Raw genomic sequence first — 219,460 nt, 5'->3', positions numbered from 1 at the left:
TCTTTAACCCCCTCGCTCCCTTTCCCGAAGCGAAGGTGCCTTTCTACTGATTTCCTTGCCGCTTGTCAAGGATCTTTTTAATCTTTTTTTTTACTTTCCCTTCGCCCCGTTTTCTGTTGATCTCCCGAAGCGAAGGTGCCTTTCTACTGATTTCCTTGCTGCTTGTCAAGGATCTTTTTAATCTTTTTTTACTTCGCTTTCCTTTCGCCCCGTTCTCTGTCGATCTCCCGAAGCGAAGGTGCCTTTCTTACTCGTCAGGCACCCTTTTGTCAACTGATTTTTTATGTCAGGATGCAAAAATAAAACATCCAAAAGTCTTTTATACTCTTTTCACGCACCAGATCGCGCGATATTGCCCGGAATTGCCGGCACCTTTTGTCCGATGGTCATCCGTACCGACGTTATACATACATTCTGGCCCGACGCCTCTGCATCCATTCCTCAGCCTTCAACCACAATACGGTGAATTTTCTTCTTACCCGCCTTGAGGAAGATACCACCTTCTTTGACATGATCAGGCCCTATATGTTCATCAAACGCCCTGAGGCGTTCTTCGTTCACGTAGGCACCGCCTTGCTGAATGAGGCGGCGAGCGGCACTTTTAGATTCACACAAACCTATTTCCGCAAACAGTTCGAACGCTGGAACACCTTCCTTTACCCTACTCATAGGAACTACTGTGCAGGGAACCCCCTGCAACTCATCCCTGGCACGACGTGGTATGGAACTCGAGGGCAGTAGATCCTCCGGTAAATGCCGCCGACCAAAAACGCTGCTTGCCGCGTCGTAAGCTGCCAAGGCTTCTTTAGCACCATGAGTTTGACAGGTCACCTCGTACGCAAGTATTGTTTTGACGACGTTCAGTTCCTGCCCTTCCAACCCCTCAACTGCCTGGATTTCCTTCATTGGAAGAAAAGTATAGAGTTTCAAGAACCTGTCCACATCACGATCGTCAGTGTTCACCCAATACTGATAAAATTCAAAAGGATTTGTCTTCTTGGGACTCAGCCAGACCGCACCCGAAGCCGTTTTTCCCATTTTAGCCCCCGAAGCGGTAGTCAGAAGGGGAAATGTAATGGCAAAGGCATTCTTTCCTGACTTGCGCCGAATGAGTTCGATCCCCGCCACGATGTTGCCCCATTGGTCATTGCCCCCCATTTGAAGATTGCAGTCGTAGTGTTGTGAGAGATAATAGAAGTCATATGCCTGAAGCAGCATATAATTGAATTCAATGAAATTGAGGCCGGTTTCCAGACGCATCTTATAACTTTCAGCCGCCAGCATCCGGTTGACACTGAAATGCTTACCGATATCTCTCAAAAACTCTATATACCCAAGGTTCAGTAACCAGTCTGCGTTGTTGAGCATGACCGCCTTGTTTTCCCCAAAATCAAGGAAATGTGACAATTGCTGTTTCAGAGCGTCCACATTGGCTTGAATCTGCTCCACACTGAGGATTTGCCGCATTTCTGTTTTACCGCTGGGATCCCCCACCATTCCAGTGCCTCCTCCTACGAGGACAAGTGGACGGTGCCCTGCTCTTTGCATATGAGCTAAAGCCATGATGGGAACCATGCTCCCGATATGGAGACTGTCTGCAGTCGGATCAAAACCGATGTAGCAAGAGGCCGGTTTGGAGAGATATGCTCTTAACTCCTCCTCATCCGTTGCCTGAGCAACAAACCCTCGTTGTTTAAGGACATCGTAAACATTCTCGGTAATCGACACCCCATTCTCCTTCACAGAAAAAAATGAACACTCAGGAACTCGCCGAGCAGTAGGATTTACATTTTTTGTTAGAAAAATGCCCGGAAAAGAACAATAAAACTATTTTCTCATCATCCATACGCTATCGAGCATGATTTTTCATATATTGATTACTTAGCATATTCTACTGCGCGCGTCTCACGAATCACGGTGACCTTGATTTGTCCAGGATACGTCATCTCACTCTCAATTTTTTTTGCAATATCCTTACTCAGCAACACAACTTCGGCATCTCCCACAGACCCGCTCTCCACAATAATTCGCAATTCCCGACCGGCTTGTATCGCATAAGCTTTGCTGATTCCGGGGAAGGATGCTGCGATTTTCTCCAACCCTTCAAGACGCTTCACGTAGGTTTCCAAAAGTTCTTTTCGAGCCCCAGGCCGAGCGCCCGATAAAGCATCGGCAGCCTGCACAAGGATTGCCAGGATATCTTCTGCAGGGACATCTTCATGATGAGCGGCAATGGCATGGATGATTGCCTGGCTTTCTCCATATTTTCTCGCCAAATCCGCGCCGATGGTTGCGTGTGGGCCTTCTATTTCATGATCCGTGGCCTTCCCTATATCGTGCAACAATCCGGCCCGCTTCGCCTGCTTTTCGTTCAATCCCAGTTCCGAAGCCATCACTCCACATAGAAACGCCACTTCCCTGGAATGCTGCAACACATTCTGTGCGTAGCTCGTCCGATATTTCAATTTCCCAAGAAGCTTGATCAATTCGGGGTGAATTCCATGAACGCCTACATCAAAGGCTGCCTGCTCACCCGCTTCCCGGATGGTGGTCTCGATTTCTGCGTTTACTTTCTCTACAATCTCTTCAATGCGCGCAGGATGAATCCTTCCATCCGAAATGAGTCTCTCGAGAGATATTCTGGCAACTTCTCGACGAACAGGATTGAATCCGGACAAAATCACCGCCTCAGGAGTATCGTCAATGATTAAATCAACCCCCGTGGAAGCCTCGATCGCACGGATATTGCGCCCCTCTCTTCCTATGATTCTCCCCTTCATCTCTTCGTTCGGCAAGTTCACCACGGAAACGGTTTTTTCCGCGACATAGTCGCCTGCATAACGTTGTATGGCCAATGCGATAATATTCTTTCCTTTTCTATCTGCAATCTCACGGGCTTCCGTTTCGATTCTTTTGACCAGCAAGGCGGCATCATGTCTGGCTTCATTTTCCAGAGCCTTGATCAACATTTCTTTCGCTTCCTGCGTGGATATCCCGGAAAGCTCCTCGAGCTTCTTCCTCTGATTTTCGAGTAAGGACTGCAGCTCCTTTTCTTTCTCACCAATTTCTTTTTCCTGTTGGAGAATAAGCTTTTCCCTCTTCCCTATGGTCGCCTCTCGCTTATCCAGCGCTTCGGACTTCTTGTCCAAATTTTCTTCCTTTTGGAGGATTCTCTTTTCAAGAGCCTGAAATTCCTTTCTATTTTCTTTACTCTCCCGCTCGAATTCGGCTTTCATCTGAAACAAACTGTCTTTTGCCTGAAGGATGGCTTCCTTCTTTATTGTTTCAGCTTCTTTTCGAGCTTCATTGATGATATTTTTTGCCTGCTCTTGAAGACTTTCAGTCCGCTTCTCAAACCAATACTGGCGAAAAGCAACTCCTAACCCCGCCCCTCCCAACAAACCTAACAGGATCAGCACAAAACCCGACATAGACCCCATAACGAATCATTCCTTTCAAAGGACACAGAGAATTCCAATATTTTGATTTTTCAATCCATTTCCCTCTAACGACGTCCGTTCGACACAAAGGGGAAAAATGCACACATCTCTAAGCCCCAATTCAGATATATTGCTCATTATCAGAAATACGTGATTTGATAGAAACGGGCAACCGTTCAAGGACAAAGCTTACTAGGCGGGATTATTAGAATTAAACCGAATTCTGTTGCGGCAACTCTGAGAGGTTACAACACCCAGAGCAAAATAATTGCCTGAAGATACCGATATTCAAAAGAGAGCTAAACTAAACCCCCCGCATAGTGCCGTGTTGGTGGTCGGCCATGAACCGAAAAGTTAAGGTGGGTGCCCCATCACTCCTTTAGGCTTTCAGTACCCTGACATGCACACCGGAGCAAGAGGGGGCTCCCCTTTTGTTGCTGTTGGAACAGGAACGTTCCACCAATCACAAACACAGCAGGGGACTCTTTGTATTTTGCAATGGCCATTGCGGCCACAATTTTCTAGCGGCTTCCCTGTCCTGAGGCGCCACCTATATGAACTAAAGCCATTTCCACGCACAGTCGGCCTCGGGTTTCCGCCTCACTGTGACTATAGAAGACGCCTTTTCGAGGTGTTCCTCCAAATACAAAACTCGAAGTTTTCTATAAATCCGAATCTCTGCAAGGTGCCTTGTTCAGTTTCACTCTCAGACTGCGGTCAGAATCGTCTAACTCTCTCAAATGCGCTGGAACACAGGAACCATCGAAGCCATTTGAGCCTTTGCAAGCTTTCTTTGCGGCAAATAATCGCCCTCGTCAACTATCTAAGGCCTATGAAAGACAGGAATTCAGAAGGTTCAATACCTTGCAAACCACCCTCTTTCCTAGGTATATTCAATCGATTCAGCCTTTATATTTTATTATTATTTTATTCAAAAAAAGAAAAATAAGTCAAGCTGAATCTCCGCGGCTATCATCCTTGCTTCTTAGCCGTTCACCGCCATTGCATATCCACTGATTGCGTAGATATCGCGGAGTGGAAAAAAGCAGCCTTATCCTTAGCGTTCTTTGTGTCCTCTGCGGTAAACGCGCGCTGAACGATGATTATCCTGGTTCAATCCAATCCCGTGATTCCACCTTGCATGGGCACCTTTACATCAATAGAATCCCAATTTGCTTGCTTCCCCCCCCAGCAAAAAAAGCCCTTCCATCGGAAGGGCTTTCCAGTCGTGCTCAAGAAACTTACTGAGATCTATCCATCAAGCTTTTTCAGCAATGCGCAGCCGAGCCATAGCTCTTTGCAACGCAGCCTGCGCCACCGCAAACTCATAACGATCTTTAGCCTCCGCCAGCCGGCGCTCAGCGCGCTCCCTTGCAGCCTTCGCTCTGATGACATCTATTTCCCCGGCCTCTTCTGCGGCCGATGCCAGAATAGTGACGTGATCGGGCAGGACCTCTGCGTACCCGCCCATTATGGCTACATAGCGCGTTGTCGCCCCTATGCGGAACCTCAGTTCCCCAACCCTCAATTTACTCACAAACGGGATGTGGTTGGGCAACGCACCAAACTCACCCTCTTCCCCCGGAGCAACGACAATATCCACCGTTTCACTCAACACCGTTTTCTCGGGGGTCACAACCTCCAACAGAATCTTATCGGCCATACGCTCACCACTCTCTTTGCTTATGCAGACATTTGCTTGGCCTTCTCAACCGCTTCCTCAATGGATCCTACCATATAGAACGCCTGTTCGGGAATGTCGTCGTATTTTCCCTGGCAAATTTCACTAAAGCCTCTAATGGTATCCTCCATCTTTACATATTTCCCAGCCACGCCAGTGAACGTTTCCGCAACGTGGAACGGCTGCGAGAGGAATCTTTGAATTCTTCGGGCCCGAGCTACAGTCAGCTTGTCTTCATCAGAAAGCTCATCCATACCCAGGATGGCGATGATGTCCTGAAGGTCTTTGTACTTCTGAAGGATCTGCTGAACTTCGCGTGCGGTGCTGTAATGAGCCTCACCCAAGACATTAGGATCCAGAATGCGGGACGTCGAATCCAGTGGATCCACCGCAGGATAGATACCGAGCTCGGCAATCTGACGGGAGAGAACGACGGTACCATCCAGGTGAGCAAACGTCGTAGCGGGAGCAGGGTCGGTCAAGTCGTCAGCGGGCACGTATACGCATTGGACGGAAGTAATAGAACCCTTCGTCGTTGAAGTAATACGTTCCTGCAGTGCACCGAGGTCCGTACCCAATGTAGGCTGATAACCAACGGCAGAAGGCATACGACCCAGGAGGGCGGACACCTCGGCACCAGCCTGGGTGAACCGGAAGATATTGTCTACGAAGAGCAACACATCCTGCCCTTCCACATCACGGAAGTACTCCGCAACGGTCAAGGCGGACAGTGCAACCCTTGCACGAGCTCCAGGCGGCTCCGTCATCTGGCCATAAACAAGACCGGCACGGGGCAGAACGCCTGAATCCTTCATTTCATGATACAGGTCGTTTCCTTCACGCGTACGCTCGCCTACGCCGGCAAATACTGAAATACCACCGTGCTGCATGGCGATATTATGGATCATTTCCATCATAACAACGGTTTTGCCGACACCGGCACCGCCGAACATCCCCATTTTGCCGCCACGTGGAAAGGGAACGAGAAGATCGATGACCTTTACACCCGTTTCGAGTACCTTTACCGACGTATCCTGTTCGGTGAATAGAGGAGCGGGGCGGTGGACCGGCATGTATTTGTCCGTCTTAACAGGACCAAGACCATCAACGGTCCTGCCCACAACGTTGATAACACGCCCCAACACAGCCTCACCCACAGGCATCATGATGGGTTTGCCCGTATCCTTGACCGGCATTCCGCGGACAAGACCATCCGTCAAGTCCATTCCGATGGTGCGCACCACGTTGTCACCCAGGTGCTGAGCCACTTCGAGGACAAGATTGTCTTCCTCGGAACTGATTCCGGGGTTTGACACAAACAAGGCGTTCAGGAGTGGGGGAAGCTTGCCTTCTTCGAACTCAACGTCCACAACGTTTCCAATGACTTGCACGATTTTCCCCATATTCATGGGCTTATAACCTCCTTAAATCAAGGGAAGCAGCCAGCTTACCTTTTATTTCTTCAGGGCTTCGGCGCCGCCAACGATGTCCATGAGCTCCTTGGTGATACCAGCCTGTCTCGCCTTGTTGTATGTAAGCGTCAGGGTTCTTACCAGCTCTTTACAGTTACTGGTCGCATTTTCCATGGCTGCCATTCGAGCAGCATGCTCACCAACCGCAGTCTGATAAAAGTATTCGAGGAGTTCTATAAAAACGTAGTTTGGCAGCAAATCGTTCAACAGTGCATCATGGGAAGGTTCGAAGATGTATTCCACATTGCTTCCGCCTTCTCCCCCTTCGGTTTTTTCAGGAGCAATGGGCAGCATCCTGAAAACTGCAGGCGCCTGCCTCACTATACTGATGAAGTTGCTATAGATGACATAAACTTCATCGCAAACCCCACTCTCGAACTTTGCAATCAGTTCGCGACCGAGATCCACTGCGTCATCATAACTGGGCTTATTGAGAATCCCAGTCATCCGTTTGCTGATTTCGATATTTCGACGCCTGAAATAATCATAACCTTTTTTGCCAACTGCTGTGAGTGTGACGGTAATCCCCTCAGCCTTCTTGGCAGCGATGAACTTCTCGGCGGTCACAATGAGGTTGTTATTGAAACTGCCGCAAAGACCTCTATCAGGAGTCAAAAGGACGAGCTCAATATTCTTGACTTCCTCTCTTTGTTTCAGAAGCTCAAATGAACCGTCATCCTCAACGCCCACGGCCAAACGGGATATCACCTCATTGAACTTGGTTGCGTACGGATGGAATTTTTCCATGTTCTGCTGAGCCACACGCAGCTTGGCAGCAGCCACCATATTCATGGCCTTGGTGATCTGCGAGGTCTTCTTAACGGCGTCGATTTTTCTCTTGATGTCCCTTAGTGTTGCCATAGCACACTCTCTCTTTTCCTAACGTTTCAATTTGGACGCCAATTAGCCCTGAAAAACCTCGGCAAACTCCTCCAAAGCTTTTTTCATCTTCTGATCCAAGTCATCGCCGATAACTTGCTTTTCTTTGAGTTCGGTAAAGATCTCGGGATACTTCCTCTCTACGAAGGCAAGCATTTGGCCTTCGTATTCGCTGACTTTTTCCAAGGGCACCGCATCAAGGTACCCTCTTGTCCCCGCGTAAAGGGACATAACTTCCTTCTCGGCGGACATGGGCTGATACTGAGGTTGTTTCAACAATTCAACCAGGCGGCTGCCACGATTGAGTTGAGCCAGTGTTCCCTTATCCAGATCGCTACCGAACTTGGCAAAAGCTTCAAGTTCGCGGTACTGCGCAAGGTCGAGACGCAAACGACCCGCCACCTGCTTCATTGCCTTGGTCTGGGCTGCGCCGCCTACACGGGAAACCGAAAGGCCGACGTTGATCGCGGGCCGAACACCTGCAAAGAAAAGACTCGGCTCCAGATAAATCTGACCGTCGGTGATGGAAATAACGTTCGTGGGAATATATGCGGAAACGTCGCCCGCCTGCGTTTCGATGATAGGCAAAGCTGTCAGGGAGCCTCCACCCAACTCGGCGTTCATTTTGGAGGCACGCTCCAGCAGCCTCGAGTGGTTGTAGAAAATATCGCCTGGAAATGCTTCACGCGCAGGAGGACGGCGCAACAGGAGCGAAACCTGGCGATATGCCGTTGCCTGCTTTGAAAGATCATCATAGATGATCAAAGCATGTTTTCCGCGGTCACGATAATACTCGCCCATAGCACACCCTGCAAAGGGGGCCACGTACTGGAGGGGAGCAGGGTCACTGGCGCCTGCCACGACGACCGTTGTATAGTCCATCGCCCCGTGCTTCCGAAGGGTGTCCACGACCTGTGCCACAGTAGACTTCTTTTGCCCAATCGCAACATAGATGCAGTAAATACCGGAATCTTTCTGATTAATGATAGCATCCACCGCGATAGCTGTCTTGCCGATCTGACGGTCACCGATGATCAATTCACGCTGCCCGCGACCGACAGGGGTCATCGCATCAATGGCTTTGAGTCCCGTATACATGGGTTCATTTACGGATTGGCGTGCGATAACGCCCGGCGCGATCACTTCGATTCGGGAGAATTCTTTAGCTTCAATGGGGCCTTGCCCATCCAGAGGGTTACCCACGGAGTCCACAACACGCCCCAAGACCGCCTCACCGACCGGCACTTCGGCAATACGCCCCGTCCTCCGGACCTCAGCACCTTCCTTGATGTGGATGTCTTCGCCCATGATGGCAACACCCACATTGTCTTCTTCCAGGTTAAGTGCCAGACCGTAGATGATTCCCACATCGGTAGGGAACTCAAGCAACTCCATAGACATGCACTTTTCAACGCCATAGACACGAGCGATACCGTCACCGACGGAAAGCACACGCCCAGTTTCACTGAGCTCGACCTGTTTCTCGTAGTCCTTGATTTGATCTCGAATAATTTGGCTTATTTCTTCTGCTCTGATTTCCATTAACCTAACGCACCCCTCTTCAAAGTTTCTTTAAAGTTGAGCAACTGTCGCCTTACACTCCCATCCAAAACCAAATCGCCGATTTGAGCGACAACCCCCCCGATCAGGGTGGGGTCCAATTGAAACTCAACGACGATCTTTTTCCCTGTCATGTTTTCGAGCGTTTGAGCGATCTCCTGAATGACCGGTTCATCCAACTGTGTAGCCGCCTTGAGTTGGGCGCGTGCGACATTGTCATGATCGTCGATCAGCTTGTGGTAATAGTCAGCAATATCCCCTATGTGCTGCACACGCTTTTTTTCGATAAGAAGATTGATAAAGCTCTTCATTATGGGCGTCATTTCGGCCTTGTCAGCCACAGAATAAAACAACGCTTTTCTCGCCGCCTCCGGATACAGGGGGTTTTGAACGGCGTCCGCAAAATCTGGAAGCTCCCCGAGGAGTTGCACAAACCCGTCCAACTCCCGTCCGTACTGCCCAACCCAGCCTCCATCAAGGGCCAGGTTGAACAACGCTTTCGCGTAACGTTTGGCTATGACTAGATTTCTCACTTCGCCTCCACCGTAAGCCTTCCACAGGGGTTAAAGTTACTGCAACCAAAATCTGTTCTTTTGTTGCTTCAATTTCCATCACTTGCCATTTTTATCTTATGCTAGGCTCCAGACAGCAGTCCACGATCTTTATCGCCCGCACGCCCCAAAACGAGCCCCTAAACCTCAATAACTTTACCCTGCACGCGACTCGCATCCGTCACTTTCGTCACGAAGTCCTGGACCAGACGACCCTGATCCTCTGCCTGCATATTTTCACGCAGTATCTCTTCGGCGGCAGCCACAGACAGCTCGCTGATTTCTTCCTGCAGTTTCTCCTTGGCCGCTTTCACTTCCTGCTGAATAGCCACCTGGGCCTGCTGGCGAATGTAGTCCGCCTGCCGCTCGGCCGACTGGATGATTTTGAGCCTTTCAGCCTCACCTTCAGAAACAAGCTCCGCCACGATTTTCTGTGTTTCCCCTTCCAGGGCGGCCATCTTCTGCTGATATTCAGCGGCGGTCCGTTCCGCTTCCTGCTTCTTTTGCTCCAGCTCCGCAAGCATGGCCTGAATGTCCTGGCGCCTTGTGCTAAAGAAACTGCCGATTGGTTTTTTGAGAAGTTTGATCAGAATAGCAAGAAGAATAGCGAAATTCAAAAATCGGAGAGAAAAATCAAACCAATTCAGACCATGATCCCCACCGCCCCCTTCGGAAGCCAAAGCCACTCCACACCAAGCAACGAGCAGCCCAGCACCGAGGAGAACCGTCAAACACTTCTTCTTCATCTCGTCCCCCCTCAGATCCTTGCCCATCTAAAGACTCCTTCCCAAAATCTTCTGCGCCAACTCCACAGAAAAGGCCTTGACCTGACCGCTCAACTGATCGCGCGCCCCTCGAATCTCCTCTTGAATCTGGGCACGCATTTCCTGCAACTGCTTTCCTGCCTGTTCGACGGCCTTCTGAGTCAATTCCTTTTCCTGCTCGTACGCCGCAGCCTTCAATTCCTGAATTTTTTCACGACCCAACCTGCGGGCGTCCTGAATCTTTTGATTGAAGCTCTCAATGGAAGCCTTCACATCTGCATCCATGCGCTCAATCTCCGCCTGCCGCTCATCAACAAACTGCTTCCTTTGAGCGACAATGCGGCGAATGGGCCGATACAGAACGAGATTCATCAGGAAAAGCAGGACCAAGAAGTTACCCATCTGAATCAATAGCGTCACATTAATGTTGATCATCTCTCCCCTTCCCTTAACTTTAGTATTCTCAAGTTATTTCAAAAACCAACTTTTATGTGACCTGTCCCTCGACTCGAACGGTCCAGCACCCCTCCAGAAAATGGACAGTTCTCTGCCATGGCAACAGTATGGAAGCCCAATATATGTGAGCTGTTAGCATAAGTCGGAAAGGTTGGCAAGAGAAAAGTAATAAAAATCACAATCCCACAAAGATTGTGTGAAGCCGGTTTAGGGTGTTTCAGCCCGTATGAAAAGTATAGCGACGCATGCTCACATTCTCGATAAGACCGATGGCGAAACATAACGTTATGAGGGAGGAACCTCCGTAACTGACGAAGGGTAGAGTGATTCCCACTACCGGCAACAAACCGATCACCATTCCAATATTGATGAGAACCTGCCACAGAATGAGAGCCGTCATTCCCACTACCAGCAAGGCCCCATACCGGTCTTTTGACCTGCGGGCCACCCTCAGAGCGAGAACGACCATAAGTGAAAATAAAATCAACAGCAAGGCACAGCCAAGAAAGCCCCATTCTTCAGCCCAAACCGAAAACACAAAGTCCGTATGTTTTTCCGGAAGAAAGCGCAGCTTGTTTTGTGTACCGTTTAAAAAACCTTTGCCCCAAAGCTTGCCTGACCCAATGGCAATCTTTGACTGCCGGATATGATACCCAGCCCCCAGCGGATCCAGATCCGGACGAAGCAGAATCAGGATGCGCCTTTTCTGGTAAGGTTTCAACACATTCTCCCAGACCGGATACAAAAAGGGCAAAATCCCCAAAATCAATCCCACGATGTATCTCCACCGGATTCCCATAAACAAAATCAGAGTGCATGCGATGGCACTGACGGAAATGGCCGTGCCCAAATCCGGTTCAGCCAGAATGAGCAATACCGGTCCGGCGAGCATCAACACTGGAAGGAACAATTTGCGAAGACTTGGATAAGGCGAGATTTCGTGAGACGCAAAATAACTTGCCAACTGGATGACTATGGCCACTTTCATGAATTCCGACGGCTGAAATTGAAACCCTGCCAATTGGAGCCACCTTTTGGAACCATTGACCTCTCTACCCGCCACAAGCACTACCAGAAGGAGCAGGATAACAAAAAGATAAATCCAAAAACTTGCCACCCTGAGCTGTTGATAATCCAACAGAAGGGTACAGAACATCACACTGAAACCCACGGCGAGCCACAGGAGCTGTTTTATAAAAAGATTATTCGTCGGGTTGGCCTGGATCTGAGGGTAGAGCGCACTGTATACACTTAAAAGACCAATTGAAACAATGGCTAGGAGTACCCAGAGGAGGGACCAATCGAAGTTTTCAATCAAACGCCTATCCATCATCGCAAATCAGATCCTTGTTCAACAATCAAAAAGCAAAAACCTCACGGGAAGGCATCACTTTGGCTCTGCCGCCCCACCATTCAAATAGGCTGCGATCACTCTCTGCGCGAGAGGCGCAGCCGTCGAAGACCCATGCCCTCCATGTTCCACAAGAACTGCAACCGCTATCTTGGGATCTACAGATGGAGCATAGGCAACAAACCATGCATGATCTCTCTCGGTCAATTTAGCCATTTTTGCGGCCAGCTTGCGGTTGGCCCCTTCGGCAAGCTTCACGACCTGTGCGGTTCCCGTCTTCCCTGAAATAGGGATGGATCTGTCTTTGATCGCAGAATGAGCCGTCCCCCGTTCATCCTGCACCACTCCGCACAATCCTTTCTGCACGACCTGAAAGTAACGGGCATCCACAGGAATAGTACGCTTCAGCTTCCCCTTCATTTCGTCAATTTCATCGGAATTGCCGCCTTCGATACGCCGCACCACAAAGGGCTGCCACAACTTTCCCCCATTGCCAATGGCCGCGAACGCATTGGCCATCTGAAGAGGGGTCGCCGTATCGAAACCCTGTCCAATGGCGATAGAAAGTGTTTCTCCTTTTTGCCACGGCACATGAAAGACTTTCTTTTTCCAGGCTGCGGTGGGGATATTTCCGGGGTTTTCCCCCTTGAGTCCGATCCCCGTCCTTTCACCCAATCCGAAATAGTGCGCATACTGGGCAATTCTGTCTACCCCCAGACGCAATCCGGCCTGATAAAAGTAAACGTCACAGGACTGGATGAGCGCCCTCTCCACATCGACGCTCCCATGGCCGCGATCGCGCCAGCAACGGTATTTTCTGCCGGCAAAGTAAAGGAAGCCCGGGCAGCCGAAGTTGGTCTCGGGAGTTACCATCCCCTCCTTCAAGGCCGCAAGAGCCACAATCGCCTTGTACGTGGACCCGGGGGGATAGGCCGACCCAATGCAACGATTGAGCAGCGGATGATTGGGGTCTTTGCTCAACGCCTGCCATTGTTCCTTGTTCAGGCCGCGAATAAACTGTTCCTGATCGAACGTCGGCCTGCTCGCCATGGCAAGGACGGCCCCGTTGTTTGGATCGAGGGCAACGATACCCCCTACACTTCCTTCAAGGCAAGATTCCGCGACCTTTTGAACCTCGATATCAATAGTGAGCCACAGATTTCTTCCCGGAATGGGAAGGACTTCATCCAATACGCGCATCCTGCGACCGATGGCGTCCACTTCAACCTGACGCCCCCCCCGTTTTCCGTGAAGATACTTCTCAAAGGCGCTCTCCACCCCGAAACGCCCTATATCCTCCCCAGCAAAATACCCTTCATAGTCTTCCGACTTCAATTCCGCTTCCGTGATTTCACTCAGATACCCGATCAGATGAGCAGCCGTTCCATTCCAACGGTATTCCCTTTTGGGCTCCAGTTGTATCACCACCCCCGGCAAGCGCACCTTGTGAGCCTCAATCCGTGCAAGACAATCCCTGTCCAAATCGGCAACCAGCCGAATGGGCATGAATTTGGGGGTCGTCTTGTTGGCCTCTACAATACCGAAAAATTCCTCGGGCGGTTTATTACAAAGCTGAGCAAGCTCCCGAATCGTCTGATCCATATCCTGAACGTCTTCACGGATGAGCAGCAAATGGTAAGCAGGGCGATTTTCCACCAGAGGAATGCCGTTTCGATCAAAGATGATTCCCCGGGGGGCAGGAATATCTTCGAGCCGTATCCGGTTGTTTTCCGATTGATAACGATATTTGGATCCCTCAAGAATCTGCAAATGCCAGAGCCGCAGCAAATAGACCAGCAGGATCAACAACATCAACCCCGCCAGCAAGAAATACTGTTTTTGGAAAACGGTCGTTTCAGCGACTTCCCAATTCACCAGATGAAGAATTTCCGATTTCTTTTTTTTTGCATCCATATCTGATCAAACAGGGGCAGATGAAAGAATCTTACGACCCGGCACTGGCTCAACCGACCATATCGAAGCGTGAAAGGCCATCTTAATTATTTCCAATCTTTTCGACCACTCCAGATGGGATAGAGAATCAGGGGAGAACAAAGCATCATGATCAGGGAACGCACAGCAAGGCTCATCCACATGGACATCATGGATATGGAACCCGCGGGTTCAAACAGAAGATACAATCCCAAGGCCACAGACTGCCCCAACGCACACATCCCCACAAAAGACATTTGATAAAGGGGATTCTGGAATTCGAACTTTTCGAGACCGATGTTCACTAGGCAGATCGCCACCACATACGATCCCAGATGAAACCCCCAGAATTTTCCCGAAAGGACGTCCATGGCAAAACCCCAAACGCATCCCCAAAAGATGCTGGCAACAGGAGGCCATTCAATCGCCACTCCAAACATGAGCGGAAGGAAAAGATCTATTCTGAGAGCGGGATAGGGAAGGCGAGATACCCCCTGAACCTGCAGCAACAGGAGAAAAAATGTGTAGGCAGTCAGTTTGAGAAAATGAAAATTCTGCCAGTGCGTTGAAGTTCTTATATAGGTCAAATTCGCTTGCTCTTCGTTGAGTCAATTGTTGAGTCAATTAAAGGTATCAGTTACCTGTCATTTCTTCGGGCATGTTCATGTCCCGCTTGATGATCAGCAACTCTTCCAGCGCACTGAGACGAACCAGCGGCTTCACCTCGATCTTTTGAAAAAGATCCACGGGATCCTTAAATATGCCCTGCACAACCCCCAACCGGAGCCCCTTGGGAAAAATTCCATCCTTACCCGAAGTGATAATCAGATCCCCTACCTGGACATCCTGGTTGCCCCGCACATATTTCAGAACACACCCATTCGCATCCTTGCCGCTCAGCACCCCCCGGACACGATTTCTCTGAATGATGGCATCCACAGAACTTCCAGGATCCGTTATGAGCAAAACCCGCGCATATCGATCAGAAACATCCAGAATGCGGCCCACGACACCTTCATCATTCACTACGGCCATGTCCTGTGCGACGGAATTTTCAAATCCCTTATCCACCACCAACGTTTGAAACCAGCCCGTCAAATCATGCAACACAACTTGCGCCGCAATGGTTTCCGCATGGATAGTGCTTTTAAAATCCAGGAGCCGCCGAAGCCTCAAATTCTCAATATAAGCTTCCTGGTAGTCTGCAACCTTTTGTTCCAGAGCAACCACTCTCTCTTTCAACCATTCGTTTTCATGGTTGATCTGCCTCAGCCAGACATATTCCTTGATAATGTCCTCCACAAATCCGGTGGAGTTTCGAATGGTTTTGATGATGGGGCCCAATGATTCGACAACAACCCTCTGCAGAATGTCCATTCGCGCCGGAGGCCGGAAATTGAGTGAAAAAATATAGAGAAAGACACTCAAAAAAACAAGAATCAACAACACGCTGCGCAACCGGCGCCACCACTCGGTCATGACTTCCAAGCCTCGTTCAAGATCCGCACATTCTCAGGCAATTCGGCATTTGAGATCCGGCCCCAATGGCTTTCTTCAAGTGAGCACGTCTTTCAATATTTCGATCTCTTCCAGGGCCTTGCCCGAGCCCAAGACCACTGTCGAGAGGGGATCTTCCGTGATGGTTATGGGAAGGCCGGTCTCCAAACGCAACAACTTATCCAATCCCTTCAGCAGAGCGCCCCCCCCTGTCAGCACGATGCCGCGGTCGACTATATCACCCGCCAATTCGGGAGGCGTCTGTTCCAGGGCGATCTTGATGGTCTCGATAATGGAATCGATTTGTTCCTGGATGGATTCCCGCACCTCATCCGAGTTGATTTGAACGGTTTTGGGAATACCGCTGACCAGGTCACGCCCCTTGATATCCATCGTCTCCACCTGTTCCATGGGATAGGCATTTCCAATCGTCGTTTTGATCAACTCCGCCGTCCGTTCCCCAATAAGGAGATTGTATTTTCGCTTGATGTGCTGCAGTACGGCAAGATCCATTTTATCGCCGCCCACCCGGACCGAACGGCTGTACACAATCCCGGCAAGAGAAATGACGGCCACTTCGGTCGTTCCGCCGCCTATGTCCACCACCATATTGCAAACGGGTTCTGTAATGGGCAACCCCGCTCCAATAGCAGCAGCCATGGGTTCTTCTATCAGGTACACTTCTCTTGCCCCAGCCGATTCAGCCGACTCCCTGACGGCCCGCCTCTCCACTTGTGTCACTCCCGAAGGGATACAGACAATGATTCTCGGTCGAATGAGGCTGCGCCGATTGTGCACTTTTCGAATAAAGTATCTCAACATAGCTTCAGCCACTTCGAAATCGGCAATGACACCATCCTTCATGGGCCGGATGGCTACAATATTGCCCGGGGTTTTCCCCAACATCATTTTGGCGTCTTTGCCGACTGCTACGACGCGATTGGAACCCTGCTCATCTTTGCGGACGGCCACGACGGAAGGCTCGCAAAGCAAAATACCTTTGCCTCTCACGTAGACGAGCGTGTTGGCGGTTCCGAGGTCGATCGCCAGGTCATTGGAAAACCACCCCAGAATGCGGTTTAGGAACATCAATCCTTTCTCTCCTTTCAACGATGATTTCTAAAAAGGCTCAATTCATAGCACGGCCCCGCGTTATCTTCAACACATAAGAACGACACAAACACAAACTTCTTTTCCTTACCATCATTTAGCTATCTACATAATTTTAGAGTATTTTTTTACATACTTCCCTGCATTGCCCCATCTTTCGCTCACGGGATTCTCATGGAAAGATTGGGTCTCTATCGAAATCCCCATTTACCGCAGATACCGCAGAGCCACAGAGATCGCAGAGGGATTCCATAAGAATTCCAAAACATTTCCTGCCTCCTTTGTCTCTGTGGTGGATAACAGGATCTTAGAATTCGCCACCCCCTAATGAACGTAAGGAACGGCTCCGCCTGGAGTCCCAAAAGACATTCTCATCTCGGAGTTGCGTTGCAGGCTGGATTTTGCTGCTTGACAAAGTGAAAACCTTTCGATTAAGGATACACTTTTGCATTAACAGTACATTCTGTTTTTGACTTCGAGGCGCCCCTAAAGTATGAACCTTTTGCTTCATCAATGTGCATCGTGCATCCTCGAAAAGAAAACACTTCGATGCACCTTTGGGTATTTTGGGCATCTGAAAGAAGCAATGAGGCACCGAGACTACAGAGATAAAAAAGTTACCGGGAGAGGATTTATTTTACAGGTAGAATATTTCAAATCAACAACGAGGTGAAACAAAATGAGCAAAAGAACCTTTCAGCCAAGCAATCTCAAAAGGAAGAGAACCCACGGTTTTTTGGAGCGTATGTCCACCAAATCCGGACGGGCCGTATTGAAACGTAGACGAGCCAGAGGAAGAAAGCGTCTTACTGTTTAGTCGAGAGTCGATTGCCTCGACATGGCATGGCTAAGAGTGGCGAAGAGATGACCGGGATCAAGGGATTCGTTTGAAAGATTCATACCGCTTCCGTCCTCATGAAAAGCTTCGAACTTCCCAGGAGTACCTGGAAGTCAAGAGAGTCGGTAAACGGTCACGCACCACTCATTTCGGTGTGAATTTTCTAATAAACGGGCTGGATTACCACCGTTTGGGCCTCATCGTAACGAAGCGATTCTGGAACGCTGTTGAAAGGAACCGAATCAAGCGTCGTGTGCGGGAGTGGTTTCGCTTGCACAAACATCATATTCCCTTGCCGGGCCGGGATATCGTGATCATCGCCCGGCAGGGGGCTGAAAGGCTTTCGTCCACCGAAGTGGCGAGGGAACTCCTTCGCGTTTTTGTAAAACAGGATGGCCGGAGTTCATGATCCGATCGATATGTCTTGGTTTGATCCGTTTTTATCAACTTTTCATCTCTCCTCTGAAGGGCCCCAGTTGCCGGTTCACTCCCACATGTTCCCAATACGCTCATGAAGCCATTCAGGTCTATGGTCTCGCCAAAGGTCTTTGGCTGGGGCTGAAACGCCTGGCCAAATGTCATCCTTTCCATCCGGGAGGCTACGATCCCGTGATCCAAAACAGGGGAATTTCCATTCAGAGCAATAAAGAGAGCAGTCATGCCATCAAACGGACGGGCCGTACCACGTTTCTGGAACCCTAAGCCCGCTTGATCGTTATCATTCATACATTTATTTTCCGAACAGCACGGAGTATTCCTCAATGGAAAAAAGAGCGTTGGTTGCCCTGGTCTTATCTCTCGTGGTACTTCTTTTTTGGGAGTACTATTTCGGGCTTTATCGTACCCCTACTCCCCCGCCGGCTCAAGAGACACAACAGCAAGGGCCAACATCTGTTCCCCAGTCCTCTTTGCCCGAAACGGCCGCTTCGCCGGCGACAGAGCTTCCAGCCGCGGCCGGCACCTTGCCGCAGGAGCGACTGACCCAGCTGGGACAGCAATTTGAAAGCTGGACGGTCACCGACCAGCTGTACAAGATGCAGATTCTGGCTCCAGGAGGACGCATCGGTTCCTTCGAGTTGATGAACTTCCGCGAGAAGGTAGACCCCAATTCCCGCCCCATGGAACTGATCCCTTCTCAAAGCAGCGGCTACCTTCCGCTGGCCGTCGACCTTCTAAATCATCAGGAATGGCAGCTGTCTCAGCGCCCGTTTACCAGCCAGTCACCCAATAGAATCATCTTGTCGGCGGGAAAAGCACCCCAAGACATTTCTCTCTCCGCAGAAATCCCCAATCAGGTTCGGCTGATCAAAACCTTCACCTTCATGCCTGATTCATACGTCATGGACCTTGGCATTCAGCTGGAAAACCTTTCCGATTCCATGCTGACCGATCAAATGGGCATCAGTTTTTATGTTCAGCCCTATACCGATTTGAAGGAAGAGAGTTCTTACAATCTTTCCCAGCTTTCCATATTTCAAAAAGGGTCTCTCACGAATTACCCCCTGAAGGATCTTCTCAAAAAGGACATCATCCTGCGCCCCCCCATGGATTGGATCGGTTATGAAAACAATTATTTTCTTCAGGCCGTCATTCCCATGGAAGAAAGCGGTTTTCAGATCATCCCACGTGTTCTGAACGCCGATACGGGGCTCATGCAGGTGGTCTACCTGACGGACAATTTCCAGTTGAACCCCCATGAAAAAAAGAATTTCAAGCTCAGAATGTATATGGGGGCCAAGGAAATCAATCGACTGAACCAGGCAGGACACAACCTCTCCCATGCCGTCGACTACGGCTGGTTCACTTTTATCGCCAAACCGCTCCTCCATGTGCTCAACTGGCTTTTCAAATATACCCATAACTACGGTGTGGCGATCATTTTGCTTACCGTCATGATCAAAATCGTCTTCTGGCCTCTCACACAGAAGAGTTACCAGTCCATGCAGAAGATGAAAAAAGTACAGCCCAAGATCGCGCAAATCCGAGAGAAATATAAAGACGACAAAGAGAAGCTCAACCAGGAATTGATGGCGGTCTATCGCACTCACAAAGTCAATCCCATGGGGGGATGCCTTCCCATGATCCTGCAGATTCCAGTTTTCTTCGCCCTCTACCGAATGCTCTACGGCGCCGTTGAACTCAGACATGAACCCTTCATGTGGTGGATCAACGATTTGACCGCCCCGGACCGCCTCGACCTCGGATTCAAGATTCCTTATTTGAGCGGAGGCCCCGGCATTCCCGTTCTGACAATCCTTATGGGTATTTCCATGTTCATCCAGCAGAAGATGACACCATCCAGCGGAGATCCAAGACAAGAACAGATCATGTTGATCATGCCTGTGATGTTTACTGTTTTCTTTGTCAACTTTCCGTCAGGTCTTGTGTTATACTGGCTTGTAAACAATATCTTGTCCATCGTGCAGCAGTATATGATCAATCGTCAAAATGCATAACCACGACCTCCCCGCTACGATTACGCACAATTCGCCCGGTTCAGAGAATTAACGGAGGAGAGCATGTCAACTCTTGAAATTGAAGAAAAATCTGTCGAGGACGCCATCGCCGCGGCTTGCAAACAACTCCAACTGCCTCGAGAACAACTTGAAATAGAAATCATCTCCAAAGGCTCTTCAGGTATCTTTGGGATTGTCGGCGCGAAAAAAGCAAAGATCCGTGTAGTCCCGAAAGTTCTAACGGCAGAGGCGGCGGCAGAGAGGGCCAAGTCCGTCCTGAGCGAAATTCTGAAGCATGTGGATCTGCCCACCGTTGTCGAAGCTGAAAGCAAAGAGGACACTGTTTGCCTCAATATCATCAGCAACGGTTCGGGCTTACTCATTGGAAAGCGAGGCAAGACATTGAACGCTCTTCAGTACCTCGTTTCCAAGATTCTTCAAAAGGAACTGGCCGAAAATATTCCAGTCGTTGTGGATACTGAAAACTATCGATCCAAGCGCGAGGGCAGTCTCACCGAATTGGCTCAGCAGCTCAGCGACAAGGTAAAAAGGACCCATCGCCCCTTGACCACCGGTCCCATGAACTCCCAGGACCGCCGCATCATTCATCTGGCCTTGAAGGAAGACCAGGAGGTCCGCACCAAGAGCAAAGGGGAAGGCAATCTTCGGCGTGTTGTCATTTACCCCGTCAAGAGAGGCAAAAAACCCCAGAACAAAATCGCCATCACGGAACAAGAGGCCTGATCCGCCATTTTCCGGATGGATTCCACCTGCACGATGGACTTCAAGACTAACCAAGACACAATATGCGCCATCGCCACTCCCGTAGGAGAAGGCGGAATCGGAATCATCAGAATCAGTGGGCCGGAAGCTGTGGGGATTGCTCAACAGCTCTTCCGCCCCACCACCTCTACTCTCTCCCTGAAATCCCATCGCCTCTACCATGGCTGGATTCTCGATCCATCGACCCGTCAACGAGTCGACGAGGTACTTCTCAGCTACATGGCCGCCCCGCGAACCTATACCCGCGAAGATGTCGTCGAAATCAATTGCCACAGCGGTTATGCCGTACTGGAGCGTATCCTGGAGCTGGCGATCCGGGCCGGAGCGCGACTGGCTGAACCTGGAGAGTTCACACGGCGGGCTTTTCTGAGTGGCCGCATCGACCTTTCTCAAGCGGAAGCGATCATCGATGTCATCCATGCCCGTTCCGAAAAGAGCCTCGCCCTCGCCAGCCGACATCTGAGCGGCGACCTTCGCGATCGTATTCTTCAATGGAGGGAAGTCCTCCTTCAGTTCCAGGCCCTCACCGAAGCATCCATTGACTTTTCAGAAGACCTGGAGGATGCCTCTTCAGATTCCCATCTCGCTATTTCGATCCAGGACCTGGACAAGCAGGTCATCGCCCCTCTAAAGGAATTGCTCGACCATTTCGAACGCGGGCGAGTCCTGCGCGAGGGAATCACCCTCGTGCTCGTGGGAAAACCCAACGTGGGCAAGTCCTCTCTCTTGAACGCTCTTCTCGGAAAGGATCGCGCCATTGTGACCCCTGTACCCGGCACCACTCGAGACGTGATCGAAGAGACGTTCCTGCTTTCGGGCATTCTGGTTCGCATCCTGGACACAGCAGGAATTCGCCATTCTCCGGACGAGATCGAATCCATCGGCATCGAAAGGACCCTCCGCTCCGTGGAGGATGCAGACGTGGTTCTCTGGCTCATGGACCAAAGCCGGCCGTTGACGGAAGAAGATGACACCATTTATGCAAGTATATCCTCGAGCCGGCATATGCTTCTCCTGAACAAGCACGATCTGCCTCCCGCCTTTTCCATGGAAGAGGCAGTAGAAAAATACCCTTCCGCAGCAGGAGCCATGGAACTCTCCGCCCTGAATTCCTCGGATATCGAGAGGCTCCGGGAGCAGCTCTCTGAAAGTTTCCTGAAGCAGCCGCTGGAATCCTGCAATGCGACGCTCATATCCAATTTGCGTCAGAGGGATTGTCTGGAACGCGCCATGGATGCTCTTCTTCGAGGCAAGGAACTTCTTTTGGCAGGAGGCTATGGCGAACTGGTCACGGAAGAAATTCACCTTGCCCGTCAGCAACTGGAATCCGTGCTGGGTTGGAATGAAGACGAAGATTTACTGGACCGTATTTTCTCCCAATTCTGTATCGGCAAATGATTTTTGAATCCCCTTTCGGCGAACGAATGCCGCGGGATTTCATCATCAGGGCCACACGTGTTATTTCAGCAATTCTCATTTTGAAAAGTGAATACTCCCCATGCTCCCCAAGGGTGGATTTTTTAGGATAAAGTCCCCCTTTGATAGGGGTATTGAGGGGGGATGTTGAAAGCGACAGCATCATGAGACCATCCAAAATGAGAATTGCAAGGTTATTTCATCTCCATAGAATTGAACCCCCATGAATGAAGCAGAATTCCTGGAACAACTTCTGAAGCTCACCGAGGCAAACGACATTCCCTTTTCCGAGGAACAAGGGCGATTATGCTACGGTCACATCACCCTGATGCTCGACTGGAACCGCCGGACGAATCTTACTCGAATCACCGAATTCCCCGAAATCCTCATCAAGCACCTTTTGGACTCGCTCCTTCCAGCCAGGTGGCTTCCGCAGCAAGGATTGGCGCTGGACGTGGGAACCGGAGCCGGCTTTCCCGGCGTTCCCCTCAAAATTTTGCGTCCCCAACTGAAAATGGTGCTCCTCGAAGCAAATCACAAGAAAGTCTCTTTTCTCAAGGTGCTCCTGGCAAGACTTTCCCTGAAAAACAGCTGGGCGCTGCATGGCAGGTGGGAGGATTTCAGAGAAATCCACCATTCCCTGGCGCGCGAAAGGTACGATCTTATCACCATGCGGGCAGTGCGTCTTCAAGCAGAACACCTGACCCGTTTTGCGTCACGGGTACTGGCGCCGGGGGGAATTTTCGCCTGGTGGGCCGGCCCTGGAGAAAAACCTGACGTAGATTCTTTCCATTCCGTTCTCGAAGCCGGCATCGAATTCCAGGGAAGCTTCCCCTATTCTCTGCCGGACACATCCCGACCCCGCCAGTTGTTCGTATGGCAAAACCACAATTAGAGCATCGCGTATCACCACTCTTTTTCGATTTCCTCCCGGCGCCGCGCTTCGGAGGTCTGCCGCTCCAGTTCAGACAAATCGGCACTGATCTTTACCGGGTATGTTTCAACGGGATAAGTGCTGCGATAGATGTGGGGAAGCTTTTCCCATTCTCCGGCGAAACGCTCTCGAATCCTTTCCAGTGATTCGGGAGAACGCTGCAACTCTCCATCTTTTATGACCGTCTCCAGAAGGGGTTCCCCACCAGGAACAGCCTCCTCCAGCAGGCAGAGAAGGTCCTCTTTCATCTTTCCATCTTCGTCATAGAAACGATAAACCTGTTTTTTCCCCACCCAAGTTTTTTTCCCGCTGCTGAGCTTCAGGATGGGCCGGCCTTCGTACTCCACCAGCTTATAAGCGATATCGAAATAGGGAGCGTCCGAGGAAACTCCCATTCGAGTACCGACAGCAAAAAGGTCTATCTCCGCCCCTTCTTCCAAAAGTTTTTCCAGGCTGTATTCGTCCAGGCTTCCACTCACAATAATTTTCACATCGGGAAAACCACCATCCAGGAATATTTTCCTGACCTTGCGGCTCAGATCCACCAAATCCCCGCTGTCCAATCGCACCCCCACAAGCGGCTTGCCTTCCGCAGACATACGGCGGGCCACTTCAAGAGCTTTTTCCGCACCACGCAGGGTATCGTAGGTATCGATGAGAAGGACGGTATCGTCCGGATAGGTTCTGGCGAAGGCAAGAAAGGAATCCATTTCATTTTTGAAGCTGGTGACATACGAATGGGCCATGGTGCCAAAAACGGGAACTCCGTAAATCTTTCCAGCGAGCACATTGCTGCTTCCCACAAATCCGGCGAGGTAGCTGGCTCGAGCGGCCTTGAGCCCGGCATCGACTCCGTGAGTCCGCCGGAGGGAAAAATCCACGAGCGCCCTTCCGCGGGCCGCATGGACGCAACGGGCGGCTTTGCTCGCAAGCAGGGTTTCCAGTTGAATCACATTGATCACCAACGTTTCCAGAAGCTGTCCCTCAATGATGGGAGCCGTAACCTCAAGAATCGGTTCCTGTGTAAAAAATATCCGCCCCTCGGGGATGGCTCTCACCGTTCCCGTAAATCGAACCTTTTTCAGATAATCTGTGAAATCCCTGGAGAATTTTCCCGTAGAGGCAAGATAATCCACAGACGCTTCACTGAAGCGGAAGTCGCGGATCAATTCCAGGAGATGTTCCAGGCCGGCAGAGACAAAATAGGCCCGATGATGCGGATACGCGCGGATGAAGAGGCTGAATGTCGCTTCACCTGACATATTTTCTTTCAGGTAACTTTCAGCCATCGTGAATTCATAAAGATCAGTCACGAGCTCTGGTGCATATTGGTCCCATACGTTCATAGGTTGTGATCCTTTGTCTCAAGGTGTGCTTTTTTTTGGTGAAGAGCGACGATTACGCCGAACTTTTTACCAGCCTCGCACCATAAACACGTTGCATGCGCTTCAGAGCAAAGTCGTGGAACTCCTGATCAAAATCTGCGACGGCATCCACTGGAACCACGGCGGTATAATCTCTGTTCCGCAAATCCCCTACCGTATCCATGACGCAAATGGAAGTGACCACCCCCGTAACCCACACTTCTTCAGGATGCGCCTGCTTCAGTATTTCATCCAAATCATTTCCGTAGAAAGCGGTGAACCTCGTCTTGTCCACCACTTTTGCGCTCTTGGGGGGAAGCAATTCGGGGATGATTTCACCTCCCCAGGTTCCTCGAACGGCATGAGGAGCAAACAGCTCGAATTCCTTGTCATTTGGATCATGAGCATCCCTCAGGTAGACGATGAGTTGATTTTCGGCAGCAAAGGCATCCACCAGCGAGCGCACCACCGGAATGATGTTTCTGGCGGCATCTCCGCAATAGAGGACTCCTCGAGGATTCAAAAAATCATTAAGCATATCAATAACTAAGAGCGCCTTTTTCATTCCATTGACTCCTTTGGGGGCCGAATTCACGCATGCCCTTCCCCCTCTTTCCAACTGCAGCACCTTTACTCCTCGGAAGAATGATCATACCTCGGAATCCGATTTCTTCATTCTTCAGCCGGATTGCTGAGTCTACCCCAAAAAATGATTTTATTTACCTGCAGAAATGGGTATAATTTCAGGCTTTCAAGACCTAATATTTAAGATAAGTGCCGTTTGTACTCAAGCAAACAATTTTATCCAGATTCATAAGCAGATGGAATTAGAACGGATCACGGTTGTCACTCGGGACGAATATGCCGGGGCTCAGGACCCCATCGCCTTCGTCTGGCGCGGACAGCGATTTCAGATTGCACAGATCCTGGACAGATGGTACGAAGGCCGTCTGGATTCTACGCGCATGCCATTGCGGTACTTCAAGGTCAGGTGTGAAGAGGGAGACGTTTTCATTCTTCGATATCATGAACTTTTTCGAGCATGGGGAATTCTCATTCCTTCTCATCGGGGGAAAGACTGAGTTCCCTTTCGACATGTTCCACGTGGAACACATGCAGAACCCATCCAGTTTCCAATCGTGAGGAAGTTATGCCGAAAGTAATTGCCATAGCAAATCAAAAGGGCGGTGTAGGCAAAACCACCACAGCGGTCAATCTGGCTGCAAGCCTGGCCAAGGAAGGCGAGAAAGTCCTTCTCATCGACTGCGATCCCCAGGGAAATGCTTCCAGTGGACTCGGGATTCGTCTCCAACCCGACTCCCCTTCTTTCTACTCCTTTCTTCTCCATGACAATGCCCCTCCCCCCATACACAGGCCCCTGCTCCCTCACCTGGATCTGGCGGTACTGCCATCCAATTCCCAGCTGGCCGCTGCGGAATGGGAACTCTTCTCCATCCCGGAAGCGGAAACTCTTCTTCTCAGGAAAATCTCGTCCCTTTCAGATTCTTTCTCCTATATCCTTTTGGACTGCCCACCCTCATTGGGACTCCTCACCGTGAACGGACTCACCGCATGTCAGTCCGTTTTGATTCCCATGCAATGCGAATACTTTGCCATGGAAGGGCTCACCCTCCTGCTTGAAACCATTCGCAAGATTCGCCTCCGTTTCAATCCCCACCTATCCATCGAAGGCATCGTCCTCACCATGTTCGATCGCCGCAACAATCTCGCCCACCAGGTGGTCAATGAAATTCGAAAACACCTGCAGTTCAACATTTTCAAAACCTTCATTCCAAGAAACGTACGTCTGAGTGAATCTCCAAGCCATGGGCTTCCAGCCCTTCTCTACGAACCCACGTGTGCGGGGGCGAAGGCCTATCTCGCTCTGGCGGAAGAAATCCTCGCCCAGGGAGCGTCCAAATCATGATAGAAAAAAAACGAGGATTGGGCAGAGGACTCGACCAGCTCCTCACTTCCAGTGATTGGCTCAAACGTGACGATGTGCAGCTCTTCTACTGCCCTGTCGACCGGCTGATCCCAAACCCTTACCAGCCCCGTCAATTGGTGGACGACGAACAAATGGACGAACTCGTGCGTTCCATCCGTGAAAAAGGGGTTCTGCAACCCATTCTCGCCACGCGCACACAGGTCCCTGAAGAATACCAGATCCTGGCGGGGGAACGCCGTTGGAGGGCATCAAAGATCGCCGGCCTCACGGAGGTCCCCATTCTGGTGCGCGAAGCGAGTTCCACCGATGTCCTGGAGCTTGCTCTCATTGAAAATATTCAGCGTCAGGATCTCAATTGCATTGAAGAGGCCCTGGCCTATCAACGTCTTCAAGAAGAATTCCATCTCACACAGGAGGAGATTTCTCAGCGGGTGGGGAAAAATCGCTCCACCGTGGCGAATCTGCTTCGCCTCCTTCATCTCCCTCCAGACATCCAGGAAGATCTACTCAACCAGAGGCTCACCATGGGACACGCCCGGGCACTTCTCGCCGTGGCCGGTGCCGATGAACAGAGGAAATTGAGAGACCTGATTTTGGACCGCCATCTCTCCGTCCGGCAGACGGAAGCCCTTGTCGCCAAAAAGGATGCATCGTCCCCACAGGCCAAACCGGAACCCGATCCACGCTGGATATCATTGCAAGAGACTTTGCAATCTCATTTGGGTTCTCCCGTCGCTCTGCGCCGCCGGGGACAGCGGGGCACACTCACCATTTCTTTCGGTTCAGAAGACGAATTGACCAGGATACTCGACCGCATTGGTGTAAACCGCTCGTAGACGAAGGAGGATGCTCTTGATACGTATCGCAGTCATTGATGGCCAGGGAGGGGGAATCGGCACCACCGTCATCAAGAAAATTGTTGAAACCTATGGAGACCGGACGGAAGTCTGGGCCCTGGGGACCAATGCCATTGCCACGGCTCAGATGATGAAAGCCAGAGCCAACCGTGGAGCAACGGGTGAGAATGCCATTTGCCACTGTGTGCAGCAGGTGGATGTCATCATCGGCCCCATCTCGATTCTTCTCTCACACGCCATGATGGGGGAGGTCACACCCGCCATGGTCCAGTCCATCGGTTCCGCCAAGGCCACCAAACTTCTTCTTCCCGTAACCCAGGACCCCATCGTCATTGTGGGAACCGTTAGAGAACCCTTGCCCCACCTGGTTGAAAAACTGGTCTGCCAGCACCTTTCTGCCTATCTCACGGAAGGAACCCATTTGCCATGTCCCTAAAAACCCTTCCCAGGCACCCCCATCTCATTCTGGGGGGCACTCGAAGTGGCAAGAGCGCCTATGCAGAGCATTTAGTCTCCCAGTTTCCCCCTCCCTATGTTTATATCGCCACGGCACAGATTTTAGACGATGAAATGCTGGGCCGCGTTCACCGTCATCAGGAACGAAGAAAAAGTTCTTGGGAAACCCTGGAGAGTCCTTTCCAACTCCTTGAGACCCTTCGTTCCCTTCAGGGAGAATCGAAGGTGGTTTTGGTCGATTGCATCACCCTCTGGCTCACCAACCTGCTCCTCCACCCATCCCCTGCACCGTATGAAAAATCCATCCGGGAGCTTTGCCAATGGATTCCCAAGGCGGATTACCCCCTTTTCCTCGTTTCAAACGAAGTAGGGGGGGGAATTGTTCCGGAAAATCCTCTCGCAAGGCAATTCCGCGATTTAGCGGGCTACGCCAACCAGCAGATCGCCGCAACCTGCAGCGCTGTGACTTTGGTGGTGGCAGGACTGCCCCTGGCTCTCAAGTGAAAAGCGTATTCCCCTCTCCGAGGATCCACTCATGCATTCAGATACCAACGGAAAGACATCTCCATGCGAAATCATTTCCCCACGGCACTCTCTTTTCTGACGGTCTTCCGCCTACCACGTCCTACATCCGATATCGTTACAGCAGAAGACCTCGCCGCCACTTTTTCCTTCTTCCCCCTGGTGGGAATCGTCCTTGGCGGCACCATCCTCTCTGTCGCCTACCCTCTTGCGTCCTTTGCCCCACCCCTCCTTCTCGCCGTTTGGATCACCACCCTTCTGGCCGCGCTCACCCGGGCCCTTCACCTGGACGGCCTTGCCGACCTCGCCGACGGCATTGGCGGCGGATACACTAAAGAACGACGCCTGGAAATCATGAAGGACAGTCGCATAGGCGCTTTTGGAGCCATTGCTCTCATGCTGGCTCTGCTGTTTAAAGTGAGTGCCATTTGCTCTCTCGTTTCTCACAATGCCTGGTCTCCCATCCTTCTCATTCCGGCTCTGAGCAGAACAGCCATGGTGCTCACCGCATACAAAAGCCCCTCTGCAAGAAGCGGCGAAGGGCTGGGAAAGCTCTTTCTCCAACACATGAACAGCAAGCATCTATACACTGCATGCGGCATAGCACTGGCTCTTTCCATCCTGCTCAGCCCCAGATTTTTTCTCCTCTATGCAGCCCTCACGGTTTTGACCGTCCTGGCCATACGCCGATTTACGCTCAAAACCCTCGGCGGAGTTACGGGCGACGTTCTCGGAGCCACCAACGAACTTACCGAAATCCTGCTCTTTTCCGCAGCAGCATGCCTGGCCTCATAGCATCTCTTGAAAGGAAAACATTGAACATGTCATCCCCTGAACCGACTCACCTGCAAATTCTGAGGTTGCTCAAAGAAAAAGACGGCTACCTCTCTGGAACCCTTTTGGCCTCTCAATTGGGGCTCACGCGAACGGGCATATGGAAACAGATTCAAAACTTGAGATCCATCGGCTATGAGATCGAGAGTCACCCCAAGGAAGGTTATCGCCTTCTCGCCACGCCCGATCTTCTCATTCCGGAAGAAATCGTACCCCACCTCACCACCTCATGGCTTGGAAAGCCTTACTACTACTTCCCCCAAATCGGCTCCACCAACGATGAGGCGCTCCATCTGGCCGCGCAAGGAGCTCCTCACGGCACGGTAGCCGTGGCCGAAGAACAGACTCAGGGCCGAGGCCGCCTCAAACGCCCGTGGCTCTCTGCTCCACGCAGCGGAATCTATCTTTCCATCCTTCTGAGAACCCCCTTACCCGTGCGTGAGGCTTCCCAATCGAACTTGGTGGCCGCCCTCGCCCTCGTGAAGACTTTGCGAAAGGAATACGATATTCCGGCAGCCATCAAGTGGCCTAACGATGTTCTCATTCATGGTAAAAAAACGGCAGGGATACTGACTGAAATGCAGTCCGACCAGGACTACACCCGTTTTCTGGTGGTAGGGATTGGAATGAATGTGAACTACAAAAAAGAACAACTTGAAGCCTCCTTCCGGTATCCAGGAACATCCCTGGCCATTGAACGGGGACGCCCCATCAAACGGCAGGAACTGCTTCTCTCTTTTCTGCAAGCGTTTGAAACGGAACACGATCGTTTCGTGAAAAGAGGCTTTGAATCCTTGGTGCCCGCCCTGGAACAATACTCCGCCATTCTGGGGAAAGCGGTAAAAGTGCACACCGCCAGGGAAGAAATTTCGGGAAAGGTTTCAGGATTCAATTCCGATGGAGCGCTCAAGCTCCTCACAGATGCAGGAAAAGAAGAAGTGATTTGGGTGGGGGATGTGATGCAGGTGGAAGGAAACTACTGAATCAAAGAAAGGATTTTTGACAAAAGATTCGGGCCGGAAATCATTTTGTCACGAAGCCGCAGAAAAGAAATGACCCTATGGGAGAGGATTTCGGATAAGGGACCGGTCCAAAAGGGTTCATCGATCCCCTCTCCGGGACTTTTGAAAAAGTTTTTTCATCGAACTGGCCGCGGATGGTGAATTCGCGGAAGTCAAGCACCTCTGGCCCGCTCTCCGGCTTCTTGTTTTCTCTTGCATTCAATGCACAAAGTGGTCACCGGACGAGCCTCCAGGCGTTCCCTGCCAATCTCGTCGCCACAAGACTCACAAATGCCAAAGCTGCCGTCGTCAATACGCTGTAAGGCTTCACGAATCTTTAGAATCAACTTTCGCTCCCGGTCACGAATACGGAGCATAAAATTTCTGTCGGACTCAAGAGTGGCGCGATCCGTCGGATCTGGAAATGTTTCTTCCGCATCAGTCATCCCCGCAACGGTTCTTTCCGCTTCAGCATAGAGTTCATCCAGTCGTTTGATCAATACCTCTTTGAAGTACGCCTGTGTCTCCTTATCCATATACATTGCCCCCTGAATGGTTATTTATAAAACGTTTTTCGCTAACACACTCGAGGAAAAGAGTAAAGCAAAAATCGAGACTTACGACCTTTCATAAGTTCCGCTCTTTCCGCCGCTTTTGTATGTCAGCCGAACATTTTGAATTTCCATGCCACGATCGATGGCCTTGCACATGTCGTAGATCGTCAGCGCAGCATGGGTCACGGCGACCAGAGCTTCCATCTCAACCCCCGTCCGATCCCGTGTCTTGGCGCGTGCCTGAATCCGTATTTCATTGGCAACCCTGTCCGCGAAAAAATCGACGTCAATGCCTGTCAGTTGTAAAGGATGACAGAGAGGAATGAGCTCCCAAGTCCTTTTGGCAGCCATTATCCCGGCCAATCGCGCCGCCTCGAACACATTTCCTTTGGGGAGGCTGCCATCGAGAATGCGCCGTAAAGTTTCAGGAGATACCTTGACGGAACACTCTGCCCTGCCCTCTCGCCAGCTCTCCTCCTTCTCGCTCACATCCACCATCCGCAGTCGTCCCTGCGAATCGATATGCGTGAATTCCCCCTCACCGCCCGGCATATTTGTCTCCTTTGGATTTAACTCGACATTGTCAGGTTTCATACAACCACGGCGACACGGGGAACACAGAGATTTCATTTGAAGGTCTTTCTCCGTGCCCTCTGTATCTCCGTGGTTAATGTGACAATGTCGCATCAAGTATCTGACCAGAATTTATTCAATATTCTTGATAGTTGCAGGTTACGTCATTCTGGCATGCTTTTAGCCGGAATCCAGCCACACGGTACATTCCCTGGATACCGGCTTTCGCCGGTATGACGGTTTGAAAATGTTAAGAAATTTTCGTTCAGATACTTTAGATTCGCCATCCCGGCACGCACTCGTCTCATATTACGTAAATCACTACGATCAAGTCTCCTGCGGCTCTTCCAGGAATCTCCCTGTCTCCAACTCCACGGATTCGAATCCTTGTCCCTTCTTCACTTCCCGGGGGAATCCAAATGCGCAAAGAACACATCTCTTCCCGCTCTCCCGTTCCCTTGCATTCTTGACAGCTCGCTAGAGGAACTTTTCGCCCGTTTCCAAAGCATTCGTTGCAGAAAACAAGTCTCTGGAAGAATATTTCTTCAAACATGCCACATGCTGCAGCACTTTTAGAGATTTGAAGGTCAAATCGCAAGTCTTTTTCGCGGCATTCTTTCTTTTCACCCCATTCAATACCGAAAGCACCCTGAAAGACTTCCGTAAAAGAATCGCTTTTTCCCTCCCCCCTCTCCAGGGGCTGATGAGGAGCATTCCTCCTTGACTTGTTGTACCCGCGTAATTTATCGTACTGCTTACGCGTTGAAGGGTTTATGAGCACTTCGTAAGCATCGAGGGCTTTTCTGAAGTTTTGAGCCGCGTGAGATTCATGAGGATTTCGGTCCGGATGCCACCGCATGGCCAACATCCTGAAAGCCTTCTTGATCTCCTCCTCGCTTGCTCGATGGGATATGCCAAGTATTTTATAATAGCATTTCATAATCAATCTATCTGTCCGAGGACTCGCCCGGTGACTCGAAAAATATTAAAAACCCTATAAAAAAATACCATAAAAGATCACACTCAACATCTAACGCATCGAGAAAATGTCCTCGCGAAATTTCGAATCAATAAACATTATCATCTAACACAACAGGGTGATGTATTTTAAGGATGCTCAACCCATAAAACAAGATACAAACCCGCCGCAACAGCATTTCAGCGAAAGAGTTCATCTCAAAAATGATTTCAAAAACCTACACATGCAGCCTGTTAGGGATCGACGCCATCCTCGTGGAAGTGGAAGTGGATCTATCGCCCGGTCTGCCTGCCTTCGCCACTGTGGGCCTTCCAGATAACATTGTCCGGGAAAGCAAGGACAGGGTCAAAACCGCTCTTCAAAACAGCGGGTATCCTTTTCCCGCTGAGCGGATCACAGTAAATCTTGCCCCGGCACACCTGAAAAAGGAGGGAGCCGGTTTCGATCTGCCCATTGCAGCAGGGATACTGGCCGCCATGGGTATGATCAAACCGGGCAAATCCGAAGAAGTGATTCTGGTGGGAGAACTCTCTTTGGACGGACGCATCAAACCTGTCACAGGCAGTCTGCCCATGGCCATTCAGGCCCGCAACAGCGGATACCGTAAGATGCTCCTTCCCGCCAGCAATGCACCGGAAGCGTCTGTAACGGAAGAGCTCTCCATATATCCTGTAAACCACCTTTCGGAAGTCGTGAGCTTCCTGAACGGCCAGTCCGATCTCCAACCCCTTCGGCTGGCTCCCGGAGAAATCTGGAATTTTGAAATGCTCAACGAAATGGATTTTGAAGAGGTGAAAGGGCAGGAACATACCAAGCGGGGTTTGGAAGTCGCCGCTGCGGGGGGACACAATGTTCTCATGATCGGTCCGCCGGGAGCCGGAAAGACCATGCTTGCACAGCGCCTCCCGGGGATACTGCCTCTCTTGAGTTTCGAAGAGGCGCTTGAAACCTCAAAAATATTCAGCGTCGCCGGCCTGCTCCACAATCAACCCCTCATGGTGCAGCGTCCTTTTCGTTCACCCCATCACACCATATCCGATGCAGGCCTCATTGGGGGAGGGCACATTCCGCGTCCAGGGGAAGTGAGCCTGGCACACAACGGCGTCCTTTTTCTGGATGAATTTCCAGAATTTCGGCGCAACATTCTGGACCTCCTGCGCCAGCCCCTGGAAGACGGGCAGGTGACCATCGCACGGGCAGCCATGTCCCTGACTTATCCGGCACGGTTCATGCTCGTCGCCGCCATGAATCCCTGTCCCTGCGGCTACTCCGGCGATTCGAACCGCCCCTGCACCTGTTCTCCCAATCTCGTTCAGCGTTACAGGGGACGCATCTCCGGCCCCATCCTGGACCGCATCGACCTCCATATCGAAGTGCCCGCCGTGCGTTACAAGGACCTTCAATCCACCCAGCCGGTGGAAAACTCGGCCACCATTCGCGAACGGGTCATTCAAGCCAGAAAACTTCAACTGGATCGCTTCGCCAAAGAATCGATTTATTCCAATTCCCTCATGAAGCCCCGGCATATCAAAAAATACTGTCACCTGGACGGCGAAGGACAGAAGCTGCTGGAACATGCCATCGAACAACTGGGGCTCAGTGCACGCGCCTACCACCGCATACTCAAGGTAGCTCGAACCATAGCGGACCTGGCAGGGGAGGGAGCCATCGCCCCGCACCATCTCCTCGAAGCAGTGCAATACAGGTCCCTCGACCGCCGGCTGTTTTGAGTGTCAGGTGGGGTCACACCCACACTCTTGACAAACAGGAATGTCGAAGCAAAACAGGACAGAAAACAAAGGAGATTTTTATGACCACCACACGTATGGAGCTTGTGATCACTGCTGCTGGCGAAGGATATTCGCAGAGCGGCTGATTGCCGATGCTTTCGTAGCGAGAAGAGCACGTTTTCCATCCAGCCCGCAAGGACGGCAGGAGTGCATCCGCTTTCACCAGACAGCGGATTGCGTGTAGTCTTGCTTTTTTCCCTGATCCGCCCCTGCACTTTTCCTTTCTGCCTCCGCGGATGAGATGCGGTTGCTTCCAGATAGGGAAATGAGCTTTCGTTTTTCCGCTTCAGTCCGGTTCAGCCCGGTTCGAGGCATTCCTTTATCTGCTCCTTGATGCTTCGGCCTCCGCCGCCGAGTGGTGGGGCTTCTCTCCCGAAGCCCTCCACCAAGGCAGTACCCTCGCCGGTCCAGCAGACAATCCGCCCAAGAGCTCAATTTACATAAAGCCAGGCAGGCTCCCCCTCCCCCCGAGAAAAAGGGATAGCCCCCTCGCGGGCCACCGGTCGCCGACCCGTTGCGGTCGGAACCATGGTCCCGGAGCATCGATGCATGCTGCATCGCAGGCAATCCATGTCGCGAGGAAAAAGATCCCGACCCAAAGGGAATCATGGCTTTTGGGGAGTCCCAAGCGATGGAGGAATCGATTTGCATACGGAAGGAACAAAAAGCGATGGAGAGGAACAACATCACACTCGAAGATATGGGTTGGAATGAATTTTTCGCAAAGAACCTCGAAAAGTCAGCCAACAGGGCTCACAGACCTGTCAGGGTGACCGGAGTGAGGAGGAGCAGTTTTATCGTATTCGATGGCAATGACGAGTACCAGGTGACCGTCTCGGGACGTCTCCTTCATGACTCCAGCACTGGAGCCCTCTTTCCCGCCGCCGGGGACTGGGTGACCGTGAGGGAGAACGTCATAACCGGAGTGCTGCCACGCAGAAACGCCTTGTCGCGCGGCGCTTCGGGAAACCGGGGGAAGCTGGTGACCCTATCCGTGGAAGAGCAAGTGATCGCAGCCAATATAGATACCGTATTCATCGTAAGCGGGCTGGATCGGGACTACAATATCCGGCGTATCGAAAGATACCTGGCGCTTGTCTACAATAGCGGATGCTCGCCGGTTGTTCTTCTCAACAAGGCCGATCTCCACCCGGATGTGGAAAGGTTCCTAGGTTCTGTTGACATTTGGGTTCTAATTAACAGATGTCAACAGCACTACTACAAGATGAAACATGGTTGAAGATCCTCCAATTCCTTCGCTCCTGTGTGGATGTTTACGTAGGAGAAGAAGGTGATTGCCGTCTTTTCATTGAGGCACTCCTTTGGATTACACGAAGTGGTGCTCAGTGGAGACTGCTCCCGGAGAAATTCGGTAACTGGAACAGTGTCTATAAACGATTCGCCCGCTGGTGTAACAAGGGTATCTTCTCCAGAATGCACGAGCATTTCATAGATGATCCCGATATGGAGAACTTCATGTTTGACAGCACCATTGTTCGTGCCCATCCCTGTGCTGCCGGAGCCCTCAAAAGATCCGGTGGACAAGAGACACAGGCTCTCGGGCGCAGCCGAGGAGGTTTTTCCACCAAGATCCACGTAGCGGTAGATGGCTTGGGAAATCCCCTGAGGTTCATTCTCACTCCCGGTCAGAAGAGTGACATCGAACAGGGACCGGCTCTTATCGAGGGTTTCACCTTCGCTCATGCACTGGGAGACAAGGGCTATGATTCGGATGCCTTCGTCCAGGCGATCACCCAATCTGGAGCTACTGCTGTGATTCCACCCCGGTCCAATCGCAAAGAGCCCCGTGAATACGACCAATGCCGCTACCGCGAACGACATCTGATCGAGTGCTTTATGAGCAAGATCAAACATTTCAGACGCATCTTCTCCAGATTCGACAAGCTCGACAGAAGCTTCTTGGGCTTTCTTGGCTTTGTCGCAGCTCTCATCTGGTTGAGGTGAAATGTCAACAGAACCTAGAAGAAGTGGAATCGGCAGCCGTCGGCGTGCCCGTCCATCTCCTCTCAGCAAGAGATTCCGTCGGGCTCGAAGCCCTGGAAAGGTATCTGGCACCCGGAAAAACTGTCGCCCTGGTCGGATCTTCCGGTGTGGGAAAGTCCACGCTTGTAAACCGCATGACGGGAGAAGCCAGGCAGACCACGAAACAGGTGAGCGAAAGCCACGGTAAAGGAGTTCACACCACCACCTCCAGGGACCTCATCAGGCTTCCGGGAGGCGGAATGATCATAGACAACCCCGGCATTCGCGAAATCGCTTTTCCCAATGACGATGGTGGAATCGACGCGGTATTCCCGGAAATTGAAGCCTGGAGCCGGGAGTGTCGCTTTTCCGATTGCAGCCATCAGCACGAGCCGGGATGCATGGTGCAGGAAGCTATCCGCTCCGGAAAGCTCCCTTCCGACCGATTCGAAAGTTATCTCAAAATGAAGCGCGAGCTCCATTATCTCTCCCAGCGCGCGCAGAAGAGTGCTTCCAGGATGGAGAAGGAGAGGTGGAAGGAGATCTCCCTGAAGACAAGAAAGTATAAGAACGACAGGTGAAACCCTGTGCACCCCGGTTCCGACAATTTCCGGGAAACCTCCTAGCCAAACTTTACATGGACCATGCCCGGCCATATCCGGGCATGGTCGTGTTCCCTCCCGCTTCATTCCAGCCCCAGGTGGAGGATAATAGGCCTTATCACGATAAGGATCGAAAATATTGGAATTCCTTCTGGGAGCGGTTTTTAGTACCTATCCGGAAACCACCTGTGGACTTTGCGACACCCCCCTTGGCCCCCCCTCGAGGGGGGGGCAAGGGGGGTGTCCACTGCCGAGGTAGGTTTTCGGATAGGCTCTTATTCGCGATAGCCTCTAAGAAACTATCTCAAAACGGTCCGAATATTCTTGATCGTCATTCCGGTGAAAACCGGAATCCAAGCATTCCCGATAGAGCTGAACTCTGGCTTCCGCCAGGGTGACGGTATGAGCGAATTTTCAGATAATTTCTAAATGATTTCAGCACCAATCGAAATCGGCCCGATGCAATACCTTGACCCGCTGGAACAGGCCAATATCTCCATAGATGAGAGAACGTACTCTCCGTTCCCCAAAAGCCGGCCAACGCATCAATGGTCGCCCCCCTCTGGTCATAGGGTTCGCCTGTAATTAATATGTTAGTTGAACTGACATTACAGCATTTTTACAAAGCGAATGAATAAAGCGTTCGCCAAATGGTGATACTTCATGAAGGTCCTGAAGTTCACCATCTTACTGTAATGGTTTGGAAGAATTTTAAGTCTCATTTCGAATATGAGGAAATGAGGAAATGACTTATCAGAAGAACAATTCAGGAGTTCAATCATGTGGGAATATACGGATAAGGTGAAAGACCACTTTCTGCATCCTCGAAACGTGGGTGAAGTAGAGGATGCCGATGCGGTAGCGGAAGTCGGTTCCATAGCGTGCGGAGATGCGCTCAAACTGAGCTTCAAGCTGGATGAAAACAAAAGAATCAAGGAAGTCAAATTTAAAACCTTCGGGTGCGCCAGCGCCATCGCCACGTCTTCGGCTCTCACGGAGATGATCAAGGGTATGACCCTGGAGGAGGCCGAAAAGGTGACCAACCAGGATATTGCCAACTACCTGGGAGGCCTGCCTCAAGAAAAAATGCACTGTTCCGTGATGGGACGTGAAGCATTGGAAAAAGCCATCGCCATCTATAAGGGCACTGTTCCCAAGGAGACCGAAGGGAAGATCGTTTGTGAATGCTTTGGAGTGACAGATCTCGAGATTGAACGGGCCATAAGAGAAAACAACCTGGCTACGCTGGAAGATGTGACCAACTTCACCAAGGCGGGTGGAGGGTGCGGAAACTGCCATGGAGCCATTCAGGAGATCATCGACCGGGTCCGTGGAGAACTCTCCACGAAACCGCCCGAAAGACCCAAACTTTCCAATATTCAAAAGATCAAGAGGATCGAAGAAACCATTGAACGTGAGATCAGGCCCTCCCTGAAGCTCGATGGTGGGGATATCGAACTCATCGATGTGGTGGGAAACCGGGTCCTGGTGGCCACGAGGGGAGCATGCGCCTCCTGCCAGGCATCCAATCAGACGTTGAAACATTTCGTCGAAGCCAAGCTCAGGGAACTCGTCTGGCCTGAATTGGTCGTAGAGGAGGTGTCCCAGTGAAAACCATTTATCTGGACAACAATGCCACGACACAAGTTGCCCCCGAAGTTCTGGAAGCCATGCTGCCTTACTTCCACGATCTTTATGGAAATCCCTCCAGCATGCATAGTTTCGGCGGGCAGGTGGGGCGAAAGCTTCGTGAAGCGCGGGAACAGGTGGCTGCACTCATTGGCGCCGTTCCAGGTGAAATCATCTTCACCAGTTGCGGCACGGAAAGCGACAATGCGGCCATCCGTTCAGCGCTCATTTCCCAACCGGAAAAGCGCCATATCGTGACCAGCAGGGTGGAGCACCCGGCCATCAAAGCCCTCTGTGCTCATCTGACCGACCAGGGGTATCGCGTGACCGAGCTTCCCGTGGATGGGGAAGGGCGGATCGATATGGATCAGTACGAAAAAAGTCTCACACCGGATACCGCCATAGTGAGCCTCATGTGGGCAAACAATGAAACGGGAGTGATTTTTCCCATAGAAGCCGCCGCTCAAATGGCTCGCTCTCGCGGCATCCTTTTCCATACCGATGCAGTGCAGGCGGTAGGCAAGATCCCCATCGACATGAGCAAGAGCGCCGTGAACATGCTCTCCATTTCCGGACACAAGCTCCACGCGCCCAAGGGGATCGGTGTGCTTTATGTCCGCAAGGGGACAAAATTCTCTCCCTTCCTCATTGGAGGGCACCAGGAAAAAAACAGGCGGGGTGGCACGGAAAACACCCCGAGCATCATCGCGTTGGGCAAAGCCTGCGAACTTGCGGCTCAAAATATGGAATTGGAAAACACGAAAGTCAAAGCGCTTCGAGACAAGCTGGAAAACGAGCTTCTCGCCCGCATTCCCAACAGCCGCGTCAACGGTGATCGAGTCAATCGTCTCCCCAATACCACGAACATCAGTTTTGAATTTGTGGAAGGGGAGGGCATCCTGTTGATGCTGGATGAATTTTCCATCTGCGCTTCCTCCGGATCGGCATGCACATCGGGATCTCTGCAGCCTTCCCACGTGCTCCGCGCCATGGGGGTTCCTTTTACGATGGCTCACGGATCCATCCGGTTCAGTCTGAGCATCTACAATACGGAAGAAGAGATTGACTTCGTGATCGAAAAACTTCCATCCATCATTGAAACCCTGCGGGGCATGTCCCCTTACTGGAAGGTAGGAGACCGAATTTGCTCAACCTATTAATCCTGCAACGAAGGTTCGAGAATAACGTGGTTCCCTCCCGGTGGGCAGCGTTCCGTTTTTTGCTGACCCTACGACGGAAATCCTGCCGCAGGGTCACCTGGTCGGCACGCACAAGGGGAACACAACCGGGAAGGCATGAAGGGATGATATAGAAAATGGACGAAACATCCAGAAAAGACCGGTGCAAGGCGGAAATGGAAGCCGCTCGCAGTTTCAGGAAGGAAGTGCCCGAGATTGTCAATCAGCTGGTTGAGACGTGCAACCGAACCGATTGCTTCAATCATGTGGGGCCTGAACCCATCCCCTCGCGAGAAACGGTAATCGACATCATTCACCGAATGAACAGGATTCTCTATCCCGGGTACTTCCTTCGGACCAGAGTGGACGAATTCAACTTGAGCTACTATTTTGGCCAGGAAGCCACAACACTTTACGAACACCTCTCAGAACAGATCACTCATGCTCTCAGACACGATTGCATTCGACATAACCTGGCCTGTGTGCAGTGCGAGGAGAGAGGACAGCAGACAGCCATCACGTTCATGCGTGAACTTCCCCGGCTGCGGGCGATTCTCGCTACAGACGTGCGGGCCGCTTATGAAGGAGACCCGGCTGCGGGGAGCTACGATGAAATCATATTCAGCTATCCGGGATTGTTTGCCATAACCGTTTCACGCATCGCACACCAGCTTTGGGAAGCGGGGGTTCCTTTGATTCCACGCATCATGACCGAATATGCTCACAGCATCACGGGGATCGATATTCACCCGGGGGCACACATCGGAGAAAGTTTCTTCATCGACCACGGAACCGGAGTCGTCATTGGGGAAACAACGGTCATTGGAGATCGAGTGAGGCTTTACCAGGGAGTCACCCTCGGAGCCCTCTCGCTCCCGAAAAATGCCGGCGAACAGCTCCGGCACAAAAAGCGCCATCCCACCATTGAAGACGACGTGATCATCTACGCCGGCGCCACCATATTGGGTGGTGATACGGTCATCGGCGCCCGCTCGCACATCGGAGGAAACGTCTGGATCACGGAATCCGTTCCACCGGATACCAAGGTCTTCATGAAAAAACCCGAGCTGATCTACAAGGAGAAATCGGACTGAACCGCCCCAAAACCGTAACGGGACGCCACAGGCGGACGGCTTGTTGCAACATCCGCTTGGATCTTGAAAGGGCAAGGAAACCATGCACGATCTATTTTCAAACATCATCGAAACAATAGGCTCTACGCCTCTGGTCCGGTTGAACCGCATCACTGAAGGCCTTCCGGCTACGATACTCGCCAAGCTGGAATTCAAAAATCCTCTGGGCAGCGTGAAAGACCGCATCGGAGCATCCATGATCGAGGCGGCGGAAGCCCAAGGCTTCATTGAGGCGAAAACCCTGATCGTGGAACCTACCAGTGGGAATACGGGGATTGCCCTCGCTTTTGTCTGTGCGGCCAAAGGATATCCGCTCGTTCTGACCATGCCCGAAACCATGAGCGTGGAAAGACGCAAACTCCTCAAGCACTTGGGGGCGGAACTCATTCTCACACCCGGCCAGGAGGGCATGAAAGGGGCAATCAACAAAGCCAAAGAAATCCTGGCGCAAAATCCTCACGCATACATGCCCAATCAGTTCGCCAACCCGGCCAACCCGGAAATCCATCGCCGAACGACGGCTGAAGAAATCTGGAGGGACACTCATGGAAAGGTGGACTTCCTGGTAGCAGGGGTCGGAACGGGGGGAACGATCACAGGAGCGGGGGAGGTGCTGAAGAAACGCAATCCCTCTCTTAAGGTCATCGCGGTGGAACCCAGGGATTCACCGGTTCTCTCAGGCGGGCAGCCCGGCCCTCACAAGATACAGGGAATCGGAGCCGGATTCGTTCCCGAGGTCCTGAACGTCAGGATCATCGACGAAATCATCCAGGTAACGAACGATCAGGCATTTGAAACGGCAAGAGATCTCGCCAGGAGGGAAGGGATTTTGTGTGGCATTTCTTCCGGCGCCGCAACTTTTGCAGCCCTGGAAATAGCTCGCCGCCCGGAAAACAAGGGAAAGCGTATAGTGACCGTTCTGCCCAGCACGGGTGAGCGTTATCTGAGCACAGAGCTTTTTATCGATTGAGGGATACCTTAATATGCTCTGTGCCCTCCGTGTCTCCGTGGTGAATAGAGGGATATTGGAATCCTCCAACTCCCTCAGATCTTTTATATGAAAAAGGTTCATAGCTCATGGCTCATGATAACATCGCTTTTCAAGAGCGTTTTCCGCTTTCCCTATTGCCTTGCATCTCTTTGCCTTTTTTCATTTTTCGTTGTGACCGTTCCGGTCATGGGAGTTAATAGTCAGCAACCTTTCTTCCAAAGAGTCATGAGCCACCAACCCATCCGAATCTGAGCGATTCTCGAAAACAAAAGAAGCGGCATCCTCACATCATGGCATCAAAACTTATCAAAGGCCATAGGAGCGGTATATTCAACCTTTATAAAGGCACGGGCGGGAGGCTGGTTTTTCTGAAGGATTTTTGCCGAAATCTGATGATATCCTTCCTGGTCCGTTCTGAACTCAAAATAAAGGGGATTCTGTCCCGAAGCGTTACCGGTTTTTTTGATGGTTCCCGGCCAGCTTGCTCTTGTCGCCATTCTCATCGGGTTTTTCGATCAACAGTCCGACTTTTCGCTCTCCTTCCGTGTAGACCCAAACCTTGACATCGGAGTGGGCTTCAATCCAGATGGATCCACCTGTGGAATAATCACCGAAACGAATCTTTCCACTTTTTTCATGACTACCTCCTTCCAATTGGAAGTGCTGAAGCGTTGACCTTCATTGAGCAATTTATCCCAAATCGCCTTTCCTGGCAGATTTACAACTTTTCCTTGACTCAAAACTTTATAAATATTTATAATTATTTAGTTTATACTATGAGTTGCATAATTGAAATTGTCATTTCATTTTTCATTACATCGCGTTTCCCTTTGGGCAGGCAGCAACCTGGCAAAGAGAGCAGGCTTTTACGGGACACGCAGGGAAATTGCAGAAGATGGCAATCGGTTCCTATTCATATGAAGAGTTTTTGCGTCTGGTGGAATCTTTCCATGGATACATGGCGCCTGGAGTCGCGATGGGGGGCTTCATGGTGGATCTTGCCGGAAAACACATTCCGGAAGGCGTTCTTTTTGATGCCATATCCGAAACGCCCAAAGACATCCCCGACGCCATTCAACTCCTGACACCATGCACGATGGGAAATGGCCGGCTCAAAGTGATCAATCTCGGCCGTTATGCACTGAGCCTGTTCGATATGCACGAGGGCAACGGGATTCGCGTGTTTCTGGACCTGCAGAAGCTCCATGCCTGGCCGGAAATAAAGACCTGGCTGTTCCAACTCAAAGCGAAAATCGACCAGGACAAACTCCTGGAAGAGATCCAGCGGGCGGGACCAGACATTCTGGGAATACAGCCGATACAGGTATGTGCGGAACACATCGGAAAACCTGAAAGAAGGCGGATAGCTACCTGCATCCTGTGCGGAGAGGCCTATCCGGCACAGGACGGTGGAATCTGCCGTGGCTGTCAGGGGGAAGGTCCTTATTTGAACACGGGAGATCAGGAAAAATTGCATGCCGGCCCGCCAGGGCTGAAGGCCCTGGCCGTGGAGGACGCCATGGGAAAAGAGCTTCTCCATGACTTGACACAGATCATTCCAGGGAAAAGCAAGAAACCGGCTTTCCTACACGGCCAGCAAATCAACATTGGAGATCTTTGCCGGTTACAGCAGATGGGACGTCGGCATGTCTATGTACTGGACGACAACTTGCCCGAATCCGATTGGGTGCACGAAAACGATGCGGCGCTGGCTTTCGCAAGAGCCATGGCAGGGGAGGGCGTTTCCTTTTCCGGCCCTCCCCGGGAAGGCAAAGTGTCATTCACTGCCGCCCGTTCCGGTCTGTTCGTGGCCGAAACGGAACGCATGGAACGGTTCAACCTGCTTTCCGGCGTCATGTGCGCGAGTCTAAAGAGCTATACAATGGTGGACGAACAATGCACCCTGGCCGGAACCCGGGCCATCCCCCTTTTCCTTCCTCGCGGAGACTTCCACCGCGCCCTCTCTATTCTTCAGAAAGGGCCTCTGTTTCGGGTGCTTCCCATGCGAAAAGCCAGGGTGGGCGTTCTGGTGACCGGAAATGAAATCTTTGAAGGGTTGGTGGAGGATAAGTTCATCCCCATCATCATGTCCAAAGTGGAATCCTTTGGCTGCACGGTGGTTCGATCCCTGATTGTTCCGGACGCCTGTGACGACATAAGCCGCGGGATAGAAAGTCTCCTCCAGGCCGGTGCGGATCTCCTGGTGACCACTGCGGGACTCTCCGTCGACCCCGACGATGTCACCCGCCGAGGTCTTGCAGATGCTGGGGCTACCGACATGCTTTACGGGGCACCGATACTTCCGGGCGCCATGACCCTTCTGGCGCGCATAGGAAAGGCGCAGGTGATAGGAGTCCCCGCATGCGCTCTCTATTTCAAGACCACAAGTTTCGATCTCCTTTTGCCACGATTGCTGGCTGGAATCACCATCGAGCGCAGCGACCTGGCCAAGCTGGGACACGGCGGTCTTTGCATGGAATGCAAAACCTGCACCTACCCCAAGTGTCCCTTCGGGCGCTAGGGTATTGAAGTGCTTATGTAATTATGTATAGAACCGTCATGACCAAAGCGAAGGGACTACATTTTATACGGAGGAGATCCAGAAAAAACAGCATTCAAAAAAAATCAAATTCCTTTTCAGATGCCGAATGGACAGAGGCCTGACCCGGTATCCATGTGAAGGTTCTCTTTTGATGTCCTTCCATCAAGCGTCCAAATTCAAAGGGAAAAATGGACTCAGCCCAGTGCAAGACCCGAGGCAATCCACTAAAATTCCTTATCAACTATGATTTCAAGCGATTGACCTCATTACCACTTGCTTATCAGGGTCTTTCCTGTTAATTTTTCTTTTAAATACGATATCCCACAGGTGATGAGGTCCGCCGGACAACCGCCCCGGCCGTTTTTGGGGCTGATGACTTCTACTTCCAGACAGGAGGTAGAAGTTTTTTATTTTGGGGGTGATCATTCCTTTCAGATCAGGTGAAGTGTATTCGGATTTCTCTTCCCCCTACCCGAAAAGGAGATGGACTCATGAACGATTATGATCGTCTGAAGCAGAACCTGCTTACAGCTCTGGAAATCCTGAAACCGCTGGTCCATGAGGAGCACCGGCAAGCTCTCGCCGAGGTCGGTGCAAAACTGAAAGAGGAAGTCTTCAATCTGGTCATCCTGGGCCAGTTCAAGCGAGGCAAATCCACCTTCATCAACGCCCTCCTGGGAGAAGATCTGCTCCCGACAGCCATCGTGCCCCTGACTTCGGTCGTGACGATCATCCAATACGGGCCAGAGGTACAAGTGCGCGTTCGATTTTTAAACGGAAGTGAAGAGGAGATACCCCTCTCCAAACTTCCGGACTACATCACCGAGCGGGGAAATCCCAAAAACCGGAAAAACGTGCATGAGGTCACCATTTTTCACCCTTCGCCCTATCTCCAAGGCGGAGTGCGCATCATCGACACCCCCGGCGTCGGCTCCGTCTATCGCCACAACACTGATGTAGCCTATCGTTATCTTCCTTATGTTGATGCGGGGATTTTCATCATCTCCGTCGACCCGCCCCTTTCGGAAAGTGAACACCTGTTTCTCAAGGATATCCGGGATTATGTAGATAAGATCTTTTTCGTCGTGAACAAGATCGATCAGGTGTGCGACGAGGATCGTAAGGAATCCATGGAGTTCACTCGAGAGATCCTATGCATGGACCTGAACCGCAAGGACGTGACGCTGTATCCCCTTTCCGCACGATGTGCCCTCGAGGCCAAGACCGGCAGCGATGCAGCCAAACTCGAACAAAGTCTGCTCCCAGGCTTCGAAGAACAACTGCGATCTTTCCTGTTGCACGAGAAGGGTCTGGTTCTGCTGCAGTCGACCACGCAAAATCTCCTTCGGCTCGTATCCGGCGAAACTGTTGCTCTGCAGCTGGAGCAGGAGGCCGTCAAGCTCCCGGTTCAGGAGCTGACCGGCAAGATTGCACGCTTTGAAGAAGAAATACGGGGTATCACCAGGGACAAAGAGCACCATAGCTATCTGCTGCGCGGGCACATGGGAAAGATCACGACAATACTGGACGATGAAATCCGATCATTCAAACAAGCAAATCTTCCCATCCTTCATGAAGCTCTTGAGCAGGAATACGCCCGCAAACTGCAGCAAGGGGGACGCCTGCGCGAGGAACTGGAGCAGTTCGTCTTCGACAAAATTCGAGAGGCTTTCGAACCGTGGCGGCTTCACATCACGGAGTTGATCGCTTCCACTTTGGCTGATGCGCATCAGGATCTCGCTACCAGGACCAATGAGGTGATCGAGCGCATAATGGAACTCACGAGCAGCATTTTTCAATTGCCCCTCAAGCCCTTCACCGCAGTAGAACCCCTCAGCAGCAAGAGCCGTTTCTACTTTCTCCTGAAGGACGACCCTGTGGGGCTGGAACTCATCCAGCTCGCGGTCACGAGTTCTCTTCCCCAATTCATCGTCAAAAAAATGATCCTCAACAACATGAAGACGGCGATTACACAACTCGTCGATCGCCACTGCGGCCGCGTACGTTACGATCTCCTCCAGCGACTGCAAAAGACAGCCGCCGATTTCCAGAAAGCCCTCACCGAGCGCATCGATCAGACCCTGGACGGCATTCGTGGAGCACTCGCGAAGGCGCTCGCCATGAAGCAGCGGAGTGAATCCGATGTGCAGCAAAACCTCGGTGCACTGGACCTGAAACTGCAGTCCATTTCCGACATTCAGTCTCAACTTCTCCAATGGAGCCAGGATCTGTCTCTTTTGGATGCAGCAAGGTAGAAATGAAACAGGAACTCATCAAGATTCTTTTGATCATGCTTGGCGGCAGCCTCGGAGCCACTTGCCGTTATGGGACCTCTTTGCTCGCGGCACGGCTTTTCGGCACCCGGTTCGCCTGGGGCACGCTTATCGTGAACCTGGTCGGGTGCTTTCTCATCGGCTTTGCCTTCAGTCTGGCGGATCGGACTCGCTGGATGGGGACGCTCCCTCGCCTGTTTTTTGTGACGGGTTTTCTGGGAGCCCTCACCACTTTTTCAACCTTTGCCCTGGAGAGCACGAACTTCTTGCGCGCGGCATCTCACTGGTTGACATTGGCAAATTTTCTCGCCAACAATCTGGTGGGAATGGTCCTGGTTTTGCTGGGAATGTGGATTGGGCGCTTGATCTAAGAGGAACTACGACATGCTGGAATACAAGGCCATCGAAATTTTCACAAGTGAGGAAGTCCGCTGGCAGGGCAAACCGTTGAGCGAGGCTATCATTCAGTTCGTTTCGGGTTTGAAGATCGCGGCGCGCTGCATGGTGACCCGCGGAACGGACGGTTGCTACGAAAGTGGTGAAATCGCCACCAGGAAACTGGAGGTGCTCTCATACAATATGCCGGTTCGAATCCATGTCATCCTGCCCGCCGGCGAACTGGAGCGCGTCCTCCCGGATATCGATAAGATGGTCACGGATGGCATTGTGGTAGTGCACCACCTGGATGTGGTCAGTCACAAAATCCGCACTCGCCTCATTCCCCAACAGGTCAAGGTACGGGACGTGATGACGGCCAACCCCAGGACCGTCACGCCATCGACACCTTTGGATGAAGTGGTCCGGCTGCTACTCTCGTCCATCTTCACCGGGCTTCCGGTCGTGGACCAGGCCAACCGCCCTGTTGGGGTCATTTCGCAAGGGAATCTCATCTATCGTGCCGGTATGCCCTTGAGGCTCTGCTTGCTCGCAGAATCCGACCAGAACCGGCTGGAGGAGTTTCTCAGCTCCATCTCTTCCAAGACCGCCGCGGAAATCATGACCAGTCCCGCCGTATGCATCGAAGAAGACCGCCAACTGACGGAAGCCGTCAATCTGATGCTTCAAAAAGGGTTGAAACGCCTCCCTGTGGTTGATGCCGGCGGGAAATTGGTGGGGATACTCTCACGCATGGACCTTTTCCGGACCATCATGAAGGAATCGCCCGACTGGCAAACGTTCAGAAACCTGAACATCCAGATCGAAAATCTGCATTCCGTCTCCGACATCATGCGCAGAGACATTCATACGGTCACCCCCGACACGGCTATCGATGAGGTCATCCGGATCATCGATTCCAACGATATCCAGAGGGTGGCCGTAGTGGACGAGAAAGGACGCTACCTGGGCCTTATTTCCGACGAGGACCTGCTTATGGCATTCAGTGATCAGCGTGCGGGCCTGTGGGATTACGTCGTGAGCAAGATGTCTTTCACCGAGGCGGGTCGAAAGCACAAGGAGTTTCTGGACCACATGAGAGCCAAGACCGCCTCGGAGGTGATGAGCACCCGCCACATCACGGTTCGCGAGGATGCGCCCATTGAAGAAGCCATCCGTATTATGACTGAAAACAACCTCAAGCGTTTACCCGTGCTGGATTCTCAGGGTTTCTACAAAGGGATGGTAAGCCGTGAATCATTGCTGCGAACCGGCTTCACCCAGTGCAAGATTTGAAAGGGTCTTCCAAGTTCTTTCAGGAAGGCAGGAACCAACGATTCAAGAGTTTATACTGCAAACGGCTATAAATTGGACTTTCCGTCGTTTCGACCGAAGGGAGAAATCTTTAAGGTCCCTCACATTCGCTCGGGATGACAAAAGCCAAATTCAAACCGTTTGCAGTATACATACGTTCTCTTGATGGATTCGTAAAAAGTCGTTACCCCGTTGAAAACCGGGGACAATAGTTTTGTAAGCCACCCAAAACACTGAGTTCCGACTTCCACCGGAATGATGAAATAACGCCTTGCGGGACTTTCTACAAAACCATCATTCTTTGTATGCGAGATCATCCGCCATGGAATTTGAAGAGTTGGCTGGCACCCGCTTTTTGAGAAAAATCTCCAAATCCGGGTAGAAAACCTCGACGACCAGCATAGGGATTGGTTCAACCCTTGCGGATCAATCACCGCATCAACCGACGACCTCCCAGTTCGTCTCGAACGTGGTATCATGAAGAGTATAGACATATCCGAGCATTTTTCCCGCTCCCGGCAGAACACCTTCCTTGATCCTCCAGTAGGACAGATAAATCGCCGGCAGCATGCGAGGTTTTCCGGTCTCCGGATCATCCGAGGTGGGCTGCCACACTTCACGTTTCTCCATGACCCGCCAGAGAGTCCCGTATTTCTTACTTCGGACCGTCTGTCCTACCCTTGGCAATCGTTTCTGGGCTATCACATCCTCATGTGTTTCCATCATTGTACTTCCCCCTTTCACAACCCCTGAACAGGCAGGCAGAAGAACAAGAAAGGCCCTCCCTCGTCTTCGCCTGATCGGGCATCATCTCAATAAACCTCAACCGGGCGCCAGCACATTGAAAATAGATACTGCGCAGGGTTTGAACCGGGCTTTTGTCATCCCGAACGAATGTGAGAGACCTTAAGATTTTTCCCTTCGGTCGAAACGACGGAAAGCCCGGTTTATAGCCGTTTACAGTATAAGCTGTTCGAATTTTCCTGATCGTTGAGCAAACAAGCCGATCCTTGAGGATGCAAGGGAGAGCGAGTGGAAGGATGGAACAGAGCACAGGAGCACAGACGCTTTTGCGCGATGAGATCGGCAGAGCAGAAAATAAAAAACTTCTACTCCAAGGGTAGAAGTCATTAGCCCGAATGGCCGGGCAGTTCCGGCAGACTTCATTGCCTTATGGCTGAACATATGAGAGAAATTTCCTCCCGTTATCAAAATGTTTCATCGGGAAGGGTCGAAAAGTCAAGCTAAAATTGCTCAGTGCAATAAAGTGATGCCGGCGAGTCATCTTTTTCGCAAGATGTTCAGAACCAGATCGAGATGGGCTTCGATTTCAGCCCCCCTGGGGGCCCAGTACTCGGCAAAGCCGGGGACGGCGTCCCCGTACCCCTTTAGATGTTTGCTGTCGATTTCCGATAGCGTGGCCCATAAGCTCGAGCAATGGCTCCAGATGGACTGGGTGACACTCTCTACATGCTCTTGGAGACCGAAGGCGCTTTTGAGTTCACTGAGCAATTCCCGAATTTCAACCACTTGGGCAAGCAACGCCTCGCACTGGGAGCTGCTGAGGTCGTTGCTTTCGAAATAAAGAACCGAACGCCTCTGCCGTCCTTTTGCCCACTCTTCGAATTCGCAAACCACCCGATCCAGATGAGTGAGAGTCGTCCCTATGGTACGCTTGTACTTGGAGCTGAGCTCGAAGACGTGTTTTTTCTCCATATGCGATGTCTCCAAAGGGCGGGGTGAATTCAATTCGTCGATTTTTCCGAAGCGGGCTGGATGAAAGCACCTCCAAAGAGTTCAAAGACCGCCCACAAGCACTGTCCCCCCCCTCAACCGCCCAAAGGATTCCCGAACACCGCGCTCTTTCCCAGCTCATCTTCAATCTCGAGGAGGCGATTGTACTTGGCGATCCGTTCACTCCGGCAAACCGAGCCCGTCTTGAGCTGCCCGCCGCCCATGGCCACGGCAAAGTCGGCAATGAAGGGGTCTTCGGTCTCACCCGAACGGTGGGAGATCACAAAACCCCACCCGGCCTTGCGGCAGAGTTGGATCGCTTCGATGGTTTCCGTTACGGTACCGATCTGGTTGAGCTTGATGAGCACGGCATTGCTCGTCTTTTCCCGAATGCCGCGCTGGATGAACTGGGTATTGGTAACGAAGATGTCGTCTCCGACGATCTGGATTTTATCGCCCAAAATGGCGGTCTGTTCGCGGAAGCCTTCCCAGTCGTTTTCGGCCAGGCCATCCTCCAGGGAAAGAATGGGATATTTGTCCACCCAGGATTGGTAGAGCTCTGTCATCTGAGAACTGGTCTTCCTCCCCTGGCCGGATTTGCTCAAATGATAGTTTCCATCCTCGAAGAAGGAACTTGCCGCCGGATCGAGGGCTATGGCCAAGTCTTTACCTGGCAGATAACCTGCGGCTTCCATCGCCTCCAAGATGACTTCACAGGCCTCTTCGTTGCTCTTGAGATTGGGAGCGAAGCCGCCTTCGTCGCCGACGCTCGTGCCGTATCCTTTTTTCCCGAGGATGCTCTTCAGGGCGTGAAAAGTTTCGGCACAGTAGCGCAGGGCTTCAGCAAAAGTCGGGGCGCCGACGGGCATCACCATGAATTCCTGAAAATCGACACTGTTGTCCGCATGTTTGCCTCCATTGAGGATATTCATCATGGGCATGGGAAGACGAATCGCTCCAGGACCTCCCAGATACAGGTAAAGCGGAAGCCCCGATGAAACAGCCGCCGCCCGCGCCACAGCCATGGAAATTCCCAGGATGGCGTTGGCACCGAGTTTCGCCTTGTTGGGGGAGCCGTCCAGTTCGATCATCATGCGGTCGATTTCCGATTGACGCAGGGGGTCCATACCGAGAAGATGCGGAGCGATCACCTCGTTGACGTTTGATATGGCTTTCAACACTCCTTTCCCGCCGTACCTTTTCCGGTCCCCATCGCGCAACTCCACGGCTTCGTTTTCACCGGTAGAAGCCCCTGACGGGACGGAGGCCACGCCGACTACACCATTATCCAGGGTCACACGGACGCGGACCGTAGGATTGCCACGAGAATCCAGGATTTCCAATGCACGGATGGATACGATTTTGCGGTTCATGCGGCTTCCTCCTTCATTCATTTTGGACAGGATAGGAATTGAGTTATAAAAAAGCCCCTTCAAGTTCGTCCCGGCAGGAGCTTTTCCAATCGATCATTGTGCTCAGATGAATCTCCCACCCGGCGAGCTCGCCACAGTAGGGGTCATCAGCCTCATACGGCGGTTCGAGTGGACTCCATCACTCTCATCGAAAGCAATATGAGTCATAAATGCCACCTTTGACATCCAAATGCAAGAATGTTCCTGTTTGGGAGGTGACTTTCAAAAACGCTTCTCCTGAAAACAGGCAAGATCTTTTCTATCCGAAGAGCCGGTTTCGTGAGGCATGTACCGGAGGAAAGCCGTTGTGAATGGTATGCGACATTTTGCTGCGGGAATCCTGCGTTCCAATATTCCTTTTGACAGGTTCGCCGCATTTGCTATGTAGTGGTTCATGTGAATGTCGGTTCCACAGGACGATTGCATACATCCATGATGTTTGCTCCTCAATGACATAAAATCACATAAAGGAGGCATTTCATGGCAAAGATCAGCTTCGAATCATGGCGACAGACCGCGATTTTCCACAACCCCTTGAAAAACGGCCAGCTCGACACGCAGGAGATAGAGGTACGCATTGACCCCCTGACCGGCCATCAGAGCACTTTCAATCCGGCGCTGGAAGGGAAGATATCGATTCTTTTTCCCGATACGGACTATGCCTACCTGGAAGAGCGGGCGGAGGCGACTCAAGGGCAATGTTTCATGTGCGACGGCCGCTGGCGTACGGCAACTCCAACCTACAGCACCGATATCCTTCCCGGGGGCAGATTGCAACGAGGAGAAGCGGTCCTTTTCCCCAATCTCTTTCCACTGGCGGCATTCCATGCCGTCGTCATACTGGGTGATCGCCACTTTCGCCTGCCCAACGAAATTTCCGCGGATCTTCTCGAAGACGCTTTTGCCATCTCTGTAGAATACTTCAGAGAATGCCACCGCTATAACCCGTCGGTCCGCTATTTTACGATCAACGCCAATTTCCTTCTCCCTGCGGGTGCCAGCGTCATGCATCCCCACCTGCAGCTGCTCGGGTCACCCTTTCCGGGAACGCACCACCAACTGCTGCTGGAAAAAAGCCTTGCTTATTACGAGGCCAACGGCTCATGCTACTGGACGGATTTAGCGAAAGAGGAAATAGAGCGGGGAGAACGAATGATCACCCGGATGAGCGACAGTACATGGTTCACCGCCTATGCGCCCGTCGGCGCCAACGAAACCGATGCGGTCTGGACGGAGACCTCTCACTTTCTGGAATGGGGCACCGCGGAGATTCGGCAGATGGCGGAAGGGATAGCAGGGGTGCTGCGCGGCTATCACGACATGAAGTTTTCCACCTACAACTTCTCCTGTTTCAGCGGTCCCGTAGATCGTTCGTCTCCTGAATTCCGCTGCTTTTTGAGATTGGTGAACCGGCAAAACGCCATGCCGCACCACAGGACCGACGACTACTATTTCCAGAAACTCCTCAAAAACGAGATCATCATCCAACGTCCGGAAAAGCTTGCCACTTTTCTCCGTAGGTATTTCTGAGAAGGTATTTCTGACGAGCTGCGCCGAACATCCGTCCTCCCGGCACTACCCTCTTTTTCCCAGCCGGAGGTCAGGGCCGCTCGACACAAAAATTCGACAACACTTCCGGAGCGATGGAAATTTACCAGGCCTTCTCGGTCAGGCATCCAAGGCGCCTATCTACCCTCCATGGGCGTGGCGCCTTCGAAGGGCGGCATCTTTTGATATGAACTCGAAGGTTCTCCCGAGTCACATCGAATCTTTCATTGAAGTGCGAAAAAATTTTTCGCCGCACAAGACAGTCGATCTTGGAACTCAGAGCCAATCCGGTTGCAGTGGAAGGGGAGATTTCAGCACTGCCATCCCCTCGGCTCAAGGCAATATGCCTTCTCCTTATTCTCTTTTCGCATCGTCGATCCTCACTTCCAACACCGGCCCGCCGTAGGTCAGGGGCGTCCGAGCTGCTCGTCCAAGAATTCTTCAAGCAATTTCAGAAACACGTTTTATTGATTCTTTCGTGCTCTACCACATCTTTTCCTTTGCCCTCAAGCTTCACTGAGTTGAACAGAGTTCGTTGAAAAGGGGGTATACGATGTTTAAAAAAATACTCTATCCAACCAAATTTGAAGAATTCTCTTTGCCGATTCTCCAGAACATCACTTGCCTGAGGAGAGCCGGACTGGAGGAGGTCATTCTGTTGCACGTCATCGATCCGGGAAACCTTTATACCGAAGTGGACGGGGGCATTCCCATCGCCGTGGATACCATCCGGAAAGCCATCACGAGCAGCATTGACCTGATGCGGGAAGCCGCATCCAGGCGTCTCTCCGCTTATGCCGATTATCTTTGCTCCGAAGGGATCAAGGTGAAAACGGAGCTCGCCACAGGTCGCGTCGTTTCAGAGATCCTCAGGACTGCCACAGAGAATGATGTGTCGCTCATCGTGGCGGGACGACAGAAGAGGGATGTTCTAGGGGAGATCTTTGTCGGCTCGACGACCGACCGAGTGATCCGCAAAGCAAAGGCTCCGATTTTGGTCGCCAGATACCATACCCTGAGAATGGCGGGAGATGAGGTACAGGAGCGCTTCTGTACCGACATGTTCCGAAAGATTCTCTATACGACGGACTGGTCGCCCAATGCGGAGCGGGCAAAGATGTACCTTCCCATGCTCCGTGGCGCGGGAACTTCGGAATTGGTCGTTGTCCACGTCCTGGAGGAATTCGCTAATTTTGTCGATGTCCCCTATGAGATGAAAGTTGAGGCGTTGGCAGTGGCGACAAGAAATAGCCAGGACAATTTGGATCGCCTGACTCGAGAGCTCGAGGCCGAAGGCTTCAGAGTGAAAGCAAGCCTGCTTTGCGGAAAACCCTACCGGGAAATCATGCGTGTCGCCACGGAGGAAAACGTTTCCATGATCGTCATGGGTTCCTATGGGAAGAGCCTCATGCAAGGAATTCTCTGGGGAAACGTGTCTCAACGGGTTGTCGAATACAGTGAAAAACCGGTTCTGGTGGTGAAATGAAGATTTGAAGATTTTCTTGAAATATCTGAAGATAAAAATTTTAACCTGCTCGATCCACCCCGCTACGTTGCAAAAGGGAGGCTTTGCCCGGTCGCAAACGTGATCGACCAGGGCGGCAAATCGATTTTTTTGCGCAGTATAGGTTTGGCACAATTGATGATGCAATGCGATATGTTTGTGCCTGCGGAGTCTTTCTCCTCCAATGTCTGTGAAGGGCTTTTCACGCACTACAAACGGGAGGAAGATCCAGCCATGAAAAGCGGGAAACTTGATGAAGAACTCAGCAGAATGAGCGAGATCGTAGACAACTTAAGTAGTATAAAATGATATTTGTCGGCAGTGAAGAAACGGCAGGCCGCTGAGGTGAACCGGTTGAATGATCGGGGAGGAGATGTTCGTCTCCCTGTTGAAGCTTTCGGAACGGCGCATGCTGAATGGTCTCATCGAAACCCTTGCGCAATACGGACGCCCCGAGACCATTCCCTACTTCGAGCGTGCTCTTGAAGATGACTTCTACCGAGCTGCCGCGGAAAAGGCTTTTCAAAAGTTAGGCAAAGCCTCTTGCGACACGCTGGTGCTTTCTGCCGTGACTCTCCGACCGGGCCCCTTTGTGGAAAGCCCGTCCAGCTTGGAGCGGCGCCGCAGTGCGATAAGACTTTTGAACGGGATCGGAATAGCCCCTCAACATTGGCAGACCCTCCGGAGGCTGCTCGATGAGCCGGACGAAGAGCTCGTGGTGGGTGCTTCAAAACTGGGGATGAGCATTGCATCGAGAGAAGATCGGAGGGCTATCTCGCACAGGCTCATCGGACTCGTAGCTCTGGCGCCGTGGCACCTGCAGGAAGATATCGAGGATATACTGACTGCGTTGAAGGATGAATCGGCAGGAGAAATTGCCGGTGAAGTTGCACAACGAAACAAGCAGCCTGAAGACTTGCGCGCAAGGGATGAACGATTGCGAGCCCTGTTGAGAATACAGCGCCGGTTCGAAACAGCATGAAGTGATCAGGTCCCGCGGGCAAGACGGACCATCACGGCGCTCCAAGCTTCCGACCCGACAAACCATATCGTGGAGCCGATTGCCATTGTCACCGGGCCCTTCTACACTTCGGCATCCATCTCCCATGGAAAGCAGACCTTCTTCGCCCCGACACTGTGGATGAGGCCACGGAGATAGGCGTCTTCCTCATCCAGGTTCTGGATATCTCTGCGCAGAGCATCCCTCTTCAATGCATAATTTTGCATATCCTCGGATATCTGGGCGAAGAGGCGAGCGGCGTGCTCGAGCAGGAACCGGACTTTCTCTTTGGATGGGACAATGGAAATCAGCAGGCCCAGATGGTGCAGGCACACTCCCTGGGAGTTCATGTACGCCTTGTGCCCTTCCGGGGTTTGAATAAAGCCGGCAAAACTGTTCAGATAAATTTTCTCCGCGTCTTGGACCAGTCGGCACACTTCGCAGTCTTTCGCGCTTGGAATAAGCGTCAGGACGGATTCACCCGGATTCGAGTTTTCCGATAGCGCCAGGCGAGAAAGATCGGCCGACAACCTCTCCATAAGCCTCGGAAACCCCTGCGAAAGACCGTGAGGGGAGGACATCGCCTCCAGCTGCCACGTGTGGAGGGGACAAAACCCAAGCGAAGCTGCGTGTGCACGCTGCGCCTGTTCCTGAGTCGCCAGTTCGTATTGCCGACCGGCATAGAAACGGTAGGCGGCATCGATCATTCGGTTGCATACCGGGCAGCCCCGTGTGGCTAGGTCGGGTAACAAGTCCTTCTCTACTTCAGAACCGGTTGCCTTGTTGAGTGCCGCCCCGGACAATAATTCTTGCTCCGGAACCGAGGGGGGAGAGGGCTCGAATGCTGGAAAAATTGGCTCAGCAGAAGGCCCCCCTGAGAGGGAAGGTTCTCCTTCGAGCATTGCGGTTCGGATCCGACCGAGCTTCTTTTCGATGGCCTCAAGAGTATCGAGCTCACGAGAAAGCTCCTCCCTGTCAAGCTCCACGATCTGCCAGTGTCCATCGATGCTCTTTGTGACCCTTTTACCCTCGACGGCCTGCACAATACGCGATTCGATTTCACCGGCTCGTTTCTCGATCTCAAAGCCCAGACGGTTCAACGCATCATCGACTCCTTTCAGAAAAGCATCTTCAATGCGCTCGGCGTAAAATCCGATAAGGCCTTCGAGCTCCGCGACAAGACGGCCCCTGACTAGCGGTCTGACCACAAAGAGGGGCAGACAGGCCGCAAGTATGGGAAGTTTAGGGTTCCAATCGACATTCCCAAAGCTTGGGCGTTGCAGCACCCAATGGGTGGGAAGCTCAATACTCGTTTCGGAAGCAGCCTCCTCGCCGAGGCCACCGAGAACCTCCACTGCGGCAGCGGGAATCTCCTGCAGTTCCCGCTCAATCTTTACCCATTCCATTTGCAGTGCCTGCAGGAATGCGGGATCAAGGCTTTCGGCTTTCTCTTTCGTCCATTTCTCCAGATCCTGCTTGAAACGCGGCAGCATCTGTCGTGCAACGTCCTGAGCCGCAAGGATGGAAAGCTCCCAGTTGGACTGGGAGAGTGCTTCGTTGAGTTCTCCCAAAAGAACATCGGCTTCGTCAGCCCGAAACGCAGCAATTTCTGGAGAAATCTTCTCCCTTGCCCAAGGAAGGATGCGCTCCCGAACCTCCTGCTGGGATTTTGCGCGCGCTTTTCGCAGGACTTGGAACCGTTCCTTCAAGGCCGCCATCTTCTTCTGGACTTCTTCTCGAGAGGTTTCGCCGGCCAGTTTGAGCAGACTCAATTCGTGATGCGCCTCCGTTGCCACGCGAAGCACCTTGTCCAGCACGGAAACCAGGAGCCCATGGCTCTTCTCGCTAGACAGAAACTTGGCCAAAGCCTCCTGCAGGGCTTTCACGCCGCTCTTTTCGTATCCCTCTTCTTTCCCGGCAAGCTTCGATTCCAGGGCCATGGCTGAAGAAACAGGGAAAATTTGGACTTCTTCGGCTCCTGTTTGCCGCTCCAGCCTTTCCGAGATAAAGTTCAGAATTTCCAGGCGCTCCTTGCCGCCGGCAAGATCGATCTTGTTCACGACAAAGAAAACCTTGCGCACGTATTCTCGAATACTTTGAAGGAAATCGGTTTCCGCCCGTGTGAGAGGTGTATCCACGCTCGTCACGAAGATTACCGCATCGCTACGGGGCAGGAAGCCGTAGGTGGTGGCCGTATTGGCTTCAATGGCGGACCCAATGCCGGGAGTGTCGACAAATTCGAGGCCTCTTCGAAGAAACTGCACGGGCAATTCCAGAACGGCACGCTCCACTTTCTTCACGTTTCCCGGATTTCCCTTTTCCGTCACATATTCGACAAGACTTGAAATCGGCGCTTCTTCCGGGTACAAGGCCCCTTCCTTCAGAATCATGAGCCGCTCTCGGGGGCCGTACTTGAGAACCGTGATTGCAGAGGTGAGCGGCAGCACTCCCGTGGGCAGGAGGTCCCGCCCGATGATGGCATTCATAAGAGAGCTTTTGCCACGTTTGAACTGGCCCACGACCGCCAGTGTAAACCGGTCTTCCGCCAGTTTGACCATCAATTGCCGGCATTCTTCGGACTTCCGTTCTCCAACATGCTTTTTCAAGAAATCCGAAAGATTGCGTATTTCATAGGCGATGGACTGCTTAACTTGTAAGTATTGTTTGAATTTGGCAAAATCGGAATCCACATCCGCGAGAGCCATGTTATTTCACCTCACTTTTCAATGCCCCAAGACAATTGATCCACTTAAGCACCTGATCGGAAGTTATTTAACATGCCCGATCCTTATTGATTATGTCATTCCGGCATGCTTTTAGCCGGAATCCAGCCCCACGGCAAATTCTCTGGATACCGGCTTACGCCGGTATGACGGTATGAAAATGTCAAAAAATATGTGCTCAGGTGCTTAACTCGACGCTGTCAGATTTCATCTAACCACGGAGACACGGAGAACACAGAAATTTCATTGGGAAGGTCTTTCTCCGTGCCCTCCGTGTCTCCGTGGTTGATGTGACAATGTCGCATGAAGACTCATCATGAATATTCATGGCTTCCAATGGCGCTGTTGGCCTTTACACAACCATGAGACCGATCTCACAATCAGCCGGGCGGCTTGGGTGATACGTTCCCCCACAAATGATTTAACATACATTAAATTCTTAAAAAATATTTTTAGAATAAATTGTATCATATATTACATTTTATTTGACAAATCCTTTACACATTATGTAATATTTTATCAACAGTTTTAAAGCCTTGCCGCTCATATTGAAAAGGAGAATACTTGATGAAAAATGATTGCATGATCGCTGCAATACTGCTTTGCGGATTATTTTCAGCATCCTCTTCGGATTTCATTCTGCCATGAAAGGAAATAGAGCAAATGAATACGGTTCTTCTTTTGGGATTTGTGAGCCTTCTTACCGATGTCAGCAGCGAGATGGTCTATCCGCTCTTATCCCTTTACCTGATGACCTCTCTGGGCGCAACTCCAGCTATCGTAGGTGTCATTGAAGGCATTGCGGAAAGTCTTGCCAGCCTGCTCAAGACCTATTCGGGCTATATTTCCGACAGGATCCAGAGACGAAAGCCCCTGGCGATTGTAGGATATGGCTCGGCTGCCGTGGGCAAACTCTTTCTCTATCTCTCCACTTCGTGGGGATGGGTGCTTGCGGGCCGGGTCGTGGACCGATTCGGCAAAGGGGTGAGAACTGCCCCGCGGGATGCCCTCATTGCCGACGCATCTCAAGAGGGCCGACTGGGACACTCTTTCGGTTTGCATAGAGCACTGGATACCTTGGGGGCCGTTTTCGGCATCGCCATCGCCTACTATCTTTTCACAGCAACCAAGGGCCAATATACAAGGATTTTTCTCTTCTCCTTGCTTCCCGGCATCCTTGGGGTTCTTCTGCTCTTCTTCGTCAAGGAGAAAAAGCCCCGGAAGGCGGCAGCCAAAATACATCCGCTGGCAGGGTGGCGAAAACTCAACCCGCGCCTCAAGGCATTTTTTCTCGTAGCCTTCCTCTTCACCCTCGGCAACTCCTCCAACCAGTTCCTGCTCCTTCGGGCCAACAACCTCGGCTTCGATGCGGCTAACGTCATTCTAGCCTATCTGATATGCAATTTCGTTTACGCCGTGAGCGCCTATCCCGCCGGGCGGCTTTCGGACCATATCGGCAGGCGAACGCTCCTCGTTTTCGGGTATCTTTTCTACGGTCTTGTATACCTTGGCTTTGCCTTTGCCTCTCAAAGGCTTCACGTGTGGGTCCTGTTCGGTGTCTACGGACTTTACAGCGGACTGACGGAGGGAATTGAAAAAGCGCTGGTCGCAGAGCTCTGCCCCGGTGAGAGCCGGGCCACGATGCTGGGGGTTCATGCGACCCTGGTGGGGATCGGGTTGCTCCCTGCGTCCTTGATTGGCGGGTTCCTGTGGAGAATGATCGGCCCCGGGGCGCCTTTCTACTTCGGCGGCGTGGTAGGCATTTTGGCTGCCTTGGGCATGTTTTTCGTCGTCCCCAGGTTGAAGCCGGATGTATGTCCCGCCTAAGGTGTTTATTTTTAAAAATTATCTCAAAACGGTCCGAATACCCTTGATCGTCATTCCTGTGAAAACCGGAATCCAGACATTCCCGAGAGGGTTGGACTCTGGCCCGCCAGGGTGGCGGTGTGAGCGAATTTTGAGATAATTTCTTGGTCCTAGACAGGAAGAGGAGGAAATCAAATATGAACAGAGACGCGAGTCGCGAAAGAGGCAAAAACAGTGGGGCTGCCATGAAGTTTGTCATCCTGATGGGGGTGGTGAGCCTCTTTGCGGATATGACTCACGAGGGGGCGCGCAGTGTCACAGGGCCTTTTATGGCTCTTCTCGGAGCAACCGGCACGATCGTGGGGATCGTTGCCGGATTCGGGGAGCTGGCCGGCTACGTCCTTCGTCTTCCCGCTGGTTATATCAGCGACCGGACACGAGGGTATTGGACCATAACCATCCTTGGCTACGTCATCAACATGCTGGCGGTGCCTCTCCTGGCACTGGCGGGCCGCTGGGAGATTGCGGCACTGTTCATTGTTGCCGAACGAATCGGAAAGGGGATTCGAAACCCCGTGCGTGACGCCATGCTCTCCCACGCCACACAGGAAGTCGGGCGGGGCTGGGGCTTCGGATTGCACGAAGCCATGGATCAGATCGGCGCCATGATTGGTCCCTTGATCGTTGCGGCGGTGCTTTATTTCAAAGGGACCTACCAGACGGGATTCGCCATCCTCCTCATTCCCGCGATCCTGACCCTTGGGGTGCTTTTGACGGCGAGGGTCCTCTATCCCCAGCCACGAGATCTCGAGTCGACCGCTCCCGAATTCGAAACCAAGGGGCTTCCCCGACTCTATTGGTTCTATCTAGCGGCGATGGCGCTCAATGCAGCCGGGTATGCGGATTTTCCCTTGATTGCCTACCATTTTCAAAAGACGTCCACGGTTTCAGCAGACTGGGTCCCAGTCTTTTATGCTGTCGCCATGGGGGTGGACGCCGTTGCAGCGCTGATATTCGGCCGAATGTTCGATCGCAAGGGATTGTCCATTCTCATCATCTCCGTCCTGATCTCATCTTTTTTCGCTCCGCTCGTCTTTCTTGGAGGCTTTTCCGTGAGCCTGGCCGGCATGGTATTATGGGGTGTGGGCATGGGAGCGCAGGAATCCATCATGAGGGCGGCAATTGCAGGAATGGTTTCGATCGATAAGCGCGGAACCGCTTACGGTTTCTTCAACACCGGCTATGGCGTGTTCTGGTTTGTGGGGAGTGCCCTGATGGGCTTTTTCTACGATTTTTCGGTTCCGTCTCTCATCGCATTTTCGGTTCTGACCCAATTGGTCTCCGTGCCCCTTCTCTTCTTCATCAAGAGAAAGCAAAGAACCTTTTAAACGGTATGGTTTGGGAAAAACAGAATTCTGGTGTAAAGTTGCAAGAGGGCAGGAACCAAATGGTGAGTTTTCCGGTACTTTATAGAAGAGACTCGCTGAGGTCCGAAGCGGGGCCGTGGCAGATCGCCGCTGAAAATGGCTGAAATCATGGGGTACACCTGTCAATATTGAGATGGGAAGGTGTCTTCCTGCCATGGGATGAGATTCTTGACAAGGTTTTTGGAACGGTGATTCGAGCATGAAACCAAAATGGCTTTTTTTTTCCTACACTCTGCCAACCAGACCATCCAAGCCAAGAGTCCACGTCTGGCGCCAGCTCAGAAAGCTGGGAGCGGTCAATTGTCAGGCGTTTTGGGTTCTCCCATTTTCAAAAGAGAGGGTGGAGGAACTCAAGAAGCTCACCGTGGAAGTGGAGGGCTTCGGAGGGCAGGGGCTCCTCATTGATGGAAAAGTCCTCGAGGGAAAGCAGGAGGAGCAGATTTTGCGGTCCTTCGTGGATGCACGAAACGAAGAATATCTGGAGCTGATTGACAAGTGTGAGGATTATTTCAAAGAAATAGAGCATGAAACAGAGCGGAAGAATTTCATCTTTGCGGAGGTGGAGGAGAACGAGGAGGAGCTGACAAAACTGCAGCAATGGTTCAAGAAGATCGAAAAAAGAGACCTCATGGGAGCACCTCTGCGCAAGACAGCCATTGAAAAACTCAAGGCCTGCGAAAAAGTCTATGAAGAATTCGCCGGCACGGTTTACGAACATCAAAAACGCCGGTAGGCACTCAAGGACCTGTAGGTCTCTTTACCGCTACCCCAGAGCACATCAAGATGAAAATATTAAGAAATTATCTCAAAATTCGCTCACACCGTCACCCTGGCGGAAGCCAGGGGCCAGCCCTCTCGGAAATGGATGAAACAGATCAGGCACGGTTTATGGGACGAAAACCGTATTCGCCTCGTAAGGGGCAACTCAATAATACTCATGAATCCTTCTTCATTTCCTGCGCCCGGGGGATCAAAAGCACCGGGCAGGGCGCCAGCCTTGCGATGTTGTAAGCCACACTTCCGAGGAAGATTTCCGAAACCAGCCCCTTGCCCTGAGCGCCCATGAGGACAAGGGAAAAATTTCCCTCCCTCAAGGCTTCCAGAATCCTCGAAATGGGATGGCCCTTGGTAAAATGGCTGTTGACTCGTGGAACCCCGGCTTTCCTGAACCGTTCCTCTTCAATCTTCAAGCGACTTCGGGGAGGCCCCTCATCGGGCCTCAGGACCGCAGTGGGATGCGATTCGACCATCTCCAGGGTGTGCAGCACAGTAACTTCTGAAAGTCCTTTGGAAACCAGGGATTCCAGAACCTTGGCAGCCTCGTCGGCTATTTCGGAAAAATCTGTGGGGAAGAGCACGTGGCGCAAAAGCTCCGTGGTCCGCAACTGACAGATGGCGCCGAGCGCCTCTTCTCTGAGTCGTTTAACGTTGATGAGCAGGATGGGAAATCTTGCATGGTGCAAAAGGGCGTTGGAAACCGAACCGAGGATGGCCTCCCGCCAGGGAGATTTACCGTGGGAACCCATCACGATGAGGGAGGCGGAGTGACGCTGGGTCACTTCATTTAATGACAGGGCAGGGAGCCCAGCCGGCGTTTCCACGGCCACTCGAAATCCTTGGGATTCGAGGCGGTTCTTTTGTGCTTCGAGTCTTGCCTGACCTTCTGGAGACAAAAAGGTTTCCATGTCGTGCACGTCAAGTCCCTTTGCCCCCAGCACATGGGTGAGGATAATCTCTTTGCAGCCCAAAACTTTGAACTCTTCTGCACAGGCAACTATATCGTCCCAATCGGACGAGAGATCCGTGGACAGAACGATCTTCTCAAACATGGCAGTCTCTCCTGATGGTTTAGTCTACTTGAAACAGGCACATCAACTCCTTCATTTTATCCTTGAAATCAAGATTTTTTGAAATCCTCTTTCCTTGCTCTCCACTTACTCTCTGAGGTGTCGCATACGTTCTCGATGCAACCGACGATATCAATACATTGAAAATTATGGGATTTTCATGGAAAAGCAACTCTAAATTCAATAGAGTTGCTTTTGACAAGTAAGCGAAAAAATTAAAAAAGGAATCAGTACATAAAAGAATACCCCATTATCATTTCATTGTCCATCCAACGAGAAATTGAAAAACACCGCCCGAATGTTGCGTCTGGAATCGACAAATCCATGGACAGAGTTGAATTTCTGATGCTTCACTCTTCATGTTTCATCAATTGAATTGCATTTTCCGGAATGTTCACCGTCAGGGCCTGTCCGGGTTCCGGGGGGCTCTGCCTCAAAGACGGATGAGCCGTTTCGATACACAGAACCTTCTCCTTCCTCCCATCCACCTGCAGCATGACACGAACGAGAGGAGACAGAGCGGTGGACTGACGGATGATGCCCGTCACCGAGTTTCCATTCAGCCAGGGGCATTCGTGTCCAGTGGGGTGGATACTCAACTCACCGGGCGGAACGTGCCACCAAACTCTTTTCCCCTTCTCGAGATCCTCCCTCAGGGCGACAGCCAATAATGTTCCATCCCAGTCGATAATGGTTTTCCGGGCCTGCAGACGGTGCTCGATCACTTTGCCCCCGAGAAGGTTTCTCGCCCCCAGCAAAGCCGCAACCGTGATGCTCTCAGGCTTGGTGAAAACCTGCCGGGGCGGGCCATTCTGCAGGGTCTTCCCGTGATGCAGCACGACGACCTTATCCGCGAGCAGTAAGGCCTCTTCAAAGTCATGGGTGACGATAAGGATAGGGACTTCCAGAGAACGCCGCAATTCCAGCAGTTCCTCGTAAAGCTGGTTTCGAACCACTTTGTCCACAGCCGAAAAGGGTTCATCGAGCAGGAGCACTTTGGGGTCACGGGCCAGAGCTCTGGCAATGGCCACGCGCTGTTTCTGGCCTCCAGAGAGCTGCCAGGGCTTTCGATCCCCCAATCCCTCGAGGTGGAGGCTGGAGAGAAGGTCTGCGACCTTGTTTCGCTGCAAAGCGGTGGGAAGATGCCGCAAAGACATCATGATATTTTGCCCTACGCTCATATGAGGAAAAAGAGCATAATTCTGAAAGACCATTCCCACATGACGCCGGTGCGTGGGGAGATGGAATTTTGATGCCGTATCAAGCCATATCTCATCCTTGCACCGGATGAAGCCGTCCCGGGGCTTCCAGAGGCCGGCGATGGAGCGCAGGACGGTTGTCTTTCCGCTGCCAGACGGCCCAACCAGGGCTAGAATCTCGCCGGCATTGCAGGATATTTCCGCTTCCAATGGAATCGGGTTTCTGTCGAAAAGTCTCGCCGTGAGCACGGATGTATCAATCATACCTGCGTCCTACGCGGTTCGATACGGCAAAGATGACCGCAAGCATCAAGAGCGACAGGCCGAGCAACACTCCCGACATGATTCCTGCTGCATGGTCATCGAATGCCTGAACCTTGTCATAGATGGATATAGCTATGGTCTTCGTTTCTCCAGGGATATTGCCCCCGACCATAAGAACGACCCCGAACTCTCCCAGGGTATGGGCGAAAATGAGCACCAAGGCAGTCACGATTCCGGGCCAAGCCAAGGGAATGTCAATCTTCCACAACGTCTGCCAGGAAGACAGGCCGGAGCAGGCGGCGGCTTCCCGAACTTCGGGAGGAATAGACGCAAATGCCCGCTGCATGGGTTGTACGGCAAACGGAATATTGGCCACCATGGAGGCAACCAACAACCCATGGAAGTTAAAGACCAGGGTATGCCCAAACAGGCTTTCGTAGGCACGCCCGAACGAAGACCCTCCCCCGAAGGCGCTCAGCAGGTAGAAGCCAAGCACTGTCGGCGGCAGGACCAGGGGGAGAGCCAGCGCAGCCTCAATGAGAGGCTTTATCAGGAAATGACGCCAGGCCAGCAATCGCCCCAGTACGATGCCGATCGGGAGAAGCGCCAGAACCGAAAGAACACCCAGTCTCAGAGATAGCGAAAGCGCAGGCCAATCCATGGAGGCACCTCCTATTCTCCAGGAAGGACAAAACCGTATCGAATGAAAATCTGGCGTGCCGGCGGTGTTTGTACGAATTCGTAGAAGCGTTTGGCTGTTTCGCCGGCTCCTTTGAGCAGAGCCATGCGCTGCCTCAGGGGCTCGTGCCAATCCTCCGGAATCAAGGAAAAGATGCCGAGCTTAGAGACCTCGGGAGCAAGGGCGAAGGAGTAGGCAATAATACCGCCCTGTGTCGACCCGTTGGCAGCAAATTGCGTCGCCTGGATAATGTTATCACCGAAGATGAGCCTGTCATGGACTTTGTCCCAAAGGCCTGCTTTGATGAGGACCTCGCGAGCACACCTGCCGTAAGGTGCGTGTTCCGGATTGGCGATGGCCAGCTTCTTCAACCTGCCGTCATTGATGGCCGCCCTGAGATCATTCAATTCAGCATCCGGCCGCAGCGGCGATCCGTGGGGAGCAAACAGCACGATACGTCCAATGGCATAGAGTACCCCTTCGTCCATGGCCAGACCGTCTTTGGCAAGCTGCAGGACGTACTCCTCATCGGCGGAAAGGAAAAGCTGAAAGGGGGCTCCCTGGACGATCTGTCGGAAGGCATTGCCAGAGGATCCGAAAGACAGTTTGACCTCTTTGCCGGTCTCTTTCTTAAAAAGTACGGAGACTTCTTCCAATGCAAACTTGAGATCGGCAGCGGCGGCAATAACAGGCGGCTCTTCGGCATGGGACGTCCCGGTAAACAAAAGTAAAACAACTGCAGTTGCTGCTGCAAACAGGAATCTTGCTCTCAGCATCACATCCTCCATCAATTGAGTTGTCGAATGCTTTGACAATAGAGCAAGATATGGACCGTTGCGATTATCCATATATTGTCAGTAACTTGGCAACTCAACTCCAATCAAAGTCAACAAAATTGTAAATAATGGGACCACAGCCTCCACAAAAAAGTCGATTTGCCGATAGGGTTAGCCCTTGTGAGGTCTACATGTCAAGAAAGAAAACTTTTGACAATGGCAGTTATGTCGAATGGGTTGATAGAGAGACTTTAAAATACACAAGTGGAGATTTTTCCGTACTTGTATGGGTAGATTTTGAACCAGGTCTTTTCTCAGGTGGAAGAATTATAAAAGGCTTCACCCATTAAAAATTGGGATGCTAAACCTGTAGAAAGGGAGAATTTTCAAATATTTTGGGGTTTCAAAAAAGAGTTAAAAATCCATCGGGAATCAAGCTGGTTGCGAGCATAACCATATTTATATCTCGATGCTCAGTCCAACTGGCGGCTTCTCTGTTAGCGGGTTCAAGCCAAAATTTTTCAATGATGTCAATAAGCTTTAGGTATTCCCTCATGCCTGCAATCTGTGTGAGCAGCAGCCGCTTCTTATCCAAAATGTCTTGATTCGCTTCGATCAGCCCTTGAAGCCTTTCCAAGGCATGCAATCCGATGGACAGCCCCAGCTCGCGAAACGCGAGGCGATAGTCGGCGGGTCCACGCAAGGAATTCGTTCTTGCGTAGGTATCCAACCCTACCCTGGACGCATCCAGCAAACTCTTTAAAAGATCTCTCTCTCCAAAAGTGCCGGCTGACATCATCTGCGCCACCCTATAAGCATCGGATAAAAGGCCGCCAATACCAAGGGCATCATCCGTGGTCCAGTCTTTTCCTTTGCAGATACGGGCCATGTCGGCAATCTCCCCGGCCAATTCCAGGGCGCCTTTCGAAGACTGACGTGAGCTCGCCTGAACTTCACTGTATGTGATGAATCCATCAAGGGGATCGTGATGTCCCATGGAAGGGACAAGAGGAGAGGAGAGATCTATCCTCATCTTCCAGTACATCCTCTTCTGACCTCCGGGGAAGGGAACATAAGTGAACCTGGCATGGGCCGTGCGTGCAAGTTCGATCGCCCACCCGCTGTAGGTTGAGTCTCCGGTGACTGCGCTTACGCGGGCGAGCGCATGCATCCATTTGGTGAGGTAATGGTAGTACTGCCCGTCACGGTCCCATTCCAAACGATCATCGAAACGATCACCAGGTCCACGTTCGTTCAATTTCTTACCGATTCTGAGGCCGCCCTTTGTCGGATGAGCTTTACCCTCAAGCTCATCAAGGCCACTGATCCAGCCGGACCTTGGATCATCCTTTCTGTGGCGGCCGAGAATATTGTGAACCTGATTTACCAGTTCGACCGCCAGATTCCGGTATTTTTCGGTACCCGTCCGGCGATACAGCTCCAGAAAATTGCACACGGCAAATGCATCAGTCCACAAGTAGCGCCGTGGATCATCCCTGGCTGGTGAAAGCCCGGTCAAACCGGCAAATTCGAGCATGATTTCTTCAGCGATTGAAAGTTTGGGATCTTTTTTCATGCATTCTCCAAGGAAGTTTTCCTTTCAAGCCCTGTTCTCTTCGATAGATTTCAAAATTCAAGGGCTGACCCCCTATTTATCAGGGTTTTCTGCAGACCAGCTGAGCTACGGCGCGTGGGGGATCTTTCAATACTCCTTCAAAATCATGCAGGATTTCCCAATCCCCGAAGAAGCTTCTCAGTTCGCCCCGTTCCAGCAAGTGTTCGAGCCGCCGGGGGCGGCCGAATTGCCGCTGGTCCAGGGTGAAGGTCTCATAGAGGAGGATCCCGGAGCTTCTGAGCGACTTCCGGATACAGGGTATGAGGGGTCTGTGGAGGTAGCGAAAGACGAGGATCGCGCCATAGTGGTTTTCCGGGAGCGGATTGACCTCGGGCTGCTCCAGATCCACCTGCCACGTGCGGATGACCGCCCCCTGCTCCTTCGCCCACACCCCGGCTCGATGCAGTGCCTGTTGAGACAGGTCGCAACAGGTGACGTCCAGCCCCCGGAGGGCCAGATAGATGCCGTTTTGTCCCTCACCTGAAGCCAGATCCAGCACCGGCCCAGGCAAAACGTCGGGGCGGAAGAGAGGAGTAAATGCCACCAGCAGTTCTGCCGGCGAGGGAATGTCATGGTTTTGATCCCCACCTTCATCCATGGGTCAGTCTCTACTCATTAGGGGTCAGCTCTTGATATTTGACAGGGTGGTACGGCACCAGCATCTAAAATGTCCACTGGATCGTCAACCCGTACCGGCCTACTACTGAGACAGGCTCTTCGCCAAAATCAATGCAAAATGCAGGATTTCTACATCTTATGACCATGGTTGTCCTGGTCCGATCCCACCCGCACACCGTGCAGTCTCGACCGCAACTCCTCTACACATGATTTCTCAATTTGAGTTCCAGCGGATGGGGGTGCAGGTAATACTGCCCCTTCAGATAGGGCTCATCGTACTTGCGCACATAGTGGTTGATGAGCGTAACGGGCACAATGAGAGGCACCAGTCCCTGCCTGTATTGAGCCAGGATTTCCAGCAGTTCCTCCTTCTCATCCCTGGAGAGCTGCTTTTTGAAGTACCCCATCATGTGCTGCAAGACATTGGTGTTCTTGGCAACGCTGGCCTTCAGACGAAGGCCTTCCAGCAAGAGGGACTGGTACTGCCGGTAGAGCTCTTCGAGAGGAATGCTTTTGGCTCCCGCGACCAGCTTTCCCATCTGACGGTAGTGGGCGGGGCTGTGAGCGAGCATCAGCAGCTTGTGGCGTGTATGGTATTCCACCAGGCGACCGATGCTCTCCTCCCGGCTCAGAAGTTCACGCCAGCGCTTCATGGCAAAAATACGTTCGATAAAATTTTCCCGAAGCACGGGATCATGAAGCCGTCCCTCGTCTTCCACTGGAAGGAGCGGAAAATGTTCCATGAATACTCGCGCAAACAGGCCGACCCCTTTGTGAGAGGGCATTCCGCTTTCGTTATAAACCTTGACCCGCTCCATTCCACTGCTGGGCGATTTGCTTTTGAAAATAAAACCGCACAAACCTTCGGATTCCAGTTCCTTGACCCGCCTTCGGGCCCACTGGAGCATTCTGTCGGTATGATCCACATGGGTGCGCTGTGTCAGGAGGCGGGGAGCATCCACATCCCCCACTAGACGCATCGCCTCCCGGGGAATCCCTAAACCACACTCCACCTCAGGACATACGGGAACGTACTCCACATACTTTCCGAGAGTATCCCTGAGGAACCGGTCCAGTTTGTGACCACCGTCATAGCGCACTTCATTTCCAAGCAAACAGGAGCTGATTCCCAACCTGATAGGAGATTCCATAATCGTTGGTTCCTTCTCTGATCGGTCGAATGACTAATCTTTCCCTACGAGGGAAGGGTACCGGCCTGCCAGAAGCCCCTCCCCGCCCTTCGCCCTGCGGGACATGGGGAGGAAAAGAATCGTTACTCACACCGGGCGCACGGATTTTGTCTGGAAGCTCTTGCAGTCCATCTTTGAAGGGGATGTGTATTTGCTCTTCCTCCATCCCCCCCCTCAAAGGGGGGATTTGAACCTTCAATTGAGCAATTTTAGGCTTAACCTGACGTCAATCCCTTCGAGGGGGAATCGAACCGTTCAAGGCAGTGAAAACTTTTTTTCACCGGAATGACGATCAAGGATATTCGGACCGTTTTGAGACAGTTTCTTAGTTGTCCACCAGGCAGAGGATTGCTCCCTTTATATTCTGAAGGATTTTGTTGGCATGACTTCCCATGAGAAAGGGTTTTCTTTCTCTGAGGCTCTTTTTGCCCATCAATACCATCTGAAATTCGTGTTCGTCTATTTCGTTGAGAAGATCCCGTGCAACGCCCTGCTTGGTGGGAAGGATGAAAGTTTCGATGTTGCTCTCGGAAACGCCTTTGCTCACGAGCTTATTCCGGGCTTGAGCCATCAACCCATCCACACGCTCCTTCCATTCTCTACGCCATTTTTCAATGCGGGACTCCCGGTCTTTCTGTTCGGCAGATCCCAGAATATGACCGTCATCCCAAAAAGTAGGCGGAACGGGGGGCATCAAGTGAACGAAAGTGAACTTCAGGTTCGGATTCGAAGCGACAAATTCCGATGTGTAACGAGTCAATTCGTCGGCATCGGAAGCCCCTTCCATGGCAATCATGACTTTTCTCGATGCATGAACAGGAGTATCCACCACCCATACGGTACGGTGCTGAGCATACTGAGCCACCTTGCCGGAAACACTGCCTATGAGCAGAGTTTCCAACTGGCTTCTTCCACGCCGCCCGACCGCAATCGTTTCGATATTCGCTTCGTTCGCTTCGGCAAGAATATCCCCCGCTGGGTCTGTGCTGTTGATTTTCAGTTTGGTCTCAACTCTTTCTTTGGGAAACCCGGTGGCAAAGAGATGGCGTTTCGCTTCATCCAGAACGGCATTCCCGACTTTTTCCTGGGTGGCATAGGGAAGCTTGCAGGATTCATCCACATCTGTGCAGACCTCTCCCGGAGAGAGCCCCGCCAGCTGTTGTACACAATGGAAAAGAATCAAGCGGACATCCGACTGATCCTTCACGAGGTCTCCCACGATGGACAACGCCTTGAATCCCTTTTCCGAACCATCCACTGCGAAAAGAATCTTTTTCTCCATGGCTCTCCTCCCTCAATGAGTGATGACCGGTTTGGTTTAAAGACTATGCTTCAAAAAGATCCTTCCGATATTTATTCATTTTACTGTATTAATATACTACTTTTTTTCTCTTTTGGTCCATTCAAGAACCGTCTTTAACAGACCGAAGGTTCACTTATATCCTTATTGCCTCCACAAACACTATCTTCGGAAACACCCTTTGAAATCAGAAAGCTCCTATCGATTTCTTCAAGGCTGTGCACCAGCTTGCATGGAGGCAGACTCTTGATGAAAATGCGGCCGTAATTTTTCGTGAGCAGGCGAACATCAAAAATGGCAATGATACCCCGGTCGCAGGAAGAACGGATCAGGCGCCCCACGCCCTGCTTCAACTGGATGACGGCCCTGGGGACCTGATAGTGGAAGAACGAACTCTTTCCCATGCTGGAAAGGTGTTCCATGCGAGCGGCGATGAGGGGATCATCGGGCACTTCGAAGGGAAGTTTGTCAATGAGCAGGCAGCTCAAAGCTTCGCCCGGAACATCGATTCCCTGCCAGAAGGAACTGGTGGCGAAAAGAATGGAATGGATCTTTTCCTTGAATTCAGCCAGCAGGATTCTTTTGGGCTTCTGGCCCTGTACCAAGAGAGGATAGGGAAGGCGACCCTTCAAAAACTGGTAGGTTTCCCTCATATTGCGATAGCTGGTAAAGAGGAAAAGTGCTCTGCCCTCTGTCTTGGTGAGAATTTTCAGAGCTTCTTCGGCAAGATCTGCGCAAAATCCCGGTTCGTAGGGAGCGGGGAAGAGGGAAGGAATATAAAGGATCGCCTGTTTTTCATAAGCAAAAGGGGAGGGCAGAAGGAGTTCTCGCGTTTCCGGGGGCATTCCAAGAGAGTTTTTGATGAAATCGAAAGAACCCGCGATGGAAAGGGTGGCGGAAGTCAACACCACGGAAGACTTGCGGGAAAGGAGTCGTTCCCGAAAGACCGAAGCCACATCGATAGGGGTTCCGTAGATGAAAACCGCCTTGGGCGTCAGTTCATACCAGTAAACCAGCGAGGGATCACTCTGCTCCAGGATTCCCCGAACCTCCAGCGCCATTTCATGAGTTCTCTTGAAAAAGGGTTCCAGGCTATCGGGACTTTCTCCGGCCGGCGTCAGCAAGGCGTTCAACTGTTCCAGTGCATGCAGGAGTTCCCGGCAGGTGGAGACGAAGCTTTTGCCCACAGTCTGGAGATCCAGGAGGAAACGCCCCTGAGCTCCGGGAGAAGGAGAAAGATGCTGATAGAGAAGGCGGCCGAGGATATCCAGTTGCTGGACGATCCGATTCATTTCCTGGAACTTTTCAATCTTTTTGACATCCTTCCTTGTCTCTTTCAGCAGGCCGTGGACCAGATCGTTGATCTTCAGATTGCTGAATTGAAGGCCGAAATAAAGACCGATGGTATCTTCCAGCTGATGGGCTTCATCAAAGATCACGGCATCATAATCGGGAAGGACTTCGCCCGGTCCCTTTCCGCGCAATGCCAGGTCCGCAAAAAAGAGATGATGGTTGACCACCAGCAGATGAGCCCTTGAGGCTTCCAGGCGCAGGCGCGTGATAAAACAGCGGGAATAATCCTCGCATTGCTGCCCCAGACAATCCTCACTTCCGGAACTCACTTCATTCCAGGTCTGAAAAGAATCGGGAAGCCAGTCTATCTCCGCCCGGTCCCCGCTCTGAGTCCTCACGGCCCAGTTTTGAAACCGTTTGAAGAGCCTGGCTTCTTCCTTGCTCCACAAAGTGGGTTGGTAGGAAAAGTCCCTGAAGCGACGGCGGCAAAGATAGTTTCTGCGCCCCTTGAGACACACCGCATGAAGATTTGGAGAGAGCAATCTCTTGAGGAAAGGGATATCGTGGTCGAGGATCTGGTCCTGGAGTGTTTTAGTGCCTGTGGAAACGACCACCTTTTTTCCACTCAAAATGGCGGGAATGAGATAGGCCCAGGTTTTCCCCGTCCCTGTCCCCGCTTCCACCAGCAGAGGCACTTCGCTGCCGAGACATTCAAAAACCCCCTGGGCCATCTCCAGTTGGGAGGCACGAAAATCGAAAGATTTTACTTTTTGAGCCAAAAGCCCCTGAGGGCCGAAGTAGCGCTGCATGTATCGGGTCCCAATGAGTGGTTTTCAGCGGTCGACCGTATAGAAACCGGTCCGAAAGCCCATCGGCCAACCGCTGAGTTCTTGCCTCAAAACAGATCGGATTTGAAAAAAGATTCCGCCGGCGAGGAAGAAACCGTGGCAGAAGCAGTATCAGAAGAAGCAGGAGAAGAATTTCCGGATTTTTGTGAAGGAGCTGAATAGCGCTGCGATCTGACGGGCACCTCCCCCACAAATGCGGCAGAGACCGCCGAAGGATCATTGGATCGAGCAAGAGCCCCCGTATGACCGTTGATTTTCGCAAAAACAACGCCGGAAGGAATGGGGAAACTTTCCACAGGCTTTTCTTTCAGCCATTCTTTCATGAAAGAAACCCAGATGGGGCAAGCGGCCCGACCTCCCGTTTCTCCCTTCCCCAGAGAAACATTGTGATCGTCGTAGCCCACCCACACACCCGCCAAAACATCCGGAGTATAACCGATAAACCAGGCATCTCTCATTTCATTGGTGGTTCCCGTTTTTCCCGCTGCGGGCCGGTCCAGCTCTTTGGCCTTTTTCGCCGTACCTTCCTGCACGACACCCGCCAGCAGGTCGGTCATAACATAAGCCGTTTCAGGCGAAATCACATCTTCGGGTGCGACCCGGTGCTCCTCCAGAATATTGCCGTCCCGATCCTCTATCTTTTCGATCATATAGGGATCAACCCGTTTTCCCTGGTTGGCGAAAGGAGTATACGCCGTGAGCAGCTCCCAGAGAGACACGCCAGACGCCCCGAGAGCGAGGGCCAGGGTGGGCGTGAGGGGGGAGGTAATTCCCAAGTTTCTGGCATATTGAATCGCATAGTCCACTCCAATGGCATTCAGGAGCTTGACGGTCACAACATTGCGAGAATGGATCAGTGCTTTCCGCAACAGGATGGGTCCCCAGAACTGATGGTCGTAGTTGGCGGGTTTCCAAAGCCCCCTGAGGCTGTGATCGTTCAGGACGATGGGTGAATCGATCAGGATGGATGCCTCCGTGTAGCCCTTATCGAGAGCGGCGGAATAGATGATGGGCTTAAAGGCCGAACCAGGCTGTCGAATAGCCTGTGTTGCGCGATTGAACTGGCTCTGAGCGAAATTTCTTCCACCGACAAGGCAAAGGACTCTTCCCGTTTGAGGAACCATAGCCATGAAAGCGCCCTCCATTCCAGGATCCTGCTCCAGGACGGTCGTCCAGGTCTTGTCACTTTGAAGATTTTCCAGACGAACTCGAACCAAATCACCCACCCGGAACATCTTACTCGCCCGTTTGTCTGAAATCTTTGCCCATTGCCACCCCGAAGAGGGTAAAATCCCCTGTGCATCCCCTATCTGCAACCTGCAGGATCTGCTTTGAGGATCATAATCCATCACCAGAGCAGCCACGATTTTTTCGGGCTGCAGTTCTCCATTGGTGCTGTTGAGCACTCTCAGAGCACTCGGCCAATCTTCCCTCGGTACATTGAGGTTTATCCCCCGGTAACGACTGTGGCGCTTGTCCAGCTGGCGCAATCCCTGGTCCAGGGCCTTTTCGGCCATTTCCTGAGCTCTCAGATCCAGAGTGGTATAGATCTTCAGGCCTTCTTTATAGAGTCCGTCCCGGCCGTATTTGGCCTCCACCTGCCGCCGCACCTCTTCCGTGAAGTGATTGAACTCTTTGAGCCTCCAGCGCTTCGGCCTGGCCAGGTTCAAGGGTTCCACAAAGGCTTTATCCCTTTCTTCCTGAGTAATGAATCCCACTTCGACCATACGATCCAGCACATACCTCTGGCGATCCTTGGCGGAAGCATAGTTCTGATGCGGAGAAAACCGGGTGGGAGCTTTGGGCAGCCCTGCAAGGAGAGAAGCTTCGGCAAGATCGAGATCTTCGACATGCTTGTCAAAATAAGTTTGTGCCGCAGCTTCCACGCCATAGGCCCCCGAACCAAAATAAATCTGGTTGAGATAGAGATAGAGAATTTCGTCTTTGCTCAGCGTGTGATCGATACGGTAGGCAAGGAGGGCTTCTTTGAGTTTACGGATAACCGTGCGTTCCGGCGTAAGAAGGAGAGATTTCACTACTTGCTGCGTGATGGTGCTTCCTCCCTGAACAATTTCCCCCGCCTGAAGATTTTTCATAAAGGCCCGAAAAATGCCGGGAAGATCGACCCCTCCGTGTTCATAGAACCGGCTGTCTTCGGCCGCAAGAAAGGCTTTTATCAAATAGGGCGGTACCCGATCCAGAGGAACCAGAAACCTGCGTTCCGTATAAAATTCCCCAATGAGAGAACCATCGGAAGCATAGACACTCGAAACCAGAGACGGATGATAGTTCTTGAGAGCGCGAGCACTGGGCAGAGACCGATCCAGCTGAATATAAAAGGCGAAAGCCGCAATACCCGCTATGGCGACGACACAAGCGATGAACCCCAAAAAAGTGAACAACAGCCAGCGAAGAAGGCTCATTTCCTGCCTCCGCCTGAAAAAACCTAAGTGTTTCATCTATATCACCTCATAAGCAAGAGAAATTTAAAATTTTTTATTTTGAGGCAAAATCAGAAAAATTCCAACCTTTTTAACATAATCACAATGCCAAGGAAAGAAACTCCAAGAAATACCATCGAAAGGCAGGCTTGAATGTTCGATGTGGGGATTTTAGCTTAAGCACTGAAGCAATAGCAACGAATCTTTGACATTCCGCCTCATTGATGTAACGGCGGTCGATCCTGCATTACGTCGTGAAAGGAGGAAACCAGGACCATGAAAGCACTCTGTTTCCACGAACACGGGGGGCCTGAAGTCATACGGTACTGCGATGTTCCGGATCTTCAACCGGCACCGGGTGAGGTTCTCATCCAGGTCAAAGCCTGCGCCCTCAATCATTTGGACATTTGGGTACGGCGGGGCTGGCCGGGACTTAAGTTGCCGATGCCCCACTGGGGCGGCTCGGATGTTGCCGGTATTGTGGCGGGACTGGGGCCGGGAGTCACCGGTTGGAGCCTGGGAAGCCGTGTGGTGGTGGATCCGGGTTCAAACTCCGTAGAGGATGAATTCACCCGGCGCGGAGAACATAGCCTGAGTCCCGGTTACCACATTCTTGGCGAACAGGTACGCGGAGGGTTGGCGGAATATGTGGTCGTCCCGGCGGAGAGTCTCATGGCCATGCCGCAGGATATGGATTTTCCGTCAGCAGCGGCCCCTCTCCTGGTTACCCTCACAGCCTGGCGCATGCTCATCCACCGAGCCAAACTGCGTGTTGGAGAATCGGTTCTGGTAGTGGGGGCCGGAGGCGGAGTGAACAGCATGGCCATCCAAATTGCAAAGCTTGCAGGGGCAACCGTTTACGTGGTGGCAGGCAATGAAGAAAAGGCAGCCGGCGCACGGGAGCTGGGAGCCGATATCGTTCTGGATCGTTCCAAATGCGACTGGGAAAGGGAAGTGTTAAAGCTCACGGACAAACGCGGCGTGGATGTCGTAGTGGACAACGTGGGAGCCGCCACCATCCACAAGAGCATGAGAGCGGTGGCGCGTGGAGGCCGCATCGTCATAGTGGGAAACACGAGCGGCCCTCAGGCCGAAATCGATATCCGCTTCATCTTCAGCAAGCAGATCAGTCTCATAGGAAGCACAATGGGCACACATCAGGACTTCAGAGAAGTGACCTCTCTCCTCTGGGCGGGAAAACTGAAACCTGTCATCCATCGGATCATGCCCCTCAAAGAAGGGCGCCGGGCTTTCGAAATCATGGAAAAGGGCGACCAGTTTGGAAAGATCGTCCTCGAACCGTAGATAGAAATATTTGTAAATGAGACTTGACAGCCATCCCCCCTTGTAGTAGAGGAATACTCGATATAATTGCATAGTGATCAGGTGCTGCAAAGCTTAAAAGGGAATCCCGTGACAATCGGGAGCGGTCCCGCCGCTGTGATCGGGGACGAAAGCCGCCTTTAAAGCCACTGTCACATTCGGGATGTGATGGGAAGGTGCGGTGAGTAGAGAGATCCGAGAGCCAGAAGACCAGCCTGACCACTTGAGGACTCGGTACGGTAGAATACTGAAGGACCTCGAATACGGAGTGCAGACCTCATCGGCTTTACAGGCCGGGAATTCTACTCTACGAAAGCGATGCCTTTCATATGCAAAATGTCTGCAATGCCCGTATAGTCTTCCCTAAGGATCAAGTTTAAACAGGGTGCAATCCTTAGAGCTTCGGCTCTAAGGATTTTTTTTTGCTTCAGCACCAGCCCTACCTCAACACACACTAACCTCTTACCCCCTGGAAGCACTCGTGCTTCCAGGGACTCTTCAACGTTCATGGAGGTCCAGGATGAAAAAAGGCTTCATTCTTTACGTGACGGAAGGGAAAAACGCATTGCAGGATACAATGGACTTGGACGAGACGCGGAACCGGTTGGGAGCGGACCGGGTGTGTCTTGCAACCTCCGAATCGGATATCGCCTACGGTTGGTGGAAGATGATGACTCAGGGAGTTCACACGGTCTTTTGTGTCAGGGCTGCATACAGCGAAGCCCAGGACGCCTTCGAAATCCAGGGAACCCCTTTGAGACTCTGCGGATAGAAAAAGGGGACCCTCCGGTCCCCTCACTTGGCTACGTTACTGCCTCAACATCCAGTTGTGGATGGCAGCATGCAATGCCTCTGCAGCCAGATAAGCGCAGTGGGTCTCTTCTTCGGTCAGTCCCTTGAGCACCATGAGGATTGTATCTCCCTCTATCGCCGCAGCATCGTCTATGTTTTTTCCTCTTGCCAGTTCCGCCGCCACGGAACCACACGCCAGGCTGGAAGCACACCCGTCAGAGAAAAAGCTTATTTCCTCGATACGTTCTCCTTCAATGCGCAGATATATTTCCATGGTTTCACCACAGTGACCCGTGATGATACCCGACGAAGTCGGATTTTCCATTCTTCCCATGAGAGTGGGTTCCCGATTCAGATCGAAAAGCTTTTCTCCGTAAACCTCTTCTTTCTCAGCCTCCGCATATTCCCGAACAGTGCCCATAAGAATGTCAGAAGATTCTTGCATGACTGGATACCCCATTCTTTCTTTTTTCCCATACGTTTGAAATTTATGTACCATACATCATACTCATCACCCAAAGGAGATACCCAAAAAACTCGATCTGCTCAACCCCCAATATTGAACTCAAGACAACCGCTTCATCACTTCCCTGAAAATAATCAGTTTTTGTATATCCTGTGTTCCTTCCCCCAGAGAAGCCGCCCAGGCATCCATGGGAAACTTGTGGATGGGGTGCTCGAAAATCACGGAGGCGGCTCCAAACAGGTCGGCCGCCCACATTCCCACCTCGCGGGCAATCTCTACCGTAAGATACTTGGCCATGGACGAATCCAACCGAAAGTCTCCGCCGCGGTCTTTATTCCAGCACGTTTTCCACAGCACGAGCCTCGCCGCTTCGATCCTGCTGTAGAAATCGGCAATTTCAAAAGATTTCGCCTGGTAATCAGCTATCTTTCTCCCAAAGACTTCCCGCTTCCGGGCATGATCCACACCCAGTTCAAAGGCTCCCACCGCAGTTCCCAGAGCGAGCGCACTGATGGTCACCCGGCTGTTGGTGAAAATCTCCAAAACCTGCTGCAACCCGCGTCCATGCTCCCCCAGGAGATTCTCATCGGGGACAAAAACGTCTTTGAACTGAAGTCGGGTAAGATCTGAAGGGATCCAAACCTGCTTGTTGAGCTTTTTTCTGCTGATTCCCTTCGACGACAGGTCCACCAGAAACATGGACATGCGCCGGCTTCTCTCCGCCCGAGGGCCGGTAACAGCTGTGATGATGGCAATATCACTGATATTGCCGTTAGTAACATAGCCTTTCGTCCCGTTGAGCACCCATCCGCCGTCCACCTTTTCGGCATTGAGGGAGATGTTTGCCACGTCACTTCCAGCTGTGGGTTCCGTATTTCCAAGGCATATGAGCGTATTCCCGAGGATGGCGGATTCCAGATGAGCTTTTTTCTGCGCCTCGGAACCAAACAGGGTCAACCCTTTGGTTCCAAGAGAAATCTGCACCAATACGGCGACCGCCACTCCCGGGGAAATCCTGGCCAGCTCCTCCATGAGCACCGATTGTTTGAGGACGGGTTGCTCCACGGGACCCTCCTTCCCCTGGTCAAACGCGAGCCACCCCTCTTTCCCCAGTTCCTGGAAAAAGCTCCGCGGCACCATCCTTTCCCGATACCATCCGGCAACATGGGGCGCCAGACGCTCCCTGAGAAAATCCTCAAAACGTTTTCGCTCTTCCATTATTTCAGCAGGAAGCAGAAAATCCATGGATTCTCCTCCTTTCAGATGTTCAACCGCATTTCTTCATGAACATCGTTTGATTTCCGATTTCATCTATCGAAAGAATAAAATCAAAGATAACCATGAAAAAAGGAAGTGGAAAAATCAAAAACGAGAGAGGTGCATCACCCAAAACTCATTTCATCCAGAGGAGGCTCAAGGCTGGGAAAAAGGTAATGATTCCAAGGGTGATCAGGAGAATGGCCAGGAAAGACAAAGATGCCCGGTACAGATGCACGATGGACTTTTCGAAGCGAAGGCTTGCGATAAAAAGGTTCATTCCGATGGGAGGCGTGGAATAGCCGATCTGCAGGTTGGTCAGAAAAATGATCCCCAGATGAATCAGATTGACCTCGTAGCTCATGGCAAGGGGAACGATAAGGGGAACCACGATGACCAGGGCGGAGAAAACATCCAGCACGCACCCCACGAGAAGCAAAAAGAAATTCAAGATCAGGAGAAAGAGATACTTGTTGCTCACATAGGTTTGCATCAATTCGAGAATTTTGTTGGGCACCTGCTGGTCGATGAGAAATGCGTTGAAGGCGAGGGAGGCCCCAAGAATGATGATGATTCCCCCCACCATCATGGAGGTTTTCAGTATGATGGAAGGAATGTCTCGCAGTTTCACTTCCCGGTGGATGACCATTTCCACCAGGAGCACATAGAAGACCGTAACGGCGGCAGCCTCGCTCAGTACGAGAAAACCGCCGAAAATTCCTCCCAGGACCACCAGAGGCAAAAGGATTTCCCAAATGGCTTCCCGGCCCGCCGCCGCCAGTTCGGAAAAGTTGAACCGGGAATGCATCCCTGTGCAACCGCAGCGGACCGCTGAATACATGCTGTAAAGGGAGAGCAGGATCAGCATGAGGAATCCCGGCGCAACGCCTGCCAGAAAAAGGTCTGAAATCTTGGTGTCCGAAACCACCCCGTAAATGATGAGGGGGAGGCTCGGCGGGAACAGGAGTCCCAGGCTTCCCGATGTCGTGAGGAGGCCCAGGGAGAAATTTTCTTCATAGCCATCCTCGATAAGGGCCGGATAGAGGAGTCCGCCCAGAGCCACGATGGTCACTCCGGAAGCCCCGGTGAGGGCGGTGAAAAAGGCGCAGGAAAGCAGGGAAACAACGGCCAGACCACCGGGAGTCCGCCCCAGAATGGCTGAAGAAAACCGGACAAGCCTCTTGCTGGCTCCGCTTTCGGCAAGGACATAGCCGGCGAAAGCGAACAGGAGCAGGGCGATGAGCATGGGATTGGCCGCCAGCCGGTACATTTCAATGATGACAACGGAGAGATCTACATCCAGAAAATAAAAACAGAGCAAGGCCGCCGCAGAAATGACGATGAAGAGCGGCATTCCGGAGATGGCCAGCAAGCTCAAAATCAGGCTCAGGAACATTTTCATGTTTCGCTACCGTTTGGACCCTGCTTCAGACTGATGATGAACCGGTATGCACACCGGAGGGACATGACGGCGAAGCTGAAAGGAAAGATGGTTTCGAGCCACCAGTAGGGGACGGCAGCAAACGCAAAATCCCCCATCGCCTTCTCGTTGACAAGAAAGGTCCAGGATGCGTAGAAAAGCAGGCTTCCCACAAGACAGGAGAACAGATCGCTTGCGAGCGTAACGACAAAATTGCCTTTGGGATTGAGCAGGCGGGGAAGAAAATCGATGCGAATATGCTTGTTCTCTGCCGTGGCCCGCGCGGTTCCAAGCAGGCTTACCCAGAGCACGATATGCCTGAGCAGCGTATCCCCCCAGACAATCCCCGTGGAAAAGAAATTCCGGAGAATGATCTGAAAGAGAGAAAAACCGGTGAGAAAAAGGACCAGCGCCACCAGAATCCACTTTTCGACCACTCCATAACACCGGGTCACAACCACAATGCTGTTGAGTATGGAGGAAGCCATTAGTTTCTAGGGATGCTCGGCCCTGTATTCGGCAAGGGCGCTTTTGACCCTTGCGACCGCATCAGGCGGCAGAAACTTTGGATCGAGACTGGCCATGGCTTTGTCACGCAGATCGATAAACCCTTTTACCTGGGCCGCATTGGGAGTCACCTTCTGAACGCCTCGCTTGAGGATGACCTGGATGGCCTCATCATTATCCTGGCGGGTCTTCTCATTGAGCCGCTTCAAATGTTTTGCACATACTTCCCGCATCGTCTGGCGGAGAGGCTCGGGGATCTTCGCCATCACTTTCTTATCGATGAGGAGGGCTCCACCAATATAGGAAAGAGGAAGATCCGTGAAGTACTTGATCTGGGTATTCCACTGAGTCACCAGCGCATAATAAGGCGAATTATAGACCACATCCAGGAGGTGCGTCTGTAGAGCGACCAGCACGTCCGGGATGCCTATGGCCACCGTCGAAACATCGGCTCTGTCGATCAACGCCTGGGACATGGGCATATTCGCCTTGGCCCAGACCTTCTTGCCTTTCAAATCCTCCAGGCCGGCAATGGGGGAAGTGGACATGAAATAGAGAAAACCCAGTTCAGGCCAGCCCAGGATTTCATAGCCGCATTGCAGGAAGTTCTTCCTGAAATCCGGTTCCATTTTTCCCATAACGTAATCGACTTCCCCATAATTGTGGAAGAGGAAAGGGACCTGCATCGCACGCAGAGTCGGATCCATGTCGGTAAGAGCCGTGGCCGTAAAGACTGCGGCATGGACAAGTCCAACGCGCAGCTTCCTCAACACATCCTCCTCGTCGCCGAGGACAAACCCCGAAAACATCTTGAAACCGACCTTGCCTCCCGTTTTCTGAAGCAATTCGTCGTTCATTTCCTTGAAAATTTGCATGAGCGAACTGTTGTCGGGAGCCAGTGTGGCGAGCTTGATTTCGAACTCCGGCGTTCCTGCTCCCAAGGCATGGTGGGGCGTCATGAGACAATAGGCGAAGCAAAAACATATCCCCCAAAACACGTATTTCGCGATGGGAGATCTCGATTCGGACAGAAACGATTCACGGTTGTTCTTCAAAATATTCCTCCGTCCTGGCCAGAAGCTTCTCGGCTTTTTCCTGGGCCATCACATTGCTCAACGTCAGGTTCGGTATTTCACCGGGGGAAGCAGCCAATACTTCCTTCAAAGTGTTCACGAAAAGATCACGGTCTCTGGCTCCCAGCGCATAGTACTGCGCATAGAGAACCTTTGCCATCAAAGTCTTGTCGCTTCCCAACGCAAAGGCTTTCTGAAAATGTTCTTTGGCCTCAGGAAGATTCCCCCCAAGAGCGGCGGGTTTTGCAGCCAGATAAATTCCCATCAAAAGGTGAGGCCCTCCGTGGTAGTAAGATTCATCCAGTTCCAGAAGGCGTTTCATGACAGCTTCCAGCGCCGGGAGATCCGCCATGGCTTCAACACTGCTGATATTCATACCGATCCATCCAGCCCAGGCATTGGCCGTCCAAAAGAGTTCGGGGACATCCCTCTTATCGTACTTTTGCAGGAACCGATCGAATTCCTGAATATTGCCCGAGGCCGCCCCGGCAAAATCCCCGCGATGGGAAAGGGCTCGAAATCCATAATGCTTTGCTTTGTCGTAGAGCGCTTCCGCTTCTTTTTTTTCCTCATCTGTCAGAAACGAGCCAGCGTAGGTAGCATACCCCTGACAGCCTGCGGTGAGAAGGTCTTTGTTCTTCGGGTAGGCTTCGATGAGACCATCCATGAGCATGAGATAGGCCGGCGTTCCCTGCTTGACAATGGTCGGGCTGGATTGTTTGGAAGCCGCCCTGGCGACATCCTCAACAGTGAGAGCGACGGCAGCCACCCTGGTCTGTTTCATGGGAATACATCCGGTTGAAGCCAAGAGCACGATTCCCACACCAACCACAACACGATTCTTCGCTGAAGCAAATATCCGCGGCATTGGATTTCAATTCCTTGCAGAAGGGGGAGGTTGCAATCAATCTTTTCATCGGACGTCTTCAATGCAAATGCAATTTTACTACTTATTTGCTGAAATAAGGTTTGTCAAGAATCACAAGGGCCAACACGGCAATTCCTCCTCTTCAAGGCAAATGCCCGGGGAAGGACCGTTTTATGTTCTTTCCGCTTCGGTTCCCATTGCAAAAGGACTCCCCATGTTCTTATAAGTAAAGTGTTGGGAAGAAGGTAACCGTTCGCAGCAGAAGCCACAAAAAATATAGACGCAAAAGACCAAACCGTTCATCTCACAAACCAGGAGCCAGGATATGAAGAAAAGAGAGAGTCACCCTCACTCCATGCACAAAGCCACCAAAGCGATTCACATGGGAATTCTGGAGGATTCAATATACGGGGAGGTTTCCGTTCCCATTTTTCAGAGCTCCACCTTCGCTTTTCCCAGTGCGGAAGAAGGCGCGGCGCGCTTTGCGGGAGAGCAACCGGGATATATTTACACCCGGTTGAAAAACCCCACGGTTCACGCTCTGGAGGAGAACGTGGCATCCCTTGAAAATGGCTTTGGGGGAATGGCCACGGCCACGGGAATGGCCGCCATCAGCACCGTATTCATGGCCCTTCTCGACCGGAACACCCATGTGCTCTCAACGGACTCGGTCTACGGCGCGACACGCGTCCTGTTGGAATCGGAAATGCCCCGGTTCGGAGTGAAATCCACCTTTGTAGATACTTCCGACCCCGAAAAGATCAAAAAGGCCCTGCAGCCTGAGACCCGCATGGTTTACGTAGAAACCCCCACCAATCCCACCATGATCCTCACAGACCTGGGAGCTGCGGCAAAGATCGCTCACGATCACGGGGCCCTTCTCGTGGTGGACAACACTTTTGCAAGCCCCTACCTGCAGCGCCCCCTGGAATATGGCGCGGATATTGTTGTTCACAGCCTTACGAAATTCATCAACGGCCACAGCGACGTGGTCGGAGGAATGATCATTACGAAAAAGGATGATACCTTCAAGAAAATCCGGAGAGTACTCAATCTTTTCGGAGGTACCATGGACCCTCATCAGGCATGGCTCATACTGAGAGGCGTCCGCACCCTGCCGCTTCGGGTGGAAAGGGCCCAGCAAAACGCCATGCAGATTGCCCAGTTTCTCAGCCGCCACCCCAAGGTGGCCTGGGTGAGGTACCCGGGCCTTCCCAACCATCCCCAACACCCCCTGGCAAAAAAACAGATGGACGGATTCGGTTCCATGATCTGCTTCGGCGTCAAAAACGGACTTCAGGGCGGAGTGACCCTCATGAACAACGTTCGGCTCATCACGCTCGCCGTCTCCCTGGGAGGAGTGGAATCCCTCATCGAGCATCCCGCATCCATGACGCACACATCCATTCCCCGCGAGGAACGAGAGGAGGCCGGAATATTGGATGAACTGGTCAGGCTCTCCGTAGGCTGCGAAGATTTCGAAGACCTCAGGGAAGACCTGGAGCAGGCCCTGGATAAAATTCCATAAAAAATAAAAGAAAGCCTCTCCATCTAACATTGTCGTATTCACCAAGGAGACACGGAGGGCGCAGAGAAAGACCTTATAAATGACTCCGTATCTCCATGGTTCAGATGAAACCTGGTTCTGCGAAAATCTGCGTAATCTGCGGATGAAAAAGTTTTACTGCCCCTTTTCAGTAGTCGATGCCCGGCTGCGGTTCTATGTCTTTGCGGTACGCATGCTTGATCTCCTTTACTTCACTGACGGTATCCGCCAGATCAATGATTTCGGGATGGGCGTCCCGGCCGGTCAGAATGAGGTGCATGAGATGCGGCTTGCCGCGAATCAGTTCCAGAACCTGTTCCAGGTCCACCAGTTTCAGTTGCAGGGCATTGTTGATTTCATCCAGAACCACCAGATCGTACTTTCCCGATTCGATTTTTTCCTTGGCCATCTTTATCGCCCTCTGAGCCGCTTCACGGTGTACGGGATGGGAATAGGGATTCCCTTGAATGCCGCAAAAACCCATCCCTGAGGGGATCAATTCCACATCGCAATCCAGCTTGCGGATTCCATCCCATTCCCCCGTATAAATATCGCCCTTCATGAACTGAATGATGGAAACCTTCATGCCGTGTCCACAGGCACGCAGCACCATGCCCAGAGCGGAAGAACTCTTTCCCTTGCCGTATCCCGTCAACACCACAGTCAACCCGACTCTCTTTTCGGGTTTCATATAAGTGATTTTCAGCTCCGGGTGTAAACGTTCCAATTTTTTGATATCCATTGCTCTATTTCCTCCCCTGGCTCTCTCAAAGGCGAAGGCGGTGTTCTTCGACTGGAAACCCAAGTTTAAGCTAATCATGCACGGCCCCTCCCACATCCTTATGCTCATTTCAATCACTGCATTTTGATAGCCGGGAGTGCGATTTGGAGGTGCGATTCCAACGTTACAAAATTGTTTGGGCCAGGATAGATGGTTCCTCCAGAAATACGGAATGCTACATTTATGTTGCACAACAGGTTTGAACAATTTTCAAACCAATAGAAATTAATTTATAATAACGAAATGTTGAATATCATGGCATGCAAAATGATATTCTTCCGGGCAAGTCAAATCTGTCGGAACGGATCAAGATCAGGTGCTTAAGACATCCTGAACACTTTGGGAAACACGGGCCATGCAAGATACAGAAAAAACCAGGGAAGAGCTTTTGGAAGAAATCGCCGACCTGCGCCGTAAATGCGCATTGCTGCAAGAGTGCGCGGCGGAAGGGAAACGGGCGAAGGACGCATTGCAGGATCAACTGCATTTCCTGCAGACACTGATCGATACCATCCCGAACCCCATCTTTTATAAGGACACCCGGGGATTCTACCTCGGCTGCAACAAGGCCTTCGAGGAGCGTCTCGGGATGACGCGGGAAGAAATTGTCGGTAAATCCGCAAATGACCTGTTCCCGGAAGACCTGGCCGCCAGATATGACGAAATGGATGTGGCTCTTTTGCGCCGGCCGGGCATACAGATCTATGAAAGCAGCATCGTTTATCCCAATGGCGTCAAGCACGATATCATACTCAACAAGGGGACGTTCACCAATGCAGAGGGGGATCTCTCGGGGCTTGTAGGCGTTACCGTGGACATCACCGAGCGAAAAAAAGCCGAAGAGGCACTTCAAAGAGCCCACGATGAACTGGAAATGCGGGTGGCGCGAAGAACGGAGGAACTTGCAAAGGCCAACGAGGAGCTCAAAACCGAGATCAGGGAACGTAAAAAGGCCGAGGAAGCCCTGCAGAAGAGTGCGGAAAAGCTAAAATTCTTCGCCTATTCCGTCGCTCACGACCTCAAGAGCCCAACCATCGGCATCTATGGCCTCACCAACCTTCTCCACAAGAAATACGGGGACCTTCTCGATGAAAAGGGGAAACATCTCTGCGAACAAATTCTGAAAGCTTCAGAACTCGTCGTGGCCCTTGTTGAAAAAATCAACATCTATGCCGCGGCCAAAGAGACCCTCTTGAATATCGAGGCAGTCAGCACCAAGGAGATCTTCCAAATGCTGAAGGATGAATTTTCCGCGCAGTTGAGCCTCCGTTGCATCGAATGGGCTGAACCCGAACAACTGCCCGAAATCAAGGCCGACCGGCTTTCCATATTCAGAGTCTTTAGAAATTTTGTAGACAATGCATTGAAGTATGGAGGAGAGGGTCTCACCCGCATCGAGATCGCTTATGAAGAAACTGGAGAGCATCACATTTTTTCCGTGAGCGACGATGGAGTGGGGGTCAAAACCGAAGATTCCGAGTCGATCTTTGAGCTCTTTCAGCGCAACGATACGTCAAGAGGGACTCCGGGAACGGGGCTCGGGCTGGCAATCGTCAAGGAAATCGCGGAACGCCACCAGGGAAGGGTGTGGGTGGAACCGAGGAAGGGCAGGGGGAGCACTTTTTACATTTCCATTTCCAAACTCCTGTGAAATCCTGCAACTCTTTAAGAGGGCGGACTCTCACGGCAAAGACGGCTACTTTCGCTTCTAATAAAAGAGATCCAACCCGCTGAGGCCGTAGAGCCTTCGAATCTGGTAAGCAAGAGAATCCGGCAGATAGCGCCCCCACAGCTTGAAGGGAATCCGGTCGATGTCCACCCTGGGGCTGAAGCCCACCGCAAAGAGGTATTCCAGCAGGAACTCCACATTCATGGATATATTCCCCTTATAGAGCCAGTTTTCCCTCTGAGCCATCATCCTTTTTTCGTGAATGCAGTTTCCCAGTTCCGATTCCACCATATCGGGATAAGTGGAGAGAATGACTTCGATGCATACAGTGGGGTCCCCCCCCTGGAGGAAGGAAGGAAATTCCTTCTTCAACCGATCCTCGGGAATCCCCCTGTTCCGGTATTTTTCCCAGCCCCTCGATTCCTCGTACCTTCTGCACACCCGGTCCACATCCCAAAGTACATCGAGGAGCAGGTTGGTGGCCTGGTAGCGCCCGTGAAACGTTTCTTTTTCGATGATCCTCACTTTTGGATTTACGGCCAGGGCCGATTCCAGGCGAGACAATTTCTCCTGCGTCGCGATGATCTTCATGCCGCCCACATCGTTCAACGTGATGGAATCCCTGTCAAACCGGATGAGACCTTCACTGAAGGCCCGCGCGATGTCTGCTTCGGCATCCATGAATTCCCGCCTCATGACCTCCTGAGGGCTCACAAGGTGCTCAAGAGGTATCCCCGCCTCCCTGGCTCGATTTTGAGCCATCTCCTGCGCCCGGTTCTGCACCAGCCGAAAGATCCAGTTAGCGATCTTGCGATTGGCCTTTTCAGCAATTCTGCGTGGCCGCTTGATTCGGTAAAGCCCCAGGAGCCGCTCCTTTTCATCGAGGCACATGACCCCATTGATGGGAGTTTCCCTGTAATAATAATCGGGATTTTTCCTGTAGAGGCGAATCAATTCCTCGGCTCTCGGCGTCATTTCGACGTTTCCGGCACAAATGGCATCCCGCAGTTCCCCCTTGAGGTTGATGCGTTTTTTGTGAAACGGCTTGTCATGAACGGCTGCGAGAGCGGAGACCGCCAGAGTGTCCAGCGTTTCGCCCAAAATAAAACCGTCGCAAATGAGAATTTCCGTGAGGCGCAGAGCATCCCGCTTTTCGGGCCGCCCGCAGAACCAGCGTTCGGCAATCTGAAACAAGTCTTCGCGATGCGCAAAAGAGGTGAGATACACTTTCCCTGTTCACCTTCCCTTGGAATTGTTCTTTTTGCAGAGGGTTTGACAGGCGACTTCAAAGGTTCATATGCCGATGAAAATTATCGATCAACAGTCAAGTACTTACGATCTATTAAAAAACTTTATAAGATTCAAGACAACAGCGCAAGAGTCACCTTTCCCTGTTCTTCGCGGTTTGTCAACATTGACTGCAAAGGAGGTATAACAGCTTGAATTTTGAGGCATTGCCAAATTTCTATCGCTGCCTTGGCGCCAGGATATCTGCGGGACTGATGACCCCCTTCCCGCCCCTGTTCAAAACATGCGTGTAAATCATGGTGGTGCTGACGTCTTTGTGCCCCAGGAGTTCCTGAACAGTGCGGATGTCATAGCCTGCTTCAAGAAGATGCGTGGCAAAGCTGTGCCTTAGGGTGTGACAGCTTCCCTGTTTGTGTATCCCCGCAGCTTGGATGGCTTTTTTGACCGCCCTTTGGAGCAATTTCTCGTCCAGGTGGTGCCTTCTGATTTTACCGCTCCGCGGATCCAACGACCTGCTCCCGGCTGGAAACACATACTGCCAGCCCCACTCTTTCCCCGCGCCGGGATATTTTCTCTCCAGTGCATAAGGGAGATACACCTCTCCGAATCCATCTATTAGATCGCTTTCGTGAATAAGTCGGACTCTGTCGAGATGCCGCTGCAGCTCGGTCCTTATGCTGTTTGGGAGCATGGTGATTCTGTCCTTCTGACCCTTTCCCTCACGAACAGCGATTTGGCCGTATTCGAAGTCAATATCCTTGACGCGGAGTCGCACGCATTCCATGAGTCGCAATCCTGCTCCGTAAAGAATATTGCCCATGAGCCAATGGATACCATCAAGTCGGGCAAGCAGAGCAGTGACTTCGGTTTTTGTAAAGACGACAGGAATTCTCTCCGGTCTCTTGGCCCGCTGGACGTTTTCCAGCCATGGAAGCTCAATGCCGAGCACTTCTTTATAAAGGAACAGGATTGCACTGAGCGCCTGGTTTTGTGTGCTGGCAGAAACATTCTTCTCAACAGCCAGGTGCGTGAGAAACTCCTCCACCTCCCTCGCCCCCATTTCACGGGGGTGTCTTTTCTTATGGAAAAGAATGTAACGTTTATTCCAATTCACATAGGCCTTTTCAGTGCGGATGCTGTAATTCTTGAGCCGGATTTTATTGCGCAATCGGTCAAGAAGCTTTGGTTCCTTTGGCTTTTCGTTCATATCGTTTGGCTCTTGCGTTCTGGTTGTTGCCTGGCAAACCGCGGTGGTGCAACATAGCCCTTGAGGCTCCGAATGATGCCGTGAGAAATAATCGGCTGATCACGGAAAATACTTGACCGGCAAACGAATCATGAATAATCTACACAAAATAAAACGCGTCGGTTGATTTACCCTCTGAATATCTTGAAATATTAAGAAGAAACGAACACATAATGCCATCGCTTCAAGAAAGGTATTCGATACAATCCGAGTCTGTTGCATGTCCTGGAAACCCGTGTCAGGGTGAACTATTGACCTTCATGTTGATCAGCCAAAGTAATTGATCTCAAATCACTTGTGTGTCAGCAATTCCCGGGGATAGTTTAATATACTGATTTGCTTATGAAAATAAGCAAAGCCTTTCGTAAACTTTGTGTAAGTAAATACAAGAAACTCAACCGGTTAAGCTTTTTTCCTCCGGGAATTGCTGCTTGTGTGTCTAATCCGTTTTTCGGAGGAAAAAATAAAAAGGTGTATAATCCGGAATCGGCTTTAGGATTCATTGTAATTTCGACCTGTTAAAAATTCAGTGCCCGGATTAGACACCTGATTTGGTGTATTTGTCGGAATTTTTTGATTCAATATTTGGTGTCTAATTCATGTTATGCCCCCAAATCACAATCCAAAGGAGAAATGAAGTTATGGAAGCTTCAACAACAATCAAACAAATGTTGGCAGGAAACAGAATCTTTGTGCCGGCTTACCAACGTGCCTACTCTTGGGATACAGAATTTGAAAGTAGCAAAGCGCCAAAACAAGTAAACACCTTTTTATCTGACTTGGAGGACTACAACCGAAGCTCAACAAAATCTAAATTCTATTTCGGACATTTCCTTTTTGAAGAAAAATCGGAAAATGAGTTTGGAGTAATTGACGGCCAGCAACGTCTTACAACAATATCAATTTTTTTATCGGCTCTTTTTCTCCGTCTGAAAGCTATTCGCCCATTGTCAGAAGACGAAGATGAATCTTTTGAGGATTTAATAAAAAGAAAATCAACTTATCGTTTTGCGACTGTTGGTTACGACAACCAGCTTTTCAAAGATTATGTGATTGACCAAATCAAGAAAGATAAAAATGGGCTTGAAACGGAATCAGCTAAACGAATAGTAGATGCATTTGATTTCTTTTCTCAAAAGCTTGCAGATAAAGACGAGGTATATCTATTAAAAATGCTTGAAACTGTTCAAGGTTCATCTTGCACAACACATCCAGTAACAGATGAATCAGAAGCTATTCAGATGTTTATTTTTCAAAACAATAGGGGCAAAAAGCCTTCAAACTTGGAGATAATCAAAGCACAATTTATGTTCATTGTTCATCTTTACGGAGGGGATGAAAAGGAATCTTTAATCGAAGAAATCAAGTCAAGGTTTGAGAAAATTTATAAATCAATTTCGTCTATTGAATACAATATTGATGAGGATGACGTTTTGGTTTACACATTGAGAGTGCATTTCAACTCTCTTTGGGAATCAAACGCAATTGAGAAAATAAATAAACTGCTTTCAGGGGAAAATTCGATTTCATTTATCAAGTTATTTACCCAATCTCTTGCCGTTAGCTTTGAGCATTTAACGACATTCTTCGGTAAAGATGAGAAAGAAAACCTTGAAATTCATTCGTTAATTTCGCTTGGTGGGATTGCTATTGCCATCCCATTCATTATTAAGGCCTACAAATTCGGACTTCAACAAAGACAATTATCCCAGCTTTGTTCAAGCCTTGAATCATTGGTAATCAGACACAGACTAATAGGAACAAGAGCCGATATAACTTCCAGACTTAATGATGTTTATCAAAAATTCAAAGAGGACAATTCCGATATCAGGCCAATAATTGACAAAATTGAATGGATGAAAAATGTGGGTTCTGACTCTTGGTGGTGGGCATATTGGAACAATCAGGCATTGGAAAGAGCCTTACAAGGCGGAATTAACCACTCGATTGCTAAATTCTTGCTTTGGAAATACGAGACTCATCTTGAATCACAAGGAAAAAGTGGTTACTCAATAACCAGATTTGATAAAATAATCAATCCAGAGTTGGAGCATATTGCACCCGAGACAGAGAACCCGGAAACTGGTTATGACACCTATGACGAAGAGTTTGTAAATCAATACATCAACTGTCTTGGAAACTATTTGCTGATTTCTAAGTCTCATAATTGCTCAGTTGGCAACAAGCCATTTGCAGACAAACGAGCAAGTTACAAACATTCAGAACAGCAAAGAGAGGTTCAAGAAATGACCAAGGACAACTTGAATTGGACAAGAAGTCTCATTCAAGAACGAAAAGAGAAAATCATTAAAGTGCTCATGGATAAATGCTAAATGGCATAACAAGGCGCTGCACTGGACGGGGATTCCGCTGCGCTCCATCCCCGCCAGTGAGCTTTGCGTTCGCGCCGCCTCCGGCGGCGCGAATGGGGAGTTGCGCGACTCTCACGATGGTTCTCGCCGCCTGCGGCGTCTCGAACCAACGTTCGAGCGGAAACCGCCTTCGGCGGCTCCGCCCCCCTTGGCACTCGGGCCTGCAATAAATTGCAGCCCTCGTGGCCAAGGGGTTCCGCTCAACTCCCCATTAGGGCTCCAGATCCTGCCGATCCAGTGGCATATCAAGAAAGAGATTATCAAGAACCATGAAGCTACCAAGGAATCGGGAAGCTATCGTTCCAGAGAGGAAGATCACTGAGTATCTTCTCTCCGAGAGCCATCCAGTGGGTAAGGCCAAAGCCAGGTACTTCAGAGCGTTGGGTTATAGCGAGAGAAATGCCTCACAACTGAAGGAAGACCTTACAGCGATAGCTGTCACCTACGAAGTCACTGAAATGATCGACACTCCTTTTGGAAGGAAGTATGTTGTAGATGGAGCGTTGGCTACACCAGGCGGAATCAAAGCACGAGTGCGTACAGTGTGGATAGTGGAAGCAGGAGAAGATATTTCCCGCTTCGTCACGGCATACCCGAGAGAGGAAGAGAATAGAGGAGTAGAAAGTGATTAGAGAGTTAGATACTGTGGTACTCACCCGGGATCTCCCCGAGTATGGACTGAGCCGTGGGGATATTGGTGTTGTAGTACACTGCTACAAGGGTAGTGTAGCCTTCGAGGTTGAATTTGTCACCGGTAAAGGCGAGACAGTGGCAGTTGCTACACTGGACTCAAAAGACGTTCGGCCAATGCATTCCAATGAGATCCTTCATGCTCGAGAGATCAGAGCTGCGTAGAATCAGTTCTGGGAATGCCCCGTAGTCTTTTTAGCTTTAGATTTCCTTGGCTTATCATGGGGTCGCCCTGCCCTAACGGCGTTATGGTGCGACACGATGTCGCATAGTTGAGTGTACTCAGGTAGTTACCTGGAGTACCCGGCATGTTCCTGCCGGACCCTACGCAGGCGTGCTACCGTCGCGCTGATGACGGGGTGCGAAGCCCTGCGGACAATGTACCGAATCGGGCTCAAATGGTGACAGGCGAGCCCCTCCGGGAATCCTCCCCGGTTAAGGGCTAGGGTCGGGTGATATGGTGAAAGTAATTGAATACTCTCAAGCGTCGTCAACGAGCTACGGACCTACGAGGATTAACAAGAAGTGGTACCAGGTCTAAGGCCGCTTCCCAGAGTTTGCGGCAAGAGGTCAGGATGCAGGTCTCCTAACTGCCTGCACGGAACCGTTGGACCTCCGGCGTAGAGGGCACACCTAAGTCATCCATAGGATCAACTGTGAGGAACGTGGTAACCCCGTCCTTCGCCTGGAGCAAGTCCAGGCAAGCAAACCGCAAGGCATGCCGATGGAGAGGCGGGAGGAAGAGGTTGGAAGAAGCGAAGGCTTTCGGGAAAGCCGAAAGATAGGGCATGAAACATGGCTCAACGCCAAAACCGGCAGGCTTCAGCCCCGGTGAACGAGCGTGCAGACGTCCAACTGGTGTCTCTTTGCGAGAGAACAGGTAGAACCTTTGAAGATGAGAAAGCAAATGACGGCTCAAAAGGCTGGTGCACTCAAAGATGACGCCGACAAGTGGAGCTCCATTGACTGGAAGGAAGCCCGGCGGGAAGTCGGAAGGTTGCAGGTTCGTATCGCAAAGGCTGTGAAGGAAAACAGATGGAATAAGGCTTGATCACTACAATATCTGTTAACCCATTCGTTCAACGCCAAGCTACTGGCTGTAAAACGAGTGACCTCCAACAAGGGGAACAAGACCCCCGGTGTTGACGGCGTCCTGTGGCAAGGCGCTCGAACCAAATGGCGGGCTGTTTGCAGCCTGCGCAGACGTGCCTATCATCCTCAGCCCTTGAGGAGGATTTATATCGAAAAGAAGAACGGAAAACTCCGGCCCCTATCGATTCCCACCATGTATGACAGGGCGCAACAAGCACTTCATAAGCTGGGCCTGGCGCCCGTAGCCGAAACGACAGCCGACAAGAACTCCTACGGCTTTCGGGAAGGCAGATCGTGTGCCGATGCCGTAGCCTGTGCCTTTAATGCGCTCTCGAAGCCTAATTCGGCTCCATGGGTGCTCGAAGGAGACATCCGTGGCTGCTTCGACAACATCTCTTTTGAATGGATGTTGAAGAACATCCCCATGGACAAAGCCGTTCTTTATAAGTGGTTAAGGGCGGGATACGTGGAAAACGGCATACACTATCCCACACGCAAGGGAGTTCCCCAAGGTGGGATCATTTCTCCCACCATCTCGAATATGGTGCTTGACGGATTGAGGAAGCCGTCCGCTGTGCAGTCCCCCGCAGGTGCCGTACCAACTTTGACCGCTACGCGGATGATTTTTCATCATCACAGGAAAATCCAAAAGCATCCTGGAAGATGCCATCCAGCCGGTGGTTAAAGGCTTCCTTGCCGAGTGTGGCCTCGAGCTCTCACCAGAGAAGACCGTGATCACGCACATAAAAGACGGATTTACGTTCCTCGGGCAAACCTTTCGAAAGCATGGCCGGGTGCTGCACATCACGCCATCCACTGAGGGAGTTCACGCCCTCATGCATAAGGTGGGAACAATGATCCGTGAACACGTCGGCGCGCCGATGCCGGCCTTGATCAAGAAGCTCAATACAACGCTTCGGGGTTGGGCCAACTACCACCGCCACGTGGTGGCGTCGGAAGCCTTCAGTCGTATCGACACGTATGTTCATGAACAACTCTGGCGCATGGTACGCCGACGGCATTCAGGGAAGTCCGCGCAATGGCTGATCAAGCAATACTGGTCGGCCGCCGAAAAGAATGTATTCGCCGTTCTGGCCAAGACCGCAAAGAAACTCTACCGGGTCATGCGAGTGAGCGCTATGGGTATTCGGAGATCTATGAAGATCAAAGCGGATGCTAATCCTTATCTTCCCGAGTACGCTGCCTACTTCTGGCGTCGACGGAACAAGAAGGATAGCAAGCTGCTGCCGGCCATGTCAGCCCGGGAATTGCGGGCGATGGCTTCGGCTTAGGAGGTAACATAGCCGGGCCGCCCCACAAGGGCTGCCTTTTGAGATGCTTGAGCCGTATGACGGGAAACTGTCACGTACGGTTCCAAGGGGGGAAAGGGGCCGAGAGGCCCCTAACCTACCCGATCGTACCGAAACCAGGCAAGCGGGGGACAGTGATCTGTAAGGCATGGCGCCCCTTTCGGATGACACGCGTGGACCTTGTGATTAAGTGGGTTTCAAACAAGCGTAGAAGGAGTAATAGATGGCGACTGATGAACCCGAAGCTGCTGAGCTGCGGAAGTCGAGGATAGAGATGCCTACAATTGAAAAGCTCCTCAATTTCATACAAGACCGCGATGCCCGGTTGGGACTTGTCCTGTCTGTCTTTCTTCTTTTTCTGCTAATCTTTGTCTGGTTTAGCAACGCCTATGGCGGTCTTTCTGAGGGGGCCATCTCTGGTTTAATCCGCGCCTTCGGCGTGTTTCTGCTCCTAGCTACCAGCTTTGTCATTTTCTTTAAGGTAATCGATGGCAGTATCCTACCGCAGATCATCGTATGGTATTTCACCTCCCTTTTGCTGCTCACCGTTTCGGCCTTCTGGGTTCAGGCAGTTCTTCGTACACCCACACCATTTCTGATCGAAGCTCGATGCTTCGTCGATCCCTGGTCGCAGGGCTGCCCCCTAGGAATACCCATGGCGCAGAAAGTCGAGGTGGTGCCTCTCCCGACCGGACCACCGCAAGATTTGACGCGGCCGGACCCACGCAACAGAGTGTATGTTCAATTCGCTGGAGCATTGTCGCGACCGGACGTCACAACTGTTTCAAAGAAGTTGAAAGATAATGGCTGGAATGTTCAGGGCGCAGAGCAAGGTGGCGAGCGCACCGCCCAAGCTGTCGGTATCGATCAGGTACGCTATTTTCATAAAGAAGATGAAGCTCTCGCCAAGCGCTTAGCAAGAGAGTACAACGAACTCGCTAAATGGAAAGGATTCGATCAGCTAGCAGTCGCATTCGTAGCTGGACACGAATCCAGAGTTCCAGTGGGTCATCTTGAAGTCTGGACCAGCGTTGACTGAAGCCGTCGCTTGACTGCTTTTGGCTGAAAGTGGACGTCTTAGGAGCACGCGGGTTCCGCCTAACCATTGTTCAAGAAGCCCGGACTGGCATGGATTCTGGTATAGGGTATTGGTTCGATTTGCAGGAGAGTCGATTGACTGGAAGCAATGAAAGGTTCACGGTTTCCAGCCAATTTGGGGGAAGATAAGCAAGCAGATTGCCGTGATTGTGGTCAAGCCAGACTCATTCAGCGCATCAGAGAGCCTTCACGATAGGGATTTATTTGAGTAATCTTCATTGATTGGGCGTACCTCAAGTGTGTCGCTTCAAGGATCTGTTTGAAGCGAAGATTCAAAGATCATGTAGATGTCTTGTGATGCGGCGACTGGAGCCTATCCAGGCTTGATCACAGGGTAGTGTAAGATCTTTTGTGTAAATTCTTTTGGGTGACAAAAAAGGCGCTTTTCCTTTAAATGGGGGTCGACCAAAACCTTCCAAACAAAAAGAAGAAGCGCCAAATGAAGATCGAGCTCAATGTATCCGAGGTAATTTCTATTTTCAAAGAGATTCAGCAAAGCCCGGAAAAGATTTTCGAGATGATCCGGCTGGATGTTCGGGAGGCGGTCGGACGCTATCTGAGCGAGATGATGACGACCGAACTCACTCATTTTTTTGGAAGAGACCCTTACGAGAGAAAAAGCGACGCAGACAACTACCGGAATGGCTCTTATGACCGCAGATACACTCTAAAAAGCATCGGCGAAGTTTCGGTGAAAGTCCCACGAGACAGAAACGGTGAGTTCCAGACCCAGGTGCTTCCCCGAAGCAAGCAGTATGAGACCGAGATCGGGCGGGATCTTTGTTTGACGTTCCTTGGAGGAGTGAGCACACGAACGCTCTCTATTATGAGCCAGAGGCTCATTGGCCGAAAGATCTCCCACACCGAGATCAGCGAGGCCAGCCGGGAGCTGATTGATTCGGTTGAGCGATGGAGAAATAGGGATCTTTCAAATGAGCCGGTGAAATATTTCTTTATAGATGGTGTCAATTTTGAGATGCGGATGGGGGACTCCATCGAGCAGGTTTCCGTACTCGTTGCCATCGGAGTTACCGAGGAGAGACACAGGCTGGTAGTGGGGCTTCAGGCCGGAGACAAGGAGTCGGCGCCAAATTGGAGGGAGTTTTTTAAGGATCTTAAAAGAAGGGGTCTTGATCCCGAAAAAATCACCCTCGGAGTAATGGACGGACTTCCCGGCCTTGAGAAGGTCTTTAAAGAGGAGTTTCCCAGAGCCCGAGTGCAACGCTGCCAGGTGCATGTTGCAAGAAACGTCCTGGCCAAGGTCCCTCAAAAATTCAAGCAGGACGTAGCCGACGGGATGCGCTCCATCTTCTATGCCTCCTCTAAGAGCCTGTTTTGGAATGAATTCATGACGGCGACAATCGCTTGATCATCAAGTGGATCATACTGATATGAACCATGGCCTCGCTGGTCTTCTCCAATTCCTCGTAGTCTTTGCTGAGCCGCCGGGAACGGCCAATCCACCCGAACGTGCGTTCGACGACCCACCTGCGAGGAAGAACAACAAAACCCTTTTGGCCTTCTGGACGCTTGACGATTTCGAGAATCCAGCTTCCAAAGGCTTGCGCCCAATCAACCAGCTTTCTGGCGTAACCGCCGTCTGCCCAGATGAGTTTGAGTCGAGAAAAGCGTCCGGCGATTCTCATCATGACCAGCTTTGCGCCATCTCTGTCTTGAATGGCTGCTACGTGTACGACCACTGCGAGCAGGAGCCCCATCGTATCGACCACGATGTGACGCTTGCGACCGTTGATCTTTTTCCCGGCGTCATAACCGTGAGGGCCACCCGCTTCGGTGGTCTTCACGCTTTGACTGTCAATGATCGCAGCGCTTGGGCAGGCGTCCCTCCCCACGCTGACTCGTACCCCAACGCGCAAGAGATCCGATATTTGTTCCCACGTGCCTCGGATTCGGAACTGCCGAAGGTGGTAGTAGACGGTCTGCCATTTCGGAAAGTCATGGGGCAGCATGCGCCATTGGCAACCAGTCCGGACAACGTAGAGGATTGCATCGAAAATCTCCCGCAGGCAGATCACGCGTGGTCGGCCCAAGCGTTTGGTGAAAACGTGTTCCATCAACAATGCCAAAAGTGTTTCCCACTGCTTGTCGGTAAGATCCGTGTCATATCGGCGCCGTTCCATAGTAAGCCTCCAAGGTTGGGTGGTCTGTTGCCACCGTACCTTGCCCCGCTGGAACGCCGATGTCCAGTGGAGAGTGAATTACTCACGGGCTTGTAGTTCCAAAACAGGCTCTAAGGAGAAATCGAAAGAACTTTTCACGGAGTTCAAGGCAAAATGGGAAAAGGATCTTCCCTTCCCTCGGCGGTCAAATGTCTGGAAAAAAGCCTTGAGGCATGCCTGACCTTTTTTTAACTTTCCTGAAGATGAATGGATCTCTTTAAGGACAACAAATATCATCGAGAGACTTAATAAGGAATTCAGGCGAAGAACCAAACCGATGGAAGTCCTGGCGGGAGAGCGGTCCTGTTATACGCTACTTGCTTTCATTGCTCTTAAAATGGAGCTGCACTGGTGGTCAAACCCTCTTGGAAAAGTGCGAAAGAATTTGCCTCTTTGGAAGCAATTGGAGGCTTAAAGAATTTACACAATTCAGTTGACAGTACCGTTGAAGCACGTTGACAAAAAAGAACTTGATGCCACTGTATGCGATACGAAGTGTGGCGGCAGACCATTTGTCGGTGTTTCTGCGGTGGAGAAAGTAGTCTTCCAGTTCGGGCTCGCTGATCTGATCGGGGGTCTTCTTGTAGAAGTCTACAAGCAGACGTACCGCGCGCGTGTAGCACTCTTGAGTGCGCTCGCTCATTCCTGCGAGCTGAAGGGCTCTGATGGACTTCTCGTAATAGTCTTTCATGGTAACTCTCCTTATTTTGATGTGGATTTGGACGAAGAACTGCGTGTAGGAAGGTTACCATGAATCCATCAGGGTTACTGCAAATTGGCTGGCAAAGCAGGGATGTTGACGAGATGACAAGGATTAGGAGCGTCGGGTAAACCTGCCGCGTAGCGGCTTACTTGAACCTATGCACGTCAGGAAGTGACGCAGGAAACTAAATCTTGGCGATTTATAGACATCGCCAATGAAGTAAGCGATGTGTTCAACCTTTTTCTAAGCCTCGTTCCATTGGAACTTCTCGGATCAAGGTGGGATGAATACAAAAAAGAAAGAAATACCAATAGCATCGCCTAACGGTGCTGCACCTTACCGCTTTTCCGCTGCGCTCCAAAGTTGCAGGTGAGCTTTCACGTTCGGCACGCCAGGCATATGTCCGATCACCAAGAGAAATGATATGGGAAAATACGAGAAGCTGTTGTTCCGGATTCTGAGGGGCACATCAGATGCGAACATCGCGTTTGACGACCTGCGCCAACTTTTGCTGCGATTGGGTTTTGAAGAACGTAGGCGGGGCAGTCACCACATTTTCAGAAGAGAGCGGATTGAAGAGAAAATCAACCTGCAATGGGACGATGGCAAAGCCAAAGCTTATCAGGTGCGCCAAGTACGGGCAGTGATATTAAAGTATAAGCTGGGAGGCGAGCTGGAAAATGAATAAGTATGAAATCATCATATATTGGAGCAATGAGGATCAGGTTTTTGTGGCAGAAGCACCAGAACTGCCCGGCTGTGTGGCTCATGGAGAAACCGAGGAATTGGCACTCAAAAATATCAAGGATGCTATCCGGTTATGGATCGATATAGCTCGGGAATTTGGAGATCCGGTGCCGGAGCCTAAAGGACGTCGTCTGATGTACGCATGAAGCCTTTCAATTGCCGAACTTTTGCTTCCACCGGACCGCGCGGGACCAGCTGTTTGGATCATTGGGAGTTTTGGGTGCGCGGCCGGTGAAGCTGTTGTTGTGAGCACTCCGGTCATAGGAGTTAATGTAACAATGTCGCAATAGGGACCAGGGAACTTTGAAGGAAAAGGGGGGATGACTCAACTGCACCATATGCGAATCAAAGTGTCCTTCCGACCTCCCGAAACGATGACCTTGCCGCTTCGCTGCAACTGGAGGCTTTCGCCCGCTTCCAGGATGTAATCACAAGTGCGTTTTTGATGGGTCACCCACACAGCTCCCGCCGTACAGGCAATCCTGCACTGAGAGGAGACTACCATGGCAAAATGTTCACCCGGCTGAAGTTCAACCGTTTTGCGCAGGGGTATTCTTGAAAGGTCCGATGCATCCGAGGCGGTCAGGCGCTGAGCGACCGCGCGAATCTTTCGAAACAGCCTTTCCAGAAATCCGGTTTCCAGGTCATTGACGATACGGTTTTCAGGTGTCCAAGCTGTCCACATGGCTTCTCCTTCTTGATTTTGCTTTGTGCTGAACGACTCCTCCATCATGGTTGCAGTAAAGCAGCTTATCTGTTACAGGTACAGATGCAGTTTCCATGAAAGACGACCAGTACAGTTATTTCGTAGAGGGGGAAGACATGTTGGATCGAAAGGCGGTAGCGGAACCCTATCGCTACACTCTGGTGGGGAAAAGCATTCTGGAACTCATCGAGTCGGGAACGCTGAAACCGGGAGATAAAATCCCTTCACTCAGGCACATGAGCACCAAAATGCGGGTGAGCATCGCCACGGTTTCCCAGGCCTATGTGGACCTGGAAAGCCAGGGAGTGATCGAATCCAAACCCAAGTCCGGCTTTTATGTGCGGTCCAATTTCAAGAGGCTTCCGCTGCCGGATCTCCGGCAAGGCTCCCGCATCGAACCGAGGGAAGTGAACCGGAGCGAACTCATCCGGACCGTAAAAGAGCTGGTGGGCCGAAGGGATATGCTGCCCTTCAGTGTGGCCTGCCCGGACGACTCGTTGCTTCCCGTGCGAGAACTCAGCAAGATCATGGCATCGGTCCTGAGGGATTCCCCCAGCTGCGCCATCGGCTACGAGACCGTTCGCGGCAACGCGGAACTGAGAAAGCAAATTGCCTTGCACTGCATGGACGCCGGAGCCACGGTCATGCCGGACGACATCATCATCACGTCTGGAGCCATGGAAGCCATATCCACAGCCATCCGCTGCATCACCCGGCCGGGCGATATCGTCCTGATCCAATCCCCCACATTCTATTGTTTCCTGCAGCTCCTGGACACCCTCGGGCTCAGAGCCATTGAAATCCCCTCACGCCCTGAAGGCGGTATTCTGCCCGCTGATGTCGCCGGCGTCATCAACCAGTTCGACGTGCGGGCCTGCATTTTCAATTTCAACTTCAGCAACCCGGATGGAAGCCTTCTCCCCGTCGAAGCAAAAAAGGAGATTGTGGATCTGCTGGCGGAAAAATCCATTCCCCTCATCGAAGACGATGTCTCGGGAGACCTTTACTTCGGCCCCGATCGCCCACAGGTTTGCAAGAAATTCGACAAGAGGGGCCTTGTGATGCTCTGTTCCTCCTTTTCCAAGACCATATCCCCGGGATACCGTGTGGGGTGGCTGGTGCCCGGAAAATTCTACGAGAAGGCCCAGGACATCAAGACCACTTCCAGCATTTGCACGGCCAGCCCCTCACAGATGGCCATCGCCGAATTCCTGAGAACCGGCAAGTATGACCGGCACCTGCGGAGGCTTCGAGCCGCCATAGAAAAGCAAATGCAGGCCATGCAGCTGTGCGTGAGCCGATATTTTCCCCCGGAAACGAAGGTCACACGGCCTCGGGGTGGATTGGCCCTGTGGATTGAATTGCCCCAGTATGCCGATTCCAGGGACTATTTCTATCAAGCCAGAGCGGAAGGCATCGGAGTGGTGCCGGGACTGATTTTTTCTTCTCAGGACAAGTACAAGAATTTCATACGGCTGACCTGCAACGGGACCTGGAGCGAAGAAATCGAAGCGGGAATCCGGAAGCTAGGGAAACTTGCTGGAAAGAACGGGGTCAGCCCTTGACATAGGAAAAAATCAAGGAGAAAAGTTCTGCTTTAAAAGGAGGTGAAGTCCTCCTTGGCTCATGCCAACCAAGAGTAAAGATCAAACGCATTTTTGCCGGATTTCAAGATTCAAGGGCTGACCCCTGATTCCATTCGATCCCGGTTTACGTCCCAGCACATAGACCGCTGGATTGGCCGTCTGGTAAGCGATGGAGACCAGAGAAACTATGATGGCAACAAGGATTCCCTTCAGGGTCCCCAGCACGACCACCCCGGCAAAAGCGGTGAAAGCCCAAAGGAACTCCATTCGTCGAACCTTCAGGATATCTCGGAACTCCAAGGGCTTGATCAACCCAATGGAGTAGACGATAACCACCGCCGCCAGCGTAGTTTGCGGCATCAGCCCGATGAGAGGGGCTAACAGGAGCATCGTCACCAAAGTCGCTCCTGCGGTGACCAAGGCGGCGAACTGTGTCTGTGCACCGGCAAGGCGGTTCACAGCGGTCTGGGAAGTTCCACCCCCGGCAGGCATGGATCCCAGCAAGGCACCGCCCACATTGGCAAGCCCGGTTGCCAGCAATTCCTGGTTCGCTCGAACAGGAGGCTCGTCACTCCTGCCAAAGGCACGCCCGGCAGCGATTGTCTCGGTGAAGCTCATCAGTGCAATGCCCAAGGCTCCAGGCCAGAGCCGTTCGATCAGGGAGAAATCGGGCACGATGAACGGTGGTAATCCCTTGGGAATGTGGCCGACAGAAGCAACACTATATTCCTGCAATCCGAACAACCACATGCCGGCAATCCCGGCTGCGACAGTGATCAATGGAGCCGGAGCCTTCGGAAAACGCCACTCCAAAAGCACCAGAATGGCCACCATCAAGGTTCCAACAGCCAGCGTTGCCATCGATGTGTTTGGGAGGCCTTGAAGAATGTTGAATAAATTGTAGAAGAAGGAACCCTTGGGGAGGTGAATGCCCAACAATTTCGGGACTTGGTCCAAAACAATCACGAACCCAATTCCTGCTTTAAAACCTACCAGTACCGGTTCGGAGATGAAGTTGGCGATGAAGCCCAGCCGTAAGAATGAGGCCAGCACGAGAATGACTCCCACGAGGAGCGTCAGTGCGGCCAAAGCACTCAGAAGAGACACCGGATCACCTTCTGGAACGACCTGACCCAGCTGCGTCGCCGTCAGGATAGCGATCGTGGTGCTGGTGCTCACGCTGAGCGGCCGAGATGTCCCGAACAGCGCATAGACGAGCATCGGCAGGAATGCCGTATACAGTCCTATTTCCACCGGCAAGCCGGCAATGGTTGCATAGGCCATCGCCTTGGGAATGACCACTGCTGCGGTGGTCAGACCGGCAATTACATCCAATCGGACCCATTTTTTGTGGTATCCGAAGATCCAATTCAATGCTGGAAAGTAATCGTGGTCGCGTCCGTCTGTTACCATGGGGCTCTCATATCGGTTGTTGTTCTATGTAAGGGATCCGCCGATGGACTGCAGGGGTACAGATGACAATGAAGTATTGTCCGAAATACGAAAAAAAACACAATAGCGCAAAAGTCACCCGGGAAAATCTGATCCTGTCGGTTGCGCATGTCCAAGAGCTTGGATGGATAGAGACAGCCGTCAGGGTAGCGATTTCCCTTCCCTCTCTAAAGAGCCTATCCAAAAACCTACCTCGGCAGCGGACACCCCCTTTAATTCCCCCCTCAAGGGGAGACCAAGGGGGGTGTCGCAAAGTCCACAGGTGGTTTCTGGATAGGTTCTAAGTACCGGTCTTCGTAATCACGCAGCTGTTTACCCATACTTTTTCGTAGGAGTGGCATCCTGCCGCGACAAGGCCAAGCCTGTTGCGAGCATAACCATGTTTATGCCGCGATGCTCCGTCCAACTGCAGACTTCCCTTTTGCGGCGCTTGAGCCAAAAGTTTTCAATGATTTCAGTCTGTGGCGGATATCCCGTCAGGGTTTCAGTCTCCACGATCACCTGTCTATCATTGAAAATATCCGGATTTGAGAGCATTGGGGTCAGGGCGTTATTTCCCGCCCTGCTGCTCGTCCCGACCGGTGTTCGACCTCTCGCCTACCGGCACCAAGAGCAGCGGAATATGTGACCTTCTTGCAACTTTGGGAGTCAGGCTACCAAACCAAAATGATTCCGTGCTGGTTTTGCCGTGTGTGGCCATCACAATCAAATTACTGCCAGCCCGCCGGGCAGCTTTTACAATAACGCGCGCCGGGTCGCCGCGGCGCGCTTCCATGGTAATTTTTATCCCCGTTTCGTTGGCGGAGCGAATCAAGCCTTGCAAGTAGTACAAACCCAGCGCCTGGTGGATCTCCAACATGGTGTTGACGGTGCTTGGCAGGCGGATAGCGCTGGCGGTCTGCTCCCCGGGAAGAGTGGAAATGGTGTGAACCACCATCACCAGATGGAGGGAAGCGGAACCGATTTGGGCCAGTTGCAAGGCCACATGAAAACCCTGTTCGTGTTCCGGATTGCCATCCAGGGGTACCAGTATATTCAGCGGGTCGAATTTTTCCGGCTTTTCCAACTTGCCAGGATAAAGCATCAGCACCGGCTTGCGCCCCAAATTTAATACCTGTTGGGCGAGACTTCCAAAAATGAATCGCGGCAGACCGCCGCGACCGTGGGTGCAGATGGCAATCAGATCTCCATCGAACTCGGCGCCATGGGCGACAATGCTTGGGGCGACGTCATCTACAGCGGTTTCATGGACATGCGCTCTTACTTCGATGGAGAACGGGAAGAATTTTTCCTTCACCTGTTCCAAATAAACCACCGCCTCTGCCGCAGTAGTCAGATGGCGCTCTCCGTGGATCTTCTGTGGCGCGTTTTGTTCGATGATGTGCAAGAGCGTCACCCGCGCCCGCATGTAGCGCGACAATTGAACCACCAGGGGCAAAATCGCTTCGGCCCACGCCGATCCGTCCAGCGGCACGATCATGTGTTTGTACACGGCCTCAGCCTCCGAAGAACGTCTGATACAGCAAGAATAGGTTAAGCAAAATGATCAAGGCAGCTACGATTGAAATCAAAACGTTCGTATACCAACGGTTGACCAGCACTCCCATGAGGTTCTTGCGGGTAGTGAAGAGGATCAACGGGATAATGGCAAATGGCAACCCAAAACTGAGAATAACCTGGCTGATAATCAGAGTACGGGTAGGATCCAGTCCGATCAAAATTACTATCAAGGAAGGCACCATAGTCACCAGACGGCGGATCCAGACCGGGATCTGCTGGCGGAGGAAACCCTGCATGACCACCTGGCCCGACATGGTTCCCACCGAAGAGGACGAAAGCCCGGAGGCCAGCAAGGAGATGGCAAAAATCGAGCTTGCTGCTGATCCCAGCAGCGGGTTCAGGGTCAGGTAGGCTTCTTCAATGGTAGCCACATTAGTCACATCGTGGCCGTGAAAGGTTGAAGCTGCCATCAGGAGCATGGCGGCGTTAATCAATCCTGCCACTCCCATGGCGATAGTGACATCAGCTACTTCGAAACTGAACAACCTTTTCATCTGGACCGGATCGCGCGTTACGATGCGGCCCTGCGTCAGTGCAGAATGCAGGAAAATTACGTGTGGCATTACCGTAGCGCCCAAGATGCCCGTTGCCAGCAACACACTCTCATTCCCGGCAAAATGTGGCACCACTGCATGGTACATCACCTGTCCCCAATCTGGCTTGTCCAGGATGGTTTCAATCAAGTAACTTATGGAAATAACGCCGACCAGGGAGGTGATCACCGCCTCCAGAGGACGAAAGCCGTACCGTTCCAACCCCAGAATGAGAGTAGTGGCGAAAGCGGTTAGAAAACCGGCGATCCACAATGGAAGACCCAACAACAGGTTAAAGCCTACGGCAGCCCCTATGAATTCAGCAAGGTCGGTCGCCATGGCGACGACCTCCATTAATAGCCACATTCCAATCACCGTTGGGCGAGAGAAGTTGCAACGGCACAGTTCAGCCAGGTTTTGGCCGGTGCCGATGCCCAGCTTGGCTGAAAGGACCTGGATCAACATTGCCATCAGGTTGCTGGCAACGACCACCCACAGCAACGTGTAGCCGAATTGAGCTCCGCCCTGGATATTGGTAGCAAAATTTCCCGGGTCGACATAAGCCACACTGGCGATAAAAGCCGGCCCCAGGAAAGGCAACAAGCGCGCCGGGCCACGCTTCCTGTACTCCCCGGACAAAATCTCCGACGCGGCCTCCAGTGCCCTGTCGTCGGTCAGTAAGCGGGGTTTGGATTTTGATTCAGATTCCCGTGGCATCATTTGTCGTACGGATCATATGGTGATGACAAAAGCCTTCATCCTTTATGGGAGATGTTGCAGGCATTAATTGACTGCAGTTTTTGTTCTGTCCAAAGAAGTTACGAGCCGGAGTCTCTTTGCCTTTCCGATCGATATTTCGAGTCTGAATATAATTATGGAACGGAACGATCGCAGGAGCTTCTTGCAAATATTTCCGGTTCATCCGATAAATGAGTACCCGGGAGTTGAAAAAAAGGATCGTTTCCCTGTCGGTGTTCTTTCTATGCAGAAAATAATCCTGGAGCTCGCTTTCCGTGATGAGATCATTGGAAGAAACCGGCTACAGCATTGTGGCTTTTCCCACCGCAGCCACTTATGCCATAAACATGACGGGCCGTCGGAGATCTGATGGAGGAAATTCTGAAGGAAGGCATCTCGGAAGGGTTTCTCGACAAGATAACGACCTTTGATGAGAGCCTCCTTTGGCTCATGCCAACCATTGGTAAAGGTCAAACGCAGCCCAGATCACTTTTTTGGCAGATTTCAAGATTCAAGGGCTGACCCCTGATTCCACTACAACTTCCACCGTATCGGGGTTCCCCTGCGTGAGGACAGGATGGGGCGATGTGTTGGTGAAAAGGGTCTTCCCGCCCACCGTAATACGGGCCTCGATTTCATACCGGTGATTCGGCTGGATGTCTGCCGGGTCATAAGAAACTTCGAAGGAAATGGGCACATGCCTGGTATGAGCGACGGTCTGAGTTCCAATGGGCACGGCCGGCACCTCACGCCGGGTAACATCCACCAGGCTGACCTGAAGCACCGCCTGGGGCGGAAGGACCGTCCGCTGCGAAAAGGTGACCGTTCCCGCCACCTTTCCCCGTTCCGACTGACGTCCCATTCCCCGCTGCCTGCTGTAGGTCCCGGCAAGGTAATCCTCGGGAGCACTCAATGTCAAAACCGAGTCCGTCAGTTCCTCGATTTTGAACCTGCTTTCATAGGGCTCGGGATACTTCTCAGTGTTGGTCGTGAGCACCAACGTCTCACCATCGCGCCGCCAGTTCAGCCCCCTCAAGCTGTATATGTTGACCAGTTCCAGTGCGCCGTCCTTCCGGATGTTCAATCCTTCCGTTCCCTTCACACCGTCCCGGATCTCACGCGTCCAAATTCCCACAAGAAGCTGGTTCCTGTCCTTCACCTCCGCCTCCTTTGCAATGGGAATTTCGGGAGGCCCGGGTGCCATCTTAGAAACTGCGCAACCGGCGATAAAATTCAGCAAGATCACTCCGAAGATCCATACGTTTTTCATGACAAATCCTCGTTGGAAAGAGTAGAGTTTTCTCCGGGACTCGGGAAACGTTCTCCAAAATTACAGGTTAACAGGTCCATGCTCGAAATAGAAATCCACTCTTCGAACCCGATTCGAGTCCCCTCTTGTCGACGCCCCCATATGTAGCGCCACGGACTTCCCAACGCAAGCGTTGTCCCCATGCCTGGAGGAGAAAACGGAATTTCCCGGCTGCAACCTTTGCGAATCAAAATAAGAAGATGCATTCATGCTCATCCAATGTCACAGCTCTTTGCTGATGGAAAAATAGAAGGTCGCTCCCCTCCCGATTTCCGTATCGACCCAAACCTTTCCACGATGTTTTTCCACCACTTCCTTTACGATGGCCAATCCGAGGCCGGTCCCCTCAACCCCCTTGGACGTTTCATTCCGGCGAAAGAGCTCGAAAATTCCTTCACATTCTTCCCTCCTGATTCCCACCCCATCGTCACTCACGGAAAAAACATGAAACTTGCCGTCATCTCGGTATCCGATACGGATTTCGCTCATAGCCGGCCCGCCATATTTCAAAGCGTTGTCCACCAGGTTCCGGAACACCCGCAAGAGGGAAAGCCTGTCGGCCTTTATGGGTGGGATTCTTTCCTGATGCACCCATTGGATCTGCCGAACTCCAAGAAGGGCACAAAACTCGTCCCTTACCATCTCGATCACTTCCGTCGGCTGGATCCTTTCAAAATTGAGAGGCGTCTCTTTGGTTCTGATGAAAACGTTGATTTCCTCTACAAGAGCAACCACCTGTTCAGAAGCCTTCAGGATCTGTTCACAGTATTTCTTTCCCTTCTCATCCAGAATATTCGCATACTTTTTATAGAGAAGACGCGTCAATCCGTTGATGCCGACGGCAGGACTCTTGATATCGTGAGATACGGAATAAGCAAACCGCTTGATCTTTTCCGCATTCTCCCGAAGGGCCCGCTCCATCCGCTCCCGCTCGGTGATATCGAGAGAATATTCAATGATCTGAAAGACCTCTCCCTTCTCATCAAAAATGGGGTAGGCATGCACTTCCACATTCCTGAGATTTCCATGCCGGTCGTAATGGAGGTGCTCCACGGTGACCGGCCTCTTTGTCGCTTTGACCGTCTCCAGGGGACACCTGTGTTCGGAACCATCGCAAGGAGCGGACCTCCTGTGAGTCAGGGCATAGCAGGTCATGGCGGGTGGTATGGGACCGTGAACCGCCGCGGAATTGGCCATTTGAATTGTATAATCATTGGCATCGAGGACATAAAAGGGATAGGTCAGGGCTTCCAGAATATTGTTCAGAAACTTGTTCTGCCGGATGATTTCCTCTTCGGCCCGTTTCCGCGCGGTGATGTCGGTCAAAATGACCATGGATCGCACCACCTTGCCGGTCTCATCCTTTTCCGCAACAGCTGAAAGGAGTACTTTCAGAATTTCTTTATTCTTCTTGACGTATTCGTACTCCACATCCCGGCAAAACCCTTTTTCAAAGAACTCCGGAAGAACCACCTCTTCGGCGTACCGGCGCGAAGCCTCCGTCAAAAAATCTGTAGATTTTCGACCAAGAACTTCGGATGCTTCGTAGCCCAGGGTCTTCAGCCAGTGATTGCTCACATGGATGATCCTGTCGTTGGAGTCAATGGAATGCAGCATGATGGGAGCCGCTTCATACAGCATGCGGCAGCGCTCCACACTCTCGAGAAAAGAGTCATTGTAGAACTTTTCCCAAGCTGTACCCATCGGATGCTTTTTTTCATTTGCCTCCAGTCGCGCAATCTTCCGGCGCAGTCGGTCCAACTCGCACATCAGCTGTTCTCGGGTCTGAGTTCTTTCTGTCATGGATTGTACCTCTGAACCTCGGAAGGAACCGTCTTGGATTCTTTGAGTCGGCCTCGCTGAATCTCTGTTCGTCCCCTCTCTTTCCTGGAGAACGCTCCGATCAAGAAGAGGCCACCAAGACATGAAAATTGAATCGCATCGACACTTTTTAAAAACATTATAGCTCAATTTAAGCATCAAGCGATTCTTTTCCATAGATAACTTACATTACAAAAATCGACTGTCAACGTACCCTGGTAGAGAGACCCAATACAGCCCCGAACCACTTTGCGTGGTAGCCATGAGAGCGCCAAGTGCTTATTTTTTAAATTTATAAGGCCGGACAGGCTGGAGACGGGCAGGGCAATGGTTCAACGTGAGACGATCACTCTTGGCACCTCCGGAGGAGAAAACGAAATGAAAGCATTCCAGGGAGTGGATTACTATCATGTGGATGACCTGCTCTCGGAAAAAGAGCGTCACCTGCGCGATAAGGTCCGGGATTGGGTTGAAAGCCGGTATATGCCACACGCAGCCGATTATTTCGAAGAAGGGATCTTCCCTGAGAAGCTCATTCCCGAAATGGCGCAACTGGGCCTCTTGGGAATCAAACTCAAAGAATTCGGAGGCGGGGGCGCAAACAATGTGATGTACGGACTGGCCTGTCAGGAACTGGAGCGAGGGGACAGCGGTCTGCGCTCGTTCGTTTCCGTAATGAATTCTCTCGTCATGCACCCCATAGCCGCCTTCGGGACGGAAGAACAAAAAAATCGCTGGCTCCCCGCCATGATCCGCGGAGAAAAGATCGGCTGCTTCGGCATGACCGAACCCGAAGCCGGCTCAGATCCTCAACACATGCAGACACGGGCGCAAAGGGAAGGGGATGAGTATATCCTGAAAGGCCGGAAGATGTGGATCACCAACGGCAATATCGCCGACGTCGCCCTCATTTGGGCTCAAACCGGAGAAGGCATCCGCGGATTTCTGGTGGAGCGGGGGACTCCCGGCTTCAAAGCGCATCCTATTAAGCGCAAATTTTCCATGCGCGCGTCGGTGACTTCCGCTCTTGTTTTGGATGACGTGCACATCCCTGCAGAAAACCTCCTGCCCGGCACAACGGGGCTCCGATCGGCCCTGAGCTGCCTCAACGAAGCGCGGTACGGCATCGCATGGGGAACGGTGGGTGCCGCCATGGCCTGCTATGAAACCGCTCTCAATTACGCCAAAACCCGCATTCAGTTCCAGGTGCCCATAGCCTCCTTCCAGCTCGTACAGAGCAAACTGGTCAAAATGCTGACCGAGATCACCAAGGCTCAACTGCTCTGCATGCATCTCGGACGCATGAAGGACGAAGGCAAAGCCCGCCACACTCACATTTCCATGGCCAAGATGAACAATGCATCCGAAGCGCTCAAGATCGCCCGCGCTGCCCGTGACATCCTGGCCGCAAACGGCATCAGCCTGGGATATCCCGTCATCCGGCATCTCCTGAACCTGGAAACGGTAAACACTTACGAGGGAACGCAGGACATTCACACACTGGTCCTCGGGCACGACATCACGGGAATTCAGGCATTCGCCCCCGAGGCCACGTGAAACAGCTGGATACAATTGAGGAGGGAAAAAGGGTGTTACCGGACTCTACATCGAAGGAACCCTTGACGATCGTCTGCCTGGTTTCGCCTTTTTGCCTTGTTCCCAAGGCCGCATTTCTTCGAGAAGCAACCTTTGTGTCCTGCGTTCCTTGCCTCCCCGGGGAACATGAATGGGTTTGAGCGTGTCCCGGTCGAGGCCCGTCACATACATGGCCGTGGAAAGGGTTCCTGGGGTCGGCGTAAAATCCTGGAATTGACGGACGGAAAGCCCCATTTTCCTGATCTTTCGGGCCAACATTTCCATGTCTTCAAGAGTGCATCCGGGGTGCGCCGATATGAAGTAAGGCGTAAAGAGGATTTTTCGGCCCCTCTTTGCTGCGATATCCCTGCATTTTTTCAGAAAATCCGGCAGGCACTCGGACCCGCTCTTGTGCATCAGCCGCAGGATTTCAGGCTCGGTGTGTTCGGGAGCAATCTTCATGGCGCCGGGAATGTGATGGGTCAGCAGCCGTATCAGCAGCCCGGGGGTGCGCAGCAGCAGTTCCATTCGAAGGCCCGAAGAGACATGCACATGCGTGACCCCATGGACAAGGGAGACCTTTTCCAGCAGTTCCAGAAAAGCGTTTTCTTCCACCCGCAGGTGAGGGCAAACTTTTGGATAGAAGCAGTCGTGCCGGCTACAGGGAGACGGTTTGGCGCAGGAGGTACCGTACAGATTTGCGGTAGGGCCTCCCAGATCACTGATGGTGCCTTTGAAGTCGGGCATTTGGGTGATGCACCGCACTTCCTCCAGGATCGATTCACAGCTGCGGCTGGTCACCTGCGGGCCCTGGTGCCTGGCAATGGCGCAAAAGGAACAATTCCCGGAACATCCCCGCACGATGGTCACAGAATGGCGGATCATGCGATACGCGGGGACATCTCCCGCCGACGGGTGCGGGGCACGGGCAAAGGGAAGAGTGTAGAGCGCATCCAGTTCTGTCACACTCAAGGGTTCCGCCGGCCGGTTCTGAAGCACCCACATGGCCTGCTGGCGCTGGAGGAGCGGAACCCGGGAAAGCGCCCTGGCATGGCTGTCTACCGCCAGTTCCACCGTCATGAACCGGCTCACATCGGTTCGGAGCACATCCCAGGATTCCAGCACGAGAGGCGGCTCGTCGAAGGTTCGTGCCTCCCGCTCCTTGTCGCTGAGCCGTTCGCAGGTCCCCGGTATGCCGGTCAGATCCTCTCCGAGTTCCAGTCGCCGCGCGATTTCGAGCACCGCACGTTCTCCCATGCCAAATACCAGGAGATCCGCCTTGGCATCGGTCAAAAGCGAAGTGCGAAGTTTTGCCTGCTGATAATCGAAATGTACAAACCGCCTCAGGGAAGCCTCGATCCCGCCTAGAATTACAGGCACATTCCCGTAGGCGGCACGCGCCAGGTTGGAATAGATGAGCGTCGCCCGGTCGGGTCTGCGCTTGGCAACCTTAACCTTTTCTTCTCCGAAATAGGGATTGCCGCCGGGGGAATAGTCGTCCCGGTCTCTCACCTTCGCATTGCCGGTATAGTTGGCCACAATGGAATCGAGGTTTCCCGCCGAAATACCGAAAAAAAGGCGCGGACGCCCAAAGCGTTGGAAATCCTCGGGGGAATCGTAGCGGGGTTGAGCGAGGATCGCCACCCGGTAGCCGTGAGCCTCCAGCCAGCGCCCGATCAAGGCAATGCCAAAAGATGGATGGTCTACGTAGGCATCTCCCGTCACGAGGATCACATCCACCGCATCCCAACCACGCTGGAACACCTCTTCCCGCGTGGTGGGCAAGAACTTGTTTTTAATCACTTTCATTTAGCGAGCTATCCTGAAGAAATTGAATTATGGCGGGGCTTCTTCTCATGGGCGAAGCTCCGCTTTTGCCCATTCTGCCTAAGCCTCTTTATCATTGAGGATATTTTCCACTATTCCACATCGAACCGGACCCCTTGTGCCAGGGGCATTTCCCCGGACCAGTTGATGGTCGTGGTCTGACGCCGCATGTATGTCTTCCAGACATCCGACCCCGCTTCCCGGCCTCCGCCCGTTTCCTTCTCGCCGCCGAAGGCTCCTCCGATTTCCGCCCCCGATGTCCCGATATTGACATTGGCGATACCACAATCACTGCCCCTGTGGCTCAGGAAATATTCGGCCTCACGAAGGTCGTTGGTGAAGATGGCCGAGGAAAGCCCCTGCGGCGCGCTGTTATGGTATTCGATGGCCTCCTCGAGCGTTTCGTAGGGAATCATGTAAAGAATGGGGGCAAAGGTTTCCTGCCGGACGATTGGGTAGTCGCTGCGGGCTTCGCATATGGCCGGTGTCACATAGGTCCCTGCATCGTAGAGCCCACCCGAGAGCACCTCTCCACCGTAGAGCACCCGGCCGCCCTGCGCTTTCAAGGCCTCAAGAGCTTTCTGCATTTTCGCCACCGCCTCCCGGTCGATCAGGGGCCCCATGAGGACTCCCTCTTCAAGGGGATTTCCGATGGGCACTTTTCTGTAAGCGGCCACGAGGGCATTCGCCAGGGAATCAAAAATACTTTTATGAGCAATCACACGGCGTGTGGTGGTGCATCTCTGGCCCGCAGTGCCCACAGCCCCGAAAAGAATGGCTCGAACCGCCAGGGAAAGATCCGCATCCGGTGTGACGATGACGGCATTGTTCCCCCCTAGTTCCAGGAGAGACCGTCCCAGGCGGGCGCTCACCGCCTGCGCCACTTTACGCCCCATGGCCACACTTCCCGTGGCGGAAATGAGGGGCAGTCGGCGGTCCACCACCAGTCGTTCTCCGACATCGCGGCCGCGCCCGATCACCACACTGAGAATTCCTTCGGGAAGCCCTTGTTCTTCGATCACGCGCCCCACGATTTTCATGGTGGCAAGGGAGGTGAGAGGCACCTTGCTCGACGGTTTCCAGACCACGGTATCTCCCGCAATGAGGGCGATCATGGCGTTCCACGACCATACGGCCACAGGAAAGTTGAACGCGGTGATGACGCCGATGGGCCCTAGGGGATGCCACTGTTCATACATGCGATGGCCCGGCCGTTCGCTTTGCATGGTAAACCCGTAGAGCATTCGGGATTGACCGGTCGCAAAGTCCGCAATATCGATCATCTCCTGAATTTCTCCTTCCGCCTCGGAACGGATCTTTCCGACCTCGAGACTCAAAAGGGCGGCGAGGTCCCGCTTCCGCTCCCGCATGGCATTGCCCATGCGCCGAACAACTTCCCCCCGCAAGGGAGCCGGCACCCCGCTCCATGCATCGAAAGCCGACACGGCCCGGTCCATGACCCGTTCATAATCCTCATTCGATGCCTGCTTCACTCGAGCTATGATCCGGCCATCCACAGGGGAAACGGATTCCAGAATATCCCCTCCGCATTCCAGCCACTCCGTACCGGTACCCGCTCCTGAATTTACCGGCGATAGATTCAGTTTTTGCAATATTTCCTCCATTTTCTTCTCCTTCCCACCCATCCTGCAGTCATATAAATACTGTGAACAGTTGAAAACCTTGACTTCTGTATGTTTTGTAGGAGCGCCTTCCATGCACGATTTTTTGGGAGCCGGCTATTTTTGTCGCGGCTGGAAGCCGCTCCTACAAGATCATCAAGAAGTCAGGATCTCATCCGCGCGGAGTATAATCCAGGAGTAATACGGAGCCTTACTGGATTGGGAGAAATTTGAGTGCGCAAAAACCGGAATCGGTTTGAAACACGCTATAAAACCTGAAAAACGGACGAACTTGACATTCTAACATTGTAAAGCTTTTTTCAACCAATCCTTGAGTTCATCATTGATGGCATAGACTCCTACCCCCGGTTTTCTCCCTGCTTCGTTGATGGCCCTTTCAATCAGTTCCCGCGGAGCTTGAATCTTGGCGATATCTTCAGAATTCTGAGTGTCTATCCTGACGAGAGTTACCTGAAGGGGTTCTTCCCAGTCGTAAATGACAAAATAATAGGATTCCTGCTCCGCATGACGCACAAAACTGTCCTTTCGTGCCCAGCCCGTTCCCCATTCGAGGTAAGTCTCCACAGCGGTTTCCGGAGTCATTTCCCAATCGAACCGATCCACGAGATCTCTTCGAGACTTGAGTTCCTCCAAATTCAACATATTGTTCCCCCTTTTCTAATAATTTTTATTCATTTAAGATAATAGGGCGTATTGATTTTTCAATGCGGCCCGGAAACCTAGATGCCTTGGATCCAAAGAGAGATCCAGCTGATTTTTTCCACTTCATAACTTGTTGCCGCTTCGTGCCGTCTCAAACCCTCTTCTAGCCCGCCTGAAATCCCGATGTGTTTGAGAAAGGGAATTTCGCAGCAATTTCAAAGAAGAGCCCAACGAAAAAAGTTTGCTTCAGACAGGCCGGGAAGCGATATATTTTGATGATTTAATCTGGAAGTAATGATAGATAGAGTGCGAGCTGTGCGGTATCCATTCTCCATACAAACGGTTTTCCCTGGATGGTATGCCTCTTGGTGGTGGGTGCATCCCGCCGGCAGGTGTTTTGTCAACAGATTAAGATTCATGTGCAGGTCAATAATTTATTCACAGAAACAGGAGCACCAGATTAATGCCAGTTCGACTTTTTGTTGGGAATCTTCCCTATGACACAACCGAAGCAGAGTTAAGGGAATACTTCTCGGCAGTCGGAACGCTGTCTTTTGTCCAGGTGGCAATGGATAGAGAAACCGGAAAGGCCCGAGGGTTTGGATTCGTTGAGTTCGCCGACCGTGCTCAAGCGGAAGAAGCCATACGCAAATTCAACAATCAGCCTTTTAAGAACAGACCCCTCGCCATCAACGAAGCTCGCCCCAAAGAAAGCAGCTCCCCGGGGAGAATCAGTTCACCGCCTGCGCCATCATTTTCGCGCCGTCCTCCCACTCCAAACACGGATTGGATCAAAGACACCTCCATGGCCGAGCCGCCTTTAACCAAGGATTTCGATTCTCCTTCACGCCGTAACCGGAAACAGAAATCCCGCGACGACAGGGGGGAAAACGCACCGAGGGGCCTGAAACGAAAACGAAAGTCCGGAAAACGTTCCTGGGATGACGATGATTTCTACTATGATTGACAAAACGCTCCCTGAAATTCGGATGATCGGAGAAAACACGATTAATCTCTAAATTCCAAGATCTTTGGTCCTGCATTGTTGTTGCTGGGGAGTTTTTTGCACCTAAGAACCCTGACCCTCCCTGTGGACTTTGCGACACCCCCCGGGTCCCCCCTCGAGGGGGGAGCTGTCGAGGAAGGTTTTCGGATAGGCTCTAAGTTTGGGCTTGTAAAGATGAAGCGAATCGGTTCCAATACCGGTTCATGAATTTCAAAGGGGAAGTTCATCTTTCAGAAAAAAGTGCATCAGGTGATTTTCCGGACTTCATCGAATGTTCAACGTTCAACTCGGGCAAGGCTATTTTCTCCCGACATCCCGCGTTTTCTCGTGGGTATGACAATAATGAGACACGGCGGACGAACCTTCGAAGCTCGGAGATTTTAATGCAGACATGACCAGATCACAGGGAGATAAATTAATGATCGATCGTTCAAAAGTGACTCTTTACAGCGGAGGACTCAAAGGAGCGGAAGCGGAATTTGGAGCAAACGCGGAAGCATGGGGAATCCGTGAAGTCAATTTTACTTTCGTGGGCCATGAAATGGACCGCGTCAAGAGCGTGAAGTTCCTGACCGAGGAAGAGCTTCAAAAGGGCGATATCAGCATGGAAATCGTCTACAAAAGGATGGGCAGAACATACACGACGGTGGAAAAGATTCGCCGGGTCATGCAGTCCATCTTTCACATGGTCAACAACGGATACCAGGTTTTTGCCGTGGGCTGGATCAAAGACAACGATACCGTCAAAGGCGGAACCGGCTGGGGCGTGGAACTGGCGAAATTTTTCAACCGTCCCGTAAGCGTTTACGATCAGGACAAAAAGCAGTGGTTCAGCTGGGAAAACAACCAGTGGGTGCCGGATACTCCCGTGGTATCCCACGATACCTTTGCGGGAACGGGGACCCGTTATCTCACGGACGACGGGCGCCAAGCCATTCGCGACCTTTTTGAACGTTCTTTCGGGGCGGCGGACAATCCCCAATAGAATTTCTCCGCATTTTCGGAGCACAATCCGGAATTGACCTGCAGTCCATTTTTGCTTTATTATTAAAGTCGTTAAAGGTTACAAAACGGGCCTGATGACACATCGGCCCGATTTTTTTTGTTTGTGCATCATTTCTACCTTGAGGTTTAAGCAGTGGACAAGCAACTCCAGAAAGAAGTCGACCGGCGCCGGTGTTTCGGCATCATCAGTCACCCGGATGCGGGCAAGACCACCCTCACGGAAAAGCTGTTGCTCTTCGGCGGCGCCATTCAATTGGCTGGAGCCGTCAAGGCGCGCAAGGCCGAGCGGCATGCCACGAGCGACTGGATGGCCATCGAGAGGGAGCGCGGCATCTCCGTAACGACTTCAGTCATGAAGTTCAATTACCGGGACTTTGAGGTCAATCTGCTGGATACTCCCGGCCACCAGGACTTTTCGGAAGATACCTATCGGGTTCTCACGGCCGTGGACAGTGCTCTCATGGTGATCGACAGCGCCAAAGGAGTCGAACCCCAGACCGAAAAGCTGATGGAGGTATGCCGCATGCGCAATACCCCCATCATCACCTTCGTCAACAAACTGGACCGGGAAGGGCTCGAACCCCTGGATATTCTGGCGGAAATCGAAGACAAGCTCCAGATCGAGTGCACGCCCCTCTCCTGGCCCATCGGTATGGGAAAGCGCTTCAAAGGCGTCTATAACCTCTATCGTAAAGAGCTCCACCTCTTCACTCCCGGAAAGGAAACCCGCCATCAGCAGGGAATCGTCATCACCGACCTTTCGGACTCCCAGTTGGACGCACTCCTGGGCAGCCAGGCAGACAAGCTTCGTGAAGATGTGGAACTGTTGGAGGGAGCGGCCAATCCCCTTGAGACGGCTCATTATCTGAAAGGAAACCAGAGCCCCGTTTTCTTCGGGAGCGCTCTCAACAACTTCGGCGTTCGGGAACTCCTGGATGCCTTTGTGGAAATGGCTCCGGCGCCGGGTGCGAGAAAGACCGTCTCCAGGGAAGTCTCCCCCTACGAAGAGGCCTTTTCCGGGTTTGTGTTCAAAATTCAGGCGAATATGGATCCCGCTCACCGGGACCGCATCGCTTTCCTGCGTATCTGTTCCGGGAAGTTCACTCGCGGCATGAAGGTGATGCATCATCGCATCGGTAAGGAAATCGCCATCTCCAATGCCACCATTTTCATGGCTCAGGACCGCGCCAACGTGGAAGAGGCCTACGCCGGCGACATCATCGGCATTCACAACCACGGGACCATAAAAATTGGAGACACTTTCACCGAAAAAGAACCTCTGAAATTTACGGGCATCCCCAATTTTGCTCCGGAACATTTTCGGCGGGTCGTTCTGAAAAACCCTCTCAAACTCAAGCAGCTTCAAAAGGGGCTGACTCAGCTTGCTGAAGAGGGAGCTGTCCAGTTTTTCCGGCCCATCGTTGGACGCGATTATATCCTGGGGGCTGTAGGGATTCTGCAGTTCGATGTGACCATGGCGCGGCTCAAAGCCGAATACGGAGTAGAGGCCATCTACGAACCCGCCCCCTTTGCGGCCGCCCGGTGGGTCAGCTGTAAAGACAAAAAGAAGCTGGAAGAGTTTGAAAAGAAAAATCAGGGGAACCTGGCTCATGACGCCGAAGGGCATCTGGCTTACCTGGCTCCCAATGAATGGCGGCTGGGGTTTATCATGGAAGATTTTCCGGACATCGAGTTCCGCAAAACCCGCGAACATGATTGATCTCCTGGTGCCTGAAAAGCATATGACAGCCCGGGGGGGAACAGCCCGGGCTTTTTTCCATTCTCTTTTGTATTCCCGTCCCCTATCTCCCCTATCTTGCCTCCCCTCCTTTGGGCCTCCGAAAAAGATCCGGGCTGAGTGCTCATGCAAAAGTAAGTCGTCAGAAAACCTTCGTCTGCAGGCTTTTTTCCGAACTAAATATGTTAAACTGATGTAAATTAATAAATTATCATCGCCGACCGCTCACATTGCAGTTGGTCGCTCGACTTGAACGAACAAGCGCGAATTCACTTAAACAGAGGAGAGACGTTGATCCATTCTATCATTGAAAATGTCCGCAGCTGGTTCCGCAAATTGGGAAACGGAGCAAACAAAGAATCGTCGCCGGAGGAGGCCGCAGCGCCTGCCACAAAGGAAAAAGGGGAGATAGCAGGCGGGCAGAGGAGAATCTCTGAATCAAGAGAATCCGACCTGGAACGCAGGAAATCCAGGTCCAGACGGCGCCCCAGGCGGCGCGGCCCCAGGAAAGAAGAGACACCCCTTCCCGAGAGGGAGGCTTACCGGCCAGAACCATTCATCGCCCTGGAAGAACCCTGGGACCCTTCAGAATTTCAGGTCCCTGAAGAGGAGGGTAAAACCCGCTTTCATGACCTGGATCTTCCCAATGAAATCATGCACGGTATCTACGACCTGGGATTCCAGTACTGCACCCCCATTCAATCTGCAATCCTGCCTCAGGCGATCCAGGGAGCGGATGCCGCCGGCAAAGCGCAAACGGGAACAGGTAAGAGCGCTGTTTTCCTCATCACGATTCTGGCGCACCTTCTCACCAAACCCTCGCCCGAAAAAAGACGCCGTGGAACGCCCCGGGCCCTCATTCTCGCCCCCACCAGGGAACTGGTGCTTCAGATCGAAAAAGATGCCCGTGCATTGGCCAAGTATACTCCGGTCAAAATCGTCAGCGTTTTCGGTGGAATGGATTATGAAAAACAGAAGCGCTCGCTCACCAGTGGACTAGTGGACGTGGTGATGGCCACTCCGGGCCGCCTGCTGGATTTTCTGCGCCAGGGAGACATCCATCTCGGCAACCTTGAAATTCTCATCATCGACGAAGCCGACCGCATGCTCGATATGGGCTTCATCCCCGATGTGCAGCGCATCATTCGCAGCACCCCTCCCAAAGCCAACCGTCAGACCATGCTCTTCAGCGCCACTCTGACGCCGGAGGTCACCCGGTTCGCTTCTCAATGGACCAGAGATCCCGTCATGGTGGAAATCGAGCCGGAACACGTGGCCGCCGACACGGTGGAACAGATCATCTACATCACCACCACGGAAGAAAAGTTCGCCCTGCTCTACAATATCATTACGCTTCAAAAGCTCGACCGGGTCATCGTTTTCGGAAACCGCCGGGACTTGACTCGAAAGCTGACGGAAAAATTCCGGGACTACGGCATCAGCTGCGCTCTGCTGTCGGGTGAGGTGGATCAGAAAAAACGCATCAGGACCCTGGAAGATTTCCGGGCTGGCAAAATCCGGGTGCTCGTTGCAACGGATGTGGCGGCAAGAGGTCTCCACGTGGATGCCGTCAGCCACGTCATCAATTACAATCTTCCCCTCGACCCCGAAGATTACGTGCACCGCATCGGCCGGACGGGCCGCGCGGGAGCCAGTGGGATATCCATCAGCTTCGCCTCGGAAGACGACGCCTTCCAGATCCCTGCCATCGAAAAATTCCTGGGCACGGAATTGCACTGCATCCATCCGGAGGATGAATGGCTCGTTCTACCGCCCAAACCGGAAGGAGTCCGGGCGCGCCCCCAGATTCCAAGATCCTCTCAAGGCGTTGGAAATGATAGAAGGCTCCCGCCGGGCGCCAGGAGCTCGAGCAAGCGGAATGCGAACTTCAAGAAAAGCGGTTCCACCCGCAGATAGAAGTATACCGGATGAAAATCGGACCAAGAGCCTATCCGAAAACCTGCGTCGGCAGCGGACACCCCCCTTGGTTCCCCCTCAAGGGGGGAATTGAAGGGGGGGGCGCAAAGTCCACAGGGGGGTTCCGGATAGGTTCTAACTTGAACTTTGGACCTCAAAACCGAAAGGGTAAAATGGCATTGTTGAGTATGCGGGATGTGACGGTCGCTTTCGGTGGACCGCCGATCCTTGAAAATTTGAGCCTTCAAATCGAACGTGGTGACCGGGTCTGTCTTCTCGGCCGCAACGGCGCGGGCAAATCCACCTTGATGCGAGTCATTCAAGGTGAAATCTCCCCGGATGCCGGCGAGATCATTCGCCAGGCGGGATTGCGGATCGCTTACCTTCCCCAGGAAGTCCCTCAGGGATTGCAGGGACGCATTGCCGATGTCGTGGCGGGTGCAGGAGGAAGCTTTCGAACTCTTCCGGAGAGCCAATCAGTCCACCCTCCTTGTTCGGAAGAGCAATGGCGTGTGCAACAGCAAGTGGATCAGGTGATTTCACGCATGAACCTGGACCCGGACGCCTCCTTCGAAGTCCTTTCCTCCGGACTCAAACGCCGCGTGCTTCTGGCTCGTGGCCTGGCCTGCGATCCCGACATTTTACTCCTGGACGAGCCCACCAACCATCTGGATATAGATGCCATCACGTGGCTGGAAGACTTTCTGCTGCGCTACGGCGGCACGCTGCTATTCGTGACCCACGACCGGATGTTTCTGCGCAAACTGGCAACCCGCATCATCGAACTGGACCGGGGAAGCCTCGTGAACTGGTCCTGCGATTACGACACCTTCCTTCAGCGCAAACAGGACGTGCTGGATGCTGAAGCAGTGCAGTGGAACCGCTTCGACAAGAAGCTGGCGCAGGAAGAAATCTGGATCAGGCAGGGCATCAAGGCCCGGCGCACCCGCAATGAGGGGCGAGTGCGCGCCTTGGAAAAAATGCGTGAAATCAGGCGGGCAAGACGGGAACGCACTGGAAACGTGCGCATGCAGGTGCAGGATGTGGAGAGGTCGGGAAAACTGGTGGTGGAAGCTTCAGGCGTGAGCTTCAGCTATGGGACAGAACCCATTGTTCAGAATTTTTCTACCACCATCCTGCGCGGAGACAAGGTGGGGATCATCGGTCCCAACGGAGCGGGCAAGACCACTCTCCTGCGGATCCTTGTGGGAGAACTCCCCCCGGATGAAGGGCACCTGCGCCTGGGAAGCCGCCTGGAAGTCGCCTATTTCGATCAGTTGCGCACACAGCTGGATGAGAACAAATCCGTGCAGGAAAATGTCGCCGACGGGAAGGACACGGTCATCATCAACGGAAAACCCCGCCATGTCATCGGTTATCTGCAGGATTTCCTTTTTTCTCCCGAGCGATCCCGAAGCCCCGTGAGCATCCTTTCGGGTGGGGAACGCAACCGGCTGCTGCTGGCCCGTCTTTTTGCCAGGCCCTCCAATGTCCTCATCATGGACGAACCGACCAACGACCTGGATGCCGAAACCCTCGAACTCCTGGAAGAGCTACTCATGGACTACCCCGGGACTCTCTTTCTCGTGAGCCACGATCGAGCTTTTCTCAACAATGTGGTGACGAGCACGCTGGTCTTTGAAGGGGAGGGGAGAGTCAATGAATATGTTGGAGGCTACGATGACTGGTTGATGCAGCGGAAGCCGGACCAGCCGCAGAAAAAGGAAAAGCCCAAGGCCAAACAGGAACGGCAGCACTCCCGGCCCGAACGCCCTCGAAAGCTGACCTTCAAAGAACAGCGCGAACTGGAAACCCTCCCGCAGTACATCGAGGCTCTCGAAGCCGAACAACAGGAACTCTACAGCGCCATGGCCGACCCGGATTTTTACAAGAAAGAGGGCAGCGACATCGTGAAGGCCAAAACCCGCCTGCAATCATTGGAGCAGGAACTGGCTGCAGCCTATGAACGCTGGGAAACCCTGGAAGCCATCAACGGATGACGGAAGAGACCCATCAGGGCATGTACGAAACCGATGTCGCTGTTTCCCAGTACTGTGAAGCTCACTACGGAGAGAAATATTTCGGAGTGGAGCTCTTCCCCGTCAAGTGCGCTCAAATCTGCCTGAAAGCCATGAAGGGTCGTCCCATGAAGAGAGCGCTGGATCTTGGCTGCGCCGTGGGAAGATCTACTTTTGAGCTGGCCCGGGAATTTGATTTCGTTACGGGTTTGGACTTTTCCGCAAGATTCGTTCGTATTGCCGTTCAGCTCCAGGAAAAGGGGATCATCCGCTACGAACTGCCGGAAGAGGGCGAAATCGTCTCTTACCATGAAGCACGGCTATCCGACTTCAACCTGGACCAGACCAGGGAGAGAGTGGAATTTTTCCAGGCCGATGCCGCGAACCTCGAGCCGCACTTCACCGGTTATGACCTGATCTTTGCGGGAAACCTCCTGGACCGCCTCCATGCCCCGCGCAAATTCCTCACCAGCATTCACGAGCGGCTCCATGAAGGCGGGTTGCTGATCATAACTTCTCCCTACACGTGGCTCGAAGAGTTCACCAGCCGGGAAAACTGGATCGGGGGGTTCAGAAAGGCAGGAGAACCCTACACCACGCTGGACGGGATGCGGGAACTGCTGAAAGAGCATTTCAGGCTCATTGCAGAACCACGAGACATTGAGTTCGTGATCCGCGAAACGAAGCGCAAGTTTCAGCACACCCTTTCGCAGCTCACCGTGTGGGAGCGGATGAGTTGAATACTTCACCAAAAATGAAACGGTGAATGGAAAATCCGTGCCGGGAATTCGGGAGAAAGGACAATGTTCAAGTTCATTTTGCTGTTGCTTTCATTGGTTCTCTTCATGCCGGGCTCGTCTCTCCATGCCTCGGATGGAGATGCGATCCTGGGAGTATGGAACACCCGGGACAAGGACGCCAAAATTGAAATTTACAGGTGCGGAACAAAATATTGCGGCAAAATTGCCTGGTTGGAAGAACCTGACTTCCCACCCTACGATGAGGGAGGAATGGCGGGATTGCCGAAAGTGGACCGCAACAACCCGGACCCGAGGCTCAGGTCGCGTCCTTACCTGGGTTTGGAGATCCTGCAGGGATTTTCCTATAGCGGCGACAATAAATGGGAAAAAGGAAGGATTTACAACCCTGAAAATGGAAAATTTTACAAAGCCAAAATCTCGATGGATGGGAACAATCGGCTGAAATTGAGAGGGTTTATGGGGGTTTCTTTCTTTGGCCGGACGGAAACCTGGACCCGTTAAAGACAAAACACACCGGAGTCATGATTGAACCGGGCCATGTGTAATACCGACCTGTCGAGTTCGCAGTTCCCGGACCTGGGCCTCTGCATGGTAAGAACTTCGAACGAGAGGACCCGATTCCACCCATCGGAAGCCGGCCCGAATACCCGCTTCCTTGAGGGATTCGAATTCTTCGGGAGTATAATAGCGGACAACGGGCAGGTGATGTTGGGTCGGAGAAAGATATTGGCCTATGGTGAATATATCGCAGCCGACCGATCTCAAGTCCTTCATGACATCCAGGATTTCTTCCCGCGTCTCACCAAGCCCCACCATAACGCCCGATTTCGTAAGAATATTCAAGTCGATTTCCTTGACCACCCCGAGAACACGAAGAGACCTCCCATATGCGGCTTGAGGCCTCGCCAGAGGGTAGAGACGGGGAACGGTTTCCACGTTATGGCCCAGAATATCGGGACGGGCTTTGACCACGGCCTTCAGGGAGTCGAGGTTCCCCTTGAAATCCGGAATCAGGACCTCCACCGTGCACCCGGGAGTCCGTTCGTGGATCTTCCTTATGGTTTCAGCAAAAATGGAGGCACCGCCATCCTCGAGGTCATCCCTTGTAACGGACGTGATGACGGCATGCCTCAGTTCCATGGCGGCCACTGCATCCGCCACTTGCCCGGGTTCCTCCTTCAAGTTCAAGAAATTGAGTCCGGGATTTCCCGTCTTGACCGCACAAAACCGGCAATCCCGCGTGCAGATGTCTCCGAGAATCAAAAAGGTGGCCGTCCCGCATCCCCAGCATTCGGCCATGTTGGGGCAACGGGCTTCCTCACACACCGTGTGCAGGGATTTGCTGCGCATGAGGTCTTTGAGCCGCTGAAACGCTTCTCCGGAAGGCAACCGCACTCGAATCCAGGAGGGCTTCGGCGTTTTCTGCCAATGTCCATTATCGGCTGCGCCGGTGCTATCTTTTTTTCTTTCAAGATCTTGCCGCTTCATGCTTTTCCTCAATGAAGGAAGCGATCTCGATCGGGGAAACCTCGACCATTTCCAGATCGAAGACCTTCCCGAAGGCGTGAGCCACTTCTCTTTCCACTTCGTAGATCGCTACGGAACGCCCCAGGACCTGCTCCAGGGAGGTCACCCCCTTTTCGCGAATGCCGCAGGGGACAATCTGGTTGAAATAATGGAGGTCTGTCGAAACATTGAGGGCAAATCCGTGTTCCGTAATGCGACGGGCATTGATTTTGACCCCAATGGCGGCGATCTTTTCATGGCCGACCCAGACCCCCGTGAATCCGCTGAGCCTTCCGGATGCCACTCCCAATGCTGCCAACCCTTCTATGAGCACTTCTTCGAGGTCGCGCAGATAGCGGCTGGGGCCTCCGGGGCACCCCTGCAGGTTCAAGACCGGATACCCCACCAGTTGCCCGGGTCCATGGAAGGTGATGTCCCCTCCACGGTCCACATGGTATACCGCCACTCCCTGCCGCAAGAGCAGCTCACGTGGAACCAGGAAGTGCGAGGGATCCGTGCGCCGCCCCAGGGTGTAGGTGGGGGGATGTTCCAGCAGGAGCAGTGTATCCGGTATCCGCTCTTCAGCACGGGCCGCAGCCAGGGCCTTTTGCATCTTCCAGGCGATCCCGTAATCGATACGCCCCAAAGAGCAGACGTGGCAAATTCTCCGGTCCATAGGATCAGATCCTCACTCTCATTTCAATTCCGCTGCGAAAGAATGTGCGTCGAACTGCCGAGAAAAGCTTCCGCCGCTTCTTCTTCGGTTTCGGAAAGGGTCGGATGCGGGTGCATGGAAAGGGCCATGTCTTCGGCCAGGGCAGACATTTCCACCGCCAGCACCCCTTCGGAAATCATTTCCCCGGCTTCGCGCCCCACGATTCCCATGCCGAGAACGCTCCGGCTTTCCGGATCGATGATCAGCTTGGTCAGCCCCTTGCTCACCCCCATACTCACAGCGCGGCCCGAAGCGGACCAGGGAAAGCGGGACACCTTCACCGGGCGATTCCGCCTTCGGGCCTCTTCCTCGGTGAGTCCGCACCAGGCAATCTGCGGATCGGTGAAAACCACGGCAGGGATAGCCCGGACGTCAAAGGCGGAAGGCTTGCCGGCGATGACTTCGGCCGCCACTTTGCCCTCATACATGGCCTTGTGAGCCAGCATGGCCCCACCCACCACGTCGCCGACGGCAAAAATTTTGGCGTCACCGGTGCGGCGCTGATCGTCCACCAGAACGAATCCCCGCTCATCCACTTTGACCCCCGTGTTTTCAAGTCCAATATCCCGCGAATTGGGACTCCGCCCGATGGAGACCAGCACGCGGTCGAAGGTCTGCCTAGGTTCGTTCACTTCCCCTTCCAGCACGACCTCCACACGGTCATCGTATTCCTGCAGGGTCTTGACCCTGGTTTGAGTGTGGATAGCGGCGAAGAGTTCCGAGAGCCTTTTGACAAGGGGCTGCACGAGGTCCGCATCCGCTCCCGCCATGAGTCTTTCGGAAAACTCCACCAGGGTCACGCGGCTCCCAAGAGAGGCGTAAACGGAACCCAGTTCCACCCCCACATAGCCGCCTCCCACCACCAGCAACCGTTCGGGGATATCCCGAAGTTCCAGGGCCCCGGTGGATCCCATCACGCGCCCGCCCTTCCTGAATTCCACGCCCGGGAGCGGGTTTGGGCGGGAACCCGTCGCAAGGATGGCATGACGGAACTTCACATGGGAAATCTCGGCATCGAAAAGGCGGGCATGATCGGAACTTTCAAAAGCCGCACGCCCCTTGATGAACTGAACGCCGCGCCGTTTGCAAAGCTCCTCAAGCCCTCCGGCGAGCCGGTCGATGACCCCGTTTTTCCATTCCCGCAGCTTTTTGAGATCCACCCGGGGTTCTTCGAAATAGACCCCCATCTGCCCCGCACTGCGGGCATCGTGCATGACCTCTGAAACATACAGAAGCGTTTTGGAAGGAATGCAGCCGCGAAAGAGGCATACCCCGCCGGGTCGCTCTCCCGCATCCACCATGGTCACGTCGAATCCAAGATCCGCCGCACGGAACGCAGCCGCATAACCTCCGGGCCCGCCTCCTATGACCAGAACATCCGTTTCCTGCGTGAATTCACCCATGACCATCATTTCGGTTCTCCTCAGGCTCTGTTTCTTCAAAGGAACAAAGTACTACATCACCATCATCAGCTTCTCGGGATTCTGCAGGGATTCGATGATCATGCCGAGGAACCGCGCTGCATCGGCGCCATCCACCACCCGGTGATCGAAGCCCAGGATCAGGGGCAGCATCAATCGCGGAACCAGCTTATAATTGCGAAGGTCTCCTTGAATGACGGGCTGTAGCCTTGCCTGCGCCATGCCCAGGATAGCCACCTGCGGGTAATTCACGATGGGCGTGAACCCTGTGCCCCCCAGCGGTCCAATGTTGGTGACGGTAAAGGTTCCGCCGGCCATTTCATCCCGGTCCGCCTTTCCTTCGCGAGTCCGCTCGGCCAAGCCTCTAAGTTCCACCGCCACCTCGGTCAGGCTCTTTCGATCCACGTCCCGAATCACCGGAACGATGAGCCCCTTTTCCGAATCCACCGCCACTCCGATGTTGTAGTAGTGTTTCAAAACGATTTCTTCCGCCTCCATGTCGAGGCTGGAGTTGAAGCGGGGGAAGGCTTTGAGAGCGGCCACAGCAGCCTTGAGCACGAATACGGTGAGGCTCAGCGCTCCCCCTTTGGCTTCCACATCCCCCTTGTATTTGAGGCGGAAGGCTTCCAAGTCGGTGATGTCGGCCACATCCTGGTGGGTGACATGGGGAATCTGAGACCAGGCCAGGGCCATATGCCTAGCCGTTGCACGGCGAACGGATCGCAACGGAATCTTTTCCACCGGCCCGAACTCATCGAACCGGGGAAGGGGAGGAACGGCAGGAGCAGGAGGCGCCTCGACCGCTCGCTCCACTCGAGCTTCGGGCTCCCTAGCGGCCTCGGGAGCTTTCCCGCCCTTTTCGGCAAATTCCCGGACATCTTCCGATGTGACCCGGCCTCCCGGCCCGCTGCCCGTAACCCGGCGCAGATCCACACCCAGTTCACGCGCCAGGCGCCGCGTGGAAGGAGCGGCAGGGACCGGACCTTCCCGCTCAGGTGGGGCTTCCGCTTTGGGTGCAGGCGCTTTTTCCCGCTTTTCGCCAGGTTTTTCCGTGGCCTTGGCCGCAGGAGCCCCGGCTTCCTCCACCCGTGCTTCTTCTTTCGGTGCAGGCGCTCTCCCGGCAACCGCTTTCTCGCCGTCATCGCTGAAAGTCATGAGTACCTGTCCCACCTTGACCAGATCGCCGGGTTTGACCCTGATCTCTTTCACCACCCCATCCACGGGCGAAGGAATTTCCGTCGTGGCCTTATCCGTCTCCACCAGCATAATGGGCTGGCCATCCACCACTCTGTCCCCCACAGAGACGAGAATTTCGACGATTTCCCCTTCGTGGATTCCCTCCCCAAGATCGGGAAGCTTGAACTCTTTTGCCATATCTCCTCCTCGGAAGCTCCGGCATTGCCGCAGCCGCAGCGCATTTTTCTTCCGCCCACGGAAAGAAGCGAAACACTTTAAAAGACCGGTTCAGAAGTTGAGAACCTCTCGAACGGCATTAGTGATGCGAAATACACCGGGCAGGTAGTCCATTTCCCTCTGATATAGGGGAATGATGCTGTCAAAACCCGTAACCCTTCGAATGGGGGCTTCCAGGTAGAGGAAGGACTTTTCCACCAGGCGGGCCACCACTTCCGCTCCGGCGCCGAAGCTGCGGGGAGCTTCATGCACCACCACGACGCGTCCCGTTTTCCTGGCCGATTCGGTAAAAAGAGCATCGTCCAGAGGCGAAAGGGTCAAAAGATCGATCACCTCGGCATCGATACCGTCCTTTTCCTTGAGCCGGGAGGCGGCTTCCAGGGTTGGGTGCATCATGGCTCCGTAGGAAATGAGCGTCACATCCTTTCCTTCCCTCGCGAGGCGGGATTTGCCGATGGGGAAGGTCTCCTCCTCCTCCGGAACTTCCTCCCGAAAGGCCCTATAAAGAGCTTTGGGTTCGAAGAAGACCACCGGGTCCGGGTCGCGAATGGCGCTGATGAGCAGGGAACGCGCATTTCGCGGCGAAGAAGGGATCACCATCTTGAGCCCCGGTGTATGGGCAAAATAGACTTCCCGGCTTTCCGAGTGGTGTTCCAGGGCGCGAACGCCTCCGCCATAGGGGGCTCGAAGCACCATGGGAACGGTAAACCTCCCGAGAGAGCGCCCTCGAAGACGCGCCGCATGGGATTCCATCTGGTGAAAAGCGAAGTAACTGAAGCCGGAAAACTGCATCTCGCAGACGGGCCTCAGCCCGTAGACCGCCATCCCGATGGAAAAGCCGGCAATCCCCGATTCGGCAAGAGGCGTATCCAGGACCCTTTCCGCTCCGAACTTTTCAATGAGCCCTTCAGTGACACGAAAAACGCCGCCGTCAACCCCCACGTCTTCCCCCAAAACGATAACACGATCGTCTTTTTCCATCTCCTGGTGCAGCGCCAGGTTGATTGCCTGAACCATCGTCAGCTTAGCCATTGTCCGCCTCCTTCCCCTTTGCAGCCAGTTCCCTTTTGAGCTCTTCCTTCTGCTCCAAAAGATAAGCGGGCGGCTCTGCATACAAGTGGTCGAACATCGCCATGGGGTCGGGAGCCTCTTTGGTCATTTCCTCCCAACGCTTCTCGGCCTCTTTCACTTCCCCCTTGACCTCTTCGTCGAGGGACGCGATCTTCTCATCCGTCAGCAGCCCCTTGTCCTTGAGGTACTTCTGGAACCGCGCGATGGGATCGCGTTTTTCCCACTCGGCCACTTCTTCATCCGTGCGGTAACGCTTGGGATCGTCCGCCGTGGTGTGCACCGACATGCGGTAGGTGATGCATTCGATCAGGGTGGGACCTCCACCGGAGCGGGCCCGTTCCACTGCTTCCCTGGCCGCTGTGTAAACCGCCAGGATGTCGTTGCCGTCCACCTGAATCGCCGGCATGTCACAAGCCAGGGCCTTTTGAGCGAGGGTTTTGGAATGGGTCTGCCTGGATCGGGGAACGGAAATGGCCCACTGATTGTTCTGGCAGACAAAAATCATGGGAACCTGATACACCGAGGCGAAGTTCATGGCCTCGTAAAAATCCCCTTCCGACGTCGCCCCATCTCCGAAGAAGGTCATGGCCACATTCTTCTTTTTGCGATACTTCATGGCATAGGCTATGCCCGCAGCATGAAGGGGATGGGTCCCCACGGGAATGGCAACCGGCATGTTGTTCAGCTCCTGCGGGATGTGTCCCCCTTCATTGTATCCTGCAAAGATGAGGAGAACGTTTTCCATCTTTTTTCCGCGCCAGAGTTCGGAGGGCGTTTCACGGAAGGAAGGGACCAGCCAGTCTTCGGGCTCCAGCAAGGCTACGGCACCGAGCTGAGAGGCCTCCTGCCCCTTGATGGGAGCAAAAGTGCCTATGCGCCCCTGGCGTTGCAGGGTGAGCATCCGCTCATCGAATCTCCGGCCAAGGAGCATGGCCCGGTGGAGTTTCATCAGAAGATCGTCCGGAATATCGGGTTCCAGATCTTTGTCCAATTGGCCGTTCTCATCCAGGATCGAAAGGTAGTCCACCCGGTAAGGGAGATCGATTTCTTTTTTCGGCATCGCTTTTTTCCTTTTCTGATCCACAAGGGGGATTGAATCGTGAAGCATACTGAGAACATTATGAAAAACGCTCATGGTTCATAGCTCATGGCTCATGATAACATCACTTTTTTCAAGAGCGTTTCCCGCTTTCCCTATTGCCTTGCATATCTTTGCCTTTTTTCATTTTTCGTTGTGACCGTTCCGGTCATGGGAGTTTATATGAAAAAGGCTCATGGCTCATGATCCATGATAACATCACTTTTCAAGAGCGTTTTCCGCTTTCCCTATTGTCTTGCATGTCTTTGCCTTTTTTCATTTTTCGTTGTGACCGCTCCGGTCACGGGAGTTAAAACATTTTTAAAGTAAGTATAGACTTCATGCTTGACCAGATCGAATGCTTATCTTTTGCTTTGAATGCAGATTTCTAAAGACGATTCCCTCAACGGCCGCAGGCCCATCAGATACGGAGATCAACATGAGATATCCCAGCATTCAGACAGTATTGCCGGGTCCCATAGCTTCCCGGCTGATCGAAAAGGACACCGCTTATGTATCTCCATCCTACACCCGGACCTATCCTCTCGTGGCGGAACGCGCAGAGGGTCTCTGGATTCATGACCCCGACGGCAATACGTTTCTCGACTTCACCGCAGGAATCGCCGTCTGCTCCACCGGTCACTGCCACCCCCGGGTGGTGAAAGCCATCCAGGAACAGGCCGAACGGCTGTTGCACATGTCCGGAACGGATTTTTATTACACTCCCCAGATCCTGCTGGCCGAAAAGCTGGCCCATTTGGTGCCCGGAAAGGAGGGGCGGAAAGTCTTCTTCGGAAATTCCGGAGCGGAGGCAATAGAGGCGGCATTCAAGCTCGCCCGCTGGCACACCCGCCGGGAATTGAACCTCGCCTTCTTCGGAGCTTTCCACGGCCGCACCATGGGGGCTCTTTCCCTCACCGCCAGCAAAACGATCCAAAAGAAATATTATAATCCCCTGGTACCCGGCATCACGCACGTTCCTTATCCCTATTGCTACCGGTGCCCTTACGGAATGTGCCTTCCCAACTGCGATACGGCCTGCGTGCGGTGGATCGAAGATCCCCTCTTCCGGACCACCGTTCCTCCGGAAGAGGTGGCAGCTGTTTTCGTGGAACCCATTCAGGGGGAAGGAGGTTATATCGTTCCCCCGCCCGAGTTCCACCGGGAACTCTACAAGCTGACTCAAAAGTATGGGATTCTCTATGTGGCGGACGAGGTGCAGTCGGGGATGGGAAGAACGGGGAAAATGTTTGCGCTGGAGCACTTCGGAGTCGTGCCCGACATCATGGCGCTGGCCAAAGGGATCGCGTCGGGAATGCCCCTGGGAGCCATGGTGGCGCGATCTGCCATCATGACCTGGGAGGCCGGTTCTCATGCTTCCACCTTTGGCGGAAACCCCGTTTCCTGCCAGGCGGCCCTGGCAACCATCGAACTGCTGGAAGAGTCCCTCATAGCCAATGCCGCAGCCCGTGGAGAAGAGCTCATGACAGGCCTGCGCCGGATGCAAAAATCCATCGAATGCATGGGAGATGTGCGGGGAAAAGGGCTCATGGTGGGAGTGGAACTGGTCAAGGACCGCGTCACCAAAGAGCGTGCCCCCGAGTGGCGTAATGCAGTGATCCAGAAAGCTTTCCAAAAAGGGCTTCTGCTCCTGGGATGCGGAGACAGCACCATCCGCTTCAGCCCCGCCCTGACCATCAGCTCCGGGGAAATCGAAGTCGGCCTGGAGATCTTTGAAGCGGCCCTCCGTGAAGTGGCCGGGTGAAAACCGCGGACCTTCAGAGTGTCATCAACTCTTTGATGTCGATACCGTACTTCTTGATGCGGTGCCAGACGGTAACACGATTCACGCCGAGCATGCGTGCTGCCTGGGATTGATTGCCGCGGCACGTGACAAGGGCATCGATGAGAGCGGTCTTTTCATCGGGAAGCATAGGTACAGGGCCCTGCTCTTCGCTTTTCTTCCTCCTGAATTGCGTCAAACGGGCCGGCAGGTGCTCCGGGTGGATCAACCCATTTTCCGCCGTCACAAAGGCATATTCCAAAACGCTTCGGAGTTCCCTTACGTTCCCCGGCCAGTGGTGGTTCATGAAAAGTTCCATGGCTTCAGCGCTCAGCCCGGATATCTCCTTGCCGCTGCGGGTCCGGATCTGCCGCAGGAAGTGTTCTATGAGCAGGGGCAGGTCTTCCATCCGCTCTCTCAGAGCTGGAAGATGGATGGGGATGACGTTGATGCGGAAGAAGAAATCCTCACGGAACTTTCCCTGGGAAACAAGGCTTTCGAGGTCCTTGTTGGTGGCCGTGATGATCCGCACGTCCACCTCCATGGACCGATGATCCCCCACGCGCTCGAACCGCTTGGTTTCGAGCACCCTGAGAAGTTTCACTTGAATGGCCAGGGGAACGTCTCCGATTTCATCCAGGAAAAAATCGCCGCCGTTGGCGGCTTCGAACCTTCCCTCCCGGTGGCTGAAAGCCCCGGTAAAAGCCCCTTTCACATGGCCGAAAAGCTCGCTTTCCAGAAGCGCCTCGTTGAGTGCGGCACAGTTGAGCTGGATATAGGGGGCGTCCCGCCGCTTTCCCAGCTTGTGGATGGCGTGGGCGACCAGCTCCTTTCCCGTGCCGGTTTCACCGTAGATGATCACCGGGGCATCGCTTTGGGCCACTTTTTGGACAATATCGAAAACCTTCTGCATCGCGGGCGATCTTCCCACCATGCCTTCAAAACCGATTTGTTCCTGCAGGAGACTGGAAAGCTGCTGGATCTTCCGGTCCCGTGCGTCGATTTCCGAAATGTCGGTCACCGTCTCGACAGCCCCCAGGACCCTGCCGTCACCGTTTTTGAGCAGTGAAGCGTTTTTGAGAACATGAACGTAGGAACCATTCTTTCGCATGAGAAAACAAGGTTTTCTGTGAGAGTAGCCCAGATCGAACAGTTCACACCAATGCTCTTTTCCCTCGGAACGAACCCCTTCACACACATCGCAATGAAGGAGCGAACAGGGACTCCCTATGAGCTCTTCGCGTCCATAGCCCGTGATTTCTTCCAGGGCGCGATTGGCCATCAAAATGACGCCGTCGGGGGAGATCAACATCACACCGTCGTTCATGGTATTGATGATCTCTTTCAAAGACCGGTTCATCTCCTGTTCTTCCACTGAACACCCTCCAGGCTGTTGCATGTTTAAACATTGATTAAACACTTCAATAACACAACTCTGCCATGCCAACAACACATCTGCAGTTTTCATTAATCAATATATTGAAATTACTATATATTATAAAATAAAAAAACCTTCTTCCGATGGCATGCAGTTTGCTTTTTTCTCCAGGTATAGTTCATATCCAGTGGATTTGTCGGGGAGGCAGCGATGCAGGCAGATAAAAAACTCGATCTTTGCGGCGTGTTGGCCCCTTATTGCCTGCTGATGTGCAAGTCGGAACTGGCTTACATGGAACCGGAGGCTATCCTGGAAGTCCATTTGCGGGACCCACAAACCATCGAGGATCTTCTGACCATTCTCGATCGTTCGGGAGAAACCGTGCTGGCCCAGCTACAGGGCGAGGATCACACCTGCCTGTGGATTCTCAAGGGAAAGTCCAAACGCCCCCATGCCGCGGCAAGCCCGGGGATGTGAACAACGGCTCAGTGTAATGTCTTTGGCACAACACAACTCTTAATGACCAGGTCCTAAAGGAGGTACCGGAAATGGGTAAGATGCTCTTTATCATTTCCCATGGTTTCGAGAAAGCGGGCCGCGCCACGCGCGCCTTTCAATTCGCGAAAGTTGCCTGCGAGAAAAAGCACGATGTAAAAGTCTTCCTGATCGACGACGCCATTCATTGGGCCCAATTAGGCATGGCGGAAGGTGCACGAGCGTCAACGGGCGAAGAGATGAAGCCACTTATCGACTTCATGATGGCGAACGGAGGCGAGATGATCGCCTGCAAGGCCTGAGTGGACCACAGGTATTTATCCCCCGACGAAATGATTCCGGGGGTACGCATCGAAGGAGCTCCATTTCTTGTGGACCTGATGGACGAGTACCAGACACTGAGTTTTTAAAGCGGGAAGCGACGCTTTGCAGCAAGCCAGGTACAGGGGCCGGGATCGCCCCTAAAGGCAGGATTCCCCGCCTGCCATTTCATGCAAGGGAGTGAGTCGCTCCTGACATCCCCATTTACCACCACGGAGGCACAGAGAACACAGAGGAATTCCATAAAAATTCCAAAATCTTCTCCGTGTCTCCGTGGTGCATGTTTGTTTTGTTAATAAACTTTTGCTCGGATACTTATCATTTCTCGATCCCCCCTCATCAGCCGGCTGTCCAGAGCTCGAAAGGCCAGGCAATCAAGCCTCCCTCGATAAAAAAGACCCGGTCGAATCCCGCCGCATTCAAGATCCGCTGCGCCTCATACCCCCTCATGCTCACCTTGCAAAAGGCCAGGATGTCTTTATCCTTCGGCAATTGATCCAGTTTCCCCCGCAGGGCTCCGAGAGGAATATGAACCACCTTGTCATGGGGCATCCGCATCATCATCAATTCTTCAGGGGTGCGTACATCCAGAATGACCAAATCCTCCCCACTGTCCATACGCCGTTTGGCTTCCACCGGCGAAATACCCCGCGCCAGGCCGTTGAGCTTATTCAAAAGCACATTGGCGGCCGTGGCAAGGGGGTCCATGGGGGGCGCATAGGGTGGAGCGTACCCCAGATCGATATTGATGACCTGGTCCACCGTTGCACCGTAAAAGATGGCGCATGCCGCCACGTCCAAACGCTTGGAGGCATCTCCCATGCCCACTGCCTGCACGCCGAGCAACTTGCGGGAGGAGCGGGAAGCGACCATTTTGATCACGATCGGCTTGCTCTGAGGCATGTAGTGGGGCATATCCGGCCCCGCCCAAATAGCTGTTTCGATGTCCGGGTACAGCATCCTCGCCTGCTTTTCCGTGAGCCCGGTGCGCCCGAGAGTGAGATCGAACACCCTGCAGACCCCCGTACCGGTGATGCCCACAAAAGGACTGGAAATTCCCGCAATGTGATCCGCAATGACCCGCCCGTGCTTGTTGGAAGTGGACCCCAGGGGCAGGAACATGGATTCCTTTATTGCAGGATTTGCACAGTGATTGACGACACAGTCCCCACCCGCATAAATATCGGGATCGCTGGTCTGGCAGTAACCGTTGATGACAATTCCCCCCTTGGGGTCACAGACCAGCCCGGCCTCGCGAGCCAGTTCATCGTTGGGGCGCACTCCGACCCCCACCAACACGAGGTCCGCTTCGATGGTCTCTTTGTCGGTCTTTACAGAGGAGACTTTGCCCTCTTTGCCTTCCACGGACAGAACTTTTTCACTCAGAACAAGGTGAACCCCCTTCTGCCGCAAATTCTTGCCGACAAGGGTGGCCATCTCATAATCCAGGAATTGGGGCAGAATCTGGTCCTGGGCTTCCACCACCGTGACCTCCAGGCCGCGGCGAAGCAAGGCTTCAGCCATTTCAACGCCTATGTAGCCAGCCCCGATGATTACCGCCTTGCGGAGTCCCTGCCTTTCAATCTCGGCCACCATACTTTCCGCATCGTCCGGGTGCCGCATGTACCAGACATTCTGCAGGTCCATTCCCGGAATGGGGGGGCGAATGGGGCTGCTGCCGGTCGCGAGAACCAGCTTGTCGTAAGGGAAGTCGCATTCTTCGCCCGTCTCCAGATTTTTAGCCCGAACGATCTTCCGCCGCCGGTCGATCCCGATCGCCTCCAATCGAGTGAGGGTTTTAAAACCCTTGACCTTTTCAAAAAAAGCCGGCTCGTACAGAATTCCCACCGGCGTCTCACTCACCATCCTGACCTCCGGGAAGACTCCCTCGACGTAATAGGGCAGTCCACATGCGCCGTAGGAAACCAAACGACCACGCTCAATCATAGTGATATCCGCATCGGGCATCAGACGCTTCAAACGCGAGGCACTTTTGGGTCCACAAGCCACTCCACCGATGATCAAAACGCGGAGACGATTTTCCATGACGCAGTTCTCCTTCCTAGTTATCCGGTTGGATGAAATGAAATCAAGTTTCAATAAACTGCCAGGTCGATGCGATCAATTCAATTGTCAGATGATCCTATCATATCCATGTAATATCGTGCCATTTTATTCAAAATATTAGTCTAATTTTCTCAAACAAAAAAAACAATGCACCATCGGAATGCCTTTCCACCAATGGTGCATCATAGTTTCAAACCAATGCTTTTTTTTATCTTATCTTTACGCAGGAAAGAAATACATCCAAAGGTGGACGGAACCCGCTCACCTTCTTTCTACATCCAGTGACCTTCCACATCGGCCGTTTCGGCATAGGAATATTTCCCCGCTTTGAAGTTCTCCACGGCTTCCCGGACCGACCCGCTCACTCCCACGACCACTCGAACCCCCGCCGCATTGAGAGTCTCAAAAGCCTTGGGGCCACAATGCCCGGTAATCACGGCTTCCGCTTTTTTGCGTGCAACCAGGGTCGCAGCCTGGATTCCGGCACCTTGAGCGGCTTGAATATTTTGTGTGTTTTCAATCGGCTCGTATTCCATCGTCTCCGGGTCTACAAGCAGGAAGCAGGCTGCCCGGCCGAAACGGGGGTCCACCTGGGCATCGAGGTTCTTCGCCGTGGCGCTGATAGCCACTTTCATAGCATACTCTCCTTTATACGAAAAAGGCTCATGGTTCATAGCTCATGGCTCATGATAACATCGCTTTTCAAGAGCGTTTCCCGCTTTTCCTATTGCCTTGCATATCTTTGCTTTTTCTCATTTTTCGTTGTGACCACTCCGATCATGGGGGTTAATTTCTAATGGTCACACGCGTTCGCACCCGTCTTCAACGTATTCGCCAGGTATTGCTGAATGAGCTCCTCCGGGGGCAAACAGGGCGCCCCTGTGACGACCTTGATATTCTGCTGATTGAAAAGCTCGATGGCGCGGGAACCCATTCCCCCTGCAATGATCAGATTCACGTTCAACTCTCCCAGCCAGCGGGGCAGAAGACCGGGTTCATGAGGGGGAGGCGTGATCGTCTCTTTGTTTCCAATAACACCCTTCTGGACATCCACAATCAAGAACTGCTCACAATGACCGAAATGATTGGTGAGCGCTCCTCCCGCCATAGGTATCGCCACTTTGAAGCTCTGCGGGTCCGAAAGAGTATCCGCCGCCCCCGCTTCTTTTTGAACGGTCCCGCCCTGCTGGATACCACTGCGGGAAACCACTTCCGCAATCAACTTTCCCAACGCCTTTAGAAAAGGACTGTCATCGGTCTGTTCGAGAAGCGATTTACCGATATCGGCACTCTCCACAACCCGGGGATCGAAGGGAAGGCTTCCCAGTAGATGGACACCCATCTTTTCCGCCATTTTGCCTCCTCCGCCCTTCCCGAAGAGAGGCACTTCCTTGTTGCAGTGCGGGCAGATGAGCCCATTCATATTCTCTACCAGCCCCAAAATCGGCATATTCACTTTGCGGCAGAAGTTGATGGACTTTCGCACATCGGCGAGGGAAACCTCCTGGGGGGTGGTGACGATGACCGCTTTGGCATCGGGCATCATCTGCGCCACACTCAAGGGTTCATCCCCCGTTCCCGGAGGTGAATCAATGAGGAGGAAATCGAGATCTCCCCACTTCGCTTCGGCAATAAACTGCTTGATTACGCCATGCTTGACCGGCCCCCGCCAGATGACCGCCGCATCGGAATCTTCCAGCAGACACTGGATGGAAACCACCTGGAGAAAGTCGTTGTACTTATGTGGAATCAGCAAGTTTTCGTCGGGATCCACGCGAAACATGCCACGCAAACCAAGCATCCCCGGAATACTCGGGCCATGAAGATCCACGTCCAGCAATCCCACCCGGTAACCGAGCTTGGAAAGCCCCACCGCCAGGTAGCTGGCCACGCTGCTCTTCCCAACTCCACCCTTGCCGCTCATGACCAGCAATTTGTGCTTGATGCGTTTGAGCTGTTCATCGAGCTGAATATCTTCCTTCGATTTTTCTTCCTGAGGCCCCGCCCCATGGCTGCATTGTTGACTTTGACACGAACCCATAAATGTAAACTCCTCTCAATCGATCGAATGATTCAAACTGTCCGTAGACATCACTGGGAAAGCGATAAATCAAAGAATGTGCCAAAAAAATCATTCATTTTTATCAATCCCATTACTAATAAAATGAACCTCTTATCAGATTTTCACAAGGGGAGACTGAAGCTTAGGAAACAAAATGCATCCATCCATTGGGGAATAAGGAATCAAATTGTTTCCAACCTTTTGGGTCTGTGTCCTGGAATCCGTTCAAAAATCACGATCTTCCCCGTTTGAGCTTTGGCATGGGAATAGCTTGTTTTCCTTTGCGATTTGACGGAATATGCACACAGAATGAAACAGACCCCGCTTTTTTTCTGCTCACGAAAGTGGACTGAAAGGGCTATTTCCATGAATTCTTCCCTCATCGAATCCGAGAAAAACAGAGAAATTCTTCCACCAAAGCAGGAAGGTTCGTTCAAGCCGGAGGATGATTTCCTCGCACGACGCGCGGAGGAAGACCGGCAAATCAACCGAGTTGGGATGGCAGCCTTATTTACCAATATTTTTCTGGCGGGACTGAAGGGCGCACTGGCGGTTCTTTCGGGAAGCCTCGCTTTGACGGCCGACGCACTGGATTCGGCCACGGATTCCATGGCTTCCTTGATCGTCTGGATCGGCTTGAAGCTCTCTACCGGCAAATTCAAATCTTTCCCGTACGGGCTCTATAAAATCGAAAATATCATCTCCGTCATCGTGGCCTTCTTCATATTTCTCGCCGGTGTCGAAATCGCCCGCAAGGCCTTGCAGCCATTGTCGAGTGTTCCCGTCATCACCTTACCCGTCCTCGGAGGCGCGGCGGCAAGCGTGGTTATTTGCTGGCTGTTCAGCTGGTATGCGAAAATCATCGGCAAACGTACGGCCTCACCCACCCTCATCGCTGAAGCGAAACACCGTCAGGTGGACCTTCTCTCGTCAGTTCTGGTCTTATCTTCTTTGATCTCGGGATACTTCGGCTTCAATGTGGATCGGTTCACGGCCATCGCGGTGCTGGTCTTCATTTTATACGCCGGCTGGGAACTTCTCTCCGACGGCATGCGAGTATTGCTCGACGCATCGCTGGATGCTGAAACCCTCGGGCAAATAAGAAAAATCATCGAATCCCATCCCCTCGTGGGACAGCTTCAGTCTTTGGTAGGAAGAAATGCGGGGCGTTACAGATTTGTGGAAGCGGTCATCTCCCTCAAAACCACGGATCTGCAGAAGGCGCATCTCGTGAGCCAAAAAATAGAGGAAGCCATTCGCAAAAAAATCCCCCATGTGGAGCGGATCTTGATCCACTATGAACCCAGCCGGCGGACTCATCTTTTACTTGCGGTTCCCTTGACGGATACCCGCGGTGCCGTCAGCCCTCATTTTGGAGAGGCTCCCTACTTCGCTTTCATTTCCCTGAGGCTGAACGATGGAGTCGTCGAGGCCCACCAGATTCTCGCCAACCCCTTCAGCCGGATTCCCAAGGCCAAGGGAATGCGCGTGGCCGAATGGCTGATGGAACATAAAGTGGACCTGACCGTCGTGCGGGAACCGCTGCGGGGAAAAGGACCCGGCTATGCCCTCAGCGGAAGCGGAGTGGATATCAGGATCACCCAATCGGAAGACCTCCAACAGGTTTTGGAAACAGTCAGGCAAGAATGGGTTCATTCCAGGTGATGCCCGAAACCGGATCCCTTTTTTCGGATAGTCCTTACAAAGGCTTCCTTGTGTTGAGCGGGAAGCGCCCTTGAAATACGATGTTATCATGAGCCATAAACCATGAGCCCTTTTTCATACAACGCCAATTACGGATGACACATCATGAATGCAAATATCGAACTCAAGAAAGGCTACATCCACATTTATACGGGCAACGGCAAGGGTAAAACCACGGCTGCCCTGGGGCTGGCACTCCGGGCGGCGGGGAACGGGCTGAAGACCTTCGGGATTCGCTTCATGCAAAACTATCCATACAGCGAACTGCGGAGTGTCCAATGCCTGAACCGCTGGATCACCCTTCGGCAGTGCGGGGACGATGCCTTTGTGCTTCAAAAACACCCGCCTGACGTCCGGGATCTGGAGGCTGCACAGGAAGGTTTGAAGGCAGCGAGGGAAGCCATGCTGAGTGGAGAATACAGCCTAGTGATTCTGGATGAAGTGTGCGTGGCAATTTACTTCAAGCTTCTAAAAACAGAGGAGCTGCTCTCTTTCATGTCCCAAAAGCCTGAAAAAGTGGAACTCGTTCTGACCGGTAGATACTGTCCCCAGGAGCTCATAGAAAAAGCGGACCTGGTTACTGAAATGCGGGAAATCAAGCATTATTATCAAAAGGGGATCATCGCCAGAAAAGGCATTGAATGCTGATGAAAAATCCGGAAAAGAAATGAGCTGTTCACGAGGATGCCCATGCCGGGAGCAGAGAATTTGCCATGCATATGGCAATTTCTTTGAATCGCAACTTGACATTGTTGGATTTCATGTAAACCACGGAGACACGGAGGGCACAGAGAAAGACTTTCAAATGAACTCCCATGACCGGAACGGTCACAACGAAAAATGAAAAAGGCAAAGAGATGCAAGCCAATATGGAAAGCGGGAAACGCTCTTGAAAAGCGATGTTATCATGAGCCATGAGCTATGAGCCTTTTTTCAGATAAAATCTTTGTGTTCTCCGCGCCTCCGTGGTTAATATAACAATATCGAAGTAATTTCAATTGGATAAAGATGAGGAATGGAACCGCCTCATGAAAAACCGCCTGCCCTCATGCTCCATTTCCAGGATCAGGCCCCGATTCAACAAATTTTGAACCACCGTCCAATCCGCCTTGGCTTTTCGCAACATCTCCGTCACGGCATCTTCCCGCATGGGATGCACTGAAGTGATGTTCAAAAGGTCTTCCTGGACATTGCCCGTATGAGCAAAAGCGTTCCCCTCGTAACCCATCAAGCATTCCACCCTGGGGATATGCCGCTTCAGGATTTGATAGGCGTTATGGAGCGTTGCCTCATCGGGCCGGCCTACCCATTCTTCTGCGGGGGGCCTTGTCGGGATCGACAGGTACGCGGTGAAAGGATTCAACCGCCTCAGGAACTCCCCCATCCCCTCCACCTGCTCCCTGCCGTCATTGACACCGCGGACCAGCATGGTTTCGGTCACCAGCTTCCCCCGGTAGTTTGCCGCGAATTCGAGCATTCCATCCATTACGGACGCGAGGCGAAGTTTTCCATAAGGCCGGTTGATTCGGCGCCATACAACCTCCTCGGCAGCATCGAGTTTCAGTGAAACCCACTCCGCTCTCGAAAGCGCATCCCTTACCTCGGGCCGCCATAAAAGCGATGCATTGCTGATGACCGCTATTTTGATTCCCAAAGGTTTCAGCAATTCAATGGCTCGGGAAAGGCCCCTGTCCAGAGTGGGTTCCCCATCGGAAACAAAAGTCAGATAATCGATGGGTTCGGATGTCGGCCGAACTTTCTCCAGCTGCCTTTTCACCTCTTCGAAGATCTCTTCCGGAGGGTAGAAGACGGATGGATCCACGCTCATTCTGCCAGCGGAACCCAATTGACAATAAACACAAGAATAGCTGCACACCTTGGGCGGGATATTGTTGATGCCCAAGCTCTGGCCCAAACGCCTGGAGGGGACCGGTCCAAATGCAATCATGAGCTCCGTAACTCTCTTTTAAAAGTTTGGATGAAGGTTCGGCTGCAGGAAGAGGGCAGGAACGATTTCAGAAATCTCTCCGAGAAAATCCGCCCGGCATTTCTCAGCCCCGCGCGGGGTTTTCAGACAGCCGGGCGGGACTCAAGTCTTCCCTCAACGGCGTCCACCACCGCCCATGCCGCGGCCACCTCCCATGCCTCGGCCCATACCACGGCCTCCACCTCCTCCGCGGCCCATGCCCGCACCTCTTCCACGCCCCATGCCCATACCTCCGGCCATTTGGGGTTGCTGAAGCGCCTGGAGCCTCCCTGCTCTGAAGGCTTCAAGGGCATCGCGAACTTTGCCGGTAGCCCCGCCATACATCTGAATCCCGGCAGCGGACAAGACCCCGAAAGCGTTGGGACCGACGCTTCCGGTGATGACGGCTTTCACACCTTTGCTTGCCACAAACTGAGCTGTTGCCACCCCCGCCCCCCCAGCAGCGCCGCAATGGGGGTTTTCCACCGTTTCAAAATGTTCAGTATCCGAATCACAGATAACGAAATACTGACATCTTCCAAAGCGAGGATCGATATCACTATTGATGTCCGGCATAAAGCTCGATATCGCTATCTTCATTTTCATTCACCTCCTTGGCCTTTCACGGCCTTTTCCGCGGATGATTCCGCTATTGCTCCAGTTTCTTTCACTTTCCGTGCGTGGACGATTCACATGAAAGAGATTTTGGCTCCCTCTGCCTGAACAGCCGGTGAAAGACAGGGGAGCCTTGAGAGAAACCGGCCGACGAACTCTATGAATTTACAGCAAAGGGAATGCCAGGGGAGTGATACCGTGATAACTATATGAAAATGATGTTAAAAAATAAAATCCAAAGCTTCAGGAAAAGTGACAGCCGCTCCGGCCAAGTGCAGAATGAATCTATTTTATTCAAAGATGGGTGCGGAATGTTTCCTCGAGAGGGAAACTCGAAGAGGTCAGGAACCAACCAAAAATTGACGCTCGTTCTCCTTCTTTTACTTTTCAGAAGCCCTTCGTATGGGCAGGAATACCGTAAAGACAGACCCCTTTCCCAGCTCACTGGTGACAGAAATACGCCCACCATGTCCTTCCACAATGGCCTTGACCGTAGCCAGCCCCAGGCCGAATCCCTCTCTTTTTTCCATGGCGTGTCCGCGATGAAACAGATCGAAAATGTGCGGAAGGTCTTCCGGTTCAATACCGACCCCTTCATCGATGATCCTCACCACCAACTCCTGCTCCCTTTCCTCCGCCTGGATGGTGATGGTTCCATTTTCCTTTGAAAATTTTATGGCGTTGTCCAGAAGGTTGGTGAATACCCTGCGTAAACGGTTGGGGTCCGCTTCGATCACCGGCAAAACTTCATCCATCTGCAGCTTGAGGTGTAATCCGGCCTCGGACGCCCTGGTCTGATAGAGTTCGTAGAGTTCCATCAATTCCTTATCCGGCGATGTCGCAGTGAAGTTCAATTTCAGGCCTCCCGCTTCAATGCGGGAAAACTCGAGAAAATCATCCACGAGGGATTCCAGCTTGGAGGCTTCCTTGCTGATCACTTCCAGGTATTTCTGTTGCTTTTCCGGATCCATGCCATCCACTTTCCTGAGGAGGCGAAGTCCCAAACCATGAATGCCCGTGACGGAAGAACGCATGTCGTGTGCAAACATGGAGATCAAATTCGCTTTCTGCCGTTCCAGGATTTTAAGATGCGATATGTCGGCCAGGGCCTCGACAGCGCCAAGGAGATGGCTTTGCTCGTCGAACAGCCCCGCCGTGCTGATCCTCACGGGCACGATCTCATCCCTCTTGTTCATGATGGTGGTTTCTACCTGGACAAAGGATTTGACCTGGGCCATGACCGGTTTGAGGGGGCAGTTCTTCCCGCACATCCCCCCTCTGAGGACTTCTCCGCAGTGCCTGCCGATAACCTGCGCCGCCTTATATCCCGTAATTTTCTCTGCAGATGGATTGAACCCGATAATCCTCAACTGTGAATCCATGACAACGACCCCCAGGGGCAAGCTTTGGATGATGAATTTATAGAAATTGACATCATTCATAAGATCCTCAATCCCCTGTCTCAGAGGTTTTGCTGACTCTGAAGCGTTTTCGTTCGGTGCAAGAATTTCGTCGGTTGTTGACGGCATGCTCTTTTCCTTTCGCCTCCTCGAGAGGCTCGACATATTTACTGTACATGATTGAAGATACGCCGGGCAAAGAGGAAGGCTTTCGGATAGGTTCTAATCCGGGGAGGAAGAGGGGACCACCAGCTTATGCCGGTTGATTTTTCTTCGCAGGGTATTTTTATCGATGCCGAGTTCTCTGGCCGTAGCCAAACGGCGCCAGCGGTTGCGCTCCAATGCCTCAAAAATAGCCCGCTTTTCAATGTCTTGAAGAGTCAGTCCCTGCGGGACGGCAACTCCGGCATTCTCCTTTCGAAGCTGCTCGGGAAGGTGCTCCGGCAGAATCAAGCCTTCACGGCAGAGGATGAAAGCATATTCAATGGCGTTTTCCAGTTCGCGAATATTGCCCGGCCAATCATGATTCATGAAAAGTGCCAACGTATCATGGCTCAGCCCTAGAATCTTCTTGTTCCTCAACTTGTTCAGCCGATCGATAAAATGCTCTGCAAGAAGCGGAATGTCTTCCTTGCGCCGGGCAAGGGGCGGCAGTTCCAATTTGACTACATTGACCCGGTAATAGAGGTCCTTGCGGAATTCCCCCTTTTCCACCAGTTGCGCAAGGTCCTTGTTGGAAGCGGTGATGATCCTCACATTGGTTTGAACACTTTTGGAAGATCCCAGGGGTTCATAGCATCGCTCTTCGAGCACCCTTAGAAGGCGCACCTGGAGAGCAGGGGAGATGTCCCCGATTTCGTCCAGAAAAAGAGTCCCTTCCTCCGCCATGGCAAAGCGCCCCAGGCGGTTTCGCTTGGCGTCCGTAAAAGCCCCGGCCACGTGTCCGAAAAGCTCGGATTCCAGCAGCGTATCGGGAAGCGCTCCACAGTTGAGAGCCACAAAAGGACCCTTGGCGCGGGGACTCAGGTCGTGAATGGCGCGGCTCAGCAGCTCCTTTCCGGTTCCGCTCTCGCCCTGGATAAGGACAGAACTTTCACTTTGAGCAACATCCGGGAGAATGGAAAAGATCTTTCTCATGAGGGGGGAACGCGAAATGATGTCGTGAAAGCGGTAACGGCGGTCGAGCTCCCGCCGCAGGGTATCCACAAGGCTGAGATCGCGGAACGTCTCCACGCCTCCGAAGACCTGGTCCGATTCATCCTTGAGAAGAGCGGTGCTCACACTGATGGGAATTTCCGTGCCGTCCGCTCTTAAAATCGAAACAGGCTGGTTGACGATGGGTTTTCCGGTGTCGAAAGTGTATTTCAAAACGCACATGGACTCACACACGTTGGCCCGGAAAACCTCGCAACAGGGACGACCGATGGCTTCGGCGGCCGGAATTCCCGTGATCTCTTCCGCCGCACGGTTGAAGAAAGTGACACGCCATTCCAAATCCACGGTGAAAACCCCGTCGGCAATGCTGTCCAAAATGATTCGAGTTTGTGGAGAGAGATCAGGCCGTTTTGCCACTCCGTCACCGTCTTGACCCATCGGGTCGAAAGGTTTGCGTTATCCTTCAGGCCCCACACCGGATTTCTCCACCGCCTGTGAGACCTTTTGCCAGAGCTCCATCACTGCGTCCTTAGCAGGCCCATCATTATATTCTATAATCGTCTTACCTTCAACTTGGGCTCGCGTAAAATCGGAATCAAAAGGCAGATACCCCATAAATTCATAGCCCCTGGCACGACAGTGCTCGGCAATCTCATGCGCTCCTTCCCAATGGAGATCAGCCTTGTTCACGCAAACCAGGACAGGTACCTTGAAATGTCTGGCCAATTCTGCCACCCGGTTGAGGTCATGCAAGCCGGAAACAGTGGGTTCGGAGACGATGAGCACCGCTGAAGCTCCGCCGATGGAGGCGATGACAGGACATCCGATGCCTGGAGGCCCATCCGTGAGGATCCAATCCAGATGATCCTTTTCCGCGATCTGCCGCGCTTCCTTTCGAACGAGCGATACCAGTTTGCCGGAATTTTCTTCCGCGATCCCCAGTCGGGCATGCACCATGGGGCCGAAGCGGGTCTTGGAAAAATACCACTCTCCGCAGAGGCTCTCGGGAAAATCAACAGCCCCCGCAGGGCAAAAATAATAACAGACCCCGCACCCTTCGCACTGGAGCTGATCCACGACAAAAGAAGGGGAAATCGCGTCGAAGCGGCACCTTTCCCGGCAGTCGCCGCACTGGATGCAACGATCCGGATCGATGGAGGCCTTGTGGCCGGCCCTGAAGTCATGCCGCTCTATGATGGTGGGAGTGAGCAGGAGATGCAGGTCTGCAGCATCCACATCCGCATCGCACAGAACCTTTTTTTCGGCCAGAGCCGCAAAGGCTCCCACAATGCTGGTTTTTCCCGTTCCGCCTTTTCCACTGATGATTACGAGTTCATGCATTTTTTTCTTCTCTATTGTTGAGGCCATGGAGTCAATCATTTACGTGCATCACAGACGGCGTCAAAGAGGTCCAGCATCTTTTGGCGCCAGTCAGGAAGGGCTTCCACCAGGATATCTCCCCGTGCATAGGATTCGGCCACGCGACGATCGAAGGGGATTTCCATGAGGATGGGGATCTTTTCCTCCCGGGCGAACTCGCGAACGCGATCATCCCCAAGGTCGGAACGGTTGACCACAATCCCCATGGGAATTCCGAGGATGCGGACAGCACCCACAGCCAGTTTCAGGTCATTCAGCCCGAAAGGGGTCGGCTCCGTTACAAGGATCACAAAATCACTCCCCCTCAAAGAGGCTATGACGGGGCACGAAGTTCCCGGAGGCGCATCCACGATGGTGATACCGTTGCCAGTGGCGGCTTCCCGGACCCTGTGAATGAGGGGAGGCGCCATGGCTTCTCCCACTCGAAGACGCCCTTGAATGAAACGCAGGGGACCACGCGATCCCTCTTCCACCGTCCCCAGGAGACGCTTTCTGGAAAGCACCGCATTTTCGGGGCAAACCATAAAACATCCCCCGCAACTGTGGCAGAGTTCCTGAAACGTCAAGGCCACTTCAGGCAGAATGGCAATGGCATTGAACTGGCAAATTTCCTGGCATTTTCCGCAATAGGTACAAAGTTTCGCATCGATTTCGGGAACTTCAGCATAAATTTCCGTCTGCCTCGTAATAGTCGGCTTCAGGAAGAGATGGTCGTTCGGCTCTTCCACATCACAGTCCAGCAGTTGAACGTTCCTATCGGCCAGAGCAACTGCAAGATTGGCGGCTAGAGTCGTTTTACCAGTCCCCCCTTTCCCGCTGGCAATACTGATGATCATTACAAATTCTCCTTATCTGACAAGCTTACTTTCTCACCATCGGCTGATCACATTCGGGACAACGGATCTGAGTGCAGGGAATCCCACGCTGATGCAGAACCTCAGTACCGCACTTGGGACAAATGCAGAAATCCTGGATATCGAAATTTTTTCCCCCTCCTTGAATATTTCGTTCCATACCGTAACGCCCTCCCTCCCGGCGCCCACGGCCCTGGCCTTCACATCTTCCACCCGGCCCTTTTCGTCCAGGCATTTTTTGACTCCTTTCATCCGCTGCTTCAAACAGTCCCTCCTTCAGGCAGCCGCCCCGATACTGGCGCTGACCGCGGCACCCCGGCAGCCAGAAACGGGGTGCATCCAAATCGTGCCCCTTATAGGCACAAAGGACTTCCGGAATGGGGCCCGATACTCCACAAATGATCTTCAACCCCAGGTTTGTTCCATAACAAAGGAGGTCACGGCTCAAAGCACCGCATATGACGGTATGGACCCCCCTTTCCTGCAGGCACCGCAAGAGCTCAAAACCTGACCCCTCAGAGAATGCGATTTCCTCTCCCTGCGAAATCTCAGGAACCTCGTCAGGAACAATCAAGACTCTCGTAGACCAGTTGAGCACCGGCGCCACCCGGTCGCGAAAAACGGGTATTGCCACCATGTAGAATCCCCTGCCGCGCGTTTTATTGATCCCCACACAAAAAAATATCTTCACCAACGGGATATCTATAAGGCAATCCTTGTGCCAAGAAAAATCGAAAGAGAAAAAGTGGAGGGATCGGAAAGGAAATCACTCCACAGGCCTTTGATTTAACACTCTATTGCATACATTCGACACAGCAGAAAAGACTCGGGTCACCGCAGATGGAGGTGCTTTTTGATGACTCCGACTTTTGCGAAGGGGTTATTTTGCACCCATTTGATTTCGAGGGGGGATTTTATCCTAAAAATTCCCCCCTCGAGGGGGGGTAGGGGGGTGTAGGCTTTTCAAAATGAGAATTGATGGGTCAAAGGGATTGACTTCGGGAATCAATTTGGGTAGCGTATTTGCCACATTGAATCAAGGTGATAGAAATTACCTGAGGTTTCTGTTCCAAAATGTCTGTCCCGCCGGGTCAGGCTGCAGGTTGAAAATTTGAGTCTTTGTCCATTTGAGGCAGAGGCTGGAGTCTGTTCAAGAAAGCCACGAAGGCTGATTGCTCCTGGAAAGGGGGTGTCGTCTCGTGGCTTTTTTGTTTCCTGCACATCGAGGGATATCCTGCGGAAGGACAAGAGGAGGAGAAATGGGGGAAGAGAAGTGGATGGTTGCGGCAGTCGTATTCATGATCATGGGAATGTGTGCTCCGTGCCTGGCCGATGAAGCCGCCCCGGATTTGACTGCCATGGATGAGATCGTGGTCACGGCCACCAAAACGGAAAAGAAGGTAGAAGACGCTCCCGGCAGCGTGACGGTAATCGACAGGGAAGATCTGAAAAAGCAAAACATCAAAACGGCGGATGACGCCCTGAGAATCCTTTCAGGCGTTTTTGTGAAGCGCAGCAAGGGGCTGATGGATTCGACGGCATCCGTAAATCTTCGAGGCTTCAAAGGCGATCAGTACACCCTGGTCCTCATCGACGGGCAGCCTGCCAACGATGCCTACACCGGCGGTATCGAGTGGGGAACGCTCCCGGTCAAGAACATCGAGCGCATCGAAGTCATTCGGGGGCCCGCATCAGCCCTCTATGGCGGCAACGCCATGGGAGGCGTCATCAACATCATCACCAAGACTCCTCAGAAGCTGGAACTGGAGGCTTCCGGCGGCTACGGCACCGACGACACCTACCGTTACCGGTTCAGTGCCGGCGACCTCCTCTGGAACCGCCTCAGTGTGAAGGTGGGGTACGAAGAAGAAAGTACGGGCGGTTATGCCTCCACTCCCGTGGTGCAGAGCATAACCTCGGGAACGGGCAATGTTTCAGGAGGTTATGCCATGAACGACATGCTGGGTGAAGCCACTCGCTGGGTGGTGGGTGATAAGGGTGAAAACGGGGCATGGCGACAGAGCTTCGATGCCAAGGCCAACCTCGCTCTCTCCGATACAGGGAAACTCACTCTCACTACAATCCTGGGGAGCGACGACTATGACTACGGATATCCCCAACCTACATGGGGACTTTCGGCGGCGATACCACTTATGCCATCGCGGGAGAGGGGCAGGCGGCACGATTCAGGCCCAACGACTTCATCAGCTATACGGGGATAGGCAAAAACGATACGGACATCTACACCCTTTCTTTCGAAGAAGTATTCGGTCCCGTAAGGCTTCACGCTCAAGCCGGGACGGTTCGGGTGGACGATCGATATACTTTGGAAACGGGAAGCAATAACGCTTTTTACGATGATTCCCCCGGGTCTCTCAAGATCACCGAGAACGGCTCATGGTTCACGGAGATGCGCGGGGACGTCCCCCTGGGCTCCTCTCATCTGCTCACCGTCGGGACCTCTTTCCGAAGGGATGATTCGGACACCAACGATTACAATATCCCCTTTTACCGAAGCTTTTCAGGGGCCGGGCCGAGCACATTCTATTCAGGGGGAAAATCCACCAGTTGGGCAGTCTTCGCCCAGGACGAATGGCAGATCCTGGACCCTCTGACCGTTTACCTGGGGGCACGCTTCGATTCCTGGGAGGTTTATGATGGCGCATCCGGCGTACCTGGATCGGAAATCCAGTATTCCAGCAACAATGAATCAGAATTCAGCCCCAAAGTGGCTGCAGTGTGGAAGGCCCTTCCCGACACCACGGTGCGAGGGTCCGTGGGCCATGCCTTCCGGCCTCCTACGCTCTATGAACTCTATCGCACATGGACCAGCTATTCCACGATCTACGAGAGCAATCCCGACCTGAGCCCCGAAACCGTTTGGACCTATGAACTGGGTATCGACCAGTACTTCTTCGATAAGCGCACCAGGATTTCCCTCACGGGATACCGCAACGACATCGAAGACCTTATCTATTACCGAACCGAAGGGTTCATCAAATTCAGGGAAAACGCAGGAGAGGCAAGGACGTACGGTGTGGAACTGGAAGCCTCGCAGAAGATCACGGATTGGCTGTCTCTGTGGGGAAACTTCACTTACACGGATGCCGTCATCACGGATAATCCCACGGACCCCGAAAGCGAAGACAAGCGTGTTCCCGGCATTCCCAAGACGGCCTTCAACCTGGGGCTGGATGCCCAATACAAGTGGGTCAAGGGAAGCCTCATCGGGCGCTACTACGGAAAAATCTACAATAATTCCGACAATTCCGATGTGGAAGACGGAGTGTACGGCACCTACGAGCCCGCCTATTTCATGGATGCCAAGGTGACCGTTTCCCCCCGGAAAAACCTGGAATTTTCCGTATCCCTGGAGAACCTCCTGGATGAAGAATACTATGAATACTACAAGACCGAAGGCCGCACCATCTTCGCAGAAGTCACACTGCGCTATTGAGTGGGCGGGGAAGCGCCTGCAGATTTTGCTCTGCTGCTGGGTGCTGGGGGGCTTTTTGTTTTTCGCTCCGGCTCCAACCCTGGCAGCCTCTCTTTCCATAACGGATTCCTTGGGCAGAACGGTGGAGATCCCTCAGCCCGTCCACAGGATCGTGGCCTTGAACTCGGATATCCTGGAGGTCCTTCGTACCTTGAAGGCTCAGGACCTCGTCGTGGGAGTCTTTTCGGAAATCGTGCGAGAACCCGAATTCTGGGGCGACCTGGTTCAGAAGCCAAAAGCCGGAAGCTGGCGCGATCCGGACCTGGAAGCCATCGTCAGGCTGGCGCCGGATCTTGTCATCGCCTACAGCCGCAATCCGGGCCCGGAGCTGGAAAAGAAGGGCGAAGCCCTGGGCTTCAGGGTACTCCGCCTGGATCTCTACCGGATCGAAGTGCTGGAAAAAGAAGTCCGGGCGCTCGGGCTTCTCCTGGGAAAGGAGACGGAAGCCGACAGGTTTTGCCGGTGGCACCGGCAGCACCTGGACGCCGTCCGCTCCAAGCTCGACGCAGTGGCGGACCCTCCTTCCGTTTACGTGGAGAGCTACAGCGACTATCACGCAGCCGGGCCGGGCTCCGGGGGGCATGAGATGTGCCTGGTCTCCGGCGGCCGCTGCGTGGCGGGGGACCTCTCCATTCCCTACGCTGTGGTCACGTCGGAATGGGTGATCTCCCGGAATCCGGACGTCATCGTCAAGGCGGCCTCCTTCGGCAACGGTTATGCCGTCAACAATGCCGGGCCGTTCAATCGCAGGCGAAATGCCATCATGAACCGTCCGGCCTGGAATCATGTTGCCGCCGTGGAATCCGGGAGAGTCTATGTCATGGACAGCGCAATCTGGACCGGACCGCGAGCCATCGTCGGAATTGTCTACATGGCGCGCTGGATTCACCCGGGCCGCTTTCCCGATCTGCACCCCGGGGACCTCCATAGGGAGTATCTGGAAATATTTCAGGGAATTCCCTACAAAGGAGTCTTTGTTTCAGACGACATCGCGGGGAAAGCGCCATGAGCTCTCATGCCGAAGCCTTATGCCGCAATTACAGAGCCTACGCTGGCGCCAGGATACTCTTTCTCTTTGTCGTGATCCTGCTCCTGTTGGGGTTGACAGCCATTGGCCTTTCGGTGGGTGCTTCGGGAATGAGCCCCCTTGAAGCTCTCTCCGCCCTCTTTGTGGATAACGGTCGCGCGCACAGTATCATGTGGATACTCCGGTTGCCCCGCATTGTCATGGCGGTGCTGGTAGGCTTCGGTTTGGGAACGGCGGGCGCGGTTTTTCAGGCCATCCTGCAAAACCCGCTCGCTTCGCCCTTTACCCTGGGCATAGGTTCGGGAGCGGGTCTGGGAGCCGTAACCGTCATTTTGTTTTTCGGAGGGGGCTTCCAGACTTATCGCATGGCTTTGGGGGCTTTCATCTTCTCTCTCGTCTCCGCTTTTATCATTCTGGGTGTTGCCCGTATGAGGCGGGCCTCTTCCGAAACCATGATCCTCACGGGCATCGCTCAAATGTTCCTCTTCTCCTCCGTGACTTCTCTCTTTCAGTATATGGGCACCATGGAACAGGTCCAGGAAGTGGTGTTCTGGTTTTTCGGAAGCCTCTCCAAAGTAGGCTGGCCCGAAATCGGCCTGGCGGCGCTCATGATCCTGCTCCCTTTTCCCTTCCTCTGGCGCCGGGCCTGGGACTTGAACCTGCTGACGGCAGGCGATGAATCGGCTCTGGCCCTGGGGGTAAATGTGGAGCACCTGCGCATGGCGGCGGTGGTGTCCGCTTCTCTCGTCACGGCAGGGTGCATCTGCTTCACGGGGGTCATCGGATTTGTAGGGCTTGTGGCACCTCACATCACCCGCATGATTATCGGGAGCGACCACCACACCCTCCTGCCTTCCTCAGGGCTGGTGGGAGCGTTGATCGTGGTGGCCGCCGATACGCTCGGCAGGACCCTGTGGGCTCCCCAGGTCATTCCCATCGGGATCGTGACGTCCTTCATCGGCGTGCCTTTTTTCTTTTACCTCCTGCTGAAACGCTCCAGGGAATACTGGTGATGTTGTACATTCACGACCTTTCCTTTGCCTACGGCTCCAGCCTCATCCTTGATTCGATCGGGGTGACGGTGGAGCGAAAGCAGATCCTGAGCATCGTGGGGCCCAACGGGGCTGGAAAAACCACGCTGCTCAAATGCATGGCGGGAATCCTCAAGCCCACGGGCGGCGCCATCCGTATCGAAGACCGGCAAGCTTCCAGCATGTCCCGCAAAGAACTGGCCGCTCGTCTGGGGTATGTGCCCCAGAGCATCCCCTCCCGCTTTTCCATGACGGTTTTCGATACGGTCCTCACGGGGCGAAGACCCCATGCCGTTTGGCGCCCATCGCAGAAGGATATGATAAAAGTAGCCGAGATCCTTCATGAAATGAATCTCGATGAACTGGCCATGAGAGAGATGGACCGCCTGAGTGGAGGCCAGGCCCAAAAGGTCCTGCTGGCCAGGGCGCTGGCCCAGGAACCTTCTTACATGCTCCTGGATGAGCCCACCAGCAGCCTGGACCTCCGACATCAGATGGAAGTGCTGGAGTTGATGGCGGTACTGGTGGAATCCAGGGGCATGGGCGCCGTCATGGCCATGCACGATCTCAACCTGGCGGCACGCTTTTCCCACAAGATGGTGATGCTGCGGGAAGGAAAGGTCTTTTGCTCGGGCTCTCCCCGGGAGGTGCTCCATGCTGGCAACATTCGCACCGTCTACGGAGTGGAAGCCGCCGTCAATTGGGAGAACGGCTATCCGCTGATTCAAGTTTTGAGGTGCGTCTCCAATGGCCGGGAACACGACGGCCCTTGGGCCGGGCATGCTCAAAGGCTGATTGGTACAACACAACCCATGAGGAGGTGAGATGGAATCCAGTAGGCCCGTTCGCATCGTATCCATCATGTGGAGCTCCTATGTGCCGGCGTTTCTCGCTGCGGCGCGGCAGAGCCCTCACGTGTCCGTCACGCTCTTTTCCATCAAGGAAATCCAGGAAAACTCTTCCGTGCTGGACCGGTTCTGGGCAGCTGCACGCACTTGCGACGCGGTGCTGCTCTTTTGGACCAACGACGGCTTCTGGGACGAAGTGGCTGCCGGCATAGGCGACATCCAGGGGGGGCGGGTGATTGTCACGACGTCCTTCGATCCCACTCACTGGGGACGGTGCGCCACCCTGGATATGGACGACTGTGCGCAGGCCTATGCTTATCTGGCTCAGGGCGGCGAAGAAAACTACCGGCGCCTCCTCCATTTCATCGCCTCCCATGTGAAACGTCACATTCCCGTGGAGCCTCCCGTGCCCTTGCCCTGGCAGGGAATCATGAGCCCCCCGGATGCGGCCATCTACGATTCCACAGAAAGCTACCTGAAGGCCCATCCCCCACGGTACGAAGAGACCGTGGGCATCCTGTTTTCCCGCAACAGCTTCGTCAACACCGACGGAGCCCTGGAATCGGCCATCATTCAAGCCCTGGAGCATCAAGGCCTCAACGTTCTGCCGGTTTTCAGCCACTACACGCCCGATGCGGGTCTCGGAGCCGAAGGGCCTCTGGCCGCCGCCGAGCATTTCTTCCTCCAGGATGACGGCCGGCCGCGCATCAAGGCTCTCATCAACCTCCAGTTTTCCTTTCTGGGCCGGCGCAACGGGTCGGGCTTTTCCGACACGTCCGTGGCTCGCGAATCGGTAGAATTCTTCAGGAAACTCAATGTCCCCGTCTTCAAGCCCGTCATTTCCTACGCTCAGTCCGCCGCCCAATGGGAGGAGAACCCCCAGGGGCTCGTTTCCGAAGTGACCTTCGGCATTGTCCTGCCGGAATTCGAAGGAAACATCGAACCCGTTCTCATCGGCTGCAGCCGCAAGGAAGAAGACGCCGCAACGGGGACCGTGTTCGAAATCCGCGAAGTCCTGACCCGGCGGGTGGAGCGCATGGCCGGGCGCATCGCCCGCTGGGTGCGCCTGGCGCGCAAGCCCCCACAGGAGCGCAAAGTCGTTTTCGTGGTGCACAAGAACGAGTGTGCGGGGCTCGAGGCCAATATCGGCGGGGCGGGCGGACTGGATGCGGGGGAGAGCATCGTGGAAATCATGAGAGCCATGCAGGTTGCCGGTTACCGGGTCGGGAGCATCCCTCCGTCGGGGGAGGCGCTGATGCAGACCTTCCTGGCTCGAAAGGCCATCGCCGAATTCCGGTGGACGACGGTAGATGAAATCATCTCCAAGGGGGGGCACCTGGCCCTGCTGCCCTCGGATGTCTACCGGGAATGGTTCGAGGCCCTCACACCCAAGGCGAAGCGAAAGCTCGTGGAAGCATGGGGGGAGCCTCCGGGGCAGGAGCTCAATGGAGTCCCCCCCAGCATGGTTTTCGACGGCAGGCTCGTCATCACGGGGCTCAACTTCGGGAACGTCAATGTCATCATGCAGCCCAAGCGAGGCTGCGCCGGGGCCCGCTGTGACGGCCAGGTGTGCAAGATCCTCCACGATCCCGATGTACCGCCTCCCCACCAGTACATCGCCACTTACATGTACATGGACAAGGTTTTTGGAGCCGATGTCATCATCCACGTCGGGACTCACGGCAATCTCGAATGGATGCCCGGGAAGGGGGCCGGCCTTTCGGATTCCTGCTGGCCGGACATCGCCCTGGGCGCTCTGCCAAACCTTTACATTTACAATGCGGACAACCCGGCCGAGGGGGTGGTGGCCAAAAGGCGCAGCAATGCCGTTCTGGTGGATCACATGCAGGCCGTCATGACCACGGCGGACACCTACGGCGACCTGGCGGAGCTGGAAGAGCTGCTCGACGAATACGAACGGGCCAGGAAACAGGACCCGGCCCGGGCTCACCAGGTGGAGCATCTCATCGGGGACGCCCTGGAACGCTGTCACCTGAAAGACGAAGTGGAAAAGACCGTGCAGGGCGACTTCCCTTCCAGGGTGGTGCGGTGCCACGAAATCCTCTCCCGCATCCGAAACAGCCAGACGTACACGGGGATGCATATCTTCGGGCGTATTCCCCAAGGCGAATCGCGGGCGGAGATGATCAACACCATCCTGCGGTTCGATTCGGGAAATGAACTCAATGCCCGTCGCCTGGTTTTCGACGTCTGGCGGGAAGAGCTGGAGGCGGCCCTCCGGGCGCCTGCCGACCGCGGTCGGTGTGGAAGGGTCTACGGCGAGCTTCTCTTCGAAGCCGACCGCAAGGCCAAAGACTTCATTGCCGCATTGATCGACGGGAAGGACGTTTCCGACGCCGCGCAAACGGCTTTCCAAACCGTTCCGGACAAAGGGATGGAGGAGCGTCTGAAGCGATTTGCCGGGCTGGTTTCAGAGATCGACCGGCGTATTTCCCATTCGCAGGAGATCGATTCGCTTCTCAACGGCATGAGCGGCGGCCATATCCCTGCCGGCCCTTCGGGCTACATTTCCCGGGGACGCTACGACATCCTCCCCACGGGCCGCAATTTCTACAACGTGGACCCCACCCGCATTCCCACCCGGGCGGCGTACCGGGTGGGCGTGAGGCTGGGGGAGGCGCTCCTCGACCGTTTCATGCGGGAGGAAGGACGCCACCCCGAACAGGTGGGCATGGTCTGGCTCGCTTCGGACATCATGCGGGCCGACGGCGAGCAGATGGGACAGATCCTCCATCTCCTGGGAGCGCACCCCAGGTGGAAGCCGAACGGGCAGGTGGACGGGTTCGAGCTGATTCCCACAGCGGAGCTGGGGCGGCCGCGCATCGATGTCCACATTCGCGTCTCGGGCATCAGCCGGGACTGTTTTCCCGATGCCCTCAAATACCTGGATTCGGTCGTGCAGGCGGCGGCCATGGCCGACGAGCCTCCCGAAGAGAATTTCGTCCGCAAGCACCTCCTCGATCTGGCCCGCGGTGAAAAGGTCGACATCGGGGACCCTGAGCAGTTCCGACGCTTGAGCTACCGCATCTTCTGCGCCCAGCCCGGAGTCTACCGGGCAGGTGTGAACCTGGCTGTGTATGCGTCGGCCTGGAAAACGGAAAAGGACCTGTCGGACATCTACGTCTTCTGGAACGGCTATGCCTACGGGGGCGGTGCGGGTGAGGCCACCTACGGCGTTCCGGCCCACCGCGAGCTGGTGGGAAGCCTCAGGCGCGTGGAAGTGACTTTCGACAAGCACATTTCCGATGAAACGGACTTTTTGAGCTGCTGCGGCTTTTTCGGCAACTACGGGGGCATGACGGCCGCCGCTCACACTCTGTCTGGCAGGAAGCCCAAGACCTATTACGGGGATACGCGTGACCCGGCCAACGTGGAAATCACGGACTTTGCCGACGAAATGCGCCGGGTGGTGAGAGCCAAGCTCCTCAATCCCAAGTATATCGAAGGAATGAAGGCCCACGGCTACAAGGGTGCGGGAGACCTTTCCAAGCGCATCGGCCGGGTGTACGGGTTTGCCGCCACCACGGGAGAGGTAGATGGCTGGATCTTTGATGAAATCGCTGAAACCTTTGTCCTGGATGAAGCCATGCGCCGCTGGTTCCAGGAGGTCAACCCGTGGGCGCTGGAAGAAGTGGGCCGGCGTCTCCTGGAGGCCCAGGCCCGCTCCATCTGGCAGCCCGACGAAGAGCTGCTGGACCGCCTCAAGGATGCCTACCTGGAGCTGGAAGGGACCTTGGAAGACACCCTGGCCGATGTCACCGGGGAATTCCAGGGAGGCGCCGTGGATGTGATGACGGCCGAGGACGTGGCTCACTGGAGGGAACAGATGGGGAAAATCCTGGGGCAGTTGGATGATGCGTCATGAGTAGCTGCAACATGCTCGACATGGTAGCCGTGTATCCTTTTACAGCCATTCTGGGACAGGAGGACATGAAGCTCGCCCTCCTGCTCAACGCGGTCAATCCACGCATCGGAGGCGTGCTGGTGCGGGGTGAAAAGGGTACGGCCAAGTCCACCGCCGTGAGGGCGCTGGCCGCCCTGCTGCCGCAAATCGAGGTCTTCCGGGGATGTCCTCTGGAAACAGGGCCGGACGAAGAAAACCTCCAGTGCGGTCGATGTCGTCTCTGTCTTCCTCCCCGCGCCGTGGAGAAGCGCCGGGTGCAAATGGTCACTTTGCCTCTCAACGCCACCGAAGACCGCGTGGTCGGAGGCATCGATTTCGACGGTACGATGAAAGCGGGGCGGCGCGTCATGCAGCCCGGCTTGCTGGCTCGAGCCCACCGGGGAATCCTGTACGTGGATGAAGTGAACCTTCTCGACGATCACCTGGTGGACGCCATCCTGGATGCCGCCGCTTCGGGAGAGAACCGCATCGAACGAGAGGGTATTTCCTTCTCCCATCCATCTCGTTTTGTGCTGGTGGGCACCATGAACCCCGAAGAAGGGGAACTGCGCCCACAACTGCTGGACCGCTTCGGCCTCTGTGTGGAAGTGCAGGCGGTGCGGGAGCGGGAACAGCGCACGGCCATGATGCTGGACCGGGAAGCGTTCGATGCCGATCCGCAGCAGTTTGCCTGCAAATTCGAGCGGGAATCCGGCATCCTGGCAAGGAAGCTCCTGGCGGCCACGCAAGCTCTGCGCGATACGATCTTTCCCGGCGGTCTTCGCCATCTGGTGGCCGAGCTCTGCGTGGAAGCCTGTGTGGCGGGGCATCGGGCGGACCTGGTCATGGAACAGGCGGCCCTGGCCCTGGCGGCTCTGGAAGGGAGAAACGAAGTGAGCCGGGAAGACCTCCTGCGCGTGGCTCCAATGGTTCTGCTCCATCGGAGGCGCGAAACGGCCCCTCCACCTCCCCCGCCTCAACACAAGCATGAGCCCAACGACCATTCCCATGACGATCCCCCCGAGGCGAAATCGCAGCAGGAACAGCAGGAGACGGACACCCCGGGCGAGATGGAATCTCAGCGATCCTCCGGTAGAGACGGTGACCCGAAGGAAGCTCCGGTTCCCGATGCATCGGAAAATACGGAGCACCCCATGCCGCAGCCTCAAAAGAACGCGGAGGAGAAAACCTACGATATAGGCGATACGTTCAAGGTGAAGCGGTTCTCGGCCACCAAAGACCGAACCTTCAGGCGCGGATCGGGCCGGCGGTCGCGTACCCTCATCAGCGGAAGGCAGGGGCGCTATGTGAAAAGCGTTCAGGGGACGAACACGGGCGATGTGGCCTTCGATGCTACTCTGCGTGCGGCAGCCCCTTACCAGAAGCGGCGGAAAGCCTCCAGCGACCTGGCTGTGGTTCTCAAACCTCAGGACATCCGCGAAAAAGTCAGAGAGCGCCGCATCGGGAATTTCCTGCTTTTTGTGGTGGATGCCAGCGGGTCCATGGGGGCGCGCGGACGTATGGCGGCCACCAAGGGAGCCATCATGTCCCTGCTGCTCGATGCCTATCAGAAGCGGGACAAGGTCGCCATGATCTCCTTCAACAAGTCTGAGGCTCGAGTGGCCCTGCCGCCCACATCTTCCATGGACTCGGCGGCACGGCTGCTGGCGGAGCTTCCCGTGGGCGGTCGCACTCCGTTGTCTGCGGGGCTGGTGAAAAGCCATGAACTCCTGCGCGGACACCTGCTGCGCGACCCGACGTCCAGGCCCATCGTGATCCTCATCACCGACGGGAGGTCCAACGTGCCCCTGGGGCGGGGGAAACCCATGGAAGAGTCCGTGGCTCTGGCCGGGAAACTGGCCATGGACGAGCGCGTCCGGTTCATCGTGGTGGATACGGAAGACAAGGGCCTCCTGCGATTCGACATGGCATCCCGCCTGGCTTCGGCCCTTTCAGCCCAATACTTCCAGACCAAAGACCTGAAAGCCGACACCCTGGTCGGCCTCGTGAAAGGAGTATCCCCGAAATGAGTGAGCATCCCGTGTATCCGTTTGTGGCCATCGTGGGGCAGGAGCGTATGAAGCAGGCCCTGGTCCTGAACCTGGTGAACCCCGGCCTTTCGGGTGTTTTGATCCGCGGCGAGAAAGGCACCGCCAAATCCACGGCCGTGCGCGCCCTGGCGGAAATACTCCCTGAAATCCGTGTCGTCGAGGGATGCCCCTTTCAGCTGGCCCCCGAAGATAACCTTCCCCTGTGTCGGGAGTGCTTTCGAAGCGAATGCAGGGAAAAGCGGCTGGCCGGGGAAGCCGTGGAATCGGTCTCACGCCGCATCCAGGTGGTGGAGCTTCCCGTCGGGGCTACGGAAGACCGTGTGGTGGGAACCCTGGACCTGGAGCACGCCCTCCAGAAGGGGGAAAAGCGCGTGGAACCCGGGCTTCTGGCGGCTGTCCACCGGGGGATCCTCTATGTGGATGAAGTGAACCTCCTGGATGACCACGTGGTGGATGTGCTGCTGGATTCGGCCGCCATGGGAGTGAGCACCATCGAGCGGGAAGGGGTTTCCTTTTCTCACCCCGCGCGGTTTGTGCTCGTGGGAACCATGAATCCCGAGGAAGGGGAACTGCGCCCTCAGCTTCTGGACCGCTTCGGGTTGTGCGTGAGGGTGGAAGGCATTGCGGATCGGGCGGAACGCGTAAAGGTCATGGAGCGGAGGGTGGCCTACGATGAAGATCCGGAAGGGTTTGTGCGGAGCTGGGAAAAGGAAGGCCGCTCCCTGGTGGAGCGCATCGAGGCGGCGCGGGATTTGTATTCCCGGGTGGAAATCCATCAGGACCAGCTTTACGCCATCGCCGACACCTGCCTGGAGGTGGGAGTGGACGGTCACAGGGGAGACATCATCATGATGAAAACGGCCAAAGCCCTGGCGGCCTTCGACGGCCGCAGGAAAGTCACACTTCCGGATGTGGATACCGCCGCGGAACTCGTCCTCCCCCACCGGGTCCGTCGCCAACCCCTTATGGACATAGCCGCAAGCGTCCAGGAAGCCCGCACCGCAAGCCGCTGATAAAATATACTTCCACACGCATGAGAATCGAACTGGTGTGGTGAAAATCAGGCTAAATCGATCCGCAGATTACACAGATTGCACAGACTAAATAGCCTCCTGCCAGCCCAAGATAAGGGGTTTTTTAATCTGCGAAAATCTGCGTAGTAATCTGCGGATAAAAACGGGATGAAAAAGTCTTACTGCCATCCTCCGATTTTCATCATCCCGGAATCAAACCTTCTGCAGGAGCGGCCGGGAGAAGTCTGGAACTCAGCCGTTCGCACTATATTTTCACCAATGGGATTCCTGTCAGGTAGACAATCCTTTCATACACGGATCGGTGAAAACCGATGAGGAAAATTATGTCTTATGTCAAGGGCTGACCCCAAGCTTGCCTGGAATGAAAAATAGTTGTATTTCTGACCCGTTTGATAAAAAAGCGCAGGATCCCTGCCGCAGCACATGAAGAGGTGGTTTGCCCGGAAAGAGGGGAGAGCAATGGAGCACATGCTGGAATTTTTCAGGAAAGACAAATTTGCGGAGCGCGTCGGCATCGAACTGCTCGAAGTTTCCGAGGGAAGCGCCCGGGCTAAAATGGAGATCAAGGATCACCACTTGAACGCCGTGAACATCGTACACGGAGCAGCCATATTCACCCTGGCGGATCTGGTTTTCGCGATGGCATCCAATTCCCATGGCAACGTGGCTGTAGCGGTCAACGTCAACATCTCGTTCCTGAAAGCCGCCTCGCAAGGGACCCTTTTCGCCGAGGCAACGGAAGTCTCAAGGAATTCCAAGCTTGCTTCCTATACCATCCGGGTCACCAACGAAAGGGATGACCTGATCGCCATTTTCCAGGGAATGGTCTACAGGAAAAAAGATCAAATTTTGCCGTGAGGTTTCGATGATATCCTTATCCAAAATCCGGAACGTGCACTACGGCTGGATCATCGTCGCTACAGGCGCGCTGGTTCTCTTTTCGTGCCTCGGGCTCGCCCGCTTCGCCTATACGATGCTTCTGCCCGGCATGCAGGCCGGGCTCGGCCTTTCCTATGATCGCATGGGATTCATCGGTACCGCCAACTTCATTGGATACCTGGTTGCTGTGATTCTCGCTCCCACCCTTCTTTCACGTTTTCGCCCCCATCCCACCATCGCAGCGGCGCTCCTGCTGATTGCCCTCGGCATGTTCGGCATAAGCCAAAGCCAAAACTTCGCCATGGTCAGCCTTCTGTACACCCTCGTGGGTATTGGAACCGGTTTTGCCAATATCCCCATGATGGTGCTGTTGACCTACTGGTTCCACAGCGATCAGAGGGGCAAGGCGGCAGGGCTGGTCATTGGCGGCAACGGCATGGGGATTATCTTTGCGGGCTTTCTCATCCCTCTGCTCAACCACGGCTATGGCCCCGATGGGTGGCGCATGGGATGGTCGGTGATCGGGCTCATCTCCCTGATGACAGCCGCCTGCGCAGCCCTTCTGCTGCGCAGTCACCCCTCGGACCTTGGACTGGAGCCGGTCGGCCGCCCCCTGTCGATGACTCCCGACCAACTCAAGCCCCATCACAGGCCGAGCGTTGGATCGATTCTGCTCCGTCTCGGTCTTCTCTATCTCGTTTTCGGCGCCACCTTCATGATCTACGGGACCTTTATCGTCACCACGATGGTCAAGGAATACGGCTTCAGCGAACAGCAAGCCGGCCTCTATTGGTCCTGGGTCGGTTTTTTCAGCCTCTTTTCAGGGGTGGGATTCGGTGCCCTCTCCGACATGATCGGGCGTAAACGCGGTCTGGCTCTGGTGTTTGCCGTGCAAACCGCAGCCTACCTGCTGGCCGGCCTCAAACTGGGCAGCATGGCGTTGATGGTTTCCATCGTTCTTTATGGGCTGGCGGTCTTTGCCATTCCCACCATCATGGCCGCCGCAGTGGGCGACTATGTCGGCCTCTCCAGAGCCGCCGGCGCCTTCACTACCATCACTCTTTTTTTCGCCCTGGGTCAGGCCGTCGGTCCCGGCAGCGCCGGGCTCATCGCAGGGGCGACCGGTAGTTTCACCGCCGCTTATCAGGTTGCCTCCCTTTTGACTGCAAGTGCGGCCGTGCTCGCCGTGACTCTTCCCTCACCTGGCGATGCCCCCGCTGGAAACGCTTCCTGACAATGCTGAAATGACATACTCTGTCAGCCCCTGGCGAGAGCCACCGGTCGAGGTGCCGTAAAGCGCTTCATGACCCATCCCGACTCGCCACGCGGCCCCTGGACATGCCACCAGTCCCCCTTCTCGCCGCGCACATGCAGGACGGTCCCTTTGCGAGCAACGGCCAGAACGGGCTGCTTCAATCCCGGCCCGGACCGTACATTCAGGCGATCGATGGCGACCGAAACCCGTTCGACACCCCTTCCAGTCCATACATGGACTGCAGGCGCTTCTGCAACGATATAGCCCGATGGGGCTTTCCTGTAGTAGACGTCTCCATAGCGGTAGTAGGATTCTCGCCCGATGTCGACTCTCCGGAAACCGACGGGAAGATCAAAGACCACCGCACCCACGGGGGCCTTTACGACAACAAAGCCGCCCGGGGCCCTGCGGTAAAACGCACCGCCATGGTAGAAATAATCGACATTCCGGAACCTGAGGGGACGATATCCTCTCGGCAGCGTACGGACAACCACACCATGCCGCGGCCCACTGTCGGCGACGACCACGGTGCGATGAGTCCGGTAAGCCTGGGCGGTTTCCACATTTACAACTCCCATCGCCAGTAAAGCGGCAAAAGTGACGGTTCCCACAAGATATTTGAAGTTTGATTTTGCTCTCATGTTCGTTTTCCTCCGATCCATGTATACCCGCAATGTTTGATAGTTGCACTTTTACTGTCACGATGCTTACCGCATGCGAGCTCCAGGGGGGATGAAGGGGGCTCCTTTCCGGAATTGTTTCCGCCGAAACCGTTATGGAATCTTCCGGGAGCCCCCTTGAACAGGCCAACCTTCCTTATACAAGGGCGCCTGGAACCGCGATCAAGAGCATTGAATGCTTCCTGTAGCTCGGGAAGTGAAACGTTTCATCCACTGCTCATATGGCCCTGGCCGGCTGGTTTTACATTGGACCAAAGCCGACCCGTTCGCCAGTCTTTCAGCGAGGTCTCGGCATCAGCATTTGAGCCTGTTCCCGGGTTATCGTTCCATCCTTGATTCCCTTTTGAATGAGGCGATCCATGAGTTCCCTCCGCTGTTCACGGGCTTCCATTCTCTCGAAAATTTCTTTTTGCTGCTCGGCGGTGATGAAGCCATCCTCCGTGAGCTTCTTGATCATTGAAGTCGTCTTCGCACGCATCGCTTTACGAAAAACGTCCTGGTCGATCTTGTATTCATCGAATACGGCAGGTATGTTCCGCTCTTCGATTTTCTGACGAATGGTCTCCGCCGGCTGTCCCGTCACTTCGGAAAGCACTTGCACCATGAGATTTTCCTGCATATACCTCTCAAGAAAATCCATGCCCTCACCCCTGTGATGGAATCCCGGTCCCATCCTCCCACCCTGTGGCACTTCCATAAAGGATGCCTTTGCATTTCCAGACAGGGCGAGTCCCAAAGACAGAACACAAATTACAATGGCCGTTTGCATCTTTTTCATGGTAGCTTCCTTTCGTTGTGAAATGGATTTGAACGGGATTGAAGACACCTTTTCCCCAACCTTTGCGCATAAGGATAAGGACCAATTGTGGGTAAAATATGATGAAAAAATGTGAAGAATGTGAAGTCTTCCCAAAAAGAGAAAAGATAACGTATCATTTGCTCCGAGGGCTGTTTTGCGTCGGATATACCCCTCTCCGCCAGCCTGCCGGCAGGGCGGATGGAGAAAAGTGACAGTCAAGGTTTGCCCCCATGAATCCCTGGAAATTACTGGATATTGCCCAGGCCCCTAAAAAAGGTGGGGAACTCCGCCTCTATCAGCGGGGCACGGAGTTTTCCATAAGAGTCGACAATCATGAACTCATGGGCAGCCATGAACACGGGTCTGAAGAGGCCCTGGGCGAACTTGCTTGTGCAAGGATTGCGGATCGCTCCCGCCCTCTGGTCCTCATCGGCGGGTTGGGGATGGGATATACTCTCGCCGCAGCGCTGCGGCGGCTCGGCCCCGAAGGCCGGATCGTGGTGGCGGAGCTGGTGCCGGCGGTGGTGGCATGGAACCGTGGCCCCCTGGGGCATCTGGCTGGCCATCCGCTGCAAGACCAGCGGGTGGTCGTGCGCGAGGTCGATGTCGCTCAGATCCTGCGGTCGGAACAACTTGCCTATGACGCTGTTTTGCTGGATGTGGACAACGGTCCCGAGGGGCTGACCCGAAAAGGGAACGATTGGCTCTATAGCCTGACCGGACTCAGTACAGCATTCGAAGCGCTGAAGCCCGGCGGCGTATTGGCCGTTTGGTCGGCAGGTCCCGATCGCGCCTTCACTCAGCGGCTGCAGAAGGTTGGCTTCAAGGTCGACGAGGTTCGCGTGCGGGCCCGCGGTGCCCGTGGAGGAGCACGTCATGCCATCTGGCTTGCGGGCCGCCCCCTGTGAACCGCCGGGGAGGACAAAGACTGCCTGCGTCCATCGATGCCTGATCGAGTCGATTTAAGGGAGTGGGTCTTTCTTGAAATCCCCATTCAGCACGGAGACACAGAGATCAAACAGGAATTCCATAAGAATTCCAAAATCTTCTCCGTGCACGCCGTGTCTCCGTGGTAAATAACGGGATATTGGAATCCGCCAACTTCTTAAACGGATTCCATTCCTTTCAAGATCCTCATGAATTGGATCCGGAACCGGCCAGGGTTTCCTCCAGCATGATGAGCCAGCGGGTGAGGCAACGGTTCAGGATTTGCTCGGCACGCTGCACATCCAGCCGGTATTTCTCGGGAATGAAAGAAAGGTCAATGACATGAATGCCTTCGCATTTTGAGAGAAACGGCATCCCGTCCAGAGAGGCAGGTTCCAGCTGGGCCAGGTGGCAGTAGACCCGGTTCAGAACGGACTTGGAGTTTTTGATCTTGACGTTTTGGAGGGTGTAGTTGTTGGCAAACAGGGTCAGCCCGGCAAAGGCGGGTCCGGGAGGAAACGCTTTCGAGCTTATACCGTCCCGCTTCAGCAGGTAGAAAGGGGCCACCACCGAGAGATGAAGGGGAGAGGAGGGGTCCTGCAGTATCCTCCCCCGAATTTCCGGTATGATATTGGAAAGGCTTTCCCGGAGTGGGTCAAAATCCCGCATTTGTATGCGTTCTCGCGTTTCTTCCAGAAGAGGCGCAATTTTTTCCCTCAGTTCGGGGAGGATGAGCAGCGTCCAGCCCTTACAGGAATTCAGGACGGTACACCGGAGGAACTCGGGAGCGAGTTCTCCCGGCGTCTTGACCTGCAAGAGCTGAAACCATTGATCAGGCAGTTTTCGACGCTTCTTCAACTCTTTTGCCACTTCACATGCGTTTGCGACGAAAGGTGCTTCCAGGGCGGTGAGTTCCTCTTCCTCAATGAAAGCGATGGATGCGGCCTGGACGATGTGATCGACGGCCACTACCTGAAGAATGTGCCGCGTGTGGTCAAAGGGAGAGTGATCGGCTTTCCATTCGTCGTAGGTGAGGATTTGGAGTTCCTGCTTGAGGGCTTCCGGAAGCCGTTCGATTCCTTCAGGGCCGTACAGGTTTTCCTTAGGAATGATCATGGTCTTGCAGCCGACATCGCAGGCCGTTTCCAACTTTATGACCAGTGCGCCGATGGAAGAGATACGCCCCTGAGTGTCGATTTCCCCTGTCATGGCCACGTCCCTTCGAATCTTGCGATCCAGTATTTGGGAGGCCAGGGCCAGAGCGATGGCTCCTCCCGCGGCAGGGCCGTCCTTGCCCGTGGAAGCCCCCATGAAATGAAGATGAACGGGGTCCTGCAGGTGCTCCAGTTCAATGCCCAGATCTTCCGCGCAGTAAAGGAGCGCCGTGGTGGCCACCTTGCGGCTCTCATCCATTATCTTTTCTATATTCCCTGTAGCTTGAACAACGCTCAAGGAAACCCGCCCGCCGGGTTCGGCTCCGCTCGGCAACCGAATGCGAGTGGCCTGGATGGGAATGATGGACCCGACTCCCCGTTCCACGTCGACTCCCAAAGCCAGCATCTCCCCCACGCGGTCATCCTTGTTGATCTGCCTGGGGCGGATGGGCTCTTCCAGGTACTGCTTGATTTTCACCCGGGTGATACGAACCGACGATTCCCCCCCCGTCAGGATCTCCTTGCGCTGAATTCGAAGAAAGAGCGTCCGAATGATTCGCTCCAGTTCGCGCACCCCCGCCTCGTAGGTGTACGTTCGAATCAGGTAACGGAGAAGATCGGCTTCCTGCTCGGGGTCAAAGAAGATTTCATCCCTGCTGATCTGGTATTTTCTGCGCAAGCGATGAATCAGGTGCTTGCGGGCGATGGCGATCTTTTCCTCGACACTGTAGCGGTCCAGAAAAATCACCTCGCACCGGTTCACCACCGTGGGAGGAACGGTCTCGAGCGTGTTGGCCGTGAGCACGAAGTGGCAGTTGGACAGATCGATATCCACGGTGGTTTCAGTGTACTTGTCATGGAAGAGGTGGTTCTGTTCGGGATCGAGGATTTCAAGAAGTGTTGAAATGGCGAACTTTTCGGTCTTATCGGCCTCATCCATAATGATCATCCCGTTCATGGCCCCCATCTTGATGAGACCCTGGACGATGGCCCCCGGTTTGGAGCCTTCGTACGTAAAACCATGCCCCCGGATGTCGGCTTCATCGCGCATTCCGCCAAGGGAAATCTTGTGGTAGGGAATTTCCAGATTCTGTGCGATGGAAATGGCGAGGGAAGTCTTACCCACTCCCGGCGGCCCCACGAAGAGAAACGCGCTTCCCGTGTGATGCCAGGAAGCCGCCGACGATTCGGAATATTGCCTGTACCTCCAGATAAGATTTGTAAAAAAGTCGCAGAGAATCTCCTTGGGCTTTTGCAGCCCGTAGTGCGTGCGATTGAGACCTTCCTCAAACGCCCCCGGCGTCACCTGGATTTTTTGAATCTTCCCCCACGGAATGGCCAACAGAGTCTCTATGAGTTCACTGTACTTGGCACCGCTGTGCCCTATGGCATTGAGCTTGTTCCGGTCGATGACCTCCAGCACCTGGGGTGGAAAATTGGGATCGCTGTGCGCGATTTCGATGCGATCCCTCAGAGTCTTTTCGGAGGGAACGTGTGGAGCCGCTTTCTTGGGTGGAGGAGCGGCAGCGGCCTGGGGAGGGAACCAGCCCCTCTCCTGTTCCAGAAAGGAATGCAACTTTTCCTTGAAGAGTTCAAAAAGCTCCCCTGGCTTCCTGCCGTTTAGACTTCCCTCGGGCATATCCAGTTCATGGAAGAGAGTGACCACTCCCCACCGGTCCTTAAAAGCACGGAAGACCTCCCTGGCCTCGGGTTCCTTGACTCGAATCAGCAGGTCGAAGAGCTCGAGAATATCCTGAAAACACGAGGCCCTCTGCATGAGGGAGAGGACGTTGCTTTGACTTCTGCGGTAGCATTCCCCCAGAAGCCTGCTCTTGAGATCCATATCCAGCAGCGGAAAAACATCGCGCAGCAAGAGACCGGGAAGGTCCGCCAGGGCCGATGCGAATCTTTCCAGAACCTGGCTTATAACCGCATCATAAGGGAGTTCCTGCTCGGCGTGGTCCATGAGCTGGATGTAGAACTCCCCACGAATTCCGTTCATTTCATCGGAAAGAGCGCTCCGTAGCATTCGATAAAATGTCGGGTCCGCCGTGCGCTGTTCCATGGCAAACTTCACATCTGCGGCAATCGCATCGCGTTCCCTCCGCTCCGGGTAAAGAATGTGTTCCATCTGATGCCGCAGCAGGAACTCGGCAAAGGCGAGCATCTTCCGTTCATCGACGGTCCCCTCCCCCAGGCGGGATTCCGGATCGCTTGGAATCACAAAAGCCAGATAATCGAAGATACGTTCATGAATATGGATGGTCCAGCCCCGTTCCGACCGGGCGAGCAGGGTCACCAGCCGGTTCCGGTTTTCCTCGTCCTCCAGGCGGTCGATTGAAAGTTGTTCCTCCGATCGCGCCAGCAGGATGGGATCGGTCCCCCTTTTGGCCTTGAAATAGGGAACGATTCGCCGTGTCACTACTGCTTTGAGAAGCTCGACTATTCGCTTCAGCTGCTCCTCGGATGGAAAAGGCAAGGTACCCAGTATACGATGCTCGAATTCCATGGGAAACATAAAAGCGTCTCCTTATCCGGTGAATCCATTGCGCAAATGCAGAGCTCGTTTTCCAAGATCATAGTATTCTACATTGTCAGGCACGGGCCACAATTTGTTGTTCAGCTCGACCGTCTGCCCTCGCCCCATCATGTTGCTCTGACCTGCAAAAATCACAAGAAAGTACTGCGCTGCCCCTGCGTCAGCGACATTGATAAAACATAGTAAGGATCATGAGAAGCAGCGCAGTTTTTTTCATTAATTTTCTCCTTTCATTATTATCTTGAGATCACTACATATATCCAATAGAATTTCAGAGAACATGAAGCGAAGAAATAGACTCCCTGAAAGTTTGCCCAAAGCGACAGGGGGATACATACGATATACATTAAAAACCTTTTGCTATTTTAATGTATCATATATGTTTTTTTGAATAATTACAAAAAGCTTTTGGGCACAGGGCAATCAACATGTGTAAGTGCTCACTGCAGAGGATGTGGAAAACACAGGGAATAAGGAAAGTTTAAAAATTGGCTGTTTTTCCGTTTCTGCGGCATTTGCGTAATTCTGCGGATGCAAAGGGTAGTGAACGGTTACCGCGAAAGAGAGTTTTGAAACGGGGCAAAGCTGGGCTAACAGACAGGACCATATGGTTCCCCATTATCCTTGGAATGGTCACGTGAAAATAAATATCCTAAAGTATACAATCAGTTGGGTCGGGCTGCTCGTTCTTGCAATCCTCAATGGAGCGATTCGGGAAAAAGTCTATCAGCCGTTCATGAGCGAACTCTCCGCACATCAGTTGTCGACAGCGATGGGACTCTGCCTTTTCGGGATCTATATCTGGTTCCTTACCGGAACCTGGCGGATTGGGTCGGCAGCGGAAGCATTCACTGTAGGCGGCATATGGCTCGTTTTTACTATTTTATTTGAATTCTTTTTTTTCCACTACGCCATGGGCCATCCTTGGAGCAGGCTTTTGCAGGACTACAACCTGTTCAAGGGTAGGGTTTGGATCCTGGTTTTGCTGTGGACGGCCATTGCCCCCTATGTGTTTTATCGGATTCGTTCCTAAGAGGAAGTTTTCGGGCACCTGCCCGGCTCGAAGCGATCCCAGCAATTGCTTAAAAAATAGGCATTGACACGCAATGACTGGAGCGGTAAAAGTGAAACCAATGTGCAACTGAAGTTGCATTTATTAATATAAATTATATGAGAGCCATTGAGGAAGAAAATGGGGCCAAGAAGGTTTGGAACGCGGGTGAGCGCCTAAACTTTCGAGGCCTTTTTTTTTGACGGAGGATTGAATGGCAATCGAAATGGAACCTATCGGATTCGTACACACCGAAGCGGAAAAAGTGCCCATACACTGGAGGTTCTCAGATCTTGAAGGCACGCTGACAATTGAAGACAAGTATCTTGAAGGGTTAAGAGACATCAAACCGGGTCAAGAGATTGTCGTTTTGTTCCATTTCGATCGGAGTCCAGCCTTCAGTCCCAATTTCCTTGTGCAGACCCCTCCACATATGAATGAAGCGTTTGGGGTGTTCAGTATCTGTTCGCCCAGGAGACCAAACCCTATCGGGCTTTCGGTGGTTGAAGTGCTGAAGGTGGAAGGGCCGGTTCTGTACGTGAAAGGAATCGACATGTATGACGGGACTCCGATCCTCGACATCAAACCCTTTATCAAGGAAAAAGAGCAGGGCGACGCTTAGCGAGGTCTGTCCCGATGCGGCTTGAAATGCACTTGTTGCCATAATATCAATGTCATATGAAAGTGACGGTGGCAGTGGTAAGTGTGTGAGCCCCCCATATGGACCGGGTCGGTCACAACAAAGCATGAAAATGGGCGAACCGTTCAGCCCATTCACCGACTCACCCATTCACCGGTTTTTCATATAAATTGCCATTCCGGGAGCGGCACCCTGCACGATGAAAACAGCCTCCCGGAGATCTATTTTCCAGCTAACGAAGCCGGGAAAGCTTCTATTGCTCAGAAGAGCTTTGAACTTTCCCGGCTTTTTTGTTTTTCAAACCTACGCGGATGATTGCATAACCTCGGTCACTCGTTGCGAGAAGAAAGTTTCGAGGGAAGAGAGCGATCGAGGTGGCGATGATTGTGGCTGGATGCCTCACTGGTTTGAACTCAGTAGGCCCCGTCACGAAATGAGAGGGGCGAATTGAAGAAGGGAGATGAGAAAAAGAGGAGGGCGGAGAAAATGCGAGGGAGCTTGTGTTTCTTGGTTTCTTTATTTTTATTGCTTTGGAGTGGAGCAGCAGCGGGAGCCGAAGAAATATACGAACTGGATCAAATAACGGTCAAAGTGAAGAAGACGGAGACAGAACTCAACATTTCACCGGAGGGCAATACCGAAGACATACCCGTCGCGGAAAAGGAGAAACCGGTAGTCTCAACGATACCGGATGTACTGGACAAAACCGAGGGAGTCGACGTGCAACGACGTTCCATTCTCACCCCCAAGAACAGCCAGGTGAGGCTGCGCGGATTCGACGAGAGCCGCTACAACGTAATGCTCGACGGACGGCTGCTCAACGGCACCGGGGTAATGGGTGGCTTTTACGTGGATTGGACCTCCATACCGCTGCTGGAATGGGAGCAGGTGGAGGTTGGCAAAGGAGCATACAGCGCCAAGTACGGCAATACTCTTGGGGGAACCATCAATCTGGTACCCAAGAGGCCTGACGAAGAGTTGGATGCGAGTGCTTCGGCGGGTTTGAAGCGTTATGGCACCTTCGGTACGGCAGATTATGCAGCCATACGGTATGGCCATTTCGGGGGAGTGGTGACGGTCGGCTATGACACAACGGATGGGAACCTGAGGAACAGCGAGGCGGAACGGCAAAATTACAGCGGCACGCTATATTATTATCCTGGAGGGGACGGTGAGCTGCGCGCAGCCTTCCGCTATGTGAATGGCGAATTCAACCTGCCTGTGAACAACTGGAAAGGCACGCCGTGGTACGACCCCGCCTACCCGGAATCATCCGGAAGCATGCTCATTGGGCCAGGCGTGCGTTTTCCTTATGGAGACACTTTCGGGGATGGCAGTTATTACACTAAAGAAAGATTTGAAACGGAAATCGCATACCGTCAAACCCTTTTTGACTTCGACACGGAGACGATCGTCTATTACAACTACGAAGACAGGAAGGACGTTTTCACCTCTATGAACCTGGATGAAACGGTTCTGACCAGAGATGCATCTCCTGACCTCTCATGGGGATGGTCGTCGCGCTTCAAGAGGACGCTTGGCTCCCATCTTGTCGGGTTTGGCGGTGAAGGGCATTACCTGGGTTACGATGGTACCACCAACACTTTCATAAGGGACTTCTACTTTTTCTCGCCGATATCGGATGGCAACGATGAACATGACGCCAGCCGATGGCATGGCGTTTACCTGGACGATACCTGGAAGTTGTTCGACAAGTTGGACCTCTATGGTGGACTTCGCCTCGACAATTATTTCGCCGACCAAAATGTGGATGCGGTCTCATCCTATCAATACGGGTATCCTGCAGGCTACGAAAAGGTCCATGCGAAGTTCGATGAAACAACAGTGCTTCCCAAGTTCGGCGCGGTCTATCGGCCTGTTGAGCCGTTATCGCTCTATGGAAGGATCGGACGGGCTACGCGCTTTCCCAACAATCCCGAATTATATTGGTATTATGGAGGATATCGTCCTGAGGTAGACCCGAACAGCAATGTCCGCCGCAGTGACCTCACCTATGAAGATGCGCTGCAGTTCGAAGGCGGGGCCAGTTACCGCTTTTCCGACAATTTCACCTCATGGCTCACCTACTACGACTATCAGGTGGATGACTATATCCGATGGATCTGGGGCTATATGCCGGGCTCGCTCGTCTACAACATCGATGAAGTCCGGTTACAGGGCGTGGAGCTTGCCGCTGAGGGCCGTATCTGGAAGAACTTCTTCGGTTTTGCCAATTTCACCTATCAACATACACAAAAAGAGGGGGACGTGCTGGATGGAAGTAATGACCTCTCCGATGAACTCTCGGAACTGCCCGAGTACAAGGCCAATTGGGGGATCAAATATCAGCGAGCGGATGGCGCCCTGGCCAGCGTAGCCTTCCGCTATGTAGGGCCGACCGGTGTTCTCGTCGTAAATGGAGAGAACTATGCTTCCGGAGTGCCCCTGAGCAGTGCCGTCGAACTGGAGCATCTGGGAGGCTTCGTCACAATGGACCTTCTTTTCCGCTATCCGGTGATTCAGTACGCCGTGGGAAAGAAACAGGTTGTGGGGCTTCTGTCGGTAGGGGTGGAAAATCTGTTCGACAAAAAATATGTCGAGGAATATTACTTTCCGGCCCCCGGCCGTTCCTTCAATGTGGCGCTTGAGGCAAAATTTTAGAGTATAAACAAAAGGAGAATGCATCCAAAAATATCGAAGGGCGAAAGACCAGAGATAATTTTTCAAAAAACTTTATTTTCGAAACGGCTTATTTAGTCTATAAATATTCCCCTCGCTTCGAAAGGCCGCGAGATCTCGGCATTGACTGAAATCGTTTGGTAATCGCTGATGATTTCGGGTGCCTTTGGACATTGCATCCATTCAAATCATTGAGGGGGATTATTATGAGAAGGGGCAAGGCGTTATCGATTATCGGATTTGTGTTGGCGTTGGCATTCATGGTAGGAGCGGGATTTGCGGAGGCACGGGAGAGATGTCCCGAAAACTTTGTTTTCCTGGTGGATCAATCAGGTTCCATGTATATGCATAGCGAGAACAAGGAATTGAAAATGGGAGTCGCCAAGCAAGTGCTTTTGGAAATCAATGATTTGATTCCCCAGGCAGACTACAATTCGGCACTGCAGTTGATGGCTCCCGTGCGGGAGGTTTATCCGCCGGCACGATACGACCGTTCGGAAATGGGTAGAGCTCTGAAGAGCATCAAGGATGAACAGGAGATCTTCGGCCGTTTGACTCCCATGGGGCCGGGAATTATGTCTCTGGATCCCGTATTGGCCAGAATGAGGGGAAACACGGACATCATTTTGGTAAGCGATGGTATGGCCAACCTGGGCCCCGACCCCGTGGGGGAAGCCCGAGCCCTCTATAGCAAATATCCCGACGTTTGCATCCATATCATCTCGCTGGCCGATGCCGGTGACACCAAAGGCAAGGCAATCCTACAAGCCATCAACAGAATGAACACCTGCAGCATCATGGTGGACGGATTTGCACTGGCTAAAGACCAAGCTGCCTTGGCTCAGTTTGTAGCTGATGTCTTCTGCACTCCCAAGAAAGTGGAAAAGCCCGCAGTAAAGGAAGAGGTGCTGATTCTCCGCGGCATTCAATTTGACTTCGACAAATACGACATCAAGCCGGAATGGTCGGTTGTATTGCAGGAAGGCGTGCAAATTCTGCAGAAACGCCCCAACATGAAAGTCATCATCGAAGGGCATTGCGACGGAATGGGGAGCATCGAATACAATCAAAGATTATCTGAACGTCGCGCCAGGGCGGTTTACGATTACTTCGTGGCCAGAGGCATCAAACCGTACCGCCTGCAGACCATCGGATACGGCAAGAGCCGCCCCAAGGCCGACAATACCACAGAAGAAGGCCGCGCCATCAACCGCCGGGTGGAACTCAAGGTCGTCGACTAGACCCTGTAACTCAAGATCGATAGGGGCCTACGTCTCGGCTTTTTCTGGGTAACTCACCTGAAAATTTGGAAAAAAGAAGCCAAAAGGCTGTCACTGGATTCACGACAGCCTTTCGGCATTCTGTACACAATTTCGGTCGGAAGGAAACCGTAAGTATTCAATCACAAAAAATATTATTCTTTTTAAACACTTGCATGATTTCGGAACAGATTGCTTCCTAACTCATCGAACCCACTGAACCGATAAATTTGCCATCAAATCCTACCAGGGCACTCTGAATCGTTAAAGTTTGACTTGTTCAAATGGAACATGTGTGCGAAGAGTGCGTTCCGCCGCGGAAATATGCTGCCTTCTGTTTTTTTCCTTAATGATACGATTCGAATTTTCCGATAATATCGAAGTCTAAAAGAGAGGAAAATCAGACGCATGACTCTGCGCACCCAAACACTGCTCATCATAGGATTGACATTTTCCGGCTTGCTTTTGCTGGCATACGTCATTTTTTACAATATACTGCCTACTTCTTTTGCCGGACCGGAAAAAGAAGCTGCCAAACAGCTTGTTACCCCTATAGCGGAAGCCATATCCGATGTTCTCTCCAATCCGGACAGCAAAACGACCGGCCGGTCTCCCTACCATGTTTTCTCACTCCTGACCACAGGTCTCCTTTCAGGACTGGCGATCCTGCTGTTTCTGAAGAAATGGGCATTATTCCGTTTGGCTCAGTTCACGGAAATCTCGGAACATAAACAAGTGGAGAACGCACTGCGTCGAAGCGAAGAGCGTCTCAAGCTGGTGCTGGAAGGAAGCGAAGACGGTTTCTGGGATTGGAACGTAGCGTCTGGGGAAGTTTATTATAGTTTGCGCTATGCCGAAATGCTGGGCTACACGCTGGATGAGTTGAAAGCTCATGTCGATTTCTGGAAAGACCGCATACACCCTGAAGACATGCCGAATGTCGAAAAGATATTGGAAGCCCATTTAAAGGGTAAGACAGATCACTATGAGGCTGAACACCGCTTGAAAACTCGCTCAGGTGAGTGGAAATGGTTCCTGGATCGGGGTAAAGTTGTTGAACGGGATAATAGTGGAACACCACTGCGTGCAGCCGGTACTCTGACCGATATCACGGAGCGTAAACGGATGGAAGAAGCAGTGCTGCAGTCACAGCAGTTGCTCGAAAAGACCTTTGCCAGTATGGACCAGGCGGTTTTTGTTGTAGATGCAAAGACCCAGGCGATCCTTGCTTCCAACCCCGCAGTGGAGCGCATTTTCGGCTATACGGAAAAGGAGGTGCGGGGACGGGACACCGGCTTTTTACATGTGGACCAAGAGAGCTACGAAGCCTTCCAGGAGGAAATGGCAGCGGCCCTGCCCGCCAACGGAGTTTATCATGCCGAATTCCAAATGCGAAGAAAGGACGGGAGCACCCTCTTCACCGAACAAACGGTAACGCAAGTCCTAGATGATACGGGGAATATGACCAGCATAGTGTATGTCGTCCGCGACATTACTCAAAAGAAACAAATGGAAGAGGAGCTCATCAAGGCAAAAAAACTGGAGGCATCAGGGGTGCTTGCCGGCGGCATCGCTCACGATTTCAATAATCTGCTCGCAGTTATCCTGGGAAACATCAATATGGCCCAGGAATACCTTGAAACGGGGTCTCCCGCCTTCAAACTCCTGGAGGATGCCGAAAAAGCCGCTTTAAGGGCCAGCCATCTCACCAGGCAATTCATTACCTTTGCCACGGGAGGCAGCCCTCTCAAGCGGGTCACATCCATTGAGAAATTGATTCAGGACGCAGTGAGCCTGGCATGCAGCGGGTCCAACGTCGAATGTCAATGTGAATTTCCCCCTGATCTCTGGAAAGTCGAAATCGATGAAAGCCAGATGAACCAGGTGATTTACAATATGATCCTCAACGCAAGGGAAGCCATGCCCCAGGGCGGGCTGATCCGTATCGTTGCAGAGAACTTTGATGCAAGCTCCGCAAAAGGGCTACCCCTCAAAGCTGGTCTTTATGTCAAAATCTCCATCAGCGACCAGGGGGTTGGAATTCCTGAAAAGGATAAGGACAAAATATTCGATCCCTATTTTTCGACCAAGGACAAGGGTGTCCAGAAGGGAATGGGGTTGGGCCTGTCCATTGCACACTCCATCATCAAGAAGCATGAAGGTTACATCATGCTGGACTCCCGTCTGGGAGTCGGAACCACCTTCCATATTTATCTTCCTACTCTCGATAAGCCGGCAACGGCAGAAAAAAACCCCGGAAAAACCGGGCATCCATTAAAGATTCTCCTCATGGACGACGAAAAGTTGATGCGAGACATGGTCTCTCAAATGCTTCACCGCCTTGGCTACCAGGTCGCTGTAGCGAGTGACGGAGCCGAAGCGATTCAAATTTTCAAAGACGCCAAAGAGCGCGGAGAACCTTTCGACATGGTCATATTGGATCTCACCGTAAAGGGAGGCATGGGCGGCCTTCAGGCCTTGAAAGAACTCCAGCAGTATGACCCGCAAACGAGAGCCATTGTTTCGAGCGGCTATTCCCAGGACCCTGTCATTGCATCCTTCAAACAGTACGGATTTTGCGGAGCGATCACCAAGCCGTACTCTCTTCAAAAACTGAGAGAAGTGCTGGACAGTTTTCTATGTCCGCAGGACCATTAGGGCCAAGTTCTATAATTACTCATGATTGCAATTACGTACCCGTTTACCCACACGTTTTTGTAGGAGAGGCATCCTGCCGCGACAAGGTGTGCAGTTGCCGGTTCCTCTCAGGGCTGGAAGCCGTTTCTACAAAGAAATGACCGCGTATTACAATTTTCGGTAATAGATCGGAAACTTACAGAGTGATGCTGAAGAACAAAACGCTTCAAAGTCAAAAGTGAACCGATTGTTTCATGCTTCAGTGCTCCTCCAAACCGCTTGAGGGGAAGGTCAAAGGTCATATGGAGAATGACAGGCCGGTTGAAAAGACCGAAGTCGCAAAAGAGTTAAGCATCGGGCTGGGCAGTCAACTTTTCATTCAAATTCAAGGAACATCCTCCAGGTTGAAAAGCATCCTTGTCGGAGCCTTGCCGGGACGATACCTGATCCTTACCGCTCCAAGAACTCCTGGAGTCGAAAGCTACATCTACGAAGGAAATACCGTTACGATCACCTTCCTGTCCGAGGGTGTGGTGTATGGATTTCGAGCCAATATCCTGAATCATATTTTTGTACCTGCCAGGCTTGTGTTTCTCTCTTATCCCGAAAAAATCGAAAAGCACGAGCTCCGCAGGCATTATCGAGTGGAGTGCAATATTCCGGCTGAAATAAGCCTAGAAGGGCATGATGCGGTTTACCGGGGAGTCATTTTGGATATCAGCACGGGGGGATGCAAATTCACTTTTCTCGAACCGGAAAATTTGAATGAACATCCCATTCAAGTGGGAGACAGGCTGAATACGACTTTTGAACTGATGGGAATCAGAAATATTCGAACCATTTCCGGCGAAATTCGAAGTCTCAGCATGGACGACAAAAAGGTCACCCTGGGGATCAGCTTTGATCAAACGAACACAGAGCTTCTGAATAAAATAGAATCCTATGTAAACAGCGTCATAAAATTTCTGTAAACATTGACAGAGACAAAGGTTGTTGGGTACAGCTTTTTGGGAGCGACGCAAGGAGTGCACTCGAACAGAACGGTAGCGCCGTCTTCTACGACGGCGCTACCAATGTTGGCCCCCCCAAATGATTCATTTTGTTCCAATGGCCTCCCAGCCGGGACTGCTCCCCTCTGATTTTCCTCAAACACCATCTCTGGATAGAAATTATTCTCTTTTCATCACCTTATAGCCTTTTGGCACTTGGAACAACTCCGCAGGGAGCGGCTTCTGCTCTATTTTGATTAACGTGGAAGTCATTGTGCCTCGCCCGGCATGGGTAATGATCTGCACTGGAAAACCGTCCAGTTTATCCATGATGCCGGCGATGTTCATTTGTTTCAAGACAGGATTGGCTTCAAAACTCATGGCCATCTTTGCGCCGATCCTCTTCAGCTCATCGTAGCCCTTCACATCCTTTGACAACCAATATTCGTTACTGGAGTTCATGAAACCGACATTGTATTTCCGGCAGTTATAACCGGCTATGGTCTTGGTTTCGTCTGTGGGGGTAACTTTCATGCTTCCTGCCATATTTTCGATCATTTTCTTCCGCTGTTCGGCGCTCATACCGGGCATCTGTTCAGGAGCGCCCATCTTTCGCATATCGCTCTTTATGTAAGTCTTGCTTCTGGGATCCAATTGATAGATGGTCATGGAATCCAGATCCATGATCATGACGGCGCCACTGCCCGTCTCCACACGAGAAGCTCTGTCAGTATAGTAGTTTTTCTGTATCCTCGTGGCATCAGGTTGTCCCTCCACCCCTTTAGATACTTGTTTGAATTCCCAGTAGAGATCGGCAAAGGCCGTCGTAGACGTCATGAAAACCGACAAGAACAGAACCAAAGGAAAAAGTTGTTTTTTTCTGCTGTGCTTCATTTCTTCACCTCTTTTTTTCCGACCAACCTCGGAATGGAAGGGTTATTTAAGGGAATGAATCACTCTTGAAATCCTCCATTTAGCACGGAGGCACAGAGAAATCCCATAAAAATTCCAAAATCTTCTCCGTGCCCTCCGTGTCTCCGTGGTGAATAACGGGATATTGGGAATCCGCCAACTCCCTAAGCACTCATGACCCGGTGCAATATCTCGCTCAATTCCTCAATGCGAAAAGGCTTCCCCAACACACCACTGAAGCCGTATTCCCGGTAACTGGCCATCACGGGATCATTGGAATAACCGCTCGCAACAATGACCTTTATGGAAGGATCGATTTTAAGAAGCTCCGCGACGGCTTCCCTGCCTCCCATCCCTCCGGGAATCGTAAGGTCCATGATTACGGAATCGAAGGGTTTTCCTGATTCGATAGCGGCTTTGAACATGCGGATACTTTCCTCACCGTCTTCCGCATGCTCCACTTCATACCCCATGGACCGAAGCATGAGACTGGTCACGTCCCTTACAATCTCTTCATCATCCATCAGCAATATCCGGCCTTGTCCCCCTGTAAGTCCCGCATTTTGCACCTTCTTCCTCTCATGCCCGTGCTCTTTGGAAGCAGGCAAAAAAACGCTAAAAGTTGTACCGATATCCCTTTGGGATTGAACGGTAATATGCCCCTCATGCTTCTTGACAATAGAGTAGACCGTAGCGAGGCCGAGCCCGTTTCCATGAAGTTTAGTGGTAAAATAGGGGTCGAATATCTTGGAGAGGTGTTCTTTTTCAATTCCGGCCCCATTATCCGAAACGGAAATGTTCACGTAGTCTCCGGGAGGTAGAGACAGATCCCGAGACGCATCGAGAGTAACGTTTTGAGCCTTCACCTCTATATTCCCGCCGCCCGGCATGGCCTGCTCCGAATTCAGCAAAAGATTGTGGAGCACCTGAGAAATCTGCCCGGCATCCGCATCCACTAACCACAGGTCCTCTGGAACATCGATCAGACATTTGCACTTCGATCCCGGGAGTGCAAACCGGCAGGAATCCTCGATCACTCCCTTGAGGGAAGTGACCTGCTTGACGGGAGCCCCCCCCTTGGCGAAAGTCAGCAGCTGAAAAGTGAGATCTTTTGCCCGCACGGATGCCTTTTCCGCCTCTTCCAGCCGCTCCATCAAGGGTGTATCCAGGGGAGCATATGTTTTTGCAAGAGAGATATTACCCGTCACGGCAGTGAGGAGGTTGTTGAAGTCATGAGCGATCCCCCCTGCGAGCACCCCCAGGGATTCAAGTTTCTGGGACTTCAGGCTCTCTTCTTCCATTTTTTTGCGTTCATTGATGTTCGTAGCAACCTGCAGGCGCACAAAACGTCCATCCACCCATTTGATGGCACGGTCATAGTTGAGATACCAGTTGCCGGTAACAGGATTCTGGGATTCCCATACGCACACACCTGCAGGATGTTCAGCGTCGTTCATCAATCGGTCGTTGGTGCAGTGTCGGCACGGGCTCGATTCTCCGCGGAAGACTTGCCAGCAAATCTTTCCCACGAGATTTTCACCGAAGGTTCGCGCCATATGTTTATTCATAAAAAGGATTTCATGAGATTTCATGTCAGCGACATAAATATCCGCATCCATGCCGTCCAGCACTGTCACGAATCTTTCATGGGATTCTTTGAGAGCCCTCTCCATCTTTTTGCGCTCATCGAGCTCTTTTTGCAGTTCAGCGTAAAGCCTGGCATTATCGAGAGCGATGGAGGCCAGTTCGGCAAATCGGCTGAGCAGGAGGACCTCTTCTTCCCTAAACCGCCTCTCTTCTTCAACATGGGCAAGTCCTATGACACCCAAGACCTGTGTTTCCGACTTGAGCGGTATCCCCACAACCGCCCGCAGTTCATCGAACGCACTGTCGGGCAGTCGTGCCGGCCATTTCTTGTAATCTTCCAGCACCATGGGCCGGCCGGTTTGCCACACCTTTCCACATAAACCCTCCCCCGGGGTTAACCGGAAACCTACGCTTTTTTCATATACGCCGATACCCACTTGCATTTCCAGGAAATTTCCCTCTGCCTGATACAGGCAGAGATATCCATTGGGGCATCCAACGAGAGCCCCCGCCCTGATTAAAATGGCCTCGAGCAGGTCGCTCACATCCAACCGCCTGAGCAACCCAAGCGAGGTTTCATGTATGGCCTCCAGGTATTCGTTTTGGTGCCGCAAATCCCTTGCCGAATTCCTGAGCTGCGCGAAACTCTGATCCAGTTTTTGGAACATCTCCAGAAAGACGCGCGCCAGTTCTCCGACTTCATCTTTCATTTCGATACGGTTCAGTTCTTCCACAAAATTTCCATGTATTTTTTGGGACTCTGAAGAGGCGAACTGGGCTTCCTGCCCTAACTGCATCGCTGCCCCTCTGAGTTTCTCGAGGGGAGCCGTGATTCTCCGCACCGCCAGGAAACCGATCCCCACCGCAGTCGCTACGGCAAAAAGAATACTGATGAGAATCAGAAAGCGGGCCTGCCGAATGGGAGCGAAAGCCTCCGTTCTAAGTTGCTGCGCTCCAATGATCCAGTTCGACCCGGGGATATGCTGGACGGAAAGCAGCATTTCCGTTCCGCGGGAATTGATGGTCTCCCCCACTCCTTCGAATCCTTCGATGGCCCTGTCAAAAAGCCGGTTTCGACCGGTAGGCACATCTCTTTGAAGTATTCTCTTCTTATCGGGATGCAGGATCATCAGCCTGGAAGTATCGAAGATATAGATATATCCGGAGTTACCGATTTTCGTTTTTCGAATTCCTTCCAGTGCATCGGGATGCAAAAGCTGCACGGAACATCCCACCATGCCCAATACTTCATTTTTAGCCCCTCTCAGGAGGGCAGTGAAAGTCAGGACGGGTTCCCCCGTCCTTCCTGACCGGTAAGGACAAACCACCCCCTTTTGCTCCTGCATGGTGCGAATAAAGTATTCCTGAAAGGATCGGGACATACCGTACAATTCAGGGTGGGGAGGGTAATCGGCCCAATGTGTTCCTTTAGAGTCAAGAATAAAAATTCCATTGCTGAACTGAGGGTAGACCTCCATCACTTCCCGCAGATATTCCTGCATCCCTTTTTTGTCCTGTTTTTCCAGAATACCTTTGGGAATGCCGGAAGCAATCACCTGAGCATCCCGAAGATTGACTTGCAGAAATTTTGACACGGCTTCGGCAGAGGTGCTGGAAACACCACTGAGGCCGGCGAAGATGGAGCTCTCGATAGCCTTCTCCAGAAAGCGAAGGTAAAAAAAGCCCATAGCGCTGAGAACTGTCAGGATGATAACGGCAAGAAGTAAAGAGGTCTTATTTCTCAATTTCATAATGGAAACCCAATCTGATCTGTAACGCTCTACTAATGGTGATGGTTTGGAACAGATATCAACCCATGTGAATAGATTCTCTCAGTAACTTACCCAGTATCGGATGAAAGCACAAAAAGCCTTAATTATTTCATTTGCACGTCACTTTCAACCTGGAACCATGGCCGGGCAGCAATTCTTATTTTGGATGGCTCTCATGATATTCGCATTTCCGACATCCCTCTCAATCCCCCTTCAAAGGGGGACTTTAGCCTAAAAATTCCCCTCTCGAGGGGGGCAGGGGGGTATAGGTTTTTCAAAATGAGAATTGCTGATGGCCGGAAAAATCGTGATTTGGATCCTTTTGAGGAGCTTTGGCTCATTGGGAACAGGTCGATGTTGTTTGATCCCTGTTGCAGAAGCACTTAAAAGTGTATAAACAACTTGTTGAACATACTGCACTGAGGGGAGATGCTCCCACCGCTGCCCGATGTTATGTTCTTCGGCGATCAATCCACCTCTACTACACAGCGGGCAGCGGTGGTGATATCCACGAAGAACCCGATTTTATTCCTTCCAAAGCTCAAGAAATCATGGCGGAGCAAGCCCACAGGGCAGGTCCCCCTGGGCCAGGCGGAAGTTCCAACGTCCCCTGTAAATCCCTTCGATGTTTTGTCGCAGACACCTGACGGTTAGGAGATCTTAAGCGATGTGCATGACAAACAGAATCCGGCATGAGTTTTCGACGTCCCTTGCGGCGTGGGCCTGGCTGATCTCCCTTGTGCTGTTGGTTGCCGCGTGCAGCAGCCAGGAAAATAAGTATGTTCCTCCTCCTCCCCCGGAGGTCAATGTCACCCGGCCAATTCAGAAAGCCGTCACCGAATATCTGGATCTCACGGGAAATCTTCAGGCCTACGAGAAAGTCGACCTGGTGGCGCGGGTAGAAGGCTTTCTCAAGAGCATCGAATTCAAAGACGGAGACGTGGTGGACAAAGGGCAGTTGCTCTTCGTGATCGAACCGCAACCGTATGAAGCCAGAGTACAACTGGCCCAGGCCAACGTGGAACAACAAAAGGCCACCATGGACCGCGCCCAACAGGAATACGCCCGTCAGCTTCGCCTCATCAAACAGAACGCCACTTCCCAGTCGGAAGTGGAAAAATGGCAGTCGGAAAGCGATGCGGCCAAGGCAGCGCTCAACCAGGCCCAGGCCAACCTCAAACTGGCGCAGATCAATCTCGGCTACACAAGAATCACCGCACCCTTTAAGGGACGTATCGGCAGACGATTGGAAGACCCCGGAAACTTGGTCGGCTCGGGAAGTCCCACGAAACTTGCCACCCTATACCGGCTCGATCCCATTTACGCCTATTTTACTCTGAACGAACGCGACCTGGCCCGCTTGCTGGCTCAAACCTGGCAGGCCGGCGAACCCAACCGCAGGGACAAGCCCGTTCCCGTTTTCCTCAGTATTGAAGGGGAAAAAGGCTATCCGTACGAAGGATACATCGATTTCGCCTCCACTGAAGTTGACCAGACCACCGGCACGCTCCTTCTGCGTGGAGTATTTCCCAATCCTGTCATGAACAATGTCCCTGCTCTTCTGCCGGGCATGTATGCCGCAGTGCGAATACCCGTGGCCGTAGATAAGAAAGCCCTTCTGATACCGGAGGTGGCGCTTGGCATCAATCAGGGAAGACACTACGTGCTGGTGGTGAACAATGAAAATGTCGTGGAGCAGCGCACCGTCCAGTTGGGGCGCCAGGTAGATGATTTGCGGGTGATTGAAGAGGGTCTCAAAAAAGAGGAACGAGTGGTGGTTTACGGCGCCCAGAGAGCGCGGCCCGGGGCCAAGGTGACGCCTGTGGAATCCAGCAACGAAAAGCAGACGGAAAAGAAAGAGGATGCCTCTTAATGCGACATTGTCACATTAACCGCGGAGACACGGAGATCATTAGATGATATCCTCGTTTTTCATTGAACGCCCCATATTTGCAAATGTGATCGCCATCCTCACCATGATCCTGGGTGTAGTGGCCCTTTTGCGGCTTCCAGTGACGCGCTATCCCGAGATCACACCGCCCACGGTGCAGGTGAGCACGATTTATCCGGGAGCCAGCGCCAGAACCATCGTCGACACAGTGGCCCTGCCCATCGAACAGCAGGTCAACGGCGTCGAAAATATGCTCTACATGCAATCCACGAGCTCCGGCGACGGCTCCTACAAACTGGTGGTGACCTTTCAGATCGGCACCGACCTGGATATGGCCCAGGTGCAGGTACAAAACCGCGTCTCTACGGCTACGCCCTTCCTGCCCCAGGAAGTTCAGAAGCAGGGCGTCACCACACGCAAAGTATCCACCTCCATTCTGCAGGTGATCACACTCACCTCGCCGGACAACCGCTACGACAGCCTATTTCTCAGCAACTATGCGCTCATTCACCTCAAAGACGTCCTTGCCCGGACGCCCGGCGTGGGAGATGTCTTCATCTTCGGCATCGGCTCTTACAGCATGCGCGTCTGGCTGAATCCCAACGCCCTGCAAAACCTCAACCTCACTCCAGGAGATGTCATTCGAGCCATTCAAGGGCAAAACATCCAGGTGCCGGCAGGCCAGATCGGCAGTCCCCCGGCGTCGCCCAATCAGGCCTTTCAGTTCACCATCAGTGTGGGCGGACGGTTACAGGAAGTCGAAGAATTCGAAAATATCATCGTCAAATCGGAAACGGGAGAATCGGCGCGCATCGTACGCATCAAGGATATCGCTCGAGTGGAACTCGGCGCTCAGACCTACAGCCAGTTCTCCGAAAAGGGAGGCAAGCCCTCTGCCGGCATCGCCATCTACCAGCTTCCTGGAGCCAACGCTCTCGATGTCGCCCGGGAAGTGCGCAACACCATGGATTCCCTCAGCCGGAGTTTTCCGCAAGGAATGCAGTATGATATACCCTTCGATACGACCAAATTCGTCAAGTCGTCCATTGACGAAGTGTATAAGACTCTTCTGGAAGCCGCGCTCCTGGTGCTTCTCGTCATCATGGTCTTTTTGCAGGATTGGCGCGCCATGCTGGTTCCAGCCACCACAGTGCCGGTGACCATCATCGGCGCCTTCATTGCCATGGCGGCGCTGGGTTTCACCATCAACATGATCACACTGTTCGCGCTGGTGCTCGCCATCGGGATCGTCGTGGACGACGCCATCGTCATCGTGGAAGGGGCCGCCCACCACATCGAACAGGGAATGCGGCCCAAGGGCGCGACCATCGAGGCCATGAGGGAACTGGCAGGCCCTATTCTTGGCATCACCTTCGTGCTCATGTCCGTGTTCCTGCCGGCAGCGTTCATTCCAGGAGTCACCGGACAGCTCTATCGCCAGTTCGCACTGGTCATAGCTTCCACCGCTTTCATCAGCGCCATCAACGCTCTCACTCTGAAACCCGCACAGTGCGCCGTCTATCTGCGGCCCCAGAAAGCCAGGCTCAACATATTTTTTCGCACTTTCAACTACGTGTACGGAATAGGAGAAAAGCTTTACACCCGTGTAGTGGGATGGATGGTGAAGCATTGCTTTCCAATGATTCTGGTATTTATTGCATTGATCGCTTTTACCGGCTGGAGATTCACCCAACTGCCCCGCGGTTTTTTACCCATGGAAGATCAGGGATACCTCATCGCCGGAACGCTTCTTCCTGACGCGGCATCCCTGGAACGCACCTACAAGGTCACGAAGCAACTGAATGAAATCCTCGGCAGCACTCCTGGGGTGGCGGACTGGGTCACCATCGGCGGGGTTTCCATTCTCGACAATTTTTCGAGCCTCCCCAATGCCGCCGTAACTTTCATTCCACTCAAAGATTGGGACGAACGCGACAGCAGTCAAAGCGCCGAACGCATTGCGGATCAACTGCAGAAAAAGGTATCCAAAATCAAGGATGCTTTTGTTTTCGTGTTCATGCCTCCGGCCATCCAGGGTTTGGGCGTTGCGGGGGGATTTCAGATGCAGTTGGAGCTTCGCGGGGGCGACTTCGACTTTCAAAAGCTCGGACAGATGGTGAACGAGATCATTCGCGACGGCAACTCTCAATCGGGGTTGACCCGCATGGCCACATCCTTCAGCCCTAATGTTCCGCAGATTCTCGCTCGTGTGGATCGGACCAAGGCGGAAACCCTCGATGTACCGGTAAGTGACGTCTTCGGTACACTCCAGTCCTATCTCGGTTCCTTCTTTGTGAACCAGTTCAATAAATTCGGACGGACCTTCCAGGTGTACGTCCAGGCCGACCGCCCATACCGCATGCAGCCGGAAGACATTCGCCGCCTCTACGCACGCAACAGCAGGAACGAAATGGTGCCCCTCGGCACTCTGATCGATGTGGAGTATGCCAACACGCCGTTCCTGGTCACCCTTTACAATCTTTACCCTGCTGCGGTCATCAGCGGTCAGGCGGCCCCCGGGTTCAGCTCCGGCGAAGCTCTCGAGCTCATGGAACAGATGGCGTCGGAAAAGCTGCCTCCGGACATGGGTTTTGAATGGACGGGCCAATCCTATCAGGAAAAACTGGTGGGTAACCAGGCCATCATCGTTTTTGTGCTGTCGGTGCTGTTTGTGTTCCTGGTACTGTCCGCACAGTATGAAAGCTGGGCCAGCCCCGCCGCCGTCATTCTGGCCGTGCCCCTTGCGATGCTTGGGACCGTACTGGCTCTGGCGGCACGTGGGTACAGCAACGATATCTATACCCAGATCGGAATCGTGTTGCTCATTGCTTTGTCCAGTAAAAACGCTATCTTGATTGTCGATTTTGCGAGAGACATGCGCGCCGCCGGGCATTCCATTACGGATTCAGCCATCGAAGCGGCACGTCGAAGGCTCAGGCCGATTCTCATGACGTCCTTTGCATTCATTTTAGGAGTGTTGCCGCTGACGCTGGCCACCGGAGCCGGTGCTGCCAGTCGTCGGGTGCTGGGAACGGCGGTCATGGGCGGCATGTTCGCCTCCACCTTGCTGACGGTCCTTTTCGTTCCCGTATTTTTCGTGATCCTTCAGCAGTTGAGCGAATGGTGGATTCGGCGGAAAGGCAAAGGGGACACAGAGGACGAGGAGGATTTAGCGTCTAAAGAAACCGGGATCAAGTAACTGGAGGAACTGAATATGCCACAGAAAAAAACATCAACCGAAGGGAGCAATCTGGACGAGGTCATTGCGGAGGCCCTGCGCAACCGGGAGCGCCGGGAAAAGAGTTACCGCGAGCAGGCGATGAAGATTTTCCCGCCCATCTGTGCGCGATGCGGGAGGGAATTCTCGGGCAAGAAGCTTCGCGAGCTCACGGTACACCACAAAGACCACAATCACGACAACAACCCGCCCGACGGCAGCAACTGGGAGCTCCTCTGCCTCTATTGTCACGACAATGAGCACTCCCGGGATCTGAACTCGGAGTATTACGATGCACCGACGCCGGGAGATGAGGAGAAAAAGCCGACCACCACCTACAAGGCATTCGCCGGTCTCGAAGCCTTGCTGAAGCAAAAAAAATAACCCTTCCCACAAGGGAGTTGGCGGATTCCAATACGCCGTTATTCACCACGGAGAACACGGAGGGCACAGAGAATATTCTGGAATTCCTATGGAATTGCTCTGTGATCTCTGTGCCTCCGTGGTAAATGGGGATTTTAACAGCGACTCACTCCCTAAAAACTCACTAAAAATTGGAAAAATCTTCTTCGTCGAAGGGGATCAATTCCTCGGGCTTTCCTCGGCCGGTCTGGGTGGGGTGGGCTTTTCCGTTCCCGTCCCTCCTGCCGTTCCCATTGCCTGCATGTGTATGCGATGTCCTGGCTGCAACAGTTTTAGCCGTCAAAGACGACAGTTTAGATTTAAAGGATCTTTTTCCGATGCTTCCCTCTTTGATGTCTGCTCCTGTGAGTCTGACCAGCTCCATGACATATTCTTTCATGTGCTCCGCCTGTGCACTCATCTCTTCGGAGGCCGAAGCGGATTCTTCGGCGGTGGCCGCATTCTGCTGAACGACCTTGTCCATCTGGGATACGGCCTGGTTGACCTGGCTGATCCCTTGAGCCTGCTCGTTGGACGCGGCGGCAATTTCTTCCACCAGTTCACCCGCCCGTGAAACCGTATTTGCCACTTCATTGAATTCGATGCTGGTTTTTCCCACCAGCTCCGTGCCTCCTTTAACGGTCTTCACTGTCCCCTCGATCAGGTCCGCTGTATTTTTTGCGGCGTCCGCCGCACGCAAAGCCAGGCTTCTCACTTCATCCGCCACCACGGCAAAACCCGCACCGGCTTCTCCCGCACGAGCCGCTTCCACGGCGGCGTTGAGCGCCAGGAGGTTCGTTTGAAAAGCGATTTCATCGATCGTCTTGATGATTTTTTGCGTTTCCTCACTGGCGGAAGATATTTCCCCCATGGAATGGGTCAACCGCTCCATGGATGCATTTGCCTGAACGATCACACTCTTCGCTTCACCCATGAGGATATTGGCCTGCCCCGCATTCTCTGCGTTCTGCCGGGTCATGGAAGACATCTCCTCGAGAGAGGAGGATGTCTCTTCGATGGCTGCCGCCTGTTCCGAGGATCCCTCCGCGAGCTGCTGGCTGGATGAGGAGACCTGGCCCGCAGCGGTGGCCACCTGTTCAGCGGCCTCCTGCAATCCCTCGATGGCACGATTGACCGGTTTGGTGATGCTCCTCGTGAGGAAAAAGGCGAGGATCAAACCTCCCGCAGCACCGATTACCATGAAGAGGATCATGAGCATTTTTTCCGCCGAAGTGCTTTTCTCCAGTTTTTCCACGGCGCTCATTTCGATTTTTTCGGTGTTGCTCAAGACCTTTCTCGCTGCTTCGATAATCTCAGCGATCGCCTGAGTGCGCTTTTCATTGTTTTTCACGCACTGGTTGAACCCTGAAAGATAAGATTCGGCCAGTTTTTTTATTTCGTCCGTTACACTAGCCAGCCCTTTCAGTTTGGTGAGACTTTCCCCAACTTTTTCTGGATCCTGCCTGAAAGCATAATATTGGTTCGCATTGAGCCGCGCTTCCAGGGTCAGACTGTCGATCGCTTCCGCTTCTTGGAGTTTTGAAAGACCGTCTTCGAGCATTTTACCGGTCTTGACGACTTCGGCTTCGATATCCTCCGTATAGGCCCCGGCGCAAACGACCAGCCCCCAGGGTTTATAATATTTGGCGTAGGTTATTTTCGGAAAAATCGCATCTCCCTTCCCGGGTTTCGTCCAGAAATACTCGGTGAAGGAGTCTCCATTTTTTATGGCGTCCCCCACCACATCCTTCATAAAGGTCTTCCCGGTTTTTTTATCCTGAATTTTGCCGAAATCCATTCCCTCCAGTTTGGTATCCGCTCCGTGAGCTACCAGCGTAAGGTCTTCCTGAACAAGAAAAAAGTAGTTATCGCCGTCGAAATGCATATTGCGCAGAACCTCCAAGGCCGCATCCTTCGGCATCGACCTTTCATTATAGAACTTCAGGACATCGTAAGCCACGGCCACAACGTCTTTCACCCTTTTGAGAGCTTCCGCCTTTAGAGTCTTTGCATTGGCATCCAGAATGATCTCTTTGGTTTTCGTCACTTGTTTTTCCGACTCGTTTTGCGAGAGTGTTCGAATGACTCCGGCGGTCTTTATGAGATCTTTCAGGATGGCGGCATCGTCCTGTTCCAGCCGCTTCAATTCCTGGGCCGCGCTCTTGTATATTTTCCCCGCTTCGAGGATCTGTTCATCTTCTGCCGTATTCGAGCCCATTAGGGACTTGAGCTCCGTGGCCGTCCGGTCGAGTTCATCCAGGGTTTTAGTCAGGTTGTTGTAGGATTCGTCGTCTTTTCGAATGATATAATTCTTCTCAAACCTCCTCGCGTCGAGAATCTTGATCTTCACTTCATTGGCCTTACTTTCCAGATCCGAAGCCTTGATGACCCGATTGAGAGAAAAAAGTCCCGAGCTTCCAATGCCGATACCGACGAGTACCAGTGCAACAAAGCCCACAAAGATTTTAAAACCGATTCCGACTTTCGATCTGTTCATGGTTTCAACATTCCTTTCAAATTGAAGTGAACTGCCTCTTGCAAAGGCGGTGAAATGTTTTTTTCTCTTGCAGCTCTGAAAAACCGTCTAACACTTACATCTCAGGTTAACCAGGGTAACAAGGTAGACACAGCCATAATTATCGGCATATTAAAACTTGACCTTGAGTGCAAAATGAGTAGAGGGATCAGGTAAATCCATTCACTTTGGAATTCTTTGGGCCGGTTGAATCAAGGTGGGGGAAGTTATGGGAAAGTACGAGTTGATGAATTCATAAAAAGTCGTCACCCCGGTGAAAACCGGGGTCCAGGAATTTTGTAAGACACTAAAAATACTGGATTCCGGCTTTCGCCGGAATGACGAAACAACGCTTTTCGGGGCTTTTTGCGAGACCATCAAGAGTTGAGTCAAAAATGAAAACCCCGCGGATCAAAGGATCCGCGGGGTTTTTGTTCGGTCCATCAAGATGGATCTATTTTTAATCCTTGATATTGTTGTGCACCTTGCAGGCGCGTACCGTGTTTTTCATGAGCATGGTGATGGTCATGGGTCCCACACCTCCGGGAACGGGGGTAATGGCACTCGCGACTTCCGAAGCCGCTTCGAAGGCCACATCCCCTTTGAGAATGCGTTTTCCATCAGCCGTCTTGCCCACTTCATTCACCCCCACATCGATGACCACAGCGCCGGGTTTGATCATATCTCCCGTCACATATTCCGTGACGCCCGCAGCCACGATGAGAATATCGGCACGTTTGGTGTGAAATTTAACGTCCTTGGTGCGGGTGTGGCAAACGGTGACCGTGGCGTTAGCGCCTTTTCCCTTTTGCATGAGCATCATGGCAATGGGCTTGCCGACAATGTTGGACCGTCCCACGACAACCACTTCGGCACCTTCAATCGGCGCCCCGGAACGAACCAGCAGTTCCTGAATGCCGGCAGGAGTACAGGGCAGGTAATCGGGTTTGCCAATCATCAGTTTGCCTACATTGACCGGATGAAAGGCATCCACGTCTTTACCCGGATCGATGGAGAGAAGGATCTTGTTTTCATCGACACCCTTGGGAAGAGGCAACTGAACGAGAATACCGTCGATCTTGGGGTCCTTGTTGTATTTATCGATAAGAGCCAGCAGCTTGTCTTCGGACAGATCGGCAGGCTGATTGTCCTGAACCGAATAAAAGCCCAGTTCATGAGCCGTTTTCTGCTTGGCCCGCACATAGCTTTGAGATGCGGGATTTTCTCCCACCAGGATCGTTACCAGTCCGGGAACGACTCCATATTTCGCCTTCATGGCCTCGACTTCGGCTTTGAGTTCCTCGCGGATTTCCTTGGCCACATCGGCACCCTTCAGTAACTTGGCCGCCATAAGGGATTCCTCCTTAAAAAGGGAACAGGAGAGTCTCTGTCCTGCCCCCTGATGTTTTGTTTCAAAATGAAGTTCTACAGAATGATGACGCCTTTAGAACAATCCACTGACCTTACCCGTCTTGGGATCCACGTCGATGCGGCGGAAAGCCGGGTTGGAAGAAGTTCCAGGCATCAGACTGATGGTGCCGGCACAAGGACAGAGAAACTTGGCCCCCGAGTAGATCAAGACATCGCGAATGGGGAGAACCCAGCCTTTGGGAACCCCTTTGAGAGTGGGATCATGGCTGAGGCTCAAATGAGTCTTCACCATCATGGTGGCATAGTCGTTGTACTTGGGATCGGCTTCCAGCATTTTCGCCTTGGCTTCGGCTTCGGGGGTCCAGGATACACCATCGGCTCCGTACACTTCCTTGGCGACCAGGGCCACGCGATCCCTGAGCTTCATCTCGATGGGATAGAGGAACTTGAACTGATTTTCTTCTTTACAGGCATCCATGACGGCATCGGCAAATTCCAGAGCGCCTTCGCCACCCTTGGCCCAGTGTTCGGAAACGGCGAAGCGGGCGCCCGCAGCTTCTGCATGCTCACGCACCAGGGCGATTTCGGCCTTGGTATCCGTATGGAAGGCATTGAGGCAAACCACGGGATTGATGCCGGCCTTGCGGATGATATTGATGCAGTGGACCATGTTGGGGATGCCCTTTTCCACCAGTCCAACGTTTTCCTTGGTGTATTCTTCGGGCAGGGCGATACCGGCAACCACCTTGGGTCCGCCGCCGTGCATCTTGAGAGCACGAATGGTCGTGGTGAGAACGGAAACGTGGGGTTTGAGCCCGCTGAAGCGGCATTTGACGTTCCAGAATTTTTCGAAACCGATATCGGCGGCAAAACCGCTTTCCGTGACATGGTAATCGAACATCTTGAGACCGATACGGTCGGCAATGATGGAAGACTGGCCTACGGCAATGTTGGCAAAGGGACCGGCGTGTACCATGCAGGGCTGATATTCGGCCGTACACATGAGGGTCGGATTGATGGTGTTTCTCATGAACGCGGTCATGGCGCCGCCGACTTCGAGGTCGCCCGTGGTAACGGGCTTACCGCTCTTGTCAAAGGCCACCGTAATCTGATCCATGCGCTCCCTCATGTCGGCAAGATCCCTTACAATGGCGAGCATGGCCATCAATTCGGAACTGACCGCAATGCCGAATTTGGACTGCATCATGAAGCCGTCGGTGCGTCCCCCGATGCCGATGATGATGTTGCGCAGAGACTGCGCGCAAAAATCGATGATCCAGCCCATTTCAACGCGGGTGGGATCCACGTTCAGGCGGCGCATTCCCGTCAGGCGGGCCAGCTGTTCATCGTTGTAGTTGCGTTCATGCTGCATACGGGCGGTCAGAGCGACCATCGCCAGGTTGTGGGCATTCATGATGTCGTTGATGTCGCCGGTGAGCCCCATGGAAAACTCGGTCATGGGGATCAGGAGGGAGTTTCCGCCACCGGCGGCGGTGCCTTTAACATTCATGGTGGGGCCGCCGGAGGGTTGCCGCAGGGCTCCACCGACATTCACGCCGCGCTTGCCAAGGCCTTCCATGAGGCCGCACGAAGTCGTACTTTTTCCTTCCCCGAGGGGGGTCGGGGTGATGGCGGTTACTTCGATATATTTTCCATCGGGACGGTCTTTCAGGCGATCAATGATCTTCATGAAGTCGAGTTTGCACAGTCTGCCCATGGGAAGGATTTCATCTTTCTGCAATCCCAGCTTTTCCTGCCAATCCCAAGGAGTGGGCATATTTTTTTCAGCTTCTTCAGAAATTTGCCAATCTTTCAGCTTAGTTGCATCGTAGGGCATTTTTGTCCTCCACCTGCTTTCATTTTAGTCCCCGGTTAAGCACAACGTGTTCTCATCGCCATCTAAGAAAGAACAGAACCAGCAGAACGTACTTCGTTTCACCTCCCTTTTGCCTTTAGGATCCATAAATTGTGAAATATATGACCAAGAAAAAAGGAATTTTAAAAACGAACGACAAAGATTGGAGTCGAGAGAAAGGACAACTGGATAAGCGCGAATACCGCTCCCCGCTTGCTCTTCTATGACGAGTTGTCCGTTTGGAAAGAATGCTGCTCGAGCTTTGCACTGGAAGATTGGAGAATACTACTTTTCACAAGTGCTTCCAACCTAGATAAAATGTGAATCCTTGTCAAGAAGAAAAGAAAAGTGCAAGCGGTCCCAATGTATCACCTGTAAAGAAAATTTCCATCATTGGGGAAAAGAAAGGGAGACAAAGGGCTATTGTTCAAAACCCTGTTGAAAGAATGTTCAAAAACTGTTCAAAACATGTCGAGAGAATGTCAAATAACGATTGCACAATACACTCACTGTCCAATCCGTTCGGTTTTTGTTCAAGAATTGTTCAGAAATATTATATGTAAAAACAAGAGGATAATAAACTTTTTGACATTTGAACATGCTCTTATTAAGATGATGATCCTTTATATAGAAAAAAACTCTTAATAAAAACACTTCCGGCAAGCGTTGAGGGCTGAAGAATGAAAGTCCAGGTAAGCAAGGGAATTCTAACGCAAGTTTTGCAGAAGGTACAAAGCATTACCGAAAAAAAGACCAATATGCCCATTTTATTCAACACATTGCTGACGGCATCCGATCGTCAGGTCATTGAATTCTCTGCTACGGATCTGGAATTGAGTCTTTGGACGCAAATGGAATCCCGGGTAGATTTGCCGGGCAGTACTACCGTATCTGCACGCAAACTTCTCGAGATCGTCAGGGAGCTGCCTGATGAAAATATCTCTCTGGAGCAACTCCCCAACGATAAATTGTTGATTCAATCCGGACGCGCCCGTTTTGAACTTTCGACCATTCCTTCCGAAGATTTTCCCCACATGAACTTTTATCGCGATATTGATTTTGCCCAATGCGATGCTTCCATGCTGAGGACCTCTTTGACCAAAACCCTTTATGCCGTGCCTGTGGAAGAAGATCCTTTCAGCATCGCCGGCCTCTATTGGCATCCAGTGGAACCGAATTCTTTTCGATTTGTCTCTTCCGACGGCCATCGCCTGGCCTACTATCAAACAGGGGAAGATTCTTTTTCTCAACTCGAACTGGGGAGAGGAATTATCATCCCTCGCAAGGGGGTGCAGGAGGTTTTGAAGGTCCTGGAAAAGGAAGAAGAAATCTCCATGGCCATCTATGAAAACTGCCTGGTGTTGAAAACCCCTAATACCATGCTCAGTATTCGACTTCTTGAAATGGAGTTTCCTGACTACCAACTGATCATTCCCGACGAAAGGCCTTTCTCTTTTCTGGTGGACCGTGAGCCCTTCTTTCACGCCTTGAAACGCGTGGCAGTTCTCACCAACCAGAAATGGCGCCATGTGCGCTTCATTATATCTTCCGGCATCTTGGAGTTGGAGGCGGGAAATCCCGAGATGGGGAGGGCTCAAGACACTCTGGATATCGAGTATGAAGGCGAAAGCTTCACCGTCGCTTTCAACATAAAATACGTGATGGATACGGTACAAACCATAGAGAGTCCTCAGGTGCGCTTCGAATGGGTCGATCAGTTTCACGGAGGGGTCTTTTTGAGCTCCGAAGATACCGCCTATCTCAGCCTGATCATGCCCATGGTGGTTTGATGTATGCTGTGTTCGTTGCGAGCATATGTTGTGATATGGCAGGGAAGTTCTCACCATCTTCCGGATCCGACGTCCATGCGCTGGCGGAGTCCGAAAGATCCTTACAAAATCAGGAATGGATCTGTAACTATTACTTATATCTTTGAAGTATATAATTTTTCGTGATTTTTCCTCTTTTTCCCTTGAGCCCGGCCGGTATTTCTCCTCTCACTCCACGCCATGCATTTTCCGCTTCTTTCCAGGCGGTGCAACCCTTCCGTTTCGCTTGTATTTGCCGAAAATGAATTGAAAAAATTCAGGAAACAGGTTAGATTTATGAGTTTCAAAAAACTATTCAATGGATTCTGCATTCAACAAGAATTACTTCCTTTTTTCTGTAGGGAAAGCTTTTTCGGGTTAGATAAAAAAAACAACCAACAGAGTTGGAAATCGAGGTTTGGGTATGTCAGATTCAAGTCCGGGCGCTAACAGTTCTCTGGAGCAGTACAACGCTCAAAAGATTACAGTCCTTGAAGGACTCAGTGCGGTTCGCAAGCGCCCTTCCATGTATATTGGAAATGTTTCCTCGGAAGGATTGCACCATCTGGTATATGAAGTCGTAGACAACAGTATCGATGAAGCGCTGGCCGGATTTTGCAATCACATTCAGATTCAGATTCATTCGGACGATTCCGTCACTGTAGAGGACAACGGTCGCGGCATTCCCGTCGACCTGCATGAAAAGGAAAATATACCGGCCGTGGAAGTGGTCATGACTAAGCTCCACGCTGGAGGAAAATTTGACAATTCCACGTACAAGGTTTCCGGGGGACTCCATGGTGTGGGCGTTTCGGTGGTCAACGCTTTGAGTGAATATCTCGAAGTGGAAATCCGCCGTGAAGGGAAGGTCTATTTTCAGCGCTATGTGAGGGGGGAGCCCAGGACTCCCCTGGTTGAAAAAGGTGAAACGCAGAGGCGGGGCACCCGCATCACCTTTAAAGCCGATCCGCTCATTTTCAGTGAAACGGAAATGAGCTTTGATGTTTTGGTGCAGAGACTGAGGGAGCTGGCTTTTCTCAATCCAGGGGTCCGTATTGATCTGTCGGACGAAAAAACCCTTAAGGACAGGAGTTTCTGCTACGAGGGAGGGCTTACTTCCTTTGTGGAATTTCTCAACAAAAACAAGGAACCTCTCCACCCGGAAGTGATCAAGTTCAGCGGGGAAAAGCAGGGAGTCGCCATCGACGTGGCTCTGCAGTACAACCAGACCTACAATGAAAAGATTTTCACTTTTGCCAATAACATCAACACGAAAGAAGGCGGATCCCACCTGGTGGGCTTCAAGGCCGGACTCACCCGTTCCATCAAGCAGTATGCGGTTCAGACGAAAATGGCAAAGGTGGATCTCGAGAAGCTCTCTGGAGACGACGTTCGTGAAGGATTGAGCGCCATTGTCAGTGTGAAACTGTCGCAGCCCCAGTTTGAAGGACAGACCAAAACCAAGCTGGGCAACAGTGAAGTCAAGGGTCTGGTTGAAAACCTGGTTTATGAAAAGCTCTCCATCTTTTTCGAGGAAAATCCCAAAGTCATCAAATTGATCCTGGACAAGGTCCTGGAGGCTGCGAGAGCACGGGAAGCCGCCCGGCGGGCGAGGGACCTCACGCGGCGCAAGGGGGTTTTGAGTGACCATTCGCTGCCTGGAAAACTTGCGGATTGCCAGGAAAGAGATCCCGTAAACAGTGAAATTTTCATTGTGGAGGGGGATTCCGCAGGGGGATCGGCCAAGCAGGGGCGAGACCGGAAGTTTCAGGCGATTCTTCCCCTGAGAGGAAAAATCCTCAATGTGGAAAAAGCGCGTTTCGACAAGATGCTCGAGAACCAGGAAATCCGCAATATGATTGCGGCATTGGGGACCGGTGTCGGAAAAGACGAATACAATCCCGATAAGCTCCGCTATCATAAGACTATCATCATGACCGATGCCGATGTGGACGGTGCCCATATTCGAACACTTTTGCTCACTTTCTTTTTTCGCATGATGCCCGAACTGATCGAACGGGGAAACCTTTTCATCGCTCAGCCTCCTCTTTACCGAGTGGCGGTGGGCAAACAGGAATATTACCTGAAGGACGAAGATGAGCTGAATGCCTTCCTTTTGAAAAGAGCGGTGGAAAAAAGGGAAGTCTATTTGTCCGGCCAGGGAGGGCCTCTTCCTTCGGAGCAATTGATTCAATTGATGAAGACTTTCTCCCGGTACGAAGAGCTGCTCGAACGGCAGTCTCAAAGGGGAATACCCGGAAAACTGATGGAAGAAATCCTTAAGATCGCCAGTGAAAACCGGCTTTCCATGTCGAATACCGATTCCATGTCCTTGCTCAAGGCCGAGCTGGAGAAGCTCGGATATGAGATTCTCTCCATCGAACTGGGCGAAGAAGAGCAGGGGTACGACCTGGAACTGTGGGATCCCCGATCCGTCGAGGGACAGGTTCGCATTCGGCTGGAGAATCGCCATCTCCAGTCTGCAGAGTTCAAGAGGCTTCAGGAACTTTACGCTCAACTGGAGATATTTCACCAAACGCCCTACCGGGTCAGGGAAGCTCAGGGAGAGGAAAAGTTCGATCATCCGAGGGCGCTTTTTCAATATCTCATGGAGGAAGCTCGGAAGGGGACGAGTCTTCAGCGTTACAAAGGGCTGGGTGAAATGAACCCGGATCAGCTTTGGGAAACTACCATGAATCCGGAGAAGCGCACCCTGCTTCAGGTCAGAATCGAAGATCAGTACCAGGCGGACGAACTTTTCACGACTTTGATGGGGGATAAGGTGGAACCCCGCCGGGATTTCATTCAATACAATGCATTGGATTTCAGGGAACTCGATATTTGATGGTCTCGTAAAAGATCCCGAAAGGCGCTGTTTCGTTATTCCGGAGAGAGCCGGAATCCGGTGTTTTTTAGCGGCTTGCCTCCATGGACCCCGGTTTTCACCGGGGTGATGCCTTCTTACGAATTCATCATATCTTACGAATTCCCTCTTTCGTGGAAGCGGCGTTGAAAAAGTCTCGCGAGAGGCTCATGCTCATAGGAAATTTTTAGATGGATTTAAATTCAATCAACATCGAAGATGAAATCAAGCTTTCATATCTCGATTATGCCATGAGTGTCATCATCGGGCGTGCCATTCCGGACGCCCGGGACGGCCTGAAACCCGTCCACCGGCGTATCCTGTACGCCATGCACGAACTCAGGAACGACTACAACAAGCCATACAAGAAGTCCGCCCGCATTGTGGGTGATGTCATCGGTAAATACCATCCCCACGGGGACATGGCTGTCTACGACGCCCTGGTGCGTATGGCTCAGGATTTTTCCATGCGCTACCTACTGGTGGACGGGCAGGGAAACTTCGGTTCGGTGGACGGAGACCCTCCCGCAGCCATGCGTTACACGGAAGTGCGCATGCACCGGCTCGGTCACGAGTTCATGCGGGACATAGAAAAGGAAACCGTCAGCTTTCAACCCAACTACGACAATTCTCTTCTGGAACCGACGGTTCTGCCCACCCGCGTTCCGAACCTCTTGCTGAACGGATCTGCGGGCATCGCCGTGGGCATGGCGACGAATATTCCTCCTCACAACCTCCGGGAACTCTGCCGGGGCCTGCTCGCCCTCCTCGATGATCCTCAGATCAGCATCAGTGAACTCATGCGTCACATCCCGGGGCCTGATTTCCCGACGGGGGGGTTTATCTACGGGCGCAACGGCATCAAGGATGCTTACGAGACGGGGCGCGGCATCATCAAGATGCGGGCACGGGTGGAAGTGGAGGAGTCGGGAAAAAGAAACCACCTCATCATTACGGAGCTTCCCTACCAGGTCAACAAGGCGCGGTTGCTCGAACGCATCGCGGAGCTCGTCAAGCTGAAGAAAATCGAGGGCATCCAGGACATCCGGGACGAATCGGACCGGGAAGGGATGCGGGTCGTCCTGACCCTGCGACAGGGAGATGAACCCAAGGTCGTTGAAAATCAGCTCTACAAACACACCGCCCTCGAGAGCAGCTTCGGGGTCATCATGCTGGCGGTGGTGGACAACAAGCCGGAAGTGCTCACTCTCAAGGGGCTGCTGCAGAACTTCCTGGATTTCAGACGCCAGGTGGTCATCAGGAGAACTCAGTACGAGCTCAAGCAGGCGGAAAAACGCATTCATATATTGGAAGGCTTGAAAATCGCCCTGGAAAATCTGGATGAAGTCATTCAGCTGATCCGGGCCGCACCCAGTCCCCCGGAAGCCAAGCGGAAACTCATGGAGCGCTTCGAGTTTACAGATGTTCAGGCCCAGGCCATCCTGGACATGAGGCTGCAGCGGCTGACAGGGCTCGAACGGGAAAAAATCATCGAGGAATACAATCAGCTGCTCAAGGAAATCGAACGGCTCCGTCAGATCCTGGCTTCACCGGTTCTGCTCGATGGAGTGATTCGCGAGGAGATCAAAGAACTTGTGGATCAATATGGGGACCTGCGCAAAACGGAAATCGTGGCCGAAACTGGGGATATCTGCATCGAAGATCTCATTGCCGATGAGGAGATGGTGGTCACCATCTCCAGGGCCGGGTACATCAAGCGGACTCCCGTGGCGCTTTACCGCAGCCAGAAGCGGGGAGGAAAAGGCCGCAGCGGCATGAGCACCCGGCCGGAAGATGTGGTCACCACGGTGTTTACGGCTTCCACTCATGATTATCTCTTGGTGTTTACCAATCGGGGGCAGGTGTTCTGGCTCAAGGTCTATGAAATACCTGAGGTGGGTCCTTCGGCCATAGGAAAAGCCGTCGTCAACCTGCTGCCGCTGCAGGAAGGTGAAAAGATTCAAACCATTCTGCCCGTCAGAGAATTCAAGGAAGGGTTGTACGCCGTCATGGCCACACGCAACGGCATTGTCAAGAAGACGGAACTGGCCGCTTACGGGAATCCGCGTTCCACGGGCATCAAGGCTATCGTGCTGGATGACGACGATGAGCTCATCTCTGTTGCCATCACAGACGGCAGCCGCCATCTTTTCTTCATGAGCAAGTCGGGGAAATCCATTCGCGTGGACGAGCAGGAATTTCGGCCCTTGGGGAGAGTGAGCCGCGGTGTAAGGGGAATGAACCTGGACGGCAGCCAGCTGGTGGGGATGGATGTCATCGATCCGGGCAAGTCGATGCTTGTGGTGACGGAAAACGGCTTCGGCAAGCGTACAGCCAATGAGGACTACCGCCCCCAGAGCCGCGGAGGCAAGGGGGTGTTCAATATCCGCATTACCGAACGCAACGGGGATGTCATCGGTTTTCGCCAAGTGGCGGAAGAAGATGACATCCTGCTCATCACGGACAAAGGACATCTGATTCGTTTCCCTGTTGCTCCGCTGAGACTCATCGGGCGAGTGACTCAGGGAGTCAAGCTCATGGGCCTGGACGAAGGCGAGAAAGTGGTGGATATGACGGTTTTGACGGAATCCGACGATTCAAAGGAAGAAACGGAGGTTTGATGGAACATTCAGGACCTATAGGCGTTCTTGGTGCTGGGGCCTGGGGAACCACTCTGGCGCAATTGCTGGCGGAGAAAGGTTATCCGGTGGATTTATGGGTTTATGAGGAGGATCTCTGCGGCATCATTCGGGAGACTCGCGTCAATGAATATTACCTTCCGGGTTTTGTCTTGAGCGAAAACCTCGTTCCGCACAACGATCTGGAAAGTGTGGTGAAAGACCATGATCTGCTCGTTATGGTGGTTCCTTCCCACGTCTACAGGCAAGTGGCCGGCCGGATGCTTCCTTATCTCAAGCCCGGCGCCATGGTGGTGAACGCAACCAAGGGAATCGAGAATGAGACACTCCTGACCATGTCCGGCATATGGAAAGAGATCCTTCCGGATCAGGACTTCATTCACGAGCTTTCTCTCTCCGGGCCGTCCTTTGCCCGCGAAGTGAGTCAGAAGATTCCCACCGCTGTCACCGTGGCCGGCGATACCATCGAAGCAGCCCAGTACGTTCAAAGGATCTTTTCAACGGATTATTTCCGGGTCTACACCAGCCTGGACAAGGTTGGCGTGGAACTGGCCGGCGCTCTCAAAAACGTCATCGCCGTCGCCGCGGGCGCATGCGATGGCCTGGGATTTGGACTCAACAGCCGTGCGGCTCTCATCACACGTGGATTGGCTGAGATTTCACGCCTGGGCGTCAAAATGGGGGCCCATCCTCTCACCTTCGCCGGCCTGGCGGGCATGGGAGATCTCGTGCTGACCTGCACGGGGGATCTCAGCCGCAATCGCTCCGTCGGCATGCAGTTGGGGCAGGGAAAGAAGCTGAAAGAAATCCTGGAAGGAACCCGTACTGTTGCGGAAGGAGTCAAAACGACGCGCTCCGCTTATTTCCTGGCTCGGCGGATGGAAGTGGAAATGCCCATCACCGAAAGAGTCTATCAGGTCCTCTACGAGGACAAAGATCCCAGGACAGCCGTTCAGGAACTGATGGGCAGGGACCTCAAACACGAATTGGAACATGCGTAATATCTGGATATTGTTTTGATGTGAGACCGAATCCGTTGGACCAATAATTATTGGTTCAACGGTGATTTTTAGTGTATATTGAGATCATCTCCAATTTCTTGTACCTGTGGCCAGGGTTGAACGTCCGGTATTCACCAATCATCCGATTTTCGTGGAGTGATCTCATGGCCGAAAGTACTCTTTCAACTTTGAACGCCGAAGAAAAACCGCGAAGTGAAAGCATATTTCAGAATTTGGGTTCGATCATTTACGACCGGGTGAAAGACAAAAAGGAAAAATACAGGCACTATAATCTCGAACGCGTTCAAGAGGAGGCTTTTGCCACTTTTTTTGACCTGGCTCAGGAATACACAAGCATCGATGTTCTCTACCTTATCAGTGTGGCCGTGCCCAAAGAGTTTCTGGGGCTCGAGAGCGCTCTTCACATCCTAGATTTCAAGACATCCAGGCTGGAAAAAGTCTGTGACAGTGTGCAAGGGTTGATTCCCCCGGAAAAACGGGTCCAATCCGGATTGAATATTCTGGAGCACCCCTATGAAACTCATAACTGCATGATTTTTCCCATTCGTGGAAACGAAGCCCTCACACAATTGATTCCCTTTCTCAGTAAAAGCCCTATCCTGGGGCTTTTCGAAATATGTCCCAAAGAGGGGATGGATACCAAGAGGCGGTTCTTTTTGGAAAAGTTCACCAACCGCATTGGTTTCAACCTGCATCAGAAAATGCTTATTCAGCAGAATATCAATCACTTGAAATTCATCAACCAGCTGGTTTCCGATATCGAACACAACGTGATATCGCCCAACATGTATTACAGGCTCTTTCTGATTCGCCTGAAAAAAAGCCTCGTTACCTATGGGCAGGCGCAGGAAAGACTGGGGAATCTGCTGGGGTCCGTCAAAGACCTGGACGAGGGGCTTTCCAGGGAATTGAGTGAAATTTGTCAGTGCATTCAACGCAACAATCAATCCCTGGAAGAAGACTGGAAAGCGCTCTCCAAACATTATGAACACACGAGTCTCTTTCTTGAAACCCTTTTGAGGCGTGACCATTTCGAGAAGGGCACGTATGTTTTGAGAAGGCAGGTCTGCAATTTCAGAGCGGAAATCATCGAGCCCCTTTTAGAACGTTATATTCCCATCTTCGAGAAAAAGAAGATCATGATCGACAATCTCCTGGAAAGCGTTCCCGACGAAGAGGTGACATTGTTCGTAGATAAGGGGCTCATTTCCCAGGTTTTCGACAACCTCTTTTCCAATGCCGTCAAATACGTGCAGCAGGTGGAAGACGAATTGGGAAACAAGATAAAGCTTCTTTCCTATAACCGGCAGATCCTCAAAGACTTTTTCGGTAAAGGCATCAACGGCTTCCGGTTCAACTTCTTTACCACCGGCAAGCCCCTTTCAATGGAAGAGTCTCGAAAGATTTTCGAGGAAGGATACCGTGCGGCATCTGCGGGAAAAGAGCGGGGGACGGGTCATGGATTGAGTTTTGTGAAAAATGTGGTGGAAATTCACGGGGGCAGAGTGGGGTGTGAACCCCAGAAATTCGGAAATCTTTTTTATTTCATTCTACCTCTGAAGGGGTAGCTTTCAAAAAATTGTTCATGGGATTTTTACCCATCCTTTTCTCCAGACGATATAAAAGGCCGTATGACTCGTAACGAATCATACGGCCTTTCTGCTTCCAGGATCATCTATCTCGGTTTTGGATTACAAATCCGAGGTGAGGGGTTACGAGCAGGAACCACCACATCCACAACTGCTGCAACCGGATGTGCAGGGTGACACTGTGGGTTTATCGTTGACTTCTATAACCTGAACGTCAAAGGTAAGGCTCTTTCCCGCAAGAGGGTGATTCAAGTCGAGAATGACGGAGTCCGTTTCGATGCTCTTGACAGTAGCGGGGAACTGCCCCTCTTGAGAGCTCTGCAAAACGATGACCTGCCCCACTTCAGGCTGAAAATCATCGGGAAAATCCGAGCGCTGAAAGCTTTTCTCGAGGCTGTCGTCGCGTTCTCCATATGCTTCGGAAGCTGCAAGCGTAAAAGTCTTTTTTTCATTGGCGCTCATGCCGATCAGGGCATTTTCGAAACCGGGAATCACTTCACGCGATCCGATATGAACCTCGAAGGGCTCACACCCTTCGTTGGAATCGAAAACATCACCATTGTCGTACTTGCCGGTATAAAGCACCTTAACATAATCGCCGTTTTCTACCTTTTTCATTCTTTTCTCCTTGAGAGTGATCATAAAAAATCCATACTGCGGTTTACATTGCCTTCATCCGGAAGAGCGATTGATTTTCCAAGGTGCTGAAAATAAACGCAAATGATTCGACAATGCCGGTACCAAGTGTGACCATAAAATAGGGTGCAGGCTGGTAGAAGTCAAGATAACATGAATCGCCGGTTGGGGCAATTCCATGGAATTTTCAGATGTTGAACAGAGTGTGAACTTTGGGGGCAGCCCTTGGCTTGAGGCGGGTGTATGCTGGAGATCCCGCCTGTGGGAGAAGTTTTTACCCGTTACGGGTTCAACAAGAAAATATACAGACCATCAACCCGGTGCGGATGAAGACGCCGCCGAAGGTAGTTCTTCCAGGAAGCTGTCCAAAACCTCCCTTGCTTCCCAGAGATTTTTGACATCATTCAGGATGACGGTCACGGCATAGAGATCCCCCTGTGGGCCGGATACATAGCCCGAGAATCCCACGACATCCTTGAGAGTTCCCGTTTTTCCGCGAACGGTGACTCCCGAATGGCGCAGTCTTCTCCTGAGAGTCCCTTCATTGGAATTCATGGCGAGGGAGGAGATGAATTCCGGGGTTATGGAAAAATCCCGGTATGCACTTGTGAGTACGCTGCAAAAAGCCCGGGGGCTGACATGGCAGTTGCGGCTGAGTCCCGACCCGCTGTCCAGCAGGATCTCGTTTCCCGGCACCCCCAGCTGTTCGAGGGTGTTTCGAATGACGGAGACTCCCTTGTTCACGCTGCCCGGCGTACCCACGACTCCGGCTCCGAGGCTTCTCAGAAGCATTTCGGCCATGAAATTGTTGCTGTAGCGGTTCAATCCGAACAGCATGTCTCCAAGGGGTGCGGATTCGTACGAAGCGATCTTTTTGGCTCCCGGCGGTACGGTTCCCGTTCCGGGAATTTTCCCGAGGACGTCGATACCTGCCTGCTTCAGGAGCATGCTGAAGGAATGAGCGAAAAAAGCTGCCGGGTCATCCACATTGACCCGGTATTGACGTCCGCCTTCCGAACCGATGGGCAGGTTGCCCGACAACTGGTAGATTTCGTGGCCGTCTCTGGTCAAACCCCGGGATTTGAGCTGAAGTTGCAGTTTGGAACCGGATGATCCGGTGGTAGCCATATTCTGCACTTCAATGTAGTCCCCCGGCGGAAACTGGCTGACTTCGACCGGAGCCCCCGCTTTCTCACCGGGAGTGATGTTCAGAGTGACCGTGTTGAACTCCATGGCCGTGGCGGAAACGACCGGATTGTAGCTGCGGTCGCATTTTTCATCCACACAGATGTGTTCGGATGGAGGAAAAAAGAAGCTGTTGTCCACAATGATTCTACCACGGATGGTCTGAATGCCCTGCTCTTTGACTTTTTGGGCCAGCGTCCAGGCTTTTTCGCTCAAAAGGTAGTTGTCACCGTCGCTTCGAATCCAGATATCGCCCGCCAGGGTGCCTTGCTGAGGTGCAGCCATTGCCCAGATTTCCGTATTGAAATGGTGAAAGGGACCGAGCGTCTTGAGGGCGGCGTAACTGGTAAGAACTTTGACGAGGGATGCGGGTACCAGGGTGTTCCGGGATTTGTGTTCCCACACTTCATGCCCCGATGGGAGCGCAATGACCTGTAGACCGAACTGCCCCGAGGTTTTTTGAAAACGGTCGATGAACGACCCGTAAAAACCGTCGGAAGCCTGGCTCGCGAAAACCGTTGCCGAGAAATGGAACAAAAAAACCAGGATCGGGACTGAATAAAGAAATCTGAAACGCTTCATGCCGAATCTCTTTGAATGTTCGAGTTCATCGCGAGGTTTTTTTTCCTTTTTTCTTATCCGCAGATTACGCAAGTAAATGTGACATTGTCACATTCACCACGGAGGCATAGAAATTACGGAGGAATCCCATAAGAATTCCAAAATCTTCTCTGTGTCTCCGTGGTGAATAACGGGATATTGGAATCCGCCAACTTCCTCAGCATACATGGATTAGGGTTGCAACTGCGCGAAGACGTCCCAGAAGGTGGGAAAGGATTTGGCCACCGATTCCGCCCCGTGAATTTCAACACCCTTCACACAAAGCCCCGCCAGGGCGAAGGCCATGGCGATGCGGTGATCGTCGTGGGCTTCCAGGCCCGTATCGGGAGTGTGGGCATGCCCTCCATCGATTTCCAGACCGTCGGGGAGTTCCCGAACCGGGACTCCGAGTTTGCTCAATTCCATGGCCACCACGTGGAGGCGGTCGGATTCCTTGACCCTGAGGTGCGCCACATTGCGGATCCGTGTGTGACCTTCCGCGAAGGCTGCCAGTACCGCTATGGTGGGAACCATGTCGGGCATTTTGTTCATGTCGAGATCCACGGCCTTCAAGCGCTCGGGGCCCGAAACCGTGACGCCTTCCTCTTCCCACTGCACGCGGCATCCCATATTTTCCATGACTTCCAGGAGGCGGCAGTCTCCTTGGGAGCTGCCGGGAGAAATGGGATGGGTGTAGACTTCCCCTTGAGTCAGGGCAGCGGCAGCCCAAAAGTAGGATGCCGAGGAACAATCCCCTTCCACCGTGTACTTCAATGCGGGGTAGGGCTGTGGGGCCGGAACGATGATCCGGTTCGTGCCCGACCAGCGGTACTCGATTCCCACTTCTTCCATCATGGAAAGGGTGAGAGCCACATAGGGGAATGAGGCTATGGGTTCGTGCCATCCCACGCGCATTTCTTTCCGGGCGCAGGGAGAAGCGATGAGGAGAGCCGAAAGAAACTGGCTGCTCTGGCCGGCATCCACCCAGACTTCGCCTCCCGCAAGCCCTCGGCTGATGATCTTGACGGGAGGATATCCTTCCTGCCCCAGGCACTGACATTGCACACCGAGGGTCTTCAGGGCCTCCAGAATGGGGCCGATGGGGCGCTCCCTCAAGCGGGGACTTCCGTCGAAGAGGAATTCCCCGGTTCCCGTAGCGGCCACGGCCAGGAGAAGCCGCGTGCTGGTGCCGCTGTTGCCGAGGAAAATGGGGCCATGGGGCTCTTTCCACCGCTTTTGAGCCGGAATCACCCGGACAATTTGTTCTCCCCATTGCATTTCAGCACCCAATTGCTCGAGCGCTTTGGCAGTGAGGAGGGTGTCCTCGGCCACCAGGGGATTTTTTATTTGACTCTCTCCCTGGGCCAGAGCCGCCATAAGCAGGGCCCTGTGAGTGACGGATTTGGATCCAGGAAGGCGGATCCGTGCCTTGACGCGGGAAACGGGTTCAATTTTTTTGATGGTTTTACTCATTTTCAAGAGCCCTCTTCAAAGTATCTCTCATGACCTGGATTCCTTCACTGGGAAGATGCTGCAGTCCCAGCCACCATTCCAGCTGGGCCACGCCCTGGTGCAGGAGCATCTCCAGTCCGGGAACCATTATGCAGCCGGCTTTTTGAGCCGTCAGCATGAATGGGGTCCATAGAGGCCGGTAAACCGTGTCCAGGACCACCATGCCCCGTTGAAAAAAAGATTCGGGAACGAGAGGTGAAGATTCCTTTCCCATGAGGCCGGCGGAAGTGCATTGAACGACCACCTGAAAGCCGTGATCCTCTGGAGACCGCTTCAGTTCATCGAGCGGAATGAAATCGCAATGAAAGGCTTCGGCCAGAGCTTCTCCGCGCTTAACCGTGCGGTTGCTCACGGTCACCGAAGCTCCGCTCCGTTTGAGTCCATAGGCCACGGCCCTTGCCACGCCTCCCGCGCCCAGAATCAGGGACCTTTTGCCTTCGAGGGAAGTCACCTGTTCCAGGGATCGGTTGGATCCGAGCCAGTCGGTGTTGCAGCCTTCCCACCCATTTTCCAGACGCCGCAGGGTGTTCACCGCTCCTATGGCCTGTGCTGTGTTATCCACAGCCTTTGCCAGGCGATAGGCGGTTTCCTTGTGAGGCAGCGTCACACTCATCCCCCGGATTCCCATGCGATGCAGGGTCTCCAGGTCTTCCTCGAGGGCATCCACCTCCAGGGCGACATATACACAGGCCATGCCGAGCTTCAGAAAAACCGCGTTCATCATGGCTGGGCTCAGACTGTGAGCCACCGGGTTTCCTATGACGGCGAAAAGATCCTTTTGAACGGGACGGATCATAAAAAAGCTCCGTTGTATGTTGTTGAATTAAAAATTCAAATTCCCACTTTGAGGAAGGCAGAGGGGGACTCTCAAAACATCTCCCCCTTCAATCCCCCCTTCGAAGGGGAAATTTCGCGGTATCCATCTCTTCCAGCCAGTTGCCTGTTTCCAGGATGGTGCGCATTTCAGCTGCCGTGAATTGTCCCGGTGCGGCCACTGAAGGCCCCGGCAGCTGCACGTATGTCCATGGACTTCCGAGAGGCAGGCAGGCGAATCTGCTCCAGCGCCCCGCCGGGCCCATACAGAATGCAATGACTTCCATGCCCAGTTCCTGGCGGCCGAAAGGGATGAGATCCAGTACCCTGAGATTGTCTTCCGGCGCGTGGGCGAGGGTCACGATCTTGAGCACATGAGGCTTTTTGATGGCCATTCTCTCTGCCAAGCGCTGCAAAGTCAGCCGGTCTGGCGTTCCGGAAAAAACGTGGTGCGAGAGAAGCGTCCGAGTTCCCCTGGATTTGAATTCTTCCACGATGCTTTCCGGGGTGTCCTCCTCGAGATCCACCCATTCGGCTCCGGCCCCCACGGCCTTTCGAAGCACCTCCAGGCGGAGTTCTTCATTCATTTCGAGTACTCCCCCCTCTCTCACAGGCCTGTTGGTCACCAGAACGGGAAGCCGCGGTTCCGTGGAAAGAAAACCCAGAGCCTCCAGCGTTTTTTTCAGGGAATGCTTTTGAATGAAGATATCCAGGCGCCACTCCAGGAGGTCCACCTGGTCGTTGGTGAGCAGTTTTGGGATTTCCTCGATGGGAACATCCAGCAGACAGCCACATAAGGCAGTTTTTCGTTTCATGGAAACAGCGCTTTCGTTTTCTGAACTTCCTGTTTCGGCCTCTATCCCTGCCGGTCCGACTGACGCAGCTTTTCTTTTTCGAAGCGGATGGGAAGCTTGGGGTCTCTCTTGGGGTAAGATCCCAGTACCTTTAGAAAAGTGACTTTGGTCCGGAGTTCGTCCAAAGCCTTGTGCACGTTTTCGTCTTCCACATGCCCTTCTATATCGGCATAGAAGAGGTACTGCCAGGGAAAAAGGCGGTTGGGGCGCGATTCGATCCGCGTCATGTTGACATGGGCATCTGAGAAGGCTTCCAGAGCGGCATGAAGGGCTCCGGGCTGATCTGAAACCGCAAACAGCAGGGAAGTCTTGTCGCTTCCGGTGGGAGGGTTCAGCTGGCTCGAGAGGGCCAGAAAACGGGTAGTGTTTCCCGCCTGGTCCTCGATACGGTCGGCCAGGATGTTCAGGCCGTAATGATGAGCCGCGTAAAGGTTGCAGATGGCGGCCCCGATGGGGTCCTTCTTTGCCATCTGGGCCGCCTGGGCTGTGGAGGTGCTCTCATAGATTTCAACATGGCGCAGGTTTCCCAAAATCCAGCGCCTGCATTGCTCGATGGCCTGGGGGTGCGCATAGAGATGTTTCAGATCCGCGATGGAACTTGACGTGCTGCAGAGATTGTGAGCGATTTCCAGGTAGCATTCTCCCACCACGCGCATTTCCGATTCGTAGAGGAGGTCCATGCTGCGGCCGACCCCTCCCTGCAGGGAATTTTCGATAGGGATGACCGCCACGTGCACTTTTCCTTTGAGAACGGCTTCGAACACATCTTCCAGCGTGGAACAGGGAATGTAACGGGCGGAATGTCCGTAGAGGGAAAGGGCCGCCAGGTGAGAGTAGGTCCATTCCGGGCCGAGGTAGGCCACCTGCAGAACATACTGAAGCAGCCTCGAGGCTGCAAAGATTTCCCTGTAAATGGCCCGCAGGGATTCTGCGGCAATGGGACCGGGATTGGCCTTGGTGAGGCGTTCGAAAATGAGTTCCTCCCGGCCGGGATGGAAAAGAGGGACTCCTTTTTCCGCCTTGAAGCGGCCGACCTCGCAGGCAAGCTCCATGCGTTTGTTCAAGAGCTTCAGAAGCTCCGTGTCCACCTCGTCTATCGCTTCTCGTAGTGCTGTCAGTCGGTCTTCCACAATCATTTCTCCCAAATGGTTTCTTCCACTTTCATCCCGAAATGCCGTCCGGCTTTTTCCATGGCGACCAGAACAGAATCCCCGGGCTTCAGATCCACAACGGAAACAGCCTGTCCGTCAGGGCTCGAAAGGCGGATGGTCTCCGCATTTTGCAACAGAATCGATCCCTTTATCTCCCGGCAAACGGCTTCAATGAGCAGCAGGGGTCTGCGTTCTATCTTGACGCGGCCGACGGTGGCGGTTTGGGTTGTCCCGTTCGCACGCACGATGAGGACGGGATCTCCCGAGGCAAGCTCGCTCAAATACCTCGTGCGTCCGTCGGGAATCTTGACGTAGGCGTGAACAGGTCCTGCGTTGACTCGGAAAGGGCGGGGAGCCACGTAGGGATTTACCTTGGCTTCGGCCTGAACCAGAAAAAGAAAGGCGCTCGAGTTTCCCACGAGCACTCCTTCACCTTCCTTCATGAGGGTGCAGGTATCGATGCAAACGCGATCCCCCAACCCTACCGAACGGATGTTTTCAATGGTGGCCGATTCAAGCGTTTCGTTTTCGTTTATTTCTTTCACCCGTTTCAAAAGTTTTTTCAATTCCCCGGGGTCCAGGGCATGTATAGCCACGCCTGCCACTCCTTTTTCCAGAATGCCCATGGCCAGATCGACCTCTTCGGTGGAGTGAACCGGCACCAGGAGGCGGCCGCCCCGAGCCACAAGGTTTTCCAGGGGAATCACTTCCCAATGCCGCTTGCTGGGAATTTCGCCCTGCGCTTCATCAACATTGGGGGTTCGAGCTTCCAGAACGACGGGCCCCTGAGGGAGCAGTCGGGCGATGCGCGCCTCGTCTTCCGGGGAATTGAGCGGTTCGAAAAAGACATCCTTTCCCGGCTTCAAGTCTCCGTCTGAGCCGATGGTGGCGATTCGGCCCAGAGCTTTGACCCTTTCCTGGCAGCCCGGCGGAATCACCAGGGCGTCGGCACCATTTTCAAGAGCGGTAGTCACCATCTCTTTGGACCATTCATCGATGTAGACCCAGGCTTCTTTCAAAGGAGTTCCCCCACGGATTGAAAGGTAAAAAGGTTCAGCACCATTAGTATGTGCGCCATGCGATGATGCTAAAAAACAAAAAAGCCGCAGGCTGAACCTGCGGCTTTCTGAAGACTTACTCTCGGGTTTTCTAAATTACAGGCAGGTCAGCGCAACTCTCCGCTTGCGGGAAAATAATAATAAAAATAATAATCGAAAAAAGCCTGACCTGTCATTTTAAAGCTGCATCCTCTTTGATCGTGATGAACATACCTGTTAAAAATGTTTGGATAGAATAAAAGGGTACCACGAAGACTGTCAAGAAAATTGTGATGCATTCTCAAATCAACTCCTCGTAAATGTCCACAATGAGAATTGCAATGAGAACCGCCGAGTGGGATGGACAAAAGCCGACAAGAGCAGTATAGTTAATTCAATTGTTTAATGTATCATTTGAATCAGTTACATCCCGTGAATCAGTTACATCCTGCTCTCGACCCTGATTGCCTTCTCTGTCCGTATTTGCGAGATTTCTTTTCGCTCGTGAACTGTTGAAATATTTTGCATCCGATCCATTTTCCAGCCGACCGTCGCCCGCGACGAGGCATTTGGCTTGACGAGGGCGCAGAAAGTGAGGAAGCCATGGCAGTACTCAAAGATTTCATTAGAATTTCGGACACCATTTGGGAGCTTCCCATAACCTATAAGGAAGGAATGCGCGTTCCGGCGAGGATCTATGCCACCCAGAAACTCATGGAAAACATGGACGAGGGCGTTATCGACCAGGTGACCAACGTGGCGACGCTTCCGGGTATCGTCAAATACGCTTATTGTATGCCCGATGGCCACTGGGGGTATGGTTTTCCCATCGGGGGCGTGGCCGCCATGGATTTGAAGACGGGGGTCATCTCTCCGGGAGGTATCGGATTTGATGTCAATTGCGGTATGCGGCTCGTTCTCACCAACCTCACCTACGACGAAGTGAAGCCGCAGCTGCGAAAACTGGTGGACAGGCTCTTTGCCCGCGTTCCATCGGGGGTAGGGGGCAGTGGGTTTGTCAGGATATCCCAGGATGAGTTCCGGCATGTCCTGGAACAGGGGGCTCGGTGGTGCATCAAAAATGGATACGGCTGGCAGGAAGACCTGGAACGCACCGAGGAGCGGGGATGTATTTCCGGGGCGGATTCCTCCAAGGTGAGCAATAAAGCCATCGAGCGGGGCTTCAAGCAGATCGGGACTCTCGGTTCCGGAAACCATTACCTGGAAATTCAGGTGGTCAGACCGGAGAACGTATTCGATCCCCAGTTGGCCAAAACCTTTGGAATCACCCAACCCGAACAGATCGTGGTCATGTTTCACTGCGGCAGCCGGGGGTTCGGGCACCAGGTGGCGACGGACTACCTCCAGAGTTTCCTCAAAGTCATGGAAAAAAAATACGGTATCAAAATCCTGGACCGGGAGTTGGCCTGTGCGCCGTTTTTCTCCCCCGAGGGACAGGACTACTTTGCGGCGATGAAATGCGCCATCAATATGTCTTTTGCCAACCGGCAGGTGATCCTGCATCGAGTGAGGGAAGTCTTTGCGGAGGTTTTCAATAGGGACCCTGAAGATTTGGGGATGCACCAGGTTTATGACGTGGCGCACAATACGGCCAAAGTGGAAGAGCATATTGTGGACGGAAAGCCCCGCCAACTGCTCGTCCATCGCAAAGGTGCGACCCGCGCTTTTGGCCCTGGTGCCGCTGAGCTGCCTGAAATCTATAAAAAAACCGGACAGCCCGTCATCGTGGGAGGGAGCATGGAAACCGGTTCTTATCTGTTGGTCGGAGTGGAAGAGGGGGCGCAGACGTTTTTCAGCACGGCCCATGGGAGCGGTCGTACCATGAGCCGGCATCAGGCCAAGAAGCAGTTCCATGGGAAGAAGCTGCTCGAGGATATGGAGCAGCGGGGTATTTATGTAAGGAGTGTTTCCTTTTCGGGGCTGGCCGAGGAAGCAGGCCCTGCCTACAAGGATATCGACGAGGTGGTCCAGGCCACGGAGCGTTCCGGCATAAGCAAGAAAGTGACCCGGTTTATTCCCATCGGGAATATTAAAGGATAGGAGATGCAAGGGATTGGAAATGCCCGATCTTTCGCCGACAGAGAGTCGGGGTGAAGGCTGATCCAGGAGAAGTCATGCAACCGAAAACACCCATCATACTTGTAACGGGTTCTTTGGGCAGCGGAAAAACGACGCTTCTGAAGAGGATTTTAAGAAAGCCGCAGCGGCGAATGGCTGTTCTCATGAATGAATTCGGAGAAATTGCCGTAGACAGTAAGGTGATTCAGGGACGCAACGTTCAAATCGTCGAACTGCTGGGCGGATGTGTCTGCTGTTCTCTGACGGGGGAATTCGAGGCGGCTGTCAGGGAAATCATCCATGATGTCCAACCGGAATTCATCATCGTCGAGGCGACCGGTGTGGCCGAATCGGATGCCTTGGTGTATGGCATACAGGAAAACCTGCCCGAAGTGAGATTGGACTGTGTTGTTTTCATTGTGGATGCTTATCTGAGCCACAGGTACCCTCATATTGGATATACTACCCTGAACCAGCTCAAGGTGGCTGACGTCATTCTCATCAACAAAATCGATCAGGTGACGACGGATGTGGTGAATCAGGTGGAAAATCAGATCAGAAGATTCAATGCGGGCGCCATGTATTTCAGAACCATGGGATGCGATGTGGACACGAACCTGCTTTTTGGACTGGAAACGGAGGAAAGACCCTCCTTGCCCAGAACGCCCCATGGGGAAGCCCCGTTACAGTCTTTTGCATACACGACCGATGCCCGCCTGGATGAGGAAAAGTTCAGATATTTCATCTCCGCTTTGCCCCCGCTGGTTTTTCGGGTCAAGGGTTTTGTGCGATTTCATGATACAGACCATATTTTCAATTACGTGGTGGGACGCGCTGACCTGGAGGAATTCCACGCCGATAAGACGCAGCTGGTCTTCATCGGCCGGCATTTGAATGACATGCGCCAGACCATTCTGGAAGATCTCAAGGAATGCGAAGTAAAAGAGTAGTATAGAGACTATTGGAATTCTTGATTCCGGAAAGCAGCTTTCATATGCCCTTCAAATACCTGGAAGACATTGCAACTGCGGATGTGGCCTTTGAAGCCTGGGGGAAAACCCTGGAAGAGATGTTTGTCTCCGCGGCCGACGCCACAATGAATACCATGGTAACGGACCTCGACACCATCGATGCGAAGGAGGTGCGAAAGTTTCGGTTGGAATCCTACGCCATCGATATGCTGCTCTTCGAACTGCTGCAGGAACTGATTTTCTTCAAAGACGCCCAAAATCTCCTGCTCCGTGTTCCCCGGGTGGAGGTGCAGGGGGAGGAGGGCCGCTTCACGTTGAGTGCGGAAGCCTACGGAGAAGAAATCAACCCCGAAAAGCACGATCTCATCGTGGACGTCAAGGCCGTGACTTTACACCGCTACCGGGTGGAAAAGACACCGCTCGGTTGGGAATGTACCGTTATTCTGGATGTCTGAAGCTTTCGAACATTAAACCAAAACCTCCATTGTGCCTGAAATTTCCAGCCGACGACTATCCGCACTTCTGAAACGACTGTAGCGAGAAGCTGCGTTCCTGCCTTCGTAGTCCGTATATAATCCGTATATAAGCGTTTCAATATATCTTTACGTGTGTCTATCCACTTGTAGACGTAAGCCCATAAAGGATTTGAGTTTTCGCGGTGGGAGTATTACAAATGCGCTCGAAGGATGTCGAATATCATGAGAAAGTATACATCTAGATTACAGCGCATATTAAAACTGGCTATAGAGATCAAATGCCAGCCCCGGCAGTCTCTTCAAGATCTCATTGCCAGGGTGGGTGTCAGCAGGGCTCAGTTTTACAAGGACCGGGAGTTCCTGAAAGGGCTTGGATTCCAATTTCATCATGACCGAAAAAATGACTGTTTCGTTATCGATCAGGACTGTTACCTTCCAGCCGAAGACCTCAGTTTGAGCGAGAGGTTTGCCCTGATCATGGCGGTCCGCCAGCTCTCCACAACAGGAGATTATTTTCTCAGCTACCACGGATTCCTCGCGGCCCGAAAACTCATCAGCGGCCTCCAGGGCCCTCTGCGCGAATCAGTCTCCAATCTTTTTGACGACCTGGTGTTTCGAGAAGGTTTTGGTTGTGACGCCGCTGTTCTTGAAAAACTTCAACTGGCGATTTCCGAGAGCCGCCGTGTCCGTATCCGATATCAGAAACCTTCCGAGTCCGAGACCAGCGAATATGAAATAGATCCCTATTCCATTTTCTTCAGAAAAAGATCTCTTTACCTGGAAGCATTCTCTGTGAAGTCAAAGGAAATAAGAACTTACCGGGTCAGCCGTATGCGAAAAGTGGAATTTACGGCGATGCATTTTCAAAGGCTGGAGGGCTATGACTTCGCAAAACGCAACCGGTCCGTCTTTTCGGTCTTCGGAGGGGAAGAGCCTCAAAGAGTAGCGGTGCGTTTCAATGCTCATGCCAGGCCTTATATCGAAGAATCTCTCTGGCACCATTCCCAAAAAATTGTTCCTTCCGGGGATGGAGGCATCCTTCTCACCGTGGAAGTGGCTGAACCCCGGGAAGTCCTCTGGTGGGCGATGGGATGGGGCGCCGATGCGGAGATTGTAGAACCGGCCTGGCTGCGAGAAGAGGCGAGGGAATCGGTGAAGAAAATGTCCGAGTTGTATGGGTGAGTTTGCATTCGCGGGATTGAAGCACGTCATACGGACGGAACGAGGATCAAAACCGGTTATCACATTCCTTTTCTCTGAGAGGCTGTCTTAAAATTCCTTCTGAAATTTTTGAGGAGTCGGCGACATGAATGAGTTTTTGTCGGAATACTTCGTTCTGCTGAGCGATTTCGAACTGAGCGCACTGGTTTCTGCCAAGAATAGAGATGCATTTCAGCCCGAACTCAAAACATACCTTAATGCCTCACGGAAACTGAAAGAACTGAGACGACTCTCTTTTGCTCCGGAACTCGTGGAATGGAAGCCGCCTGTTTTTTCAGAAGAGGGCGACGGCACTGTCAAAGACGATACGGGAAAAATACGCGGAAAATATGCCATCTTTCCCCTGCCGGCGCGTCCGGGAGAACCTCAGATGGCCCTCGGTTACGACTGGTTCTGGGAAGAGTTCAGCGCATTCCTGTGTGAGAGGTCCTTCTGGGCGATCCTTTCAGGAAATCAGTTCAAGGTAATTGCGAAATCGGATGAAGGGGGCAAGGCCGACAGTTGCGGTGAACTGAAAGCGACAATCAAAGAGTTGTGGGCCGCATTCTGGGAGAAACTCGCTTCGCGGGAACATTTGAAAAAATCGGTGGAAATCTATTTGAACCATAAAACCCTGTTCAAGAACCAGGCTAAGGCGTGGGGAAGAGAGGAAGTCCCCATTCTTTCGGCAGATATGGCCAAATTTCTCATCCACTATTACCAAACCGGCAGCAACCGAAAAAAACTTTTCAAGGAAAAAAGCATTCCATCGGCTATAGACTCCTTAAAGGGAGTTTTAGAAAAAGGGAGTTATGCGCAGGTTGTTTTTCCTGAGCCGAAATCAGACAAGTTTGTAAAAGGAGGGGACTTTTTTTCAGGTAGGGATGCGAAAGAGGTTGCCTGCCTTGCCTGTGGAGAGATTCTCCCCAAAAACGACAGCTATAAACGCCTGGCGGTTTTCGTCAAAGATGCGGACGAAAGGCCGCAGTCGGGAAAATTGAAGGACGACAAGCCCTGCTTCTGCCCCCGTTGCGTTGCCACGGTTTTCCTATGCCCCGTGAAGTTGACTCCTGAAACACTCACCGTCCGCTTTCTCGATCCTGCCCGGAAAGAACTCCCAGACAGCAAAGACCTGCCGGCGGTCCAAATGGAATTGAGGAAATACGTCGCTCAAACGCTGCATGTGGCGGCCGGGAGTTTCGTCAGTTTGCACGTCAATGAATCTGTGGACCGGAAGCCGCTGGTTCAAACTTTTGGGGCCTATTCTTATGCGCTGTGGAAAATGGCTTTGACTTTTTCTCCCGAACTGTTCGCCCAGGGGTTCAGTGTGGAAGTCTATCCGGGAGAAGAAATTTTCACCTTGCCCCGCTGGCAACTGTGGCTGACTTCGGCGCTGGTGCACTGGGACAAGGTGTTCGAGTACCGGTGTTACAGCGACAAAAAGCTGAGGCCTCATTTCGGCCGATTCCTGCGCCTCATTTCTCGCGGTAAGGTCTTTGAGAGCTTTTATACCCTGCTGAAGGGCGGGGTGATCGAAGACTATTCCAGATCATGGAGGCGGTTTCAAATCCAGGACATTTGGGAACAATTTGAGAGAATTCTATCGAAGGAGGAACCCATGCCTATTCCGGACTACCCGAAAATAGTGGGCTTTGCCGGTCTGCTTTTGCCTTTGGCCGAGCGGGTGGAAAACAGCAAAACAGCGGGCAATGAAAAGAAGCGCGCTGTGAGTAAACTTCTGGAGGAAGTGGATCGTCCCATTCAGTACGCCTACACGGCATCCCGGGAGAGTGGGGCACGAGACTTCATTTTCTGCCGTCAGCCACGCAACAGGTATTTCTTTGAAAAGGCCCTGGAACTGCTCGGATGGGCCGGCGAGGACGTCGAGGAACTCAAAAGGGAAGGGGCAAGGATTGTCAATGAAAATGATGGGTTGTCATGGGCCAGGGATGCCGGGGAAAAGATCTTCATCGGTCCCGACCAGATCGCCCGCGTGACCGGCGCTCTGGTGAATGAAGGCGAGAAGCCCTACCAGAACGAAGCCGACTGGCGGGCATTTGCCTACCAGGCGAAGCTGGCATTGTGGAGCATGTTTCCGCAGCATCTCGGTTCGGACAATCAATAGGCGGCTCATTCTCGATTTGCAGCAAAACAAGGAGGCACTCATGGCAGGGAAGAATTCGGAAAAACAGGCCGAGAAAATTTCGAGCGGATTGCCGAAAACCGATGGCCCGCGAAAACACTACGACATTTATGCCATTCTCGAAGCGCCGCAGGAACTCTATTTCGGGGATGAAAAAGAGGTCAACGTCAATATGGTCGAAAAAGTGCGGGTCCAGACCTCCGAAGGAGTGATGGAAAAATGTTACATCAGTCCCACCAAACGGCGCGGAGTGGAAAGACGGTGCCTGCTTTGGAGCGATGCCGGGGGGCAGCTCCTCATGGACAAGTTGTCCTGCGGTATTCCCGGGACGTGCTGCAAGGATTCCTGCCCGGTCTGCGCCGTTTTTGGCGGGCTGATAGCAGGTGAAAAGACCTTCATCGGCCGCCTGACCCATTCGGGGGGTGTGGCCGTTTCCGGACAGATTGCATTGGAAAAGCAGCGTGCCATGCATCCGGCCCTCATTTACAAGGAAAAGGACAGCACCCCCATGCCTTACCGCAAGGAATACGCTCAGCCCGGGATTCTTTATCCCGTGAGCAACCACTGCCTTTCCATAAGCCGGGAGGAATTCACGACCGTGGCCTATGCCTTTCTCATGAGCCTCAACCG

General features: G+C 52.8%; 175 protein-coding genes, 1 other RNA gene, 5 pseudogenes and 4 riboswitches (1 of these 185 cut by a window edge). Of the genes and pseudogenes, 93 read left to right on the top strand and 88 right to left on the bottom strand.

The genetic code is table 11. From position 1 onward, the window contains the following. Positions 1 to 441 precede the first annotated feature (441 nt). The 15 genes from tyrS to QMG16_RS15035 all read right to left on the bottom strand — a co-directional run bounded on the left by tyrS (position 442) and on the right by QMG16_RS15035 (position 16,672). On the bottom strand, positions 442 to 1,722 hold the full coding sequence (gene tyrS / locus QMG16_RS15105; RefSeq protein WP_373878750.1) for a tyrosine--tRNA ligase: 1,281 nt from the start codon (positions 1,720 to 1,722) through the stop codon (positions 442 to 444). A gap of 155 nt (positions 1,723 to 1,877) precedes the next feature. Next, positions 1,878 to 3,440, bottom strand: coding sequence for a ribonuclease Y (rny, locus tag QMG16_RS15100; RefSeq protein WP_281795601.1), 1,563 nt, complete (start codon positions 3,438 to 3,440; stop codon positions 1,878 to 1,880). Positions 3,441 to 3,746: 306 nt separating this feature from the next. Beyond that, positions 3,747 to 3,924: non-coding RNA, 6S RNA (ssrS, locus tag QMG16_RS15095), on the bottom strand. Between the two features lie 774 nt (positions 3,925 to 4,698). Beyond that, entirely contained in the window at positions 4,699 to 5,103 is a 405-nt protein-coding gene (locus QMG16_RS15090) for a F0F1 ATP synthase subunit epsilon (protein WP_281795600.1), read from the bottom strand. Between the two features lie 20 nt (positions 5,104 to 5,123). Continuing rightward, positions 5,124 to 6,530: a F0F1 ATP synthase subunit beta gene (gene atpD / locus QMG16_RS15085; RefSeq protein ID WP_281795598.1), complete on the bottom strand. Its 1,407-nt coding sequence runs from the start codon at positions 6,528 to 6,530 to the stop codon at positions 5,124 to 5,126. A gap of 45 nt (positions 6,531 to 6,575) precedes the next feature. Continuing rightward, positions 6,576 to 7,454, bottom strand: coding sequence for an ATP synthase F1 subunit gamma (atpG, locus tag QMG16_RS15080; protein WP_281795596.1), 879 nt, complete (start codon positions 7,452 to 7,454; stop codon positions 6,576 to 6,578). Between the two features lie 42 nt (positions 7,455 to 7,496). Then, the gene (gene atpA, locus QMG16_RS15075; protein ID WP_281795594.1) at positions 7,497 to 9,014 is read right to left on the bottom strand and encodes a F0F1 ATP synthase subunit alpha; all 1,518 of its coding nucleotides are present in this window, start codon (positions 9,012 to 9,014) and stop codon (positions 7,497 to 7,499) included. Next, positions 9,014 to 9,565 carry an ATP synthase F1 subunit delta gene (gene atpH, locus QMG16_RS15070; RefSeq protein ID WP_281795592.1) on the bottom strand — a complete coding sequence of 184 codons (552 nt, stop codon included), beginning with the start codon at positions 9,563 to 9,565 and terminating at the stop codon, positions 9,014 to 9,016. The genes atpA and atpH overlap by 1 nt, the downstream gene beginning before the upstream one ends. A gap of 158 nt (positions 9,566 to 9,723) precedes the next feature. After that, a complete protein-coding gene (gene atpF, locus QMG16_RS15065) occupies positions 9,724 to 10,356 on the bottom strand; it encodes a F0F1 ATP synthase subunit B (RefSeq protein ID WP_281795590.1) in 633 nt (210 codons plus the stop codon). Then, entirely contained in the window at positions 10,357 to 10,782 is a 426-nt protein-coding gene (locus tag QMG16_RS15060; RefSeq protein ID WP_281795588.1) for a F0F1 ATP synthase subunit B, read from the bottom strand. Between the two features lie 238 nt (positions 10,783 to 11,020). Beyond that, positions 11,021 to 12,136, bottom strand: a complete 1,116-nt coding sequence (gene rodA, locus QMG16_RS15055; protein ID WP_281795585.1) for a rod shape-determining protein RodA — start codon at positions 12,134 to 12,136, stop codon at positions 11,021 to 11,023. A gap of 54 nt (positions 12,137 to 12,190) precedes the next feature. Next, the gene (gene mrdA / locus QMG16_RS15050; RefSeq protein ID WP_281795584.1) at positions 12,191 to 14,068 is read right to left on the bottom strand and encodes a penicillin-binding protein 2; all 1,878 of its coding nucleotides are present in this window, start codon (positions 14,066 to 14,068) and stop codon (positions 12,191 to 12,193) included. A gap of 86 nt (positions 14,069 to 14,154) precedes the next feature. Then, positions 14,155 to 14,673 (bottom strand): rod shape-determining protein MreD, encoded by a 519-nt coding sequence (gene mreD / locus QMG16_RS15045; RefSeq protein WP_281795583.1) that lies wholly within the window; start codon positions 14,671 to 14,673, stop codon positions 14,155 to 14,157. Positions 14,674 to 14,719: 46 nt separating this feature from the next. Further along, a complete protein-coding gene (gene mreC / locus QMG16_RS15040; RefSeq protein ID WP_281795581.1) occupies positions 14,720 to 15,565 on the bottom strand; it encodes a rod shape-determining protein MreC in 846 nt (281 codons plus the stop codon). 75 nt (positions 15,566 to 15,640) lie between these two features. Further along, positions 15,641 to 16,672 carry a rod shape-determining protein gene (locus tag QMG16_RS15035; RefSeq protein ID WP_281797094.1) on the bottom strand — a complete coding sequence of 344 codons (1,032 nt, stop codon included), beginning with the start codon at positions 16,670 to 16,672 and terminating at the stop codon, positions 15,641 to 15,643. Positions 16,673 to 17,372: 700 nt separating this feature from the next. Between QMG16_RS15035 and rpmH the strand changes: the two genes are divergently transcribed. From rpmH to rsmG, 7 genes are all read left to right on the top strand, one after another. Beyond that, the gene (gene rpmH / locus QMG16_RS15030) at positions 17,373 to 17,510 is read left to right on the top strand and encodes a 50S ribosomal protein L34 (protein ID WP_281795580.1); all 138 of its coding nucleotides are present in this window, start codon (positions 17,373 to 17,375) and stop codon (positions 17,508 to 17,510) included. Positions 17,511 to 17,580: 70 nt separating this feature from the next. Next, a complete protein-coding gene (gene rnpA / locus QMG16_RS15025; RefSeq protein WP_281795578.1) occupies positions 17,581 to 17,940 on the top strand; it encodes a ribonuclease P protein component in 360 nt (119 codons plus the stop codon). Then, entirely contained in the window at positions 17,937 to 18,233 is a 297-nt protein-coding gene (gene yidD / locus QMG16_RS15020; protein ID WP_281795576.1) for a membrane protein insertion efficiency factor YidD, read from the top strand. Before rnpA ends, yidD begins: the two co-directional genes overlap by 4 nt. Positions 18,234 to 18,292: 59 nt before the next feature. Further along, the gene (gene yidC / locus QMG16_RS15015; protein ID WP_281795574.1) at positions 18,293 to 19,987 is read left to right on the top strand and encodes a membrane protein insertase YidC; all 1,695 of its coding nucleotides are present in this window, start codon (positions 18,293 to 18,295) and stop codon (positions 19,985 to 19,987) included. A gap of 63 nt (positions 19,988 to 20,050) precedes the next feature. Next, positions 20,051 to 20,731: an RNA-binding cell elongation regulator Jag/EloR gene (gene jag, locus QMG16_RS15010; RefSeq protein WP_281795573.1), complete on the top strand. Its 681-nt coding sequence runs from the start codon at positions 20,051 to 20,053 to the stop codon at positions 20,729 to 20,731. 33 nt (positions 20,732 to 20,764) lie between these two features. Next, a complete protein-coding gene (gene mnmE, locus QMG16_RS15005) occupies positions 20,765 to 22,168 on the top strand; it encodes a tRNA uridine-5-carboxymethylaminomethyl(34) synthesis GTPase MnmE (RefSeq protein WP_281795572.1) in 1,404 nt (467 codons plus the stop codon). 241 nt (positions 22,169 to 22,409) lie between these two features. Next, the gene (gene rsmG / locus QMG16_RS15000; protein WP_281795571.1) at positions 22,410 to 23,081 is read left to right on the top strand and encodes a 16S rRNA (guanine(527)-N(7))-methyltransferase RsmG; all 672 of its coding nucleotides are present in this window, start codon (positions 22,410 to 22,412) and stop codon (positions 23,079 to 23,081) included. An 11-nt stretch (positions 23,082 to 23,092) separates the two neighbouring features. On the opposite strand, the gene QMG16_RS14995 is transcribed toward rsmG, so the two are convergent. After that, the gene (locus QMG16_RS14995) at positions 23,093 to 24,466 is read right to left on the bottom strand and encodes a nicotinate phosphoribosyltransferase (RefSeq protein WP_281795570.1); all 1,374 of its coding nucleotides are present in this window, start codon (positions 24,464 to 24,466) and stop codon (positions 23,093 to 23,095) included. A gap of 52 nt (positions 24,467 to 24,518) precedes the next feature. Further along, on the bottom strand, positions 24,519 to 25,049 hold the full coding sequence (locus QMG16_RS14990) for a cysteine hydrolase family protein (protein WP_281795569.1): 531 nt from the start codon (positions 25,047 to 25,049) through the stop codon (positions 24,519 to 24,521). A gap of 256 nt (positions 25,050 to 25,305) precedes the next feature. Between QMG16_RS14990 and QMG16_RS14985 the strand changes: the two genes are divergently transcribed. From QMG16_RS14985 to QMG16_RS14955, 7 genes are all read left to right on the top strand, one after another. Beyond that, the gene (locus tag QMG16_RS14985) at positions 25,306 to 25,566 is read left to right on the top strand and encodes a DUF6504 family protein (protein WP_281795567.1); all 261 of its coding nucleotides are present in this window, start codon (positions 25,306 to 25,308) and stop codon (positions 25,564 to 25,566) included. Between the two features lie 68 nt (positions 25,567 to 25,634). Next, entirely contained in the window at positions 25,635 to 26,411 is a 777-nt protein-coding gene (locus tag QMG16_RS14980) for a ParA family protein (protein WP_281795565.1), read from the top strand. After that, complete coding sequence (locus tag QMG16_RS14975; protein ID WP_281795562.1) at positions 26,408 to 27,268, top strand: ParB/RepB/Spo0J family partition protein; 861 nt, start codon at positions 26,408 to 26,410, stop codon at positions 27,266 to 27,268. The genes QMG16_RS14980 and QMG16_RS14975 overlap by 4 nt, the downstream gene beginning before the upstream one ends. Positions 27,269 to 27,284: 16 nt before the next feature. Next, a complete protein-coding gene (locus QMG16_RS14970) occupies positions 27,285 to 27,725 on the top strand; it encodes a DUF3842 family protein (protein ID WP_281795561.1) in 441 nt (146 codons plus the stop codon). Beyond that, a complete protein-coding gene (gene cobU, locus QMG16_RS14965; RefSeq protein WP_281795559.1) occupies positions 27,716 to 28,249 on the top strand; it encodes a bifunctional adenosylcobinamide kinase/adenosylcobinamide-phosphate guanylyltransferase in 534 nt (177 codons plus the stop codon). Before QMG16_RS14970 ends, cobU begins: the two co-directional genes overlap by 10 nt. A gap of 63 nt (positions 28,250 to 28,312) precedes the next feature. After that, complete coding sequence (gene cobS, locus QMG16_RS14960; protein ID WP_281795557.1) at positions 28,313 to 29,062, top strand: adenosylcobinamide-GDP ribazoletransferase; 750 nt, start codon at positions 28,313 to 28,315, stop codon at positions 29,060 to 29,062. A 26-nt stretch (positions 29,063 to 29,088) separates the two neighbouring features. After that, the gene (locus tag QMG16_RS14955) at positions 29,089 to 30,084 is read left to right on the top strand and encodes a biotin--[acetyl-CoA-carboxylase] ligase (protein ID WP_281795555.1); all 996 of its coding nucleotides are present in this window, start codon (positions 29,089 to 29,091) and stop codon (positions 30,082 to 30,084) included. A 191-nt stretch (positions 30,085 to 30,275) separates the two neighbouring features. On the opposite strand, the gene dksA is transcribed toward QMG16_RS14955, so the two are convergent. The 3 genes from dksA to QMG16_RS14940 all read right to left on the bottom strand — a co-directional run bounded on the left by dksA (position 30,276) and on the right by QMG16_RS14940 (position 32,169). Continuing rightward, a complete protein-coding gene (gene dksA, locus QMG16_RS14950) occupies positions 30,276 to 30,638 on the bottom strand; it encodes an RNA polymerase-binding protein DksA (protein ID WP_281795554.1) in 363 nt (120 codons plus the stop codon). 81 nt (positions 30,639 to 30,719) lie between these two features. Beyond that, a complete protein-coding gene (moaC, locus tag QMG16_RS14945; protein WP_281795552.1) occupies positions 30,720 to 31,208 on the bottom strand; it encodes a cyclic pyranopterin monophosphate synthase MoaC in 489 nt (162 codons plus the stop codon). A gap of 325 nt (positions 31,209 to 31,533) precedes the next feature. Continuing rightward, a complete protein-coding gene (locus tag QMG16_RS14940; RefSeq protein WP_281795550.1) occupies positions 31,534 to 32,169 on the bottom strand; it encodes a DnaJ domain-containing protein in 636 nt (211 codons plus the stop codon). Positions 32,170 to 32,411: 242 nt separating this feature from the next. On the opposite strand from QMG16_RS14940, the gene QMG16_RS14935 reads away from it, so the two are divergent. From QMG16_RS14935 to cysK, 8 genes are all read left to right on the top strand, one after another. Continuing rightward, a complete protein-coding gene (locus tag QMG16_RS14935) occupies positions 32,412 to 33,938 on the top strand; it encodes a YifB family Mg chelatase-like AAA ATPase (RefSeq protein ID WP_281795548.1) in 1,527 nt (508 codons plus the stop codon). A gap of 730 nt (positions 33,939 to 34,668) precedes the next feature. After that, positions 34,669 to 35,238 carry a GTPase RsgA gene (gene rsgA / locus QMG16_RS14930; protein WP_281795547.1) on the top strand — a complete coding sequence of 190 codons (570 nt, stop codon included), beginning with the start codon at positions 34,669 to 34,671 and terminating at the stop codon, positions 35,236 to 35,238. Next, positions 35,202 to 35,963, top strand: coding sequence for an IS5 family transposase (locus QMG16_RS14925; RefSeq protein WP_281792066.1), 762 nt, complete (start codon positions 35,202 to 35,204; stop codon positions 35,961 to 35,963). Before rsgA (QMG16_RS14930) ends, QMG16_RS14925 begins: the two co-directional genes overlap by 37 nt. Further along, complete coding sequence (rsgA, locus tag QMG16_RS14920) at positions 35,960 to 36,562, top strand: ribosome small subunit-dependent GTPase A (RefSeq protein ID WP_281795546.1); 603 nt, start codon at positions 35,960 to 35,962, stop codon at positions 36,560 to 36,562. Before QMG16_RS14925 ends, rsgA (QMG16_RS14920) begins: the two co-directional genes overlap by 4 nt. An 801-nt stretch (positions 36,563 to 37,363) precedes the next feature. Then, the gene (gene nifU / locus QMG16_RS14915) at positions 37,364 to 38,194 is read left to right on the top strand and encodes a Fe-S cluster assembly protein NifU (RefSeq protein WP_281795544.1); all 831 of its coding nucleotides are present in this window, start codon (positions 37,364 to 37,366) and stop codon (positions 38,192 to 38,194) included. After that, positions 38,191 to 39,372, top strand: coding sequence for a cysteine desulfurase NifS (gene nifS / locus QMG16_RS14910; RefSeq protein WP_281795542.1), 1,182 nt, complete (start codon positions 38,191 to 38,193; stop codon positions 39,370 to 39,372). Before nifU ends, nifS begins: the two co-directional genes overlap by 4 nt. A 155-nt stretch (positions 39,373 to 39,527) precedes the next feature. Further along, the gene (gene epsC / locus QMG16_RS14905; protein ID WP_281795540.1) at positions 39,528 to 40,484 is read left to right on the top strand and encodes a serine O-acetyltransferase EpsC; all 957 of its coding nucleotides are present in this window, start codon (positions 39,528 to 39,530) and stop codon (positions 40,482 to 40,484) included. 82 nt (positions 40,485 to 40,566) lie between these two features. Continuing rightward, a complete protein-coding gene (gene cysK / locus QMG16_RS14900; RefSeq protein WP_281795538.1) occupies positions 40,567 to 41,493 on the top strand; it encodes a cysteine synthase A in 927 nt (308 codons plus the stop codon). Between the two features lie 471 nt (positions 41,494 to 41,964). Here cysK and QMG16_RS14895 read toward each other — a convergent pair whose 3' ends face one another. Then, positions 41,965 to 42,168: a hypothetical protein gene (locus QMG16_RS14895; protein ID WP_281795537.1), complete on the bottom strand. Its 204-nt coding sequence runs from the start codon at positions 42,166 to 42,168 to the stop codon at positions 41,965 to 41,967. Between the two features lie 241 nt (positions 42,169 to 42,409). Here QMG16_RS14895 and QMG16_RS14890 point away from each other — a divergent pair, with 241 nt between their 5' ends. The 4 genes from QMG16_RS14890 (at position 42,410) to QMG16_RS14875 (ending at position 48,000) form a co-directional block, all read left to right on the top strand. Beyond that, complete coding sequence (locus tag QMG16_RS14890; protein WP_281795536.1) at positions 42,410 to 44,035, top strand: FmdE family protein; 1,626 nt, start codon at positions 42,410 to 42,412, stop codon at positions 44,033 to 44,035. Between the two features lie 338 nt (positions 44,036 to 44,373). Then, positions 44,374 to 44,445: riboswitch (Fluoride riboswitch) on the top strand. Between the two features lie 102 nt (positions 44,446 to 44,547). Then, complete coding sequence (locus QMG16_RS14885; protein WP_281795535.1) at positions 44,548 to 46,311, top strand: dynamin family protein; 1,764 nt, start codon at positions 44,548 to 44,550, stop codon at positions 46,309 to 46,311. Between the two features lie 2 nt (positions 46,312 to 46,313). After that, positions 46,314 to 46,700, top strand: coding sequence for a fluoride efflux transporter CrcB (crcB, locus tag QMG16_RS14880; RefSeq protein WP_281795534.1), 387 nt, complete (start codon positions 46,314 to 46,316; stop codon positions 46,698 to 46,700). 13 nt (positions 46,701 to 46,713) lie between these two features. Beyond that, complete coding sequence (locus QMG16_RS14875) at positions 46,714 to 48,000, top strand: DUF190 domain-containing protein (protein WP_281795532.1); 1,287 nt, start codon at positions 46,714 to 46,716, stop codon at positions 47,998 to 48,000. Positions 48,001 to 48,456: 456 nt separating this feature from the next. Here the strand turns inward: QMG16_RS14875 and QMG16_RS14870 are convergent, their stop codons facing one another. The 3 genes from QMG16_RS14870 to eno form a co-directional block, all read right to left on the bottom strand. Further along, complete coding sequence (locus QMG16_RS14870) at positions 48,457 to 48,744, bottom strand: hypothetical protein (protein ID WP_281795530.1); 288 nt, start codon at positions 48,742 to 48,744, stop codon at positions 48,457 to 48,459. Positions 48,745 to 49,132: 388 nt separating this feature from the next. After that, a riboswitch (Fluoride riboswitch) is annotated at positions 49,133 to 49,198 on the bottom strand. Between the two features lie 101 nt (positions 49,199 to 49,299). Then, positions 49,300 to 49,734: a hypothetical protein gene (locus QMG16_RS14865; RefSeq protein ID WP_281795528.1), complete on the bottom strand. Its 435-nt coding sequence runs from the start codon at positions 49,732 to 49,734 to the stop codon at positions 49,300 to 49,302. A 113-nt stretch (positions 49,735 to 49,847) separates the two neighbouring features. Continuing rightward, positions 49,848 to 51,125 carry a phosphopyruvate hydratase gene (gene eno, locus QMG16_RS14860; RefSeq protein WP_281795526.1) on the bottom strand — a complete coding sequence of 426 codons (1,278 nt, stop codon included), beginning with the start codon at positions 51,123 to 51,125 and terminating at the stop codon, positions 49,848 to 49,850. A gap of 130 nt (positions 51,126 to 51,255) precedes the next feature. Then, positions 51,256 to 51,317: riboswitch (Fluoride riboswitch) on the bottom strand. Between the two features lie 327 nt (positions 51,318 to 51,644). Between eno and QMG16_RS14855 the strand changes: the two genes are divergently transcribed. The 4 genes and pseudogenes from QMG16_RS14855 (at position 51,645) to QMG16_RS14845 (ending at position 55,198) form a co-directional block, all read left to right on the top strand. Then, entirely contained in the window at positions 51,645 to 52,694 is a 1,050-nt protein-coding gene (locus tag QMG16_RS14855) for a hypothetical protein (RefSeq protein ID WP_281795524.1), read from the top strand. A 571-nt stretch (positions 52,695 to 53,265) separates the two neighbouring features. Then, positions 53,266 to 54,198 carry a universal stress protein gene (locus QMG16_RS14850; protein WP_281795522.1) on the top strand — a complete coding sequence of 311 codons (933 nt, stop codon included), beginning with the start codon at positions 53,266 to 53,268 and terminating at the stop codon, positions 54,196 to 54,198. A 105-nt stretch (positions 54,199 to 54,303) separates the two neighbouring features. After that, positions 54,304 to 54,510: pseudogene (locus QMG16_RS19660) on the top strand (MutS-related protein); the annotation flags it as partial. A 64-nt stretch (positions 54,511 to 54,574) separates the two neighbouring features. Further along, the gene (locus QMG16_RS14845) at positions 54,575 to 55,198 is read left to right on the top strand and encodes a hypothetical protein (RefSeq protein ID WP_281795520.1); all 624 of its coding nucleotides are present in this window, start codon (positions 54,575 to 54,577) and stop codon (positions 55,196 to 55,198) included. A 101-nt stretch (positions 55,199 to 55,299) separates the two neighbouring features. Here the strand turns inward: QMG16_RS14845 and QMG16_RS14840 are convergent, their stop codons facing one another. Then, positions 55,300 to 57,921 carry a DUF6062 family protein gene (locus tag QMG16_RS14840; RefSeq protein WP_281795518.1) on the bottom strand — a complete coding sequence of 874 codons (2,622 nt, stop codon included), beginning with the start codon at positions 57,919 to 57,921 and terminating at the stop codon, positions 55,300 to 55,302. Positions 57,922 to 58,602: 681 nt separating this feature from the next. On the opposite strand from QMG16_RS14840, the gene QMG16_RS14835 reads away from it, so the two are divergent. The 3 genes from QMG16_RS14835 to QMG16_RS14825 all read left to right on the top strand — a co-directional run bounded on the left by QMG16_RS14835 (position 58,603) and on the right by QMG16_RS14825 (position 61,905). Then, a complete protein-coding gene (locus QMG16_RS14835) occupies positions 58,603 to 59,766 on the top strand; it encodes an MFS transporter (protein ID WP_281795516.1) in 1,164 nt (387 codons plus the stop codon). A gap of 176 nt (positions 59,767 to 59,942) precedes the next feature. Beyond that, the gene (locus QMG16_RS14830) at positions 59,943 to 61,133 is read left to right on the top strand and encodes an MFS transporter (protein WP_281795514.1); all 1,191 of its coding nucleotides are present in this window, start codon (positions 59,943 to 59,945) and stop codon (positions 61,131 to 61,133) included. 238 nt (positions 61,134 to 61,371) lie between these two features. Beyond that, entirely contained in the window at positions 61,372 to 61,905 is a 534-nt protein-coding gene (locus QMG16_RS14825; protein WP_281795512.1) for a Chromate resistance protein ChrB, read from the top strand. Positions 61,906 to 62,107: 202 nt separating this feature from the next. On the opposite strand, the gene QMG16_RS14820 is transcribed toward QMG16_RS14825, so the two are convergent. The 10 genes from QMG16_RS14820 to QMG16_RS14775 form a co-directional block, all read right to left on the bottom strand. Continuing rightward, positions 62,108 to 63,001 (bottom strand): universal stress protein, encoded by an 894-nt coding sequence (locus tag QMG16_RS14820; RefSeq protein WP_281795509.1) that lies wholly within the window; start codon positions 62,999 to 63,001, stop codon positions 62,108 to 62,110. A gap of 368 nt (positions 63,002 to 63,369) precedes the next feature. Then, positions 63,370 to 64,482, bottom strand: coding sequence for an ABC transporter ATP-binding protein (locus QMG16_RS14815; protein WP_281795507.1), 1,113 nt, complete (start codon positions 64,480 to 64,482; stop codon positions 63,370 to 63,372). Beyond that, positions 64,475 to 65,143, bottom strand: coding sequence for a molybdate ABC transporter permease subunit (gene modB, locus QMG16_RS14810; protein ID WP_281795506.1), 669 nt, complete (start codon positions 65,141 to 65,143; stop codon positions 64,475 to 64,477). Before modB ends, QMG16_RS14815 begins: the two co-directional genes overlap by 8 nt. A gap of 11 nt (positions 65,144 to 65,154) precedes the next feature. Further along, positions 65,155 to 65,937 (bottom strand): molybdate ABC transporter substrate-binding protein, encoded by a 783-nt coding sequence (modA, locus tag QMG16_RS14805; RefSeq protein ID WP_281795503.1) that lies wholly within the window; start codon positions 65,935 to 65,937, stop codon positions 65,155 to 65,157. A 403-nt stretch (positions 65,938 to 66,340) separates the two neighbouring features. Continuing rightward, positions 66,341 to 67,513 carry a glycoside hydrolase family protein gene (locus QMG16_RS14800; protein WP_281795500.1) on the bottom strand — a complete coding sequence of 391 codons (1,173 nt, stop codon included), beginning with the start codon at positions 67,511 to 67,513 and terminating at the stop codon, positions 66,341 to 66,343. Positions 67,514 to 67,592: 79 nt separating this feature from the next. Further along, positions 67,593 to 68,150 (bottom strand): methyltransferase domain-containing protein, encoded by a 558-nt coding sequence (locus tag QMG16_RS14795; protein WP_281795498.1) that lies wholly within the window; start codon positions 68,148 to 68,150, stop codon positions 67,593 to 67,595. Positions 68,151 to 68,370: 220 nt separating this feature from the next. Next, entirely contained in the window at positions 68,371 to 69,321 is a 951-nt protein-coding gene (locus QMG16_RS14790; protein ID WP_281795496.1) for a YbgA family protein, read from the bottom strand. A 364-nt stretch (positions 69,322 to 69,685) separates the two neighbouring features. Then, positions 69,686 to 70,642: a universal stress protein gene (locus QMG16_RS14785; RefSeq protein ID WP_281795494.1), complete on the bottom strand. Its 957-nt coding sequence runs from the start codon at positions 70,640 to 70,642 to the stop codon at positions 69,686 to 69,688. Positions 70,643 to 70,776: 134 nt separating this feature from the next. Further along, the gene (gene yoaA / locus QMG16_RS14780) at positions 70,777 to 72,762 is read right to left on the bottom strand and encodes a DNA repair helicase YoaA (protein WP_281795491.1); all 1,986 of its coding nucleotides are present in this window, start codon (positions 72,760 to 72,762) and stop codon (positions 70,777 to 70,779) included. An 86-nt stretch (positions 72,763 to 72,848) separates the two neighbouring features. Then, a complete protein-coding gene (locus QMG16_RS14775) occupies positions 72,849 to 75,260 on the bottom strand; it encodes a penicillin-binding protein 1A (RefSeq protein ID WP_281795490.1) in 2,412 nt (803 codons plus the stop codon). Between the two features lie 258 nt (positions 75,261 to 75,518). Here QMG16_RS14775 and QMG16_RS14770 point away from each other — a divergent pair, with 258 nt between their 5' ends. Both QMG16_RS14770 and QMG16_RS14765 read left to right on the top strand, forming a co-directional pair. Beyond that, positions 75,519 to 76,547 carry a zinc-binding dehydrogenase gene (locus QMG16_RS14770; protein ID WP_281795488.1) on the top strand — a complete coding sequence of 343 codons (1,029 nt, stop codon included), beginning with the start codon at positions 75,519 to 75,521 and terminating at the stop codon, positions 76,545 to 76,547. A gap of 62 nt (positions 76,548 to 76,609) precedes the next feature. After that, positions 76,610 to 76,798: riboswitch (cobalamin riboswitch) on the top strand. Between the two features lie 287 nt (positions 76,799 to 77,085). After that, positions 77,086 to 77,337 (top strand): hypothetical protein, encoded by a 252-nt coding sequence (locus QMG16_RS14765; RefSeq protein ID WP_281795485.1) that lies wholly within the window; start codon positions 77,086 to 77,088, stop codon positions 77,335 to 77,337. Between the two features lie 36 nt (positions 77,338 to 77,373). Here QMG16_RS14765 and QMG16_RS14760 read toward each other — a convergent pair whose 3' ends face one another. From QMG16_RS14760 to QMG16_RS14735, 6 genes are all read right to left on the bottom strand, one after another. After that, positions 77,374 to 77,802 (bottom strand): iron-sulfur cluster assembly scaffold protein, encoded by a 429-nt coding sequence (locus tag QMG16_RS14760; RefSeq protein WP_281795482.1) that lies wholly within the window; start codon positions 77,800 to 77,802, stop codon positions 77,374 to 77,376. Between the two features lie 120 nt (positions 77,803 to 77,922). Next, complete coding sequence (locus QMG16_RS14755) at positions 77,923 to 79,068, bottom strand: acyl-CoA dehydrogenase family protein (protein ID WP_281795480.1); 1,146 nt, start codon at positions 79,066 to 79,068, stop codon at positions 77,923 to 77,925. Between the two features lie 148 nt (positions 79,069 to 79,216). Then, positions 79,217 to 80,482, bottom strand: coding sequence for a TRAP transporter large permease (locus QMG16_RS14750; protein WP_281795477.1), 1,266 nt, complete (start codon positions 80,480 to 80,482; stop codon positions 79,217 to 79,219). Beyond that, the gene (locus QMG16_RS14745; protein WP_281795474.1) at positions 80,479 to 80,988 is read right to left on the bottom strand and encodes a TRAP transporter small permease; all 510 of its coding nucleotides are present in this window, start codon (positions 80,986 to 80,988) and stop codon (positions 80,479 to 80,481) included. Before QMG16_RS14745 ends, QMG16_RS14750 begins: the two co-directional genes overlap by 4 nt. A gap of 6 nt (positions 80,989 to 80,994) precedes the next feature. After that, a complete protein-coding gene (gene dctP, locus QMG16_RS14740; protein WP_281795471.1) occupies positions 80,995 to 82,062 on the bottom strand; it encodes a TRAP transporter substrate-binding protein DctP in 1,068 nt (355 codons plus the stop codon). Further along, positions 82,046 to 82,948 carry a TRAP transporter TatT component family protein gene (locus QMG16_RS14735; RefSeq protein ID WP_281795468.1) on the bottom strand — a complete coding sequence of 301 codons (903 nt, stop codon included), beginning with the start codon at positions 82,946 to 82,948 and terminating at the stop codon, positions 82,046 to 82,048. The genes dctP and QMG16_RS14735 overlap by 17 nt, the downstream gene beginning before the upstream one ends. A 325-nt stretch (positions 82,949 to 83,273) precedes the next feature. Between QMG16_RS14735 and QMG16_RS14730 the strand changes: the two genes are divergently transcribed. Then, positions 83,274 to 84,476, top strand: coding sequence for a trans-sulfuration enzyme family protein (locus tag QMG16_RS14730; protein WP_281795466.1), 1,203 nt, complete (start codon positions 83,274 to 83,276; stop codon positions 84,474 to 84,476). Positions 84,477 to 84,642: 166 nt separating this feature from the next. Here the strand turns inward: QMG16_RS14730 and QMG16_RS14725 are convergent, their stop codons facing one another. Next, on the bottom strand, positions 84,643 to 85,236 hold the full coding sequence (locus tag QMG16_RS14725; protein ID WP_281795463.1) for a cob(I)yrinic acid a,c-diamide adenosyltransferase: 594 nt from the start codon (positions 85,234 to 85,236) through the stop codon (positions 84,643 to 84,645). Between the two features lie 394 nt (positions 85,237 to 85,630). Here QMG16_RS14725 and QMG16_RS14720 point away from each other — a divergent pair, with 394 nt between their 5' ends. Then, positions 85,631 to 86,926 carry a sensor histidine kinase gene (locus tag QMG16_RS14720; protein ID WP_281795460.1) on the top strand — a complete coding sequence of 432 codons (1,296 nt, stop codon included), beginning with the start codon at positions 85,631 to 85,633 and terminating at the stop codon, positions 86,924 to 86,926. A 57-nt stretch (positions 86,927 to 86,983) separates the two neighbouring features. Here QMG16_RS14720 and QMG16_RS14715 read toward each other — a convergent pair whose 3' ends face one another. Together QMG16_RS14715 and QMG16_RS14710 are read right to left on the bottom strand one after the other, a co-directional pair. After that, a complete protein-coding gene (locus QMG16_RS14715) occupies positions 86,984 to 88,171 on the bottom strand; it encodes a hypothetical protein (protein ID WP_281795457.1) in 1,188 nt (395 codons plus the stop codon). Between the two features lie 238 nt (positions 88,172 to 88,409). Further along, the gene (locus tag QMG16_RS14710; protein ID WP_281795456.1) at positions 88,410 to 89,399 is read right to left on the bottom strand and encodes an integron integrase; all 990 of its coding nucleotides are present in this window, start codon (positions 89,397 to 89,399) and stop codon (positions 88,410 to 88,412) included. Positions 89,400 to 90,079: 680 nt separating this feature from the next. On the opposite strand from QMG16_RS14710, the gene QMG16_RS14705 reads away from it, so the two are divergent. From QMG16_RS14705 to QMG16_RS14675, 8 genes and pseudogenes are all read left to right on the top strand, one after another. Further along, the gene (locus tag QMG16_RS14705; RefSeq protein WP_281795453.1) at positions 90,080 to 91,771 is read left to right on the top strand and encodes a DUF262 domain-containing protein; all 1,692 of its coding nucleotides are present in this window, start codon (positions 90,080 to 90,082) and stop codon (positions 91,769 to 91,771) included. Positions 91,772 to 92,079: 308 nt separating this feature from the next. Beyond that, positions 92,080 to 92,442, top strand: coding sequence for a DUF6883 domain-containing protein (locus tag QMG16_RS14700; protein ID WP_281795451.1), 363 nt, complete (start codon positions 92,080 to 92,082; stop codon positions 92,440 to 92,442). Next, complete coding sequence (locus QMG16_RS19655) at positions 92,435 to 92,665, top strand: DUF4926 domain-containing protein (protein WP_373878683.1); 231 nt, start codon at positions 92,435 to 92,437, stop codon at positions 92,663 to 92,665. The genes QMG16_RS14700 and QMG16_RS19655 overlap by 8 nt, the downstream gene beginning before the upstream one ends. Positions 92,666 to 93,395: 730 nt before the next feature. Then, positions 93,396 to 93,638 (top strand): annotated as a pseudogene (locus tag QMG16_RS14695) (reverse transcriptase N-terminal domain-containing protein); the annotation flags it as partial. 147 nt (positions 93,639 to 93,785) lie between these two features. Next, a complete protein-coding gene (locus QMG16_RS14690; protein WP_373878749.1) occupies positions 93,786 to 94,277 on the top strand; it encodes a reverse transcriptase domain-containing protein in 492 nt (163 codons plus the stop codon). A 169-nt stretch (positions 94,278 to 94,446) separates the two neighbouring features. Then, positions 94,447 to 94,884: a group II intron maturase-specific domain-containing protein gene (locus QMG16_RS14685; protein WP_373878682.1), complete on the top strand. Its 438-nt coding sequence runs from the start codon at positions 94,447 to 94,449 to the stop codon at positions 94,882 to 94,884. A gap of 241 nt (positions 94,885 to 95,125) precedes the next feature. After that, a complete protein-coding gene (locus QMG16_RS14680; protein ID WP_281795450.1) occupies positions 95,126 to 95,941 on the top strand; it encodes a hypothetical protein in 816 nt (271 codons plus the stop codon). A gap of 498 nt (positions 95,942 to 96,439) precedes the next feature. Beyond that, positions 96,440 to 97,339, top strand: a pseudogene (locus tag QMG16_RS14675) (IS256 family transposase); the annotation flags it as partial. Positions 97,340 to 97,346: 7 nt separating this feature from the next. Here QMG16_RS14675 and QMG16_RS14670 read toward each other — a convergent pair. Next, positions 97,347 to 98,141 carry an IS5 family transposase gene (locus tag QMG16_RS14670; protein ID WP_281795447.1) on the bottom strand — a complete coding sequence of 265 codons (795 nt, stop codon included), beginning with the start codon at positions 98,139 to 98,141 and terminating at the stop codon, positions 97,347 to 97,349. Between the two features lie 115 nt (positions 98,142 to 98,256). Between QMG16_RS14670 and QMG16_RS19750 the strand changes: the two are divergent. Continuing rightward, positions 98,257 to 98,595: pseudogene (locus QMG16_RS19750) on the top strand (transposase); the annotation flags it as partial. Here the strand turns inward: QMG16_RS19750 and QMG16_RS14665 are convergent. Next, on the bottom strand, positions 98,536 to 98,871 hold the full coding sequence (locus tag QMG16_RS14665) for a site-specific integrase (RefSeq protein ID WP_281795445.1): 336 nt from the start codon (positions 98,869 to 98,871) through the stop codon (positions 98,536 to 98,538). The pseudogene QMG16_RS19750 and the gene QMG16_RS14665 sit on opposite strands and share 60 nt — an antisense overlap. Positions 98,872 to 99,307: 436 nt before the next feature. Between QMG16_RS14665 and QMG16_RS14660 the strand changes: the two genes are divergently transcribed. Both QMG16_RS14660 and QMG16_RS14655 read left to right on the top strand, forming a co-directional pair. Further along, positions 99,308 to 99,571 carry a type II toxin-antitoxin system HicA family toxin gene (locus tag QMG16_RS14660; protein ID WP_281795442.1) on the top strand — a complete coding sequence of 88 codons (264 nt, stop codon included), beginning with the start codon at positions 99,308 to 99,310 and terminating at the stop codon, positions 99,569 to 99,571. Continuing rightward, positions 99,564 to 99,776, top strand: coding sequence for a type II toxin-antitoxin system HicB family antitoxin (locus QMG16_RS14655; protein WP_281795440.1), 213 nt, complete (start codon positions 99,564 to 99,566; stop codon positions 99,774 to 99,776). Before QMG16_RS14660 ends, QMG16_RS14655 begins: the two co-directional genes overlap by 8 nt. 179 nt (positions 99,777 to 99,955) lie before the next feature. Here the strand turns inward: QMG16_RS14655 and QMG16_RS14650 are convergent, their stop codons facing one another. Further along, positions 99,956 to 100,315 (bottom strand): DUF2917 domain-containing protein, encoded by a 360-nt coding sequence (locus tag QMG16_RS14650; RefSeq protein WP_281795438.1) that lies wholly within the window; start codon positions 100,313 to 100,315, stop codon positions 99,956 to 99,958. Between the two features lie 95 nt (positions 100,316 to 100,410). Here QMG16_RS14650 and QMG16_RS14645 point away from each other — a divergent pair, with 95 nt between their 5' ends. After that, complete coding sequence (locus QMG16_RS14645; RefSeq protein WP_281795436.1) at positions 100,411 to 101,901, top strand: aminotransferase-like domain-containing protein; 1,491 nt, start codon at positions 100,411 to 100,413, stop codon at positions 101,899 to 101,901. A gap of 123 nt (positions 101,902 to 102,024) precedes the next feature. Here QMG16_RS14645 and QMG16_RS14640 read toward each other — a convergent pair. The 6 genes and pseudogenes from QMG16_RS14640 to QMG16_RS14615 all read right to left on the bottom strand — a co-directional run. Continuing rightward, positions 102,025 to 103,335: pseudogene (locus QMG16_RS14640) on the bottom strand (SulP family inorganic anion transporter); the annotation flags it as partial. A 351-nt stretch (positions 103,336 to 103,686) separates the two neighbouring features. Beyond that, complete coding sequence (locus QMG16_RS14635; RefSeq protein ID WP_281795431.1) at positions 103,687 to 103,875, bottom strand: hypothetical protein; 189 nt, start codon at positions 103,873 to 103,875, stop codon at positions 103,687 to 103,689. A gap of 49 nt (positions 103,876 to 103,924) precedes the next feature. Further along, a complete protein-coding gene (locus QMG16_RS14630) occupies positions 103,925 to 104,866 on the bottom strand; it encodes a universal stress protein (protein WP_281795430.1) in 942 nt (313 codons plus the stop codon). Between the two features lie 4 nt (positions 104,867 to 104,870). Further along, a complete protein-coding gene (locus tag QMG16_RS14625; RefSeq protein WP_373878747.1) occupies positions 104,871 to 106,184 on the bottom strand; it encodes an Nramp family divalent metal transporter in 1,314 nt (437 codons plus the stop codon). A gap of 532 nt (positions 106,185 to 106,716) precedes the next feature. Then, a complete protein-coding gene (locus tag QMG16_RS14620; RefSeq protein ID WP_281795425.1) occupies positions 106,717 to 107,475 on the bottom strand; it encodes a YbaY family lipoprotein in 759 nt (252 codons plus the stop codon). Positions 107,476 to 107,736: 261 nt separating this feature from the next. Further along, positions 107,737 to 109,317: a sensor histidine kinase gene (locus tag QMG16_RS14615; protein WP_281795423.1), complete on the bottom strand. Its 1,581-nt coding sequence runs from the start codon at positions 109,315 to 109,317 to the stop codon at positions 107,737 to 107,739. 396 nt (positions 109,318 to 109,713) lie between these two features. Between QMG16_RS14615 and QMG16_RS14610 the strand changes: the two genes are divergently transcribed. Further along, on the top strand, positions 109,714 to 110,892 hold the full coding sequence (locus tag QMG16_RS14610) for an acyl-CoA dehydrogenase family protein (protein WP_281795421.1): 1,179 nt from the start codon (positions 109,714 to 109,716) through the stop codon (positions 110,890 to 110,892). Between the two features lie 45 nt (positions 110,893 to 110,937). On the opposite strand, the gene QMG16_RS14605 is transcribed toward QMG16_RS14610, so the two are convergent. The 3 genes from QMG16_RS14605 to QMG16_RS14595 form a co-directional block, all read right to left on the bottom strand. Further along, a complete protein-coding gene (locus QMG16_RS14605; RefSeq protein ID WP_281795419.1) occupies positions 110,938 to 112,719 on the bottom strand; it encodes a YgiQ family radical SAM protein in 1,782 nt (593 codons plus the stop codon). Positions 112,720 to 112,829: 110 nt separating this feature from the next. Next, a complete protein-coding gene (amaB, locus tag QMG16_RS14600) occupies positions 112,830 to 114,362 on the bottom strand; it encodes an L-piperidine-6-carboxylate dehydrogenase (RefSeq protein ID WP_281795416.1) in 1,533 nt (510 codons plus the stop codon). Between the two features lie 297 nt (positions 114,363 to 114,659). Then, positions 114,660 to 115,022 (bottom strand): DVU0772 family protein, encoded by a 363-nt coding sequence (locus QMG16_RS14595; RefSeq protein WP_281795413.1) that lies wholly within the window; start codon positions 115,020 to 115,022, stop codon positions 114,660 to 114,662. A gap of 463 nt (positions 115,023 to 115,485) precedes the next feature. Here QMG16_RS14595 and QMG16_RS14590 point away from each other — a divergent pair, with 463 nt between their 5' ends. From QMG16_RS14590 to QMG16_RS14560, 7 genes are all read left to right on the top strand, one after another. Continuing rightward, positions 115,486 to 115,989 (top strand): RNA recognition motif domain-containing protein, encoded by a 504-nt coding sequence (locus tag QMG16_RS14590; protein ID WP_281795411.1) that lies wholly within the window; start codon positions 115,486 to 115,488, stop codon positions 115,987 to 115,989. 457 nt (positions 115,990 to 116,446) lie between these two features. Next, positions 116,447 to 117,013 (top strand): hypothetical protein, encoded by a 567-nt coding sequence (locus tag QMG16_RS14585; RefSeq protein WP_281795410.1) that lies wholly within the window; start codon positions 116,447 to 116,449, stop codon positions 117,011 to 117,013. Between the two features lie 153 nt (positions 117,014 to 117,166). Beyond that, entirely contained in the window at positions 117,167 to 118,753 is a 1,587-nt protein-coding gene (locus QMG16_RS14580; RefSeq protein ID WP_281795409.1) for a peptide chain release factor 3, read from the top strand. Positions 118,754 to 119,074: 321 nt separating this feature from the next. Continuing rightward, positions 119,075 to 120,688, top strand: a complete 1,614-nt coding sequence (locus tag QMG16_RS14575; protein ID WP_444979688.1) for a DEAD/DEAH box helicase — start codon at positions 119,075 to 119,077, stop codon at positions 120,686 to 120,688. A 173-nt stretch (positions 120,689 to 120,861) separates the two neighbouring features. After that, on the top strand, positions 120,862 to 122,688 hold the full coding sequence (locus QMG16_RS14570) for an ATP-binding cassette domain-containing protein (RefSeq protein WP_281795405.1): 1,827 nt from the start codon (positions 120,862 to 120,864) through the stop codon (positions 122,686 to 122,688). Then, a complete protein-coding gene (locus tag QMG16_RS14565) occupies positions 122,685 to 123,446 on the top strand; it encodes a putative 4-mercaptohistidine N1-methyltransferase (RefSeq protein ID WP_281795403.1) in 762 nt (253 codons plus the stop codon). The genes QMG16_RS14570 and QMG16_RS14565 overlap by 4 nt, the downstream gene beginning before the upstream one ends. Before the next feature lie 63 nt (positions 123,447 to 123,509). Next, the gene (locus QMG16_RS14560) at positions 123,510 to 123,968 is read left to right on the top strand and encodes a DUF2147 domain-containing protein (RefSeq protein ID WP_281795402.1); all 459 of its coding nucleotides are present in this window, start codon (positions 123,510 to 123,512) and stop codon (positions 123,966 to 123,968) included. An 18-nt stretch (positions 123,969 to 123,986) separates the two neighbouring features. On the opposite strand, the gene lipA is transcribed toward QMG16_RS14560, so the two are convergent. From lipA to pdhA, 6 genes are all read right to left on the bottom strand, one after another. Next, positions 123,987 to 124,955 carry a lipoyl synthase gene (gene lipA / locus QMG16_RS14555; protein WP_281795399.1) on the bottom strand — a complete coding sequence of 323 codons (969 nt, stop codon included), beginning with the start codon at positions 124,953 to 124,955 and terminating at the stop codon, positions 123,987 to 123,989. Next, positions 124,936 to 125,649 (bottom strand): lipoyl(octanoyl) transferase LipB, encoded by a 714-nt coding sequence (lipB, locus tag QMG16_RS14550; protein ID WP_281795397.1) that lies wholly within the window; start codon positions 125,647 to 125,649, stop codon positions 124,936 to 124,938. Before lipB ends, lipA begins: the two co-directional genes overlap by 20 nt. Positions 125,650 to 125,672: 23 nt before the next feature. Continuing rightward, on the bottom strand, positions 125,673 to 127,100 hold the full coding sequence (gene lpdA, locus QMG16_RS14545) for a dihydrolipoyl dehydrogenase (RefSeq protein WP_281795396.1): 1,428 nt from the start codon (positions 127,098 to 127,100) through the stop codon (positions 125,673 to 125,675). Between the two features lie 42 nt (positions 127,101 to 127,142). Continuing rightward, positions 127,143 to 128,483, bottom strand: a complete 1,341-nt coding sequence (locus tag QMG16_RS14540) for a dihydrolipoamide acetyltransferase family protein (protein ID WP_281795393.1) — start codon at positions 128,481 to 128,483, stop codon at positions 127,143 to 127,145. Between the two features lie 90 nt (positions 128,484 to 128,573). Continuing rightward, on the bottom strand, positions 128,574 to 129,554 hold the full coding sequence (locus tag QMG16_RS14535; protein ID WP_281795392.1) for an alpha-ketoacid dehydrogenase subunit beta: 981 nt from the start codon (positions 129,552 to 129,554) through the stop codon (positions 128,574 to 128,576). After that, complete coding sequence (gene pdhA, locus QMG16_RS14530; RefSeq protein ID WP_281795389.1) at positions 129,547 to 130,653, bottom strand: pyruvate dehydrogenase (acetyl-transferring) E1 component subunit alpha; 1,107 nt, start codon at positions 130,651 to 130,653, stop codon at positions 129,547 to 129,549. The genes QMG16_RS14535 and pdhA overlap by 8 nt, the downstream gene beginning before the upstream one ends. Positions 130,654 to 131,110: 457 nt before the next feature. Here pdhA and QMG16_RS14525 point away from each other — a divergent pair, with 457 nt between their 5' ends. After that, the gene (locus QMG16_RS14525; RefSeq protein WP_281795388.1) at positions 131,111 to 132,436 is read left to right on the top strand and encodes an acetyl ornithine aminotransferase family protein; all 1,326 of its coding nucleotides are present in this window, start codon (positions 131,111 to 131,113) and stop codon (positions 132,434 to 132,436) included. Between the two features lie 13 nt (positions 132,437 to 132,449). On the opposite strand, the gene QMG16_RS14520 is transcribed toward QMG16_RS14525, so the two are convergent. Continuing rightward, the gene (locus QMG16_RS14520; RefSeq protein ID WP_281795385.1) at positions 132,450 to 133,829 is read right to left on the bottom strand and encodes a sigma-54 interaction domain-containing protein; all 1,380 of its coding nucleotides are present in this window, start codon (positions 133,827 to 133,829) and stop codon (positions 132,450 to 132,452) included. A 213-nt stretch (positions 133,830 to 134,042) separates the two neighbouring features. On the opposite strand from QMG16_RS14520, the gene QMG16_RS14515 reads away from it, so the two are divergent. After that, positions 134,043 to 134,309 carry a sulfurtransferase TusA family protein gene (locus QMG16_RS14515; RefSeq protein WP_281795383.1) on the top strand — a complete coding sequence of 89 codons (267 nt, stop codon included), beginning with the start codon at positions 134,043 to 134,045 and terminating at the stop codon, positions 134,307 to 134,309. Positions 134,310 to 134,380: 71 nt separating this feature from the next. Further along, a complete protein-coding gene (locus QMG16_RS14510; RefSeq protein WP_281795380.1) occupies positions 134,381 to 134,629 on the top strand; it encodes a DsrE family protein in 249 nt (82 codons plus the stop codon). Between the two features lie 358 nt (positions 134,630 to 134,987). On the opposite strand, the gene QMG16_RS14505 is transcribed toward QMG16_RS14510, so the two are convergent. The 3 genes from QMG16_RS14505 to QMG16_RS14495 form a co-directional block, all read right to left on the bottom strand. After that, entirely contained in the window at positions 134,988 to 136,694 is a 1,707-nt protein-coding gene (locus QMG16_RS14505; RefSeq protein WP_281795377.1) for an FAD-dependent oxidoreductase, read from the bottom strand. A 293-nt stretch (positions 136,695 to 136,987) separates the two neighbouring features. After that, positions 136,988 to 137,350: a NifB/NifX family molybdenum-iron cluster-binding protein gene (locus QMG16_RS14500; protein WP_281795375.1), complete on the bottom strand. Its 363-nt coding sequence runs from the start codon at positions 137,348 to 137,350 to the stop codon at positions 136,988 to 136,990. 158 nt (positions 137,351 to 137,508) lie between these two features. After that, complete coding sequence (locus tag QMG16_RS14495) at positions 137,509 to 138,756, bottom strand: iron-sulfur cluster carrier protein MrpORP (RefSeq protein ID WP_281795372.1); 1,248 nt, start codon at positions 138,754 to 138,756, stop codon at positions 137,509 to 137,511. Positions 138,757 to 139,143: 387 nt separating this feature from the next. Here QMG16_RS14495 and QMG16_RS14490 point away from each other — a divergent pair, with 387 nt between their 5' ends. Both QMG16_RS14490 and QMG16_RS14485 read left to right on the top strand, forming a co-directional pair. After that, the gene (locus QMG16_RS14490) at positions 139,144 to 140,442 is read left to right on the top strand and encodes a cation diffusion facilitator family transporter (protein ID WP_281795369.1); all 1,299 of its coding nucleotides are present in this window, start codon (positions 139,144 to 139,146) and stop codon (positions 140,440 to 140,442) included. A 144-nt stretch (positions 140,443 to 140,586) separates the two neighbouring features. Then, a complete protein-coding gene (locus tag QMG16_RS14485; RefSeq protein WP_281795367.1) occupies positions 140,587 to 141,129 on the top strand; it encodes a cob(I)yrinic acid a,c-diamide adenosyltransferase in 543 nt (180 codons plus the stop codon). Between the two features lie 346 nt (positions 141,130 to 141,475). Here the strand turns inward: QMG16_RS14485 and QMG16_RS14480 are convergent, their stop codons facing one another. The 7 genes from QMG16_RS14480 to QMG16_RS14450 form a co-directional block, all read right to left on the bottom strand. Then, entirely contained in the window at positions 141,476 to 142,429 is a 954-nt protein-coding gene (locus tag QMG16_RS14480) for a radical SAM protein (RefSeq protein ID WP_281795364.1), read from the bottom strand. A 153-nt stretch (positions 142,430 to 142,582) separates the two neighbouring features. Then, positions 142,583 to 143,053: a NifB/NifX family molybdenum-iron cluster-binding protein gene (locus tag QMG16_RS14475; RefSeq protein ID WP_281795362.1), complete on the bottom strand. Its 471-nt coding sequence runs from the start codon at positions 143,051 to 143,053 to the stop codon at positions 142,583 to 142,585. Between the two features lie 389 nt (positions 143,054 to 143,442). After that, complete coding sequence (locus QMG16_RS14470) at positions 143,443 to 144,504, bottom strand: sensor histidine kinase (protein ID WP_281795360.1); 1,062 nt, start codon at positions 144,502 to 144,504, stop codon at positions 143,443 to 143,445. Positions 144,505 to 144,684: 180 nt separating this feature from the next. Then, the gene (locus tag QMG16_RS14465) at positions 144,685 to 146,034 is read right to left on the bottom strand and encodes a sigma-54 interaction domain-containing protein (RefSeq protein WP_281795358.1); all 1,350 of its coding nucleotides are present in this window, start codon (positions 146,032 to 146,034) and stop codon (positions 144,685 to 144,687) included. Between the two features lie 39 nt (positions 146,035 to 146,073). Further along, entirely contained in the window at positions 146,074 to 146,958 is an 885-nt protein-coding gene (locus QMG16_RS14460; RefSeq protein ID WP_281795356.1) for a 4Fe-4S binding protein, read from the bottom strand. Positions 146,959 to 146,993: 35 nt separating this feature from the next. Further along, entirely contained in the window at positions 146,994 to 147,833 is an 840-nt protein-coding gene (locus QMG16_RS14455; protein ID WP_281795354.1) for an ATP-binding protein, read from the bottom strand. A 25-nt stretch (positions 147,834 to 147,858) separates the two neighbouring features. Beyond that, entirely contained in the window at positions 147,859 to 148,488 is a 630-nt protein-coding gene (locus QMG16_RS14450) for a NifB/NifX family molybdenum-iron cluster-binding protein (protein WP_281795352.1), read from the bottom strand. Positions 148,489 to 149,110: 622 nt separating this feature from the next. On the opposite strand from QMG16_RS14450, the gene QMG16_RS14445 reads away from it, so the two are divergent. The 10 genes from QMG16_RS14445 (at position 149,111) to QMG16_RS14400 (ending at position 163,355) form a co-directional block, all read left to right on the top strand. Beyond that, the gene (locus tag QMG16_RS14445; protein ID WP_281795351.1) at positions 149,111 to 150,073 is read left to right on the top strand and encodes a TonB-dependent receptor plug domain-containing protein; all 963 of its coding nucleotides are present in this window, start codon (positions 149,111 to 149,113) and stop codon (positions 150,071 to 150,073) included. Beyond that, positions 149,977 to 151,308, top strand: coding sequence for a TonB-dependent receptor (locus QMG16_RS14440; RefSeq protein WP_281795349.1), 1,332 nt, complete (start codon positions 149,977 to 149,979; stop codon positions 151,306 to 151,308). The genes QMG16_RS14445 and QMG16_RS14440 overlap by 97 nt, the downstream gene beginning before the upstream one ends. Next, positions 151,250 to 152,356: an ABC transporter substrate-binding protein gene (locus QMG16_RS14435; RefSeq protein ID WP_281795347.1), complete on the top strand. Its 1,107-nt coding sequence runs from the start codon at positions 151,250 to 151,252 to the stop codon at positions 152,354 to 152,356. The genes QMG16_RS14440 and QMG16_RS14435 overlap by 59 nt, the downstream gene beginning before the upstream one ends. Further along, entirely contained in the window at positions 152,353 to 153,387 is a 1,035-nt protein-coding gene (locus tag QMG16_RS14430) for a FecCD family ABC transporter permease (RefSeq protein WP_281795345.1), read from the top strand. The genes QMG16_RS14435 and QMG16_RS14430 overlap by 4 nt, the downstream gene beginning before the upstream one ends. Further along, a complete protein-coding gene (locus QMG16_RS14425) occupies positions 153,387 to 154,229 on the top strand; it encodes an ABC transporter ATP-binding protein (RefSeq protein WP_281795343.1) in 843 nt (280 codons plus the stop codon). Before QMG16_RS14430 ends, QMG16_RS14425 begins: the two co-directional genes overlap by 1 nt. 1 nt (position 154,230) lies before the next feature. Then, positions 154,231 to 158,139 (top strand): cobaltochelatase subunit CobN, encoded by a 3,909-nt coding sequence (cobN, locus tag QMG16_RS14420; protein WP_281795342.1) that lies wholly within the window; start codon positions 154,231 to 154,233, stop codon positions 158,137 to 158,139. Beyond that, complete coding sequence (locus QMG16_RS14415) at positions 158,136 to 160,187, top strand: putative cobaltochelatase (RefSeq protein ID WP_281795340.1); 2,052 nt, start codon at positions 158,136 to 158,138, stop codon at positions 160,185 to 160,187. The genes cobN and QMG16_RS14415 overlap by 4 nt, the downstream gene beginning before the upstream one ends. Continuing rightward, positions 160,184 to 161,221, top strand: a complete 1,038-nt coding sequence (locus tag QMG16_RS14410) for a magnesium chelatase ATPase subunit I (protein ID WP_281795337.1) — start codon at positions 160,184 to 160,186, stop codon at positions 161,219 to 161,221. Before QMG16_RS14415 ends, QMG16_RS14410 begins: the two co-directional genes overlap by 4 nt. 480 nt (positions 161,222 to 161,701) lie before the next feature. Next, positions 161,702 to 162,100 (top strand): PaaI family thioesterase, encoded by a 399-nt coding sequence (locus tag QMG16_RS14405; protein WP_281795335.1) that lies wholly within the window; start codon positions 161,702 to 161,704, stop codon positions 162,098 to 162,100. A 7-nt stretch (positions 162,101 to 162,107) separates the two neighbouring features. Beyond that, complete coding sequence (locus QMG16_RS14400) at positions 162,108 to 163,355, top strand: YbfB/YjiJ family MFS transporter (RefSeq protein ID WP_281795331.1); 1,248 nt, start codon at positions 162,108 to 162,110, stop codon at positions 163,353 to 163,355. A gap of 23 nt (positions 163,356 to 163,378) precedes the next feature. On the opposite strand, the gene QMG16_RS14395 is transcribed toward QMG16_RS14400, so the two are convergent. After that, positions 163,379 to 164,017, bottom strand: coding sequence for a DUF6515 family protein (locus tag QMG16_RS14395; protein WP_281795329.1), 639 nt, complete (start codon positions 164,015 to 164,017; stop codon positions 163,379 to 163,381). Positions 164,018 to 164,333: 316 nt separating this feature from the next. Then, positions 164,334 to 164,834: a hypothetical protein gene (locus QMG16_RS14390; RefSeq protein ID WP_281795327.1), complete on the bottom strand. Its 501-nt coding sequence runs from the start codon at positions 164,832 to 164,834 to the stop codon at positions 164,334 to 164,336. A 251-nt stretch (positions 164,835 to 165,085) separates the two neighbouring features. Between QMG16_RS14390 and QMG16_RS14385 the strand changes: the two genes are divergently transcribed. Continuing rightward, positions 165,086 to 165,763: a spermidine synthase family protein gene (locus QMG16_RS14385; protein ID WP_281795324.1), complete on the top strand. Its 678-nt coding sequence runs from the start codon at positions 165,086 to 165,088 to the stop codon at positions 165,761 to 165,763. Positions 165,764 to 165,989: 226 nt separating this feature from the next. Here QMG16_RS14385 and QMG16_RS14380 read toward each other — a convergent pair whose 3' ends face one another. Continuing rightward, positions 165,990 to 169,454, bottom strand: coding sequence for a S16 family serine protease (locus tag QMG16_RS14380; protein WP_281795320.1), 3,465 nt, complete (start codon positions 169,452 to 169,454; stop codon positions 165,990 to 165,992). 658 nt (positions 169,455 to 170,112) lie between these two features. On the opposite strand from QMG16_RS14380, the gene QMG16_RS14375 reads away from it, so the two are divergent. The 6 genes from QMG16_RS14375 to QMG16_RS14350 all read left to right on the top strand — a co-directional run bounded on the left by QMG16_RS14375 (position 170,113) and on the right by QMG16_RS14350 (position 178,712). Beyond that, on the top strand, positions 170,113 to 170,508 hold the full coding sequence (locus QMG16_RS14375) for a hypothetical protein (RefSeq protein WP_281795318.1): 396 nt from the start codon (positions 170,113 to 170,115) through the stop codon (positions 170,506 to 170,508). Positions 170,509 to 170,740: 232 nt separating this feature from the next. Further along, positions 170,741 to 171,148, top strand: coding sequence for a tRNA (N6-threonylcarbamoyladenosine(37)-N6)-methyltransferase TrmO (gene tsaA, locus QMG16_RS14370; RefSeq protein WP_281795316.1), 408 nt, complete (start codon positions 170,741 to 170,743; stop codon positions 171,146 to 171,148). A gap of 525 nt (positions 171,149 to 171,673) precedes the next feature. Beyond that, positions 171,674 to 173,827: a TonB-dependent receptor gene (locus QMG16_RS14365; RefSeq protein ID WP_281795314.1), complete on the top strand. Its 2,154-nt coding sequence runs from the start codon at positions 171,674 to 171,676 to the stop codon at positions 173,825 to 173,827. A 224-nt stretch (positions 173,828 to 174,051) separates the two neighbouring features. Continuing rightward, a complete protein-coding gene (locus QMG16_RS14360; RefSeq protein ID WP_281795312.1) occupies positions 174,052 to 175,086 on the top strand; it encodes an OmpA family protein in 1,035 nt (344 codons plus the stop codon). A 426-nt stretch (positions 175,087 to 175,512) separates the two neighbouring features. After that, positions 175,513 to 177,762, top strand: a complete 2,250-nt coding sequence (locus QMG16_RS14355; RefSeq protein WP_281795310.1) for a PAS domain-containing hybrid sensor histidine kinase/response regulator — start codon at positions 175,513 to 175,515, stop codon at positions 177,760 to 177,762. Positions 177,763 to 178,043: 281 nt separating this feature from the next. Beyond that, on the top strand, positions 178,044 to 178,712 hold the full coding sequence (locus QMG16_RS14350) for a flagellar brake protein (protein WP_281795308.1): 669 nt from the start codon (positions 178,044 to 178,046) through the stop codon (positions 178,710 to 178,712). Positions 178,713 to 178,910: 198 nt separating this feature from the next. Here the strand turns inward: QMG16_RS14350 and QMG16_RS14345 are convergent, their stop codons facing one another. Continuing rightward, the gene (locus QMG16_RS14345; RefSeq protein WP_281795305.1) at positions 178,911 to 179,624 is read right to left on the bottom strand and encodes a DUF4412 domain-containing protein; all 714 of its coding nucleotides are present in this window, start codon (positions 179,622 to 179,624) and stop codon (positions 178,911 to 178,913) included. Positions 179,625 to 179,806: 182 nt separating this feature from the next. Then, positions 179,807 to 182,980: a cache domain-containing protein gene (locus QMG16_RS14340; protein ID WP_281795302.1), complete on the bottom strand. Its 3,174-nt coding sequence runs from the start codon at positions 182,978 to 182,980 to the stop codon at positions 179,807 to 179,809. A gap of 694 nt (positions 182,981 to 183,674) precedes the next feature. On the opposite strand from QMG16_RS14340, the gene QMG16_RS14335 reads away from it, so the two are divergent. From QMG16_RS14335 to QMG16_RS14325, 3 genes are read left to right on the top strand one after another with little or no spacing between them, the layout of a single operon-like run. Next, on the top strand, positions 183,675 to 184,874 hold the full coding sequence (locus tag QMG16_RS14335; protein WP_281795299.1) for an efflux RND transporter periplasmic adaptor subunit: 1,200 nt from the start codon (positions 183,675 to 183,677) through the stop codon (positions 184,872 to 184,874). 43 nt (positions 184,875 to 184,917) lie between these two features. Then, positions 184,918 to 188,091 (top strand): efflux RND transporter permease subunit, encoded by a 3,174-nt coding sequence (locus QMG16_RS14330; RefSeq protein WP_281795297.1) that lies wholly within the window; start codon positions 184,918 to 184,920, stop codon positions 188,089 to 188,091. 15 nt (positions 188,092 to 188,106) lie between these two features. After that, positions 188,107 to 188,493, top strand: coding sequence for a YajD family HNH nuclease (locus QMG16_RS14325; protein ID WP_281795295.1), 387 nt, complete (start codon positions 188,107 to 188,109; stop codon positions 188,491 to 188,493). 163 nt (positions 188,494 to 188,656) lie between these two features. On the opposite strand, the gene QMG16_RS14320 is transcribed toward QMG16_RS14325, so the two are convergent. The 3 genes from QMG16_RS14320 to QMG16_RS14310 form a co-directional block, all read right to left on the bottom strand. Continuing rightward, on the bottom strand, positions 188,657 to 191,008 hold the full coding sequence (locus QMG16_RS14320; protein WP_281795293.1) for a methyl-accepting chemotaxis protein: 2,352 nt from the start codon (positions 191,006 to 191,008) through the stop codon (positions 188,657 to 188,659). A gap of 478 nt (positions 191,009 to 191,486) precedes the next feature. Beyond that, complete coding sequence (locus QMG16_RS14315) at positions 191,487 to 192,377, bottom strand: bifunctional 5,10-methylenetetrahydrofolate dehydrogenase/5,10-methenyltetrahydrofolate cyclohydrolase (protein WP_281795291.1); 891 nt, start codon at positions 192,375 to 192,377, stop codon at positions 191,487 to 191,489. A 93-nt stretch (positions 192,378 to 192,470) separates the two neighbouring features. Beyond that, positions 192,471 to 194,234 carry a formate--tetrahydrofolate ligase gene (locus QMG16_RS14310; RefSeq protein WP_281795289.1) on the bottom strand — a complete coding sequence of 588 codons (1,764 nt, stop codon included), beginning with the start codon at positions 194,232 to 194,234 and terminating at the stop codon, positions 192,471 to 192,473. 698 nt (positions 194,235 to 194,932) lie between these two features. Here QMG16_RS14310 and dnaN point away from each other — a divergent pair. The 5 genes from dnaN to QMG16_RS14285 all read left to right on the top strand — a co-directional run bounded on the left by dnaN (position 194,933) and on the right by QMG16_RS14285 (position 204,152). Next, positions 194,933 to 196,042 (top strand): DNA polymerase III subunit beta, encoded by a 1,110-nt coding sequence (gene dnaN, locus QMG16_RS14305; RefSeq protein ID WP_281795286.1) that lies wholly within the window; start codon positions 194,933 to 194,935, stop codon positions 196,040 to 196,042. A gap of 442 nt (positions 196,043 to 196,484) precedes the next feature. After that, positions 196,485 to 198,905: a DNA topoisomerase (ATP-hydrolyzing) subunit B gene (gene gyrB, locus QMG16_RS14300; RefSeq protein WP_281795285.1), complete on the top strand. Its 2,421-nt coding sequence runs from the start codon at positions 196,485 to 196,487 to the stop codon at positions 198,903 to 198,905. A gap of 209 nt (positions 198,906 to 199,114) precedes the next feature. Next, a complete protein-coding gene (gene gyrA / locus QMG16_RS14295) occupies positions 199,115 to 201,544 on the top strand; it encodes a DNA gyrase subunit A (RefSeq protein ID WP_281795284.1) in 2,430 nt (809 codons plus the stop codon). Beyond that, on the top strand, positions 201,544 to 202,563 hold the full coding sequence (locus QMG16_RS14290) for an NAD(P)H-dependent glycerol-3-phosphate dehydrogenase (protein ID WP_281795283.1): 1,020 nt from the start codon (positions 201,544 to 201,546) through the stop codon (positions 202,561 to 202,563). The genes gyrA and QMG16_RS14290 overlap by 1 nt, the downstream gene beginning before the upstream one ends. Positions 202,564 to 202,727: 164 nt before the next feature. Continuing rightward, complete coding sequence (locus QMG16_RS14285; protein ID WP_281795281.1) at positions 202,728 to 204,152, top strand: sensor histidine kinase; 1,425 nt, start codon at positions 202,728 to 202,730, stop codon at positions 204,150 to 204,152. Between the two features lie 144 nt (positions 204,153 to 204,296). Here the strand turns inward: QMG16_RS14285 and QMG16_RS14280 are convergent, their stop codons facing one another. The 7 genes from QMG16_RS14280 to QMG16_RS14250 form a co-directional block, all read right to left on the bottom strand. Next, positions 204,297 to 204,791, bottom strand: coding sequence for an FKBP-type peptidyl-prolyl cis-trans isomerase (locus QMG16_RS14280; protein WP_281795280.1), 495 nt, complete (start codon positions 204,789 to 204,791; stop codon positions 204,297 to 204,299). Positions 204,792 to 205,121: 330 nt separating this feature from the next. Continuing rightward, positions 205,122 to 206,576 carry a D-alanyl-D-alanine carboxypeptidase/D-alanyl-D-alanine endopeptidase gene (gene dacB / locus QMG16_RS14275; RefSeq protein ID WP_281795278.1) on the bottom strand — a complete coding sequence of 485 codons (1,455 nt, stop codon included), beginning with the start codon at positions 206,574 to 206,576 and terminating at the stop codon, positions 205,122 to 205,124. 210 nt (positions 206,577 to 206,786) lie between these two features. Further along, positions 206,787 to 208,067, bottom strand: a complete 1,281-nt coding sequence (gene aroA, locus QMG16_RS14270; protein ID WP_281795275.1) for a 3-phosphoshikimate 1-carboxyvinyltransferase — start codon at positions 208,065 to 208,067, stop codon at positions 206,787 to 206,789. Continuing rightward, positions 208,060 to 208,902 carry a shikimate dehydrogenase gene (aroE, locus tag QMG16_RS14265; RefSeq protein WP_281795273.1) on the bottom strand — a complete coding sequence of 281 codons (843 nt, stop codon included), beginning with the start codon at positions 208,900 to 208,902 and terminating at the stop codon, positions 208,060 to 208,062. The genes aroA and aroE overlap by 8 nt, the downstream gene beginning before the upstream one ends. Before the next feature lie 88 nt (positions 208,903 to 208,990). Then, positions 208,991 to 209,734, bottom strand: coding sequence for a type I 3-dehydroquinate dehydratase (locus QMG16_RS14260; RefSeq protein ID WP_281795271.1), 744 nt, complete (start codon positions 209,732 to 209,734; stop codon positions 208,991 to 208,993). A gap of 41 nt (positions 209,735 to 209,775) precedes the next feature. After that, on the bottom strand, positions 209,776 to 210,909 hold the full coding sequence (pheA, locus tag QMG16_RS14255; protein WP_281797088.1) for a prephenate dehydratase: 1,134 nt from the start codon (positions 210,907 to 210,909) through the stop codon (positions 209,776 to 209,778). Continuing rightward, positions 210,906 to 211,943 carry a 3-dehydroquinate synthase II gene (locus QMG16_RS14250; RefSeq protein ID WP_281795269.1) on the bottom strand — a complete coding sequence of 346 codons (1,038 nt, stop codon included), beginning with the start codon at positions 211,941 to 211,943 and terminating at the stop codon, positions 210,906 to 210,908. Before QMG16_RS14250 ends, pheA begins: the two co-directional genes overlap by 4 nt. Positions 211,944 to 212,564: 621 nt before the next feature. Between QMG16_RS14250 and QMG16_RS14245 the strand changes: the two genes are divergently transcribed. The 6 genes from QMG16_RS14245 to QMG16_RS14220 form a co-directional block, all read left to right on the top strand. Then, the gene (locus QMG16_RS14245; protein WP_281795267.1) at positions 212,565 to 214,022 is read left to right on the top strand and encodes an RtcB family protein; all 1,458 of its coding nucleotides are present in this window, start codon (positions 212,565 to 212,567) and stop codon (positions 214,020 to 214,022) included. A gap of 74 nt (positions 214,023 to 214,096) precedes the next feature. Next, entirely contained in the window at positions 214,097 to 214,990 is an 894-nt protein-coding gene (locus QMG16_RS14240) for a CobW family GTP-binding protein (protein ID WP_281795265.1), read from the top strand. A gap of 44 nt (positions 214,991 to 215,034) precedes the next feature. Beyond that, positions 215,035 to 215,466, top strand: coding sequence for an archease (locus tag QMG16_RS14235; RefSeq protein ID WP_281795263.1), 432 nt, complete (start codon positions 215,035 to 215,037; stop codon positions 215,464 to 215,466). A 243-nt stretch (positions 215,467 to 215,709) separates the two neighbouring features. After that, positions 215,710 to 216,669 carry a helix-turn-helix transcriptional regulator gene (locus QMG16_RS14230; RefSeq protein WP_281795262.1) on the top strand — a complete coding sequence of 320 codons (960 nt, stop codon included), beginning with the start codon at positions 215,710 to 215,712 and terminating at the stop codon, positions 216,667 to 216,669. Between the two features lie 124 nt (positions 216,670 to 216,793). Next, the gene (locus QMG16_RS14225) at positions 216,794 to 218,812 is read left to right on the top strand and encodes a hypothetical protein (RefSeq protein ID WP_281795259.1); all 2,019 of its coding nucleotides are present in this window, start codon (positions 216,794 to 216,796) and stop codon (positions 218,810 to 218,812) included. A 40-nt stretch (positions 218,813 to 218,852) separates the two neighbouring features. Further along, positions 218,853 to 219,460: the 5' portion of a hypothetical protein gene (locus tag QMG16_RS14220; RefSeq protein ID WP_281795256.1), read on the top strand. It continues 286 nt past the right edge of the window; 608 of the gene's 894 nt are visible here — the first part of the coding sequence; the start codon lies at positions 218,853 to 218,855; the stop codon falls past the right edge of the window.

It is taken from the genome of Desulforhabdus amnigena, assembly GCF_027925305.1.
Classification (GTDB): domain Bacteria; phylum Desulfobacterota; class Syntrophobacteria; order Syntrophobacterales; family Syntrophobacteraceae; genus Desulforhabdus; species Desulforhabdus amnigena.
The sequence above is the reverse complement of the archived record's forward strand: the minus strand, read 5'-3'. Positions and strand labels throughout refer to the sequence as shown.

Bases quoted from the DNA above. Each gene is read 5' to 3' on its own strand.
- rny (WP_281795601.1), bottom strand. From the start codon at position 3,440: ATGGGGTCTATGTCGGGTTTTGTGCTGATCCTGTTAGGTTTGTTGGGA.
- QMG16_RS15090 (WP_281795600.1), bottom strand. From the start codon at position 5,103: ATGGCCGATAAGATTCTGTTGGAGGTTGTGACCCCCGAGAAAACGGTG.
- atpD (WP_281795598.1), bottom strand. From the start codon at position 6,530: ATGAATATGGGGAAAATCGTGCAAGTCATTGGAAACGTTGTGGACGTT.
- atpG (WP_281795596.1), bottom strand. From the start codon at position 7,454: ATGGCAACACTAAGGGACATCAAGAGAAAAATCGACGCCGTTAAGAAG.
- atpA (WP_281795594.1), bottom strand. From the start codon at position 9,014: ATGGAAATCAGAGCAGAAGAAATAAGCCAAATTATTCGAGATCAAATC.
- atpF (WP_281795590.1), bottom strand. From the start codon at position 10,356: ATGGGCAAGGATCTGAGGGGGGACGAGATGAAGAAGAAGTGTTTGACG.
- QMG16_RS15060 (WP_281795588.1), bottom strand. From the start codon at position 10,782: ATGATCAACATTAATGTGACGCTATTGATTCAGATGGGTAACTTCTTG.
- rodA (WP_281795585.1), bottom strand. From the start codon at position 12,136: ATGATGGATAGGCGTTTGATTGAAAACTTCGATTGGTCCCTCCTCTGG.
- mrdA (WP_281795584.1), bottom strand. From the start codon at position 14,068: ATGGATGCAAAAAAAAAGAAATCGGAAATTCTTCATCTGGTGAATTGG.
- mreC (WP_281795581.1), bottom strand. From the start codon at position 15,565: ATGACCGAGTGGTGGCGCCGGTTGCGCAGCGTGTTGTTGATTCTTGTT.
- QMG16_RS15035 (WP_281797094.1), bottom strand. From the start codon at position 16,672: ATGTTCCTAAACCGCATTCTGGGGTGGTTTTCCAATGACCTGGCGATC.
- rpmH (WP_281795580.1), top strand. From the start codon at position 17,373: ATGAGCAAAAGAACCTTTCAGCCAAGCAATCTCAAAAGGAAGAGAACC.
- yidD (WP_281795576.1), top strand. From the start codon at position 17,937: ATGATCCGATCGATATGTCTTGGTTTGATCCGTTTTTATCAACTTTTC.
- yidC (WP_281795574.1), top strand. From the start codon at position 18,293: ATGGAAAAAAGAGCGTTGGTTGCCCTGGTCTTATCTCTCGTGGTACTT.
- jag (WP_281795573.1), top strand. From the start codon at position 20,051: ATGTCAACTCTTGAAATTGAAGAAAAATCTGTCGAGGACGCCATCGCC.
- mnmE (WP_281795572.1), top strand. From the start codon at position 20,765: ATGGACTTCAAGACTAACCAAGACACAATATGCGCCATCGCCACTCCC.
- rsmG (WP_281795571.1), top strand. From the start codon at position 22,410: ATGAATGAAGCAGAATTCCTGGAACAACTTCTGAAGCTCACCGAGGCA.
- QMG16_RS14995 (WP_281795570.1), bottom strand. From the start codon at position 24,466: ATGAACGTATGGGACCAATATGCACCAGAGCTCGTGACTGATCTTTAT.
- QMG16_RS14990 (WP_281795569.1), bottom strand. From the start codon at position 25,049: ATGAAAAAGGCGCTCTTAGTTATTGATATGCTTAATGATTTTTTGAAT.
- QMG16_RS14985 (WP_281795567.1), top strand. From the start codon at position 25,306: ATGGAATTAGAACGGATCACGGTTGTCACTCGGGACGAATATGCCGGG.
- QMG16_RS14980 (WP_281795565.1), top strand. From the start codon at position 25,635: ATGCCGAAAGTAATTGCCATAGCAAATCAAAAGGGCGGTGTAGGCAAA.
- QMG16_RS14975 (WP_281795562.1), top strand. From the start codon at position 26,408: ATGATAGAAAAAAAACGAGGATTGGGCAGAGGACTCGACCAGCTCCTC.
- cobU (WP_281795559.1), top strand. From the start codon at position 27,716: ATGTCCCTAAAAACCCTTCCCAGGCACCCCCATCTCATTCTGGGGGGC.
- cobS (WP_281795557.1), top strand. From the start codon at position 28,313: ATGCGAAATCATTTCCCCACGGCACTCTCTTTTCTGACGGTCTTCCGC.
- QMG16_RS14955 (WP_281795555.1), top strand. From the start codon at position 29,089: ATGTCATCCCCTGAACCGACTCACCTGCAAATTCTGAGGTTGCTCAAA.
- dksA (WP_281795554.1), bottom strand. From the start codon at position 30,638: ATGGATAAGGAGACACAGGCGTACTTCAAAGAGGTATTGATCAAACGA.
- moaC (WP_281795552.1), bottom strand. From the start codon at position 31,208: ATGCCGGGCGGTGAGGGGGAATTCACGCATATCGATTCGCAGGGACGA.
- QMG16_RS14940 (WP_281795550.1), bottom strand. From the start codon at position 32,169: ATGAAATGCTATTATAAAATACTTGGCATATCCCATCGAGCAAGCGAG.
- QMG16_RS14935 (WP_281795548.1), top strand. From the start codon at position 32,412: ATGATTTCAAAAACCTACACATGCAGCCTGTTAGGGATCGACGCCATC.
- rsgA (WP_281795547.1), top strand. From the start codon at position 34,669: ATGGAGAGGAACAACATCACACTCGAAGATATGGGTTGGAATGAATTT.
- QMG16_RS14925 (WP_281792066.1), top strand. From the start codon at position 35,202: ATGTCAACAGCACTACTACAAGATGAAACATGGTTGAAGATCCTCCAA.
- nifU (WP_281795544.1), top strand. From the start codon at position 37,364: ATGTGGGAATATACGGATAAGGTGAAAGACCACTTTCTGCATCCTCGA.
- epsC (WP_281795540.1), top strand. From the start codon at position 39,528: ATGGACGAAACATCCAGAAAAGACCGGTGCAAGGCGGAAATGGAAGCC.
- cysK (WP_281795538.1), top strand. From the start codon at position 40,567: ATGCACGATCTATTTTCAAACATCATCGAAACAATAGGCTCTACGCCT.
- QMG16_RS14890 (WP_281795536.1), top strand. From the start codon at position 42,410: ATGGCAATCGGTTCCTATTCATATGAAGAGTTTTTGCGTCTGGTGGAA.
- QMG16_RS14885 (WP_281795535.1), top strand. From the start codon at position 44,548: ATGAACGATTATGATCGTCTGAAGCAGAACCTGCTTACAGCTCTGGAA.
- crcB (WP_281795534.1), top strand. From the start codon at position 46,314: ATGAAACAGGAACTCATCAAGATTCTTTTGATCATGCTTGGCGGCAGC.
- QMG16_RS14875 (WP_281795532.1), top strand. From the start codon at position 46,714: ATGCTGGAATACAAGGCCATCGAAATTTTCACAAGTGAGGAAGTCCGC.
- QMG16_RS14870 (WP_281795530.1), bottom strand. From the start codon at position 48,744: ATGATGGAAACACATGAGGATGTGATAGCCCAGAAACGATTGCCAAGG.
- QMG16_RS14865 (WP_281795528.1), bottom strand. From the start codon at position 49,734: ATGGAGAAAAAACACGTCTTCGAGCTCAGCTCCAAGTACAAGCGTACC.
- eno (WP_281795526.1), bottom strand. From the start codon at position 51,125: ATGAACCGCAAAATCGTATCCATCCGTGCATTGGAAATCCTGGATTCT.
- QMG16_RS14855 (WP_281795524.1), top strand. From the start codon at position 51,645: ATGGCAAAGATCAGCTTCGAATCATGGCGACAGACCGCGATTTTCCAC.
- QMG16_RS14850 (WP_281795522.1), top strand. From the start codon at position 53,266: ATGTTTAAAAAAATACTCTATCCAACCAAATTTGAAGAATTCTCTTTG.
- QMG16_RS14845 (WP_281795520.1), top strand. From the start codon at position 54,575: ATGATCGGGGAGGAGATGTTCGTCTCCCTGTTGAAGCTTTCGGAACGG.
- QMG16_RS14840 (WP_281795518.1), bottom strand. From the start codon at position 57,921: ATGGCTCTCGCGGATGTGGATTCCGATTTTGCCAAATTCAAACAATAC.
- QMG16_RS14835 (WP_281795516.1), top strand. From the start codon at position 58,603: ATGAATACGGTTCTTCTTTTGGGATTTGTGAGCCTTCTTACCGATGTC.
- QMG16_RS14830 (WP_281795514.1), top strand. From the start codon at position 59,943: ATGAACAGAGACGCGAGTCGCGAAAGAGGCAAAAACAGTGGGGCTGCC.
- QMG16_RS14825 (WP_281795512.1), top strand. From the start codon at position 61,372: ATGAAACCAAAATGGCTTTTTTTTTCCTACACTCTGCCAACCAGACCA.
- QMG16_RS14820 (WP_281795509.1), bottom strand. From the start codon at position 63,001: ATGTTTGAGAAGATCGTTCTGTCCACGGATCTCTCGTCCGATTGGGAC.
- QMG16_RS14815 (WP_281795507.1), bottom strand. From the start codon at position 64,482: ATGATTGATACATCCGTGCTCACGGCGAGACTTTTCGACAGAAACCCG.
- modB (WP_281795506.1), bottom strand. From the start codon at position 65,143: ATGGATTGGCCTGCGCTTTCGCTATCTCTGAGACTGGGTGTTCTTTCG.
- modA (WP_281795503.1), bottom strand. From the start codon at position 65,937: ATGCTGAGAGCAAGATTCCTGTTTGCAGCAGCAACTGCAGTTGTTTTA.
- QMG16_RS14800 (WP_281795500.1), bottom strand. From the start codon at position 67,513: ATGAAAAAAGATCCCAAACTTTCAATCGCTGAAGAAATCATGCTCGAA.
- QMG16_RS14795 (WP_281795498.1), bottom strand. From the start codon at position 68,150: ATGGATGAAGGTGGGGATCAAAACCATGACATTCCCTCGCCGGCAGAA.
- QMG16_RS14790 (WP_281795496.1), bottom strand. From the start codon at position 69,321: ATGGAATCTCCTATCAGGTTGGGAATCAGCTCCTGTTTGCTTGGAAAT.
- QMG16_RS14785 (WP_281795494.1), bottom strand. From the start codon at position 70,642: ATGGAGAAAAAGATTCTTTTCGCAGTGGATGGTTCGGAAAAGGGATTC.
- yoaA (WP_281795491.1), bottom strand. From the start codon at position 72,762: ATGCAGCGCTACTTCGGCCCTCAGGGGCTTTTGGCTCAAAAAGTAAAA.
- QMG16_RS14775 (WP_281795490.1), bottom strand. From the start codon at position 75,260: ATGAAACACTTAGGTTTTTTCAGGCGGAGGCAGGAAATGAGCCTTCTT.
- QMG16_RS14770 (WP_281795488.1), top strand. From the start codon at position 75,519: ATGAAAGCACTCTGTTTCCACGAACACGGGGGGCCTGAAGTCATACGG.
- QMG16_RS14765 (WP_281795485.1), top strand. From the start codon at position 77,086: ATGAAAAAAGGCTTCATTCTTTACGTGACGGAAGGGAAAAACGCATTG.
- QMG16_RS14760 (WP_281795482.1), bottom strand. From the start codon at position 77,802: ATGCAAGAATCTTCTGACATTCTTATGGGCACTGTTCGGGAATATGCG.
- QMG16_RS14755 (WP_281795480.1), bottom strand. From the start codon at position 79,068: ATGGATTTTCTGCTTCCTGCTGAAATAATGGAAGAGCGAAAACGTTTT.
- QMG16_RS14750 (WP_281795477.1), bottom strand. From the start codon at position 80,482: ATGAAAATGTTCCTGAGCCTGATTTTGAGCTTGCTGGCCATCTCCGGA.
- QMG16_RS14745 (WP_281795474.1), bottom strand. From the start codon at position 80,988: ATGGCTTCCTCCATACTCAACAGCATTGTGGTTGTGACCCGGTGTTAT.
- QMG16_RS14735 (WP_281795468.1), bottom strand. From the start codon at position 82,948: ATGCCGCGGATATTTGCTTCAGCGAAGAATCGTGTTGTGGTTGGTGTG.
- QMG16_RS14730 (WP_281795466.1), top strand. From the start codon at position 83,274: ATGAAGAAAAGAGAGAGTCACCCTCACTCCATGCACAAAGCCACCAAA.
- QMG16_RS14725 (WP_281795463.1), bottom strand. From the start codon at position 85,236: ATGGATATCAAAAAATTGGAACGTTTACACCCGGAGCTGAAAATCACT.
- QMG16_RS14720 (WP_281795460.1), top strand. From the start codon at position 85,631: ATGCAAGATACAGAAAAAACCAGGGAAGAGCTTTTGGAAGAAATCGCC.
- QMG16_RS14710 (WP_281795456.1), bottom strand. From the start codon at position 89,399: ATGAACGAAAAGCCAAAGGAACCAAAGCTTCTTGACCGATTGCGCAAT.
- QMG16_RS14705 (WP_281795453.1), top strand. From the start codon at position 90,080: ATGGAAGCTTCAACAACAATCAAACAAATGTTGGCAGGAAACAGAATC.
- QMG16_RS14700 (WP_281795451.1), top strand. From the start codon at position 92,080: ATGAAGCTACCAAGGAATCGGGAAGCTATCGTTCCAGAGAGGAAGATC.
- QMG16_RS14690 (WP_373878749.1), top strand. From the start codon at position 93,786: ATGTATGACAGGGCGCAACAAGCACTTCATAAGCTGGGCCTGGCGCCC.
- QMG16_RS14685 (WP_373878682.1), top strand. From the start codon at position 94,447: ATGATCCGTGAACACGTCGGCGCGCCGATGCCGGCCTTGATCAAGAAG.
- QMG16_RS14680 (WP_281795450.1), top strand. From the start codon at position 95,126: ATGGCGACTGATGAACCCGAAGCTGCTGAGCTGCGGAAGTCGAGGATA.
- QMG16_RS14670 (WP_281795447.1), bottom strand. From the start codon at position 98,141: ATGGAACGGCGCCGATATGACACGGATCTTACCGACAAGCAGTGGGAA.
- QMG16_RS14665 (WP_281795445.1), bottom strand. From the start codon at position 98,871: ATGAAAGACTATTACGAGAAGTCCATCAGAGCCCTTCAGCTCGCAGGA.
- QMG16_RS14660 (WP_281795442.1), top strand. From the start codon at position 99,308: ATGGGAAAATACGAGAAGCTGTTGTTCCGGATTCTGAGGGGCACATCA.
- QMG16_RS14655 (WP_281795440.1), top strand. From the start codon at position 99,564: ATGAATAAGTATGAAATCATCATATATTGGAGCAATGAGGATCAGGTT.
- QMG16_RS14650 (WP_281795438.1), bottom strand. From the start codon at position 100,315: ATGTGGACAGCTTGGACACCTGAAAACCGTATCGTCAATGACCTGGAA.
- QMG16_RS14645 (WP_281795436.1), top strand. From the start codon at position 100,411: ATGAAAGACGACCAGTACAGTTATTTCGTAGAGGGGGAAGACATGTTG.
- QMG16_RS14625 (WP_373878747.1), bottom strand. From the start codon at position 106,184: ATGCCACGGGAATCTGAATCAAAATCCAAACCCCGCTTACTGACCGAC.
- QMG16_RS14620 (WP_281795425.1), bottom strand. From the start codon at position 107,475: ATGAAAAACGTATGGATCTTCGGAGTGATCTTGCTGAATTTTATCGCC.
- QMG16_RS14615 (WP_281795423.1), bottom strand. From the start codon at position 109,317: ATGACAGAAAGAACTCAGACCCGAGAACAGCTGATGTGCGAGTTGGAC.
- QMG16_RS14610 (WP_281795421.1), top strand. From the start codon at position 109,714: ATGAAAGCATTCCAGGGAGTGGATTACTATCATGTGGATGACCTGCTC.
- QMG16_RS14605 (WP_281795419.1), bottom strand. From the start codon at position 112,719: ATGAAAGTGATTAAAAACAAGTTCTTGCCCACCACGCGGGAAGAGGTG.
- amaB (WP_281795416.1), bottom strand. From the start codon at position 114,362: ATGGAGGAAATATTGCAAAAACTGAATCTATCGCCGGTAAATTCAGGA.
- QMG16_RS14595 (WP_281795413.1), bottom strand. From the start codon at position 115,022: ATGTTGAATTTGGAGGAACTCAAGTCTCGAAGAGATCTCGTGGATCGG.
- QMG16_RS14590 (WP_281795411.1), top strand. From the start codon at position 115,486: ATGCCAGTTCGACTTTTTGTTGGGAATCTTCCCTATGACACAACCGAA.
- QMG16_RS14585 (WP_281795410.1), top strand. From the start codon at position 116,447: ATGATCGATCGTTCAAAAGTGACTCTTTACAGCGGAGGACTCAAAGGA.
- QMG16_RS14570 (WP_281795405.1), top strand. From the start codon at position 120,862: ATGGCATTGTTGAGTATGCGGGATGTGACGGTCGCTTTCGGTGGACCG.
- QMG16_RS14565 (WP_281795403.1), top strand. From the start codon at position 122,685: ATGACGGAAGAGACCCATCAGGGCATGTACGAAACCGATGTCGCTGTT.
- QMG16_RS14560 (WP_281795402.1), top strand. From the start codon at position 123,510: ATGTTCAAGTTCATTTTGCTGTTGCTTTCATTGGTTCTCTTCATGCCG.
- lipA (WP_281795399.1), bottom strand. From the start codon at position 124,955: ATGAAGCGGCAAGATCTTGAAAGAAAAAAAGATAGCACCGGCGCAGCC.
- lipB (WP_281795397.1), bottom strand. From the start codon at position 125,649: ATGGACCGGAGAATTTGCCACGTCTGCTCTTTGGGGCGTATCGATTAC.
- lpdA (WP_281795396.1), bottom strand. From the start codon at position 127,100: ATGATGGTCATGGGTGAATTCACGCAGGAAACGGATGTTCTGGTCATA.
- QMG16_RS14540 (WP_281795393.1), bottom strand. From the start codon at position 128,483: ATGGCAAAAGAGTTCAAGCTTCCCGATCTTGGGGAGGGAATCCACGAA.
- QMG16_RS14535 (WP_281795392.1), bottom strand. From the start codon at position 129,554: ATGGCTAAGCTGACGATGGTTCAGGCAATCAACCTGGCGCTGCACCAG.
- pdhA (WP_281795389.1), bottom strand. From the start codon at position 130,653: ATGCCGAAAAAAGAAATCGATCTCCCTTACCGGGTGGACTACCTTTCG.
- QMG16_RS14525 (WP_281795388.1), top strand. From the start codon at position 131,111: ATGAGATATCCCAGCATTCAGACAGTATTGCCGGGTCCCATAGCTTCC.
- QMG16_RS14515 (WP_281795383.1), top strand. From the start codon at position 134,043: ATGCAGGCAGATAAAAAACTCGATCTTTGCGGCGTGTTGGCCCCTTAT.
- QMG16_RS14510 (WP_281795380.1), top strand. From the start codon at position 134,381: ATGGGTAAGATGCTCTTTATCATTTCCCATGGTTTCGAGAAAGCGGGC.
- QMG16_RS14505 (WP_281795377.1), bottom strand. From the start codon at position 136,694: ATGGAAAATCGTCTCCGCGTTTTGATCATCGGTGGAGTGGCTTGTGGA.
- QMG16_RS14500 (WP_281795375.1), bottom strand. From the start codon at position 137,350: ATGAAAGTGGCTATCAGCGCCACGGCGAAGAACCTCGATGCCCAGGTG.
- QMG16_RS14495 (WP_281795372.1), bottom strand. From the start codon at position 138,756: ATGGGTTCGTGTCAAAGTCAACAATGCAGCCATGGGGCGGGGCCTCAG.
- QMG16_RS14490 (WP_281795369.1), top strand. From the start codon at position 139,144: ATGAATTCTTCCCTCATCGAATCCGAGAAAAACAGAGAAATTCTTCCA.
- QMG16_RS14485 (WP_281795367.1), top strand. From the start codon at position 140,587: ATGAATGCAAATATCGAACTCAAGAAAGGCTACATCCACATTTATACG.
- QMG16_RS14480 (WP_281795364.1), bottom strand. From the start codon at position 142,429: ATGATTGCATTTGGACCGGTCCCCTCCAGGCGTTTGGGCCAGAGCTTG.
- QMG16_RS14475 (WP_281795362.1), bottom strand. From the start codon at position 143,053: ATGAAAATGAAGATAGCGATATCGAGCTTTATGCCGGACATCAATAGT.
- QMG16_RS14470 (WP_281795360.1), bottom strand. From the start codon at position 144,504: ATGAATGATGTCAATTTCTATAAATTCATCATCCAAAGCTTGCCCCTG.
- QMG16_RS14460 (WP_281795356.1), bottom strand. From the start codon at position 146,958: ATGCATGAACTCGTAATCATCAGTGGAAAAGGCGGAACGGGAAAAACC.
- QMG16_RS14455 (WP_281795354.1), bottom strand. From the start codon at position 147,833: ATGATCATCAGTATTGCCAGCGGGAAAGGGGGGACTGGTAAAACGACT.
- QMG16_RS14450 (WP_281795352.1), bottom strand. From the start codon at position 148,488: ATGGTGGCAATACCCGTTTTTCGCGACCGGGTGGCGCCGGTGCTCAAC.
- QMG16_RS14445 (WP_281795351.1), top strand. From the start codon at position 149,111: ATGGGGGAAGAGAAGTGGATGGTTGCGGCAGTCGTATTCATGATCATG.
- QMG16_RS14440 (WP_281795349.1), top strand. From the start codon at position 149,977: ATGGGGACTTTCGGCGGCGATACCACTTATGCCATCGCGGGAGAGGGG.
- QMG16_RS14435 (WP_281795347.1), top strand. From the start codon at position 151,250: ATGAATACTACAAGACCGAAGGCCGCACCATCTTCGCAGAAGTCACAC.
- QMG16_RS14430 (WP_281795345.1), top strand. From the start codon at position 152,353: ATGAGCTCTCATGCCGAAGCCTTATGCCGCAATTACAGAGCCTACGCT.
- QMG16_RS14425 (WP_281795343.1), top strand. From the start codon at position 153,387: ATGTTGTACATTCACGACCTTTCCTTTGCCTACGGCTCCAGCCTCATC.
- cobN (WP_281795342.1), top strand. From the start codon at position 154,231: ATGGAATCCAGTAGGCCCGTTCGCATCGTATCCATCATGTGGAGCTCC.
- QMG16_RS14415 (WP_281795340.1), top strand. From the start codon at position 158,136: ATGAGTAGCTGCAACATGCTCGACATGGTAGCCGTGTATCCTTTTACA.
- QMG16_RS14410 (WP_281795337.1), top strand. From the start codon at position 160,184: ATGAGTGAGCATCCCGTGTATCCGTTTGTGGCCATCGTGGGGCAGGAG.
- QMG16_RS14405 (WP_281795335.1), top strand. From the start codon at position 161,702: ATGGAGCACATGCTGGAATTTTTCAGGAAAGACAAATTTGCGGAGCGC.
- QMG16_RS14400 (WP_281795331.1), top strand. From the start codon at position 162,108: ATGATATCCTTATCCAAAATCCGGAACGTGCACTACGGCTGGATCATC.
- QMG16_RS14395 (WP_281795329.1), bottom strand. From the start codon at position 164,017: ATGAGAGCAAAATCAAACTTCAAATATCTTGTGGGAACCGTCACTTTT.
- QMG16_RS14390 (WP_281795327.1), bottom strand. From the start codon at position 164,834: ATGAAAAAGATGCAAACGGCCATTGTAATTTGTGTTCTGTCTTTGGGA.
- QMG16_RS14385 (WP_281795324.1), top strand. From the start codon at position 165,086: ATGAATCCCTGGAAATTACTGGATATTGCCCAGGCCCCTAAAAAAGGT.
- QMG16_RS14380 (WP_281795320.1), bottom strand. From the start codon at position 169,454: ATGTTTCCCATGGAATTCGAGCATCGTATACTGGGTACCTTGCCTTTT.
- tsaA (WP_281795316.1), top strand. From the start codon at position 170,741: ATGGCAATCGAAATGGAACCTATCGGATTCGTACACACCGAAGCGGAA.
- QMG16_RS14360 (WP_281795312.1), top strand. From the start codon at position 174,052: ATGAGAAGGGGCAAGGCGTTATCGATTATCGGATTTGTGTTGGCGTTG.
- QMG16_RS14355 (WP_281795310.1), top strand. From the start codon at position 175,513: ATGACTCTGCGCACCCAAACACTGCTCATCATAGGATTGACATTTTCC.
- QMG16_RS14350 (WP_281795308.1), top strand. From the start codon at position 178,044: ATGGAGAATGACAGGCCGGTTGAAAAGACCGAAGTCGCAAAAGAGTTA.
- QMG16_RS14345 (WP_281795305.1), bottom strand. From the start codon at position 179,624: ATGAAGCACAGCAGAAAAAAACAACTTTTTCCTTTGGTTCTGTTCTTG.
- QMG16_RS14340 (WP_281795302.1), bottom strand. From the start codon at position 182,980: ATGAAATTGAGAAATAAGACCTCTTTACTTCTTGCCGTTATCATCCTG.
- QMG16_RS14335 (WP_281795299.1), top strand. From the start codon at position 183,675: ATGACAAACAGAATCCGGCATGAGTTTTCGACGTCCCTTGCGGCGTGG.
- QMG16_RS14330 (WP_281795297.1), top strand. From the start codon at position 184,918: ATGATATCCTCGTTTTTCATTGAACGCCCCATATTTGCAAATGTGATC.
- QMG16_RS14325 (WP_281795295.1), top strand. From the start codon at position 188,107: ATGCCACAGAAAAAAACATCAACCGAAGGGAGCAATCTGGACGAGGTC.
- QMG16_RS14320 (WP_281795293.1), bottom strand. From the start codon at position 191,008: ATGAACAGATCGAAAGTCGGAATCGGTTTTAAAATCTTTGTGGGCTTT.
- QMG16_RS14315 (WP_281795291.1), bottom strand. From the start codon at position 192,377: ATGGCGGCCAAGTTACTGAAGGGTGCCGATGTGGCCAAGGAAATCCGC.
- QMG16_RS14310 (WP_281795289.1), bottom strand. From the start codon at position 194,234: ATGCCCTACGATGCAACTAAGCTGAAAGATTGGCAAATTTCTGAAGAA.
- dnaN (WP_281795286.1), top strand. From the start codon at position 194,933: ATGAAAGTCCAGGTAAGCAAGGGAATTCTAACGCAAGTTTTGCAGAAG.
- gyrB (WP_281795285.1), top strand. From the start codon at position 196,485: ATGTCAGATTCAAGTCCGGGCGCTAACAGTTCTCTGGAGCAGTACAAC.
- gyrA (WP_281795284.1), top strand. From the start codon at position 199,115: ATGGATTTAAATTCAATCAACATCGAAGATGAAATCAAGCTTTCATAT.
- QMG16_RS14290 (WP_281795283.1), top strand. From the start codon at position 201,544: ATGGAACATTCAGGACCTATAGGCGTTCTTGGTGCTGGGGCCTGGGGA.
- QMG16_RS14285 (WP_281795281.1), top strand. From the start codon at position 202,728: ATGGCCGAAAGTACTCTTTCAACTTTGAACGCCGAAGAAAAACCGCGA.
- QMG16_RS14280 (WP_281795280.1), bottom strand. From the start codon at position 204,791: ATGAAAAAGGTAGAAAACGGCGATTATGTTAAGGTGCTTTATACCGGC.
- dacB (WP_281795278.1), bottom strand. From the start codon at position 206,576: ATGAAGCGTTTCAGATTTCTTTATTCAGTCCCGATCCTGGTTTTTTTG.
- aroA (WP_281795275.1), bottom strand. From the start codon at position 208,067: ATGAGTAAAACCATCAAAAAAATTGAACCCGTTTCCCGCGTCAAGGCA.
- aroE (WP_281795273.1), bottom strand. From the start codon at position 208,902: ATGATCCGTCCCGTTCAAAAGGATCTTTTCGCCGTCATAGGAAACCCG.
- QMG16_RS14260 (WP_281795271.1), bottom strand. From the start codon at position 209,734: ATGAAACGAAAAACTGCCTTATGTGGCTGTCTGCTGGATGTTCCCATC.
- pheA (WP_281797088.1), bottom strand. From the start codon at position 210,909: ATGATTGTGGAAGACCGACTGACAGCACTACGAGAAGCGATAGACGAG.
- QMG16_RS14245 (WP_281795267.1), top strand. From the start codon at position 212,565: ATGGCAGTACTCAAAGATTTCATTAGAATTTCGGACACCATTTGGGAG.
- QMG16_RS14240 (WP_281795265.1), top strand. From the start codon at position 214,097: ATGCAACCGAAAACACCCATCATACTTGTAACGGGTTCTTTGGGCAGC.
- QMG16_RS14235 (WP_281795263.1), top strand. From the start codon at position 215,035: ATGCCCTTCAAATACCTGGAAGACATTGCAACTGCGGATGTGGCCTTT.
- QMG16_RS14230 (WP_281795262.1), top strand. From the start codon at position 215,710: ATGAGAAAGTATACATCTAGATTACAGCGCATATTAAAACTGGCTATA.
- QMG16_RS14225 (WP_281795259.1), top strand. From the start codon at position 216,794: ATGAATGAGTTTTTGTCGGAATACTTCGTTCTGCTGAGCGATTTCGAA.